This is a genomic window from Devosia sp. LC5 (assembly GCF_000735585.1).
In the GTDB taxonomy this organism is placed as follows: Bacteria; Pseudomonadota; Alphaproteobacteria; order Rhizobiales; family Devosiaceae; genus Devosia.
Genome location: NZ_JNNO01000001.1, coordinates 170181 through 343372 on the forward strand (window position 1 = coordinate 170181; position 173192 = coordinate 343372).

162 protein-coding genes and 2 tRNA genes (1 of these 164 only partly in view) are annotated in these 173192 nt (G+C 61.6%); 53 read left to right on the forward strand and 111 right to left on the reverse strand.

The genetic code is table 11. From position 1 onward, the window contains the following. From lpdA to aspS, 13 genes are all read right to left on the reverse strand, one after another. Positions 1-1074, reverse strand: the 5' portion of a protein-coding gene (gene lpdA, locus FF80_RS00810; protein WP_035096796.1) for a dihydrolipoyl dehydrogenase. It extends 366 nt beyond the left edge of the window; 1074 of the gene's 1440 nt are visible here — the first part of the coding sequence; it begins with the start codon at positions 1072-1074; the stop codon falls past the left edge of the window. 20 nt (positions 1075-1094) lie between these two features. Then, positions 1095-1745 (reverse strand): SGNH/GDSL hydrolase family protein, encoded by a 651-nt coding sequence (locus FF80_RS00815; RefSeq protein ID WP_035096797.1) that lies wholly within the window; start codon positions 1743-1745, stop codon positions 1095-1097. Next, entirely contained in the window at positions 1742-2227 is a 486-nt protein-coding gene (locus FF80_RS21535; protein ID WP_152558215.1) for a hypothetical protein, read from the reverse strand. Before FF80_RS21535 ends, FF80_RS00815 begins: the two co-directional genes overlap by 4 nt. 10 nt (positions 2228-2237) lie before the next feature. After that, positions 2238-3596, reverse strand: coding sequence for a pyruvate dehydrogenase complex dihydrolipoamide acetyltransferase (locus FF80_RS00820; RefSeq protein ID WP_035096798.1), 1359 nt, complete (start codon positions 3594-3596; stop codon positions 2238-2240). An 11-nt stretch (positions 3597-3607) separates the two neighbouring features. After that, entirely contained in the window at positions 3608-4996 is a 1389-nt protein-coding gene (locus tag FF80_RS00825) for a pyruvate dehydrogenase complex E1 component subunit beta (protein ID WP_035096799.1), read from the reverse strand. Continuing rightward, on the reverse strand, positions 4997-5368 hold the full coding sequence (locus FF80_RS00830) for a hypothetical protein (protein ID WP_035096800.1): 372 nt from the start codon (positions 5366-5368) through the stop codon (positions 4997-4999). A 9-nt stretch (positions 5369-5377) separates the two neighbouring features. Next, positions 5378-6397: a pyruvate dehydrogenase (acetyl-transferring) E1 component subunit alpha gene (pdhA, locus tag FF80_RS00835; RefSeq protein WP_035096801.1), complete on the reverse strand. Its 1020-nt coding sequence runs from the start codon at positions 6395-6397 to the stop codon at positions 5378-5380. Positions 6398-6512: 115 nt separating this feature from the next. Further along, a complete protein-coding gene (locus tag FF80_RS00840; RefSeq protein ID WP_152558216.1) occupies positions 6513-6911 on the reverse strand; it encodes a septum formation initiator family protein in 399 nt (132 codons plus the stop codon). Positions 6912-6972: 61 nt separating this feature from the next. Beyond that, positions 6973-7944, reverse strand: coding sequence for a ribose-phosphate pyrophosphokinase (locus tag FF80_RS00845; RefSeq protein WP_035096803.1), 972 nt, complete (start codon positions 7942-7944; stop codon positions 6973-6975). A 272-nt stretch (positions 7945-8216) separates the two neighbouring features. Then, the gene (locus tag FF80_RS00850; protein ID WP_035096804.1) at positions 8217-8507 is read right to left on the reverse strand and encodes a Dabb family protein; all 291 of its coding nucleotides are present in this window, start codon (positions 8505-8507) and stop codon (positions 8217-8219) included. After that, a complete protein-coding gene (locus FF80_RS00855) occupies positions 8504-10789 on the reverse strand; it encodes an NADP-dependent malic enzyme (RefSeq protein ID WP_052153024.1) in 2286 nt (761 codons plus the stop codon). The genes FF80_RS00850 and FF80_RS00855 overlap by 4 nt, the downstream gene beginning before the upstream one ends. 113 nt (positions 10790-10902) lie before the next feature. Beyond that, positions 10903-12501, reverse strand: a complete 1599-nt coding sequence (locus FF80_RS20760) for an EAL domain-containing protein (RefSeq protein WP_152558217.1) — start codon at positions 12499-12501, stop codon at positions 10903-10905. Between the two features lie 142 nt (positions 12502-12643). Next, positions 12644-14437 carry an aspartate--tRNA ligase gene (gene aspS, locus FF80_RS00865; RefSeq protein WP_035096805.1) on the reverse strand — a complete coding sequence of 598 codons (1794 nt, stop codon included), beginning with the start codon at positions 14435-14437 and terminating at the stop codon, positions 12644-12646. A gap of 200 nt (positions 14438-14637) precedes the next feature. On the opposite strand from aspS, the gene rnd reads away from it, so the two are divergent. After that, positions 14638-15807, forward strand: a complete 1170-nt coding sequence (rnd, locus tag FF80_RS00870) for a ribonuclease D (RefSeq protein WP_035096806.1) — start codon at positions 14638-14640, stop codon at positions 15805-15807. A 9-nt stretch (positions 15808-15816) separates the two neighbouring features. Here rnd and FF80_RS00875 read toward each other — a convergent pair whose 3' ends face one another. Genes FF80_RS00875 through FF80_RS00890 form a run of 4 tightly spaced genes read right to left on the reverse strand, consistent with a single transcriptional unit; the run spans position 15817 to position 21343 of the window. Continuing rightward, positions 15817-17358 (reverse strand): Ppx/GppA phosphatase family protein, encoded by a 1542-nt coding sequence (locus FF80_RS00875; RefSeq protein WP_052153026.1) that lies wholly within the window; start codon positions 17356-17358, stop codon positions 15817-15819. After that, positions 17355-19526 (reverse strand): RNA degradosome polyphosphate kinase, encoded by a 2172-nt coding sequence (locus FF80_RS00880; protein ID WP_052153052.1) that lies wholly within the window; start codon positions 19524-19526, stop codon positions 17355-17357. The genes FF80_RS00875 and FF80_RS00880 overlap by 4 nt, the downstream gene beginning before the upstream one ends. Then, a complete protein-coding gene (locus FF80_RS00885) occupies positions 19519-20250 on the reverse strand; it encodes a hypothetical protein (protein ID WP_052153027.1) in 732 nt (243 codons plus the stop codon). Before FF80_RS00885 ends, FF80_RS00880 begins: the two co-directional genes overlap by 8 nt. A 1-nt stretch (position 20251) precedes the next feature. Beyond that, entirely contained in the window at positions 20252-21343 is a 1092-nt protein-coding gene (locus FF80_RS00890) for an AI-2E family transporter (protein WP_052153028.1), read from the reverse strand. Positions 21344-21476: 133 nt separating this feature from the next. On the opposite strand from FF80_RS00890, the gene purM reads away from it, so the two are divergent. Together purM and purN are read left to right on the forward strand one after the other, a co-directional pair. Beyond that, positions 21477-22553, forward strand: a complete 1077-nt coding sequence (gene purM / locus FF80_RS00895; protein ID WP_035096808.1) for a phosphoribosylformylglycinamidine cyclo-ligase — start codon at positions 21477-21479, stop codon at positions 22551-22553. After that, on the forward strand, positions 22550-23137 hold the full coding sequence (gene purN / locus FF80_RS00900; RefSeq protein WP_035097040.1) for a phosphoribosylglycinamide formyltransferase: 588 nt from the start codon (positions 22550-22552) through the stop codon (positions 23135-23137). Before purM ends, purN begins: the two co-directional genes overlap by 4 nt. Here the strand turns inward: purN and FF80_RS00905 are convergent. Beyond that, positions 23134-24045: a 5'-methylthioadenosine/S-adenosylhomocysteine nucleosidase gene (locus tag FF80_RS00905; protein ID WP_035096809.1), complete on the reverse strand. Its 912-nt coding sequence runs from the start codon at positions 24043-24045 to the stop codon at positions 23134-23136. The two genes, purN and FF80_RS00905, sit on opposite strands and share 4 nt — an antisense overlap. Positions 24046-24223: 178 nt before the next feature. Here FF80_RS00905 and FF80_RS00910 point away from each other — a divergent pair, with 178 nt between their 5' ends. Together FF80_RS00910 and FF80_RS00915 are read left to right on the forward strand one after the other, a co-directional pair. Next, on the forward strand, positions 24224-25117 hold the full coding sequence (locus tag FF80_RS00910; protein ID WP_035096810.1) for a DMT family transporter: 894 nt from the start codon (positions 24224-24226) through the stop codon (positions 25115-25117). 63 nt (positions 25118-25180) lie between these two features. Continuing rightward, complete coding sequence (locus tag FF80_RS00915; RefSeq protein WP_035096811.1) at positions 25181-25765, forward strand: alkylhydroperoxidase; 585 nt, start codon at positions 25181-25183, stop codon at positions 25763-25765. An 84-nt stretch (positions 25766-25849) separates the two neighbouring features. Here FF80_RS00915 and gatB read toward each other — a convergent pair whose 3' ends face one another. The 3 genes from gatB to FF80_RS00930 form a co-directional block, all read right to left on the reverse strand. Then, a complete protein-coding gene (gene gatB / locus FF80_RS00920; protein WP_035096812.1) occupies positions 25850-27349 on the reverse strand; it encodes an Asp-tRNA(Asn)/Glu-tRNA(Gln) amidotransferase subunit GatB in 1500 nt (499 codons plus the stop codon). Between the two features lie 199 nt (positions 27350-27548). After that, complete coding sequence (locus FF80_RS00925; RefSeq protein WP_160172773.1) at positions 27549-28061, reverse strand: GNAT family N-acetyltransferase; 513 nt, start codon at positions 28059-28061, stop codon at positions 27549-27551. 11 nt (positions 28062-28072) lie between these two features. Next, positions 28073-28387, reverse strand: coding sequence for a chorismate mutase (locus tag FF80_RS00930; RefSeq protein WP_035096814.1), 315 nt, complete (start codon positions 28385-28387; stop codon positions 28073-28075). A gap of 283 nt (positions 28388-28670) precedes the next feature. On the opposite strand from FF80_RS00930, the gene FF80_RS00935 reads away from it, so the two are divergent. Then, the gene (locus tag FF80_RS00935; RefSeq protein ID WP_035097041.1) at positions 28671-28928 is read left to right on the forward strand and encodes a YjhX family toxin; all 258 of its coding nucleotides are present in this window, start codon (positions 28671-28673) and stop codon (positions 28926-28928) included. 77 nt (positions 28929-29005) lie between these two features. Here FF80_RS00935 and FF80_RS00940 read toward each other — a convergent pair whose 3' ends face one another. The 6 genes from FF80_RS00940 to FF80_RS20765 all read right to left on the reverse strand — a co-directional run bounded on the left by FF80_RS00940 (position 29006) and on the right by FF80_RS20765 (position 32766). Then, on the reverse strand, positions 29006-29323 hold the full coding sequence (locus tag FF80_RS00940) for a hypothetical protein (protein ID WP_035096815.1): 318 nt from the start codon (positions 29321-29323) through the stop codon (positions 29006-29008). Between the two features lie 118 nt (positions 29324-29441). Continuing rightward, entirely contained in the window at positions 29442-30926 is a 1485-nt protein-coding gene (gene gatA, locus FF80_RS00945; RefSeq protein WP_035096816.1) for an Asp-tRNA(Asn)/Glu-tRNA(Gln) amidotransferase subunit GatA, read from the reverse strand. Further along, a complete protein-coding gene (locus FF80_RS00950; RefSeq protein WP_152558218.1) occupies positions 30919-31377 on the reverse strand; it encodes a hypothetical protein in 459 nt (152 codons plus the stop codon). The genes gatA and FF80_RS00950 overlap by 8 nt, the downstream gene beginning before the upstream one ends. After that, positions 31374-31856 (reverse strand): GNAT family N-acetyltransferase, encoded by a 483-nt coding sequence (locus tag FF80_RS00955; RefSeq protein WP_035096819.1) that lies wholly within the window; start codon positions 31854-31856, stop codon positions 31374-31376. The genes FF80_RS00950 and FF80_RS00955 overlap by 4 nt, the downstream gene beginning before the upstream one ends. Next, the gene (gene gatC, locus FF80_RS00960; RefSeq protein WP_035096820.1) at positions 31857-32144 is read right to left on the reverse strand and encodes an Asp-tRNA(Asn)/Glu-tRNA(Gln) amidotransferase subunit GatC; all 288 of its coding nucleotides are present in this window, start codon (positions 32142-32144) and stop codon (positions 31857-31859) included. An 88-nt stretch (positions 32145-32232) separates the two neighbouring features. Beyond that, positions 32233-32766 carry a hypothetical protein gene (locus FF80_RS20765; protein ID WP_052153029.1) on the reverse strand — a complete coding sequence of 178 codons (534 nt, stop codon included), beginning with the start codon at positions 32764-32766 and terminating at the stop codon, positions 32233-32235. A gap of 69 nt (positions 32767-32835) precedes the next feature. Between FF80_RS20765 and ruvX the strand changes: the two genes are divergently transcribed. Then, entirely contained in the window at positions 32836-33300 is a 465-nt protein-coding gene (gene ruvX / locus FF80_RS00970; RefSeq protein WP_035096824.1) for a Holliday junction resolvase RuvX, read from the forward strand. Here the strand turns inward: ruvX and FF80_RS00975 are convergent. Continuing rightward, a complete protein-coding gene (locus FF80_RS00975; RefSeq protein ID WP_035096826.1) occupies positions 33265-34245 on the reverse strand; it encodes an AraC family transcriptional regulator in 981 nt (326 codons plus the stop codon). The genes ruvX and FF80_RS00975 overlap by 36 nt on opposite strands. Before the next feature lie 140 nt (positions 34246-34385). Here FF80_RS00975 and FF80_RS00980 point away from each other — a divergent pair, with 140 nt between their 5' ends. The 6 genes from FF80_RS00980 (at position 34386) to dprA (ending at position 39804) form a co-directional block, all read left to right on the forward strand. Continuing rightward, positions 34386-35210: an NAD(P)H-binding protein gene (locus FF80_RS00980; protein WP_035096828.1), complete on the forward strand. Its 825-nt coding sequence runs from the start codon at positions 34386-34388 to the stop codon at positions 35208-35210. Beyond that, positions 35207-35590: a DUF4345 domain-containing protein gene (locus FF80_RS00985; RefSeq protein WP_035096830.1), complete on the forward strand. Its 384-nt coding sequence runs from the start codon at positions 35207-35209 to the stop codon at positions 35588-35590. The genes FF80_RS00980 and FF80_RS00985 overlap by 4 nt, the downstream gene beginning before the upstream one ends. A 105-nt stretch (positions 35591-35695) precedes the next feature. After that, entirely contained in the window at positions 35696-36694 is a 999-nt protein-coding gene (locus tag FF80_RS00990) for an aspartate carbamoyltransferase catalytic subunit (protein WP_081917132.1), read from the forward strand. Beyond that, positions 36691-37989: a dihydroorotase gene (pyrC, locus tag FF80_RS00995; protein ID WP_035096832.1), complete on the forward strand. Its 1299-nt coding sequence runs from the start codon at positions 36691-36693 to the stop codon at positions 37987-37989. Before FF80_RS00990 ends, pyrC begins: the two co-directional genes overlap by 4 nt. A 54-nt stretch (positions 37990-38043) precedes the next feature. Beyond that, entirely contained in the window at positions 38044-38673 is a 630-nt protein-coding gene (gene plsY / locus FF80_RS01000) for a glycerol-3-phosphate 1-O-acyltransferase PlsY (protein WP_035097045.1), read from the forward strand. 27 nt (positions 38674-38700) lie between these two features. Beyond that, positions 38701-39804, forward strand: coding sequence for a DNA-processing protein DprA (gene dprA / locus FF80_RS01005; RefSeq protein WP_035096833.1), 1104 nt, complete (start codon positions 38701-38703; stop codon positions 39802-39804). A 50-nt stretch (positions 39805-39854) separates the two neighbouring features. Here the strand turns inward: dprA and FF80_RS01010 are convergent, their stop codons facing one another. Then, positions 39855-40886, reverse strand: coding sequence for an aldo/keto reductase (locus FF80_RS01010; protein ID WP_035096834.1), 1032 nt, complete (start codon positions 40884-40886; stop codon positions 39855-39857). 279 nt (positions 40887-41165) lie between these two features. Here FF80_RS01010 and topA point away from each other — a divergent pair, with 279 nt between their 5' ends. Continuing rightward, on the forward strand, positions 41166-43814 hold the full coding sequence (gene topA, locus FF80_RS01015) for a type I DNA topoisomerase (RefSeq protein WP_035096835.1): 2649 nt from the start codon (positions 41166-41168) through the stop codon (positions 43812-43814). 189 nt (positions 43815-44003) lie between these two features. On the opposite strand, the gene FF80_RS01020 is transcribed toward topA, so the two are convergent. Beyond that, on the reverse strand, positions 44004-44294 hold the full coding sequence (locus FF80_RS01020) for a GIY-YIG nuclease family protein (protein WP_035096836.1): 291 nt from the start codon (positions 44292-44294) through the stop codon (positions 44004-44006). 240 nt (positions 44295-44534) lie between these two features. Between FF80_RS01020 and rnr the strand changes: the two genes are divergently transcribed. From rnr to rpmG, 3 genes are all read left to right on the forward strand, one after another. After that, on the forward strand, positions 44535-46817 hold the full coding sequence (rnr, locus tag FF80_RS01025; protein ID WP_035096837.1) for a ribonuclease R: 2283 nt from the start codon (positions 44535-44537) through the stop codon (positions 46815-46817). A gap of 4 nt (positions 46818-46821) precedes the next feature. Further along, the gene (locus FF80_RS01030) at positions 46822-47217 is read left to right on the forward strand and encodes a DUF983 domain-containing protein (protein WP_035096839.1); all 396 of its coding nucleotides are present in this window, start codon (positions 46822-46824) and stop codon (positions 47215-47217) included. A gap of 95 nt (positions 47218-47312) precedes the next feature. After that, positions 47313-47480 carry a 50S ribosomal protein L33 gene (rpmG, locus tag FF80_RS01035; protein ID WP_035096841.1) on the forward strand — a complete coding sequence of 56 codons (168 nt, stop codon included), beginning with the start codon at positions 47313-47315 and terminating at the stop codon, positions 47478-47480. 377 nt (positions 47481-47857) lie between these two features. Here the strand turns inward: rpmG and FF80_RS01040 are convergent, their stop codons facing one another. Further along, positions 47858-49228 carry a PleD family two-component system response regulator gene (locus tag FF80_RS01040; protein WP_035096843.1) on the reverse strand — a complete coding sequence of 457 codons (1371 nt, stop codon included), beginning with the start codon at positions 49226-49228 and terminating at the stop codon, positions 47858-47860. A gap of 83 nt (positions 49229-49311) precedes the next feature. Then, positions 49312-49683 carry a response regulator gene (locus FF80_RS01045; RefSeq protein WP_035096845.1) on the reverse strand — a complete coding sequence of 124 codons (372 nt, stop codon included), beginning with the start codon at positions 49681-49683 and terminating at the stop codon, positions 49312-49314. A 100-nt stretch (positions 49684-49783) separates the two neighbouring features. On the opposite strand from FF80_RS01045, the gene FF80_RS01050 reads away from it, so the two are divergent. The 7 genes from FF80_RS01050 (at position 49784) to FF80_RS01080 (ending at position 55524) form a co-directional block, all read left to right on the forward strand. Then, on the forward strand, positions 49784-50062 hold the full coding sequence (locus FF80_RS01050) for a DUF3572 family protein (RefSeq protein ID WP_035096847.1): 279 nt from the start codon (positions 49784-49786) through the stop codon (positions 50060-50062). Positions 50063-50064: 2 nt separating this feature from the next. Continuing rightward, the gene (locus FF80_RS01055) at positions 50065-51390 is read left to right on the forward strand and encodes a DNA polymerase IV (RefSeq protein WP_035096848.1); all 1326 of its coding nucleotides are present in this window, start codon (positions 50065-50067) and stop codon (positions 51388-51390) included. Next, positions 51387-51845: a RidA family protein gene (locus FF80_RS01060; RefSeq protein ID WP_035096850.1), complete on the forward strand. Its 459-nt coding sequence runs from the start codon at positions 51387-51389 to the stop codon at positions 51843-51845. Before FF80_RS01055 ends, FF80_RS01060 begins: the two co-directional genes overlap by 4 nt. Before the next feature lie 60 nt (positions 51846-51905). Beyond that, the gene (locus tag FF80_RS01065; protein ID WP_035096851.1) at positions 51906-52667 is read left to right on the forward strand and encodes a glycerophosphodiester phosphodiesterase family protein; all 762 of its coding nucleotides are present in this window, start codon (positions 51906-51908) and stop codon (positions 52665-52667) included. 130 nt (positions 52668-52797) lie between these two features. Beyond that, positions 52798-53922, forward strand: coding sequence for a GNAT family N-acetyltransferase (locus FF80_RS01070; protein ID WP_280113885.1), 1125 nt, complete (start codon positions 52798-52800; stop codon positions 53920-53922). Positions 53923-53979: 57 nt separating this feature from the next. Beyond that, complete coding sequence (locus tag FF80_RS01075) at positions 53980-55101, forward strand: hypothetical protein (protein ID WP_035096853.1); 1122 nt, start codon at positions 53980-53982, stop codon at positions 55099-55101. 3 nt (positions 55102-55104) lie between these two features. Continuing rightward, a complete protein-coding gene (locus FF80_RS01080; protein WP_035096854.1) occupies positions 55105-55524 on the forward strand; it encodes an HIT domain-containing protein in 420 nt (139 codons plus the stop codon). Between the two features lie 154 nt (positions 55525-55678). Here the strand turns inward: FF80_RS01080 and FF80_RS01085 are convergent, their stop codons facing one another. Genes FF80_RS01085 through proS form a run of 3 tightly spaced genes read right to left on the reverse strand, consistent with a single transcriptional unit; the run spans position 55679 to position 59077 of the window. Further along, a complete protein-coding gene (locus tag FF80_RS01085; protein WP_035096855.1) occupies positions 55679-56368 on the reverse strand; it encodes an ABC transporter ATP-binding protein in 690 nt (229 codons plus the stop codon). After that, positions 56361-57668, reverse strand: coding sequence for an ABC transporter permease (locus tag FF80_RS01090; protein WP_081917152.1), 1308 nt, complete (start codon positions 57666-57668; stop codon positions 56361-56363). Before FF80_RS01090 ends, FF80_RS01085 begins: the two co-directional genes overlap by 8 nt. Positions 57669-57727: 59 nt before the next feature. Continuing rightward, complete coding sequence (gene proS, locus FF80_RS01095) at positions 57728-59077, reverse strand: proline--tRNA ligase (protein WP_035096857.1); 1350 nt, start codon at positions 59075-59077, stop codon at positions 57728-57730. 301 nt (positions 59078-59378) lie between these two features. Between proS and FF80_RS01100 the strand changes: the two genes are divergently transcribed. Further along, positions 59379-59702 (forward strand): MmcQ/YjbR family DNA-binding protein, encoded by a 324-nt coding sequence (locus FF80_RS01100; protein WP_035096859.1) that lies wholly within the window; start codon positions 59379-59381, stop codon positions 59700-59702. Here the strand turns inward: FF80_RS01100 and FF80_RS01105 are convergent. The 31 genes from FF80_RS01105 to FF80_RS01255 form a co-directional block, all read right to left on the reverse strand. Then, positions 59699-59950 carry a DUF1467 family protein gene (locus FF80_RS01105; protein WP_035096862.1) on the reverse strand — a complete coding sequence of 84 codons (252 nt, stop codon included), beginning with the start codon at positions 59948-59950 and terminating at the stop codon, positions 59699-59701. The genes FF80_RS01100 and FF80_RS01105 overlap by 4 nt on opposite strands. A 120-nt stretch (positions 59951-60070) precedes the next feature. Next, positions 60071-61744: a ribonuclease J gene (locus FF80_RS01110; RefSeq protein ID WP_035096864.1), complete on the reverse strand. Its 1674-nt coding sequence runs from the start codon at positions 61742-61744 to the stop codon at positions 60071-60073. Positions 61745-61816: 72 nt separating this feature from the next. Further along, positions 61817-62599 carry a biotin--[acetyl-CoA-carboxylase] ligase gene (locus FF80_RS01115; protein ID WP_244445671.1) on the reverse strand — a complete coding sequence of 261 codons (783 nt, stop codon included), beginning with the start codon at positions 62597-62599 and terminating at the stop codon, positions 61817-61819. 48 nt (positions 62600-62647) lie between these two features. After that, a complete protein-coding gene (gene nuoN / locus FF80_RS01120) occupies positions 62648-64093 on the reverse strand; it encodes an NADH-quinone oxidoreductase subunit NuoN (protein WP_035096866.1) in 1446 nt (481 codons plus the stop codon). Positions 64094-64102: 9 nt separating this feature from the next. Continuing rightward, the gene (locus FF80_RS01125; RefSeq protein ID WP_035096868.1) at positions 64103-65674 is read right to left on the reverse strand and encodes an NADH-quinone oxidoreductase subunit M; all 1572 of its coding nucleotides are present in this window, start codon (positions 65672-65674) and stop codon (positions 64103-64105) included. After that, positions 65674-67737, reverse strand: coding sequence for an NADH-quinone oxidoreductase subunit L (gene nuoL / locus FF80_RS01130; RefSeq protein WP_035096869.1), 2064 nt, complete (start codon positions 67735-67737; stop codon positions 65674-65676). The genes FF80_RS01125 and nuoL overlap by 1 nt, the downstream gene beginning before the upstream one ends. A gap of 11 nt (positions 67738-67748) precedes the next feature. Next, the gene (gene nuoK, locus FF80_RS01135; protein WP_035097048.1) at positions 67749-68057 is read right to left on the reverse strand and encodes an NADH-quinone oxidoreductase subunit NuoK; all 309 of its coding nucleotides are present in this window, start codon (positions 68055-68057) and stop codon (positions 67749-67751) included. A 15-nt stretch (positions 68058-68072) separates the two neighbouring features. Then, positions 68073-68681, reverse strand: a complete 609-nt coding sequence (locus FF80_RS01140) for an NADH-quinone oxidoreductase subunit J (RefSeq protein ID WP_035096870.1) — start codon at positions 68679-68681, stop codon at positions 68073-68075. 11 nt (positions 68682-68692) lie between these two features. Then, a complete protein-coding gene (nuoI, locus tag FF80_RS01145; protein WP_035096871.1) occupies positions 68693-69181 on the reverse strand; it encodes an NADH-quinone oxidoreductase subunit NuoI in 489 nt (162 codons plus the stop codon). Continuing rightward, the gene (gene nuoH, locus FF80_RS01150) at positions 69181-70278 is read right to left on the reverse strand and encodes an NADH-quinone oxidoreductase subunit NuoH (RefSeq protein ID WP_052153031.1); all 1098 of its coding nucleotides are present in this window, start codon (positions 70276-70278) and stop codon (positions 69181-69183) included. The genes nuoI and nuoH overlap by 1 nt, the downstream gene beginning before the upstream one ends. A 9-nt stretch (positions 70279-70287) precedes the next feature. Beyond that, complete coding sequence (nuoG, locus tag FF80_RS01155; RefSeq protein ID WP_035096873.1) at positions 70288-72354, reverse strand: NADH-quinone oxidoreductase subunit NuoG; 2067 nt, start codon at positions 72352-72354, stop codon at positions 70288-70290. Positions 72355-72359: 5 nt separating this feature from the next. Continuing rightward, entirely contained in the window at positions 72360-73667 is a 1308-nt protein-coding gene (gene nuoF / locus FF80_RS01160; RefSeq protein WP_035096874.1) for an NADH-quinone oxidoreductase subunit NuoF, read from the reverse strand. 2 nt (positions 73668-73669) lie between these two features. Continuing rightward, on the reverse strand, positions 73670-73873 hold the full coding sequence (locus tag FF80_RS01165; RefSeq protein ID WP_035096875.1) for a hypothetical protein: 204 nt from the start codon (positions 73871-73873) through the stop codon (positions 73670-73672). After that, complete coding sequence (gene nuoE, locus FF80_RS01170) at positions 73874-75181, reverse strand: NADH-quinone oxidoreductase subunit NuoE (protein ID WP_035096877.1); 1308 nt, start codon at positions 75179-75181, stop codon at positions 73874-73876. It abuts the gene before it with no gap. Beyond that, positions 75181-76374, reverse strand: coding sequence for an NADH-quinone oxidoreductase subunit D (locus tag FF80_RS01175; RefSeq protein ID WP_035096879.1), 1194 nt, complete (start codon positions 76372-76374; stop codon positions 75181-75183). The genes nuoE and FF80_RS01175 overlap by 1 nt, the downstream gene beginning before the upstream one ends. Next, on the reverse strand, positions 76371-76988 hold the full coding sequence (locus tag FF80_RS01180; protein WP_035096881.1) for an NADH-quinone oxidoreductase subunit C: 618 nt from the start codon (positions 76986-76988) through the stop codon (positions 76371-76373). Before FF80_RS01180 ends, FF80_RS01175 begins: the two co-directional genes overlap by 4 nt. A gap of 11 nt (positions 76989-76999) precedes the next feature. Further along, a complete protein-coding gene (locus FF80_RS01185; RefSeq protein ID WP_035096882.1) occupies positions 77000-77581 on the reverse strand; it encodes an NADH-quinone oxidoreductase subunit B in 582 nt (193 codons plus the stop codon). Beyond that, positions 77572-77937, reverse strand: a complete 366-nt coding sequence (locus tag FF80_RS01190) for an NADH-quinone oxidoreductase subunit A (protein ID WP_035096883.1) — start codon at positions 77935-77937, stop codon at positions 77572-77574. The genes FF80_RS01185 and FF80_RS01190 overlap by 10 nt, the downstream gene beginning before the upstream one ends. 430 nt (positions 77938-78367) lie before the next feature. Next, positions 78368-78916, reverse strand: a complete 549-nt coding sequence (locus FF80_RS01195; RefSeq protein ID WP_035096885.1) for an outer membrane beta-barrel protein — start codon at positions 78914-78916, stop codon at positions 78368-78370. A gap of 293 nt (positions 78917-79209) precedes the next feature. Beyond that, positions 79210-79761: an outer membrane beta-barrel protein gene (locus tag FF80_RS01200; RefSeq protein WP_035096887.1), complete on the reverse strand. Its 552-nt coding sequence runs from the start codon at positions 79759-79761 to the stop codon at positions 79210-79212. Positions 79762-79952: 191 nt separating this feature from the next. Then, positions 79953-80681 carry a peptide-methionine (S)-S-oxide reductase MsrA gene (msrA, locus tag FF80_RS01205; RefSeq protein WP_052153032.1) on the reverse strand — a complete coding sequence of 243 codons (729 nt, stop codon included), beginning with the start codon at positions 80679-80681 and terminating at the stop codon, positions 79953-79955. Positions 80682-80808: 127 nt separating this feature from the next. After that, on the reverse strand, positions 80809-81930 hold the full coding sequence (locus FF80_RS01210; RefSeq protein WP_035096889.1) for an epoxide hydrolase family protein: 1122 nt from the start codon (positions 81928-81930) through the stop codon (positions 80809-80811). Positions 81931-82011: 81 nt separating this feature from the next. Further along, positions 82012-82677, reverse strand: a complete 666-nt coding sequence (locus tag FF80_RS20770; protein ID WP_081917139.1) for a helix-turn-helix domain-containing protein — start codon at positions 82675-82677, stop codon at positions 82012-82014. A 113-nt stretch (positions 82678-82790) separates the two neighbouring features. Then, positions 82791-83723 carry a LysR family transcriptional regulator gene (locus FF80_RS01220; protein WP_035097051.1) on the reverse strand — a complete coding sequence of 311 codons (933 nt, stop codon included), beginning with the start codon at positions 83721-83723 and terminating at the stop codon, positions 82791-82793. A 61-nt stretch (positions 83724-83784) separates the two neighbouring features. Beyond that, positions 83785-84570: an enoyl-CoA hydratase-related protein gene (locus tag FF80_RS01225; RefSeq protein ID WP_035096890.1), complete on the reverse strand. Its 786-nt coding sequence runs from the start codon at positions 84568-84570 to the stop codon at positions 83785-83787. Beyond that, positions 84567-85718 carry a CaiB/BaiF CoA-transferase family protein gene (locus FF80_RS01230; protein WP_035096891.1) on the reverse strand — a complete coding sequence of 384 codons (1152 nt, stop codon included), beginning with the start codon at positions 85716-85718 and terminating at the stop codon, positions 84567-84569. The genes FF80_RS01225 and FF80_RS01230 overlap by 4 nt, the downstream gene beginning before the upstream one ends. Then, the gene (locus FF80_RS01235; RefSeq protein WP_035096893.1) at positions 85715-87079 is read right to left on the reverse strand and encodes an FAD-dependent oxidoreductase; all 1365 of its coding nucleotides are present in this window, start codon (positions 87077-87079) and stop codon (positions 85715-85717) included. Before FF80_RS01235 ends, FF80_RS01230 begins: the two co-directional genes overlap by 4 nt. A gap of 21 nt (positions 87080-87100) precedes the next feature. Then, positions 87101-87934, reverse strand: a complete 834-nt coding sequence (locus FF80_RS01240; RefSeq protein WP_052153034.1) for an ABC transporter permease — start codon at positions 87932-87934, stop codon at positions 87101-87103. Further along, positions 87925-88728, reverse strand: a complete 804-nt coding sequence (locus FF80_RS01245; protein WP_152558219.1) for an ABC transporter ATP-binding protein — start codon at positions 88726-88728, stop codon at positions 87925-87927. The genes FF80_RS01240 and FF80_RS01245 overlap by 10 nt, the downstream gene beginning before the upstream one ends. 2 nt (positions 88729-88730) lie before the next feature. Then, a complete protein-coding gene (locus FF80_RS01250; protein WP_035096898.1) occupies positions 88731-89765 on the reverse strand; it encodes an ABC transporter substrate-binding protein in 1035 nt (344 codons plus the stop codon). Between the two features lie 160 nt (positions 89766-89925). Further along, the gene (locus FF80_RS01255; RefSeq protein WP_035096900.1) at positions 89926-90789 is read right to left on the reverse strand and encodes a LysR family transcriptional regulator; all 864 of its coding nucleotides are present in this window, start codon (positions 90787-90789) and stop codon (positions 89926-89928) included. A gap of 96 nt (positions 90790-90885) precedes the next feature. Between FF80_RS01255 and FF80_RS01260 the strand changes: the two genes are divergently transcribed. After that, positions 90886-91812 carry a dihydrodipicolinate synthase family protein gene (locus tag FF80_RS01260; RefSeq protein ID WP_035096902.1) on the forward strand — a complete coding sequence of 309 codons (927 nt, stop codon included), beginning with the start codon at positions 90886-90888 and terminating at the stop codon, positions 91810-91812. A gap of 27 nt (positions 91813-91839) precedes the next feature. On the opposite strand, the gene fdxA is transcribed toward FF80_RS01260, so the two are convergent. Then, positions 91840-92175 carry a ferredoxin gene (fdxA, locus tag FF80_RS01265; RefSeq protein WP_035096904.1) on the reverse strand — a complete coding sequence of 112 codons (336 nt, stop codon included), beginning with the start codon at positions 92173-92175 and terminating at the stop codon, positions 91840-91842. 157 nt (positions 92176-92332) lie between these two features. Between fdxA and FF80_RS01270 the strand changes: the two genes are divergently transcribed. The 4 genes from FF80_RS01270 (at position 92333) to FF80_RS01285 (ending at position 97858) form a co-directional block, all read left to right on the forward strand. Beyond that, positions 92333-92899, forward strand: a complete 567-nt coding sequence (locus tag FF80_RS01270) for an XRE family transcriptional regulator (protein ID WP_035096907.1) — start codon at positions 92333-92335, stop codon at positions 92897-92899. A 60-nt stretch (positions 92900-92959) separates the two neighbouring features. Next, complete coding sequence (locus FF80_RS01275) at positions 92960-94144, forward strand: glycine C-acetyltransferase (RefSeq protein WP_035096909.1); 1185 nt, start codon at positions 92960-92962, stop codon at positions 94142-94144. Beyond that, on the forward strand, positions 94144-95166 hold the full coding sequence (gene tdh, locus FF80_RS01280) for an L-threonine 3-dehydrogenase (RefSeq protein ID WP_035096911.1): 1023 nt from the start codon (positions 94144-94146) through the stop codon (positions 95164-95166). The genes FF80_RS01275 and tdh overlap by 1 nt, the downstream gene beginning before the upstream one ends. Positions 95167-95434: 268 nt before the next feature. Beyond that, the gene (locus FF80_RS01285) at positions 95435-97858 is read left to right on the forward strand and encodes a glycoside hydrolase family 3 C-terminal domain-containing protein (protein ID WP_035097053.1); all 2424 of its coding nucleotides are present in this window, start codon (positions 95435-95437) and stop codon (positions 97856-97858) included. Positions 97859-97866: 8 nt separating this feature from the next. Here FF80_RS01285 and FF80_RS01290 read toward each other — a convergent pair whose 3' ends face one another. Continuing rightward, positions 97867-98868: an NADP-dependent oxidoreductase gene (locus tag FF80_RS01290; RefSeq protein ID WP_035096912.1), complete on the reverse strand. Its 1002-nt coding sequence runs from the start codon at positions 98866-98868 to the stop codon at positions 97867-97869. A gap of 107 nt (positions 98869-98975) precedes the next feature. Here FF80_RS01290 and FF80_RS01295 point away from each other — a divergent pair, with 107 nt between their 5' ends. Both FF80_RS01295 and FF80_RS01300 read left to right on the forward strand, forming a co-directional pair. Further along, positions 98976-99569, forward strand: coding sequence for a TetR/AcrR family transcriptional regulator (locus FF80_RS01295; protein ID WP_035096913.1), 594 nt, complete (start codon positions 98976-98978; stop codon positions 99567-99569). Then, positions 99566-100426 (forward strand): alpha/beta hydrolase, encoded by an 861-nt coding sequence (locus FF80_RS01300; RefSeq protein ID WP_052153035.1) that lies wholly within the window; start codon positions 99566-99568, stop codon positions 100424-100426. The genes FF80_RS01295 and FF80_RS01300 overlap by 4 nt, the downstream gene beginning before the upstream one ends. 15 nt (positions 100427-100441) lie before the next feature. On the opposite strand, the gene FF80_RS01305 is transcribed toward FF80_RS01300, so the two are convergent. Together FF80_RS01305 and FF80_RS01310 are read right to left on the reverse strand one after the other, a co-directional pair. Next, positions 100442-101374, reverse strand: coding sequence for an MYG1 family protein (locus FF80_RS01305; RefSeq protein ID WP_035096914.1), 933 nt, complete (start codon positions 101372-101374; stop codon positions 100442-100444). 210 nt (positions 101375-101584) lie between these two features. After that, positions 101585-101661 (reverse strand) — tRNA-Asp (locus FF80_RS01310). A 422-nt stretch (positions 101662-102083) separates the two neighbouring features. Between FF80_RS01310 and FF80_RS01315 the strand changes: the two genes are divergently transcribed. Then, positions 102084-104663, forward strand: coding sequence for an autotransporter outer membrane beta-barrel domain-containing protein (locus FF80_RS01315; protein WP_052153036.1), 2580 nt, complete (start codon positions 102084-102086; stop codon positions 104661-104663). Positions 104664-104669: 6 nt separating this feature from the next. Here FF80_RS01315 and FF80_RS01320 read toward each other — a convergent pair. The 4 genes from FF80_RS01320 to FF80_RS01335 form a co-directional block, all read right to left on the reverse strand. Then, positions 104670-104745, reverse strand: a tRNA-Val gene (locus FF80_RS01320). A gap of 132 nt (positions 104746-104877) precedes the next feature. Continuing rightward, on the reverse strand, positions 104878-105150 hold the full coding sequence (locus tag FF80_RS01325) for an HU family DNA-binding protein (RefSeq protein WP_035096919.1): 273 nt from the start codon (positions 105148-105150) through the stop codon (positions 104878-104880). Positions 105151-105353: 203 nt separating this feature from the next. Then, positions 105354-106553, reverse strand: a complete 1200-nt coding sequence (tet, locus tag FF80_RS01330) for a Tet(A)/Tet(B)/Tet(C) family tetracycline efflux MFS transporter (RefSeq protein ID WP_035096920.1) — start codon at positions 106551-106553, stop codon at positions 105354-105356. A 188-nt stretch (positions 106554-106741) separates the two neighbouring features. Then, complete coding sequence (locus tag FF80_RS01335) at positions 106742-107158, reverse strand: helix-turn-helix domain-containing protein (protein WP_035096922.1); 417 nt, start codon at positions 107156-107158, stop codon at positions 106742-106744. A gap of 66 nt (positions 107159-107224) precedes the next feature. On the opposite strand from FF80_RS01335, the gene FF80_RS01340 reads away from it, so the two are divergent. Next, positions 107225-108622, forward strand: a complete 1398-nt coding sequence (locus FF80_RS01340; RefSeq protein WP_052153037.1) for an MFS transporter — start codon at positions 107225-107227, stop codon at positions 108620-108622. A gap of 58 nt (positions 108623-108680) precedes the next feature. Here FF80_RS01340 and lon read toward each other — a convergent pair whose 3' ends face one another. After that, positions 108681-111113: an endopeptidase La gene (lon, locus tag FF80_RS01345; RefSeq protein WP_035096924.1), complete on the reverse strand. Its 2433-nt coding sequence runs from the start codon at positions 111111-111113 to the stop codon at positions 108681-108683. 427 nt (positions 111114-111540) lie between these two features. On the opposite strand from lon, the gene rocF reads away from it, so the two are divergent. Beyond that, positions 111541-112521: an arginase gene (gene rocF / locus FF80_RS01350; protein ID WP_035097058.1), complete on the forward strand. Its 981-nt coding sequence runs from the start codon at positions 111541-111543 to the stop codon at positions 112519-112521. Between the two features lie 170 nt (positions 112522-112691). Here the strand turns inward: rocF and clpX are convergent, their stop codons facing one another. From clpX to FF80_RS01370, 4 genes are all read right to left on the reverse strand, one after another. After that, the gene (clpX, locus tag FF80_RS01355; RefSeq protein ID WP_035096925.1) at positions 112692-113969 is read right to left on the reverse strand and encodes an ATP-dependent Clp protease ATP-binding subunit ClpX; all 1278 of its coding nucleotides are present in this window, start codon (positions 113967-113969) and stop codon (positions 112692-112694) included. A gap of 174 nt (positions 113970-114143) precedes the next feature. After that, positions 114144-114770 carry an ATP-dependent Clp protease proteolytic subunit gene (locus FF80_RS01360; RefSeq protein WP_035096927.1) on the reverse strand — a complete coding sequence of 209 codons (627 nt, stop codon included), beginning with the start codon at positions 114768-114770 and terminating at the stop codon, positions 114144-114146. A gap of 242 nt (positions 114771-115012) precedes the next feature. Further along, positions 115013-115243 carry a hypothetical protein gene (locus tag FF80_RS01365; protein WP_052153055.1) on the reverse strand — a complete coding sequence of 77 codons (231 nt, stop codon included), beginning with the start codon at positions 115241-115243 and terminating at the stop codon, positions 115013-115015. A 124-nt stretch (positions 115244-115367) separates the two neighbouring features. Next, positions 115368-115763 (reverse strand): YciI family protein, encoded by a 396-nt coding sequence (locus FF80_RS01370; RefSeq protein WP_035096928.1) that lies wholly within the window; start codon positions 115761-115763, stop codon positions 115368-115370. Positions 115764-115896: 133 nt separating this feature from the next. Here FF80_RS01370 and FF80_RS01375 point away from each other — a divergent pair, with 133 nt between their 5' ends. Then, positions 115897-117153 carry a cytochrome P450 gene (locus FF80_RS01375; RefSeq protein WP_035096930.1) on the forward strand — a complete coding sequence of 419 codons (1257 nt, stop codon included), beginning with the start codon at positions 115897-115899 and terminating at the stop codon, positions 117151-117153. Between the two features lie 20 nt (positions 117154-117173). Here the strand turns inward: FF80_RS01375 and ampC are convergent, their stop codons facing one another. The 11 genes from ampC to FF80_RS01430 form a co-directional block, all read right to left on the reverse strand. Beyond that, the gene (gene ampC, locus FF80_RS01380; RefSeq protein ID WP_035096932.1) at positions 117174-118340 is read right to left on the reverse strand and encodes a class C beta-lactamase; all 1167 of its coding nucleotides are present in this window, start codon (positions 118338-118340) and stop codon (positions 117174-117176) included. 153 nt (positions 118341-118493) lie between these two features. Continuing rightward, the gene (queA, locus tag FF80_RS01385; RefSeq protein ID WP_035096933.1) at positions 118494-119555 is read right to left on the reverse strand and encodes a tRNA preQ1(34) S-adenosylmethionine ribosyltransferase-isomerase QueA; all 1062 of its coding nucleotides are present in this window, start codon (positions 119553-119555) and stop codon (positions 118494-118496) included. 143 nt (positions 119556-119698) lie between these two features. Beyond that, on the reverse strand, positions 119699-120148 hold the full coding sequence (locus FF80_RS01390) for a DMT family transporter (RefSeq protein WP_035096934.1): 450 nt from the start codon (positions 120146-120148) through the stop codon (positions 119699-119701). 214 nt (positions 120149-120362) lie between these two features. Next, positions 120363-120842, reverse strand: coding sequence for a peptidylprolyl isomerase (locus FF80_RS01395; RefSeq protein ID WP_200877143.1), 480 nt, complete (start codon positions 120840-120842; stop codon positions 120363-120365). Between the two features lie 101 nt (positions 120843-120943). Further along, on the reverse strand, positions 120944-121495 hold the full coding sequence (locus FF80_RS01400) for a peptidylprolyl isomerase (RefSeq protein ID WP_081917144.1): 552 nt from the start codon (positions 121493-121495) through the stop codon (positions 120944-120946). Further along, positions 121492-121986, reverse strand: coding sequence for a pantetheine-phosphate adenylyltransferase (coaD, locus tag FF80_RS01405; RefSeq protein ID WP_035096935.1), 495 nt, complete (start codon positions 121984-121986; stop codon positions 121492-121494). The genes FF80_RS01400 and coaD overlap by 4 nt, the downstream gene beginning before the upstream one ends. A 31-nt stretch (positions 121987-122017) precedes the next feature. Beyond that, positions 122018-122503, reverse strand: coding sequence for a GNAT family N-acetyltransferase (locus tag FF80_RS01410; protein ID WP_052153038.1), 486 nt, complete (start codon positions 122501-122503; stop codon positions 122018-122020). Further along, on the reverse strand, positions 122500-123720 hold the full coding sequence (locus FF80_RS01415) for an MFS transporter (RefSeq protein ID WP_035096936.1): 1221 nt from the start codon (positions 123718-123720) through the stop codon (positions 122500-122502). Before FF80_RS01415 ends, FF80_RS01410 begins: the two co-directional genes overlap by 4 nt. Continuing rightward, positions 123720-124337 carry a LysE family translocator gene (locus FF80_RS01420; protein WP_035096937.1) on the reverse strand — a complete coding sequence of 206 codons (618 nt, stop codon included), beginning with the start codon at positions 124335-124337 and terminating at the stop codon, positions 123720-123722. Before FF80_RS01420 ends, FF80_RS01415 begins: the two co-directional genes overlap by 1 nt. 127 nt (positions 124338-124464) lie before the next feature. Then, positions 124465-125979: an ABC-F family ATP-binding cassette domain-containing protein gene (locus FF80_RS01425; protein WP_035096939.1), complete on the reverse strand. Its 1515-nt coding sequence runs from the start codon at positions 125977-125979 to the stop codon at positions 124465-124467. Between the two features lie 569 nt (positions 125980-126548). Further along, on the reverse strand, positions 126549-126875 hold the full coding sequence (locus FF80_RS01430; RefSeq protein ID WP_035096942.1) for a hypothetical protein: 327 nt from the start codon (positions 126873-126875) through the stop codon (positions 126549-126551). Between the two features lie 210 nt (positions 126876-127085). Here FF80_RS01430 and parE point away from each other — a divergent pair, with 210 nt between their 5' ends. The 3 genes from parE to FF80_RS01445 all read left to right on the forward strand — a co-directional run bounded on the left by parE (position 127086) and on the right by FF80_RS01445 (position 132257). Beyond that, positions 127086-129101 (forward strand): DNA topoisomerase IV subunit B, encoded by a 2016-nt coding sequence (gene parE / locus FF80_RS01435; protein ID WP_035096943.1) that lies wholly within the window; start codon positions 127086-127088, stop codon positions 129099-129101. 393 nt (positions 129102-129494) lie between these two features. After that, a complete protein-coding gene (locus tag FF80_RS01440; RefSeq protein WP_035096945.1) occupies positions 129495-131048 on the forward strand; it encodes a DEAD/DEAH box helicase in 1554 nt (517 codons plus the stop codon). A 144-nt stretch (positions 131049-131192) separates the two neighbouring features. Further along, positions 131193-132257 carry a GGDEF domain-containing protein gene (locus FF80_RS01445; RefSeq protein WP_035096947.1) on the forward strand — a complete coding sequence of 355 codons (1065 nt, stop codon included), beginning with the start codon at positions 131193-131195 and terminating at the stop codon, positions 132255-132257. Here the strand turns inward: FF80_RS01445 and aroA are convergent, their stop codons facing one another. From aroA to FF80_RS01485, 9 genes are all read right to left on the reverse strand, one after another. Beyond that, a complete protein-coding gene (gene aroA / locus FF80_RS01450) occupies positions 132258-133535 on the reverse strand; it encodes a 3-phosphoshikimate 1-carboxyvinyltransferase (RefSeq protein ID WP_035096949.1) in 1278 nt (425 codons plus the stop codon). A 76-nt stretch (positions 133536-133611) separates the two neighbouring features. Then, positions 133612-133992, reverse strand: coding sequence for an iron-sulfur cluster assembly accessory protein (locus tag FF80_RS01455; protein WP_035096951.1), 381 nt, complete (start codon positions 133990-133992; stop codon positions 133612-133614). A 51-nt stretch (positions 133993-134043) separates the two neighbouring features. Next, positions 134044-134439: an SUF system Fe-S cluster assembly protein gene (locus FF80_RS01460; RefSeq protein ID WP_035096953.1), complete on the reverse strand. Its 396-nt coding sequence runs from the start codon at positions 134437-134439 to the stop codon at positions 134044-134046. Between the two features lie 11 nt (positions 134440-134450). Beyond that, positions 134451-135671 carry a cysteine desulfurase gene (locus FF80_RS01465; RefSeq protein WP_035096954.1) on the reverse strand — a complete coding sequence of 407 codons (1221 nt, stop codon included), beginning with the start codon at positions 135669-135671 and terminating at the stop codon, positions 134451-134453. A gap of 146 nt (positions 135672-135817) precedes the next feature. Then, the gene (gene sufD, locus FF80_RS01470; RefSeq protein WP_052153039.1) at positions 135818-137026 is read right to left on the reverse strand and encodes a Fe-S cluster assembly protein SufD; all 1209 of its coding nucleotides are present in this window, start codon (positions 137024-137026) and stop codon (positions 135818-135820) included. A gap of 2 nt (positions 137027-137028) precedes the next feature. Next, positions 137029-137778, reverse strand: a complete 750-nt coding sequence (gene sufC / locus FF80_RS01475) for a Fe-S cluster assembly ATPase SufC (protein ID WP_035097067.1) — start codon at positions 137776-137778, stop codon at positions 137029-137031. A 72-nt stretch (positions 137779-137850) separates the two neighbouring features. After that, complete coding sequence (locus FF80_RS21780; RefSeq protein WP_160172774.1) at positions 137851-138006, reverse strand: hypothetical protein; 156 nt, start codon at positions 138004-138006, stop codon at positions 137851-137853. After that, on the reverse strand, positions 138006-139508 hold the full coding sequence (gene sufB, locus FF80_RS01480; RefSeq protein ID WP_113120291.1) for a Fe-S cluster assembly protein SufB: 1503 nt from the start codon (positions 139506-139508) through the stop codon (positions 138006-138008). The genes FF80_RS21780 and sufB overlap by 1 nt, the downstream gene beginning before the upstream one ends. Before the next feature lie 69 nt (positions 139509-139577). Beyond that, on the reverse strand, positions 139578-140726 hold the full coding sequence (locus FF80_RS01485) for an aminotransferase class V-fold PLP-dependent enzyme (protein ID WP_035096955.1): 1149 nt from the start codon (positions 140724-140726) through the stop codon (positions 139578-139580). A gap of 288 nt (positions 140727-141014) precedes the next feature. Between FF80_RS01485 and FF80_RS01490 the strand changes: the two genes are divergently transcribed. Together FF80_RS01490 and tyrS are read left to right on the forward strand one after the other, a co-directional pair. Further along, complete coding sequence (locus tag FF80_RS01490; protein WP_035096956.1) at positions 141015-141677, forward strand: alpha/beta hydrolase; 663 nt, start codon at positions 141015-141017, stop codon at positions 141675-141677. Positions 141678-141809: 132 nt separating this feature from the next. Then, complete coding sequence (gene tyrS, locus FF80_RS01495; protein ID WP_035096957.1) at positions 141810-143060, forward strand: tyrosine--tRNA ligase; 1251 nt, start codon at positions 141810-141812, stop codon at positions 143058-143060. Between the two features lie 48 nt (positions 143061-143108). Here tyrS and FF80_RS01500 read toward each other — a convergent pair whose 3' ends face one another. Beyond that, positions 143109-146525 (reverse strand): AsmA-like C-terminal domain-containing protein, encoded by a 3417-nt coding sequence (locus FF80_RS01500; RefSeq protein WP_035096958.1) that lies wholly within the window; start codon positions 146523-146525, stop codon positions 143109-143111. A gap of 212 nt (positions 146526-146737) precedes the next feature. Here FF80_RS01500 and FF80_RS01505 point away from each other — a divergent pair, with 212 nt between their 5' ends. After that, positions 146738-147217 carry a peroxiredoxin gene (locus FF80_RS01505; RefSeq protein ID WP_035096959.1) on the forward strand — a complete coding sequence of 160 codons (480 nt, stop codon included), beginning with the start codon at positions 146738-146740 and terminating at the stop codon, positions 147215-147217. 75 nt (positions 147218-147292) lie between these two features. Then, positions 147293-148435, forward strand: coding sequence for a M23 family metallopeptidase (locus FF80_RS20775; RefSeq protein ID WP_052153040.1), 1143 nt, complete (start codon positions 147293-147295; stop codon positions 148433-148435). Between the two features lie 17 nt (positions 148436-148452). Here the strand turns inward: FF80_RS20775 and prfB are convergent. The 4 genes from prfB to FF80_RS01530 form a co-directional block, all read right to left on the reverse strand. Continuing rightward, positions 148453-149578 (reverse strand): peptide chain release factor 2 gene (prfB, locus tag FF80_RS01515; RefSeq protein WP_152558220.1). Its coding sequence is split into 2 segments (ribosomal slippage): positions 148453-149508 and positions 149510-149578, totalling 1125 coding nucleotides; the frame shifts between segments, so codons are not numbered across the junction. Positions 149579-149648: 70 nt separating this feature from the next. Next, positions 149649-150146 (reverse strand): peptide deformylase, encoded by a 498-nt coding sequence (locus FF80_RS01520; RefSeq protein WP_081917150.1) that lies wholly within the window; start codon positions 150144-150146, stop codon positions 149649-149651. Beyond that, positions 150147-152600 (reverse strand): penicillin-binding protein 1A, encoded by a 2454-nt coding sequence (locus FF80_RS01525; RefSeq protein WP_035096961.1) that lies wholly within the window; start codon positions 152598-152600, stop codon positions 150147-150149. Positions 152601-152778: 178 nt separating this feature from the next. After that, positions 152779-154020, reverse strand: a complete 1242-nt coding sequence (locus FF80_RS01530) for an N-acetylmuramoyl-L-alanine amidase (RefSeq protein WP_052153042.1) — start codon at positions 154018-154020, stop codon at positions 152779-152781. Between the two features lie 605 nt (positions 154021-154625). Between FF80_RS01530 and FF80_RS01535 the strand changes: the two genes are divergently transcribed. After that, entirely contained in the window at positions 154626-157301 is a 2676-nt protein-coding gene (locus tag FF80_RS01535; protein WP_035097078.1) for a ribonuclease E/G, read from the forward strand. Between the two features lie 68 nt (positions 157302-157369). Here FF80_RS01535 and FF80_RS01540 read toward each other — a convergent pair whose 3' ends face one another. Continuing rightward, entirely contained in the window at positions 157370-158515 is a 1146-nt protein-coding gene (locus FF80_RS01540; RefSeq protein ID WP_035096962.1) for an aminotransferase class I/II-fold pyridoxal phosphate-dependent enzyme, read from the reverse strand. A 151-nt stretch (positions 158516-158666) separates the two neighbouring features. Here FF80_RS01540 and FF80_RS01545 point away from each other — a divergent pair, with 151 nt between their 5' ends. The 4 genes from FF80_RS01545 to accC all read left to right on the forward strand — a co-directional run bounded on the left by FF80_RS01545 (position 158667) and on the right by accC (position 161936). Beyond that, complete coding sequence (locus tag FF80_RS01545) at positions 158667-159521, forward strand: DsbA family protein (protein WP_052153043.1); 855 nt, start codon at positions 158667-158669, stop codon at positions 159519-159521. Positions 159522-159615: 94 nt separating this feature from the next. Next, positions 159616-160053, forward strand: a complete 438-nt coding sequence (gene aroQ, locus FF80_RS01550) for a type II 3-dehydroquinate dehydratase (protein WP_035096963.1) — start codon at positions 159616-159618, stop codon at positions 160051-160053. 35 nt (positions 160054-160088) lie between these two features. Then, positions 160089-160577, forward strand: a complete 489-nt coding sequence (gene accB, locus FF80_RS01555) for an acetyl-CoA carboxylase biotin carboxyl carrier protein (protein ID WP_035096965.1) — start codon at positions 160089-160091, stop codon at positions 160575-160577. 12 nt (positions 160578-160589) lie between these two features. Beyond that, positions 160590-161936 (forward strand): acetyl-CoA carboxylase biotin carboxylase subunit, encoded by a 1347-nt coding sequence (accC, locus tag FF80_RS01560; RefSeq protein WP_035096966.1) that lies wholly within the window; start codon positions 160590-160592, stop codon positions 161934-161936. Between the two features lie 6 nt (positions 161937-161942). On the opposite strand, the gene FF80_RS01565 is transcribed toward accC, so the two are convergent. Then, the gene (locus FF80_RS01565) at positions 161943-162926 is read right to left on the reverse strand and encodes an alpha/beta hydrolase (protein ID WP_052153044.1); all 984 of its coding nucleotides are present in this window, start codon (positions 162924-162926) and stop codon (positions 161943-161945) included. Positions 162927-162999: 73 nt separating this feature from the next. On the opposite strand from FF80_RS01565, the gene aat reads away from it, so the two are divergent. Together aat and FF80_RS01575 are read left to right on the forward strand one after the other, a co-directional pair. After that, positions 163000-163638 carry a leucyl/phenylalanyl-tRNA--protein transferase gene (aat, locus tag FF80_RS01570; RefSeq protein ID WP_035096967.1) on the forward strand — a complete coding sequence of 213 codons (639 nt, stop codon included), beginning with the start codon at positions 163000-163002 and terminating at the stop codon, positions 163636-163638. After that, positions 163635-164408: an APH(3') family aminoglycoside O-phosphotransferase gene (locus tag FF80_RS01575; RefSeq protein ID WP_244445673.1), complete on the forward strand. Its 774-nt coding sequence runs from the start codon at positions 163635-163637 to the stop codon at positions 164406-164408. The genes aat and FF80_RS01575 overlap by 4 nt, the downstream gene beginning before the upstream one ends. Positions 164409-164431: 23 nt before the next feature. On the opposite strand, the gene FF80_RS01580 is transcribed toward FF80_RS01575, so the two are convergent. The 4 genes from FF80_RS01580 to FF80_RS01595 form a co-directional block, all read right to left on the reverse strand. After that, positions 164432-164929: a GyrI-like domain-containing protein gene (locus FF80_RS01580; protein ID WP_035096969.1), complete on the reverse strand. Its 498-nt coding sequence runs from the start codon at positions 164927-164929 to the stop codon at positions 164432-164434. 27 nt (positions 164930-164956) lie between these two features. Further along, positions 164957-165742, reverse strand: a complete 786-nt coding sequence (locus tag FF80_RS01585) for an SDR family oxidoreductase (protein ID WP_035096971.1) — start codon at positions 165740-165742, stop codon at positions 164957-164959. 97 nt (positions 165743-165839) lie between these two features. Continuing rightward, complete coding sequence (locus FF80_RS01590) at positions 165840-166274, reverse strand: DUF2155 domain-containing protein (protein WP_035096973.1); 435 nt, start codon at positions 166272-166274, stop codon at positions 165840-165842. A 13-nt stretch (positions 166275-166287) separates the two neighbouring features. Then, positions 166288-166671, reverse strand: a complete 384-nt coding sequence (locus FF80_RS01595) for an NADH:ubiquinone oxidoreductase subunit NDUFA12 (protein WP_035096975.1) — start codon at positions 166669-166671, stop codon at positions 166288-166290. Positions 166672-167322: 651 nt separating this feature from the next. Here FF80_RS01595 and FF80_RS01600 point away from each other — a divergent pair. Genes FF80_RS01600 through FF80_RS01610 form a run of 3 tightly spaced genes read left to right on the forward strand, consistent with a single transcriptional unit; the run spans position 167323 to position 172288 of the window. Then, the gene (locus FF80_RS01600; RefSeq protein WP_035096977.1) at positions 167323-171021 is read left to right on the forward strand and encodes a vitamin B12-dependent ribonucleotide reductase; all 3699 of its coding nucleotides are present in this window, start codon (positions 167323-167325) and stop codon (positions 171019-171021) included. 7 nt (positions 171022-171028) lie between these two features. Further along, a complete protein-coding gene (locus FF80_RS01605; RefSeq protein ID WP_052153045.1) occupies positions 171029-171589 on the forward strand; it encodes an ATP-binding protein in 561 nt (186 codons plus the stop codon). Further along, a complete protein-coding gene (locus FF80_RS01610) occupies positions 171590-172288 on the forward strand; it encodes a hypothetical protein (protein WP_035096979.1) in 699 nt (232 codons plus the stop codon). A gap of 180 nt (positions 172289-172468) precedes the next feature. Here the strand turns inward: FF80_RS01610 and FF80_RS01615 are convergent, their stop codons facing one another. Beyond that, a complete protein-coding gene (locus tag FF80_RS01615) occupies positions 172469-172954 on the reverse strand; it encodes a hypothetical protein (RefSeq protein WP_035096981.1) in 486 nt (161 codons plus the stop codon). Between the last annotated feature and the right edge of the window lie 238 nt (positions 172955-173192).

The window sequence follows — 173192 nt, forward strand, 5'->3', positions numbered from 1 at the left end:
GAGCTTGTCGAGGCCATGCACCTTGAGCCCCGCGATTTTCTCGACCGTGATAACAGCCTCGTGCTCGGCCTTATGCGCCAGCATCGGCGGACCGGCGACGTCACCAATGGCCCAGATGCCATCCACATTAGTCTTGCCATAGCCATCGATGACGATGGCGCCGCGCTCGGTCTTGACCCCAACGGTCTCAAGCCCCAGCCCTTCGATATTGCACTGCACGCCAACGGCCGAGATTAGCTTGTCGCCGGCGATCTGCTGCTTTTCGCCGGACTTGAGTTCGACATGGGCGACCACGCCGTCCCTTGTCTTTTCCACCTTGGCGACCTTGGCATCGGTCAGGATCTTGATGCCGCGCTTTTCCAGCCGCTTGCGGGCGAGGCCGGAAATCTCGGCATCTTCCACCGGCATGATCTGCGGCAGCAGCTCGATAATGGTCACTTCCGCGCCCATGGAGCGATAGAAGGAGGCAAATTCCACGCCGATCGCGCCCGACCCCATCACCACCAGCGATTTGGGCATGGCGGCCGGCTTCATTGCCTCGAAATAGGTCCAGATCTTGTCGCCATCGGGCTCAATGCCGGGCAGCACGCGTGGGCGCGCGCCGGTAGCAATGATGATGTTCTTGGCCTTGTAGGTGCCCTCGCCAAGCGCGTTCTTGGGCACGGGACCCTGCGGTTGCACGATAGACTTCTTGGTCGGGGCGACCTTGACTTCACCTGGCTTGGTAATGATGGCTTCGCCCCAGATGATGTCGACCTTGTTCTTCTTCATGAGGAACTGGACGCCATTATTCATCTGCGCGGCGATCGCGCGCGAACGCTTCACCACGCCATCAATGTCGACGCCGAATTTCTCCACCGTCAGGCCGTAGTCCTTGGCGTGGCTCATATGGCCGTAGATTTCGGCAGAGCGCAGCAGCGCCTTGGTGGGGATGCAACCCCAATTCGAGCAGATGCCAGCCATATGCTCGCGCTCGATAATGCCCACCTTCATGCCGAGCTGCGCACCGCGAATGGCGGCAACATAGCCGCCCGGACCGGCGCCGATGACGAGAAGATCGTATTGGTCAGCCATTTTGGCCTCCAGAGTTTGGCCTAGAGGCCGAGCATGGATTTGACGACGGGCACGAGCCCGACGCCGATGGCGCGGGTATTGGCCGCATCGAGATGAACGCCGTCAGCCGGGTCGGCCTTGGCCACCGTGGACGCGTCGAAGAAACCGGTATTCCACTCCTGCGCACGGCGCGCATAGTGCGCGGCAAACTGGCTCGATTGTTCGAGCCCATGTTGCAACCCGCCGAAATGGCCGAGCATGTCGGCATTGTCGCTGTCGCAGATCACCGGCGGCGCAACGAGGATGATCTGCGGCACAGTTTCGCCCTTGCCGGCCGCCTGCCCCCGAATGATCTGCACCAGCCGGCGCAGGCCAAACGAGGCCTCGAGCGCCGAACCGCACACGGCGGGCTTGAGATCATTGGTGCCCAGCATGATGATGACCAGATCGAGCGGCGAATGGCTGTCGAGCAGCGTCGGCAGGATGCGAGCCCCATTGCGATCGGCCGCAGCATACCAATCATCCGATGCCGTAGTACGGCCGCCCAAACCTTCTGCAATGACCCGGGCCTTGCCGCCCAGGCCTTGTTCGAGCACGCTCGGCCAGCGGTCTTCATAGGCGTGGCGAGGGCCGCCAGCCTGGGGATTGGCGCCGTAGGTCAGGCTATCGCCATAGGCGAGGATGGTTTTCATTGTCCAATGGCCGCCTGGATCTTAGCAATACGCTCAGCGAACGGCAGAGGACCTGGAACCACGCCGCCTGCCCGTAAGGAGAAAACATTGCCGCGTGCAGAATCCACGAAGGCACCAATTGCGCCAGGGATTGACATGCAACCGCCTGGGCTACCCTCAAACTGCAAGCAGAGCAAAGAAACACCGTCAACGTACCATCGCCCCGCTAGCACTTCAGCCTCACGTGGCCGCCACGCCAAAACCTGGCCGTTCTCAGAAAAATAGGCAACGAACCAAGTCATCGGTATGACCTTTCTGCCGAAACCGTAGTTGTCAGGCGGGCGTTTCATCACCAGCGTTTGGCCGGCAAAAGCAGCCCTTACTTCCTCGGGAGTTGCCTCCAGTACCGACGTTGGGCGCGCACCAACTATTTCCAAAGCAATTGTTGAAACGGTTGGTAGGCAAAAGCTGAACAAGACAACAGCCAACTTAATCAAACGCATCAATGTCCCCTTAGGCCAGCATCATCACGGGGTTTTCGATCAGGCCCTTGAACACACCCAGCAATTCGGCACCCAAGGCGCCATCGACGGCGCGGTGATCGCAGGAGAGCGTGACGGTCATGAACTGGCCGATCTTGATCTGCCCATTCTCGGGATAGACGCGTTCCTCGCCAACCCCGACCGCCAGGATGGTGCCATGCGGCGGGTTGATGACCGCGGCAAAGTCCTTGATGCCGAACATGCCCAGATTGGATACCGAGGACGAGCCGCCCTGATATTCGTGCGGTGCCAGCTTCTTGTTGCGGGCGCGGGTCGCCAGGTCCTTGACCTCTTCGGAGATTTCCCGAAGCGTCTTGGCATCGCAGGACTTGACCACGGGCGTGAACAGCCCGCCGGGCACCGACACGGCAACCGCCACGTCGCTGCGCTTATGGTAGAGGATCGAGTCCCCAGCCCAGGTGGCATTGGCCGCGGGCACACGCTGCAGGGCAACGGCCCAGGCCTTCATCACGAAGTCATTGACCGAAAGCTTGAAGGCCGGCTTGCCCTCCTTGCTCTTGGGCGCAGTGGCATTGATCTGCTCGCGTGCCGCCAGCAACGCGTCGATCTTGCAATCAAGCGTCAGGTAGAAATGCGGCACCGTCTGCTTGGATTCGGTGAGGCGAGCCGCCACGACCTTGCGCATGCCATCGTTCGGCACCAGCTCGTAGCTGCCTTCCTCGTACAGCGCGATGACCTGGTTCTTGCTCATGCCGGTCGCAGGAGCCGCACCGGCCGATGCCGTCGCTGCAGCAGGCTTGGTTGCGCCCTTGCCCGATTTGGCAGCCTCGACGTCCGACTTGACGACACGCCCCTTTGGGCCGGAGCCTGCAATGGCCGACACATCAATGCCAGCTTCCTTGGCGAGGCGCCGAGCGAGTGGCGAAGCAAACACTTTGCCGCCTTCGGTTTTGGCCGGGGCGCTGGAGCCAGAATTGGCAACCGGCGCCGGATCGGCCTTGGCAGTCGGCGCGGTCTGCGTTGCGGCGTCTGCGCGCATCACCGTGCCGGCGTCGGCTTTCGGAGCATCAGCCTTGGGCGCCTCGGCCGGCTTGCTCGCCCCCGCCCCGATGGCGCTGGCGTCCTCGCCTTCCTGCAACAACACGGCAATGACCGCGTTGACCTTCACGTTATCGGTGCCTTCGGCAACCATGATCTTGCCGATCTTGCCTTCGTCAACGGCCTCGACTTCCATCGTGGCCTTGTCGGTTTCGATTTCGGCGATCACGTCACCGGAGGAGACGCTGTCGCCCTCCTTGACGTGCCATTTGGCAAGTTTGCCCTCTTCCATCGTGGGAGAGAGCGCCGGCATGGTGATTTCAATCGGCATCTCGTCTCTCCTTACGAGCGGTACGTCACGGCGTTGACCGCCGCGATGACTTCATCGACGTTGGGCAGTGCCAGCTTTTCGAGGTTGGCGGCGTAGGGCATTGGAACATCCTTGCCGGTCACGCGCATGACGGGGGCGTCGAGATAATCGAATGCCTGTTCCATGACGCGGGCCGAAATCTCGGCGCCGATGCCGCCCTGCGGCCAGCCCTCCTCCACAGTCACCAGGCGCCCGGTCTTCTTGACCGACTCGATCACTGTGTCGCTATCGAGCGGGCGCAGGGTGCGCAGATCGATCAGTTCGACATCGACGCCCGCGGCAACCAGCTTTTCGGTGGCCTGGGTCGCGTAGCGCATGCCCATCGAGAACGAGACGATGGTGACATCAGCGCCCCTGCGGGCAATACGCGCCTTGCCGATCGGCAGCACGAAATCATCCACCTTGGGCACCAGGCCCGTCGAGCCGTAGAGGATTTCGTTTTCGAGGAAGACCACCGGGTTGGGCGAACGAATGGCGGCCTTGAGCAGGCCCTTGGCGTCGGCGGCGCTATAGGGCGCGATGACGGTGAGGCCGGGAACATGGCTGTACCAGGCCGAATAGTCCTGGCTGTGCTGGGCGCCAACGCGCGAGGCAACACCATTGGGGCCGCGGAACACCATGGGCGCGGTGACCTGGCCGCCCGACATATAAAGCTGCTTGGCGGCCGAGTTGATGATCTGGTCGATTGCCTGCATGGCAAAGTTCCAGGTCATGAATTCCACGATCGGCTTGAGCCCGGCAAAGGCCGCGCCGACGGCGAGCCCGGCAAAGCCATGTTCGGTGATCGGGGTATCGATAATGCGCTCGGGGCCAAATTCCTGTAGCAGGTTCTGCGTGATCTTGTAGGCGCCCTGATATTCGGCGACTTCCTCGCCCATGACAAAGACGTCCTTGTCGCGGCGCAGCTCCTCAGCCATCGCCTCGTTCAGCGCCTGGCGCACGGTCATCTCGACCATCTCGACGCCTTCAGGCAGGTCCGGATCGCTTTGGGCTTCGAACTTTGGTGCAGCCGGCACAGTGGCGGCGGCTGGTGCCGCCTCGGCCGCCTTTTCGGCCGGAACCACGGGAGCCTCAGCCGGCTCAGGCGCGGTCCGGGCGGCAGGAGCAGCCTCGGCGGTCTCGCCCTCGGCCAGGATCAGCGCGATCGGGGTATTGACCTTCACCGCGTCAGTGCCTTCGGCAATCAGCAATTCCTTGACCACGCCTTCATCGACCGACTCGACTTCCATCGTGGCCTTGTCGGTTTCGATCTCGGCCAGCACATCGCCGGACTTGACGCTATCGCCGACCTTGACCAGCCACTTGGACAGTTTGCCCTCTTCCATGGTGGGCGACAGCGCAGGCATCAGAATTTGGGGCATTTAACTCTCCAGCGAGGGGGCGCCGGGCATCGCGGCCACGCGGCGGGCAGGAATTTCAGGACTATTGGATTGAGTAAAGGCGGTGGTGCTCTCGGCCGGTGCCGGGCGATTGGCAGCCCAACCGCTCAGCACCAGACCAAGCACCAGAAAGATCAGGAAGGCGATGACGGCGCGTTTATAGATCGCCAGCGGCACAGCCGCTTGCGGTCCGGCCTTGGCGTCCAGCTTATTGAACTTCCACCAGCCGAGCGGAAAGAACGAGCCGATCTGCTCGCTGGCCGGCGCCAGACGGGTGATCGCGATGGCCTGCCGGACCGCAAGGACCAACGCCAATATTGCGAACAGCACGATCACACCGAGGAGCGCTGACATCTACTGATCTCAGGCTGAGATGGTGATGTCGGTCCATAGCTCGGATGCATCCGGCTCTGGATCGTTGGTGGCAAAATCAGCAGCTTCGGTCACGATCGCGCGGATTTCGCTTTCGGTTGCCTTGAGCGATTCTTCGGTTGCATAGCCCTCGGCCAGCAGCCGCGCCTTGATCTGCTCGATCGGGTCGCGTTCCTGGCGGTACTTGGTCACTTCGTCCTTGGTGCGATATTTCGCCGGGTCGGACATCGAATGGCCGCGATAACGATAGGTCAGCATTTCGAGGATGAACGGGCCCTTGCCGGAGCGGGCATGCTCGATGGCGCGCTTGGCGGCATCATAGACCATGCGCACGTCCATGCCGTCGACCTGCTCGCCCGGAATGTCGAACGAAGCGCCGCGCTTGGAGAAATCGGTGGTTGCCGAGGAGCGCTCGATCGAGGTGCCCATGGCATATTTGTTGTTTTCGATGATGAACACGACCGGCAGGTTCCAGAGCTTTGCCATGTTGAAGCTCTCATAGACCTGGCCCTGATTGGCCGCGCCGTCACCGAAATAGGCGATGGAGACCGAACCGTCGCCCTTGTACTTGGCCGCAAAGCCCAGGCCCGCGCCCAGCGAAGCCTGCGCGCCGACAATGCCGTTGCCACCATAGAAGCGATGCTCGTTGGAGAACATGTGCATCGAGCCGCCCTTGCCTTTCGACAAGCCGCCCTGGCGCCCGGTCAACTCAGCCATGACGCCCTTGGGGTCGAGCCCCATGACCAGCATGTGGCCGTGATCGCGATAGCCGGTGATCTGGGCATCCTTGCCCTTCTCGCTGGCCATGGTGATGCCGGTGACGACGGCTTCCTGGCCGATATAAAGGTGGCAGAAGCCGCCTATCAGGCCCATGCCATACATCTGGCCGGCCTTTTCCTCGAAGCGGCGGATCAGCAGCATCTCGCGATAGGCTTCGAGCTCCTGTTCCTTGGTCAGCTGAGGTATGTTGGATTGCGTCTTGGCCTTGGTGGCCACAGCCTTACGCGCCATAGGGAACGCTCCGCATCGGAATGGAATTGCCGCAAGGCCCGAATTGGCCACACAACTCCATCATAGTGCAAGCGATTGGCGGAAAGCAATGCCTACGCAGCAGATCAGATCAATGCTAGAGGATTGAATCTGCAGAGATAATTGCGTTTAACTGATCTCTGGCTAATTCATTGAATTTACCGGAAAGTGGTTTACCGCTCACCGGATCAACCATGACGATAATATCGTTCGCATTGGCCATGTTCAGAAGTGCCCGCGCGCGCTCGGTGACGATGTCAGGATCAAGCCGCCGGCCGTCCATCAGTGTCGAGCGGTGGCGGAACGCGTCGATTTCGGCCTGCAACGCCGCAGACCGCGCCTTAAGTACATCGATATCAGCCAGAATCTGGCCCCGATTATCAATGCCGAACTGCCCACTGATCGCCGAATAGGCCAAATAGCCCTGAAACCCGAGCAAGGCCACAGTCATTGCCAATGGACGCCAAAAGGCCGGACGCTTGAGACGGGTGGGCATGGTCAAACCGAAATACTGAACCCGGCCAGTATGGCCGAAAATGCCTTAACGCCGGGTTTCGCTATTCCGCTGCCGCCTGCTCGGGGCGCGTAACATCGTGAAAAAGCGCGCTAACCGACTCGCCGCTATTAATGCGCCGCATGGCCTCCGCCAATGCCGGTGCAACCGACAGCACGGTGAGCTTATCGACCATCCGTTCAGGCGCGATGGGGAGTGTATTGGTACAGACGATTTCGGCCAGGCCGGGTTGAGCGGCCAGGCGATGCAAGGCGGAGCCGGCGAAAATGCCATGCGTGCAGGCGATGCGGATCGAGCGAACGCCGCTGGCCCGCAAATGCTCCAGCAGTTCGATCATCGATCCGCCGCTGGCGACCTCGTCATCGAGTACAATGACGTCACGTCCCCGCACTTCGCCGATGATCGCCGAAATACGTACCTCGGTATCGCTGATGCGCTCTTTGGCCCCTGCGGCCACCGATGTTCCCAGCCGCTTGGCAAAAGCCGCAGCGGTCTTGGCATTACCCAGGTCCGGTGAAACCACCACGGTGTTGCTGAGATCATAGCGCTGGAAATGGGCAGCCAATTCGCTCAGGGCGTGCAGATGATCGACCGGGACGCTGAAGAAGCCATGCACCTGTGGGGAATGCAGGGTCATGGTCAGCACGCGGTCGGCGCCTGCTGTAGTCAGCAGATCGGCCACCAAACGGCCGCCGATGGAAATGCGCGGGGCGTCCTTCTTGTCGGAGCGGGCGTAGGAATAATGCGGGATGACCGCCGTAATGCGCGAAGCCGAAGCGCCGCGTGCCGCATCGAGCATCAGCAGCAGCTCCACCAGATGGTCCTGCACCGGGGCGCTCAATGTCTGGATCAGGAACACGTCCTGCTCGCGGCAATTGGCCTGCAACTGCACTTCGAGGCAGTCATTGGAAAAGCGCTTCACGAGAGTGGGGTGAAGCGGGACGCCGAGCTGGGCGCAGATGTCCCTCGCCAACTCTGGATGCGAACTGCCACCGAATACAGCGATCTGATTCATCGGGACATCCTCGGCCTGCTTGAGGGCGGTGACAGCCCTCTACCGCAGCGGTCGCTTGCAGGCAAGCGGGGGTATTAATATTCGCGCTATCCAGGTACTCGATCGTCCCCTCGCCCCTCAGGGGAGAGGGCCAGGGTGAGGGGTGCGTTTCTGGGTACATCGCATTTGTTGTAGCATCGCACCCCTCACCCGGCTCTACGCGCCGACCGCTCCCCTGAGGGGCGAGGTGAGCTGGGGCGGATGCGATAGTTCGGTCGCCACCTAGCGCAGGATCAAAGCGCGGCGTAGTCGATCTCCAGAAACCGGTCGACTTCGAGCGCCCAGCGGTCGCGCACAAAGGCAACATGGTCCGGGTGCTCGTTATAGCCGGCGTAGGCAGCCTGATCGGCGAACTCCATTGAAAAGCCGAAGGCATAATCATTCTTCGAGCTGACCTGCCGCAACTGCTCGAACTTCTCGACGCCCGGAATGCCTGCCAGCACTTTGGCATCGCGGAGGAAGGCACCCTCCTCCACCGATCCAGGCTGATGCTTGAGCGTGAAGACCACGGTATGCCGGATCATGCTTCGGTCCCGATCGCTTCATTGGCCGCGATCGCGGCCATGTTGACGATGCCGCGGCTGGTCGTGGACGGCGCCAGGATATGCGCCGGCGAACGCGGCCCCATCAGGATCGGGCCGACCGAGAGCGCATTGTTCATTTCCTTGAGCAAGGTCATGGACAGGTTTGCCGCATCGAGGTTCGGGAAGATCAGTAGATTGGCTTCGCCGGTCAGGACGGTGTCGGGCACATAGCGCTCGCGCAATTCCTGATTGAGCGCCAGATCGCCCTGCATTTCGCCTTCGACGATCAGGTCGGGGGCGATCGCCTTGAGCTTGTTATAAGCCTCCCGCATCTTGTAGGCGCTGTCGCCGTCACGCGAACCGAAATTCGAATAGCTGAGCAGCGCCGCGCGGGCCTCGATGTTGAAGCGCTTGAGGTGGTCCCGGGCCTGCAGGGTGATGCGCACGATTTCGTCGGCGGTCGGGTCCTGGTGGACATAGGTATCGGCCAGAAAGAAGGCACCGCGCGGCATGATCAGCATGGAGAGCGCCGACACGTCATTAAGCCCGTCCTGCAAGCCAATGACCGAGCGGATATCGCGCACGTGCTTGATAAAGCGCCCCTGCAGGCCACAGATCAGCGCATCGGCCTCGCCGCGTTTGACAGCCAGGGCACCGATTACGGTCGTATTGGTGCGCACCATCTGCCGGGCGGTGTCGGGCGTGACGCCGTCGCGGCCAACAAGCGAGTGGAACAGCGCAACATAATCGCGATAGCGCGGATCGTCCTCGGGATTGATGATCTCGAAATCAGTGCCGGGCTTGAGGTTGAGCCCGAAGCGCTCGATGCGTGCCTCGATCACGGCCGGACGGCCGATCAGGATTGGCCGGGCAATGCGTTCCTCGAGCAGCACCTGGGTAGCGCGCAGTACACGCTCGTCTTCGCCATCGGCAAAGGCGAGGCGCTTGTTCTGCCCCTGGGCCCGATCGATGATCGGCTTCATCACGAGCCCAGAGCGGAACACGAACCGGTTAAGGCTATCGAGATAGGCCTTCCAGTCGGTAATCGGCTTCTTGGCCACGCCCGAATCCATCGCCGCGCGGGCGACGGCCGGCGCGATGCGCAGAATCAGCCGCTGGTCGAACGGGTTGGGGATGATGTGCTCGGAGCCATAGACGGCGGGCGCACCCGAAGGCGAGGATTCCAGCCCGGGCTCGTGGGCCAGCTTGGCGATGGCGCGCACCGCCGCCAGCTTCATTTCCTCATTGATCGTGGTGGCACCAACGTCGAGCGCACCGCGGAAGATGAAGGGGAAGCACAGCACATTGTTGACCTGGTTCGGATAGTCCGAGCGGCCGGTGCAGACCATGGCGTCCGGCCGGGTTTCCTTGGCCAGTTCGGGCATGATTTCCGGGTTCGGATTGGCCAGCGCCAGAATCAGCGGTTTGGGCGCCATCTTGCTCAGCATTTCGGGCTTGAGCGCCCCGGCCGCCGACAGGCCCAGGAATACATCGGCGCCATCGATCACTTCGGCCAGGCTCGTCGCCTCGCTGGTGCGGCGGAATTGGCCGCGCCATTTGTCATTGACGTCGTTGCGCTTATGGGTAACGAGGCCATCCTTGTCCGCGACCCAGATATTTTCGTATTTCGCACCCAGCGCGACCAGCACATTGAGACAGGCAATGGCCGCAGCCCCTGCCCCGGACGTGCAGATTTTAACGTCCTCGATCTTCTTGCCGGCCAGTTCGAGCCCATTCAGCACAGCTGCGCCGACGATGATGGCCGTACCATGCTGATCGTCATGGAACACCGGAATCGGCATGCGCTCGCGCAGCGTTTCCTCGATTTCAAAGCAATCGGGCGCGCGGATATCTTCCAGATTAATGCCGCCAAAGGTCGGCCAGAGCGGCGCCACGGCGTCGATGAATTTCTTGGGCTCGATCTCGTCGATTTCGAGATCGAACACGTCGATGCCGGCGAATTTCTTGAACAGCACCGCCTTGCCTTCCATCACCGGCTTGGATGCCAGCGCGCCGATATTGCCCAGCCCGAGTACGGCCGTGCCGTTGGAAATCACCGCGACCAGGTTTTGCCGCGAAGTATAGCGCGCGACGCTGTCGGGATTCTCCGCGATTTCCTCGCAGGGCGCCGCAACGCCAGGGGAATAGGCAAGCGCAAGATCGCGCTGATTGCCCAGCGGCTTGGTTGGCTGGATTTCCAGCTTGCCCGGCTTGGGGAATTCATGGAAATGCAGGGCCGCTTCGCGAAGGGCTTTCCGCTGCTCGTTGATGTCGGTGGACACGAGGTATTCTCCTGGCGATCCGGCAACGATCAATGCAAATGGATTGCCGGCACGCGTACGTGCCATCAATCCGGCAGGATGAAAAGACCTAATGTCCGAAGGGTACTTGCCTTCTAGGCAGCGCTGGCAACCGCAGCCTCACCGCGACGGCGCGGTGGTTGGGTGGCCTGCAGCGCAACGGCCAGTTCCTTGAACGCCCCGACCTTGAGAGCAGGCGCAAAAATGAAACCCTGGGCATGCAGCACGCCCCGCGCTCGCAGGTAAAGTGCCTGCGCCTCGGTCTCCACGCCCTCAGCCACGATCTCGCAATTGAGATCCTTGGCCATGGCAATCAAGCCGTCCAGCACCGGCACCTGGGTGGTGTCCGGCTTGACCATGTCGACGAATATCCGATCGATCTTGATCACATCGACGCCCAGCGTGGCGAGATAGGCCAGGTTGGAATGTCCCGTGCCCGCATCGTCCATGGCCAGCTTGGCGCCCAGCGCGTGCAGCCCGGCAATCACGCTGATCGCCACGGTCGAATTGGCCAGCGGGCGGCGCTCGGTGATCTCGAACACCAACTGCCGGTAGGCAATGGGCGAGCCGCCGAAAATGGCCTGCACGTCCTCGATAATGCTGCCATCGCGGAAATGGCCCTCGAACAGGTTGATCGATACCTTGAGCTCGGGTATCTGCCGGCACAATTCGCCCAAGTCGAACTTGACCTGCTGCATCAGCGACAACGTCATCGGAATGGCGAGGCCGGTGACTTCGGCATAGTCGATGAACGCCCCGGGCGGCACCACTTCGCCATTGCGCTTTTCCCAGCGGCATAGCACTTCGCAGCCGACCAACTCGCCCGTCCGCAGATTGATCACCGGCTGGTAATAGGGCTTGATCTGGCCACGGGCGATGGCCCGTTCCAGATCGAAGGCGGGCACGCGCGAGCGGCGAACATAGTGCAAGGCCGTCAGCAGGAACACCGCGCTCATCAGGCAGGCCAGGACGGTGAAGCTTATATCGAGATCGGCATAGCCGGCGCGGACCACGGCGAACGGCACGGCCGCTTCGATCTTGAGCGGCAATTCACCGGCAAAACTCTGGGCCGAGATGAATTCAGTGCCGCCCTGCCCGTCAAAGGCGGTCGCATCGCCCAGGGTGAACACCGAGGTGCCATTGGTCAGCACTACGCGCAGCACGCCGGCGGCCGGGATGATGTGTGCCAGGCCCGCCTGGCTCTGGCTGGCCAGCGGCACGAAGGCGGAAACCCGCCGCGTCATGCCGAACACCTGGGTGATCTTGAGCGCGGGCATCGCCATCTGCCCCAGCTTGACCACGGTGATCGTCTCGGTATGTCCCGGGATCGGTAGGCTCTGCGACAGTGGCGAATAGGAAACCGTGCGGCCGAAGGCGTCGCAATATTGGACACCATCGGCATTCTCGACCAGCACCTGCTTCAGATCAAGGCTGGATTCAATCTCGTCCTGTACATTGGCAACAAAAGTCGGCGTGCAAAGCGAGGGGCTAGCCGCCAACACCCGCCGCAGCGAGGCCACCGCATCCATCGCACCGATTTCGATTTGTGAACTAACCACGCTAGCGGATTGTTGAATAACCGCTTTTTCGCGAACCCGCACATAGGCGTCGAGCAGATAATCCACCGCCAGGATGGGCACGAACGCCAGAATGGCGCCCAACAGCATCAGGATGTGGGAATACCGCGACTGCACAAAACGAATCCGGGAAAATAGTTCTTCGCCGCCATAGCGGTAGCAACAGGCATTTAACGCATCATTAACGCTGATTAACCGCCGGAAACGAAAAGGGCGGACACCGTCGGGTGCCCGCCCTCGTTGGCTCTGCCGGCAGGACCTACTTGTCCTGCACGTTCAGCCGGATGCTGAGTTCGCGCAGCTGCTTGGCCGAAGCCGGGCTCGGCGCGTTCATCAGCAAGTCTTCGGCCTGCTGGTTCATCGGGAAGGCCGTAATCTCACGCAGGTTTTGCACGCCACAGATCAGCATGACGATGCGATCAACGCCAAATGCCGCGCCGCCATGTGGCGGGGCGCCATACTGGAACGCACGATAGAGCCCACCGAACTGCTCCTCCACCTCGTCACGGCTCTTGCCGGTCAGCTCGAACGCCTTGACCATGGTCTCGGGCAGCTGGTTACGGATCGAGCCGGAGGCGATTTCGTAGCCGTTGCAGACCGCATCATACTGATAGGCCTTGATGGTCAGCGGGTCCTGGCTGTTGAGCGCCTCGATCCCGCCCTGCGGCATGGAGAAGGGGTTATGAGCGAAATCCACGCGCTTTTCCTCTTCGTCCCATTCGTAGAACGGGAAATCGACGATCCAGCACAGGGCGAACTGCTCGGTGTCGACAACACCAATATCGGTCGCCGCCTTGGTACGGGCCTCGCCCGCAAACTTGTAGAACTTGGCCGGGCGCCCGCAGACGAAGAACACGGCGTCGCCATCGGCAAGGCCGAGCTGAGCCTTGATTGCGGCGGTGCGCTCTTCCCCAATGTTCTTGGCGATGGGGCCTGAGCCCTGCCCGTCCTTGAAGAAAATATAGCCAAGGCCAGGCTGACCCTCGCCCTGCGCCCAGGCATTCATGCGGTCGCAGAATGCGCGGCCGATCGGCTCGGCGCCGGGTTTATTCTTGGCCGGAATGGCCCACACTTCGACCTTGGGATCGGCCTCGATCTGGCCGGCAAACACCTTGAAGCCGGAGCCGGCGAAATGCTCGGTCACCGCCTGCATTTCGATGGGGTTACGCAGATCGGGCTTGTCCGATCCATATTTGCGGATCGCTGTGTCATAGGGAATGCGCGGCCAATCCTTGGTCACGCGCTTGCCATCGGCAAATTCCTCGAAAATGCCGGTAATGACCGGGGTCATCGTATCCCACACGTCTTCCTGCGTCACGAAGCTCATTTCCAGGTCGAGCTGGTAGAATTCGCCCGGCAGGCGATCGGCCCGCGGATCTTCGTCGCGGAAACAGGGCGCGATCTGGAAATAGCGGTCGAAGCCGGCCACCATCAGCAGCTGCTTATACTGCTGCGGCGCCTGGGGCAGTGCGAAGAACTTGCCGGGATGAATACGGCTGGGCACGAGAAAGTCGCGCGCACCTTCGGGTGAAGATGCGGTGAGGATCGGCGTCGAATATTCAGCAAAGCCGGCCGTCGCCATTTCGCGGCGCATCGCAGCGATCACCTTGGTGCGCTTGACGATATTGGCATGCAGCTTCTCGCGGCGCAGATCGACGAAACGATACTTGAGCCGCACATCCTCGGGATATTCCTGATCGCCAAAAACCGGCAGCGGCAGTTCCTTGGCCGCCGAGAGCACTTCGATCTCGCGTACATAGATTTCGACTGCCCCGGTGGGCAGGTTCGGATTCACGGCTGCCGCGTCGCGCAGCTTCACTTCTCCGTCAATGCGCAGCACCCATTCGGCCCGGATTTTCTCGGCAGCGGCGAAGGCCGGAGAATCAGGGTCGATCACAGCCTGGGTCAGGCCATAATGGTCGCGCAGATCGATGAAGAGCAGGCCGCCATGGTCACGGATACGATGCACCCAGCCGCTGAGGCGGACGGTCTGGCCTGCATCCTGGGCGGTCAGGGCCCCGCAGGTGTGCGAGCGGTAGCGATGTGTTGTCATGTCGGAACTCGGTAAAAGGCCGGAATCTTGGGCCGGAAAAGCGCATGGGTCGCCATGCTTGTCAAGTTGAGCCGGTCCGGGTGGTGGGGTTGCATCACCCCGCCGCGCTAACCAATTCCTTATGCTTAAAGATTCACTTCTGGAGTGACGCGGCAGCACCTGCTAGGAACAATCTTGACTATTTTGAGACGGAAACCGGTATGGACGCCATAATTTCCACAGATGCGCTCGCGGCCTTCTGCGACCGCGCCTCTAAGTTCGACTTCGTGACAGTTGATACCGAGTTCTTGCGCGAAACCACTTACTGGCCAAAACTTTGCCTGATCCAGGCCGCGACCGATGATGAAGCCGTGTTGATCGACCCGTTGGCGTCGGGGATCGATCTGACCCCCTTCTTCGCGCTGCTGGCCAATCCAGAGGTCACAAAAGTGTTCCATGCCGCAAGGCAGGACGTAGAAATTTTCGTCAAGTTGAGCGGCAAGGTGCCGGTCAATATTTTCGATACCCAGGTCGCCGCCAGCGTCTGCGGCTTCGGCGATAGCGTCTCCTACGACAATCTGGTGCGCTCCATCACCAACGTCGAACTCGACAAGTCCTCGCGCTTTACCGATTGGTCCGCTCGCCCGCTCTCGGAAAAGCAGTTGACCTATGCGCTGGCCGACGTCACATATCTGCGCGATATCTATCGCGAACTGCGCAAGCAGGTCGATGCCACCAAGCGCTGGGATTGGGTGGAAGACGAGCTGGGCGTGTTGCGCAGCATCGATACCTATGTCGTGCAGCCGGAAAATGCCTGGGAACGGCTGAAGATGAAGATCAACCGCCCGCGCGACCTGGCGGCTCTCAAGGTGCTGGCCGGCTGGCGCGAAAAACGCGCGCAGGACAGCGATCAGCCGCGCAGCCGGATTCTCAAGGATGACGTGCTGTTCGAATTGGCCATGCAGCGCCCGTTGACCCCCGATGCCTTCGACAAACTGCGCGCGGTACCGCGTGGCTTTGGCCGCAGCTCAGCCGCCGCCGAGATCATGGCGCTGCTCAAGGACGTCGAGGCGCTGGGCAAGGCCGAATTGCCGACCATGCCCGAGCGCTATCGCGGCCCCTCGCCCAAGGGCGCGGTGGGCGATCTCATCCGCGTGCTGCTCAAATCAGTGTCCGAGCAACACGGCGTCGCCGCCCGTATCATCGCCACCTCCGACGATATCGATGCCCTGGTGCTCGATGACGAGGCCGATGTCGCCGCCCTAAAGGGCTGGCGCCGCAAGCTGTTCGGCGAAAAGGCTCTGGCGATAAAGCACGGCCGCGTAGGCCTGGTTGCCACCCGCAAGGGGATAGTCGAATTTCCGGTGGCACAAACAGAAGCGGCCGAATAGCCGCTCCGCCTAGCTCGCGATTCGAATGAACGAGGCCTTGTAGCCCGCCAGATTGGCGAACTGGTCTAACCGTCCGCTCAGGTGTTCGCCATTGAGAAACGCGAAGTCCTGCGGCAGCACCAGTGCCAGCACGTTGCCATCTACTTCGAAGCGGATACGCGGCAGTATCCCCGGCATGGCCGCCGTCATCGGATAGGCGACGCGGAACAGCGCCCCGATCAGCTTGGCGCGCTGCGATGCATCCGGCGTGGCGAGGGCCAGCAATGGCTGGTCGATGCCCTTCATCTTGAGCCCGCCATAGCGCACGGCAATGACCTGGCAGAGGAAGGCGCGACCGGGATGATCCACACCGGTTAGGGAGCCATAGGCCACTGCATCTACGCTCTGCACGCCCCGATAGTCGGGGTGGGCGCGCCAGGCAATGTCGGCCAGAAGGCAGGCCACGGTGCGCAGCCGCGTTTCCTCAGCCGTTTCCACAATGCCCGCGGCGGCAAAATATTGCCCGGTAAATTCGATCAGGTCATTGGCATGCGAAGGCGAGCGCGAGCGCAGCACGGAGAGCTCTTCGGCCGCCTGGATCAGCGGATCGATCGCCTGTTCCTTGGGGTCGAGCAAGCCATGCAGATAGCCCTCGCGCACGCCCAGCGCCGAGAACATCACATTGGTAAAGGCGCCGGTCTTTAACACTTCGCCTAGCACAGCGGCACCGAACGGCACCAGATCGCGTCGCGAGGAGCTGACGAATTCAGAACCAGGATAATTCTTGAGCGAGCCAGCCTCGACGATCTCGGTGCAGAGCGCGATCATGTCCTCGGCGGGTACCGTATAATGCTGCACCATCTGCAGCGGGTAGTCGCGCAACACCTGATGCAGCTTGGCCAGCGAACGCCAGGTGCCGCCAATGGCCGCAAAACTATTGCCCGGCGCGACGGTCTTGAGGATGGAGGCTTCCAGCCTCTCCCGCACGATGCTCGCGGCCTTGACCGGACTGCCGTTGCTGTCGTCCTGCAGGCGGATCACGCCGAGTTCGTAGGATTCTCCATTGGTGTCATTGCCGTTCTTGATGGCAGAGAGCTCAAGGCTGCCGCCACCCAGATCACCAACAATGCCATCAAATCCCGGAATGCCGGCCACCACGCCCAGCGCTGCGAAATGGGCCTCCCGCTCGCCGCTCAGCACCTGGACCTTGGTGTCCATGATGGTTTCGACGGCGTTGACGAAGTCTTCGCGATTGGCCGCGTCACGCACCGCGGAGGTCGCCAGCACATAGACTTTGCCCACCCGCATCATCCGCGCCACTAGCGCAAAGCGCTTGATGGCCTCGATCGCCTGGGCGACATTGGCGTCGGCCAGGCGCCCGGTCTGGGCAATGCCGCGCCCCAGGGCGCAGGCGGATTTTTCGTTATAGAGCGGCGTCAGCGAGCGCGCGTGGCGCTCGTAGACGACCAGGCGGACGGAATTGGAGCCGATATCGAGGACGGCCACGGGCTTTGCGCCCTTGATCCGCCCCTGTGCCGTTGGATCGGCATCGACCCCCCAGAATTGTGTCAAACCGTATCCTCGTCGCCCTCACCTATTCCGGCGCTGCCGCGACCCGACAGCGAAGGATTGGTCATGAAATAATCGTGCGCATTAAACGGCTCTTCGCCTTCGGCCATGCGAATGCGGTGCGAGCTGCCGTCGGGCAACACTTCCCAGCTCTGCTGGTTGTCGCGCAGATAGGCAACCAGAATCCGGTCCAGGATCTGCTTATGCACGGTCTTGTTGAGAATAGGCACCATGATTTCCACGCGCCCATCAAGGTTCCGGCCCATGATATCGGCAGACGAAATATAGACCCGCGCATTCGGATTGGGCATAGCCTCGCCATTGCCGAAACAATAGATGCGGCTGTGTTCGAGGAAGCGGCCGACGACCGATTTGACCCTGATATTGTCCGAAAAGCCGGGAATGCCTGGCCGCAGGCAGCAGATGCCGCGCACGATCAGGTCGACCTTCACGCCGGCCTGGCTCGCGTCATAAAGTGCGTCGATCACCTGCGGATCGACCAGCGAATTCATCTTGAGCAGGATGCTGGCCGGCTTGCCCTGGCGGGCATGTTCGATCTCGCGGCCAACATCGTCGATCAGCGTCTGGCGTAGATTGACGGGGGAAACCGCGATGGTCTCAAGCTCGGTCGGGCGCGCATAGCCGGTGATGAAATTGAACACCCGCGCCACGTCCCGCGTGATCGCCGGATCGATGGTGAAATAGCTCAGGTCGGTATAAATCTTGGCAGTTATCGGGTGATAATTGCCCGTGCCGATGTGGCAATAGCTGACCAGCTTGCCCTTTTCGCGGCGGACCACCTGGCTCATCTTGGCGTGGGTCTTGAGCTCGATGAACCCGAATACCACCTGCGCCCCTGCCCGCTCCAGATCGCGCGCCCAGCGGATATTGGCCTCTTCGTCAAAGCGTGCCTTGAGCTCGACCAGGCAGGTCACCGACTTGCCGGCTTCCGCCGCCATCACCAGCGCCTTGATGATCGGGCTATCGGATGAGGTGCGATAGAGCGTCTGTTTGATGGCGACCACATCAGGGTCGCGCGCCGCCTGCATCAGGAACTGCGCCACCACGTCAAAGCTCTCGAATGGGTGATGCACCAGGATGTCCTTGGCGCGAATGGCAGCAAAACTGTCGCCATTATAGTCGCGGATGCGCTCGGGGAACCGCGCCAGATAGGGCGTGAACTTGAGATCAGGCCGCTCGACATCGCAGACCTTGCGCGCATCGGCCAGCCCGAGGAAACCTTGCACCTCGAAGATATCGCCATCCTTGACGCCCAGCTGTTCGCCAATCTGGCGCTTGAGCGCCCGGGGCGTCGAGCTCTCGATTTCGAGCCGGATCACTTGGCCGCGGCGGCGCTGGCGCAAGGCGGATTCGAACTCCACCACCAGATCGGCCGCCTCGTCATCGATTTCGATTTCGCTGTCGCGGATCACCCGGAAGGCACCGGAACCAACCACTTCGTGGCCCGGAAACATCTTGTGAAAGAACAACTTGACCAGGGTGTCTATCGTAACGACTTCAGTCCGGCCCTCCGAGACGAGCCCCGTCGGCAGGTTGATGAAGCGGTCGAGATTGCCTGGAATACGCACCAAAGCGGTCAGCGGCTGGTCGCTATCGGGGCGGCGCAGTTCGAAGGCGAGTGCCAGGCCCAGATTGGGAATGAACGGAAATGGATGCGCCGGATCGACCGCAATCGGCGTCAGCACGGGGAAGATTTCCTCACGGAACAGCTTCTGCAGGTAATTGACCTGGTCGGCGCTGAGGTCATCCTCCTCATGGATCACCACATTCTGCGCGAACAATTCCTCGCGCAGGCTCTGCCAATGATCCTGCTGCTCCAGTTGCAGGTGCTGGGCGAGTGTGGCGATTTCCTCAAGCTGCTCGGCCGGCGTCAAGCCGTCGGCGCTTTGCTTGGACAGCCCTGCCCGCAGTTGGCCTTTGAGGCCGGCCACGCGGACCATGTAGAATTCATCCAGGTTATTGGCCGAGATCGACACGAAACGCAGCCGCTCGAGCAGCGGATGGCTTTCATTGCCGGCCTCTTCGAGCACCCGCATATTGAATTGCAACCAGCTGACTTCGCGGTTGACGAACCGGGCCGGGCTGGCGCGCAGGGCCCCGGCATCGGGCACGCCCGCGTCGGCTTCGGCGAAATCGCTCATTTCATTCATCGTCCGGCCCATCCCAATCCTGTTCGTGCTGCACCGCGCCGCGAGCGACCGCGCGGCGGTCGAGCGCATCGGCGGCGATGCTGCGGGTAATGGCCGTACCCTTTGCCAGGGCCAGCCTATCCATGAGGTCAGCAAGAATCGAGACTTCCTCGGTTGAGCGCTCCATGCGCGCTACGAGATAGCCAATGATTCTGGGATCGACCTTGATCTGCCGATCACCGAACAGTTTCACGAACATCTGTGACAATTGAATGTCGTCCGTCATTTCGAGGCTGAACGCGGTCGCCCGCCGCGCCCGTGAGCGCACATCATCGGTCGCCAGCGGCCATTGCGCAACCTCTTCGCGCGCCGTCAGCAAGATGGCCCGCTGGTCGCGCATCGATTGGTTGAGCAGGTGAAACAATCCCGCCTCGTCATAGCCCAGCCGATCCACGTCCTCCACCACCAGCGGCGTGCGCCCGCCCCGCGTTGCCAGCGCCTCCAGCTCACCGGCACCGGCGAAATGCGCACCGCTGCGATCAGCGAAAATCCGCGCCAGGTGGGATTTGCCCGAGGCCGCCGGCCCGATCAGCAGCGTCAGCGGTTCGGACCAATACGGAAAAGCCAATATCCGCCCGTGCGCCAGGGCGTTGCCCTCGCCGACCAGAAAATCGCCTTCGCCCTGGGCAGGAATATGCGACAGCTCGAAGGCGAGCTGCCCCCTTGTGTCATTTGTCTCGTCCATGTCAGGCCGCGCTGGCATCGCCATCGGCGTCCCCATTGGTGCCCTTGTACAGCGTACTCGCTTTGTATTTTCGCACGCCATAGCGGATCAGCACAGCCACGATCGCCGCCAGCGGCACGGCCAGCAACAGGCCGACAAAGCCGAACAGCGCACCGAACGCCAGCAGCGCAAACATCAGCCAGACCGGATTGATATTAATCGAGGAGCCCACCAGCTTTGGATAAAGAATATTGCCCTCGATGAACTGCCAGACCATGAAAATTGCGCAGACGGCCACGACCATCCACCAATTTGGCCAGAACTGCACGATTGCAATGCCCAGTGACAGTGCAAAGCCCACGGCGAAGCCGGCAAATGGTATGAAGCTCAGCAAGCCGCCGATAATGCCGACCGCCAGGCCGAAATTGAGCCCGATCAGGCTGAGCGCCGTCGCATAATAGGCTGCGTCGATCAGCAACACGCCGCCCTGCCCGCGCAACACCCCCGCCATGGACCGGTCGATATCCTTGAGGATGCCATTGATCTCTTCCTTGTAGTCCTGCGGCAGCAGGCTCTGTAGCCCCCGCACCATGCCCTCCCAGTCGAGCAGCAGATAGAAGGCCACAACCGGGGTCAGGATGGTGATGCCGATAACGCTTGCCCCGGTATAGCCAATATTGACCAACTCGGCCGGCAGCGTCGCGATAAAGCCTAGCGCCTGCCGCGTCAGATCGTTGATCGTGCCCTCGAATTGGGCGGCCCGCTCCGGCCCCAGCCATTCATTGATCTCTGGCGACCAACGGCGGATCAGCGCCTGCAGGTCGGCGACGTAGCCGGGCAAGCGCTGGATAAGGCCCACCACCTGCTGGCCGATCAGCGGCACCAGCATGACGAACAGACTGACAATGATGGCAATCACGCAGAGCAGCACCACTGCGGTCGCCGAGCCGCGGTTAAACTTCCACTGTTGCAGCTGATTGACCAGCGGGTTCAGCAGGTAGGCCAAAGCCGCCCCGACGACGAATGGAAGCAGAATGCCGCGGAACAGCCAGAGAAGTAGAATAAGGACAACAAGGAAGCTGATCCAGATCAGCACTTGATTTCGCAGCGTCATTGCGTTGGCCAACCCTTGCGTCGCGGTGGTGGAGAAGCTATCAGGCCGTCTAGCTTCCGGCGCCGGAGTTGGCAATCGCCTTGGCTTTCCGGTAATGGCTTTGCGCACGCTTTCCCCAAACGGTTCCTGGCCAATGTCCGATCCTCAAAACCTGACATCAAACGGTCTCTCATACAAGCAGGCCGGTGTCGACATCGATGCAGGCAATGCGCTGGTCGAGGCCATCAAGCCCGCAGTGCGCTCCACGAGGCGCCCCGGCGCCGACGGCGAGATCGGCGGCTTTGGCGGCCTGTTCGACCTCAAGGCCGCCGGATTTACCGATCCGGTTCTGGTGGCTGCCAATGATGGGGTGGGCACCAAGCTCAAGATTGCTATCGATACCGGCAATCATTCCACCATCGGCATCGATCTCGTCGCCATGTGCGTCAACGACATCATCGTGCAAGGCGCCGAGCCGCTGTTCTTCCTCGATTATTTGGCCACCGGCAAGCTGGATGTCGAACAGGGCACGGCCATTGTTTCGGGCATTGCCGAGGGTTGCCGCATTGCCGGCTGCGCACTGATTGGCGGGGAAACCGCTGAGATGCCGGGCATGTATCATGGCAATGACTATGATCTGGCCGGCTTTGCCGTGGGCGCCGCCGAACGCGGCTCGCTCCTGCCCCGTCCCGATATCGCTGCTGGCGATACACTGGTGGCCATCGCCTCCTCGGGCGTGCATTCCAACGGCTATTCGCTGGTGCGCAAGATTGTCGATCTGTCGGGCATTGATTGGTATATGGATGCGCCCTTTGCGCCCGGCCAGTCGCTGTCCGAAGCCCTGCTGACGCCCACCCGCATTTATGTGAAGCCGCTGCTGGCCGCCCTCAAGGCAGGCATCGGCATCAAGGCGCTGGCACACATTACCGGTGGCGGATTCATCGACAATATTCCGCGCGTACTGCCCGACCATCTGGCGGCCCATGTCGATCTCAACGCCATCACCGTGCCCAAGGTCTATGGCTGGCTCAGCCATATTGGTGGCATGAATGAGCGCGAAATGCTGCGCACCTTCAATTGCGGCGTCGGCATGCTGGTGGCGGTGGCGCCCGCGGATGCGGAGAAGCTGGTCGAACAGCTCAACGCCGCTGGCGAAACCGCCTCCATCGTCGGCAAGCTGACCGAACGAACCGGCGAGCCGGTAACCTTTGAAGGCAAGCTCTCGCTGTGAGCCGCAAGCGCGTCGCCATCCTGATTTCGGGCCGCGGCTCCAATATGCAGGCGCTGATCGAGGCCGCCAAGGCGCCGGATTTTCCGGCCGAAATCGTCGGCGTCTTCTCCAATAAATCCGACGCGCCGGGCCTCGATTTCGCCCGAGCCAATGGGGTTCCAACCGCCACGCGCTCGCACAAGGATTTCGCGACCCGCGAAGACTTCGATGCCGTGATCGACCAGACGCTGACCGCTTGGCAGGTGGACTATGTGTGTCTCGCCGGCTTCATGCGCATTTTCTCAACCGGCTTCGCCCGCAAATGGACTGGGCGGATGCTCAATATCCATCCTTCGCTGTTGCCCAAATACAAGGGCCTGCACCCTCACCAGCAGGCGCTCGACGATGGCGCGAGCGTGCATGGCTGCACCGTCCATTGGGTCATCCCCGAGTTGGATGACGGTCCGGCGATCCTGCAGGCCCAGGTGCCAATCCTGCCCGGCGACACGGCCGAGACATTGGCGGCCCGTACGCTAGTCGCCGAACACCGCATCTATCCCGAGGCCCTGCGCATGCTGGCCTCGGGCGAGATTGCGCCGCTTTAGTACGGTAGCGCGGCGATAAACGCCGTCACCACTGCCGCCGAATTGGCCGATGCCAGTCCCATGAACGTGCCCATCTCATTCTCCCCTTCCCCGCCGCCGGCTAGGTCAGAGAGCGAGCGGAAAGCGATGAACGGCACCTTGTTGGCATAGGCGACATGCGCGACCGCCGCGCTTTCCATATCCAGCACCTGGGCTTCGAACGTGCCAAAGGCATATTCGCGGAACGCCGCATTGTCGACGAAAGCCGCCCCCGACACGCCATTACCGCCGACATAGATGCCCGGCGCCGTCGTCAGGCATTTATTGGCCTCGACACAATCTTCAAGATTGATGTCGGCCGCCACTTTCTCGGCCACGGCCAGCAGGTCCGGATCGACCGCAAACCAGAATTTCTCTTCCGGTTCAGCGCCTTCCCTGGCGACGCCAACATTCTGCGGGAAGATCATCCCGAAATTGGGAAACGGCGCCTCAAGGAATGGCGGCGGCGCGAATTCACCCTCCGCGGTCTCGCGCGCGAGGATCGCGTCGAGATATTGCCCCCACTGAGCCGGCACGATGACGTCCCCGATATGCCGCTCGGGATTGACGCCGCCGGCAATGCCGGAAAACACGATGCTCTCGAGGTTGAAGAAGTCCATCGCCAGTTGCGAGGTCATCGCCGCGTTGACCATGCTGACCCCGGTCAGGAACAGCACGACTGGCTTGCCCTCGATCAGCCCGGTCGCAAAGGTCGTGCCATTGACCGTATAGTCCTTGCGCTCGCTCAGCGCCTCCTGCAGCACGATCCACTCGGGCGCGAAGGCGGACATCACGGCAATACGGGGCGTCGTGTCCAGTGTTTCCGCGGCCAGTGCCGGGGTGCAGGTCAAGGCGGCAAGCAGAGATGCGGCAATTGTTGTTTTCAGCATGAGTCCCTCATTATTTGCCGGGAAAGACTAGTGAGCCCGATCCAACCAGGCTATCGCCAGTCGCGCATGGCTGCATCTCTCCATCAGCGGCGCTGATAACGGTCATCGTCAAAATCGGTTCGACCTTTGTTCTCGCCGGGCGTAAGTTCCGGTTCTTATCGGGCTGGGGAGGAATCACATGGCCGCGCGTGACTGGGCTTTGCTCATCTTTGTCGGCAGCATCTGGGGCTGCTCGTTCCTGTTCAACGCCGTGTTGATTCGCGAACTGGGGCCGATCTGGGTCGCCGCTGGCCGCGTGAGCATTGCGGCCATTGCCAGCTGGGTTATTTTCTTCGCCATGCGCAAGCCGCTGCCGCGCGATCCCGTGCTTTATCTCAAGCTGGGCCTGCTTGGCGTGTTCAGCTATGCCCTGCCCTTCACGCTATTCCCGCTCGGCCAGGCCCATATTCCCAGCGGGCTAACGGCCATCATCAACGCACTGACCCCGATCCTCACCGTTCTGGTCGCCCACTTCTGGCCTGGCGGCGAAAAGGCAAAATACAACAAGGCGCTCGGCGTCGTTGCCGGCTTCGCCGGTGCAGCCCTGCTGGCGTCTCCGGCCCTCACCGGTGGGCATGCCAGCGATCAGCTGATCGGCATCGGCTTCTGCCTGCTCGCGACAATCCTTTATGCGGTCACGCTCAATGTCGCCCGCAGCTTCCGCATGATCGAACCGACCACGCTGGCCACCATCGCCCTGACCGGGGCGGCAATCGCCTCCGTGCCAGTCGCCTTCGCCGTCGAAGGTGTACCCCATGTCACACGCCTCGAAACCTGGGCCGCCTGGCTGGCCCTCGGCCTGTTCTCGACGGCACTGACCTTCCAGATCATGTACCGCCTGCTGCCCCGCATCGGCGCAACCAACTTCGCCTCCAACACTTTTATTTCCCCGGTCGTCGCCATCATTCTGGGCGTCACGCTGCTGGGGGAAATCATCCTGCCCGTCCATATTGCGGGCATGCTGCTGGTGTTTGTCGGCCTGCTCTGCATCGATGGCCGCATCTTCAAGCTGGGCCGCCGCGCGCCCGCATAAGCCGCCATTGGCCTTTTACCGCGGCGGCGCTACGATCCCGCCGCGGTAACTGGAGATCGACGAGTGTTTCTCAAGACTGTCAGCCCGGAGGAAGCGACCGGCGAGGTCGCCAGGATCTACCAACACGAACAGACCAGCATCGGCTTCGTCATGGAAGCCACCCGCTGCTGGACGGCGCGGCCCGAAGTGCTGCCGCTCTATGAGCAATTTTCCGAAGGTATCAAGGCGAACTTCTCCCTCGGCATGCGCGCCTGGCGCCTCATCACCTTTATCGCCGCCAAGCAGGTGCCTTCGACCTATTGCACCCATGTCTATGCCCGCTCGCTGACCAAGGAGCTTGGCTCAAAGGACATGGTACTCGCCCTGCAGCGCGACTACCGCTCTGCGGGCCTGTCGGAAAAGGAAGTGGCGATGCTGGCCTATGCCGAGCAGGTAGCCCGCGATGCGTCCAAGATCACCAAGGCCGATATCAACGCCCTGCGCGCCGTCGGCTTCACCGATGTGGAAATCTCCGACATCGCCCTCTGCGCCTCGTTCCGCGCCTTTATCAGCCGCTTCTTCGACGCGACGGGCGCGACCCCGGAGCCGGTGTTTTTCGACGCCGACCCCGTATTTCGTGATGCGATGACTGTGGGAAAGCCGATCTAACAACGCATGTTGGAGGGCATGCATTGCACGTTCCCTCCACCGCGATCCCTTCACCCCACGGAGATGAGAGAGTTGGGGAGGCCCCTACCCGATCCCCAGCTTCTTCTTCATCAGATCGTTCAACGCCTGCGGATTGGCCTTGCCGCCCGATGCCTTCATCGCCTGCCCGACAAACCAGCCGATCATGCTCGGCTTGGCCAAGACCTTGGCGACCTGGTCGGGATTGGCGGCGATGATCTCGTCGACGATCTTTTCGATCGCCCCCATATCGGTCACCTGCTTCATGCCGCGGCGCTCGACGATCTCGGCCGGTTCGCCCTCCGGCTCCTCGGCGATCACGATCTGCAACAGGTCCTTGGCACCCTTGGACGAGATGGTGCCGGCGGCGACCAGATCGACGATGCCGGCAATCTGGTTGGGCTTCAGGTGAGTTTCCCACACCGCGAGGCCCTGGCTATTCGCAAAGGCCGCGACGTCAGCATTGAGCAAATTGGCCACGGCCTTGCCGTCCCGCTTGGTGCCGCCAAAACCCACGACAGACTCGAAATAGTCCGCCGTTTCGCGCTCGAGCGTCAGCACCATGGCATCATAGGGCGTCACGCCATAGTCACCGATGAAGCGGGCCTGCTTTTCGTCCGGCAGTTCCGGCAGCTTCTCGGCCAGGGCGGCGATAAAGGCATCGTCGAATTCGAGCGGCAGCAAATCCGGATCGGGGAAGTAGCGATAATCATGCGCTTCTTCCTTGGACCGCATGGAGCGCGTTTCGCCCAGCTTGGGGTCGAACAGGCGGGTTTCCTGGTCGATGCTGCCGCCATCTTCGAGGATATCGATCTGCCGGCGCGCCTCGTATTCGATTGCCTGCCCGGCAAAGCGCACCGAATTGACATTCTTGATCTCGCAGCGCGTACCGAATTCGCCACCGGGGCGCCGCACCGACACATTGACGTCGGCGCGCATCGAGCCCTGCTCCATATTGCCGTCGCAGGTGCCCAGATACCGCAGGATGGTGCGCAGCTTGCTCAGATATGTCTTGGCTTCTTCGGACGAGCGCAGATCGGGCTTGCTGACGATTTCCATCAGCGCCACGCCCGAACGGTTGAGGTCGACAAAGCTCATATTGGGATGCTGGTCATGGATCGACTTGCCCGCATCCTGCTCCAGATGCAGCCGCTCGATGCCGATTTCGATGCTCTCGCCATCCACATCGAGGAACACCTTGCCCTCGCCGACAATGGGGTCCTTGAACTGGCTGATCTGGTAGCCCTGCGGCAGATCGGGATAGAAGTAATTCTTCCGGTCAAACACGCTGCGCTTGTTGATCGCCGCCTTGAGCCCCAGCCCGGTCCGCACGGCCTGGCGCACGCATTCCTCGTTGATCGTGGGCAGCATGCCGGGCATGGCCGCATCCACAAAGCTCACATTGGAATTGGGCGGATTGCCGAACGCGGTCGAGGACCCGGAGAACAGCTTGCTCTCGCTCGTCACCTGCGCATGCACTTCCATGCCGATGATCACCTCCCAATCGCCAGTGGAGCCGGCGATAAGGCGCTTCGGATGCGGGGTGCGGGTATCGATGAGAGTCAATTGAGCAGTCCTAGAGGCGGGACGAAATTATGAGTAACGCATAGTGCGATGATCTGTGGGATGCAATGGCTGCCGCATCACTAGAGACCTCGTGGTGATCCTGTCGAACCGCGAGGTCGGATGAGTGGGAGACCGGGATGCCACGACCTCGCTCTTCGACAAGCTCAGGATGAGGTCTGCTGGTCGGCCGAAGGCACCATCAATCCTCGTCGTCGATTTCGCCCTCGAAGGGATCGAGCCGTTTTTCGAGATGCACGCTCATGAACGGTTCGTGTGCGGCCCGGCCGTCGGGGCGTAGCGCCAGGATGCGGTAGCCCTGCTTTTCGTAAAAGCGTACCGCGCGCACATTGTCGGCCGGCGTTTCCAGATGCACCCGGTCGGCGCCTTCCAGCTCCAGCATGGATTCCATGCGGCGCAGCAGCATGGAGCCGAGCCCATGGCCCTGCAATTCGGGCATGACGAAGAGGAACGGAATGTAGGCCCGCCGCGCCGAGCGCGAACACCAGGCCACAGCAATGCCGTCGACTTCGGCGACGATGATGCGCGCAATGCTCTCCGACACGGCCTGTGCCAGCCGGCGTTGCTCAGCTTCGCGCATGCCGGGCTTTTCGGTCAGCAGCGGCAAAATACCGCTTTCCCAGGCACGATAGGCGATATCGGCCAGCCGATGGGCGTCCTTGGGCTCTGCCTTGCGCATTGTAATACCGGGCATGGGACCTCTCCCTATTCCGCGCCTCGCCGCGCTGCGATGATGCCCTTCTCGTAATTGATGTTCCAGTCGATCAGGGTCCGCCATACAAGTTCGGCCTGATCTTCGTCGAGATCAAGAGCCAAACTGCGATCGCGGACCTTCTCGATGATCGATTCTATCCGCGCACGGTCATGGGCTTCATGTGGGTCGGTCTTGATCTGGGCCATGCGCGTCACATAGCGATGCCGCTCCGCGAAAAGGCCAAGCAGCGCCTGGTCGATCCGGTCGATCTCGACGCGGACATCGTCCTTGGTTTCACATTGGGCAGGCGATTTCAAAGCGGTCACGACAAATTCCAGTCCAGATAAGGCTGTTGCTGGTTTGCACCGGCGGGGCGCGGATTTCAACTGTGCTGCGCGCTCACTCTTGGCGGAACGCGCCGGCGGCGCTAATTTGGAAGCCTAATCAAGGTCACGCCTTATGTCTAATCAGTCTGAGATCGCCTAAGGCCCCGTCCAATCGAGACGGGGCGAGAATGAACCAGTCGACTGCCCTGCGTGATGCGGGCGGCCGATCATGTTTGTTCGCGGGCTGCTTCATGCGCCTGCCGGCACAGGCCTCAGACTATTCATGGATATTTCGAGAAACGAACAGCGGGTGCTGCACGCCCTCGCGCAGGGCGGATGCATTGCACTGCTCCGGGACGACAATGGCAAGGTGACCGGCCTTGAATTCTACAATCGCGACGGCTGGCTGATGACCAATTGTACCTTGGCATTGTTCAAAAAACTCAAGGCCAAAAAGGCGATCAAATCATCCGGCGGCAAACCATACCGGATCACCAAGCGCGGATTGGAACTGGTGCGAAGTGAGGTGAGTAATCGGTAGAGGCACCTCTCCTCCCCAACCGCCGCATCTCCCTCGGGCTCGACCCGAGGGAGATGCGGCGAGTAGAGAAACGCCCCCTAATGCCGCGTCACTTCACTCAGCGCCGCAGCAATATGTTCCCATTCCTGCGACACACTTGCCGTCGCCCGGCGCTTACCCGCGCGGCGATACCAATAGTCCGCGTTGCCCATATCGGCCTCGATCCAGTGCATCAGGGCATGCACCCAATCGAACTGCTGCACGCCTTCCATGGCCTGCACGATGATATGCGCCTGTTCCCACTCGGGGCCCACGCGCAGTCCGCCCTTCTTGAGCCACCACAGCGCCTGCAGCGGTTTGCTCATGTCCTTGGGCGGCTCGGACCAGTCGAGCGAGGTAAAAATGTCAGAGGCCATCGGCGAAGTTCCTGTCGGCCCGGACGCCGCCATGGGCCGCGTCACAACCAGTTTCAATTTGTGCATGGTCGCCAAGTAGTGCGGATTTTAACCGGGATCAAGTCACCCCGGCTTTTGCTCACCACCACGGCTTGGGCGAAAAGTCGGTGTCTGCACTGCGCTCGATCACGCGGGCGGCCGCAAACAGCGTCTCTTCGTCGAACGGCTTGCCGATCAGCTGCAGCCCCAAGGGCAGCCCCTGCCCGTCCTTGCCGGCTGGCACAGCAATGCCCGGCAGTCCGGCCATATTGACCGTCACCGTGAACACGTCGTTGAGATACATAGCGACCGGATCGGCAGCCAGCGCCTCGTCGCCAATGCCAAAAGCAGCCGAAGGGGTAGCCGGGGTCAGGATAGCGTCGACGCCGGCGTGGAAGGCATCTTCAAAGTCCTTCTTGATCAGCGTGCGAACCTTTTGCGCCTTGACGTAATAGGCATCGAAATAACCGGCAGACAGCACGTATGTGCCGATCATGATGCGGCGCTTGACCTCGCGGCCGAACCCGGCGGCGCGCGTCAGCTCGTACATATCGGTAATGTCCTTGCCCGATACGCGCAGCCCGTATTTGACGCCATCATAACGCGCCAGGTTGGACGAAGCCTCGGCCGGCGCCACGATATAATAGGCCGGCAAGGCATATTTGGTGTGCGGCAGCGAGATGTCCTTGACCGTCGCGCCTTCGGCCTTGAGCCATTCCAGGCCCTGGCTCCACAGCTTCTCGATTTCGGCCGGCATGCCGTCCATGCGGTATTCGCGCGGCACGCCAATGGTCAGGCCCTTGACGCCGCGTTCGACCGCAGCGGCAAAGTCCGGTACCGCCAGATCGACGCTGGTCGAATCCTTGGGATCGAACCCGGCCATCGAGGTCATCAGCAGCGCGGTGTCTTCCACCGTGCGGGCAATCGGGCCTGCCTGGTCGAGCGAGGAGGCAAAAGCCACCACGCCCCAGCGCGAGCAGCGGCCATAGGTCGGCTTGATGCCGACGGTGCCGGTAAAGGCCGCCGGCTGGCGGATCGAACCGCCGGTATCGGTGGCGGTCGCGCCGGCACAAAGCCAGGCGGCAACAGCCGCAGCCGAGCCGCCCGAGGAGCCGCCGGGCACCAGATTGGCATTGCCGCCTTCGGCGCGGATCGGGTTGATTACCGGGCCATAATAAGATGTCTCGTTGGACGAGCCCATGGCGAATTCGTCCATGTTGAGCTTGCCCAGCATCACCGCGCCATCGCGCCAGAGATTGCTCGTCACCGTCGATTCATATTCGGGCCTGAAGCCATCCAGGATATGGCTGGCGGCCTGGGTATGCACGCCCTTGGTGCCGAACAGATCCTTGATGCCCAGCGGAATGCCTTCCAGCGCCCCGCCCTGCCCTTGCGCCAGCTTCTCGTCGCTGGCCTTGGCCATGTCGAGCGCCTGCTCCCCCGTCACCGCCACATAGGCGTTGAGCTTGGGATTGGCGGCTTCGATCGCCTTTAGATAGGCGCCGGTCAGTTCGGTGGAGGTGAAGCTCTTGTCCTTGAGCCCCTTGCGGGCCTGGGCAAGGCTCAGTCTGGTCAGGTCAGTCAACGGGGATCTCGCTCAGATTGTCGCAGCGGTAATACAAAGTCGCGCCCGGCGTAACGGTCGCGTCAGAAGCCTCGAAAACACCAGCAGCCTGCATGGCTGCGTCATAGGACGAGACCACCTGGATAGTCTTCTCGTCATAGGGCGTTATGGCAAAGGTGTCGGGATAGACTTCACCCAGCGCATCGCAAATCCCCATGGCGAGGAAGGAGCGATTGGTCGGGTGGCTTTTGACGTCGAAAAAGTCGCAGCTGTATTCCAGCGACTGGATGCCGCCCGAAAAGGTCATCACCGCGATATTGGCGTCGGACATGGCATCGGCCCCGCCCTTCTCCAAAGCCTCACAGGTCTCGGGCGGCGTGACGTAAAGCTTGCTCTGGTCGATGGTGAATTCGGGCTGGGCGAAGGCCGGCGCGGCCAAGAGGCCCAGGCCCAGGGCGAGTATCATTCTCATGCTGTCTGCTCCTGGCGAAGTGGCTTCTCAAAAAACGCCGACCACTGGCTGTCCGGATAATCGAGGAACGGGCCGCGTGCCACAAATCCGCTGCGCGTATAGAGCCGATGTGCCTCGGGCATGTCAGCCGCGGCCCCGGTTTCAAGCATCAGCACATCCAGCCCGCGGTCCTGTGCCAACCTGACAATGGCGTCCAGCAACGCCGAACCCACGCGCTTGCCACGCACTTCGGGGTCCGTGAACATCCGCTTGACCTCGCCCATGCCAGGCGAATGCACTTTGAGGGCCCCGCAGCCAATGGCCCGCCCATCCTCATCCCGTGCAACGAATACAGTGGTATCTGCGCCAGCCATCTGCTCGACGGTCAGCTTGAACTGGAATTCGGGCGGCGACAGCGGCAGCAGATAGGCATTGAGCTTGTCGATCAGGCCGCGCACATCATCCTGCAGCGGCGTTTCGATGGCGATGGAAACCGCCATTTACTCGACCACCTTGGGCACCATGAAGAAATTGTCTTCGCTGAGTGGAGCATTGCTGACGATCTTGTCGGCATAGCCGCCATCGCTGATCACGTCGTCGCGGCGGCGCAGTGTCATCGGCGTCACCGAGGTCATCGGCTCGACGCCCGAAACGTCCACTTCCGCTAATTGTTCGACAAAGCCGAGAATGGCATTGAGCTCGCTCTGGTAGCCGGCGACCTCTTCTTCTTCGATGCGAATGCGGGCCAGGCGCCCAATGCGCTTTACGGTTGCGGCATCGACGGACATGTCAAACTCCAGAAAATTGCGGCACGATTTTCCGCTTCAATAGCAATGCGCGGCTACAAAATACAATGAAATTGGCTTATGCGCCGGATCAGACTTCCAGCGCCATGGAAGGTTCAAGCGCCACCAGCCCCGCACCATCCAGCCGATCGCGCAGCGCTGCCACCGCCATATCGATATCGGCCTCGCCGCCACCCAGCACCAGCAGCTTGGGCGCCGAAGCCTCCAGTAGCGCCCCGCCGAGCCCAGCAAGCGCTGCGCCATCACCCAGCAGCACAACCACGGCTTCACCCGCCCAGCGCCCTAGAACCGGCAATTCATCTGTTACCAATAATACCGGCGGCTCGCCCGCTGCATCCACCAGCGCAGCCCCCCGCCCTACCCGAAAAACCGCAACCGCCTCAGGGTCCGAACCCTCATCAACCAGCCGTGCCGACCGCCTTGGCTTCCACCGCGCCGCATCCACCTCGGGCAAACCATCCCCCCGTGATTCGAACTGCCCATCCGCCCCGGACACCAGTTCCGCCGCGTCGATTCCCGCGGGCGCCGCCCCGGCATCCATCACCAAAATCTGCCCACCAATATGTATCCGCAGGGTCGTGCTGCCAAACCAGGTGAGTTTCATCTGAGCTTTCCTGTCGCCATTTGCGTGGCGAGCCTATAGGACACAAACGATGAAGCAAGCCAGCACAGCATGACCGACGAGCTCTCCGCCAATCCGCTCGAATCGATTCCCCCCTCCGGCCGGATCATGGGTCTCGATCTGGGCACCAAGACCATCGGCGTCGCCGTGTCCGACGGCATGCGCTATTCGGCCACGCCGCTCGAAACCATCAAGCGCACCAAATTCACCCAGGACGCGATCCGGCTCGAAGAGCTGATCGCCCAGAACAATATCGCCGCCATCATCCTGGGCCTGCCGCTCAACATGGATGGGTCCGAAGGCCCGCGCGTGCAATCCACCCGCGCCTTTGCCCGCAGCCTTGCCCAACGCATTTCGCTGCCCATCGCCTTCTGGGACGAGCGCCTCTCCACGTCCGCCGTCACCCGCATGATGATCGACGCCGACCTGCGCCGCGACCGCCGCGCCGAAATCGTCGACAAGCTGGCTGCCAGCTACATTCTACAAGGCGCCCTGGATCGCCTGCGGCACAGCTAGCTTGCGCACGCCGCCCGGCGGAATTCCAAAGAACTGCTTGAAGGCCCGTCCGAACGCCGCTTCGGACTGATAACCCGCCCGGCTGGCCACCACGCCCACCGGTTCGCGCGTTTCCAGCAATTGCGCCCGCGCCAGGTGCAGCCGCCACTGCGCCAGATATTGCATGGCCGGCTGCCCCACCAATTCGGTGAAGCGCGCCGAAAACGCCGATCGCGACATGCCGGCTTCATTGGCCAGGTCCGCGACACTCCAATCGTGGTCTGGCTGGCGGTGCATCAGGGCCAGCGTCCGGCCAATCTGCTTGTCGCGCAACGCCGCCAGCCAGCCCAGATTGGCCTCGGGCGCCCGGTCCAGCCAGGTGCGGATCGCCTGGATCACCAGGATATCGGCGAGCCGCGTCATCATGGTTTCCCCGCCGGGCCGCAATGTGCTTGCCTCCCGGGCAATCAGCGACAGCGTGCTCTGCAGCCAGCTGCCGATCTCATCCTCCCAGGCATCGATGCGCAGCATGTCCGGCAGCAAGGCCACCAGCCGCTTGGCCGCGACGTGATCGAACTGTACGACTCCCGCCGTGGCGCGGGTCATTTCGCCACCTCCGCCGTGCTGCATGATTTCGTAGCGGTCGCTAACCTTGTTGACCGGAACATCGAACAGCGGCGTAGGCACCGCGTCCGGTGCGCTGAGCAGGTCGTACGTATTGCCATGGGGCAGTAGCACCATGGTGCCCTGCTGCAGCGCTACCGGTTCCTCCCCCGGCAGGCGCAGCCAGCAGCGGCCCGACGTGACGATCACGAACATCATGGAATCGATCAGCTGCGGCATGACCAGGCCCCAGGGCGCGGTCATTTCGGCGCGGCAATAGAGCGTGCCGGTCAGGTGCAGCATATGCAGCACTTCACCCAGCGGGTCGGATAATGGCGCGGGCTGGAAATGGGCTTGGGTCATGATCTCCCTCGTACCATCCAATAGGCCCATAGTCCACACGATTGGACGTTCTGCATATTATTGAAGCCTCATCATCATTGATGATCCAACCTACTCGGCGCATCTTCTAGTGCATAGCAACACCGACACGGATCAATGAAATGACCTCACCCATCCTCGTTATCGGCGCTACCGGCAAGGTCGGCAGCCGCATCGTCGCCAAGCTGGAAGCCCAGAGCCGGCCCGTGCGCGGCGCCTCCCGTCGTTCAACGCCTGCCTTCGACTGGGAGGACGACGCCACCTGGAGCCCGGCACTCGCCGGCGCCGAAGCCGTCTTCGTGGCCTTCATGCCGGATCTGGCAGCCAGGGGGGCGCCCGAAGCCATTGCCAAATTCGCCGAAAAGGCCATCGCCGCCGGCGTCAAGCAAGTGGTCCTGCTCTCCGGCCGGGGCGAAGACAATGCCCTGCGCAGCGAAGCCATCATCCAGGCCTCGGGATTGGGCTACACCATCGTCCGCGCCAGTTGGTTCAACCAGAACTTCAGCGATGGGGTTTTCCTGCCCGCGGTTCTCGAAGGCTTCATCTCCCTGCCCGCCGGCAACCGCAAGGAGCCCTTCATCGATGTCGATGATATTGCCGATGTCGCCGTTGCGGCCCTGACCGACCAGCGCCATCTTGGCCAACTCTACGACGTCACCGGCCCGCGCCTGATGACCTTTGCCGAAGCCGCAGCCGAAATCAGCGCCGCTGCCGGCCACCCCGTCACCTATGCCCATATCGCGTTGCCGGATTTCCACGCCGCCCTGGTTCCCGAAGTCGGCGCGCCCACAGCAGATTTTCTGCGCGATCTCTGCGAGGAGGTCTTCGACGGTCGCAACGAATCCCTGAGCAATGGGGTGCAGCGCGCCCTCGGCCGCCAGCCGCGGGACTTTGCCGATTATTGCACCGCAATGGCCGCAACCGGCATCTGGAAACGGGCGGCATGATCCGGGCGGCCTATCTGATGCTCGCCGGTCTCATTGGGGCCGGTCTGGGCACGATGATTCTCTTCGCGCCGGTCCCGTTTTACGCCGGATACGACATTGATCCCGGCGGACAGGTCAACCTGCTCAATGAATTGCGCTCGCATGGCCTCTCGCTGCTCGGCGCCGGCATCTTCATCGCTTCCGGCGCCTTCCTTTCGCGGCTGGCTTCCGCTGCCACCATTGTCGCCACCGGTCTCTACCTGGGTTACGGCGTCTCCCGCCTGGTCGCCATTGCCCTCGACGGCCTGCCGTCCTGGGGCTTGCTTGGGGCCGGGGCGGTCGAGCTTGCCCTGGGCCTCGCCGGTCTCGGCCTGCTGCTGCGCAGCCGCGCGGCAACCTGAGCCGATCAGCGGCCACTCACCCGGCCGTTGATTTCCCCGCCTTTTGGGCTTGCCCCCCATCGCCCCCTCCGCTAGACCGCTGCAAATATCGCAGGATGGGAGCGCATGGCACAAACTCGCGCCAGCAAGACCGCAACGCCCGCCGGTTCGACCGGCGACTTCCCCCCATTTAACCAGCGCCATCTGCTTTCGATAGCCGACCTCAAGCAGCACGAGATCATCGATCTGCTCGATCGCGCCGAACGCATGGTTCCGGTCAGCCGGCAGGAGCGCAAGACGCTCCCCACCCTTTCCGGCAAGACGCAGATTAATCTCTTCTTCGAACCATCGACTCGCACCCAGGGCTCGTTCGAGATCGCTGGCAAGCGGCTGGGCGCCCTGGTCATGAACATGTCGGTCAAGACCAGCTCGGTATCCAAGGGCGAAACCCTGATTGACACCGCCACCACGCTCAACGCCATGCGGCCCGACGTCATCGTGGTGCGCCACTCTGCGGCCGGCGCGGTGGAATTGCTGTCGCAAAAAGTCGGCTGCGCGGTGATCAATGCCGGTGACGGCGCCCATGAGCACCCGACCCAGGCCCTGCTCGATGCCCTGACCATCCGCAACCACAAGGGCCGCATTTCGGGGCTCACCGTCGCTATCTGCGGCGATATCGCCAACTCCCGCGTCGTCCGCTCCAATCTGCTGCTGCTCGGCGCGCTCAATGTGCGCACCCGCGTCATCGCCCCGCGCAATCTGCTGCCCGCCGGCATCGAACACCTCGCCACCGAAGTGTTCACCGATATGCGTGAAGGCCTCAAGGATGTCGACGTGGTCATGATGCTGCGCCTGCAGCATGAGCGCGCCAATGGCCGCATGATCCCCTCGGTCCGTGAATATTACCGCTTCTACGGGCTGGACGCGGAAAAACTCAGTTTTGCCAGGCCCGACTGCATCGTCATGCATCCCGGCCCGATGAACCGGGGCGTCGAGATCGATCCTGCCATTGCCGATGGCCCGGCCTCCGTGGTCACCGAACAGGTTGAAATGGGCGTCGCCGTGCGCATGGCCGTGCTCGATGCCCTGCTGCCGGCCAGAAATATCGCGGGGAACGAAATATGAGCCGTCCCCTCCTCATCGAAAATGCCCGCATCGTAGATCCGCCCTCGGGCACTGACCAGCAAGGCGCGGTCCTCGTCGAAAACGGCCTCATTTCCGATATCGCCTTTGGTGGTCCGGTCGGCGTGCCCGAGGATGCTGAAGTCTTCAACGCCCGTGGCCATGTGCTCTCGCCCGGCCTGATCGATATGCGCGTTTTTACCGGCGAACCCGGCAAGGAATATCGCGAAACCCTTGCCTCGGCGGGCGAAGCCGCTGCCGCTGGCGGCGTCACCAGTTTCGTCATGATGCCCGACACTACTCCCGTAGTGGATGATGGCGCCCTGATCGATTTTCTGATCCGTCGCGCCAAGGCGACCAGCAAGGTCAACGTCCTGCCAGCTGGCGCCATCACCAAGGGGCTGGACGGTCAGGAAATGACCGAATTCGGCTTGCTCAAGGAAGCCGGTGCCGTCTGCATCACCGATGGCCGCCGCTCGATCCAGTCGACTTCGCTGCTGCGCACCGTGATGAGCTACGCCGCCAATTATGGCCTCACGGTCGTCCACCACGTCTCCGACAAGGGGCTGACCGGCGATGGCGTGATGAATGAAGGCCTCTTCGCCACCATTCTGGGCCTCAGGGGCATTCCCCGCGAAGCCGAGACCATCCCCCTCGCCCGCGATTTGCAATTGGCTGCCCTCACCGGCACCAAATATCATGCCGCCCAGATCTCCTGCGCCGGCTCGGTCGACCTCGTCGCCGCCGCCAAGAAACGCAACGCATCGGTTACCGCTGGTATCTCGATCAACAATCTGGCGCTCAACGAAAATGACATCGGCCGCTACCGCACCTTCTTTAAACTTTCGACACCGCTGCGCTCCGAAGATGATCGCCAGGCAGTCATCGAGGGCCTGCGCAATGGCACGATCGACACCATTCACTCCGATCACGATCCCCAGGATTCCGAGGTCAAGCGCCAGCCCTTCGCCGAAGCCTCCGATGGCGCCATCGGCCTCGAGACCCTGCTGGCCGCCGCCTTGCGGCTGGTTCATTCCGGCGATATCGATCTGCTGACGGTGCTGCGCGCCATGACCAGCCGGCCGGCCGATATTCTGGGCCTGCCCAGTGGGCGTATCGCCAAGGGCGCGCCGGCCGATCTGATCGTGTTCGATCTCGACTATCCCTGGCAGGTCACCGAGCGCGAAATCCGTTCACGCTCGCACAATACCGCCTTTGAAGGCGCGCGACTTGCTGGCAAGGTGCTGCGCACAATCGTGGGCGGCCAAACCGTCCATACCCATGTCGAGGAGAGCTGATCCGTGACGGATTCCTATGTGCCGATGTTCGCGAGCTGGCTGTTTGGCGGCGCCATGCTGCCTGGCCTCGTCATCACGCTGCTCATCGCCTACCTGTTCGGCTCCATTCCCTTCGGCCTGTTTCTGACCCGCGCCGCCGGGCTGGGCGACATCCGCCAGATCGGCTCCGGTAACATCGGCGCTACCAATGTGCTGCGCACCGGCAATCGCTGGATCGCGGCGGCCACCCTGTTGCTGGATGCCGCCAAGGCCTCCGTGGCTATCCTCGTGGCCCGCACGCTGCTCAATAATCCCGGCCTGCCCGTGGGCGGCGATCCCGCCCTGCCGCTCTATCTGGCAGCTTTTGGCGCGTTTCTGGGCCATTGCTTCCCCGTCTGGCTCGGCTTCAAGGGCGGCAAGGGCGTCGCCGTGATGATCGGCAGCCTGCTCACCCTGTCCTGGCCGGTCGGGCTGATCTTCTGCGGCGTCTGGCTACTCATCGCTTTCACTCGCAAGCTGTCGTCCCTTGCGGCCCTCACCGGCGCGGCCACCGCGCCGATCTTTGCCTATGTGGTGGTCGATGAATGGCTGGCGGCCACGGCAGCCGTGCTGGCGATCCTGCTCTTCTACCAGCACCGCGAAAATATCATGCGGTTGATGTCTGGCACCGAGCCCAAGATCGGCTCCGAAAAGAAGGGCTCATAGGCCTTGGCGCTGCGCTCGGGTGGAAATATGTTGACCCCGTCGCAGCGCGTCGCCTGGCTTCGCCTGCTGCGCACCGACAATGTGGGCCCCGTCACCTTCCGCCAATTGCTCAACCGGTTCGGCTCCGCCGAGGCGGCGATCGACGCCCTGCCGGGCCTGCTCAAGCGCACCGGCAAGCCGCTGCGCGTCACCACGCCATCGCAGGCCGAAGATGAGATTGCCGGGCTCCAGCGCTATGGCGCGCGCCTCGTCGCCACCGGCGAAGCAGGCTATCCCGATCTGCTCAATCACATTTCGGCGCCGCCGCCGCTTATCACCATGGCCGGTGGCGAAAACCTCGATTGGCAGCGAACGGTCGGCATTGTCGGCGCCCGCAACGCCTCGTCCGCTGGCATCAAGATGACGCGCCTGCTGGCAACCGATCTGGGCGAACGCGGCTATACCGTGGTCTCGGGCCTGGCCCGCGGCATCGATACGGCCGCCCATCAGGCCAGCCTCACCACCGGCACCATCGCCGTTCTCGCCGGCGGCTTCGACAAGATCTATCCGTCCGAGAACATCCCGCTCGCCCATGACATTCTCGACAATGGCGGCGCCCTGCTGACCGAAATGCCGCTAGGCTGGGAACCGCGCGCCCGCGACTTCCCCAGGCGTAACCGGCTGGTTTCGGGTCTGTCCCTCGGCATTGTCGTGGTCGAAGCTGCCAAGCGCTCCGGCTCGCTCATCACCGCGCGCTTGGCGCTCGAACAAAACCGCGACGTCTTCGCCGTGCCTGGCTCGCCGCTCGACCCGCGCGCCGAAGGCGGCAATTCACTGATCCAGCAAGGCGCCAAGCTGATTACCAATGCTGAAGACATCATCGAAACGCTCGGCAGCGCCGACCCCGCCCGCAACGCCCTGTTCGACCCGCCATGGGAGCCGGACCTGGGCATCGAAGCCGCAGAACCGGCCCCCGGCGACGATGAAAAATCCCGGCTTCTCTCGGCTCTCAGCGCCACGCCTGTCGAAATCGACGAACTGATCCGCCAATCCAGCCTCACCGCTGCCGCTATGCAAATGCTGCTGCTCGAACTCGACCTGGCCGGCCAGATCGAGTGGTCGAGCGGGCAATTGGTGGCGTTGAAATACTAGCTATCCACCTCTACCCTCGCCCCTTGAGGGAAAGGGGAGAAGGAAGAAACCTACCGCCCGCCTTCGATGTTGCGGTTCCGCTGGTTGATGCCGCCAGTCCCATAGGGATAGTCGGCCATCACCGGCTTGCTGACATCACCCAAGGTCTGCAGGTCACCTGCACTCAGCTTGAGTGCCGCCGATTTGAGGTTGTCGGCCAATTGCTCCTGCGTCCGGGCCCCCAGGATCACCGAGGCCACCGCCGGTTGCGCTGCGACCCAGGCCAATGCCACCTGCGCCATGCTGACGCCGCGCGCCTTGGCGATATCCTCGACCGCCCCGATCACCGCCCAAGTGCTGTCCTTGGCATTGCGGGCCTCGAAGGCTTCCATGCCGCGCTTGGGATTTTCGCCGAGCCGTGTCGCGCCAGTCGGCATCTGGTCGCGCTTATACTTGCCCGAGAGCCAGCCGCCACCCAAGGGCGACCATGGCAGCAGGCCAATGCCGGCATCCAGCGAGGCCGGCACGATCTCGTGCTCGATGTCGCGCACCAATAGGCTATATTGCGGCTGCAGCGTCACCGGGGGCTGGTAGCCGTTGAGCTTGGCCAGCCACACCGCCTTGGTCAGTTGCCAGCCGGTGAAATTGGAAAAGCCGTAATAGGCAATCTTGCCGTTACGGATCGAGTCATCGAGAAAGCGCAGCGTTTCCTCGAGCGGCGTCAGCACGTCAAAGGCGTGCATCTGATAAAGATCGATCTGCTCCACCCCCAGCCGCTTGAGCGAAGCATCGAGCGCCGCCCCCAGATGCTTGCGCGACAGGCCCAGATCGTTCGGCCCCTGCCCCATGGGAAACCGCCCCTTGGTGGCGATGACCAGGTTTTGCGCCCTGCCCGGCTTGTCCTTGAGCCAGCGCCCGATAATCTCCTCGGAAACACCCGCGCTATAGACGTCGGCCGTGTCGATGAAATTGCCGCCCGCAGCCACATAATCGTCCAGCAACTTGAACGAGGTGGCCTCATCGGCCTCGCTGCCGAAGGTCATCGTGCCCAGGCACAGATGCGAGACGACAGCGCCGCTATTGCCGAGTTTGCGATAGTCCATGTCATATCTCCTGAAACGGCCCTTGGCGACGCTCCGGAGACGATCGCGCGCACAGGCGCAAACCGGTCAATCGGGGAGCAATGCATAGAGGGCGAAGCGCAGAACGCGCGACAAGCATTTGTGCACATCTGGTATGGCAGATGCAAGACAGTCGGCGCCCGCAAATTTTCCTCTCTCTAAGAGAGAGTGCAGCCACTCCCATTTGCCCACATTGACAGCGCCGCTCGCCTTCACCATGTTGCGCCACCTCAAGACAAGCGGTTGCGGAACGGAATATCCATGAAGGTCGTCGTCGTTGAAAGTCCGGCTAAAGCCAAGACAATCAACAAATATCTGGGCTCGGGCTATGAAGTCCTGGCGTCCTTCGGCCATATCCGCGATCTCCCCGCGAAGGACGGATCGGTCCGTCCCGATGAAGATTTCGCCATGTCCTGGGAGGTCGATACGGCCTCCAGGAAACGCGTTGCCGACATTGCCAACGCCCTCAAGGGCGCCGATGGCCTGATCCTCGCCACCGACCCTGACCGCGAAGGTGAGGCGATTTCCTGGCACATCCTGGATGTCCTCCGCGCCAAGAAGGCGATCAAGAAGGACACATCCGTCCAGCGTGTCGTGTTCAACGCCATCACCAAGGATGCCGTGACCGCCGCGATGGCCAGGCCGCGCGATATCGATATGCCGCTGGTGGATGCCTACCTGGCCCGCCGTGCCCTCGATTACCTCGTGGGTTTCACCCTCTCGCCCATCCTCTGGCGCAAGCTGCCCGGCTCCCGTTCGGCCGGCCGCGTGCAGTCGGTGGCGCTGCGCCTGGTCTCCGACCGCGAAGCCGAGATCGAAAAGTTCAAGGCCGACGAATATTGGACGGTCGAAGCCAAGCTGGCCCAATCGGGCAAGAGCTTCCTGGCGCGCCTTTTCTCGGTCGATGGCAAGAAAACCGATAAGCTCGACATCAAGACCGGCGAGAACGCCGCAGAGCTCAAGCAATTGATCGAGGCGGGCCAGTTCAACGTCTCCAACGTCGAAAAGAAGCCGACCAAGCGCAATCCCTACGCGCCCTTCACCACGTCCAGCCTGCAGCAGGATGCGTCGTCCCGGCTGGGCCTCTCGCCCAACCGTACCATGCAGATCGCCCAGCGCCTCTACGAAGACGGCCTGATCACCTATATGCGTACCGACGCCGTGCAGATGGCGCCCGAGGGCATATCCATGGCTCGCTCGGTCATCGGCAAATATTTCGGCGAGGAATACCTGCCGGAAAAGGCCCGCATCTATCAGACCAAGGCCAAGAACGCCCAGGAGGCGCACGAAGCCATCCGCCCCACCGACATGTTCAAGCGGCCGGAAAATCTCAATCTGGATGCCGACCAGTCCAAGCTCTATGGCCTGATCTGGCGCCGTACGCTGGCCAGCCAGATGAAGTCCGCCGAGATCGATCGCACCACTGTCGACATCGCCGTCAATGTGCCCGGCCGCCAGGTCGAACTGCGTGCTGTCGGCTCGGTCGTCACCTTCCCGGGCTTCCTCAAGCTCTATGGCGTCGAGGTCAAATCCGACGAAGATGAGGAAGACGAGGACAGCCGCGAACTGCCCCCGCTCGCCGTGGGCGACAAGCCCGACCTGCAATCGGTCGATATCGAGCAGCATTTCACCCAGCCGCCGAGCCGCTATACCGAAGCCAGCCTCATCAAGAAGATGGAAGAACTCGGCATTGGCCGCCCCTCCACCTATGCGGCGACGCTGACCACCCTCAAGGATCGCGACTATGTCCGCCTTGAGGGCAAGGCCCTGCATCCCGAAGATCGCGGCCGCATCGTCACCGCTTTCCTAGAGAGCTTCTTCACGCGCTATGTCGAATATGGCTTCACCGCGGGCCTGGAAGAACAGCTCGACCAGGTCTCCGCCGGCGACCTTGAATACAAGACCGTGCTGCGCGATTTCTGGAAGGATTTCACGCATGCCACCGACGAGATCAAGGATCTGCGCGTCTCCGAAGTGCTTGACGCGCTGAACGAATTGCTCGCCAGCCGCATCTTCCCGCCCAAGGAAGACGGCTCCGATCCGCGCCGCTGCCCCACCTGCGGCACCGGCCAGCTCTCGCTCAAGCTGGGCAAGTTCGGCGCCTTTATCGGCTGCTCGAACTACCCCGAATGCAAGCACACCATGCAGCTCTCGGACGCGGCCAATGGCCAGTCCAGCGAAGCCGCACAGGGCGATGGCATCCTGGGCACCGATCCGGAATCGGGCGAAGAGGTCCACCTCAAGACCGGCCGTTTCGGCCCCTATGTCCAGCTCGGCGACGGCAAGGAGCCCAAGCGCAGCTCCCTGCCCAAGGGTTGGGAAGCAACCACGCTCAATCTCGAACAGGCGCTCAAGCTGCTGTCGCTTCCCCGCGAGGTGGGCTTGCATCCCGAGACCCAGCTCCCCATATCCGCTGGTATCGGCCGCTACGGCCCCTTCGTCCTGCATGATGGCAAATATGCCAACCTGCCCGATGTCGAAGAGGTTTTCACCGTCGGCATCAACCGCGCCGTCGACCTGATCGCCCAGAAAGCCGCTGGCGGCTTCAAGCGCGGAGGCGGCGCCTCGGTGGCCGCCATCCAGACCTTCGAGCACGATAACGGCCCCATCACCGTCCGCGCCGGCCGCTACGGCCCCTATGTCAACCAGGGCAAGATCAACGCCACCATCCCCAAGGACGTGCAGCCCGAGGCGGTAACGCTCGACCAGGCCGTGCAGTGGATCGCAGCGCGAGCCGAAGCCACGGGGACGAAGGTGAAGAAGGCTCCGGCAAAAAAGGCCGCTGCCAAGAAGCCGGCGGCGAAAAAGGCAACAACTAAAGCTGCAGGTGAAAAGCCTGTGGCCAAGAAAGCGGCGCCGAAGAAGGTGGCGGTGAAAAAGGTCGTGTCGGACGAAGACGTGCCTTTCTAGGCGCTCCCGCCCGATCCACACATTTCACTCCACTCACCTCCCCACCGGATCTCCCTCGGGCTTGACCCGAGGGCCTTTAGGATCGGCACGTTCCTAACGAGTGTGCATTGGGAGAGTGGCCCTCGGGTCAAGCCCGAGGGAGATCCGGGGTTAACTAATAAGTGCGTCGCCACCAAAATGCGACACACCTCACCCGTGCCCTAACCCAAAATACAGATCATCCCATTCGGGGTTATGCTTCTCGATCAGCTCATCCTTCCACGCCCGCACCCAGTGCTTGATATTATGCTCGCGCTGCATGGCCCGGTGCATATTCTGGTGTTCCTCGAAATACACCAGCAGATGGCAGTGATGTTCCTTGGTGAACCCCGGAACCACCGCGTTCTTATGCTCCCACACCCGGCGAACAAGATCGCCGGTCGCACCGACATAGACGGTCCCAAATTTCCGGTTTGCCATGATGTAAACCCAAGCCGCCATCCTCTTCCCCGAGCTTGAACCCAAAACCCAACCACCCACCGGATCTCCCTCGGGTTTGACCCGAGGGCCACCATCCGACGGCACAGTGTTTCAATTTGAGCTCAGTGGTTCACCGGCAGGCCCTCGGGTCAAACCCGAGGGAGATGCGGTGGTTGAACTGCAATCAATCACCCACCACCCAAAATTGGCAATCCCCACGGATTTGCCCTATCTATCACCCAACACACAGAAACATATTGAATGCCCATCCCACCCAAAAAACCAAAAAACACCTCCGGCCCCAGGCGCGCGCGACAACCCGCTGCTGGCGCCTTACCCACCCGCGAACAGCTGCTTGAGGCTCTCGCCCAGCAGTCCGACATCAAGGGCAAGCGCGATCTTGCCAAGGTCTTCGGCATCCGCGGCGACATGCGACGGCCGTTCAAGGCCATGCTGGCCGAGCTTGAGGGCGAGGGGATTATCACCCGCACCCGCAAGGCCCTGCGCCGCACCGCCGCCCTGCCCCATGTGACCGTGCTCGACATCCCCACCGATGCCGACCCGGACAATCTCCATGCCTTCCCCGCGCAGTGGAACGAGGAAGAGGGCGAGCGTCCGCGCGTCGCCGTCATCCAGGGCCGTGATGCTCGCGTTGCGCCTGCTCCGGGCGACCGTATTCTGGCCCGCATCGATGCCGGCGAGGCCGAAGTGCCGGTCTATACCGCCAGGCCGATGAAAATCCTCGACAAGCCCCGCAAGGGCCAAATTGGCATTGTCCGCATGGATGATGATGGCGCCCGCCTGATCCCGGTCGATCGCAAGCAGAAGGAAATGCGCATTCCGCTCGGCGATCTGCTGACCGCCAGCGATGGCGACCTCGTCGAAGTCGAGGTCAAGCTATCTGGCCGCCTGATGATTCCGCGTGCCAAGGTCGTCGCAGTCATTGGCAACCCCATGTCGGAAGGCGCGATCAGCCTGATCGCCATCCATAATCTCGAAATCCCCTACCGCTTCCCTGCCTCCGTCACGCGCGAGGCCGAAGAGGCCAGGGAAGCCACCTTAAAGGGCCGCGAAGACTGGCGCGAATTGCCGCTGGTCACTATCGACCCGCCCGACGCCAAGGACCATGACGACGCCGTCTATGCCGAGCCCGATACGGACGCAGCCAATCCCGGCGGTTTCATCGTCTATGTCGCCATTGCCGACGTCGCCGCCTATGTGCGCCCCGGTACTGCGCTCGATCGCGAAGCCTATCTGCGCGGCAATTCGGTCTATTTCCCTGACCGGGTCGTCTCCATGCTGCCCGAACGCATTTCCAATGAGCTGTGCTCGCTCAAGGAAGGCGAGCCACGCGCTTCGCTCGCCGTACGCATGGTCATGGGCGCAGATGGCCGCAAGCGCAGCCACAGCTTCCACCGGGTGCTGATGCGTTCGGCCGCCAAGCTCAGCTACCAGCAGGCTCAGTCCGCCATCGATGGCAATCCCGATGACAAGACCGGCCCGATCCTCGAACCGATCCTGCGTCCCCTCTGGGCCGCCTACGCCACCATGGCCAAGGCGCGCGACCAGCGTGGTCCGCTTGATCTGGATCTGCCCGAGCGCAAGATCGTGCTCGACGACAAAGGCCTGGTGAAGGATATCCGTATCCCCGACCGGCTCGATGCTCATCGCCTCATCGAGGAAATGATGATCGCGGCCAATGTGGCGGCGGCCGAAACGCTGGAATCCAAACGCTCGCCCCTGCTCTATCGGGTGCATGACGAGCCCAGCAGCGAAAAGCTGCAGGCCTTGCGCGATTTCCTCGGCTCGCTCGACATCGCGGTCAAGAAGTCCGATTCCGTCCGCGCCAGCGATTTCAATGGCGTACTCGCCCAGTCCCGCAAGGCGGGCAATATCGAGCAGGTCAGCGAGATGGTGCTGCGCAGCCAGGCCCAGGCACTCTATGCGCCGGACAATTACGGCCACTTTGGCCTCAACCTAGACCGCTACGCCCACTTCACCTCGCCCATCCGCCGCTATGCCGATCTCATCGTGCACCGCGCGCTCATCAAGTCACTGGATCTGGGCAGCGATGGCCTGTCCGAGCAGGAAGGGCTCAAGCTCACCGGCATCGGCCAGCACATCTCCGCCACCGAGCGCCGCGCCATGCTGGCCGAGCGCGAAACCGCCGACCGCCTGCTGGCCCAGTTCCTCTCCGCCCAGATCGGCGCCCGCTTTGAGGGCCGCATTTCCGGCGTTACCCGTTCGGGCCTGTTCGTGCGCCTGCTCGATACCGGGGCCGATGGTTTTATCCCCGCCTCCACTCTGGGGCAGGATTATTACCGCTATGTCGAAGAGATGCAGTCCATGGTGGGCGAGCGTACCGGCGAAAAGTTCAGCCTGGGCGATCGCGTAACCGTACGGCTGCTCGAAGTTGCCCCGATTGCCGGCGCCATGCGGTTCGAATTGCTGTCCGAAGGGACGCGCGTCAATCCGTCATCTGTCCGCCGCGGGCAGAAGCGCCCATCTGGGAGTTACGGGCCCAAGGGCCGCAAAAAGAGGTGATGAAATGACCGCAGAGGTCACGACGTTGGAAGATCGGCAAACCTGGCAGGCCATCGGGCGCGGCACGATGTGCAAGTGTCCCCATTGCGGCAAGGGCAAGATGTTCAAGTCCTACCTCAAGGTCACCGATTATTGCGCATCCTGCGGCGAGCAGCTCGATCTGCACCGCGCCGACGATTTCCCGCCCTATATCGCCATCATGATTGTCGGCCACCTGCTGGTCGCTGTCATGCTGCACATGGAAATGACCTGGCACGTCAATCCTATGCTCTATATCTACACCATGGTGCCGCTGGCCATCATCCTGCCGCTGGCCATTCTGCCCTCCACCAAGGGGGCAATTGTCGGTTTTCAGTGGGCCAGGCGCATGCATGGCTTCGGTCACCCGGCGCAAGCCTGAACTGCAGCTTGACAATCGGCGCCAAATCCGTAGGTTGCGCCCAAATTCCGGCGCTGCCATCCGCAGCGCCTTTGGTTTTGTGAAGGACCCGAAGAATGGCCAAAGCCGCCTCCGTAAAGATCAAGCTGGTGTCGACGGCCGATACTGGTTTCTACTACGTCACCAAGAAGAACGCCCGCACCCAGACCGAGAAGCTGTCGTACAACAAGTACGATCCGGTCGTGCGCAAGCATGTCGAATTCAAGGAAGCCAAGATCAAGTAATCTGGCGCCTTTTCGACCTGAAATGCAAAAGCCCCGCATCATCGATGCGGGGCTTTTTGCTGTTGTCATTAGCGCGACAAATGCGACGTCGATGCTAGCAATCCGTTAGCACAAAGGCATAAGTGGCTGGTCCGGAGCGGCATGTCGAAGAGGCCACTCTATCCGCGTCCGGACCAGCCGCCCCACGGGGCTCAGGAGTTGCGGCATTCCCGAGACAGGCCGTAGGGAGCTGTGAGCGCGGATGCGTAAGTAGTGCCCCGCAGCTTGATGGGACCCTACTCCGGAGCATCGGAAACTCAAGCAAATCCGGGCGCCTGGCGCCGGTAAGTTCTTGTTAATTATAACAGATAACCCTAACGCGTCCAATTGCAGCTTTCTCAGGCCGCGTCGAACACCACCCTGTTGCGGCCTTCGCGCTTGGCCCGGTACAGCGCCACATCGGCCCGCTTGACCAGCGTCTCCGGCGTATCGCTCAAACTTTCATTGAGCGCAACGCCAACCGACACCGTCACCCCGATCATCCGCCCCGCCCCAGCCTCAAAACTCCGCTCCGCCACCGACTGCCGCACCCGCTCGGCAATCGATTCTGCCTGGCGAACATCGGTATCGGGCATCAGCACAACGAATTCCTCGCCACCAAAGCGGCAGGCCAGGTCCACCCCGCGGATATTGCGTTTCAGCCTTATGGCGAACTCCCTGAGCACCGCATCGCCGATATCGTGGCCATAGGTATCGTTGACCGCCTTGAAGTGATCCACATCAAGGATCATCAGCGCCATATCGCGGCCCTGCGTCTGGGCTTTGTTGAGCATACCCCCCAGATGCCGCTCGAAATAGCGCCGGTTATAAAGCCCGGTCATGTCGTCGGTAACGGCCATGGCCATGGTCTGGTTGACGCTGTGGCGCAACTCGGTGGCATAGCGCTGCCGCCGGATCTGCGTCCGCACCCGAGCCGCCAGTTCATTGCGCTCCACCGGCCGCATGATGAAATCGTTGACGCCCAGATCGAGCGCCCGCACCACCTTGGGCCTGTCGGCATCGTCGGCCACCAGAATGATCGGCAAATTGCGCGTATGCTCCAGCGTGCGGATCTGCGAGCAGACCCGTAGCGGATCAAAATCAGTCAGCGCCATGGCGATCAGCGCCAGCTCATACTGCGCACCAGTGACCTGGAACACCGCGTCCGCCGGTTGGGTCAGCACGTCGACCCGGTGGCCGGGTGCCAGATAATTCTTGATGCGCTCGGCATGGCGCACATCTGTATCGACAATGAGGATCGCGCCATTGTCGACGTTGATCTTGTCCATCGCCCGGAACGAATCCTCGATGGCGATCTGCTGGCCGGTCACGGCGCGGGAGCGCAGCTCATCGGTCAAAGATTTGAGGCGCACCAGGCTTTTGACCCGGGCCATCAGTTGCATGTCATCGACCGGCTTGGTCAGGAAGTCGTCGGCGCCAACGTCGAGCCCCTTGACCCGGTCGGAGGGCTGGTCGAGCGCAGTGATCATCAGTACCGGCACGTGGTGAGTGCGGGTGTTGGCCTTGAGCCGCCGGCAGACCTCGAAGCCGTCCATGACGGGCATCATGACGTCGAGCAGCACCATATCGACATCCGAGCTTTCGCAGATATCGAGGGCTTCCTGACCCGACGATGCGGTTACAACATCAAAATATTCCGCACTCAGCCGCGCCTCCAGCAGACGGACATTGGTGGGGATATCGTCGACGATGAGAATGCGCGCAGTCACTTGGCAGCCTTCAGCTCATTGCCCACCCTGCAGCGTCCACTGCGGATTCGGAGCAAGCCGGATTGGCCTTTAAAGATGACCGTTCAGGCCGGACCAATATAGTGGGCAATAGTTTCCAGAAAATGAGGCACCGAGATGGGTTTACTAATGTATCCCTCGCATCCGCCCTGCAAAATCCGCTCCTCATCGCCCTTCATGGCAAAGGCGGTGACGGCGATAACCGGAATATGGGCCAGGTCTTCGTCGTCCTTGAGCCATTTGGTGACCACCAGGCCCGAAACTTCGGGCAATTGGATATCCATGAGAATCAGGTCGGGATGGTGGGCGCGTGCCAGATCGAGCGCTTCCATCCCATTCCGGGTCTGGATAACGGCATAGCCGCGCGATTCGAGTAGATCGTTGAAGAGCTTCATGTTCAGCTCGTTATCTTCCACGATCATCACAGTCTTGGGCATCGATCCATCCTCGCGCCGCCGGGGCGCTGGCGACACTTCGCTTTGCCGCCCCGTTCAGCTACCATGCTATCTCTTACAAAACACCAAATGAGGCTTGGCGTTGCCCCGTACGCAGACTGCACAACCCGATGTGGCAAGCCTCGCTGATTCCTGCCTGGCCTATCTCGCGGAAAATCCCGACGAATTGCTGGCTTTCATGCAATTTGCCGGTTTTGACCCCGATATGCTGCGCCGCTCCGTCGGCTCATCCGCGCTGCAGCACGGCCTCGTAGACTACTTTGCCTCAAATGAGTCGATTCTGCTCGCCCTCTGCGCAAATACCGGCATCACGCCCGAAGCGTTCATGCGCGTGTGGCAGCGCCTCAACCCATCGGGGTAGATATGGCAGTCGATTGGCTCTGCCGCGATTGCCTGGTGCATGGCTCCGCCACTGCCGCGCCGCAGCGCTGCCCAAGTTGCGGCTCACCGCGCCTGCGGGCGCATGAGGAGCTGTTTGCACTAACAACGGCCCATGTCGATTGCGATGCCTTCTACGCGTCGGTCGAAAAGCGCGACGATCCTTCGCTGCGCGACAAGCCACTGATCATCGGCGGCGGCGTGCGCGGCGTGGTGTCCACCTGCTGCTACATCGCCCGCCAGTCCGGCGTTCGCTCGGCCATGCCGATGTTCAAGGCGCGGCAACTGTGTCCCGATGCCGTCATCATCAAGCCGAACATGGCCAAATATGTTGAGGTCAGCCGCCAAATTCGCCGGCATATGGATGTGCTCACCCCATTGGTCGAGCCCCTTTCTATCGACGAAGCCTTTCTCGATCTCTCCGGCACCCAGGCGCTGCATAAAGCCCCGCCTGCTCTGGTGCTCGCCCGCTTTGCCAGAACTATCGAAACCAAGATCGGCGTCACCATTTCGGTGGGCCTGAGCCACAACAAGTTCCTCGCTAAGGTCGCGTCCGATCTCGACAAGCCCCGCGGCTTTGCGGTGATCGGCGCTGCCGAGACGCTGTCCTTCCTCGCACCGCGGCCGATCAGCCTCATCTATGGTGTCGGCAAAGTGCTGGCCGAGACTTTGCGCAAGGACGGGCTGGTGACCATCGGCCAATTGCAGGATGAGCCGCCGGAAAACTTGATGCGCCGCTATGGCGAAATGGGCGCCCGCCTGGCGCGGTTGGCTCGCGGCGAGGATAGCCGGCGGATTTCGTCAGATAATGAAATGAAAACAGTCTCTTCGGAGACGACATTCAATACCGATATAAGCTCGCTCGAAGCCCTCTCCACCGAGTTGCTGCATGTCACCGAACGGCTCTCCGAGCGGCTCAAGGCTAAGAATATCGTCGGCGATACAGTAACGCTGAAACTGAAATCTGCCGGTTTCCGCTTGCGTACGCGCGCCCGGCACTTGATGATCCCCACACAGCTTGCCAGTGTGATCTATGAAACCGGGCTGTCGCTGCTGGGTCGCGAGCTCGATGGCACAGCATTCCGGCTGATTGGAATCGGTGTTTCGGGTATTGAACCGGCCGATGGAACCGATCCGGCGGATTTGCTGGAGCCAGCAGTGGCCCGCAAGGCTGCCGCTGAACGCGCCATGGATCGGGTTCGCACCCGGTTTGGCCGCGAGGCGGTGGTCCGGGGCAAGCTCTATGGAAAACGGCAGGCGCCGCCGCCGCTCGATATCGATGACGACCAGAACGAAGGTAAGACCAGATGACCAGCCCGATCGAAAAGCTCCGTGAATATGGCTATGAGCTGCCCGCCCCCAAGGCGCCGGTGGCCAGCTATGTTCCGGTCACCCGGACCGGCAATATTCTCTATGTATCGGGGCAGATTTCGAGCAATGAGGGCGGCGTCATCACGGGCCTTCTGGGTGACACGATGAATGTCGTACAAGGTGGCAATGCCGCCGAGCTGGCTGCGCTCAACGTACTCTCGCAGATCGTGCATATGGGTGGCGTGCCGCTGCAGGATATCAAGCGCATCCTCAAGGTGACGGTTCTGGTCGCCTCGACCCCCGACTTCACCGAACAGCATCTGGTGGCTAATGGCTGCTCCAACCTGCTGGTCGGCGTGCTCGGCGACAAGGGCAAGCACGCCCGTGCAGCCTTCGGCGTTGCCTCGCTACCCTTCGGCGCAGCCGTAGAGATCGAAGCCGTCGTCGAGGTCTGAGTGTAACGCCATCGTCACATTGCGGTGCCACTGAGGCCCAAGTCCAAGATGAGGCACACCATGTCCGAACCGCTCTTTCCCCGTCCCGTTGCGCACCGTGGCCTGCATGATCGGGCCGCGGGCATCATCGAGAACAGCGCCAGCGCTTTCGAGGCAGCCATTGCCGGCAATTTCGCCATCGAATGCGATTTGCAGCTCACCAGCGATGGCGTGCCCGTGGTGTTTCATGACGACGACCTGAAGCGCCTGACGGGCAAGGACGGCCCTGTCTCCTCCATCACATCAGCGGAGATGACCACGACGCCGCTGCTCGACAGCGCCAAGGGCGAGTGTCCGCAGCGTTTCGTGGATTTTCTGGCCCAGATCAATAGCCGCGCCTTGCTGCAGGTCGAGCTTAAGCATCAAAACGACACCGGCGGCACACAATTGCTGGCCCGCGCTGCGGCGGAAGCCCTCAAGGCTTATGCCGGGCCAGTGACAGTCGAATCGTTCGATCCCAAGCTCATTACCCTGGTCCGCCATTTCGGCTTTACCGGGCCGCGTGGCATCATCACCTATGACTACGAGCCCAATGAGTGGGACAACCACCTGACCGACGATCAGCGCTATACGCTGCGCCATCTGCTGCATTGGCATGAGACCCAGTTTGATTTCATCTCCTGCGCCGCCGATGCGCTCGAGTTGCCGGCCATCAAGTTCTGGCGGGCCTTGGGCAAGCCCGTCACAGCCTGGACCATTCGTTCGCAGGCTACAGCCGATGCGACCCTGGCGCATGCCGACCAGATCGTCTTTGAAGGGTTCGACCCCGCCAAATCCGCGTGATTGGACGGGGCCGCGGTCTTTTAATACCGGGCAACGCGACCTATATTAGCGAACCTGCTGACCTCCGCCCGGAGTTCCCGCTATCCTCCCTTCTTCGCTGACTGCCACGATCTATCCATCAACCTCGGCCATTCCCGCCCAGACCTGGAATACCTTGGTGCCGTCCACCGGCGGCAAGACCGATAATCCGTTTCTCGACCACGCGTTCTTTCTGGCGTTGGAACAGTCAGGCTGCGCCTCAGCCCGCACCGGCTGGCAGCCCCAGCACATCGTCCTGGCTGACGCTGATCAGCCGGTGGGCATGATGCCGCTATTCCTCAAATCGCATTCCATGGGCGAATATGTGTTCGACCACGGCTGGGCCGATGCCTATGAACGCGCCGGCGGCAATTATTATCCCAAGCTGCAATGCTCGGTACCGTTCACCCCCGCCACCGCCCCCAAACTACTGGTGCCATCAGGTGATCCGGCCGTTCAGGCCGCCCTGCTCTCGACCGCGCAACAATTAGCCAACCAGCGGAACGCCTCGTCGGTTCACGCCACTTTCGTGCCGGAGGCCGAGGCTGACCTGATTGCGGGTGATGGCTGGCTGAAGCGGATGGATACGCAATTCCACTGGTTCAACCAGGGTTTTGCCAGCTTCGAGGATTTTCTTGAAACGCTGTCATCGCGCAAGCGCAAGACCATCCGTCGCGAGCGCCGCGATGCATTGGCTGATGGCTTGACCGTCAAATGGCTAACCGGCAGCGATTTGATGGAGCATCATTGGGATGCCTTCTACGATTTTTATGAGGATACCGGAGCCCGCAAATGGGGCCGGCCCTACCTCAATCGCGAGTTCTTCTCGCTGTTGAACCAGACCATGGCCGACCGGATCGTGCTGGTGCTGGCCTATGACGGGCCGGTGCCGATTGCCGGGGCGATCAATTTCCTTGGTTCGGACCGGATTTTCGGCCGCAATTGGGGCTGCACGCGCGACGTGCCGTTCCTGCATTTCGAGCTCTGCTATTACCAGGCCATCGACTACGCCATTACCCACAAACTGGCAGTGGTCGAGGCCGGCGCCCAGGGCGAACACAAGCTGGCGCGTGGCTACGAGCCGACCCCAACCTATTCGGTGCATTGGATCGCTCACCCCGGGTTGCGTCATGCGGTAGCCGATTTCCTCGAAGATGAGCGGATGTCGGTGACACACGAGCAGTTGCTGCTGGATGCGCACACGCCATTCCGCAAAGGCGAGCGGACGGACCACTAGCCGGCGTGGCACTATCGCCACTTCCACCGATCCGCCCTGCCCGCTATGTAGAATACCATGATCTGGGATATTATCGTCTTCGCCCTACAGACCGCCTTGGTGTTCATCGTCTCGACAGCGCTATTCGACGCGCTGCATTGGACGCTGCACAAATGGGAGGGGTCGCGCTTCAAGCTGCTGCGCACCTTCTCGTCCTGGCACTGGGTGCACCACAAATTCCTTGGCCTCGATATGCAGATCAACCCTGCATATGCGAAACAGAACATCTGGTTCCACATCCTGCCCGAATACCTGACCGGGATGGCTGGAACTTTGATTTTCCTAGTCGTTTTGCCCTGGCCACCTGTGGCCCTGGTCGCGGCCATCCGTACCGTGATGCTGGCGATGACGCTCAAGGAAGAGGGGCTGGACTACAATCACATGTCGATGGACCGCGTCGGCGGGCAGCAGGGGCTGCTCTGGGTGGACAATAACTACCACGCCATGCACCACGTCTATCCACACAACTTTTTCTCGTCCTTCACCAATGTGTTCGACCTGGTTTTTGGCACCGGCTGCCAGATCGAAGGCCGGCACTTCCTGGTCACGGGCGCTTCAGGCGCCTTTGGCTCGGCCATGGCCGCAAAGCTCGAAAAGCTGGGCGGGATGGTTGAGACAGCCAAATCGGGCGTCGATTTCACGGCTGGCAATTATGACGGCATGCGCGACAAGCTGGCGCGGGCCGATGTGCTGATCCTGGCGCATGGGGCCAAGAGCGACGATTGCTGGAATGCCAATTTCGTCACCTTCCGCGGCCTGACCGATCTGTTCACCGAAATGGGCAAGACACGCCTCACGCCGCCCGAGGTTTGGGCGTTGGGGTCAGAGGTCGAATTTCATGGCGATATGGGGCTGGAAGAGCTCAAGGCCTACTCGGCCTCCAAGCGCGCCTTTGCTTCCGTGGCGGGGCGTTATTATCGCTCTGACGCGCTGATCTATCGCCATATTGTCCCCTCCTCCTTCACTTCGGCCATGGGCAAGGGCGCAATGAGTGCGGCGACGGCGGTCAATATCAGCCTGTTCTTCATCCGCCGCAGCTTCAAATATGTGCCGGTGACCTTTACCGGTCTCGCCTTGCTCAATTATTTCCGTTTTCGTTTTCAGAAGGGCCAGCCCGATCAGCTCGAGCCGGCGGAATAGATCATGACCTACGATCCCACCAATATCTTCGGCAAAATCCTGCGCGGCGAACTGCCGGCGCATAAGGTCTATGAGGATGACACCGCCCTGGTCATGATGGACATCTTTCCGCAATCGCGGGGCCATGCCCTGGTTATCCCCAAGGCCGCATCACGCAACCTGCTGGATGCTGACCCAGCGGCGCTAGCTGCAGTGATCCCGCTGGTGCAACGTGTGACCAAGGCGGTCAAGGCGGCGACGGGCGCTGATGGCGTGCGGGTAGCTCAGTTTAACGAGGCGGCGGCCGGGCAGACTGTATTCCACCTGCACTTCCACATCATCCCCGTCTATGAGGGGCTAGTGCTCGGGGCCCATGCTAGCGGCGGTCGAGCCGACGATGGCGAGCTTATTGCCTTGGCCAAGGACATCGCCGCAGCACTCTAGAGGCCAGCGACTTGGCTGAGTGACCCTCGCCGTTATTCGGGGCGGTGCACGACCGTCAGGGTCGCCAAAATTGCGGTGATCGCGATAATCATCAGAATGGCCATGGGCACGTTCCTCCAGAGAGAAGAATGCGCCCAATAGCGATCGGGTTCAATTATCCCAAAGAATGATCGATCACGAGCCCGTTGCGCAGGGTAACGATGCGGTCGGCCTTGCGTGCAAGATCATGGTTATGCGTAGCAATCAGGGCCGCGGCCCCTTCCGTCTTGATCAGGCTGCCCAGAGCCGCGAACACCAGATCACTGGTTTCCGGGTCGAGATTGCCCGTCGGCTCGTCGGCCAGGATCACCTTGGGATGGTTGGCGGCGGCCCGGGCGATGGCAATGCGCTGCTGTTCGCCGCCGGACAGTTCTGCCGGCCGATGCGATGCCCGCTGCCCCACGCCCAGCAGGTCGAGCAGTTCCATTGAGCGCTTGTCCGCCTCAGTCTGGCCCTTGCCAGCAATCAGCTGCGGCATGGTGACATTTTCGAGCGCGGTGAACTCGGGCAGCAGGTGATGGAACTGGTAGACATAGCCCACTGTCGAGCGGCGCAGCTGCGTGCGTCCGCGATCACCCAATTGGCTGGTCTTGACGCCTGTGATCTCGATTTCCCCGCCCTGGGGGCTCTCCAGCAGGCCAGAGAGGTGCAGCAGGGTCGACTTACCGGCGCCAGAGGGCGCGACGAGCGCAACCATCTCGCCGCTCTTGACGGTCAGATTGGCCGCTTCGAGCACGCGAACGATGGTGTCGCCGCTGCCGTAATGGCGGTGGACGTCGGTTAGAACCAGATGTGGCTTACTCATAACGCAGGGCCTCGACCGGATCATATTGAGCGGCGCGCCAGGCCGGGTAAAGCGTAGCAAGGAAGCTGAGGCCAAGCGCCAACCCGACCACCACAGTCACCTCGACCGGATCGGTCTTGGACGGCAGCGAGGACAGGAAGAACACTTCAGGCGGGAAAATAGCCACGCCCAGCGTACTGGAGACAAAGGCCCGGATTGCCTCGGCATTGGACGCCACGAGCAGGCCTAGCAAGAGCCCAGCCAAGGTGCCGACAAAGCCAATGGTCGTGCCGGTGATGGAGAATATCCGCATGATCGAGCCGCGCGAGGCGCCCATGGTGCGCAACACCGCGATGTCGGAGCTTTTGTCCTTCACCAGCATGATGAGGCTGGAAATGATATTGAACGCCGCCACGAGGATGATCATCGACAGGATGGTGAACATCACTACCCGCTCGACCTGCAGCGCCGAAAAGAATGTTTCGTTGCGTTGCTGCCAGTCCGTAAGGATCAGCGGGCGCGTATTGGGATCGGTCTCGATACGTTGGCGCATGACGGTGGTGTTGTCGGGATCGTCGATAAACACCTCGGCGGCCGAGGCTTGCCCCACCCGCTCATAGGCTGCGTCGATCTCGGCGTCCGTCGCCATGGGGTCAAGCGGCCCCTGCCCCGGCTTCAGCACATCCTCGTAGAGCTTGAAATAATCCTGTGCCGGCTCGATCGGCATGTACATGAAGAAACTGTCGAACTCGACCATGCCGAGGTCAAAAATCACGCTCACCGGGTACGAACGGATCTGCGGCGTCGAGCCAAACGGGGTCATGGCCCCATCGGGATTGATGATCTGCACCTGGTCGCCCAGCGACACACCCAGGGTCTGGGCAAGCCGATAGCCGATGGCGACGCCACCCGAAGTGTCCCAGCTGTCCCAGCCGCCCTGGCTGGCGGCGCCATAGAGCAGCTTGAGTTTCTTTATGTTATCTTCGTCCATGCCGCGCACGGTCACACCGGTGGAACTGCCCCGGCCCGACGCCAGCACCTGACCCTCAACGAAGTAGACGGCAAACGAGACGCCGGGAATGTCCTGGAGCGAGGCCACCGTCTCCTTGTAGTCGGTGAATTCCCGCTCGATGGGATAGGCGGTGAAATGTCCGTTGAGCCCCAGAATCTTGGTCAGCAGCTCGCCGCGGAACCCGTTCATCACCGACATGACGACGATTAGCGTCGCGACGCCGATGGCGACACCCACCATGGTAAGGCTGGCGATCACCGAAATGAACGCCTCCTTGCGGCGGGCGCGCAGATAGCGGCCGGCGATCATCCATTCAAAGCGGGAGAAAGGCTTGGTGCCCTTGTTGAGCGCCGGCTGCCCCAGATCGGTCAAATGTCGGTCTTTCTTTGCGGTTCGATCAGGCCCTTGAGGCGCGCGACGGCGTCAGCAATCGCCAGCGTTTCGCGCTCGCCGGTCTTGCGGTGCTTGATTTCGGCTTCGCCGGCCTTGAGCCCGCGCGGCCCAAGGATGATCTGATAGGGGATGCCAATCAGATCGGCAGTGGTGAACTTGGCCCCTGCCCCCTGGTCACGATCGTCATAGAGCATGTCGAGACCTGCAGCATTCAGCTCCGCATAGAGCTTGTCGCAGGCCGCATCGCACTCGGCGTCACCCGCCTTGAGATTGATCAGCACAGCCTCGAACGGCGCCACGCTGACCGGCCAGACAATGCCTGCCTCGTCGTGGAACGCTTCGATGATGGCTGGAACCACACGCGTCGGGCCGACGCCGTAAGAGCCCATATGCACGGTAATTTCCTTGCCGTCAGGACCGGTCACGGTCGCCTTCATGGGCTCGGAATACTTGGTCCCGAAGTAGAAAATATGGCCGACTTCGATGCCGCGTGCAGAAATCCGAAACTCCTCGGGCACGGCAGCCTCATACTCAGCCATGTCAACCATTTCCTCGGTCGCAGCGTAGAGCGAGGTCCAGTCGTTAAAAATCGGCTTGAGGTCACCCCGGAAGTCGACATCGGGACCGGGAATGGACTTGTCGAGCAAGCGCCTGTCGCAGAACACCGCGCTTTCGCCCGTATCGGCCAGCACGATCCACTCATGGCTCAGGTCACCGCCAATGGGACCGGTATCGGCACGCATCGGAATAGCCGTCAGCCCCATGCGCGCATAGGTGCGCAGATAGGCCACGAACATGCGTTCATAGGCTTTGACAGCATCTTCCTTGTTCAGGTCGAAGGAATAGGCATCCTTCATCAGGAATTCGCGGCTGCGCATAGTACCGAAGCGCGGACGGACCTCGTCACGGAATTTCCATTGAACGTGATAAAGGTTGAGCGGCAAGTCCTTGTAGGACTTCACATAGGTCCGGAAGATGTCGGTGACCATCTCCTCATTGGTGGGACCATAGAGGAATTCGCGCTCGTGCCGGTCCTCGATGCGCAGCATCTCCTTGCCATAGGCGTCGTAGCGCCCGCTCTCGCGCCAGAGATCGGCCGACTGGATGGTCGGCATCATCAATTCAATGGCCCCGGAGCGATTCTGCTCCTCCTCAATGATGGCCTTGACCTTCATCAGCACCTTGTAGCCAAGCGGCAGCCAGGAATAGAGGCCAGAGGCCTGCTGCTTGATCATCCCGGCCCGCAACATCAGGCGGTGGGAGGCGATTTCGGCATCCTTGGGAACGTCCCGCAGCACCGGCAAAAAATAACGAGACAGGCGCATTTCGGCTCCGCAACAGGATCGACTCAAGACTTCTCTTGATGCCCACTGAAATCCTACTCGTCCATCCGATGCAAGCATGGATGGCATGCAGAATCTAGGTGACAGCTATGGGACAAGTTGTTAGGGTCCGTCCCAATAAAACAAAGGCGGTTTAAACCGCTGGACGTCGACAACGTCAAGGGAGGAGCGTTGGCTGCCGCTTTCAGAGCGCGCCTAAGACCAGCGTATTGTCGAACAAACTCAATCCAGCGGGGCCTTGTGCCCCGCTTTTTTGTTTCCGTAGCCAGGATTGGACAGAAATATGGCCATAGCAGCGGATTTGAGACGGCTGGCGTTGGGCTTGGAGGGCACGACGGAAGCCCCGCATTTCGAGCGGGCGGCGTTCAAAGTGGACCGCATCTTTGTGACCCTGGCGGGTGACGGATTAACCGCAAATCTTGCGCTGACGCCAGATGAGCAGGAATTCAAATGCCAACTCGCGCCGCAGATTTTTCAACCAGTCAACAATGCCTGGGGCCGCAAGGGCTGGACCACCGTGATACTAGCCAACGCGACCGAAGCAGATCTGGCAGCAGCGCTCTCCATGGCGCATACGCACGCCGTGGGCAGGACCCAGCGTGCTTAGCGGTTCCAGTAGTGGTGCAAGGTTTCGTTGCTCAGACCCCAGAACAGCAGACCAGTAAAAACGACAGCAAGGGCCGTAGCCATCCCCACCTTACGCCATAGGCGCGGGCTTACCGGCGCGCCGGGATCGGTGCCGGCAACGATTTCGGCCCCAGCTTCGGACTGGCTCTGATTGCCGATCGGCAGCACGGCGACAAAAGACAGCCACCAGATGACAAAGAATACGGCGAGCAATGAGCCAATCTGCATTTGAATTTCCTTAGGGGCGCTCTGCCCCGGCAGGCAAAACTACGTGGCGCCGGCAATAGCGCCACGTAGTTTGTTCCGACAGCCCCACCAGCAGTCCGCCGGTGGGACATTCCGTCTCGCCTAGACCCGGTGCACGAACACCGAAACGTTGGGCTTGCGGCCCCAATAGGCATTGACTTCGTTGCGGATGCCCTTGAACAGCGCCGAGTTCAGCACTTCGGTATCGCTACGGCGCTTGGCTGGCACCGATTTGAGCACACCCGCAATGGTGTCTTCCACCAAATCGGTCAGCGATTCATCTTCGGTTTCGGGCAGGCCTTCGATCACCAGATCCGGACCGGAGACGATATGGCCGGAGCCGTTGACGCAAAGGCTGACCACGATATGGCCGCCAAACGACAGCCGGCGGCGGCCCTTTACGCCGCTTTCCTCGGGGGTGCAGAGCACCAGACCATCGAGATAAAGCTCGCCGGTGCGCACTTCGGCCTGGAGCACCATGGGCTCGGGGAACAGGCGGACCAGATCGCCATTTCGCGTTTCGCATACATTGGCAATGCCGGCTTCCCGGCCCAGCTTGGCATGGGCATCCAGATGCATCGCTTCGCCATGCACGGGCACCAGCACGTCTGGCTTGGTCCATTCATAGAGCTTGCGCAGCTCATCGCGGCGGGGGTGGCCGGTGACGTGCACCAGGCCATCCTTTTGCGTGATGATCTCGATGCCCTTGTCGATCAGCAGGTTCTGGATATCGATGACTTCGCGCTCATTGCCCGGAATCGCCCAGGACGAGAAGATCATGCGATCGCCAGCGGTCAGATCGATTACCGGATGGTCGCCACGGGCAATGCGGGCGATGGCGGCGCGCGCCTCGCCCTGGCTGCCGGTGCAGATCAGCACGCATTTGTCGCGCGGCACGCTTTTATAGGCGTCCTGGTCGAGCAGGGGCGGCAGACCTTCGAGCATGCCCAGTTCGCGGGCAATACCAGTGATCCGGTGCAGCGAGCGACCGGACATAACCACCTGCCGGCCAGCCTTTTGGGCGGCACGGACGATGGAAATGACACGACCGACATTCGACGCGAAAGTGGTGACAGCAACGCGATGCGGCGCTTCGGCGATGAGAGCTGCCAGCGTCGCGGCAACGTCCGCTTCGCTCGGACTTTCGCCATCCTTCATGGCATTGGTGGAGTCGCAAATCAGCGCCAGCGGCGTGCTGCGATCCTGGCCAATGGCCTGCAGGCGCGCGACATCGGTCGGCGCATTGCCCACTGGCGTGGGGTCGAGCTTCCAGTCGCCGGTATGCAGGGCACGGCCAACCGGGGTCGAGATCAGCAAGCCATTGGACTCGGGGATCGAGTGGGCAACGTTGATCGCTTCGATGGTGAAGGGACCCACCGTAAACGGCTTGCCCGGACGCATGATGGTGATGTCGACATTTTCGACAATACCGTCCCCTGCCCGCTTCGCCGCCAGCATGGCGGAGGTGAACGGCGTGGCGAAAACCGGCTTTTCAAAGCCCGGCCAAAGGTCGAGCACGGCGCCGTAATGATCTTCGTGGGAGTGGGTGAGGATCAGGGCAAGCACATCATCGGCGCGCTCCTCGAGGAATTCGGGATTGGCCATGATCAGTTCGATCCCCGGCAGGTCCGGCCCGCCGAAGCTGACGCCGCAATCGACGACGATCCATTTGCGGGCATTCTCAGGGCCGAAGCCGTAAGCGCCCATATTCATGCCGATCTCGCCAACGCCGCCAAGCGGCACAAAGACGAGTTCATCCCTTTGGGTTTTAGCCATGGGTCAGTTTAGTCCTTTCGGGCGTGGCGCCGGTCGCAACTTTGGTTGCCGGTCGCCGCGCTATAGTGATGGTCAGCTTCGGGCGCTGGCCGTTGCCCCAAAATGCACGTCGCCCGCCGTGATCGCGATGCGACTATCATCATTGGCGCGGACGATCAGTCGCCCCGCGTCATCGATTGTTTCAAAAATCCCGCGCACGATGGCGCCGTTCTGGTTCACCGCTACGGGTGCACCAATACCTGCGGCGGATTCGCGCCAGCGCTTGAGTACGTCGCCAATGCCGTGGCCATCATCCCACAGACGGAAGATCTCCACCCAGGCATCGCTGAGCGCCTCGAATACATCCTGCGCCGAGCGCGTGACACCGAGTTCGGCCAGGCTGGTCGCCGGATAGGGCAAATCAGTAGGCGCCGCAACAACATTGACGCCGATACCAATGGCAATTGCATGGCGGCCATCATTACGCTTGGTCGCTTCAAGGCCAATACCGACCAGCTTGGCCCCATCGGCCAGAACGTCGTTGGGCCATTTCAGCGCCACGCGGCTCCTGTCGTCGAGCCCATCTGCGCCATCAAGGCCAACCTTGACAGTCCCGCGGGGTAGCACGGCGTCGAGGGCCGCGCCGATGGCGACACCCGCCACAAAGCCCAATGTTGCAGCCAAAGCGGGGTCGGCGTCGGGGACAATCAGCAGCGTTGCGGCCAGATTGCCCGGTGTGTGCACCCAAACCCTGCCCCGCCTGCCGCGGCCAGCCGTTTGCTCGGTAGCCACAAACCAGATGCCACCCGCATCGCCCGCTGCGGCTGCAGCTATGGCCTCTGCTGTGGTGGAGCCGATCGAGTCAAACGCGCGCAACCGGTATCCCGCCGCGCGCGCTTTTGAACCCAGAGAGAAATCCGCCACCTAGAACAGGCTTCCCGCGGCGATATGCGCGGCATTTGCCAGCGGGCTACCGACCGTGAAGTAATAGGTGACGATGAGGAAGCCGCTGACGGCCATGATGATGTTCAGCTCGGCCGGAACCACCGCGAACTTGCGGACCGGTTCGTCGAAATACATCACCTTGACCACCCGCAGGTAGTAGAAGGCACTAACGGCAGAGGCCAGCACACCAATCACTGCCAGCACATAGAGCTGGGCATCGATAGCGGCGAGGAAGGCGTGCCACTTGGCGAAGAACCCGGCCAGCGGCGGCATGCCGATCAGCGAGAACATCAGGATGGCCATGATGGCGGCGACGAAAGGCCGTGTCTGTGCGGCGCCGGCCAGATCGTCGATATTCTCGACATAGCCCTCTTCGCTTCGCAGCGATAGGATGCAGGCAAACAGCCCCACAGTCATGGCGACATAGATCGCCATATAGATCGCGACACCCTCGACGCCCACCTGGGTACCGGACGATAGACCAACCAAGGCAAAACCGACATGACCGATGGAGGAATAGGCGATCAGTCGCTTTATGGATTTCTGGCCAATGGCGGCGAAGGCCGCCAGCACCATGGAAGCAATCGAGAGGAAAATGACGATCTGCTGCCAGTCATGGGAGATGGGCGCGAAGGTATCCATCACCAGGCGAACCATCAGCGTCATCGCCGCCACTTTTGGCGCCGTGGCGAAGAAGGCCGTTACCGGGGTCGGCGCGCCTTCATAGACGTCGGGCGTCCACATATGGAATGGCACGGCCGAAATCTTGAAGGCGATACCAGCCAACAGGAACACCACGCCGAACACCAGGCCGATGGAGCGGCCCTCATTGGCAATAGCGATGACGATTTCCTGCAGATTGGTATGACCGGTGAAGCCATAGAGGAACGAGGCACCATAGAGCAGCATGCCCGAGGACAGCGCGCCGAGCACGAAATACTTCAACCCCGCTTCGGTCGCCTTGCTATCGTCACGCTTGATGGCAGCGAGCACATAGAGCGCCAGCGATTGCAACTCGAGGCCGACGTAAAGGCTCATCAGGTCGTTGGCCGAAACCATCATCATCATGCCGAGCGTCGCCAGCAGGACGAGAATGGCATATTCGAACTTATGCGTTCCGTTCTCCACCGCATTGGGCAGCGAGAGCAGCAGGGCAAAGGCCGAGCCGCCCAGCACCAGCACCTTCATGAAGCGCGCGAAGCTGTCGGCGATGAAGACGCCGTTGAAGATCACCCCGTCAACCGGCTGGAACATGACCAAAAGCGCCACGACGACCAGCAGCACGACCGACAGGTAAGACACCAGCGGCGAGCGTTCCTTGTTGATCACCACGCCAACCAGCAGCAGCACGATCGCGCCGATTGCCAGCAGCATTTCGGGATAGGCAGGAGCCAGGCTCGCGAAATCGATAACGTCAGAATTCACGGGACTCTCCTAGTGGGCAGCAGGCTCGGCGGCCGGCTCTGCAGCGGTCGCCGGGTCGGCATGTTCGAGTGGCGCTTGCGCGTCGGCCAGCGAAACGGCGGGGTCAAGGCCGACCGCCGTGGCGTAATGGGTGACCAGATTGTCGACTGCGGCGGCTGTCGTATCGAGGATCGGCGAAGGATAAAATCCGAAGACCACGGTCAGCACGATAAGCGGATAGAGGATGATCTTTTCGCGCAGATTAAGATCAAGAATGGCCTTGAGGCTGTCCTTGGTCAGTGCGCCGAAAATCACCCGCCGGTAGAGCCACAGAGCGTAGCAGGCCGAGAAGATCACGCCAAAGGCTGCCCCGAAGGCCACCCAGGTATTGACCTGGAACACGCCGATCATGGTCAGGAATTCGCCGACAAAGCCGGACGTGCCGGGCAGACCGACATTGGCCATGGTGAAGACCATGAAGGCGAAGGCATAGCGCGGCATGCGCTCCACGAGGCCCCCATAGGCTTCGATATCGCGGGTATGCATGCGGTCATAGATGACGCCGACGCAGAGAAAGAGCGCCCCGGAGACAATGCCGTGCGAGATCATCTGAAACATCGCACCCTGGATGCCGAGCGCATTACCGGCAAAGATACCCATGGTGACAAAGCCCATATGCGCCACGGACGAATAGGCGATCAGCTTCTTGATATCAGTCTGCACCAGGGCGACCAGCGAGGTCAGAATGATGGCGGCGACCGAAAGGAAGAAGACGATATTGGCGAACTGCGCCGAAGCGTCGGGGAACATGGGCAGGCTGAAGCGCAGGAAGCCGTAGCCGCCCAGCTTGAGCAGGATGGCGGCCAGGATCACCGAGCCGGCGGTTGGCGCCTGCACGTGGGCTTCGGGCAGCCAGCGATGGAACGGCCACATCGGCATTTTCACTGCCAGGGAGGCGAAGAACGCCCACCACAGCCAGGACTGCATGCTCTGCGGGAATTCGTGCGTGAGCAGCTTGGTGATGTCGGTCGTGCCGCCATTCCAATACATGGCCATGATGGCCAGCAGCATCAGCACCGAGCCGGTGAAGGTGTAGAAGAAGAATTTGTAGCTGGCCTGGATGCGCTTGGCGCCGCCCCAGATCCCGATGATCAGGAACATCGGCAGCAGCGTGCCTTCAAAGAACACGTAGAACATGGCCAGATCGAGCGTGGTGAACACGCCGATCATCAGGGTCTCAAGGATCAGGAATACGATCATGTATTCCTTGACGCGGACGTCGATGGATTCCCAACTCGCCAGGATGGCGAAGGGCATCAGCAGCGCGGTCAGCACCACGAACAGCACCGAAATGCCATCGACACCGACGCGATAGCCAATGGTATCGCCGATCCAGGCATAGTTCACGACGAACTGGAAGCCCGGGTCGGAGGGGTCGAAGCTCTGCCACATGGCGAGCGAGAGCAGGAATACGATGACCGTCACACCCAATGCGATCCAGCGGATGGCATCGAGCGAGGTCTTGGGCGTCAGCAGCAGCACTATCGCGCCAACGAGCGGCAGCCAGGTCAGGATCGTCAGAATAGTATTATCGAAGGTCATCAGATCAGTCCCCCGGCCACGATGGCCCAGGTCAACAGCGCCGCAATGCCGATCAGCATGGCGAAGGCATAATGGTAAACATAGCCGGACTGCAGCTTGGTGGCCCAGGAGGTCACATTCTGCACGCGACGGCCAAGGCCTTCAGTCAGCTTCTCATCGATCAGCCAATCGTCGAAGCCCTTCCAGACGGCACGGCCGATCCACAGGGCGGGCTTGACGAAAATCCGATCGTACAGCTCGTCGAAATACCACTTGTTGAGCAGGAACCGGTAAAGCGCCGGGTTCTGCGCAGCGAGGCGCTTGGGTGTCTCGGGCGAACTTATATACATGTACCAGGCGGCGATGAAGCCCAGGATCATCGAGATTGTCGCGCTCCACTTCACCCAGAGCGGGACGTGGTGAGCGGCCTCGATGATCTCGTGATCGACCACGAGTGAGCCGGCGAAGAAGTGTTCGATATGCTCCACATCGTGGAAGAACATGCCGTAAAACACCGCACCCGCAACGACTGCGCCGAAGGCCAGCACATAAAGCGGCACCAGCATGACATTGGGCGCTTCATGGGCATGATCATAGGCCGAACCATGATCGTCATGGCCGTGAGCGGCATGATCTTCATTGGCCGGCTCGTCGTGAGAGTGATCATCATGACCATGGCCAGCCGGGCGCGGCGTGCCGTGGAAGGTCAGATGGATCAGGCGCCAGGAGTAGAAGCTGGTGAACAGAGCCGCGACGACCAGCAGCCAGAAGGCGAACATGCCGGAATTGCCGCCGACCGCATAGGCCGCTTCGATGATCGAGTCCTTGGAGAAGAATCCGGCAAAGCCCAGGAATTCAGTGCCCGGAATACCGACGCCCGCCAGCGCCAGCGTACCGATGATCATCATCGCATAGGTAATCGGGATCTTCTTACGCAGCCCACCCATGTTCCGCATGTCCTGCTCATGGTGCATGGCGTGGATGACCGCGCCGGCGCCCAGGAACAGCAATGCCTTGAAGAAGGCGTGGGTAAAGAGGTGGAAGACACCGGCCGAGTAAGCCCCTGCCCCCAGAGCCACAAACATGTAGCCGAGCTGGCTACAGGTCGAATAAGCGATGACGCGCTTGATGTCGTTCTGCACCAGGCCAACAGTCGCCGCGAAGAAGGCGGTGATGGCGCCGATGACCAGCACGACTGTCGTGGCCGTTGGCGAGGTCTCGAATAGCGGCGAGAAGCGCGCGACCATGAACACGCCGGCCGTCACCATGGTGGCAGCATGGATCAGCGCCGACACGGGGGTCGGGCCTTCCATGGCGTCCGGCAGCCAGGTGTGCAGCAGGAACTGTGCCGACTTGCCCATGGCACCCATGAACAACAGCAGGCAGATCACCGTCATGGCGTGGAGGTCCCACGACAGGAAGCGGATGGTGGCGGTGGCGGCTTCGGGCACGGCATGGAAGGCGCCATCGAAATCGATGTGGCCCAGCACCATGAAGGCGCCGAAAATGCCCAGAGCGAAGCCAAAGTCACCCACGCGGTTGACCACGAATGCCTTCATCGCAGCCGCATTGGCCGAGGGCTTAGTGTACCAGAAGCCGATCAGCAGATAGGACGCCAGGCCCACGCCTTCCCAGCCGAAGAACATCTGCAGGAAGTTGTCAGCCGTCACCAGCATGAGCATGGCAAAGGTGAAGAGCGAGAGATAGGCGAAGAACCGGTTGCGGTGCGGATCGTCGGCCATGTAGCCGATGGAATAGACGTGCACCAGGCTCGACACCGTGTTGACGACGACCAGCATGATGGCGGTGAGCGTATCGACGCGCAGTGTCCAGCGCAGGTCCATGTCGCCGACCTGGATCCAGCGCATGATCTCGACCTTGAGAACGGCCGTGTGGCCGTCGGTCACAGCGCCAGCCAGCCCGCCGCCAAAGGCAACCGGCAGAAAAACCACCCAGGACAGGACGGCGGCAACCAGCAGGAGCCCGGTGGTGATGTACTCACTGGGCCGGTGCCCGATGGTGCGCCCCAGCAGTCCGGCGATCAACGCGCCGATAAGGGGCAGGAAAACAATCGCTTGAATCATAGCGGAGGTTCTTAGCCCTTCATCATGTTGACGTCTTCAACCGCGATGGAGCCGCGGTTGCGATAGAAAATAACCAGGATGGCGAGGCCGATCGCGGCCTCGGCTGCAGCCACGGTGAGGATCAGCAGAGCGAACACCTGCCCCTGCAAGTCATTGAGCTGCGCGCTGAAGGCGACGAAGTTCAGATTGACCGCGAGCAGGATCAATTCCACCGACATCAGAATGACGATGACGTTCTTGCGGTTGAGAAAAATGCCGAACACGCCGAGCGTGAACAGGATTGCTGCTACGGTCAGGTAGTGACCGAGCCCGATACCCAAGCCCATATTTGCCTCCTACAGCCCTTGACCGCTTTTGACTTTGACGACCCTGACGGCCTCCGATGGCTTGCGCCCAACCTGATCGAGCGGGTTCTGCCGCTTGACGTTGGGCTTATGGCGCAGCGTCAGGACGATCGCCCCGATCATGGCCACGAGCAGCACAGCGCCGGCCCCTTGGAACAGGAAGACGTAGCGCGTGTAGAGCACTTGCCCCAGCGCCCTTATATTGTCCATGCCGCCATCGATGGGCAGCGCCGCTGCGCCTGCAATTTCAGGGGAAACCACGAAGCTGCCAGCAACCAGCAGCAGCTCGAGCAGAAGCACGGCACCGACCAGTACGCCGATGGGCGCATATTGCAGGAAGCCCTGCCGCATCTCGGCGAAGTCGACGTCGAGCATCATGACGACGAAGAGGAACAGCACGGCGACCGCGCCGACATAGACCACGATCAGGATCAGCGCCAAAAACTCGGCGCCGGCCAGCATGAACAGGCCTGCGGCATTGAAGAACGTGAGGATCAGGAACAGCACGGCATGCACGGGATTGCGCGCCGAGATGACCATCACCGCCGAGGCAATCGCGATGGCCGAGAATACATAGAAGAAGAACAGTGGAAGGGTCATGCTCTTCTCTCTTATCGGTAGGGCGCGTCGGCAGCGAGGTTAGCAGCTATTTCACGCTCCCAACGATCGCCATTGGCCAGGAGCTTTTCCTTGGAGAAGTAAAGCTCTTCACGGGTCTCGGTCGCAAATTCGAAATTGGGGCCTTCCACGATCGCGTCGACGGGGCAGGCCTCCTGACAGAAACCGCAATAGATGCACTTCACCATATCGATATCGTAGCGCACCGTGCGGCGGGTGCCGTCATTCTGGCGCGGACCGGCCTCAATGGTGATGGCCTGGGCCGGGCAGATGGCTTCGCACAGCTTGCAGGCAATGCAGCGTTCTTCGCCATTGGGATAGCGGCGCAGGGCATGCTCACCGCGGAAGCGTGGACTGAGATGGCCCTTTTCGAAGGGGTAGTTGATGGTCGGCTTGGGCGCAAAGAAGTAGCCCATGCCGAGGAAGAACCCCGACACCAACTCGGTCAGGAGCAGCGTGTTAAAGACTTGGGCGACACGCATCAGGCGACCCCTCCATGCCAGCCCCAGCCGGTCAGCTGGAGCACGAAAGCGACGATGACGACCATGATCAGCGACAGGGGCAGGAAGAGCTTCCAGCCAATGCGCATGAGTTGATCGTAGCGGTAACGCGGCACGATGGACTTGGCCATGGCGAACATGAAGAACACCGCGCTGAGCTTGAGAACGAACCAGATGACACCCGGAATCCAGGTGAAGGGGGGCAGATCGATCGGCGATGTCCAGCCACCCAGGAACATGACCGTGGTGAGCGCACACATCAACAGGATGGAGATGTACTCCCCCAGCATGAACAGCATGTAGGGCGTGGCCGAATATTCGGTCATGAAACCGGCGACCAGCTCGGACTCAGCTTCAGGAAGATCGAATGGCGGGCGGTTCGTTTCGGCCAGGGCCGAAATGTAGAACACGATGAACATCGGAAACAGCGGCAACCAGAACCAGTTGAGGAAGGTCAACTGCGGCAGGCCGATCATATGGGCGAGACCCATTTCGTACTGCGCGCGCACGATATCGCTGAGATTGAGCGAGCCGACGCAGAGCAGCACGGTGATGATCACGAGGCCAATGGAGACTTCATAGCTGACCATCTGCGCGGCGGAGCGGAGCGACCCCAGGAACGGATATTTCGAGTTCGAAGCCCAGCCGCCGATGATGACGCCATAGACGCCCAGCGAGGAAATCGCGAAAATGTAGAGCACGCCAAGATTGATATTGGCGATGGCCAGCCCCTCGCCCACCGGCACCACGGCCCAGGCGGCAAGCGCCAGGGTCGCGGTCAGCAGTGGGGCGAACAGGAACAGGATCTTATCCGCGCCTGCCGGAATGATCGCCTCTTTGAGGGCGAATTTCAGCAGATCGGCAAAGCTCTGCAGCAGACCGAACGGGCCGACAACGTTGGGGCCGCGACGGATTTGGACGGCAGCCCAGATCTTGCGGTCAGCCAGCAGGATGAATGCGGTGAAGACCAAGAGGCAAACCAGCAGCAGCAGCGTCTTGTAAATGAGGCCGACTTGCACGCCCCATCCCAGGATCGGGATGCCCAGCAGGTAGTCGAGAGCGGCGGTAATAAAGTCCATTATGCTCCCCTACTCCGCTGCCTGGCGCAGGCCGGCGGCCAATGCGGCGGATTCGCCCATGACGGCGGATGCGCGGGCAATCGGATTGCTGAGATAGAAATCCGCCACCGGCGATACGAATGCCGCCTTCTTGCCCTTGGGCGAGGTTTTGGCGAGCTTGGCGATATCGGCAGCCTTGCCTTCGGCAATGGCGTCGATACGGGCCAGGTGCGGGAATTCCACATACATGGCAGCCCGCAGCTGCGCCAGCGAATTGAAGGCCAGTGGCTGGCCGACGACGGCCGACAGCGCGCGGATGATGGCCCAATCTTCCTTGGCGTCGCCCGGCGGGAACACGGCGCGGTTAGTCACCTGCACACGGCCCTCGGTGTTGACATAGGTAGCGCTCTTTTCGGTATAGGCGGCACCCGGCAGGATGACGTCGGCACGATGCGCGCCATTGTCGCCATGAGTACCGATATAAACGACGAGCGTGTCGCCGAGCTGGGACATGTCGACTTCGTCGGCGCCAACCAGGAACAGCACATCGACGCCACCGGCCAGCATGGCGGCAGTGTCCGCAGCACCCTTGGCCGGCACGAAGCCGACATCGAGCGCGCCGACGCGGGCGGCGGCATTGTGCAGCACGGCAAAGCCGTTCCAGTCGGCTTCGATTTCGGCATTTGCTGTTGCGAGCTTGGCAGCGGCAGCCAGCACGTCGGCAGTCGCGGCGCCTTCGCCCACGATCACCAGCGGCTTTTTGGCTTTGGCCCAAAGCTCGGCAAAGCTGCCTTGGCTAGCGGCGAGATCAGCCAACGAGTCCGAGCCATTGCCCAGATGCTGCACAGTGTAGGTCAGATCGGCATTCTCGCCGATCAGGCCAATCGGCAGGCCGGTCGCGCGCCAAACCTTGCGAATGCGGGCATTGAGCACAGCAGCCTCGCGGCGCGGATTGGTGCCGATCAGCAGGATGGCGTCAGCCTGTTCGATCCCGGCAATGGTCGGGTTGAAGATGTAGGAGGCGCGGCCATTGGCGGGCGACAGGCCCGAACCGGCGGGACGTGCGTCCACATTGCCCGAGCCAAGCGAAGCGAGCAACGCCTTGAGCGCATAGAGCTCTTCGGCACCGGCCAGATCACCCGCGATAGCGCCGATGCGGGCGCCGGGCTTCTTGAGAGCCTTGGCAACGGTCTGGAATGCATCATCCCAGGTGGTGGCGCCCAGCTTCTTGTTCTTGCGCACATAGGGGCGATCGAGCCGCTGGCTCTTGAGGCCATCCCAGATGAAGCGGGTCTTGTCCGAAATCCACTCTTCGTTGATCGCCTCGTTGATGCGCGGCAATACGCGCATGACTTCGCGGCCACGGCTATCGACACGGATGGCCGAGCCAACCGCATCCATCACGTCGATGGATTCGGTCTTGGTCAGTTCCCACGGACGGGCGTTGAAGGCATAGGGCTTGGAGGTCAGCGCGCCCACCGGGCACAGATCGATCACATTGCCCTGCAATTCGCTCGACAGCGCCTTTTCGAGATAGGTGGTGATCTCGGCATCTTCACCGCGACCCAGCAGCCCCATTTCGGCAATGCCGGCAACCTCAGTGGTGAAGCGCACACAACGCGTGCAGTGAATGCAGCGGTTCATCGAGGTCTTGACCAGCGGGCCAATATACTTGTCCTCGACCGCGCGCTTGTTTTCGGCAAAGCGGTTCTTGTCCACGCCATAGGCCATGGCCTGGTCCTGCAGATCGCATTCGCCGCCCTGATCGCAGATCGGGCAATCGAGCGGATGGTTGATCAGCAGGAATTCCATCACGCCTTCGCGGGCCTTTTTGACCATCGGCGTGTTGGTGAACATTTCAGGCGGCTCGCCATTGGGGCCGGGCCGCAAATCCTTGACCGACATGGCGCAGCTCGCCTGCGGCTTGGGCGGACCGCCCTTCACCTCGACCAGGCACATGCGGCAATTGCCCGCCACCGACAGGCGCTCGTGATAGCAAAAGCGCGGGATTTCCGCGCCTGCGGCCTCAGCCGCCTGCATCAGCGTGTAATAGTCCGGAACTTCGACCAGTTGGCCGTCGACTTTGATATTTGCCATCAGCCTTACTCCGCCGCGATCGATGGCACGGCGCCATCGGAGGTGGACGAATATGTGTACTGGTCGATCCGCGCCTCGATGACGTGGCGGAAATTGCGGATCAGGCCCTGGATCGGCCACGCAGCAGCGTCGCCCAATGCGCAGATAGTGTGGCCTTCGATCTGCTTAGTGACTTCGAACAGCATGTCGATTTCGCGCTTCTGGGCGCGGCCTTCGACCATGCGTTCCATCACGCGCATCATCCAGCCCGTGCCTTCGCGGCAGGGCGTACACTGGCCGCAGCTTTCGTGCTTGTAGAAGGCCGAAAGGCGCCAGATTGCCTTGATGATGTCGGTGGACTTGTCCATCACGATGATGGCCGCAGTGCCCATGGATGAGCCAACTTCGCGCAAGCCATCGAAATCTACGATGGCGTTCTGGATTTTCTCGCCGGTGACGCAGGGCACCGAGGCACCGCCGGGGATCACCGCCAGCAGATTGTCCCAGCCGCCACGCACGCCGCCACAGTGCTTTTCGATGATATCCTTGAAGCTCTCGCCCATGGCTTCTTCGAAGGTCGCCGGCCGGTTCACATGGCCCGAAACGCACATCAGCTTGGTACCGGTATTGTTGGCGCGGCCGATCGAGGCGAACCAGGCGCCCGAACGGCGCAGGATTTCGGGCACAACGGCGATGGACTCGACGTTGTTCACCGTGGTCGGGTTGCCGTAAACGCCCATGCCGGCCGGGAATGGCGGCTTGAGGCGCGGCTGGCCCTTCTTGCCTTCCAGGCTTTCCATCAGTGCGGTTTCTTCGCCGCAGATGTAAGCGCCGGCGCCGTGATGGACGATGATGTCCAGGTCCCAGCCGTGGATATTGTCCTTGCCGATCAGGCGAGCCTCATAGGCCTCCTCGACGGCACGTTCCAGGTGCTGGCGCTCACGGATGAACTCGCCGCGCACATAGATAAAGGCCAGATGCGCGTCCATGGCACGGGCCGCTAACAGGCACCCTTCGACCAGATGGTGCGGATCGTGGCGCAGAATTTCACGGTCCTTGCAGGTACCCGGCTCAGATTCGTCGGCATTGACCAGCAGGTAGTGCGGGCGGCCGTCATTGACCTTAGGCATGAAGGTCCATTTAAGCGCGGTGGGGAACCCTGCCCCGCCACGGCCACGCAGGCCCGATGCCTTGACCTCATTGGTGATCCAGTCGCGCCCGGAGTCGATAAACTCCTTGGTGCCGACCCAGGCGCCGCGAGACCGCGCGCCTTCAAGGCCCCAGTCGCCCTGGCCATAGAGATTGGTAAAAATGCGATCCTTGTCAGCGAGCATGATCAGCCGTTCCGCTTCCGCAAGTATGAAAACCAGGCAGCCACTCCGATGGCCGCGCCAATGGCGCCCAGCAAAGCTGGCGGGGCGCCTGGAATAAGGTAAACAACAAGGCCTTGGGCAATGATCATGGCAATAACCACAAAACCCACGCCCATGGCGTAGTCCTTGGTAGTCATTTTGCCAAACTCGATCTTGCCCTCAGCCATTTAGCGTGGGTCCTTCCCAAATACCTTGCGGTATTCTTCGACCCCGCCGCGCGCTAGCACATCCGCCTGCTGCAGCCAGTTATCGCGCGCAACGCGACCCTTGAAGCTCAGCGAGTCCTCGACCCTGGCAATGTCCTCGGCCGACAGCTTGGCAACCTGGCTCCACTGGGTGATGCCCAAAGCGTTGAGACGGCCCTCGAGCACGGGGCCAACGCCTGAAATCAACTTGAGGTCATCCGGTGCGCCATCGGGGGCCTTGAACAGCGGCGCTGCACCACCCTTTTCTGCCACCGGATTGACTTCGGCAGGATTGGCCTTGGGCGCCTTGATCGCACGGGTCTTTGCGGCGCCGGCCGGCGTAGCACCATGCGCGGACGCGGCATTGGTGGCCTTGCCGGGAGCCCTGCCCCCATCGACCTTCGCCGCATCGGACTCGGCGCCGACAGCGGTTTCCCGCATCGCCTTGTTGGGCTTGCCATTCGCCTTGGCCGCAATATCTGCCGCCTTGCGCTCGCCTTCGGCCTTGGCCTCGGAAACCTTGGCCGATTTGGGCGTCCCCTTGATCGCCGGAGCAGATTCAGCAGTTACGTCCTTGGGCTTGGCCGCGGTGGTCGGCGCGGGGGCGGCTGGTGCCGCCGGGGGAGCCGCAGCTTCTACTGGCGGGGGTGGCGGCACGAACTTCTCGCGCCTGGCGCTCGGCTTCTCCAGCAGCGTGGTGCGGCCACCTTCGGCAGCCGAATTCAGCCGTTCGATCTGCGAGCCCGCCTTGATCGTATCGCCCTTGCCGGCCTGGAAAGCGTCGATGATCTCTTCCAGCCGTTCGGCCGTCAGGTCTTCATAGGTGTCGTGGAAAATCGCCACCATGGGTGCGTTGACGCAAGCGCCGGCGCATTCGACTTCTTCCCAGCTCAGCGTGCCATCTTCGTTGAGATGGTGCGGATCATGGTGGATCTTGCTCTTGCAGACCTCGATTAGCCCCTCGGCGCCGCGCAGCATGCATGGCGTCGTGCCGCAGACCTGGATATGCGCCCTGCTGCCGACCGGCTGCAGCTGGAACTGGGTATAGAAGGTCGCCACTTCAAGCACACGGATATAGGCCATGCCCAGCATGTCGGCGATCGTTTCGATCGTCGCCCGGCTGACCCAGCCATCCTGATCCTGCGCGCGCATAAGCAGCGGAATAACAGCAGATTGCTGACGGCCGGCCGGGTAAAGCCCGATCTTCCATTCCGCCCATTTGGCGTTGTCAGCAGTAAAGGCGAACGCGGCCGGCTGAACCGACTCGTCCGCAAGGCGACGCGCAACCATCAGCGATCAACCTCTCCGAACACGATATCAAGCGAGCCAAGAATGGCCGAGACGTCAGCCAGCATGTGGCCGCGACACAGGAAATCCATGGCCGACAAATGCGCAAAACCCGGCGCGCGGATCTTGCAGCGGTAAGGCTTGTTGGAGCCGTCGCTGACCAGATAAACGCCGAACTCGCCCTTGGGCGCTTCAACAGCGGCGTAAACCTCGCCGGCCGGCACTTTGTAGCCTTCGGTATAGAGCTTGAAGTGATGGATCAGCGCTTCCATCGACTTCTTCATCTCGCCACGGCTGGGTGGCACGACCTTGCCATCGAGCGAGGACACCGGGCCCTTGCCATCGGCTGCATTCAGCTTCGCCACGCACTGCTTCATGATGCTCGTCGACTGGCGCATCTCTTCCATGCGGATGAGATAGCGATCGTAGCAATCGCCATTCTTGCCGACCGGGATGTCGAAATCCATTTCGGCATAGCATTCATAGGGTTGGCTCTTGCGCAGGTCCCAGGCAGCGCCCGAACCGCGCACCATCACGCCGGAAAAGCCCATATTCCACGCATCATCGAGATCGACCACGCCGATATCGACGTTGCGCTGCTTGAAAATGCGGTTATCGGTCAGAAGACTGTCGATATCCGCAAGCGCCTTGGGGAAGGTCTCGCAGAACGTCTCGATATCATCGATCAGCGCCTGCGGCAGGTCCTGATGGACGCCACCAGGGCGGAAATAGGCGGCATGCATGCGGGCGCCCGAAGCGCGCTCATAGAACACCATGAGCTTTTCGCGCTGCTCGAAGCCCCAGAGCGGCGGCGTCAACGCGCCAACGTCCATGGCCTGCGTCGTCACGTTCATCAGGTGCGCCAGGAGGCGCCCGATTTCTGAATAGAGCACGCGGATCAGTTGGCCACGGCGCGGCACTTCAAGGCCCAGCAGCTTTTCGACGGCCAGGGCAAAGGCATGCTCCTGGTTCATCGGCGCCACGTAATCGAGGCGGTCGAAATAGGGCACGGCCTGCAGATAGGTCTTCTGCTCGATCAGCTTTTCGGTGCCGCGATGCAGCAGGCCGATATGGGGATCGACACGCTCTACGATTTCGCCGTCCAGCTCCAAAATCAAGCGCAGAACGCCGTGAGCGGACGGGTGGACTGGTCCAAAGTTGATGGTGAAATTGCGGACTTCGGCTTCAACGGTCATTGCTTGGCCTTCTCGTCACCGGGCAGCACATAGTCTGTACCCTCCCAAGGCGACAGATAGTCAAAGGTGCGGAATTCCTGCATCAGCTTGACCGGCTCATAGACGACCCGTTTGCGCTCTTCGTCATATTTGACCTGAACGAAGCCGGTGACCGGGAAGTCCTTGCGCAGCGGATGACCGTCAAAACCATAATCGGTCAGGATGCGGCGCAGATCAGCGTGACCGGAGAACAATACGCCGTAGAGATCGTAGGTCTCGCGCTCGAACCAGTCAGCACCACGGAACACGCCGGTAATGCTGGGCACCGGCATCGTATCGTCGGTCGTCAGCTTGATGCGGATACGCTGATTCAGATGCGGGCTCATGAAGTGGTAGACCACGTCGAACCGCTCATCGCGCTCCGGGTAGTCGACCGCCGTTACGTCGATGAAGCTGATGAACCGGCATTTGGCATCGTCGCGCAGGAAGGTGGCGACGGCCACAATTGCGTCGCGCCCGATGGTCAGTGTCAGCTCGCCATAGCTGATTTCGCTGGCAAGAATTACGCCGCCCAAAGCGTCGGTAATGTGCTCGCCCAGCGCGGTCAGCGGATCAACCTCGATAACTTCATCCATGAAATCGGGTCCTAACGTTCGATGGTGCCGGTGCGCCGAATCTTCTTTTGCAGCAAGAGGATGCCGTAAAGAAGCGCTTCAGCGGTCGGGGGGCAGCCGGGGACGTAGACGTCCACCGGCAGCACGCGATCGCAGCCACGCACAACCGAATAGGAATAGTGATAATAGCCGCCGCCATTGGCGCAGCTGCCCATGGAGATGACGTAGCGCGGCTCGGGCATCTGGTCATAGACCTTGCGCAAGGCCGGAGCCATCTTGTTGGTCAGCGTACCGGCAACGATCAGCACGTCGGACTGGCGCGGAGAGGCGCGCGGGGCGGTGCCGAAACGCTCGATGTCGTAGCGCGGCATCGACATCTGCATCATCTCGACGGCGCAGCAGGCCAGGCCCGTCTGCATCCACATCAACGAGCCGGTGCGAGCCCAGTTGACCAGTTGCGACACGGTGGAAACCAGGAATCCTTTGTCCGCCAACTCGTCCGTCACATCGGTGAAGAACGGATCGGTGGCACCTGCAGTCTTATTGGTGCGCGGATCGATGAGCCCGGTGGGACGCGGCGCAACCAGCGTAGCGTTCTGTTCGCTCAATCCCATTCGAGAGCCCCTTTCCGCCATTCATAAATGAACCCGACGGTCAAAACGCCGAGAAAAATCATCATCGACCAGAAGCCGAACCAGCCCACATCCCGGAAAGCCACGGCCCAGGGGAAGAGGAAAGCCACTTCGAGGTCGAAGATGATGAAGAGAATCGACACGAGATAAAAACGGACGTCGAACTTCATGCGCGCATCGTCGAAGGCTTCAAAGCCAGCTTCAAACGCGGAGACCTTTTCAGGGTCCGGGCGCTTTACGGCGACGATGAAGGGGGCCACCAGCAGCGACAGTCCGATAAGACCGGCAATGCCGATGAAAATGACAATGGGCAGATAGTCGCTGAGCAAATCAGTCATGCGGCAGCCTAACACTCAAGACCGACAGGAGAAGCCGGGAACGCGAGAGTTCTGCAAGCAATTGGGGCAAGCGAACCAACGCGGAAGTTGATGGCTTGGGATTAGACCTTTGGCTGGCGCGTTTCAAGGGAAAGAAAATATGAGAAGAATAATCATATATCGATAGTGCGAGAGAGCGCCAATTTGCCACGCCGATAGGCATTTCGGCGGCAAACATTTGCGTGAAAACGGGCTGTCACGGCATACGCGCCTGGCGCCCTGGTGCTAACGGACTGTGCACGCCGACACGCCGGATAACCGCTTCGCGTGCACCTTCAGATAACCGAATCATGAACCCAAAAGCAAAACGGCGAACCACACGAAGTGGTTCGCCGAATTGGGCTTACAAGATTCAGTCGACGGGGCGCGAACGCCCCATCTCTTATAAATCTTAGAAGTGGTAGGAAACGCCGATGGTTGCCTTGGCGGCTTCGAAGAAGTCATCGCCATCGTCGAACGTACCGACACCGACGATCTGGCCACGAACGGACACAGCATCGGTAACAGCAAGCTCAACACCACCGCCGAGCTGGTACAGCCCAACGTTGTCCGAACCGTCCTGAGCTGCAACACCGGCACCGGCGAGAGCGTAGACGAGGACCGAGTCGGTCACAACGGCGCCAACGCGACCGTTGATGAAGAACTCGCCGTAACCGTCGGTCTCATCGCCAAACACGTATTCAGCAGTGCCTTCGACGCCGAGCAGGATCGGGTCTGCAACGATGAAGTTCACGCCGACGTGAGCACCGATGACACCATTGGTGAAGCCGTCGAAGAACTCGCCGCCGCCCTGAACACCAGCATACATACCATCCCAGGAGAAACCGGCTGCTTCATAGATCGGAGCAGGCGTGGTCGGGATGATGAGGTCGGCGGCCTGAGCACCACCAACGAGCAGCGCGGCAGCAGCCACACCGAGAGAAAGCGAACGTACAAACATATCTTGCACTCCCATAGAGTTAACCGTAGTCGACCGATAAATGCCCCACGAGGGGGCCGCTGACAAGCCTCCCCAAGGGCAAATTTGGAGGCTCGGATAAGATTCAATGACCATTTGGGGGCTTGTGTTGCATCAATACCGCGCAATTGGTTCAATTTGATACAAATGCGGCTTGATTGGCGCCTGCCCATGGTCACCAGACGGCAGAATCAGGGCACTGCGCTTGCACAAAGCCTTGCCCGAAAACGAAATAGCCCCACCATAGACAGGGCTATTGGACCGCTTGTCAAGAATCAGAAGTGATAGTTCGCGCCAACGGTAAACTGGTTCTTGGCGTTATCACCCGAGAGGGGGAAGCTGCGCAGATATTGCGCTTCGACCGAGACATTGCCGGAGATCGCCATTTCGACCCCCGCGCCGAACAGCATGTCATCTTCCTCAGGCGCACCAAGATCGAGCCCATAGCCGCCCGCGGCATAGACGGCCACATCATCGGTGACGGCCAGGCCCGCGCGGCCCAGAATCTGACCATAGCTGGTCTCCCCGACCCCATCATTGCCCGCCAGGCCCTGTACGGCCACTTCGGCACCCAATAGATAATAGTCAAACTGAGCATTGACGCCCGCCTGGACGCCCAGGCCATATTGCGTGCCGCTGGCCTCGCCATTCTGCGCGACGCCGTAGACGCCCGCATAAAAGCCGGTCCAGTCGAAACCCGCCGGCTCGGCAACGGGCATTTCAACCGGCGTGGACGTGGGAACGGTGATCATGTCGGCCGCACAAGCGGCCCCTGTCGAGAGGGTGGCGGTCATTGCGGCGATAGCGAATGCGTTGAACAGTTTCATCGCTGTTCTCCCTGCTATTGAGACCGTCTGCGACAGGAACCCGCGATTTGTCTGCTTGGTTCCGTAACGGCCCGACCACTTACTCCTACGACTGCTTGCTGGCAGAATGGTGCCCATCGAGGGGCCAAAAAATGGCACTGCCAGTAGTTTGCATATGCGTCACCGCCGATGGCTGCGCCCTGCCCTTCTCTTTATAATGTACCGACAAGCACCGGCTCGTCACGATATTCGTCGGGGAACAGCGCCTTGAGTGCCGCGATCTTGGGCAGGTCATTGGCCACGATATAGGGCCAGGTCGGATTCAGCGTCAGGAAATCCTGGTGGTATTGCTCGGCGGGATAGAATGCCTCGAACGGCTCTATCGTGGTGACGATCGGCCCTTCAAACAAACCGGCCTTGTCGAGCTCGGCAATATAGGCCCGGGCCAGTTCCGCCTGCGCATCGCTGACGGGAAAGATCGTCGAGCGATATTGCGTGCCGTGATCGGGACCCTGGTAATTGAGCTGGGTCGGGTTGTGCGCGACCGAAAAGTAGATCTGCAGCAATTGGCCATAGCTGACCACAGCTGGATCATAGGTCACCTCAACGGTTTCGGCGTGGCCGGTGGTGCCGCTGCCGGTCTGCTCGTAAGTCGCCGTCTCCGCAGCGCCGCCGGAATAACCTGAGACCGCATTGGTGACGCCGACCACATGCTGGAACACGCCTTGCACACCCCAGAAGCAACCGCCGGCAAAGACGGCCGTGGCGGTCGGCCCGGATTCGGTGATATCACTGGAGGGCGCGGGAATGACAACAGGCTTTTCTTCGGCCCTCGCCCCGGCCTGCCAGGCGCCAAGCAACAGGACCGGCACGAAAAACAGCGCGGCCAGGGCGGCACGGGTCGTCGGAGCAGTCAACGGGATGGCGGATGATCTGGCCATAAGACGAACCTTTGCGAGCTGTTATACGCGGCTAGGCTTTATATACGGGCAAAGCCCGCGCCAGAGCAGCAGTATCACGTCGAAATGAAGCGGGAAGCGGCGGCGACGGCCACCACTCCCCTGCGCATTATTTGAGACTGGTGAAGAAGGCCGCGACCTCGGCCGCCCAAACCTGGGGCACTTCCAGCGCGGCGAAATGGCCGCCGCTGTCCAGTTCCGTCCAGCGGGCAATAGTGTTTCCATCCTCACTGAAGCGGCGAATGGCAACTTCGTCGCGGGCGAAAACGGCCACCCCGGTAGGAACGCCCGAATTCGGCTTGGGTGACCACGCCTCTGGATCATGCGCATTCTCGTAGTAGAGGCGGATCGAAGAGGCGGCCGTGCCGGTGAACCAGTAGACCAGAAGATTGGTCAGGAACTTGTCCTTGTCCACGGCATCGGGACTATCGCCGAAGCCGGCGAACATGTCGCCCAGCCAGGCAATAAGGCCCGCGGGCGAGTCGGTGATGCCGTATGCCACTGTCTGGGGCCGGCTGGACTGCAACGCATTGAAGCCAAAGCGCTCGGCCATGAATTGCTGCAGGCGTTGCAGACGGGTCTTTTCGGCATCGCTGAAAGTGGCGATCTCGCTGGGTTCGATCGGGCCCATCGGGATGAAGCCCATGGTGGCGGCGTTGACATGAACGCCAATGACCCGATCGGGCGCAGCGCGGCCGATAGCCGGCGCGATCACCGCCCCGGCGTCGCCGCCCTGCACGCCGAAGCGCTGATAGCCAAGGCGCGACATCAATTCGAGCAGGGCATTGGCGATGCGGCCATCGTTCCAGCCGGCCTCGCGTGTCGGGCCGGAAAAGCCAAAACCGGGCAGCGAGGGAATAACCAGATCGAAGCCGGCGGCGGTCAGCGGCTCGATGGCGCCGAGAAATTCGACGAAGGAGCCCGGCCAGCCATGCAGCAACAGCAACGGAATTGCATTCCCGGTGTCTGCCTTGACGTGCAGGAAATGAATGGTCTGGTCATCGATCTCGGTGGTGAATTGCGAATGCCGGTTGATGGCGGCTTCCTGGGCGCGCCAGTCAAAACCGTTTTGCAGGCGATCGATCATGCCGGCGACAAAACTGGTCGTGGGACCATAGCTCCAACCAGCGCCGGGCACCTCATTGGCCAGGATCGTATTGGCCAGGCGCTGGCGCAGATCGGTCAGTTTGGCTTCGGGAATGGCAATCTTGAACGGGGTGATGTCGGTCATTTGCTGCGTCCTTGCTGGTGTTGAAAGTGCATCCTTTCTAGCCAGCGGGGCGATTGCGGGATTGAAGATTTCCGACAAGTTTCAGTCGCGGGCGAGCCTGCCGGGCGTCACGCCCATAATGGCCTTGACCGAGCGGATCATGTGCGGCTGATCGGCATAGCCCAGGGCAAATGCCACATCGGCGCCGGGCCGGCCCTGTTGCAGCAGCGCCAGCGCCTTTTGGGCGCGTTCGATCTGGGTGAATGTCTTGTAGGTGAGCCCGGTGGTCTTGAGAAAGTGCCGCTGCATGGTGCGCTCGGACATGGCCATGGGGTGGCCCGAGACGACGGAGGCGACGAGGCTATTATCCTCGACATGGCTGTGGCGCACCAGCTTCTGCACGAAACTGTCCACGGTGTCGAAGGTCGGGATTTCGAGCACGTCAGTGCCGAGCCAGAAGCGGTCCCGGCCGATGGTTTCAAGCACGGTGCCTTTGTCGCGCATCTGCTCGCCGGGCATCAGGGACATATAGCTGCTGGCCTTGAAGGCAATGGAGAGGATTTCGTCGCCGGCGGCGTAGTGGTGGGTTACGGCGGTCGTGGTGAGGCCCGTGCGCAGCACGATGGTTTGGTCTGCCGATTTGAGGATGGCAAAGTCCCAGCAACCATCCGGGCGCATCAGCATGCTGCCGGCCTCGGTGAACCTTGTATGGGTCACCGATTCCACTATTGGCGACGACCAGCCCTCCAGCCTCGTGACCCTATCCATGCCACCCGCCCGATTTCACGCTGCCCCAGTCTGCCAGATTTGCGAAGCGCCGGAAATAGCGAGCCCTAATCGGCCGCCGGTCCCGTCAGGGTCTTGCCGGCTCGCCGTTCGGGCTATGTGCCCTCCAGCGGGGCCACGGCGTAGATGCGGTCGGCGAAGCGCTGCAAGTCGAGCGCGAGTTGTTCGGCGACGAGCAGGGTAGCGCCGGTCAATTGCCGGCGGTTGGGGGTGACTACAGCCATTTCCAGCGGACTGAGGCGCAGGCCGGCAATGGGAACAGCCTTGACCAGACCCTCCTCCAGCTCCTTTAGCAGGCCGATGCAGGTGAAAAAGGCTATGCCATCACCGGACAGGATGAGCGGCTTCAGCATCATCTGACTATTGGTCGCCACAAAGGTGCGGCTGACGCGATCGAGCGAACCCAGTTCCCAGGCAATGATCGAGCTCATCACTTCGTGGTCGAGCTGGAGCAGCAGGCGAAATTGCGCGCATTCCTGCAGGGTGACACTGGCTTGCCGGGCGAGCGGGTGGCCGCTGGCCACGATGGCGCGGAGCGGCATGCGTACCCCCGTGACCACGTCGATATCGGGCGGCCGGGCCAGATCGAAGGTGATGCCGATATCGCAATCGCCCTCGGCAAGCAGCTTGAAGATCGTGTTGTAACTCTCTGTACGAATACGGAAATCGATCGCTGGATGTTGCTGATGAAACCGGCGGACGAATTCGGGCAGGAATTGAATGCCCAGGCTATCGAGGCAGGCAATATGCACCCGCCCGGTGCGCTTGCCGCGCATTTCCCCGATTTCCGACCGCATCAAATCGAAATGGCGCAGCGTCTCGGTGGCGTGCCGTAGCACGATTTCCCCGGCATGGGTCAGCCGCAGGCCATCGGAAAACCGCTCGAACAAGGGCGTGCCCAATTCGTCCTCGAGCTTCTTGATCTGCCGGCTGAGCGCGGAGGTTGCGACATGCAATTCCTCGGATGCCTTGCGGATCGAGCCGGAGCGCGCCACCTCGGCAAAGTAACGCAGGATGCTGGCATGCATGGCGGGCCTGTCGTGAAAAATCGCTTTGGTCACCTAGTCCTAGCATGGCGCGGGAAATGCGCTAGCGGCCCTGCCATACCGGAGCGCGCTTTTCCTGGAAGGCTCGCACGCCCTCGCCGGCATCCTCGCTGACCAGGGCGGCGATCAGCGCCGGGGTGCGCAGCGCCTGCGCCTCGGCAGGCGGCAGGTGGGACGTGCGGTTGACCGTCTGCTTGATGGCGCGGAGCGAGAGCGGCGCGCAGGCCACGATGTCATCGACCCAACGCTGCACGGCGACGTCGAGTTCGGCCAGCGGCACCACTTCGTTGATCAAGCCGTAACTCGCGATTTCGGCGGCGGTGAAGCGCTTGCCGGTCAGCATGACGCCCATGGCCAGATTGTGCGGAATCTTGCGCTGCAACTGGATCATGCCGCCCTCGAGTGGCATGCGGCCGACACGGGCCTCCGGCAGGCCGAATTTGGCGGTGTCGGCTGATATGACGATGTCGCAGCCCAGTACTATTTCGAAGCCGCCGCCCAGGGCAAAACCGTTGACCCGGGCGATCAGCGGCACGTCCATGCTTTTGCGATAGGCAATGCCGCCGAAGCCGTGCGGGTGGCTCTGCGACCAATATTGCAGGCCTGACTTTTCGATGCCGTTGTCGCCGCCCTTTAGGTCGGCACCGGCACAGAAGGCCTTTTCGCCGGCGCCGGTCAGCACCACGCAGCTGATGTCGGCGCGGCTCTCGATATCGCGCCATACCATTTCGAGTTCGGCTTCGGTGGCGGGATCGACCGCATTCATCCGCTCGGGACGGTTGAGGGTGACGCGGGCAATGCGATCGGCGACGCTGTACTCGACACTCATTCTGCCGCTTCCTGCTTCAGCTCGGCCAGGATCGCTTCATTGTGCTCGCCCAGAATGGGCGGCTTGAGGCGGATGGAGACTTGCGCACTGGACATGTCGATGGGCGAGCCGATGACACGCACCGGGCCGGCTGGTGTCTCGCCCACATCGAGGATCAGCTTGTTGATCAGCGTCTGCTCGTCGGCCAAAGCCTCGGGGAGCGAGCGCACTTCGGAGCACAAAATGTCCACGTCTTCCAGGCGCTTGAGCCAATGCGCTGTTGTATTGGTTGCGAAATGCTGACGGAACACGGCTTGCAGCGCCGGGCGCGTGGCCATTTGGGCGTCGAAGTCCTTATGTTCGGGCTTTTGCGACAGATCTTCGATGCCCAGAGCGGTGCAAATGTCCTGCAGGGGATTGGTTTTGAACGCCCCGACCATGACGAGCGCACCGTCGGTGGTCTCGAACACGCCGGTCAGCGGGAAGGCGGACCAGTTCAGTTCCTTGCCGCGCATCAGATGCATGGTACCTTCCTGCATCTGCATGGCGATGAGCGAGCTGTAGAGGCTGACGGCAACCTGCTGGCCTTCGCCGGTACGGTCGCGATGCAGCAGCGCCAGCAAGATGCCCTGCACCAGATGCATGCCGGCCGAGTAATCGGCCAGCGTCGTCGAATAGACGGCTGTCGGGTGGCTGTTGTCGGATTTGCGTTCCATCACCCCGGTCAGGGCCTGGGCCAGTGTGTCCTGGCCGCCCTTGTGGCGGTAAGGGCCTTCGAGGCCGAAGCCGGTGCCCACGGCATAGACCAGCCGCTTGTTGATTTTCTTCAGATCGTCATAGCCAAAGCCCATGCGCTCCATGACGCCGGGCCGGAAATTGTTGACGACCACATCGGCGCTGCGCAGCAATTCGAGCACAGCGGCGCGGGCTTCCGGGGTCTTGAGGTCCAGCGCCAGGCTCTTCTTGTTGCGATTGAGCGAGGTGAAGACGGGATTGTTAAGCCCGTCGGGGTCGGATCCCAGCGACCAGCGCGAGAGGTCGCCGATCTTGGCCTTTTCGACCTTGATCACCTCGGCGCCGTAGTCGGCCAGCATCTGCGTGCAGCACGGGCCCAGCATGACCTGGGTGAAATCCACGACGCGGATGCCGTCGAGCGGAAGGGAACTCATTCTGCAGCCTCCAGAAAGAGGGCGTTGGCGGAGGGAATATCGCCGGGATCGGCGCCTTGGGCACGCAGGCGCTGGCGTATTTCGGCTATGTCGGCGTGCCGCGCCGTAACGCCGGCATTGAGCGAAACCACGGCAGCAACACCGGCTGCTTCCCCCATGGCCATGCAGGGCGGGATTTCGCGGCTCGATTTCTGGGCCTGGGGCGTCGCCGAATAGTGGCGGCCGGCGACGATGAGCTGGTCGATCTCCTTGGGCAGCATGGAGCGATAGGGCGTGTAGTAATCGCGGCCCCGGCACACTGTGTCCTCGAAATGCCGGCGATGCATGACATCGTCCTTGCTGACGACATAGGCGCCTTCGAGCAGGCGGGTCTGGCGCACGCCGGTCTGGGGCGCAAAATCCACCACGTAGGATTTTTCAAAGCCCGGCAGGTTCTCGCGGGCGAAATCGAGCAGGCGGCCGATACGGGCCCTGCCCTCGAGTTCAGCGGCCGTGAGGTCTTCTACCTTCATGCCGCTGAGCTTGGGCATGTGCGGGCAATTGAGCCAGACCACGCCCGGCAGCGGCGTCTTGAGCCACCAGAACGACCAGCAGCCGCCGATCAGACGCTTGGCTTCGTGATCGAGCGCCTTGAACTTTTCCGGCTCCTCGCGCTCGAAGCGCTCGGCGGCATCGGTATCCACCCCGCCCCAGCGGGAGACAGTGGTGAGGATGAAGTCCGAACTGGTATGGGCGGCGCCGGCACTGGCGGCGACGTCGAGGTCGCCGGTCGTGTCGATCACCACGCTTCCCATGATGGCTTCAAGGCCAGCCTTGGTCTGGCAGACGACGCCGGTGATCCGGCCGTCTTCGACAATGGCCGAGGAGAACCAGCTATGGAGGCGGATCTTGACCTTGGCGTCGGTCAGCAGGTCGTAGGAGGTCTGCTTGAAAGCATCGGGATCGAACGCTGCGGCGTAGCAGACAGGATGGGGGTTGGGATTGCTCTGGACATGAAAGTCGAACAGACCCCAGCGCGCCCAGCGTTGCCAGGCTTCCGGCGTATCCCGGAATTCGATGGTGCGGTCATTCTCGCTCGGCACTACGGCTAGACCCTTCCGCTCCATGCGCTCGATCATCTCGACGCAGATGCCTTTGACGGTGACCTCAGTGCCGTTGATCATGTCATCGAGCACCAGGACCATGCCACCGGCGGCCAGGCCGCCGACATAGGGATAGCGCTCCAAGAGGGTCACGCTAGCGCCGTTGCGGGCCGCCGAGATGGCCGCCGAAATGCCGGCTGGGCCGCCACCGACGACGACGACATCCGACCGATCCACGACATTGACCTGCCGGGACGGCAAAACGATTGGGGATTGCATGATGTAAATTCCTCCTCGCGCCTATTCGGACGCGGCCGGCTTCCACCGGACGATGCGGCTTTCCGCCAATGAAACGAGTGAGAACAGGAGCACGGCGAGCAATGCCGCGATCACCACGGTGGCGTAGAGCAGCGCCGAGCGGAAATTGAAGGTGGCGTCGATGATCAGCGCCCCCAGCCCGTAGGTAGATCCGATCCACTCGGCGACGATGGCTCCCATGACGCAACTGGTGGCGGCAATGCGCAAGGCTGCGAACAGGAACGGCAGGGATGCCGGGATGCGGACCTTCCACAGGATCTCATTGGGGCTGGCGGAGAGCACCCGCATCAGATCGAGCATGGCGGGACTGGCCGATTTGAGACCCTGAACCATGTTCACCAGCGTGGGAAAAAAGCAGATCAGCGCCGCGATAATGATCTTGGGTGTCAGACCATTGCCGAAGATGAGGACCAGGATCGGCGCCAGCGCGATGATCGGGATGGCCTTGACGAAGACCGCGAGCGGGTAGACCGCCTGCTCGGCCGTGGGGCTGTGCACGAACCAGATCGCCAGCAGGATGGCAAAGAGGTTGCCGAACACAAAGCCCAGCGCGGCTTCGAGCATGGTGGGTTGGACATTACGCCAGAGCGTGCCGGCATTTTCGTAAAGCGCCACCGCGATTGCAGTGGGACTGGGCGCCATGAAGGTGGGCACGTTGAAGACGGTTACCCCCACCTGCCAGACGATGAGCAGGCCACCTGCCGTGAGAATGACGGGCAAGCTGCGCTGCAGACCTTCGCCGAAGCGATGAATGAAGCCTTCGTTCGGCTCAACGTTACTGGTGACGGGGTTGGAGAGCGCGTCAGTCATAGACATTCCTCCAGCATCGTGCGCAGGCGCGCGGTGACCGTGATGAATTCGACGGTGTCGCGAATGGCCAGCGACCGGCCGGAGGGGAAATCCACCTTCATGAAGTCCTTGACCCGCCCCGGATGCGCCTTGAGCATCAGCACGTGCTGGCCCAGGAACGCGGCTTCCGGAATGGAATGGGTCACAAAGACAATGGTCGTCCCCGTCTCCTGCCAGATGCGCAGCAATTCCTCATTGAGCTTGTCGCGGGTAATTTCGTCCAGCGCGCCGAATGGCTCGTCCATCAGCAGGATACGCGGCCGGGTCACCAGTGCCCGGGCAATGGCGACGCGCTGGCGCATGCCGCCGGAAAGCTCATGCGGCAGCGCATCTTCGCGGCCGGCCAGGCCAACCATGGCCAGCAGCTTGTGCGGGTCGTCAAAACTGGCGCCGTTCTTCTTGCCGACCTCGATCGGCAGCCGCACATTGTCGATGACGCTGCGCCAGGGCAGCAAAGTGGCGTCCTGGAAGACGAAGGCGAAATCGCGGCCTTCGCGGGCCTGCCGGGGCGAGCGTCCCAGCACGGAAATATCGCCGCCACTGGTCGGCACCAGATCGGCTATGGCGCGCAACAAGGTGGATTTGCCACAGCCTGAGGGTCCCAGCATGGTGACAAAGCCGCCCTCGGGAATGTCGAGCGAAACGTCGGACAGCGCGGTGACTTCGCCCCTGCCCTCGCCGAAACGCACCGAGACGTTCCTGACCGAAATGGCGGGATGGCTCGCGCTCGTTTCCAGATTCTGTTCCAGAGCTGCCAACATGGTCAGCCCACCGCCCTGCGCGCATCGACAGTGGCATCGAGCACCGAGAAGGTGACGACGTCGTCGAGCGTGGGCACAGTGCCGGAGAACTGCCCCAGATCCGCATAGGTCTTGATCTGCGCTTCCCAGAGCGCCGGGCTCATGGTGCCCCAGCCATCGGCTTTAGTGGTTTCGCCAAAGGAATAGTTGGACACCGCCCCGACCGCCAACAGCTCAGGCGCGCGCTGCATATTGGGATAGGCTTCCACCAGCATATCCACACCTTCTTCCTGATTGTCGCGCACATAGGCCCAGCCTTTGGCGGCGGCCCGGGTGAAGCGGGCGAGCACATCGCCGTGGTTGTCTATCTGGTCGTCGGTGGCGAAATAGACATTGGCGTAGAGCTGCAGTCCGGCATCCCACAGCATCAGTTCGACGGCGTCCGGGCCCAGAATCTGCATGGCCTCGACATTGGTGTTCCAGCCGGTCACCACATCGGCCTGGCCGGTGATGAGCTGGTTCATATCCGCGCCCATATTGACGATGCTGACCTGATCCTCGGCAATACCATTGGCGGCCAGCAGCGCACGCAGCAGGATGACTGCGGAGGGCTGGGTAGCGACGGTCTTGCCGATCATGTCCTGCGGCGTACGGATCGGGTTCTTGCCCAGCGAGAAATAGGAGAAGGGATGTTTCTGGTAGCCGGCGAGGAACGCCTTGATGGGAATGCCGGCCGAGCGCGCCAGCATGATGGCGGGGCTGGATGAGGTCATGCCCAATTGCGACTGGCCAGCCGCGACACCGGCCACGCCATCGATATTGGGACCACCGGGTACGATTTCGAGCTCGACGCCTTCCTCGGCAAAGAAGCCCTTCTTGATGGCAGCGACTTCTCCCAGAATGCCATTGGAGGCGAGCCAGCCAAGCTGCATCCGAACCTTGGCGACATCCTGCGCCAGCCCCGCCTGCACGCCGATCAGGCTATGGGTGGCAGCCATGCCTCCCAGCGCGGCGGTACCAAGAACAAAGCGGCGACGATTCATCGTAAAAATGGACATGAGCTGCGTTCCCTGTTGCAGTGTCCCCGGCTTTCCCTCTCCGGGTTGTCATCGCGACGTCACCGATGATGGCCCAGGATGCCGTTCTCAAGAAGTTCAAAAATTCGCGGTTTTAATTGCCGAAAAGGCAACGCTCGGAATTTCTGCTACTGTCGGAGAATTAGCGCGCTGTGACGGCTTCGAGCAGCGCCTGGACCAGCCGTTGGCGTGGGGTGCCGCGGCGCCAGACCACGCCGACATTGCGCTTGGCGGTGATCTCTTCGAGCGGCAGGGCCACAATATTGGGACAATGCGGCCAGGGCTTTGGCCAATCGGGCACGATGCCGACGCCCAGGCCCTGATCGACCATCACTGCAATAGCTTCGAGCGCGTCAAGCTCCACCAGATCCTGGGGGATTATTCCGGTCCGGCGAAGATAAATATCGACGAGCCGCCCGCCCCAACTGGCGCGATTATAGCGCAGGAAGGGTTGGGCGCTCAGAAGGTCGGCCACGCTGCGCGAGGCCAGCTCGCGATGCGCCAGCAGCACCAGCGGCTCGCGGCGGACGGTTTGCCACTGCATGGATTTGGGCATGACGAAGGGCGGCTGCACGATAATGGCCGCATCGAGTTCGCGGTTGCGCACGCGGTCGAACAAATCCGGGCTCGCGCCGGGCGCCAGGACCAGTTCGAGCCGGGGTGCCGATTGCCGCAGGTCGAGCAGGGTCATGGGCATCAGGCCGGTCAAGGCCGTGCTGATGCAGCCCAGCGTCAGGCGCCCGGCCGGCTGGTCGGGCTGAGCGGCGGTTTGCAGGTTGGCGACTTCCCCCAGAATGCGGCGCGCAGGCTCGACGAGCGCCGCCCCGGCACTGGTGGGACTGACGCGCCGGCCGGCGCGCGCCACGAGCGGTACACCTATTTCTGCCTCCAGAGCCCGCATTCTTTGACCAACCGCGGCGGCGGTGATGCCGAGGCGTCGAGCCGCTTCGGCCATCGAGCCCTGCTCGACGACGCAGACGAAGGTTTCAAGGAATTGCGTGTCCATCAATAAACATTAGCTATCGTCTCAAGATATGGGAAGACAGTTTCACCCGCAGCGATATGTGTGGATACTGCGCCGCACCGATATCCGAGGAATGCCATGCCCCTGTCCCCGCAAACCAATGGCGTCTACGCCATCGCCGCCACGCCGTTCCACCCCGATGGCGCGCTCGACACCAATTCCGTTGACAGGCTGACCGATTTCTATGTGCAGTCCGGCGTCACTGGCCTGACCATTCTGGGCATTATGGGCGAGGCGCCCAAGCTCGAGCCCGAGGAATCGCTGCAGATCACCCGGCAGGTGGTGGACCGGGCCGGGGTGCCCGTCATCGTTGGTGTGTCGGCGCCCGGCTTTGCGGCAATGCGGTCGCTGGCGCGCAACGTGATGGACCTCGGCGCCGCCGGCGTCATGATCGCCCCGCCCCCCGCCCTGCGCACCGACGAACAGATCGTCACCTATTATGCCCAGGCAGTCGAAGCCATTGGCGAGGACATCCCGTTCGTCATCCAGGATTATCCGCTGACCCTGACCGTGGTGATGACGCCCAATGTCATCCGCACCATCGTCAACAATCACGCCTCCTGCGTCATGCTCAAGCATGAGGACTGGCCGGGGCTGGAAAAGATCAGCAAGCTGCGCGGGTTCCAGAAGGCCGGCGAAATGCGGGATATCTCGATCCTGTGCGGCAATGGCGGGCTGTTCCTCGATTTCGAAATGGAGCGCGGCGCCGATGGTGCGATGACTGGCTACGCCTTTCCCGACATGCTGACCGATGTGGTGAGCATGCAGCAGCGGGGCGAGCGCGAGGCGGCACATGACCTGTTCGACGCCCATTTGCCGCTGATGCGCTACGAGCAGCAGCAGGGCGTGGGGCTGGCGGTGCGCAAATATGTGCTGCAAAAGCGCGGCGCCATTGCCAGCGATGCCCAGCGCAAGCCCGGCAGCAGCCTGACCGCTGCCGCTAAGGCCGAAATCGAGTATCTATTGCAGCGTCTGGCGCGCAAAGATCCGCGTGCGGCGCTATAATGGCATATTGATCGAGGCGGTCTGCGGCTACTGTGCCGATTGGGGCCGGTGAGCGGCTACGACAGGGTGATCGAGCGGGGTCGAGCGTGACTTTTCCCAGCCTCCGGGCGACCCCATATTGGTTACCTCCGGGCCAAAAAAGTCTCGGTTTACCGCGATATAGCCCTTCTGCGTTTCGGCGATGTCGCCTTCCCAGGCAACGGCATCGACCGGACAGACTGACAGGCACAGGCCACAATTGATGCATTCGTCAGGGTGGATGTAGAACATCCGCCCGCCCTCATAGATGCTGTCCACCGGACAAACCGAGGCACAGGCGCCGTCCTTGATGTCAATGCAGGTCTCGGTGATCACATAGGTCATGTCTCAGGTCTCCTCGAGCCATAATGGCCACCTCCCCCGTTCGATTAAAGCGCCGAATGTCGTACGACCGATTGCCGAAACGGCAACGCGGGACGCTGCTCCAGGAATGGACACCTCACTGCATCATCCGTTATATCGGAAAGGAGTGAGGAGTGTGATGGTGAGTTCCAGCCCGAAAATCGGCCCGGTTGTCCAGAACGAGCGCAAGGCGCGGCGGTTGACGCTTGAGGCTCTGGCGGGGATGTCTGGGGTTTCCAAATCGATGCTGAGCCAGATCGAGCGGGGCGAGGCCAATCCCACTTTTGCGGTGCTGTGGAGCCTGACCCAGGCGCTGGGGCTGGAATTTTCCGACCTCATCGCGGGCGGCGGCACCGCCAATGAACACGACGTCATTGAAATCACGCCTGCGCCCCATACGCCCGAGATCAAGAGCGGGGATGGACTTTGCCGGCTGAAGATCCTGAGCCCGCCCCGTTTGGCGGGCCACACGGAATGGTACGCGGTCGAGATCGCGGCAGGCGGGCGGCTGGACAGCGAAGCCCATGCCAAGGGCGCGGTGGAACATTTCACGGCCTGGACCGATGGCCTCATCATCAGAAGCGGCCGGGGCGAAGCAGAAGTGAAGCGCGGCGAGACCGCCCGCTACCCTGCCGACGTGCCGCATGCCATTTCGAATGGCGGAACCGAGACCGCCACGGGCCTGCTGGTTCTGCTCTACCGCTAGAATTCCATTGTTGCGGCATCGTTTCCGTTATATTGGAATATCCGTCAGGAGGAGGTTCCATTGGATTCCGGTTTTCTCAAGCATCTGCAAAGCGAGCTCGACGGCATAGCTGATGCAGGCATGCTCAAGCGTGAGCGGCAAATCACCGGACCGCAGGGTGGCCGCATCGCAGTGGGCGACCGTATAATGGTCAATCTGTGCGCCAATAATTATCTGGGCCTCGCTGACCACCCTGAAATCGCCGCTGCCGCGATCGACGCCATCCAACACTATGGTTTCGGCATGGCCTCGGTGCGCTTCATCTGCGGCACGCTGGACCTGCATCGCGAGCTCGAGCAGGCAACGGCCAAATTCCTCGGCAAGGACGATTCCATTCTCTTTGCAGCGTGTTTTGACGCCAATGGCGGGCTGTTTGAAAGCCTGCTTGGCTCGGACGACGCCATTATTTCGGACGCTCTCAACCATGCCTCGATCATCGACGGCGTGCGCCTGTCCAAGGCCAAGCGCTACCGCTATGCCAGCAGCGACATGGACGACCTCGAAGACCAGCTGAAGCTGGCGGTGTTGGAGGGCAGCCGCTTCCGGCTGATCGTCACCGACGGCGTGTTCTCGATGGACGGCCATATCGCCAAGCTGGCCGAAATCCGGGCGCTCGCTGACAAATATGACGCCATTATCGCGGTCGATGATTGCCACGCGACAGGACATCTGGGCCCGAAGGGACGCGGCACCGGTGCGCTGACCGGCGCCGAGGTGGACATCATCACAGGCACATTCGGCAAGACGCTGGGTGGGGCGATGGGCGGGTTCATCGCCGGACCGCAACAGGCCATCGACCTGCTGCGGCAACGCGCGCGGCCCTATCTCTTTTCCAATGCGCTGGCGCCGGCCGTGGCTGCCGGATCGTTGAAAGCACTGGAGCTGGCCGATCAGGCTGACGACCGGCGCGCAACGCTGATGGCGCACACGAGACGCTTCCGGGCCGGGCTTTCAGCCGCTGGCTTCGATCTGCTCGACGGCGAGACACCCATCATCCCGGTAATGCTAGGCGAGGCGACCAAAGCGCAGGAACTGGCGGCGGCGCTCGACAGGCGCGGTGTCTATGTCGCGGGCTTCTTCTTCCCCGTCGTGCCCAAGGGCAAGGCGCGCATCCGCACTCAGATGTCAGCGGCGCTGAGCGAAGCGGACGTGGACTTCGCCATCGGCGCCTTTGCCGAAGCAGGACGGGAATTGGGGATCATCTGATGAAAGCGCTCGTCAAGGCCAGGCCGGAACGCGGCATCTGGATGGAAGACCGGCCAATTCCTGAGATCGGACCCGAAGATGTATTGGTCAAGGTACACAAAACCGGCATCTGCGGCACGGATATCCATATCTACAACTGGGATGAGTGGGCAGCCAAAACCGTGCCGGTGGGGCTGATCACCGGCCACGAATATGCCGGCGAAATTGCCGCTATTGGAGCCGATGTGCGTAACCTGAAGGTCGGGCAGCGCGTGTCCGGCGAGGGCCACGTTGTGGGGATGAAAAGCCGGGCCAGCCGGGCGGGCAAATTCCATCTCGATCCCGAAACCAAGGGCATTGGCGTCAACCTGCCGGGCGCCTTTGCCGAATTCGTCAGGATACCAGCCTTCAACATTATCCCCCTGCCCGACGGCGTCGATGATGAGATGGGCGCAATCCTCGATCCGCTCGGCAATGCCGTCCATACCGCACTGGCATTCGACATTGTGGGCGAAGATGTGCTGGTGACCGGCGCCGGCCCGATCGGCATCATGGGCGCCGCGGTGGCCCGCCATGTGGGCGCGCGGCGCGTGGTAATCACCGACGTCAATCCCGAGCGGCTGAAACTGGCGGCGGAAGTGGCCGATGTCGTTCCGGTCAACATCGCCCATGAAGACCTGCGCGAAGTGATGTCAAAGCTCGGCATGAAGGAAGGCTTCGATGTCGGGCTTGAGATGAGCGGATCGCCCGCGGCACTCGACCAGATGATCGACCACATGGTCATGGGCGGGCGCATCGCGCTGTTGGGCGTGCCGGCCCGACCGTTCAATTTCGATCTGGGCAAGATCGTGTTCCGGATGATTACGTTGCGCGGCATCTATGGGCGGGAAATGTTCGAGACCTGGCACAAGATGCTGGCCATGCTGGAATCGGGGCTCGATGTGCGCAAGGTCATCACGCGCCGGATGAGCGCGGACGATTACGCCAAGGCGTTTGAGCTGGCCGCAGGTGGCGAAAAGGGCAAAATCGTTTTGGAGTGGTAAGCCGCCCTGCCCCACAAGTGCATTTTTTCACGATTCGATCCTCGTCACACAAACGCAGCATGTGTTAGCGATTGGCGTCGCATTTGACGAGTGCGCGCGATGCTGACCGGAACGTTGGGAACTTCGCAAAAGCGTTGCTGGTATCGATCTTCCTGCGGCACCGTTGGCCACGTATAAGGCCATGGTGATCGGTGCAGATGTGGGCACCCAAGGCGTCGGGGAGAATATTTTGAGCAATTCCGAACGGATCGAGCAGCTGCTGGCCGCCATGACGCTGGAGGAGAAGGTTTCCATCCTTTCCGGCGAGGATTTCTGGAGTGTGCCGGCAATCGTGCGCCTGAATATCGGCAAGCTGCGCGTAACGGACGGCCCCAATGGCGCGCGTGGCGGCGGGTCGCTGATCGGCGGGGTGAAATCGGCCAGCTTCCCCGTAGGCATCGCCCTGGGCTCGACATGGAATGTGCCGCTGCTCGAAGAGATCGGCGCGGCGCTGGCCGACGAGGTTAAGTCCAAAGGCGCCCATATACTGCTGGCGCCCACGGTGAATATCCATCGCTCGGTGACCAATGGCCGCAATTTCGAATGCTATTCGGAGGACCCGCTCCTCACCGCCGAGCTGGCAGTAGGCTACATCAAGGGACTGCAGGGCCAAGGGATCGGCGCCACGATCAAGCACTTCGCGGGCAATGAAAGCGAGATCGAGCGCACGACCATTTCGAGCGAAGTGGGCGAGCGGGCGCTCCGCGAAATCTACCTCGTTCCCTTTGAGGCTGCGGTGAAGAAGGCCGGCACCTGGGGCATCATGAGCTCCTACAACCGGCTCAATGGCACCTATACTTCGGAGCATAACTGGCTGCTCGGCACCGTGTTGCGCGATGAATGGGGCTATGACGGCATCGTCATGTCCGACTGGTTCGGCAGCCATTCCACGGTCGAAACCGTGACTGCCGGGCTGGACCTGGAAATGCCCGGCCCCACCCGCGATCGCGGGCAGAAGCTGGTAGATGCGATCAATGCCGGTAGTGTCGATGCAGCGATCGTGGACCAGCGCGTGCGGGCTATGCTGCGGCTGATGGAGCGGGTTGGCTCGCTCGATGATCACCGCCCGCATGCCGAACGCGCCGATGACCGGCCGGAAACCCGTGCGCTCATCCGCCGGGCCGGGGCCGAGGCCGCCGTGCTGCTCAAGAACAACGGCGTTCTGCCGCTGGCCGGCGAAGGCAAGATCGCCGTGATCGGCCCCAATGCCAAGACTGCACAGATCATGGGCGGCGGCAGCGCCCAGCTCAACGCGCATTATCGCATTTCGCCCTGGCAGGGACTGGTTTCAGCCATTGGCGAGGACCGCCTGAGCTATGCGCAGGGCTGCACCAACGAGCGATTCCAGCCGGTGCTGCGCGGCAATTTCACCGTGGAGTATTTCGACAACGAAAAACTGGCGGGCACGCCGGTACATATCGATACTCAGGAAGAGGCGCAGGCCTTCTGGATCGGCAATGTGGGCGGCGGCAAGGTGGACCCGCTGCATTTTTCGGCGCGGATCACGGGCCAGTTCACCCCCGAGGTGAGTGGCGAGCATCGCGTGGGTATCTATTCGGCTGGCTTTGCCAAGGTGTTTGTCGATGGCAAGCTGATTGCCGACGCCTGGACAAACTGGAGCAAGGGCCGCACCTTTTTTGAGGAGGGCTCTGACGAAGTCGCCGGCTCGGTGACCCTGGAGGCCGGCCGCAGCTATGAAGTGGCGATCGAATTTGCCACCAAGGCATTCGCCACGCTGGGCCTTGCAGCCTTCGCCTGCGGCATCGGATATCCCCTGGGCGACGAGGCCATTGCAGAGGCGGTGCTCGCGGCGCGCGATGCCGATGTCGCATTAGTCTTTATCGGCCGCAATGGCGAGTGGGATACCGAAGGCAGCGACCTGCTATCGATAGAGCTGCCGGGGCGGCAGAACGAGCTGGTGGCGGCGGTGGCCCAGGCCAATCCGAACACCATCGTGGTGCTGCAGACCGGTGGCCCAGTGGAAATGCCCTGGGTCGGTTCGGTCGCGGCAGTATTGCAGGCCTGGTATCCCGGACAGGAAGCCGGCAATGCCATCGCCGATGTGCTGACGGGCGCTGCCGAGCCCGGCGGGCGCCTGCCGCAGACCTTTCCAGTTCGTTGGGCCGACAATCCCGCGCATAGCCAGGATCGCGAAGTCTATCCGGGGCTGGAGGGCAAGGTGCGCTACGAGGAAGGCATCTTCGTGGGCTATCGCCACTATGACCGGCTGGGCCTCACGCCGCTTTTCCCCTTTGGCTTCGGGCTGGGCTACACCAGCTTCACGCTGTCCGCCCTCAAGGTGGACGACAGCCGGTTCGAAAGCGATGGCGAGATCAGTGTCGGCCTTGCCGTGACCAATAGCGGATCGCGGACCGGTTCGGCCGTCATCCAGCTTTATGTCAGCGACCAAGACTCGTCGGAGCCCCGCCCGGCAAAGGAACTCAAGGCCTTTCACAAGGTGCAGCTGGCGCCCGGCGAAACCGGCAAGGTGACCCTCAAACTCGATGCCCGCAGCTTCGCCTATTACAACGAGACCGGCCACCACTGGCTGGTGGAAGCCGGCACATTCACGCTGCGGGCGGGCCTATCCTCGGCCGACCTGCCGCTGAGCGCCAGCGTCGAGCGGAAGACACCGATGGTACTGGGGGTTTAGACGGGCGCCTACCTGACCTTGATCACCACCTTGCCCTTGGCACGGCCCTGTTCGATATAGGCCAGCGCTTCGTTGGTCTGTTCGAACGGGAAGACGCGGTCGATCACCGGGCGGATGACGCCCGCCTCGATGAGCGCGGTAATCCTGGCCAATTGTGCGCCATTGCCGGCCATGAACAGGAACGAATATCGAAGACCGGCACGCCTGGCTTGCCGCCTTATGCTGGCGCTGAGCAGACGCAGGACCAGATTCAGCAGCGGGTTCAAGCGCTTCTCCCGGGCAAATTCGGGATCGGGCGGACCCGAGATCGACACCGCGACCCCACCGGGTTTCAGTATCCGCAGGGACTTTTCGAGTGTCTTGCTCTCCTGGCTGTTGAGGACGACGTCATAGCCCGACAGAACCTGCTCAAAGTCGTCCTTGCGGTAATCGACGACGATATCGGCACCGAGGCTTTTGACCAGATCGGCGTTGGCCGCGCTGGTCGTGGTGGCAATTGTTGCGCCCAGATGCTTGGCCAATTGAATGGCGATGGTGCCAACGCCGCCTGAACCAGCCTGAATGAACACCTTCTGGCCTTTGCGAAGGCCCGCCCGTTCAACCAGCGCCTGCCAGGCGGTCAGCCCCACCAGCGGAACGGAGGCGGCCTCTTCCATGCTCAGGTTTTTTGGCTTCAGCGCCACGTCCGCTTCGTCCATGGCGATATATTCGGCGAATGTGCCGATCCGCCCATCGCGCGGCCGGGCATAGACTTCGTCGCCCACATTGAACTGCCTGACTTTCGCGCCGACGCGAATGACCACCCCGGCCACGTCATGGCCGGCGATAAAGGGCGGTGCATAGGGCACGATGAGTTTGAATTCCCCATCCCTGATCTTGGAGTCCAACTGGTTCAAACTGGCGGCGTGGACCTGCACCAACACATCGTTTGGTCCGACCTCCGGCTCTGGAACGTCGCCGAACCGGAGGGGGGTGTCCTTTGCGTAGCGATCAACGATGAAGGCTTTCATTTTCGTGGCTTTCCGGAATGCAACGAGCCCCACCGGGTCGTCTATTGTATTACGTTCATTTAGTGGTATTATGATCATATTGCAATAGCACAGCCAAGGAGACCTCCATGCGTTACGAGAAGGGCCGAAAAGACGCCTCGCGCCAGCGGATCATGGACGTAGCGACCGAGAAGTTCCGCTCGGACGGCATTGCTGCATCGGGTCTGGCTGGGATCATGAGCGCGGCGGGACTGACCAATGGCGCGTTCTACCCGCACTTTGCGTCCAAGGCAGCGCTGGTGCGCGAGACCCTCGCGGCAGCGCTCAAGGATCAGTCGGATCAAACGCGCGAGTTGCTGGAGGCTGGCGGGCTATCATTGGCCATCGACGCCTATTTGTCGGCCGGGCACCGCGACAATCCGGGCACGGGATGCGCTTCAGCCGCGCTCTTACCCGAAGTCGCCCGCGAGCCAGCCCAGACGCGACAAGTCTATACCGAACATGTTCTGAACCTCATCCGTCTCGTCGCAGCAGACCTTCCGGGCGATGTCAGCGAACGCGAAAATGTGGCCTTTGGCATTTTCGCAGCCCTGATCGGTACGCTTGAGCTATCGCGCGCCGTGGATGGGGCCGAACTCTCGGACCGCATTCTCGCCGCTGGCGCCGCGGCGGCAAAGCAATTGCTCGCCCCCCGCCAGCCGGTAGAAGAGAAATTGTCATGAGCCTGCAGCCATCTCCAATTGGCGCAATCAAGCACCAGGACGTGCCGACCAAGACGACAAATGCGGGCGGCACGGCATTCGCCTATCGGGAACTCGGACCCAAGGCAGGCGTACCGGTGATCTTTCTCACCCACCTGACTGCCGTTCTGGACAATTGGGACCCAAGGGTAGTCGATGGCATCGCGGCAAAACGCCATGTCGTCACCTTCGACAATCGCGGGGTCGGCGCATCGCCGGGCAAGGTTCCCGATACGATCGAGGCCATGGCCCGCGACGCGATCGCCTTCATCCGGGCGCTCGGCTTCAACCAGGTCGATCTGCTGGGCCTGTCCCTAGGCGGGTTCATCGCCCAGAAGATTGTCCAGTTGGACCCACAACTCGTCCGCAAGATCATCCTGGCGGGCACCGGACCGGCGGGTGGCAGCGGCATCGACAAGATAACCCAGGTCACCATCTTCGACATGGTCCGCGCCGCATTGACCTTCAAGGATCCCAAGAACTACCTGTTCTTTACTCAGACCCAGAATGGCAAGAAGGCGGCAGGCGCGTTCCTGCAGCGCTTGAAGGAGCGGACCGCCAATCGCGACAAAGCTATCTCGCTTGGTGCCTTCTACCAGCAGCTCAAGGCCGTGCATGCCTTTGGACTGGAGCGGCCTACCGACCTGTCACGCGTGCTGCAACCCGTGCTTGTGGTGAATGGCGACCAGGACCGCATGGTGCCCACCAGCAATTCCATCGACATGGCCCGGCGCTTTCCCAATGCCGAACTGGTTCTCTACGAGGATGGCGGGCACACCGCGATTTTCCAATATCACGAGGCATTCGTAAAAAAGGCGCTGGATTTCCTCGACGCCTAGCGACGCGCCCTCGCCTCAGCTGGCAATGGCTTCCATGGCGACAGCCTCCCGCACCGCAACTTCCGCCATGGCCAGAGCCGCTTCACGGGTCCTGGCGGCGGCGATGAAGCGGCCATTGTGGCAGAAGCTCGCGCCCGCGACACCGCAGGCGGCCTCCAGATCGCCATTGGTCAAACCGGCCCAGGCGGCCGGCAGGTCGGCGCGTACTTCAAAGCCTTCGTCGGCTCGCCGGATCGTGGTCAGGCACCAATCCTTGTCGCGCGGATGCACGACGAACAGCAGGTGATCGGCTCCAGCCTTTACGATCGCGGGGCGGAAAGGCATGCCCATGGGCAGTTCCAATACACGCCCCTGCCCTGCGGTTTCGATGGCCCGCTCGACCAACGCCTCGGCCCGCAACTTTGCGGCACTGCGCGCTATTCTGGCTTCAACGAAACTGCGGGCAATGGCCAGGGCGGCGTGGAAGCTGCGATCCTCGGCGTCGGGGTCAGTCTCGTCAAAAACCGGTTTCAGGGTTTCCAGCAGCGCCGGCAGGGTCAGTCCCGCCAGTGGCCCCGATGGGCTCAGCGCACCATTGTCCACCAGATCGACCGGCAGCACGAAGCTGCCATCAAACGCGGCGTGCACGACTTCGATATGGGCCTCGGGAATGCCCGAAGCGGCAAGATACTGGCGGCCGAAATGCTTCCAGATCAGGCCAAACGAGGAATAAGGCTGGCCATCCTCGCGCAGCGGAGCGCCGCGCTGATGGTGATCGAATATCTGCGCTGCGGCATCATAGGCGCCGCCCACATCATAAATGACGCGATCTGCCCCGGCCGTGATCCATTCGGGCGCCCGGCTGCGCACCAGCCGCGCCTGCGGGAAAAGCCGGGTCAGGATGACGCTGGACAGCAATTCATCGGCATGGAAGCCACCGGAATGGGTGACGAGAAAATCTGGAATCATGCCGGAATGCGCCTTGTGTTCGCGGAGGGACCGCCTGTGTTGCGCACCAGATAGCTTCGCGCGGGCCTGGCCGCAATGTGCATCCGGCACTTTTCTCGCCGGGCCTAAGACCGCTGAAAATGGTGAGATCTGCCGGCAAAAAAGTGGGAACGCCCCCTCAAGGGTTGCAGCCACCATTCCAAATTCTTCAACGAAATGAAGGGGGGAAGGTGGCGCGAGAGACGGGGCTCGAACCCGCGACCTCCGGCGTGACAGGCCGGCGCTCTAACCAACTGAGCTACTCCCGCAGCGGCAAACTCAACTTGTCTGCGCAACGTGGGGTCGATGTACCCAGCCCCCCATGTGAAGTCAAGCGGCGAAAACCCCCTTTCTTGAAGAAGTTTCAGTGGCCTGTGGGAAACTCCCAAAACCGCGCGCGCTGCCGGCAGGCTTGGCTCCACCGGTTCGGCTATCAAGCTGACAGTACTAATTATTAACGCAGCGCAAACTCCGGGTAGTCACTCACGCGGAAGTGAGCCTAAGATAGTTCCTGCGAGACGATTCAAAGTTGACGGCGTTAAAATCGCGGAGGCCAACCTTGACTTTCAAGCCAAATCTTAAGCACCAACTCACTGTAATTTCAGCAATTTCTGGTTCAGTACTGCTAGCCAGTACAGGCAGCACCACCGCAGCTTGCGTATTTGTCGTCACGGCGGGAGACGACACCTATGTGTGCGACTCCGGCACCTCTGCCGGCTTTTTCGATCCGGATGGCAATAATAGCCTGACCCTGCCCTCCGGCAGCACTGGCGTCATTACCAGCACCATTGCCTTCGGTGGAGGGGCCGACTCGGTGATGATCCACTCGGGCACGACGGCGAGCATCGAACAGGGCAGCGGCATCGATCATTTTGAAATGAGCGGCGGCACCGTTGCGGCCCTGCAGCAAGGCGATGGCTACGATACGTTCCTGATGACTGGCGGCACCATCACGGGCGCCTTTGTGGACGGCGACTACGCCGAGCAGAGCGGCGGCACGATCGGCCGTGTCGACATGAAACTCGCCAACAATTTCTACTATCTCAGCGGCGGACAGATTCTGGGCAATCTGGTTACCGGCTTCGGCCTCGACACCATCGTGGTGTCCGGCGGCGCCATTGGCGGCAATATCAGCACCAGCGGCGGCGATGACGTGATCCAGGTGTCCGATGGCTCGGTCCAGGGCGAGATACGTGCCAGCTTCGGTAATGACACCTTCGACTGGACTGGCGGTGCCATTTTCAACCATGTGCTGATGGGCGCCGATTCCGATGTCGCCACGCTTGGCAATCTAAGCGCCGCCACTATTGCCGCGGCAGGCAATATCGATGGTGGCGAAGGCGCCGCAGCCGGTGCACCTGTTGCCAGCGACACTCTCAAATTCGAGAACAGCTCCGCCGTCAACGGCGGCCAGTTCATCAATTGGGAGACTATCCAGCTCAACAATGGCTCGCGCCTCAGCCTGAGCGACAATCTGGTACTCGGCGATGCGACCAGCCTGACCGGCCGGCTCGATATCGATTCGAGCAGCTATCTGATTGCCAGCGGCGCCGCCAGTATCGCCCCTGCCGTGGCCGGTTCTCTGGTTCAGGTCAACAATGCCGGCGTCATCCAGATGACGCAGCTTGGCGCGCCAAGCCCGACCGACACTTTGACAATCCAGGGTAATTATACCGGCATTGGCGGCTCGGTATTGCTTGATACCTATCTGGGTGTGGATGGAGCGCCCTCGGACAAGCTCATCATCTCCGGTGGATTGGCCAATGGCCTTACCGGCATCGGCATCGTCAATGCGGGCGGCCCCGGTGGCGGCACCACGGGCAGCGGCATCATGGTGGTGCAGGCGGCCAATGGTGGTAGCACAGCCCCTGATGCCTTCGTGCTCGATCGGGCCGTTGCTGCGGGCGCCTACGAATATTTCCTGTTCCGCGGCGGCGTTGCGGCAGGCGAAGAGCAGAACTGGTATCTGCGCTCCCAACTGCTGCCGGTCCCGGTGCCCCCGCCTCCGCCGCCTGAGCCCGTAGCGCCCGTAGCGCCGGGCACGATCAACGAGGGGGAAGCCCCGATTGCCCCAGTGCTGCCCCCTGCCCCGGTCGATCCGGCGCCGGATCCGGAAGCCCCTGCCGCAATACCGCCTCCGGCGGCCACCCCCGAGCCCTTGCCGACGCCGCCCGAGGACGGACCGTTGCCCCCGGGCTCACCGCCACCGGCAATCCCGACAATGCCGGTTGTGACGCCAGCGGGATATGCCATCGTTGCGCCGACCAGCCACGCGACCCTACCCGATGCCTCACTATTGCTGGCAGGCGGTGTGGTGCCGCTCTATCGCATCGAGGCCGCCAACTACGCGGCGCTGCAGCCATCGGCCTATCTGCTGGCGATCGAATCGCTGTCGACCTTCCATAACCGGCGCGGCGAGCAGGCCTATTTGCCCAACGCCGGCACCGAAAAGCGCAATGCCTGGTTCCGGGCGCTGGGCAGCTCGCTGACGGCTGGTTGGTCGGGCACCGTGGCGCCCACATTCGACGGCACCATTGGCGGCTTCCAGGCCGGCACCGATCTCTATTCGGTCGTGGGCGAGGACGGCTCGGCCACGCAAGCCGGAATCTTTGCCGGTTATTCGCATATGAGCGGGGATCTGCGCGGCTTTGCGCTGGGCTGGGCCAATTACGATACCGGCACGTTGGGCCTGGGCGCAGCGTCGATCGGCGCCTATGCCACTCGCGTCAATGAAGACGGCTTCTACCTCGATGGCGTGGTGATGGCGTCCTATTACACCGGCGACGTCACCTCGACCCGCGGCGTGGGCATCGATGTCGATGGGTACGGCCTTACCGGATCCATCGAGGCCGGCCACCCCATCGCGCTGGGTGGCGGCTGGGCAATCGAGCCGCAGGCGCAGGCCATCGTGCATTATGCCAATTTCGGCGATGCCAGCGATCCGTTCGCCGCCATCAGCTTTGATAGCAGCACCATGCTGACCGGGCGGCTCGGCGCACGGCTCTATAACCGTATCGAAACCGAGAACGGCTTCATCCAGCCCGAACTGACCGCCAATCTCTGGCAGAACCTGGGTGATTTCACCACGCGGCTAGACAATGACGTGCTGACCACCTCGGGCGATTCGACCGTGCTTGAAATCGGTGCCGGGGTAACCGGGGAGCTCAACGACAAATTCAGCTATTTCGCCAATGCCAGCTATTCGTTCGATGTGGCCGGCGGTGATCGCACAGGCGTTGCCGCGCGGGTCGGGCTGCAGCTGAAATGGTGAGAGGAATGGTGGGCGATGACGGACTCGAACCGCCGACATCCTCGGTGTAAACGAGGCGCTCTACCAACTGAGCTAATCGCCCGCTGGCCCACTGGGCCGGCGTAAGGCGCCCTGATTAGGGCGGGATGTGCCGCCCGTCAACTGGCAGCAGCAAAAGAATTGGCCCCGGCGCAATGCGCACGGGGCCGATCACTAAAGCGAACTTTCGTTCTTATTAGTTGATCGCGTCCTTCAGGCCCTTGCCGGGCTTGAACTTGGCCTGGTTAGAGGCCGGGATGCTGATCTCTGCACCGGTCGCAGGATTGCGGCCCGTGGATGCCTTGCGCTGCGACACGGCAAAGGTGCCGAAGCCGACGAGGCGGACTTCTTCGCCAGCCTTGAGCGAGCCGGTGATTGCCTCGAACACTGCGTCAACCGCTTCGGCGGCCTGTGCCTTGGTGATCGTCGCCTTGTCGGCAACAACGCCAACCAGATCGTTTTTGTTCATAGCGTTTCCTCACAGTGAATGCCCGCCCTCTGTGGCGAACCAATCGCCGCAACCCTTTTGCGATTCTGCATGAAAGGCAAGGAATTCCGGGCGTTTTGACGTGCCAGGCGGTGCAAAACCGTTATTGGACCGGAAAAATCGCCCCGGCAAGTCCGGTTTACCCGGTTTTGCCCCGTTTCCGGGCCTTGCCGGCGGTTTTCGCCCTATTCTGCGCCTACCGGAACCGGCCTGCGCGTCCGCCGGATTCCGAGCATCAATGGCAGCGCCAAAAGATAGATGCCCGCACCGACAATCCAGATGAGGCCTGGCCAACCGCCACGTAACTGGAAATAGACAAAGCTGAAAAACAGCGGGCCAAAGACGGCAGCCAGGCTCACCAGGCTCGCCAATACCCCCTGCAATTGTCCCTGCTTGTCCGGACCGACCTGGGTGGTGGCCAGCGATTGCAGTGCGGGCATGCCGATACCACCCAGGGCAAAGAGCGGCGCGAGCGCGAAGAGGACCCAGCCCTGTGTGGCCATGCCCAGGATGACCAAGGCCGTCAGTTCGCACGCCATGCCGACCACCAGCGCCCAGCGCTCCCCCAGCCGCGCCACGGCTGGCCCGGTGAGGAAGGCTTGTGCCCCTGCATGGAACACGCCGAACGCGCCCAGCGACAGCCCGATCATCATGCCGGTCCACTCGAAGCTGTCCTCCCCGAACAGCGCCCAGATCGTGCCATACATGGTGCCGACGAAATTCATGATGACGAAAATGGCCATCAGCGGAATCAGTGCCTTGAAGGTCAGCGCCCATTTCAGCGGCTTGAATGGATTGAGCGTGTCGAGATCGAACCTGGCGCCGGGTGTGCCATGGCGTGATTCCGGCAGCACAAACAGCGCCAATGCGAAATTCACCCCGTTGAGCAATGCGGCCGCAATGAACGGCGCCCGCACCCAGAAATCTCCGAGAATGCCGCCCAGGACCGGACCGACGATGAAACCGATGCCGAACATGGCGTGGAACAGGCCAAACCGCTTGGCCCGCTCCTCTTCACTGGAAATATCGGTGATATAGGCGGTCGCCACCCCCATATTTGCGCTGGTAATGCCCGAAATCGCCCGCCCCAGCACCAGCATCCACAACTGCGGCGCGAAGGCCATGATCAGGTAATCGATCGCCGCGCCCGCCAGCGAAACCAGCAGGACCGGGCGGCGACCGAAGCGGTCGCTCAATACGCCCAGGACCGGCGAAAACAGGAACTGGCACGCCGCATAGAGCGCCAGCATCAGGCCAAGCAGCGTCGCCACTTCGCTGACATGGCCGACATCGCGCAGCAGCGCCGGCAGAATCGGGAAAATCAGCCCGATGCCGACCGCATCCAACGTGACGGCGGCAAGAATGACCACGAGTGCCTTGTTCAAGGTCTTGGCTCCATGCTTGGCCTGCTGCGCCCGGACCTCACGGTCCGGCCCTCCGAGCGGGCACATTGATGTAACTGCTTCACGAGAACGTTACAAGAGTGCGTACACGATTTGTTCTAGCACCCCGAGTGACTGGCTATTCCTGCGCGTCCGTGCTGACAGAGTTTGGCAGCAGCCAAGGCGGGAGTTCACGAGCGGTGGCGCCCGCCCCTTTTATAGGCCGATGCCAGGCGCAGCAGCTGCTGGAACTTGGGACAGGCCATATGGTTTTCCGCCGGACACTCGGCGACGTGCCGCAGCGCGTCCCGCAGTGTTGTCAGGCCGCGGATCTGCCTGTCGATAGCATCGGCTCGCTGCTGCAACTCCGAGCGCGGCAGCTCCGGCGCGCCGTTTGCGTTGAACATGCCTTTGATCTCATCGAGCGAGAAGCCGGCCGCCTTTCCAAGGGCAATCAATGACAGCTGCGTTACGGTTTCGGGCCCATATTGGCGGCGCAGTCCGCGCCGCAACACGGGCGCGATGAGGCCGACTTCCTCGTAATAGCGGAGCGCCGAGGCCGGCACGCCGGTGCGTTCCGACAAAACGCCAATGTCGAGCAGTTTCACTATTGACCTCAAGTTGGCTTGAAGTGGGATTGTAGCGCCCGCTTCACCCTGCCTCAAGAGGAACCTATGCAATCCGGGCCCCACCGAACCGCTACACCTGCCACGCTGATCACCCTGGCCGGCGCCACATTGCTCGCGTCGCTGGGCATCAGCATCGCCACCATTGCCTTGCCGACACTGGCGTTGAGCTTCCCGTCCACCCTGGCAGAGCTGCAATGGGTGATCCTGGCCTACCTGCTCTCGATGACCGTGACGATCGTGTCCGCCGGCCGTTTTGGCGATCTGCTCGGCCACCGCCATGTGCTGCTGGCCGGGTTGGCGGTGTTCACTCTTGCGTCGGCGCTATGTGCCCTTAGCCCGAACCTCGGGCTGCTGATCGCGGCTCGTGCGCTGCAGGGCCTGGGTGGAGCCATCCTCACGGCCTTGCCGATGTCCATTGCGCGCGACGTGGTGCGCGAAGACCGCATGGGCGCGGCCATGGGCCTGCTGGCCGCTATGTCGGCGGTCGGTACCGCATTGGGCCCCTCTCTGGGCGGCGTGGTAATGGCAAGCCTTGGCTGGCAGGCAGCATTCGGCCTGTTGGCGCTGGGTGGCCTAGCGATCCTGCTCTTGGCGCTACGGGCGCTGCCGGCAACCCTGCCCCGCACACCGAGGCCGCAGATGGACTGGACGGGCGCCATGCTCCTGAGCCTGACGCTGGGGCTTTATGCTCTTGCCGCCACCGGAGCGGGTCTTGCCGCGCCATGGAATGGCGCCGTGCTGCTGGTGCCCGCAGCCGTGGCATTGTTCGCCTTTATCCGCGCACAGCAGCGCTCGCCCCATCCCCTGGTGCCGCTCACGCTTTTAAGTGACCGGGCCATCGGTGTGGGGCTGGGCATGAACGTACTCCTGGGTACTGTCATGATGTCCACGCTGGTGGTTGGCCCGTTCTTCCTGAGCTTCGCGCTGGGACTCGATGGGACACTGACTGGTCTGGTCATGGCAGTGGGCCCGGCGACTGCGGCACTTGCCGGCGCTCCGGCGGGTCGCATCGTTGACCGGCTGGGGACCGGGCGCGGGCTGCTGCTCGGGCTCGCCGAGACGATCATAGGCTTTCTGCTGCTCGCCTTCCTGCCGCGTTGGATGGGCATGGCGGGCTATGTCGGCGCATTAATCGTGCTGACGCCTGGTTTTCAGCTGTTTCTGGCAGCAAACAATGCGGCTGTTATGGTCGCAGCGCCCGCCGCCCAGCGGGGTGTATTATCGGGTCTGCTCGGCCTGTCCCGCAATTTGGGCCTGTTGACCGGCGCGTCGCTGATGGCGACGATATTCACCGCCCTGGTGGGCACCGGCCAGGTTGCGCAGGCTGCTCCCGCCAGCATTGGCATTGCCTTCACCGCGAGCTTTCTGATTTCTGCGGGGCTCGTAGGGCTGGCCATGGGATTAGCGATGCTCGACCGGCGCCGCGTCGCAGCTGCTTCGTAAGCAATAAAAAACGGCGGCCCCTGCGGACCGCCGTTTCATTTCTATGCTCGCGAACCGCTTAGTGCGGCAGGCCTGCCGTAGTGTCTTCCACGGCTTCCACCGTTGTCGAAACGGCAGGAGTGGGCTCGTCGAAGTTCCACTCGATCGGCTCGGGCTGGCGCACCAGGGCACGCTTGATCACCTGGTCCATCTTGGAAACCGGCACGATTTCCATGCCTTCCTTAACGATATCCGGGATCTCGGCGAGATCGCGCACATTTTCCTCGGGGATCAGCACAGTCTTGATGCCGCCACGGAGGGCCGCAAGCAGCTTCTCCTTGAGGCCGCCGATGGGCAGCACCCTGCCCCGCAGCGTGATCTCGCCAGTCATGGCGACATCATTGCGCACCGGAATGCCTGTCATCACCGAGACGATGGCAGTAGCCAGACCGATACCGGCCGACGGGCCATCCTTGGGGGTAGCGCCTTCGGGCAGGTGGACGTGGATGTCACGCGTGTCGAACATCGGCGGCTTGATGCCGAAATCGATCGAGCGGGACCGCACATAGGCAGTGGCCGCAGTCAGCGATTCCTTCATCACTTCCTTGATGTTGCCGGTGACCGTCATGCGGCCCTTGCCCGGCGTCATCACGCCTTCGATGGTCAGCAGCTCGCCACCAACCGAGGTCCAGGCGAGGCCCGTTACCAGACCCACCTGGGATTCGGCCTCGATCTCGCCGTGCTTGTAGATATCGGCGCCGAGATACTTGGTCAGCTTCTCGTCATCGATAGTGATCGACTTGACCTTGGTCTTGACGATCTCCGCCACGGCCTTGCGCATCAGCTTGCTGATTTCGCGCTTGAGGTTACGCACGCCCGCTTCACGGGTGTAGCGCTGGATCAAGGCGGTCAGCATCTCGTCGCTCAGCTCGAACTCGCCATGGGCCAGCCCGTTTTCCTTCAGCGTTTCCGGGATCAGGTGCTGCTTGGCAATCGCATGCTTCTCCTGCTCGGTGTAACCCGACAGGCGAATGATCTCCATGCGGTCCATCAGCGGGCCGGGGATGTTCAGGGTGTTCGAGGTCGTCACGAACATCACGTCGCTCAGGTCATAATCGACCTCGAGATAGTGATCGGCAAAGGTGTGGTTCTGCTCGGGATCGAGCACTTCGAGAAGTGCCGAGCTCGGATCGCCACGGAAGTCCTGACCCATTTTGTCGATTTCATCGAGCAGGAACAGAGGATTGGACTTGCCGACCTTCTTGAGCGACTGGATGACCTTGCCGGGCATGGAGCCGATATAGGTGCGGCGGTGGCCGCGGATTTCGGCCTCGTCCCGAACCCCGCCGAGCGCCATGCGCACGAACTCACGGCCGGTCGCCTTGGCGATCGACTTGCCCAGCGAGGTCTTGCCGACACCCGGAGGGCCGACCAGGCACAGGATCGGGCCCTTGAGCGAGCCGGTACGGCCCTGCACGGCCAGATATTCGAGGATGCGTTCCTTGACCTTCTCGAGGCCATAGTGATCCTCGTCCAGAACCTTTTCGGCCAGGACCAGGTCACGCTTGACCTTGCTCTTCTTGCCCCAGGGCAGGCCGAGCAATGTGTCGAGATAATTGCGCACGACGGTGGCTTCGGCCGACATCGGGCTCATGGTCTTGAGCTTCTTGAGTTCGGCCTCGGCCTTGAGCTTGGCTTCCTTGGACAGCTTGGTCTTGGCGATGCGCTCCTCGATCTCCGCGATCTCGTTGGAGCCCTCTTCGCCGTCGCCCAGTTCCTTCTGGATCGCCTTCATCTGCTCGTTGAGATAGTACTCGCGCTGCGTCTTTTCCATCTGCCGCTTGACGCGGCTACGGATGCGCTTTTCCACCTGCAGGACGCCGATTTCACCTTCCATCAGGCCGAGAATCTTCTGGAAGCGCTCGACAACCGAAACGGTCGAGAGCAGGTCCTCCTTCTCGTTGATCTTGATGACCAGGTGGCTGGCAATGGTGTCAGCGAGCTTGGAATGGTTCTCGATCTGCCCAACGGCGGCCACGACCTCGGCCGAGATCTTCTTGTTGAGCTTCACATAGCTCTCGAACTCGGTCTGGGCCGAACGCGCCATGGCCTCGACCTCTGTCGGGTCTTCGACCGGCTCGGGCAACACGGACGCCTCGGCTTCGAAATAGTCCACGGTTTGCAGGTAGCGATCGATGGTCGCGCGGTTCAGGCCCTCGACCAGCACCTTGACGGTGCCATCAGGGAGCTTGAGCAGCTGCAATACGGTGGCAATGGTGCCGGTTTCAAAAATCTGGTCCGGGCTCGGATCATCGTCCTGCGCATTCTTCTGGGTCACCACCAGAATGTGCTTGTCGTCACGCATGACTTCTTCGAGCGCCTTGACCGACTTTTCGCGGCCGACGAACAGCGGCACGATCATGCCGGGGAAAACGACGATGTCGCGCAGGGGCAGAACTGGGTACACCCGGTCCCGGCTTGCATCGCCAGTGGCGGGATTGACGTCCGTCATCTCGTATCCTTTCCGGGGCGCGCGGGAGGAAGGAGAGGATGCGCGCCCGTTATAGACAGCTCCAACATCGATGCTGGGCTGATTCCCGTTAATAAATAGGTTCGCCTATGGAGCCCGCAAGTCAACCTTTGCAGAAATGTCACGGTTAACTTGTGAACGCACAGGAGATATGCGGCTGGCTGCAGAAACACCGGTGTGCCTTGGCTGCAAGGTGGGTGTGGGAGGAACGGTTTCCTATGCGGTCCCACCCACGGCATCATTCCGGCGTAGGCCGGAATCCATCCCCACGCTGGATGTGCGCGGGACGCTACGGACCTGGATTCCGGCTTGCGCCGGAATGACATCAAGGTTGTTTAAGTTGCGGTGGGAGACCACCTTGTCTCCACCCCATATCGGCATCATGATCCGCGCACACAAGGACCCGCACATGACTACACGCCCGCGCCGCATCGATCTTTTGGGTATTGCCACGGCCGCGGGTGCCTCGGTGCGCGGGGCGGGCATGGGGCCAGAGGCTTTGCGGGTCGCCGGGCTGATCGAGGCCCTTGTCGATCTGGGCCATGATGTGGCCGATTTCGGTGATTTGCGCCGTCCACACACCCTGCCCGGTACCAGCCCCGCAAGTTGGCGCCTGCCCGACGAACGGCGGGCCGATGTACTCGACCTGGCTGCCCGCTCCAGCGACCAGGGACTCGACATTCTCCAGGCCGGTCACTTTCCGGTGTTCCTGGGCGGCGATCACTCGATTGCCATGGGAACCGTCTCTGCCGTAGCCCGTCATTGCGCCGCATCGGGCAAGCCGGTTTTCGTCCTCTGGATCGACGCCCACGCCGATTTCAACACGCCCGTTACCTCCCCCAGCGGCAATCTGCACGGCATGCCACTGGCTCTGCTTTGTGGCGAGGAGGAGTTCGGCGCGGAATATCGCGGCAGCTGGCTCGGCCGCATTGATCCGAAAAACGTTGCCGTGATTGGCGCCCGTTCCATCGATCGCGAGGAACGCCGGCTGCTGGCCGCGCGCGGTGTAGAGACGATCGACATGCGGCGGATCGACGAAATGGGCGTGGTCGCGCTGATGCGCGGGTTCCTCGACAAGGTGACGGCCGCTGGCGGGCATCTGCATGTGAGCCTTGATGTCGATGCCATGGACCCCTCCATCGCCCCGGGTGGTGGTACCCTGGTCCCCGGCGGGCTCAGCTATCGCGAGGCGCACCTGATCATGGAGATGCTGCACGATAGCGGCACTGTGGGTTCGCTGGACGTGGTGGAGCTCAATCCCTTCCTCGACCATGGCGGCAAGAGCGCAACCCTGCTGGTGGACCTGGTAGCGAGCCTGTTCGGCCGGCAGATCATGGGCGAGGAGCCGGGCCCGATGGCGTTTGTCACCGAGAGTGAGATTGAGGGGTAAGCCCCTCCGACAGCGCGCACGACCTCGTGGTTCGACAAGCTCACCATGAGGTCTCTGATGGCGCAGCTTTGTCGATAGACCTCATCCTGAGCCTGTCGAAGGACGAGGTCGTGCCCCAAAACAAAACGCCGGGCTCATCGCCCGGCGTTTTCAATTTAGACAGGAAAAACTCACGCAGTTGCGGGCGCTTCGTCCTTCTTGCGCTCGGAATAGATGTAGAGCGGACGCACGTCCTTGCCCCGCACCACATCCTCGCTGATTACCACTTCTTCCACACCTTCGAGCGAAGGCAGATCGTACATGGTGTCGAGCAGGATAGCTTCCATGATCGAGCGAAGGCCGCGGGCGCCGGTCTTACGCTCGATGGCCTTCTCGGCGATCGCCTTGAGGGCGTCCTCGTGGAAAGTCAGCTCGACCTCTTCCATCTGGAACAGGCGCTGATACTGGCGAACCAGGGCATTCTTGGGCGCGGTCAGGATTTCGATCAGCGCAGCGATATCGAGATCTTCGAGCGTCGCCAGCACCGGCAGGCGGCCGATGAATTCGGGGATCAGCCCGAACCGCACCAGGTCTTCCGGAGCCACATCGGCGAGAACCTGGCCGACGCGACGGTCATTGGGGTCCTTGACGGTGGCCGCAAAGCCGATGCCCGAGCCTTCGCCACGCGCCGAGATGATCTTCTCGAGCCCGGCAAAGGCGCCGCCGCAGATGAACAGGATATTGGTCGTGTCCACCTGCAGGAATTCCTGCTGTGGATGCTTGCGGCCGCCCTGGGGCGGAACCGAAGCCACGGTGCCTTCCATGATCTTGAGCAGTGCCTGCTGCACGCCTTCGCCCGAAACGTCGCGGGTGATCGACGGATTGTCAGACTTGCGGCTGATCTTGTCGACTTCGTCGATATAGACGATGCCGCGCTGCGCCTTTTCGACATTGTAGTCGGCCGACTGCAACAGCTTGAGGATGATATTCTCGACGTCCTCGCCGACATAACCGGCCTCGGTCAACGTGGTCGCGTCGGCCATGGTGAAGGGCACGTCGAGGATGCGCGCCAGCGTCTGGGCCAGCAGGGTCTTGCCCGAGCCGGTCGGCCCGATCAGCAGGATATTCGACTTGGAAAGCTCGATATCCTGGTTCTTGCTGGCATGATGCAGACGCTTGTAGTGGTTGTGGACGGCCACGGAGAGCACGCGCTTGGCGCGGAACTGGCCGATGACGTAGTCGTCGAGCACCTTGCAGATTTCTGCGGGTGTCGGCACGCCATCGGAGGACTTGACCATGGAGGTCTTGTTCTCTTCGCGGATGATGTCCATGCAGAGCTCGACGCATTCATCACAGATGAACACGGTCGGCCCGGCGATCAGCTTGCGAACCTCATGCTGGGATTTCCCGCAGAACGAGCAATAAAGCGTGTTCTTGGAGGATTCGCCGTTCGTTGTCTCTTTGGACATCTAGTTACTCCCGGGGGCGTGAAACCCCCAAAATTCAGCGGTACCGACGACGGTAACGCCCGAGGCCTAAAGAAAGTCTAAGCCGAACCGACCTTAAAGGCCGATCCGGCTTGGTGCAATTGCACTCACGTCACAGTCAACGCTCTGTCACCAAACGCTGTTAACAGCGGGAACTCAGCTGCCTTCCGGAACGGCGCGCTTTTCAAACACGCTGTCGATGAGCCCGAAGGTCTTGGCTTCTTCGGCAGACAGGAAGTTGTCGCGCTCGAGAGCCTTCTCGACTTCTTCGTACGTGCGGCCGGTGTGCTTCTCATAAATCTGATTAAGACGACGCTTCAAGCCCTCGACTTCCTTGGCATGAATCATGATGTCGGTAACCTGACCCTGATAACCGCCGGAAGGCTGGTGGACCATGATGCGCGAATTCGGCAGCGACGTGCGCATGCCTTTCTCACCGGCCGCGAGCAACAGCGACCCCATGGACGCGGCCTGCCCCATCACCATGGTGGCGACAGCGGGACGGATGAATTGCATCGTGTCGTAGATGGAAAGGCCAGCCGTCACCACGCCACCAGGCGAGTTGATATACATGGCGATTTCTTTTTTCGGGTTCTCTGATTCGAGGAACAGAAGCTGGGCCACGATCAGGCTCGCCATGTTGTCCTCGACCACACCGGTCACGAAAATGATGCGCTCGCGCAGGAGGCGCGAATAGATGTCGAAGGCGCGCTCGCCCCGATTGGACTGCTCGACCACCATGGGAACGAGCGTATTCATATAAAGATCGTGCGGATCTCGCATTTGATGCCCCTTTGCTGCGCCGGGTCGCGTGGATACCGGGCTAGCCATCTTCGGTTGGAACATTTCCGCCCGACCAGGACATCCAGGGCCCGGCGGAAATGTCGAAATTTCGAATCAGCGCGACTGGCCGATTGCAGACGATGCCGCCTTAATGTGCGGTAAAGCCAGAGATAGGCGGCAATGGGGCACGCTTCAATAGGGTGTGCCCAGCTTGTGACGGCAAGGTGAATGGCAGACGACCATCAGGCCGAAAAACTCACCGCCACGCCCTTTTTCTTGAAGTAGGACTGCATGATCTTGCGGCCCTGGCGGTTGGACTGCGCCAGCTTGGCCGGCTCGAACACCGCTTCCTTGGCGCCTTCGCGGGCCATGGCCGCCTTGAGCGCCGCGATATGGGCATCCAGTTCGTCATTGTTGTTCTTGATCGAGGTATAGATGTTCTCGATGGCTTGGCTCAGGGTCAGGTCGCTCACGGCAAGGTCCTTGGTCGCTTTGGTTGCTTTCAAGACATGATTAGCGCCCGCTTGCCAAGCCTTTTCGGTGCATTTTGCGGAGTGGGCGAGCCAAATGGCCGCCCACTCGCGCACCTATCCGCCTCTAGGCCGGGTTGAAATCAGGCCGGGCCTGACCTGTTTGACTGTGACGATGAGCATCCATCAGCGGCCGGATGACGATCCGGGAATGGGCTGCGATGGGATCGTCATCGAACAGTGCAACTGCCTCAGCCATATCCTTGGCCTCGATCAGCAGGAAGCCGCCGATGACCTCCTTAGCCTCGGCATAGGGGCCATCCATGACCGACATTTTCATCCGCTGGCGCCGGTCGATGCTGACTTCCCCGGTCTCGGCCAGTGGCGAGGCGATCAGCAAGTGGCCAGCGTTCCGCAGCTTGTGGTCGTGCTCGATAGTGGCGTCGTCAATGCGCCGCATGTCGTCCGGGCCGAGATCGGCAAAGGCATCAGGTCCAAAATAGACAAGGCAGAGAAATTTCATGATCGGTCTCCCGTGGTTGAACATCACCCCGACGAGCGGCAAATCGTCAACTCGACTATTTTTTGCTTGTTACCGCACGATTGTCAGTCCGTTATGTCCGACGTCGATTTCCCCTATCCGGTTACCCGCATTCATGGCCGCCATCGTCCAACTCAAGCCTGTCGAAAATGTCCCTCAGCATCGCCGGCGCAGCGCCGATCCGCGCGATCCCGTGTTTTACCAAAATCCCTATGCCTTCTACGACCGCCTGCATGCGGACGACTCGACTTTCTTCTGGGACGAATATGGCCACTGGTGCTTTGCCGGGTTCAAGCAGGTCAGCGCATTGCTGCGCGACAGGCGCTTCGGTCGCGAAATTCTGCACGTTGCGGGCCACGAAGAGCTCGGGATGCCCGATCCCAAGCCGCATACGGCGGCGTTTGATCTCACCGAGAAATACTCGCTGCTGAACCTGGAGCCCCCCGGCCATACCCGCCTGCGCACGCTGGTCAACCGCGCTTTCGTGTCGCGTCACGTCGAACAGCTGCGGCCACGAATTATCAATCTGGCCAATGAATTGATCGACAGTTTTGAAGGCCAGGATGAAGTTGATCTGATCAAGGCATTTGCCGCGCCCATGCCCGCCATCATCATTGCCGAAATGTTGGGGCTCTCTGCCGAGGCGGCACCGAAACTGCTCAACTGGTCCAATCGCATGGTGGCGATGTACATGTTCGGCGTCAGCCATGACACCGAGCTGGATGCCAATGCTGCGGCGCAGGACTTCATGGATTACCTGCAATTGGCGATTGCCGAGCGCCGCAAGCAGCCGCGCGAAGACCTGCTGACCCATATGCTGACTGCCGAACAGAATGGCGAGCGGCTGAGCGACGAAGAGGTGATGTCGACCGCCATTCTCCTGCTCAATGCCGGACATGAAGCCACCGTCCACACCACGGGAAACGGCGTCAAATCCATCCTCGAAAGCGACATCGATCCGGCCACGTTGTTCACCAGCGACGAGCAATCCGCCGCCACCGCCGAGGAATGCCTGCGCTTCGACGCGCCGCTGCACATGTTCACACGCTATGCGCTGAGCGATCTCGAATATGAAGGCATCCAATTGCGCAAGGGCGACGTGATCGGCCTGCTGCTCGGCGCAGCCAACCGGGACCCCGCCCGCTTCGCCAATGCCAACAGCTTCGATCCATTCCGCAGTGATGGCGCCAATGTCAGCTTCGGAGCTGGCATCCACTTCTGCATCGGCGCACCACTGGCCCGCATCGAGCTGCAAGTCGCGTTTAGCGAATTGTTCCGGCGGCTGCCGAAACTAAGGATCGCGCAGCAGCCGCAATACAACAATGTGTACCACTTCCACGGCCTGGAAAAGCTGATGGTGCGCTGGCGATAAGCCAACGCACCACTTGCACCCTAGTCCGCCGCCTCAGCCAATTGCTCGAGCACGGCATGGGTCGCGGTAATCCGCGCAGGAATGGGGAAGTTCTTGTTGGCAAGCATGACCACACCGATCTTCTTGTCGGGCACGAAGGCCACATAGGCGCCGAAGCCGTTGGTGGAGCCGGTCTTGTTGAACAGCGCCGGCCCCTCGGGAGCGGCCGGCGGAGCAAGCGCCTCGGCCGGGTTAGGCTCCATCGCCATGGTCTGCGAGTTTCCGGCCAACAGGCGCTCGAGCGATACGGGGAATGGATACTGCTCCCAGCCCAGCCCCTGCACCATCTCCCCGACCCGGAAATAGCCGATATGCGTACCTTCGACGGCGCGCTGCACCAACGGCACCAGGCTATCGGGCGCGATATTGGCCTCGACGAAGCGCAGCATATCGGCCGTAGAAGATTTCACCCCATAAGCCTCCGCCGCCAGCCAGCCCGGATTGACGCGCGTCGGCTTGCCGTCCTTGTTATAGCCCCAGGCGTAGCGTGCCATCGCTGCCTCGGGCACCGTGATGTGGCTATCCTCCAGGCCCAGTCGCGGGAACATCTCGGTTTCCATCAGATGGCCAAAGTCGTCGTTCAGCGCCAGCGCGGTGAGATGGCCAAATAGCCCGATACTGGGATTGGAATATCGGCGCTGCTCGCCCGGCGCAGCGTCGGCTCTCCACTGCTGAAAATAGCTTTCCATCCCGCCGGCCCCATTGGGAAACTGCAATGGCAATCCGCCGGCGGTATAGGTTGCCAGGTGCAATAGGCTCGCCTCGTCGACCGCCGCCCCCTCCAGCGCAGGCAGGTATTTGGATGGATGATCGTCAAGCTCCAGCCGGTCAAGAGCCTCGGCATAAGCGCCCAGCGTGGCCGTAAAGGTCTTGCTGACCGAGCCAAGCTCGAACAGCGTGTTCTCCGTCACCAGCGCCCCGGTATCCTTGGCCGCCACGCCGTAATTGAAGAAATATTGCTGGCCATCCATGGTCACGCCAACGGCGATGCCGGGAACGCCATGCTGCTCAAGCAGCGGCCGAAACGCCGCATCCACCGCAGCCGCAATGGCCGCTGGCGGTTCCGCTGCGAACGCGACGATGGACGAGAAGCAGGTTGTGACGGCAGCCAGCGCGAAAGGCGCAGCTATCCTATTGGTAATAAACAATTTACTTTCTCCCGGGAACGCAAAACTGGGTTCCGGGAGCAAGCCCGGCCAATGTGGCGGCAGTGGGACTTAGCGAACTCTGATGAACGCCAATGCCGCCAAATCCTCAGAGCGGCGCCGCCCCTTGCCAGGGAGTATGATGCCCGGACACATTCACTCCGCCCGGATCAGCAGTGACGAATCCCCATACGAATAAAACCGATACCCATCCGCGATGGCATGGTCATAGGCGCGGCGCATGGTGTCCATACCGGCAAAGGCGCTGACCAGCATGAAGAGCGTGGATTTGGGCAGGTGGAAATTGGTCATCAGCACATCCACGGCGGCGAAGCGGAAGCCGGGGGTGATGAAGATGTCGGTGTCACCACTGAAGGGGCGTAGCGTGCCGGTGGCGCGGGCGGCGGTCTCGAGCAGGCGCAGGCTCGTAGTGCCGACGGCGACGACGCGGCCGCCAAGGGCCTTTTTGGCCAGGATGCGCTCCACCGTCGCCTGATCGATCTCGCCCCATTCGGCGTGCATGACATGGTCTTGGGTATCATCAACCTTCATGGGCAGGAAGGTCCCTGCCCCCACATGCAGCGTGACCCGCTCGATGGTGACGCCTTTGTCGGCCAGCTGCTGGAGCAGGCTTTCAGTGAAGTGCAGGCCCGCCGTAGGGGCGGCGACGGCGCCGTCTTCGGCGGCATAGACGGTCTGGTAATCGACCTTGTCGCGTTCTTCGATGCCGCGCTTGGCGCCGATATAGGGCGGCAGCGGCATGGCGCCGTGGGCCTTGATGGCTTCGTCCAGCTGGGCGCCGCCGAGATCGAATTCCAGCGTCACCTCGCCGGTATCGCCCTTGCCGGCAACGCGGGCGGTCAGAGCGTCGGCCTGGCCATTGCCCAATTCGAGCTGGTCGAGTACGGCGAGGCGCTTGGCCGGGCGGGCGAAGGCGCGCCAGGTGTGGGCGTCGACGCGCTTATGCAGGTTGAAGGACACCGAGGCGCGGTTTTCGCCGCGAATGCGGCTGCCGCGCAGCTCGGCGGGCAGCACGCGGGTGTCGTTGACGACCAGCACATCGCCGGGATGCAACAGCGTCAGCAGATCGGGAATATGGCGGTCGCTGAGGCCGTGGACCGGATCGACTACCAGCAGGCGCGCGCTATCGCGCGGCTCGGCGGGGTGCAGGGCAATCAGCTGCTCGGGCAGCTCGAAGTCAAAATCGGAAACACGCATGGCCGCTCCCTAGCATGAGTTTGTGCGTTTGCTGAAGAGACCTCATGGTGAGCTTGCCGAACCACGAGGTCGCGCGGGTGGAGGCATTGTGCCGCGACCTCGTCCTTCGACAGGCTCAGGATGAGGTCTGCTGGGGCGTGGCGTCAGAACGCCCTGATCATCACCGCGCCGGCAACCAGCATCAGCGCCCCAACCACACGGCCCAGCGAAATTTCACGGACGGCCATGCCCAAGAAGCCGACCTTGTCGAGGGCGAGCCCAGCGAGCAGCTGGCCGGTGACAGAGAGGGCCATGACGGCTGCGGCGCCGATCATTGGCGTCAGCATAATATTGGAAAAGACGTAGAAAGCGCCGAGCACGCCGCCGGCAACGAAGGTCCAGGGGGCCGGTGCGCCAAAATTGATGGTGATGCCCTTGGTCTGGGCGAAAATCAGCGCGATGGCCCAGAGGACGATGGCGCCGGCAACGAAGGACACGCCCGCGGCAGCAATCGGCAGGCCAAGATTTTTACCGAGCTGGGCATTGATCGGCGCCTGCGTGGCGATGCAGGCCCCGGCGATGACGCCCATCAGCGCCCAGAGGAGAGTGTCCATTTTCATCTATCGGATCTTGGTTTGTGTGAGCGATGCTCGGTCTGGCGCAGCGCCTATCCTTCTCCCCTTGAGGGAGAAGGTGCCCCCGAAGGGGCGGATGAGGGGCCCTGCGCCGCAGACATTGAAGCACGGGCGAGCGCAGAACCCCGCACCCTGATTTTCTGCTGGACGCGTCCCTCTCCCTCAGAGGGAGCGGGGGAAGCCAGGGGTCTGCTTAAGCGGCGATGTCGGCGGCGACTTTGACGGAGATCATCTTGTCGGGGTTGATCACGGGCTCGCCGCGCTTGATCTGGTCGACGAATTCCATGCCTTCGATGACCTTGCCCCAAACGGTGTACTGCTTGTTCAGGAACGGGGTGTCGCCGAAGCAGATGAAGAACTGCGAATTGGCGCTATCGGGGCTCTGGGCGCGGGCCATCGAGGCAGTGCCGCGCACGTGAGGCTCGGCATTGAATTCCTGCTTGAGATCGGGATACTTCGAACCGCCAGTGCCGCGACCCTGCGGGCAGCCGGTCTGGGCCATGAAGCCATCGATCACGCGGTGGAACACGATGCCATCGTAAAAGCCTTCGCGCGCCAGCTTCTTGATGTGGGCGACGTGATTGGGCGCCAGGTCGGGGCGCATGGCGATGACCACCTTGCCCTTGGTGGTTTCGATGACGAGGGTGTTTTCGGGATCGGTGATCTCGGCCATTTTCTGCAACTTTCGTGTTGGGGGAGGCTTGTCGGAAGCCTTGGCCCCGCATGTAAGGAATGTTGGCGTTTGACGCAACCCGAGCGGGTCGCGGCACTGTCCTACTTATATTCGATCTTGGCGGAGACGATCTTGCCGGGGTTCTGGACCATGCCGGACTGATCGGTACCCTTGGGCAGCGCATCGACATATTCCATGCCCGAAACGACCTTGCCGAAGATGGTATATTGGCCATCCAGGAAGCTGGCATCGGCATAGGTGATGAAGAATTGCGAATTGGCCGAGTTCGGGTCCTGCGCACGGGCCATGCCGAGCACACCGCGCTGGAAGCTCTCCGTGTCGGTGAATTCAGCGGCCAGATCGGGGAGTTCCGACCCGCCCATGCCGGTGCCGGTCGGGTCGCCCGTCTGGGCCATGAAACCATCGATCACGCGATGGAAGACCACGCCATTATAGAAGCCCTCATTGGTGAGGGTCACGATGCGCTCGACATGCTTGGGGGCCAGCGCGGGCAGTAGCTCGATATCGACGTCGCCACCTTCAAGCGTGAGGATCAGATGGGGCGTACCGGTCTGGGCGAAGGCGGGAGCGGCGAAGGTGGCGGCCAGCACGGCGGCGGCTACCAGGGCAAAGCGGCGGGTAAAGGCGATCATTTGGATTTCAGGGCCTTGAGTACGATTTGCGGGACAAAGGCGGAGATGTCGCCGCCCATTTCGGCGATCTGGCGTACCAATGTGGCCGAGATATGCCGCACTGGCGGGCTGGATGGCAGAAACACGGTCTGCAGGTCGGGCGCCATCTGGGCGTTCATGCCCACCATCTGCATTTCATAATTATAGTCTGTGGTGTCGCGCAGGCCCCGAATGATCAGCTTGGCGCCATGTTCGCGCGCCGCATTGACCATCAGGCCAGAGAAATCGACGATTTTGAATTCGGTATCGGTGCGCTTGCCGACCGGGCCGAGCACTTGCTCGAGAATTTCGAGCCGGTCGGAATGGGCAAAGAGCGGCGTCTTCTTGCCCGCATTGATGCCGACGGCCACGACGAGCGTATCGACCAGTTTGCAGGCGCGCTCGATGACATCGAGATGCCCATTGGTCAAAGGATCGAACGAGCCGGGATAAAATCCGACGAGCTTGGTCATTGGGCCCTCCCCCTGTTTGGCGCGGTTTGTGTCATGGGTTGATCACTGAATGCAAGCGCGGAACCGCATAGAGCGTAAAGACATCGAGGGCGTCGGGGCCGACATCCTGCTCGATCAGGCCCCAATTGAGGCGCTGATAGAAGCCGCGCATATGGCGCTTGGCGCAGAGATAGACGGGCGACATGCCTCGCCCGAAGAGCTTGGCTGTGGCGGCATTGACCAGCGCCTCGGCAATCCCCTGCCCGCGCCGATCGGGCTCGACCCAGAGGGCCGCGATCCAGGGCGAGAGCAGCGGGCGGGCGGCGAGGTCGGATTCTATGGCGGTCACGGTGCCGGTGAACTGGTCGCCGTCGGTCGCGACAAGACTGAAGGGAAATGATCCGCCCGCCAGAACCTCGGCCAGGGCCGTTTCGACATCGGTGAGCGCGGCGCCGTACGGGCGCCAAAATGCCTGCCAGATTCGGTCGGCGACGATGGGTTTGAGTTCGGGCGCGTCGTTCAGGTCCAGAATTCTCATCGAATAGCGCCAGCGCGCTGCACGATGAGGGCTGCCAATGCCAGCACCAGCAGCAAGACCCCACCCGCCAGGAAGGCCATGCCGGTGCCGTAGGCGGTAGCAATTATGCTGCCGATGAACGGAGCCGACAGCATAACGGCCATGGTGACGGCTTCGCCAGCAGCGAAGACGCGGGCGATGCGATCAGGCGGGGCCTCGGCCTGCACGATGGTGCGGTAGGGCACCAGCATGAAGGTAGTGGAACCCGCCGCAATGGCCATGGCGATGAAGAACAGCAGGACGGGTGGCTTGAAGCCCAATATGGCGGTGACGGCAATGACGCTGGCGATCGCCCCGGCCACGACCGCCCCCATGATCATGCCACCCACTGGGTTTCTCGCCGTCAGCCGCCCGGCCAGCACGGCCCCCAGCAGACCGCCGGCCCCGGAGGCCGCGATGGAAAAACCGAAGGCAGCAGCGCCATAGCCGAATTCGTCGGCCAGCAGCGCGATCAGCGTGTCGTATAGAAAGAACGCGAAATAGGCGATGGCGGAAAAAACCAGGGCCGCCAGCAGCAGCCGGCTGCGGCGGAATTCGGCGGCACCGGCCAGAAATTCGGTGCGGAAATCGGCAGATGGTCCGGTGGGCGCCCGCGCCGGCAAGCTGACGCTCAGCACAATGGCGGCGGCTAGGAGCGAGAGGACAGCATTGACGCCGAACACGCCCTGGGCTGGCATGAAGGCCAGCAACAACCCGCCCAGCGCCGGCCCGGCAATCTTGGATGTCTGGTTGATGGCCTGATGCAGGCCATTGGCCGCGGCGAGCAGGTCCGGCGGCGTCGTGGCCTGGATAGCGGCCTGGCGGGCCGGGTTGAACGCGGAATCTACGCAGCCGCGCAGGAAAACCACGATCAGCACCATGGCGGTGTTCGGGGCAAACAGCAGAGCGAATGTAGCGAGGCCCCGGCCCAGATTGCTCAGGAAGAGGACGCGACCGAGCGGCGAGCGGTCAACGATCATCGATAGCAGCGGCCCGGCGGTCACATAGGGCAGCGTCAATGCCAGGGCAAACAGAGCCATGACGAAAGGCCCCTCGCCCCAGGCGAAGACCAGCAGCGCCACCACCGCGGCATAATCCAGCCAATCGGCGAAATCGGCTGGCACGCTTGCCAGAGCCAGCCGGCGCGGCGCCGGCAAGGCCAGGAGCGAGCCATAGCCGGCCGGCTTACCATCCGGCATCAGGCGCGTTTTTGCAGGGCGAGCCATACGCCGCCGGCCATCAGGATGGCGCCGGAGACGCGATTGACCAGCCGCACCCGGGCAGCGGTCAGCAGGTGGCGGGCCTGGCCTGCAGCGACGGCATAGATGCAGTCGCTGGCGGTGGCGACGGCCATGACGATCAGGCCCAGGATCATGATCTGGCCGAAAGCGGGGCGGCTCACATCGATGAATTGCGGCAGGAAGGCGCTGAGGAACAGCAGGGTCTTGGGATTGGACCAATTGGTCAGGACGCCCTGCCACATATAGCGGCCGATCGGCAGGCGGGCACCATCGGCGAAACTCAGCTGTCCGGAGGAGCGGAACATTTTCCAGCCGATCCAGATCAGATAGGCGGCACCGACAATCTTGATGATTTCAAAGGCGCCAGAGACGACGCTCATCACGGCTTCGAGGCCAATGGCCACGATAAAGACCATGCTGAACATGCCCAATTCGGTGCCGAGAATAGTGAACAGCCCTGCCCTCGTGCCGCTGGCCAGCGAATTGGCGATAACCACTGACACTGAGGGTCCGGGAATGATGGAGAACAGCAAGCAGGCCAGGACGTAAGGCAGGATGATTGCGGGATCGATCATGATGGCTCCTCAGGGAGCCTGACGAAGACTCCTATCGGAGCCAAGCAAGCCATTGCGCACGGGAAAGTGCAAGAGGGAGGAAAACGAACCGCTATGCGTCTTCGCCTTTCCGCCCCCTGTGCAACGCCTACCCCGCCACCGTTGCCGCGAAAAACCCTTCCGGATCATCCACTTCCTTCAGTCGCTTTCCGTCGATCTGCAAGAACCGGCTCCCCAGCGCCCGCACAAAGCTGCGGTCGTGCGACACCAGGATACAGGTCGCGCCATGGGCCAGGATTTCGCTTTCCAACTGCTCCTGCCCTGCAATGTCGACATGGTTGGTGGGCTCGTCCAGCAGATAGAAATTGGGCTGGCTCAGCCGTAGCGCGAGCAGGCCCAGTCGGGTCCGCTGGCCGAAGGATAGCGTGCTGATAGGCTTGTCCTGCTTTTCCACCGGGAATCCGGCGGCGGCCAGCAGGCTCTTGCTGCGCTGATCACCATTGTCGAACCGGCCGGTGATGAAGGCGAGCGGGGAGAGCCTGTCGGGCAATTGCGACATGGCCTGATCGACATAGCCCACATTGAGCTGCGGACTGACGCGGATGCCGGGCACCTCCTGCCCCGTCATGGCGCGATGCAGATGCCCCATCAATTGCGACTTGCCCGTGCCATTGCGCCCCAGCAACACCACGCGGTCGCCTTGGAAGATATGCAGCTTGTCGATACGGAACAGCTTGCGGCCATCGGGCGTGGTCACGTCGAAATTCTCGACCGCCAGAAGTACGCGTGCCTGCGCGCCGCTATTGCTCAGCTTGATGTCGCCCGAGCGCTCCTTGTGCAGCTCGTTGAGATTGTCCTCTATCTTGCTGGCGCGCTCGCGCAGATATTTGGATTTGACCGTCAAAAGGTCGCTGCCCGAATTGATACCGATATTGGTCAGCTTGGCCGCCTGCCGCCGCAGCCGGTCGACCTCCTTGAGATCGCGCTCGCGCTTGAGTTCGGCCGCCGCGTCCAGCTCATCGAGCGCGATCCGGGCCTTGCCATAGGGCAGTGGGAAATAGGCCGAATTGCCGGGCCGCAGGAATAGCGTGCGGTTGGTGGTGGCATCGAGAAACGCCCGATCGTGGCTGGCAATGATAACCGGGATATTGCGAGCCGCCCGCTCCAGCCAGTTTTCCAGCAGCAGCAACTTGCCCAGATCAAGGTGGTTGGTGGGCTCATCGAGCAGCAGGGCGTCGGGCTCGGCAATCCAGCACCGGGCGATCAGCGCAATGCGCTGCCAGCCCCCGCTCAGCTCCCGCACCGGTTTTTGCCAGAGATCGTCGGGCACTTCGAGATCGACCAGCACCACATCGACCCGCCAGGAATCGCTGGCGCGGTCGGCCTCGGGCAGCACCGCAAGCACGGCGTCGTAGAGAGATACATGCAGCATGTTTTGCGGCACATCCTGTTCGACATAGCCGATGCGCAGGCCGCGCGAGCAGACGATTTCGCCTTCAGTGAGTTCGCCTCTGCCGGCTATGGCGCGCAGCAGCGTGGTCTTGCCCTTGCCATTGCCGGCAACCAGGCCCACGCGGTCGCCTTCGGCGATGACGATATCGAGTTTGCTGAAGAGTGTGTCGGTCGCCGTTAGGCCGGCATTGCGGAGGCTGATCGAGCCCATTTTCGTCTCACTGGTCTGGCGCCGTATTCGCGCGCCTTTGCATTCACTTCGCGGCTGCAATCAATGCGCCGCCAGGAAGGGCAAACCAGAATGGGAGACAGGAAGAAGTGTCGGTACCAGTCGCTGGTCAGCCCTGCAGCTTGTGCCACAGGGCCGGGACGGGGCCGCGCTGACGATGCCCGAACGAAAATCTCATGCAGCCCTCCTCCGCGCTGGTGTTGATCAATGACGCAGCAATAGCCCCGGCCGCCGCGAAAATCAATTCGCGACGGTCAGATGAGGTAGAACAAGGCGGAAACTATGGTCAGCGCCCCAAAACGCGGGACGGACAGCTTGGCCAGCCGGTACGCAATACCTGATCCGGCATGCGGCCAAACGCCGAGAAATGAGCCAAAAGGGTTCGCTTGATACGCAGAACGACGATCCCAACCGGCCCGCATACGGCAACTCCAAACAAAAACCGTATGTCCACTATTTTAGCAGCGGGCGTTTAAGAAAGTGCTTTCAAGAAGCAAACGGAACGTAAATACGACGCCCGATCTTGGGACGGTTTTGTGCCGATATGCTGTTCAACCCGCCGGGCGCAGGCGCATGCGTTCTTTGATATAGGCGCGGCAATAGTTGTAATTGAGCTGATAGACCCAGCCGCCCTGGGTGGCGCGCACCTTGATCAGCCCGTCATTGGGCACGTTGAGCGAGATATCGGTATAGCCGGCGGCGGCGATCGTATTGCGGATCTGCCGGTCGGTCTGGCAGATCACCCGGCCATGGAAGAAGTCTTCCCGCTCATCGCCGAAATGAATGCCGAAGCTGAATGAGGGCTGAGCGGTGGCGGCGCCTGTCAGGCCGCTGGCCATGAATAGGACAGAAAACAGGACTAACCCGATCTTGCGCATGGCCATCTCCCGGCTGCGGTCGCGGCGATTGTGCCAGCGGACCCGCCATAGGCGGGCTGCGCTGAACCGGCACCGAACTCGCCGTTCATAATCCGTTCAGACATGTGGAAATTGCAAGGCACAGGCGCCGATCTGGCGCGAGCGTGCGCCCGGGATCAGATATGTTAAAAGGCGGAATCGCCCGATTCGGGCTTTAATACGGATAATGCATTGTCTCAGGCAGACGACCTTTTCGGCGGCCCCATCGAACCCGAACGCCCACGGGCAAAACCCGAGGCGCCCAAGTCCGCCGCTCCAGCGGTAGCGGGAAGCTATTCGGCCGCAGATATCGAGGTTTTGGAAGGGCTTGAGCCCGTCCGCCGCCGGCCGGGCATGTATATCGGCGGCACCGATATCAATGCGCTGCATCACCTGTTCGCCGAAGTCATCGACAATTCGATGGACGAAGCCATTGCCGGTCATGCCAGCCGCATCGAAGTGCATTTCGGCGAAGACGGCTACATCACCGTTTCGGACAATGGCCGCGGCATCCCGGTCGAAAAACACCCCAAATTTCCCGGCCGCTCCACCTTGGAAATCGTCCACACCGTGCTGCATGCCGGCGGGAAGTTCGATTCCAAGGCCTATGAAACCTCCGGCGGTCTGCATGGCGTGGGCGTTTCGGTGGTCAATGCGCTGTCGGACGACATGGTCGTGGAAGTCGCGCGCGAGCAGCAGCTTTACCGCATGACGTTCTCGCGCGGCATTCCGCAGGGTGACATCGTCGCGCTTGGCCGCGTCAACAATCGCCGCGGGACCACCACCCGCTTCCGCCCCGATCCGCAAATCTTTGGTGACACGGCCAAATTCTCGGCTGCTCGCCTGTTCAAGATGACGCGGGCCAAGGCCTATCTGTTCGGCGGCGTCGAACTGCGCTGGAGCTGCGACGAGAGCCTGGCGACCGAGGAAGCCCCGGCCAAGGCGGTGTTTCACTATCCCGATGGGCTGCGCGACTTCATGACCGCGCGGATCGACGGGGAAACCCGCATTGTAGACGACATTTTCTCGGGCAGCAGCGGCAAGGCCGGCTCGCATGGCGCGGTGGAATGGGCAATCGCCTGGACGCTGGGCGATGGCGGGGTCTCCTCCTATTGCAATACCGTGCCCACCCCCGATGGCGGCACGCATGAAACCGGCCTGCGCACCGCGGTGCTGCGCGGCCTCAAGAACTATGCCGAGCTGACCAAGAACAAGGCTGCCGCCATCCTGACGGCGGAAGATGTGTTCGCCCACTGCAGCGCCATGCTCTCGGTCTTCGTGCGCGAACCCGAATTTGTGGGTCAAACCAAGGACAAGCTGGCTTCGGGCGAAGCGACCCGCATTGTCGATACGGCTTTGCGCGACGCGTTCGACCACTGGCTGGCCGCCTCGCCCAACCAGGCCGGCAAGCTGATGGACTGGGCGGTAGAGCGGGCCGAAGAACGCCTCCGCCGCCGCAAGGAAAAAGAAATCGACCGCGCCAGTGCCACCCGCAAATTGCGGCTGCCGGGCAAGCTGGCCGATTGCACCCAGGGCGCGGCACAGGGCGCGGAACTGTTCATCGTCGAAGGTGACTCGGCCGGTGGCTCGGCCAAGCAGGCGCGCAACCGCGCCAGCCAGGCCGTGCTGCCGCTGCGCGGCAAGATTCTCAACGTGGCGGGAGCCAGCCGTGAAAAGATGGCGGCCAGCCAGCTGATCGCCGACATGATCCAGGCCCTGGGCTGCGGCACGCGCGATCGCTATCGCGAGGATGATCTGCGCTACGACAAGATCATTATCATGACCGATGCCGACGTGGACGGCGCCCATATCGCTTCGCTGCTGATGACCTTCTTCTTCCAGGAAATGCCCAAGCTCATCGATGGCGGGCACCTGTTCCTTGCATTGCCTCCGCTTTACCGCATTTCGCAGGGGCCCAAGACGCTCTATGCCCGCGACGACGCGCATAAGGACGAGCTGATGGCCACCGAGTTCACCGGCAAGGGCAAGGTCGACATCACCCGCTTCAAGGGCCTGGGTGAAATGCCTTATGCGCATCTGCGCGAAACGACCATGTCCCCCAAGTCGCGGACCCTGCTGCAGGTCAAGATTCTGGACGAACTGGATGCCACCAAGATCAGCGTCGATCGCCTGATGGGCAACCGGCCGGAAGCGCGGTTCGACTTCATCCAGGAAAACGCCGCCTTTGTTACGGACCTCGATATCTAGGCGGCTCGAGCCTCACACTGATGTGAATCTCGACTTATCTTGACCATCTGCGCCGCAGTTAATGTTAAATCTTGCAAGGCCGTTGACTTGAAAGGCCTTTGCGCTATGGTCCGCGCCGCTGGAGCATTTCCGGCTTGACGGCTGGTTTTATTGGACACAGTCCGCCTTTGCTGAAGGTGCCCCAGGGCCACTCTGTCGACCAGCACGTGTTGCTCTCGCTTTCGTGGCCACCTCCCGTATGCGGACTGTTTGTGTGATTGCCTTTCCAGTCCGCCGCTGACGCAAACCGCGGCATCATGCCTGCGTCGTTTGCGGCTTTCTTCCCGGTGCGCCGCCTTGAATGTTTCGAGCGGATCCTGCATCGGGCAACAGCTTTGAGTGGAACGACTGAATTTGACCGACGAATTTTCCGGGCTGGGCCTTTCGAGCAAGGTAACCGAGGCAGTGATCGCCGCGGGTTACACGACGCCTACTGAAATCCAGGCGCAGGCCATTCCCCATGTCCTGCAGAAGAAGGACATTATCGGCATCGCCCAGACCGGGACCGGCAAGACTGCGTCCTTCGTGCTGCCGATGCTGACGCTGCTGGAAAGCGGCCGCGCCCGTGCGCGCATGCCTCGCACGCTCATTCTCGAACCGACGCGCGAACTCGCGGCGCAGGTTGCCGAGAACTTCGAGAAATATGGCAAGAACCATAAGCTGAACATGGCGCTGTTGATCGGTGGCGTGTCGTTTGACGACCAGATCAAGAAGCTGGATCGCGGCGTTGACGTGTTGATCGCGACGCCCGGCCGCATGCTCGACCTGTTCGGCCGCGGCCGCATCCTGCTGACCGGCGTCGACATCCTCGTGATCGACGAAGCCGACCGCATGCTGGACATGGGCTTTATCGACGACATCAAGAAGATCTGCAGCCTCTTGCCGGCCCGCCGGCAGACCCTGCTGTTCTCGGCCACCATGCCGCCCGAAGTGCAGAAGCTGGTCAACCAGTTCCTGCGCGATCCGATCAAGCTGGAAGTGGCGCGACAGAATTCGACCGCCGACACGATCGACCAGAAGCTGGTCAAGGTGTCGTCCAAACCCGAAGACAAGCGTGCCGCTCTGCGCGCCCGCATTGACGCGGCCACCGGGCTGACCAACGCCATCATCTTCTGCAATCGCAAGCGCGATGTGGCCACCCTCGCCCGCTCGCTGGAGCGGCACGGTTATAGCGTGGGCGCGTTGCACGGCGACATGGACCAGAAGAGCCGCACCGAAACGCTCGATGCATTCCGCGCCAACCGGCTGACGCTGATGGTCGCCAGTGACGTGGCCGCACGCGGTCTCGATATTCCTGCTGTGAGCCATGTGTTCAATTTCGACGTGCCCGTGCATGCCGAAGATTATGTGCACCGCATCGGCCGCACCGGCCGCGCTGGCCGTTCGGGCGTCGCCTATACGCTGGTGGCCCCCGCCGACGGCAAGCATCTCGATGCCATCATCAAGCTGATCCAGAAGCCCATCGAATATCTGGAAACCACTGGCGCCGCCCCTGCCCCGGCGGAGACGACCGAAGCCGGCGAGGAGAGCAAGCCCAAGCGCCCGGCCCGTTCGCGCCGCGGCGGACCGCGCCCCGTTGCCGAAAAGGCCGCGGCAAGCCCGGAAAAGATGGAAAGCGCCGAGCCAACTCCCGCTCCCGTTCCTGCAGAACCCAAGCCCGCGTCTCGCTCGCGCCGTCGGCCTCCGGCCGAAGCTCAGCCGGAAACCTCCAGCAGCCAGCCTCCAAAGCCGTCGCAAAGCGAGGAAGCCAAGCCTTCGCGCAATGAAGAGGCTCGGCCCCCGCGCGGACGCAATCGCCGTCCGGCGGAACCGAAAATGGACGAATCGGGCATCGATTCAAGCTCGCCCTTCGGCAATGATGGTCCGGTGCCAGCGTTTCTATTGCGGTCGACACGCACCGCGTCCTGATCAGTACGGCGGTTGACTGTATAGGACGCAGTAAAAAGCGATCTTGCACTTGTACTTAGCGCGATGGGACCTGTATCTATCCGTATAGATTCGGTTTCTGGGACGAGAAACGCCGGATGAGTGCAACGGGACGCGAGGGAAGCGGTGTCCGGACAGGAATTCAAACGAGCGCTTGGCTACGCCAATGCCGCTTTCGATCTGCTCAAGCGCAGTGGAATTCCGCCCTATCCGCAGTTCTATGAACTGCTTTACACCTATGCCACGGGCGTCAATCCGTCCCTGAACAGCCGGATCAACGCCATTTTCCGGGAGGGGCATTCCCCCTCCCTGGATCTGGCGGAGGCGCTTTACAACGAATTCCTCAAGTCCGACGTCAACGACCGCATTACCGACGTTTCCGAACGCATGCATGCCCGCATAGAAGCGGTGCATGATGCCATCGACACTGCCATGACGACGGCGAGCGCCTATTCCGGCTCGCTGCAGTCAGCCAGCCGGGATCTCGAACAGGAAATTTCCACCGAGGCCCTGCAATCGCTGGCCAATCGGCTGCTGCTGGAAACTCATGTTATGCAGGATACCAATCGGGCGTTGGAACAGAAGCTCGAGGCATCGCGCGACGATATTGCGGCGCTGCAGCGCGACCTGGACGATGTGCGGCGGGAATCGCGTCTCGATCCGCTGACCAAGATCGCCAATCGCAAGAGCTTCGATGAAGGCCTGGAAACAGCCGTTGCCGAGGCCCTTAGCGGCCGCCAGCCACTCTGTCTGCTGATCGCCGACATCGACCACTTCAAGACCTTCAATGACACCTATGGCCACCAGACCGGCGATCAGGTGCTGCGGCTGGTCGCCATGACCATTAAGTCCAATATCAAGGGCAAGGACCTCGCCGCCCGCTATGGCGGGGAAGAATTCGTCGCCATCCTGCCTTCGACGGACCTCGAAGGCGCGGTTATCGTCGCCGAGAATGTCCGCAGGGCCATTCAGGCCAAGGAATTGCTCAAGCGCTCCACCAATGAGAAGCTGGGCCGCATCACCGCTTCGTTCGGCGTGGCGGCATTCCGCCCATCCGACACGCCCTCTTCACTGCTCGAGCGCGCCGATCGCTGCCTTTATGCCGCCAAGCATGCCGGCCGCAACAAAGTTGTCAGCGAGAACGATCTGGCCGAGCAGCATGGGCCCAAGGACGGCGTTTCGGCCGCCTGATCAGGCGGCCGGTTCCAGCTTGACGCCGAGCCCGGCCAGCATATCCCAGTATTCCGGGTAGGTTTTGCCTGTGCAGGCCGGATCAAGGATGGTGATGCCAGGAATGCGCAGGCCTGCCAGGGCAAAGCTCATGGCAATGCGGTGGTCGTGATACGTCTGGATGCGGGTCAACGCATTCCGCCCCGACAGCCGCGCCGGAAGATCGGGATCGGCGGCCACCACCAGATCATCCCCCTCCTCCGTTCCCAGCCCCGGCAGGATGCGGTTAAGCTCGTTGGCGACGGCGCGGATGCGGTCGGTTTCCTTGACGCGCAGATTGGCAATCCCGACGAAACGTACCGGATAATTGTTGAACGCGGCGAGAACCGCCAGCGTCGGCACCGCATCCTGCATCTGCGATCCATCGATGACAGCAGGCATATTGGGGAATTGCGCGATGATCGCCTGGGCGGCGGCGTCGGGCTGGGTGAAGGCCTCCGCCGCCACACCAAGATCGATCTTGCCGCCAGTGAGCGCCGCCGCCCCCCAAAGGTAGGTGGCGGCCGAGGCATCGGGCTCGATGAGGAAATCGGTGGCCATGTAGCCCGTCGGCTGGACCAGCCAGGAGCCGGCGTCGAGCTGTTCGACATCGGCGCCAAAACTGCGCATGGCGGCCAGCGTCAGGTCGACATAGCCGCGGGCGCCGATATCGCTACCGCTCAACGCCACGGTAATTGGGCCGTCGCCCAACGGCGCGGCCATCAACAGGGCCGACACATATTGGCTGGAGAGACCCGCGTCGATCTCCACGCGCCCCTCCCCGAAGCTACCCTTGCCGCGAACGGTAACCGGCGGACAGCCGGTTGGGCTGACGGTGTCGATACCCAGCGATTGCAATGCGGCCACCAGCGGCCCAATGGGGCGCAGGCGCATCTCGTCGTCGCCGTCGACAACCACCTCGCCATCGACCGTCGCGACCGCAGCCGTCAGAAAACGGGTAGCCGTACCGGCATTACCCAAAAAAAGCGGGCCATCCGGCCGTTGCAACCGGCCGCTGCTGGTCACCACAAAGCTGGTTTCGTCGGGTTCCTCGACCGTCACGCCCATCTGCCGCAAGGCAGCAGCCATCAGCACCGTGTCCTTGCTCTTGAGCGCACCGGAAAGCCGGCTCGTGCCATTGGCCAGGGCGGCCAGCAGCAGAGCGCGATTGGTGATGGATTTGGAGCCCGGAGGCGAAACCCTGCCCACCAGCGGATGATTAGGCGGGACAATGGTGAGAGCCGGGGGCAGGCCGATCATGGGGATATACTCTAGAGGCTGGAGCCAAATTGCTCCCGCCTGTTAGGGCAAATATCGGTCAGGTGCAATCGAACGATCAGGCGGGAACGCGGGCGTCGGCAATGGCCTTGAGATCAGCAGCCTTGAGCGTGACGCTCTCGCCGCAGCCGCAAGCGCCGGTCTGGTTCGGATTGGTGAAGGTAAAGCCCGAGCTCATCTTGGATTGCTCGAAATCCATCACCGTGCCGAGCAGATACATTGTGGCCTTGGGGTCCACATAAACATTGACCCCCTTGTCGGTGACATGGTCATCGCCCTGCACCGGCTCGGTCACGTAATCCATGGTGTAGGCCACCCCGGCGCAACCAGAATTCTTGATGCCGACGCGCAGGCCGATGACCGGCTTGTCCGAATCTTCGATGATTTCCGTGATGCGCTCGGCAGCAGCATCGGTCAGCGACATGATCTTGAAGGCCATGGACGAACTTTCTATCGGCGTTTCACGATATATAAGACAAAACGCGTCAGATTACCACCAGTTCAAAGCGACTTGAGCTTCTTCGCTCATGCGGGAGGCGTCCCATGGCGGATCGAACACCATGTTGACCGTCACGTCCTGGATGCCTTCGACGCCACGAGCGGCGTTCTCGACCCAGCCGGGCATTTCGCCGGCCACGGGGCAACCAGGCGCCGTCAGCGTCATATCGATGACCAGCTTGCGATCGTCATCCAGATCGACCTTGTAGATCAGGCCAAGTTCGTAAATGTCGACCGGGATTTCCGGGTCATAGACCGTCTTGAGCGCGCCGATCAGGTCGGTGGTGATGCGTTCGACCTCTGCCTCCGGCAGTCCGCCGGAAACATTGGGCGTGATGCGGGGCTCGGGAATGGTCGGCGCCGGAGCGATTTCAGGTTCGTCGGTCATAGCGATACCAATCAGGCAAAAAATTTCTGGGCGCGTTCGATGCCGTCCACCAGCGCGTCCACGTCATCCTTGCCGTTATATAGGGCGAAGGAGGCGCGGCAGGTAGAGGTGACACCGAAACGTTTGAGCAATGGCATGGCGCAATGCGTGCCGGCACGCACGGCAATGCCGTAACGGTCCAGAATCGTCGCCATGTCGTGGGCGTGGGCGCCCTTGACCTCGAAAGAGAAAATGCCGCCCTTGCCCGGCGCCGTGCCGATCAGGCGCAGCGAATTGATCCGGCTCAGCCGTTCATGGGCATAGGTGGCCACATCGGCTTCATGCGCGGCAATGGCGTCGCGGCCCAGATCGTCCACATATTTGATCGCCGCACCCAGCCCGATGGCTTGCACGATGGGCGGAGTGCCGGCCTCGAAGCGATGCGGCGGTTCGTTATAGGTTACCGTTTCCATGGTCACCACATCGATCATTTCGCCGCCGCCCTGATAGGGCTGCATCTCGGCGAGCAGGTCGTACTTGCCATAGAGCACGCCGATGCCGGTGGGGCCATAGAGCTTATGGCCGGTCATGACGTAGAAATCGGCATCGAGATCGCGGACATCAACCTTGGTGTGAACCGCGCCCTGGCTGCCATCGACCAGCACGGGAATGCCGCGCGCATGGGCGATGGCGATCACGTCCTTGATCGGCGTAACCGTGCCCAGCACGTTGCTCATATGCGTAACTGTAACGATACGGGTGCGATCGGTCAGCGCGGCCTCGAAGGCATCGATATCAAAGCTGCCATCGTCGCGCACATCGACCCATTTGATCACCGCGCCCTTGCGTTCGCGGTGGAAATGCCAGGGTACGATATTGGAGTGGTGCTCCATGATCGTGGTGACGATTTCATCGCCTTCGCTGATGCGCGGACAGGCAAAGGACGAGGCCACCAGGTTAATCGCCTCGGTGGCCGAGCGGGTGAAGATGATCTCTTCGGGCCGGCCTGCATTGAGGAAATGCTGCACTGCATGGCGGCCACCCTCATAGGCTTCCGTCGCGCGGTTGGCGAGCGTATGCAGGCCCCGGTGGACATTGGCGTATTCGTGCCGGAAGGCATAATCCATCCGGTCCAGCACCTGCACCGGCTTCTGGGCCGATGCGCCGCTATCGAGATAGACCAGCCGATTGCCGTGAATCTGTTCCGACAGAATCGGAAAATCAGCGCGGACTTTTTCGAGATCGAAGGTCATTTGTTCTCTTCCTTACCTCTCCCTCTGGGGGAGAGGTCGACCGTCTTCGGTCGGGTGAGGGGGCCTTCCCCCTGCACCGAGTCTGGCAAGGCCCCCTCACCCGGCGCTACGCGCCGACCTCTCCCCCAAGGGAAAGGTGCAGGGAGTCACTTCCCCAACAGCCAGCCGTCGATGACACTGCGCAGAGCTTCGCCCAGCGCTTCGTCCTCAATCGGGTCAACCAGTTCCTCAAGGAAACCGCGCACCAGCATGGTTTCGGCCTCGGCCTTCGGAATGCCGCGGCTGACCAGATAGAACAGGGAATCCGCATCGAGCTTGCCGCAGGTCGAGCCATGGCCGCAGACGACGTCGTCGGCATAGATTTCGAGCTCGGGCTTGCTGAGGATTTCAGCTTCGTCCGACAGCATCAGGCCCTGATGCATAAACTTGGCATCGGTCTTCTGCGCATCGCGCGCCACGACGAGCCGCCCCTGGACGATTGCCTTGCCGTGGCCGCGCGCAATCGACTTGAACAGCGGCTGCGACGTGGTGTGCGGCACCGCGTGGGTCGCATCCATCGTGATGTCGTTATGCTGCCCATCCGACACCAGGTTGAGCCCGGTAATGTCGCCATGGGCGCCCGCGCCCTCGTAGCGCGGGAAGAGCTGCGTGCGGCTCAGGCCCGAACCGGCATGGATCACGAGCGTCCGCAGCTTGGCGCCGTCGGCCAGGTGATATTCATTGGTCGCGAAATGCGAGCTCGCGCGGCCCGACAGATCGACCGTGATGTGGGTCACCACCGCATCCTTGCCCAGCGCCATATAGGTAGCGTGGTTATTGACGTGGGCGGCGTCCGAACCCGAGAAGGTTTCCAGAATCGTCGCCGAGGCGCCGTCCGCCACGAAAACCTTGACCGAGTCAGCCACATGGGCGGCCTCGCCCTCGCTGCGATGGTCGATCTGGATCACCGGATCGACGCTGTTTTCCAGCGTCAGGGTCAGGCTGTTGCGGACCAAAGCCGTATTGAGATGCACCAGAACGTCGTCGCGGGTGGAGAGGGCCGAGCCCTCAGCCGAGCCCACGATAACGCCGGCCGGAGCCGTGGTGCCGCTCTGCACGACGCCATTGGCGATCATCAGCTGATAGGCACCGGCAACGCGCAGCGCGGGTGCGCTGGCCTCATTGGCGGCCTCGGCCAGAGGCGGGACCGCCTTCAGCAGCATTTTGAGGTCGGTATAGTGATAGCTCTCGACGCGCCGCGTGGGCAGGCCGGCAACGCTGATGCGTTCCGCATCCGCTGCGGCGCCAACGCTCTTGAGCTGCGCGATCAGGGTTTCTTCGGCTGCGTTGAGCCGGACTGGCATGGTTTGACGCATGATCAGGCCGCCGCGCCGTCGAAGTCGGCATAGCCCTTGGCTTCAAGCTGCAAGGCGAGGTCCTTATCGCCGCTTTCCACGATCCGGCCGTCCGAGAACACATGCACCACGTCGGGCACAATGTGGTTCAGCAGGCGCTGATAGTGGGTGATGACCAGCATGGAACGATTGGCAGCGCGCAGCGCGTTGACGCCCTTGGAGACGACCTGCAGCGCATCGATGTCGAGCCCGGAATCGGTCTCGTCGAGGATGCACATCTTGGGGGCCAGCAAAGCCATCTGCAGCACCTCGGCGCGCTTCTTCTCGCCGCCGGAGAAGCCGACATTGAGCGGACGCTTCAGCATATCGGTGTCGATATTCAGATCGGTGCCGGCAGTCTTGACCGCACGCATGAAGTCGGGCGTCGAGAGTTCCCCCTCGCCGCGCGCCTTGCGCTGGGCATTCATCGCAGCCTTGAGGAAGGTCATGGTAGCGACGCCGGGGATTTCGATGGGGTACTGGAAGGCCAGGAACAGGCCGGCAGCAGCGCGTTCGGACGGCTCCATATCCAGCAGGTTCTCGCCATCGAGCAGCACTTCGCCCTCGGTGATCTCGTAGTCTTCCTTGCCGGCGAGCACATAGCTCAGCGTCGACTTGCCCGAACCGTTGCGGCCCATCACGGCATGCACCTGGCCGGGCGGAATGATCAGGTTCACGCCCTTGAGGATTTCACGATCTTCGATGCGCGCGTGCAGGTTACGGATTTCAAGAATTGGGGTGGTCATAGTATATTTCTCCGAAGATCGGTGGCGCCAAGCGCCGAATGAGTAAAAGCGGAGGACTGGCTACTTCTTGCGGTTCTGTCTGATGACTTGAAAGGCCAGAATTGAGAACACGAGAGTGCCGAGCACCAGCTCCAGCAGGTTCGTCGTCGCGAAAGTCATGGCACTCACGCCAATCACCACAATCGCTATAACGGTGAACCAATCGCCGCTGCGCATTATCCCACGCTGCCTTCCAGCGAGATCGAGATCAGCTTCTGCGTTTCGACCATGAATTCCATGGGCAGGTGCTGCAGCACGTCGCGCACGAAGCCGTTGACGATCAGCGCCACAGCTTCTTCCTCGTTGAGGCCGCGCTGCTGGCAATAGAACATCTGGTCATCGGAAATCTTGGACGTGGTCGCCTCGTGCTCGAACACGGCTGTACCGTTGCGGCTCTCGATATAGGGCACCGTATGGGCGCCGCATTTGTCGCCGATCAGCAAGCTGTCGCACTGGGTGAAGTTACGGGCGTTCTTGGCCTTGGCGTGAGCCGAGACCTGGCCGCGATAGGTATTGTCCGAGAAGCCGGCCGCGATACCCTTGGCGATGATGCGGCTGGACGTGTTCTTGCCCAGATGGATCATCTTGGTGCCGCTATCGACCTGCTGGTAGCCGTTCGAAATGGCGATCGAATAGAATTCGCCACGCGAACCATCGCCGCGCAGGATGCAGCTCGGATATTTCCAGGTGATGGCCGAACCGGTTTCCACCTGGGTCCAGGAAATCTTGGAATTGTCGCCGCGGCAATCGCCGCGCTTGGTGACGAAATTGTAGATGCCGCCCTTGCCGTCCTTGTCGCCGGGATACCAGTTCTGGACGGTGGAATACTTGATCTCGGCGTTTTCGAGCGCAACCAGCTCGACCACTGCGGCGTGCAACTGGTTTTCGTCGCGCATCGGGGCCGTGCAGCCTTCGAGGTAGCTCACGTATGAGTCAGCTTCGGCGATGATCAGCGTGCGCTCGAACTGGCCGGTCTTCTTCTCGTTGATGCGGAAATAGGTCGACAACTCCATCGGGCAACGCACGCCCTTGGGGATGTAGACAAAGGACCCATCGGTGAAGACGGCTGAATTCAGCGTCGCATAATAATTGTCCGAAACCGGCACGACCGAGGCCAGGTACTTCTGCACCAGCTCGGAATGCTCGCGGATGGCTTCCGAGATCGAGCAGAAGATGATGCCGACCTTGGCCAATTCCTCGCGGAAGGTGGTGACCACGGACACCGAGTCCATTACCGCATCGACCGCGACCTTGGGGCGTTCGACGCCAGCCAGGATTTCACGCTCCTTGAGCGGCACGCCCAGCTTGTCATACATGGCGATCAGCGCCGGATCGACCTCGTCCAGGCTCTTGGGCGCCGGCGTCGACTTGGGCGCGGCGTAGAAATACATGTCCTGCAGATCGATCTGCGGATAATGCACCTTGGCCCAGGTCGGCTCATTCATGGTCAGCCAACGGCGATAGGCTTCGAGGCGCCAATCGAGCATCCACTGGGGCTCGTTCTTCTTGGCCGAGATGAAGCGGACGGTATCTTCGCTCAGGCCTTTGGGGGCCATGTCGGATTCGATATCGGTCTCGAAACCGTATTTGTACTTGTCGACATCGAGCGAGCGCACCGAGTCCACGGTGGCGCGATCAATGTTTTCCTTGAGCGTCGGGATATCGTCGTAATCCGCCATGATTGGCTTCTCCTATTTGCCCGACAGGCGATTCAAGGTCGCCGCGAGCCGTCAAAAACTGTTGCGGCCTCAGGCCGCTTGCCCCTGCCGGGCGCGATGGCGCGACAGGATGGATTGGTAACCGGCGAGGAACGCATCGATATCCTCTGCCGTCGAGGACCAGCCGAGGCTGACCCGCAGGGCGCATTCTGCCAGCTCGGGCTTAACGCCCATGGCGGCCAGCACATGGCTGGGGCCGACCTTGCCGGACGAACAGGCCGAACCCGAGGAGACGGAAAGCCCCGCCAGGTCCAGGCCCATCATGGCCGTGGTATTCTTGATGCCCGGCACTGCGAAATTGGTGACATTACCAAGCCGCTCGACGCCGAAAATCACCGCATCGTCCGCCATAGCCTTCAAGCCTGCTTCCAGCCGATCAATCAAGCCCGCAACATCCGCGGCACCATAGCGGCTCGCAAAAACCGCCGAAGCCGCGCCGAATGCAGCGATCAGGGCCGCCGGTTCAGTGCCACCGCGCCGCCCCTGCTCCTGCCCGCCACCGGGAATGAGCCGGACAACATCGGCATGCGACTTGACCAGCAGCGCGCCAATACCGGCCGGCGCGCCGATCTTGTGGCCGCTGATAGCCATCATATCGGGTGCCGAGGCGGCAAATTCGAGGGGGAGCTTGCCAAAGGCCTGCACCGCATCGATGAACAGTGTGTGACGCGTCGGGCCGACCAGGGCATTGATCCGCCCGATCGGCTGGACCACGCCGGTTTCATTATTCACCCAATGGAAGGCGACGAGGAAGGTGCGTCCATTGACATCGGCGTCGGCCAGCATGGCGGCCAGTTGATCGAGATCAATGCTGCCATCGGCCAAAAGCCCGATGGTCCGCACCGGCAGGCCAGTCGCGTCGGCCGCCTTGGCGACCGCTGCATGCTCGCCCGCACTAATAATAATAGCGTCGCTGCCGAAAACCTTGGCGCCGCCGACAATAGCCTGGGTGATGGCCTCAGTGGCCGAGCTGGTAAAAACCACCTGCTTGTGTTCGGCGCCGGCCAGAGCCGCCACCTGCGCGCGGGCGGTGTCCAGGATATGGCGCAGTGCGCGGCCGTGACCATGCACGGATGATGGATTGCCAGTAAGATCGAGCGCAGCAAGCAGCGCCGTCCGCGCTTCGGGCAGAAGCGGAGACGAGGCATTGTGATCGAGATAGATCGCCGCTCGCGTCATCGAATTCTCATCGGCGCATGCGCGCCGCTCATGGCTTCCATGCCTAGCCTCGGGGCACCGATATGCCGCCGAATCCAAACACTTCTTGAAATTTGCCGCCCAACTTCATTACAAGGGGCGCTCTCACAGGCCGCTTTGCGGCCAAAAACCAAGTTTCGAATAATTCTAAACTGGATTTTTCGACCCATGTTTTAGGCAGCAAGGCGCGCTTAGTCAAGCCGCAGTGCCGCCGGATCGACGGTTGGAAATACCACGCCAACAGAGCCGAATGGCCGGAAGAACAAGACCATGCCAGAAGTGATTTTCAACGGGCCCGAGGGCCGTCTGGAAGGCCGCTACCAGCCGGGCAAGGAGCCGAACGCTCCCATTGCCATCGTGTTGCACCCCCACCCGCAATTCGGTGGGACGATGAACAACCAGATCGTCTACAATCTCTTCTATATGTTCGCCGAACGCGGCTTTGCCGTGCTGCGCTTCAATTCGCGCGGCGTCGGCCGCAGCCAGGGCATGTTCGACCACGGCATTGGTGAACTCTCCGATGCTGCCGCAGCGCTCGATTGGCTGCAGATCATCAACCGCGAAAGCCGCGGCTGCTGGATCGCCGGTTTTTCCTTCGGCGCCTGGATCGGCATGCAGCTTTTGATGCGCCGGCCGGAAGTCGAAGGCTTCATCTCCGTCGCTCCGCCGGAAAACCTCTATGACTTCTCGTTCCTGGCCCCCTGCCCCTCCTCGGGCCTGATCATCCATGGCGACAAGGACCGCGTGGCTCCGCCCACCTCGGTGCAGAAGCTGGTGGACAAGCTCAAGACCCAGAAGGGCATCACCATCGAACAGCAGATCGTTGAGGGCGCGAACCACTTCTTCGAGGGCAAGATCGATGATCTGACCACCCGTTGCGCCGACTATCTCGACCGTCGCCGGCTGGAGATCGCCGCCGGCGGCGGGCGCTAAATAGCGGCGCGAACACTACGATCCGTTGGAGGGACCTCATCCTGAGCCTGTCGAAGGACGAGGTCCCGTATGCACCGACCTCGTGGTTCGACAAGCTCACCATGAGGTCTCCGTAACCTCAGTGGCTGTCACATGACCAAATTCAAATCCGATTTCCTGCGCGTCCTCGACGAACGCGGCTTCATTCACCAGATTTCCGATCCCGAAGGCCTCGATGCGCTCGCCCTCAAGGGCCCGATCACCGGCTATGTCGGCTATGACGCGACGGCGACCTCGATCCATATCGGCAATCTGATCACCGTCACCATGCTCTACTGGTTGCAGGAAACCGGCCACAAGGCGATCAGCCTGATGGGCGGCGGCACCTCCATGGTGGGCGATCCGTCGTTCCGCGACGATCAACGCAAGCTCCTGACCGTCGAGCAGATCGACACCAATATCGCCAGCATCAAGAAGGTCTACAGCAATATATTGAACTATGAGGGCTCCAATCCGGCCATCATGGTCAACAATGCCGATTGGCTGCTCAAGCTCAACTATGTCGAATTCCTGCGCGATGTGGGCCGCCATTTCTCGGTCAACCGCATGCTCAGCTTTGACTCGGTCAAGCTGCGGCTCGACCGCGAACAGTCGCTGAGCTTCCTCGAATTCAACTACATGATCATGCAGGGTTACGACTTCACCGAGCTGAACCGGCGCTATGGTACTGTGCTGCAGATGGGCGGCTCGGACCAGTGGGGCAACATCATCAATGGTGTCGACCTCAACCACCGCATGGGCGGCGAGCAGCTCTATGCGCTGACCACCCCGCTACTGACCAAGGCCTCGGGCGAGAAGATGGGCAAGTCGGCCTCCGGCGCCGTCTGGCTCAATGGCGACCTCTTTAGTCCCTATGATTTCTGGCAATATTTCCGCAACACGGAAGACGCCGATGTCGGCAAGTTCCTCAAGATCTTCACCCGCCTGCCGCTGAGCGAAATCGCCAAGCTCGAAGCCCTCGGTGGCAACGAGATCAACGAGGCCAAGAAGGTGCTGGCAACCGAAGTCACCGCCATCGTACATGGCCGCAACGCCGCCGAAGAAGCTGCGCATACCGCTCGCGCGACCTTCGAGGCTGGTTCGATCGATCTGTCGCTGCCGACTGCAACGGTGTCGCATGCCGAACTGGCAACCGGACTGGGCATTCTCGCCGCGCTCGTGACTGCCGGTCTGGCCGGATCGAATGGCGAGGCCCGCCGCCACATCCAGTCGGGTGCGGTGCGGGTCAATGACGCGGTGATCGAGGACGACAAGCTCAGCATCGGCGACAATGCGCTGCTGCCCGAAGGCGTCATCAAGCTCTCGGTCGGCAAGAAGCGCCACGCACTGATCAAGCCGGTCTAAATCGACCCAGGTAACGTTTAAAAGGCGCCCCCCTCTCGGGCGCCTTTCTCATTCCACGCGCGGCTGTTCATTGGCGCGGAATTCGAAGAGCTCGCGCAACGCGCCCGGCGCCAGGGCGGATAGTGGATTGATGCGGAACACCGGGCTGGATAGCGCCCCGGTGACCGAGAACGTCACCCCGAGCAGCCCTTCGCCATCGCGGCCGCCCAGCAGCGGGCCGAGCAGCGGGATTTTCTGGAATGCGCTGTTGAGCCCGAACAGGGGCACATAGGTTCCCGTCAGGTCATATTGGCGCTGGTTGGTATAGATGAAGCCGCGCAGCGTGCCGCCGACCGTGCTGCCGGTCAGCACGGCATTGGACACTTCGACACGGTCCGAGCGGCGCACGAAGTCCACCTTGGCACTGTCGAAATCGAGCCGGTTCTGCTTGGCGATGGCAGCGCGGGAATCCGAATGATTTCCCAACACCTGGGCAACATTGGCCTCATCGACAACCGCGAAATGGCGCATCAGCAATTGCCCCACATCCATCTTCTGGGCGCTGAACGTGTTGAGTACCAGGCTGCCTTCCCCACCGGCCAGCTGCGAATAGACCCCCAGCAGGCGCAATATGGTCCCCGCATCGTTGAAGGCCACCGACATGGTGCGGCCATCGGGCGTCGGATTGGTCGTCACCGACACGGCATTACCGTCGCTGAACTGCGCCGTCAGATTGGCCCGTCGCAGATCGGTGCCGCGTAACAGCAGGTCCAGGTTCATGTTGAAGGCGGTGGTGGCGTAATAGCCAAGCGCGCGGTCCAGCCGCACGTCGAGGGCGATGGTCTGGGTAAAGGTGGATTGCACGCCGCCCGTGCCCTCGCCCAGCCCGAAGAATTGCTTGAGCATGGGCTTGAGATCAAGTTGGGCGCCGCGAATCTGCACGGAATACCCACCTTCGCGGGGGGCGAGCGCCAATTGCGCATTGTCGCCCGGGCTCAGTGCGAAGCGGTCAAAATTCGCCGATTCCAGTCCCTCGGTAGCGTGATATCTGATCCCGCCCTGCAAATGCACCGAGCCAAATGCCAGATCGACCCCGCTCAGTTCGGTACGCTCGCCATCCTGCTTCACATTGGCATGCAGTGTGCCGGCCGTGCCCGCCGCTTTGGTGACGCCGATATCCTTGAAAGTCAGCCGCGCATCCTGCAAATCGGCCGCAATCTGGATCGACCCGTCCGCCATGGGCTGACCGACAACGCGCACGCTGCCGCCGAAGAACTGGGAGGCATCAAAACCCATTGCCTTGAGGTCTTCGGCGCTGACAACCGAGGACAACCGGAAGGCCGGCTCGGTCTCAAGCGTGCCCAATATCTCGACACCGGCTTTCATGCCATCGATCTCGGCCGTACCGCCGACCTGATAGCCCGCCTGCGACGCGCTGAAGGCAAGCTGGCCATTACTGATTCTATGGCTCTTGATTGGCTGCGAGCTGGCGAAGTCTGCAACCGTGCCATTCAGCACATAATCCACATTCATCGCCCGCCCGCTTTCCTCATTGGGCAGCTTGACGGTTACGACCAATCCGGCATCGACATTACCTTGCAGGGAATCCAGATCCAGCGGCAGCGGCGTGTTCTGGATGGCCTGCGGCTGCTGCTCGCGGGTCAATGCCAGCAGGGCCGGGATAGAACCCTCCAGATCGCCCGAGACCTCGATAATGCTCTCGCTCGGCACCGAATTGTCCATGACAAGCGCCGGGTTGGTCACCTTGAGGGGCCCCGACGCGGTCTCGATCTGGCCACCGCCGGCCGAAATGGTGACATTGCTGTCGTCGATCTGCAGGCGCGTATTGCCCTGTAGTGTGATCGGCGCCATCTTGGCCGTGGGGGTAACGGTCACCCCCTCGCCAACCATATCGATCTGCATGGCATCCTTGGGGATAGCCTTGTCCTCGCCCTCAAGCGCCAGCGTACCGACCGGAAATCTGAACCGCATCCGGGCGTTCGTGATCGTGCCATCGGTCACATTGGCGACAAACCAGTCACGGCTTTCCGTGCCCATGACATAAGGCCAGAGCCGTTTGGCATCGTCAGCGCTGACGCCCTGCCCGGTGAGCGTCAGGTCAATGCCCAGGCCCTTCTGCAGCATGTCGAACCGGCCCGTGGTCTCCACGCTGGCTTCGCCCTTGCGGGCGATCAGCCGGTCAATACCGAGCGCCCCATAAAGTGGCGCCGACCAGCCGGAAAATTCCATGCTGTCGAATGGCTCCGCCGGCGCGTCCATGTCATCGGGCTGGATACGAACGTCGGTTGCCTTGAGCGCGATACCGGTGGTCGGGCCGAATTTTGGATCGAGTCCAAGGCCGAAAACGCCCGAGACGCGGGCCGAGCTCTTGCCGATCTGCAACGCACTGTCCTGCAGCGTAAACTGCCCTTTTTCCGGCGCCCAGCTGATGTCGAGGATCGAGCTGGCGATCGGGAAATAGGCGTCGGCGATGCGCAGATCGAGCCCCGTCAGATCGATCTTGAACGCGCCGTCGATCAGCTTGCCACCCGCCGGCTGGAACCGCACGTCGATCGACAGTGCACCGGCGCCACGGATGGCGGCAAGGCTGGTGGCATCATCGATGAAAGGCAGAAAGGCCGCGAAGTCGATATTGGTGACATCGGCCTCAAGCCGCGAGCCGCCCTCATCATCAACCGTGCGCGACAGGCTACCCGTCATGGTGCGCCCGCCTAGTGTGGCGGAGAATTTGCCATTGGTATTGCGCCGGTCCGGCGTCGGACCAATTTCAAGATTGATATGCTCGAACTGCCGGAACAGGCCATAGACGGTGTCGCTCATATCCACCGTGCCGTCGCGGATGACGAGCTTGGAGAACCGCCCCTGGGCAGCGTGCTCGACAATATCGGCAATGCCTTGCTCGCTGGTTTCCAGATTGTAGATCAGCCAATCATTGTCCGAGCGCATCTGCTGCGGCTGGGCCGCCCCGCTCAGATCAATGCCGCGCTGGGAAATATCGACCGCAGGAAACGCATCCTCGCCTTCCTTGACCTGCACAGTCGGCGGGCCGCCATTGGGATCATCGAGCAGATCAAAGCTGGTGACGCGCGGCCCGAACAGGTCCTGCACCACCTGCACATGCGGGCGCACCAGCGTTATCGTCGCGCCGGGTTGGCCGAATATCGCACGGGCTGGCGAAAAGCCGATCTCCAGCGCCTCAATCGAGATATTGGCGCCGCTTTTGGTGTCGGTCAGTTGAACGGGCGAGAACTGAATCACCGGCCAGACGCCATTTTCGAGCGCCAGCGCCATCTGCCCAAGCTGCAGATTTGAGGTGGATGGCATGGTCGATTGCGCGAAGGCCCGCACGGCGTCGCCGCCGAATGGCAGGCGGATGGGGGTGATCAGCAGGACGAGATAAAGCAGCAGCGACAGAACGGCGGGAATACCAAGACCCCACACGCAGACTTTGGCTGCATGGCGCACGGGATGCCGTCCGCTTGTCGCAGACGATAAAGTTGGCGTGTCTGCGGGTAAGGTTGACGCGCTCACTTGCTTCCAGATCGAAACTCGGCCGGTATCTGCTGGCACCCCTGAGAATCAACCGCAGAATGCGGTCTAGTGCCAGATGATACCGGCTGTAATATGGCGCCGACACCTCCAATAGCATCCAGCCCGAAAAGCCAGGAACTATCGCGATGACCGAACTGCAAGAGGGCGACCTCGCACCAACTTTCACTTTGCCGCTGGATGATGGCTCGACCTTTGATCTGGCGAGCCATCGCGGCAAGCCTGTTGTGCTCTACTTCTATCCAGAAGACGACTCGGGCGGGTGCGTCAACGAAAACCAGGAGTTTTCGGCGCTCTCCCCCGAATTCGCCAGGCGTGGAGCGGTTTTAGCCGGCATTTCGCCCGATGACTTGGCCAGCCACACCAAGTTCCGCGCCAAGTACGGGCTGGTGGTTCCGCTGGTGGCCGACCCCGAACACAAGGCCATTGAGCCATTTGGCCTGTGGAAGCTCAAAAAGCTCTATGGCCGCGAATTCATGGGCCTGATCCGCACGTCCTTTATTATCGGCGCCGATGGCAAGGTGGCGCGGATTATTCGAGCCACCCGCATTGCCGGCCATGCGCAGAAAATGCTCGACGCGCTGGATGCCCATTTGGCCGCAAAATAGCGTAGCTTTTGCCTTTATTAACCATGCGCAGCCATACTTTACTCACCATGTTGTTGGTGTCGCGAGGTATGTTGCGTGCGTTATTCAGCCAGTTTTGGCGGTCCCGCCACCGCGCCAGCGCCGACGCGCCAGGGTATTCGCCCGGCCCTGTTTTACGGCATGTTCGCCACCCTGCTCTGCGCCAATGCGCTGACCGCCACTGCATTCCTCTTTTCCAACGACATCGCTAAGCTCTGGAACCGCCAGAACGATCAGGTCGTGGCTGCCTATGAGGATCGCATTGCCCAATTGCGCGTCGAGGTGGATCGGCTGCATTCGCGCAGCTATGCCCAGGCGGGCGATATCAATCTGCAATTGCAGGAACTGTCCCAGCAGCAGGAAGTGCTGATCGAGCAGCATCAGCTGGTCAAGGTGCTGGTCGACAAGGCCGGCCAATTGGGCATCGATAGCGCCGCCCTGCCCTCGCCGCCCGGCGCTCCGGCCAGTGCGCCCCTGGCGATGAGCAGCGGCAATGCCGAGATCGACGCGACCGCCAGTGCGATTACCCAGATGATGGGCGAGACCCAGTTTGCCATGACCTCGATTGCCGAAACGGCAACGGAGCGAACCCGCAATATCGTGGCGGAGCTGTCGGGCCTGGGCATTCGCGTTACCCTGCCCGAGGATGATCTGGATGGCGTCGGCGGCCCGTTATTGGCCGCCGTGGATGGCGCCGAAGCCTCGCCCATGATCGACGATGCCAATGCGGTAATGGCCGCGCTGGTGCGCTACAAGGCCGCCCGCGACAGCATCGACACCGCCCCGATCCACCTCCCGATATCAGGCAACTTCCGGCAGAGCTCAGGCTTCGGCAATCGCACCGATCCGTTCACCGGAAGGCGGGCGTTTCATTCCGGCATGGACTTTGCGGCCACAACCGGGACTACGGTACTAAGCGCCGGCGCCGGTGTTGTCAGCTTTGTCGGCGTCAAATCGGGCTATGGCAAAGTGGTGGAAGTCACCCACGCCAATGGCCTGATCAGCCGCTATGGGCATCTTTCGGGTTTTCTGAGTGAAGTCGGGCAGCGGGTGAATACCGGCACCCCGATTGCCAAGGTCGGTTCGACCGGCCGCTCGACCGGCCCGCACCTGCATTTCGAGGTGCGGAAGGACAATGTTGCCATCAATCCCAAGAAATTCCTTGAGGCCGGAAAGCGCCTGGCGGCCCTGTTGGGCTAGGCCGCCAAGCTGTTCGGTTATTCGGCTTCCGCCACGTCCGTTGCGACACCGACGCGCTGCGCCAATGCGGCTTCCATGAACTCGTCCAGGTCACCATCCAGCACGACTGAAGGCTGACCGCTTTCGACGCCGGTCCGCATGTCCTTGACCATCTGGTAGGGCTGCAGCACGTAGGAACGGATCTGGTGGCCCCAGCCGATATCGGTCTTGCTGGCCGCCTGGGCGTTGGCCGCTTCTTCGCGCTTCTGCAATTCGGCCTCATAGAGACGCGATTTCAGCATGGCCATGGCCGTCGCACGGTTCTTGTGCTGGCTACGCTCCTGCTGGCAGGCCACGATGATGCCTGAGGGCACGTGGGTGATGCGGATGGCCGAGTCGGTAGTGTTGACGTGCTGCCCACCGGCGCCGGAAGCGCGATAGGTATCGACCTTGAGATCGGATTCGCGGATTTCGATGTCGATGCTGTCATCGACCACCGGATAGACCCAGCAGCTCGAAAAGCTGGTATGCCGCCGCGCGGCCGAGTCATAGGGGCTGATGCGCACCAGGCGATGCACGCCACTCTCGGTCTTGAGCCAGCCATAGGCATTGTGGCCCTTGACCAGAATAGTCGCGGATTTGATGCCGGCTTCTTCGCCGTCATGCATTTCCATGACCTCGACCTTCATCTTCCGGCGTTCAGCCCAGCGGGTATACATGCGCAGCAGCATGTTGGCCCAATCCTGGCTTTCGGTGCCGCCAGCACCCGAATGGATTTCGACATAGCAGTCATTGGCGTCGACTTCGCCCGATAGCAGCGTCTCGATCTGGCGGCGGCGGGCCGTCTGCTTGAGCTCGATCAGCGCGTCTTCGGCGTCCTTGACGATAGCGGCGTCGCCTTCGGCTTCGCCCATTTCGATCAGCTCGACATTGTCGCGAATACCAGCTTCAAGCTCGCGCACCGCTTTGACGGCCACGTCGAGTTCGTCGCGCTCGCGCATCGCGGCGCGGGCCTTTTCCGGATCATTCCAGAATTCGGGAGATTCGGTTTGCGCGTTCAGCGCGTCGAGACGGACTTCTGCAGTATCCCAGTCAAAGATGCCTCCTCAGCAGGGTCAGAACCTGCTCGATTTCGGCGACGGTCTTTTCGATTTCCGCACGCATGGTCTATTCCTTCAAAACTGGCGCCCCGTGTAGCGGAGTGCGGGTTGAGGATCAACCTTTCGGGCTGCAATTATGCCCGCCGGCTCTTGTCGAACTTGCGCGTAGCCGCAGCGCGCTTCAGCCGCGATACCCGGCTCAGAAAGAACATGCCGTTTGCCTGTTCGATTTCATGCAAGGCAATACGCGCCACGAAACCCTCAAGCCGTTCGACATGCCGGGCGCCACTGGCATCGTCATAAGCAATTTCGGCCCAGACCGGGCGCTGCACGGCCACTTCGATGCCGGGCATGGATACCGACCCCTCCGGCCCGCTTGCCGTTTCCTCGGCGACTGCAACAATTTCCGGATTGAACAACAGCCGATAATCGCGCTGCGCCGGATCGCTCGCCATGGACATCACGACCAGCGGTTCATTCTCGCCAAGATGGGCCGCGGCCAGCCCATAGGCCTGCGCTTCTTGGGCCGCAGCCAACAGCCGCTCGCCTGCTTGCAGCATGGCGCTATCCACGGGGCGCGGAGCAGCGACCCGGTTCAGCGCGGCATGTGGATAGACAACAAAGTCAGGCACCTAGAACAGTCCGCCGCGACCGGCATCGGCACTTGGCTGGGCCATATAGCCATTGCCATATTGCTGCTGCATCTGCTGCTGGCGCTGGATCGCATCGGCAGCATTGACGCCCAACCCGATCACCGAGGTCGCCAGGTTCGGCCCCGTGCCGGGCTTGAAGGATTCTTCAATGCCGCCTTCCCCGTTATAAGCCTGCACACCCGAATTGGGATTGATCCAGGCCGTAGTCATGCCCGAGGGCACGTTGAACGGCGTGGCAGGGGTACCGGCAAGCGCCTTCTGCATAAATTCGGTGAAGATCGGCGTAGCAAAGGTGCCGCCGGTAACCGAAGACCCCATGGAGCGGGGCTGGTCATAGCCTACATAGACGCCCACGGCGAGTTCTGGCGTGAACCCGACAAACCAGGCGTCCTTATAGTCATTGGTGGTGCCGGTCTTGCCCGCCACCGGGCGATTGAGCACCTTGGCGGCGGTGCCAGTGCCGCGCTGCACCACGCCTTCCATCATCGAGGTGATCTGGTAGGCCGTCATCGGGTCCAGCACCTGTTCGCGATTGTCGATGATGCGCGGCTCCCCCTGCCCGTGCCAATCCTCGGCCTGGCAGCCCTCGCAAGTGCGCTGGTCGTGGCGATAGACCGTCACGCCATAGCGATCCTGAATGCGGTCGATCAGCGTCGGCACGATCTTGCGCCCGCCATTGGCGATGGTCGCATAGGCCGCCGTCATCCGCATATCGGTGGTTTCACCCGCGCCAAGCGCCATGGCGAGCACTGGCTGCATGGTGTCGTAGACGCCGAACAGCCGCGCATATTCGGCCACCAGCGGCATGCCGATATCCTTGGCCAGCCGCACCGTCATCACGTTCCGGCTGCGCTCGATGCCGCGCCGCAGGGTCTGCGGACCGTAAAATTGTTGCGCGTAGTTTTCCGGCCGCCAGATCGAGCCGTCCGCATTACGGATTTCCACCGGCGCATCGAGCACAACCGATGCGGGCGTATAGCCATTGTCGAGTGCCGCCGCATAAACGATCGGCTTGAACGACGAGCCGGGCTGGCGCAGCGCCTGGGTGGCACGGTTGAACTCGGATTCGGCAAAGGAGAAGCCGCCAACCATGGCCAGCACGCGTCCGGTGCGCGGATCCATGGCGACCAACGCCCCTTCGATCTCGGGCACCTGCTCCAGCGTATAAATGCCAGCCTTGCCAACTATGGGCGAGACATAGACCACATCCCCTACCTTGAGAATGCTCGATAGCGGCTTGGAAACCCACTTGATTTCGGGGCCAGACAGGATGCCTTCCACCCGATCGTCGGCAATGGCGCCATCGACCGTCGAATCGGGCCGCAAGCCGATGCGCGCTTCGTTGCCATCCATTTCCAATACCACCGCCAGCTGCCATTCCGGCACATCGCTCAGCGGCCTGATCTTGGCGACATCGGCGCCCCAATCCTCGCCGATTTCAATACTGGCGACCGGTTCGCGGAACCCCTGTCCGTGATCATAGGCAATCAGCCCATCCATCAAGGCCCGTCGCGCATAGCCCTGCAGTTTGGGATCGAGCGTCGTGCGCACCGAAAGGCCGCCGCCATAGAGCTGGTCTTCGCCATAAAGTTTGGCCAGCTCGCGCCGCACTTCCTCAGTGAAATACTCGGCCGCGTAGAGCTGGCTGCCGCCGGCGCGTGGCACGACATTGAGCGGCTCTTCCTTGGCGAGCGTGGCCTCCTCAAGCGTCGCAAAGCCATTTTCGACCATGCGATCGATCACCCAATTGCGGCGCTCGATGGCGGCCTGCGGGCGGCGGAAGGGGTGGTAATTGTTCGGCCCCTTGGGGAGCGCCGCGATATAGGCGGCTTCAGCCAGGTCGAGCTGGTACAGCGCTTTGTCGAAATAGTTCAGCGCCGCGGCTGCAACACCATAGGAATTGAGGCCGAGGAAAATCTCGTTGAGATAGAGTTCGAGAATACGATCCTTGGAAAAGGTCGACTCGATGCGAACGGCCAGCAGCGCTTCCTGAATCTTGCGGTCCCAGGTCTGCTCGGTGGTCAGCAGGAAATTCTTGGCCACCTGCTGCGTGATGGACGAACCGCCGCCCTGGATCGACGAATTGCCATCCATTCGCGCCATCAAATTGTCGCGCACGGCGCGGAACACGCCATCCACGGCAATGCCGCCATGCCGGTAAAAGTCCTTGTCTTCCGCCGACAGGAACGCCTGGATCACCAAAGGCGGCACCGTTTCGATCGGCTGGAACAGCCTCCGTTCACGCGCGAACTCGGCCAGCAACGTGCCGTCAGCAGCATGCACCCGCGTTGTCACAGGCGGCTGATAGTCCTTGAGCACCGTATAGTCGGGCAGTTCGGCCGACACGCTGGTCAGGTAAATGGCGCCACCGGCAACGGCGGCCAGCGCCAAGAACATCCCAAAGCCAAAGAGCCAGCCGAGCAAACGCAGCATATATTCAGTCTCTCCAGGGCGTCTGCCCAATCATGGCAGCTTGCCCGCATATCGTCGCAGACGCTGCGCTCCGAGCGCATGTCGTTTCTTCGCGGAATCATAGCAGACTGCATGAAAAATGTAGATCACAAGCCAACGCCCGCCGGCGGCTCACGGCCATCGTGACCGATTTATCACATCACTCTTCGGTCTTGAGGCTGTCGAAGTAAGTCGAAATGCCCCGCGCCAGCGCGTTGGCGGTGCGCTCCTGCCAATCGCTCTGCATCAGATTGGCCATATCGGTGGCATTGGACAAAAAGCCCAGCTCGATCAGCACCGAGGGCACATCGGGCGCCTGCAGCACGAAGAAATTGGCCTGCCGCACCGGAAAGCGGCGCAGTTCCACGCTGGGTTCGAGCTGATGCACGATGGATTGAGCGGCCAGGTAGGATTGCTTGCGCATTTCCCGCCGCATCAGGTCGATCAGGATATCGACCACTTCCGGTGCCATTTGCGGCATGGTGAAGCCGGCGATCACATCGGTCTTGTTCTCATTGTCGGCCAGCACCTTGTCGAGCACATCGGTCGCATTCTCATCGCGTGTATAGACGCTGGCACCACGGATTTCGGGCTGCTGGAAGCTGTCGGCATGAATGGAAATGAAGAGGTCCGCCTTGTTGCTGCGCGCCAGCGCCACACGCTCCTCAAGCCGTAGGAAAGTGTCGTCCTCGCGCGTCAAGGCCACGTCCACGCGCCCCGACTCGACCAGCAATTGCTGCAGCTTGAGCGCGAACGCGAGAACGATATCCTTCTCCTTGATCCCATTGGCAGCCTCGGCGCCGCTATCGATGCCGCCATGGCCAGGATCGATGACCACCAGGGGGCGAGTCGCAATCGGCAATTCAGAGCCACCCGCTGGCGTGGATTGCGCCGGAGCCGCAGCAATATCGGTAGAGGCAGCCCTGTCTCTGGTGACATTGGCGGCAAATTCCTCAGGGGTTGCCGGAATGATATCCACCACCAACCGCGCCGGCTGGTCCTCGAACGCATCAAGCACATAGGCCTGTTGCACCTGTGCAGGCTGGGCCAGCGTCAAAATCGTGCGGACCCGGTCCGGCGCCGCTTGCTCGATCTCGTAGCCCGAAACAATCCCCTCGCCCGCTGGCTGACCGGTCGGTTCGGGCACCGAGAACGTAGCAGCCCGCACATCGATCGCCAACCGGTTCGGCCCGTCGAGCGACACCAGGGCAAATTCAGTCTTGGCGGCCAGGTCGACGATCAGCCGCGCGCGTTCCGGCGTGTCGGACACCCGCACATCCATCACATTGGGCAGCGCCGGCAGCGGCGTCGCCTCTTGGGCCCGGGCCGCGGCTGAAAGCAAAGCGCAAGCCAGCGCCAATGCGGTCACCGGCCATTTGATGGAACGGAGAAATTTGAACAAGACTGGAACTGCCCCTATGTCACAGCCGCCGCAATGCCAGAAACTTCGGGCGATTCTGCGGCGCCAGGGCTCTTATGCGATGATTTGCCCGGAGGGCCAATAAAGCCTGTTTGAAAAGCCGGGCACAGGCGCTTTTTGACTTTCCTGTTGCCAATCTGTTGCAACCCCCCTACACGCTATAGATGAGGCGCATGCTTCCTGCGGCACCAGTTCGCGTTGGCTAGAGGCTGACGACATTGGCACAGGAAGTGGGCTGGCAACGGGCGAAGAGATTTCCCGAAGGCCGGTTCAGAAGCGGCAAATCCTGCGCTTCTCGACAAATTTCGGTCCGTTCGGACCGGACGGCTGCTGGCGTTTTTTAGGCGCAAGCGGCCCAATAGGAAGAGGTCAGATGGCCCGCAGGCGGACAAAACGCGACGCGATCGATGTGAACGATTGCCGTTTTGCTACGCTGCATCTCTCGGCCATGACCATTTATGCCGGCGCACCCAACACCTCCGTTTCGCGCGCCACTACCTTCAAACCATTCGCCTCGCACAGCGCCATGAGAAGGATGCCGGTTTCCCGGCGGCCTCTTGTCGGCGCGCGAGCGCGCGGAGTTTATTATGGCTACCAAGAGAATGCTGGTGGATGCCATCCACCCGGAAGAAACACGGATTGTCGTCACATCGGGTAACAGGCTCGAGGAATTCGACTTTGAATCGGCGACCCGCCGCCAGTTGCGAGGGAATATCTATCTCGCCAAGGTCACGCGCGTTGAGCCTTCGCTGCAGGCCGCGTTCATCGAGTATGGCGGCAATCGCCACGGTTTTCTCGCGTTCAGCGAAATCCACCCCGATTATTACCAGATCCCCGTTGCCGACCGCGAAGCCCTGCTGCGCGAAGAGCACGAGGAAGACGATCACCATGACGACGCGGTAGACGAGAATATCTCGCTGCCCGAAGGCGTGACCGAGCCGGACGCCGAAACCGATACCCAGGACATGGAAGGCGCCAGCCATATCGAGCAGGCGCCGGCCAATACCGAACCGGTCGAATCGATCGGCGGCGCGGATGCGCTTGAGGAAGTTCCCGAGCGCCGCCGCCAGAACCAGAATCGCCGTCACTACAAGATCCAGGAAGTCATCAAGCGCCGCCAGGTGATGCTGGTGCAGGTGGTCAAGGAAGAGCGCGGCAATAAGGGCGCCGCTCTGACGACTTACCTGTCGCTTGCCGGCCGCTATTCGGTGCTGATGCCCAATACCGCCCGTGGCGGCGGCATTTCCCGCAAGATCACTAATGCGGCCGATCGCAAGCGCCTCAAGGAAATCACCTCCGATCTCGAGGTGCCGCAGGGCATGGGCGTCATCCTGCGTACGGCCGGTGCGTCGCGCACCAAGGCCGAGGTCAAGCGCGACTTCGAATATCTGATGCGCCTTTGGGAAAGCGTGCGCGAACTCACCCTCAAGAGCCAGGCCCCCTGCCTGGTCTATGAGGAAGGCTCGCTGATCAAGCGCACTATTCGCGATCTCTACAACAAGGACATCGATGAAGTGTTCGTGGCGGGCGACGACGCCTACCGCGAAGCCAAGGACTTCATGCGGATGATCATGCCGAGCCACGCCAAAAACGTGCAGCTCTACAAGGAAGATCAGCCACTCTTCTCCAAATACGGCATCGAAGCCCAGCTCGATTCCATGTTCTCCCCCACGGTCACCCTACCCTCGGGCGGCTATATCGTGATCAACCCTACCGAGGCGCTGGTCTCGATCGACGTGAACTCGGGCCGCTCCACCAAGGAGCACAATATCGAGGACACTGCGCTCCAGACCAATCTGGAAGCCGCCGACGAAGTCGCGCGCCAGTTGCGGCTGCGCGACCTGGCCGGCCTGATTGTGATCGACTTCATCGACATGATGGAGAACCGCTCCAATAGGGCCGTCGAGCGCAAGCTCAAGGATTGCCTGAAGGACGACCGCGCCCGCATCCAGGTTGGCCGCATCAGCCATTTCGGCTTGATGGAAATGAGCCGTCAGCGCATCCGCTTCGGCGTGGTCGAAAGCTCCACCCATAAGTGCCCGATCTGCGATGGCACGGGTCTGGTGCGCTCCACCGAGTCGCTGGCGCTGATGATCATGCGTCACATCGAAGATCATGTGCTGCGCCGCCAGGGCCAGTCGATCAACGTGCGCGTTCCGATCGAAGTCGCGCTCTATATCCTAAACTTCAAGCGCGACACGCTGACGGCGCTGGAAATCCGCAACGCTCTGTCGATCACCATCACGGCCGACGGCAAGATGACCGGTCACCAGTTCGCCATCGAAAAGGGCGAGGCCCGCGTCTCCGCCTATGCCGATCAGCGCGCCACCGAGCATGTCCGCGTCGATAGCGCCGTCATCGATGACAGCGCCGATGACGATATCATCGAGGACGAAGACGAAGAACAGGCCGAAGAGGCACCAGCCGAAGCCGGCGAACGCCGGTCGTCAGAGAACGGCGAAGGCCGCCGTCGCCGCCGTCGCCGCCGTCGTGGTGGCGAGCGTGGTGATGAAGGCGGTCAGCGCCCGCCGCAGCAGCGTACCGCGCAGCAGTCCGTTGTCGAGGCCGACGCCGAAGATGGCGACGATGAAGGTGAAGAGGGCGAGGAGGCAGTTGCTTCCGCCTCCCCGGATGCCCGCGCCGATGACGAGCCGCGCAAGCGCCGCCGCCGCGGTCGCCGTGGTGGCCGCCGCAACCGTCGTGATGGCGAGGAAGGCAATGAGAGCAGCGAGGGTTCGCCCGCAACTGCCGGTGACTCCGAGCCGATCGAAGCGAGCAGCGAGACTGTGGCTGAGGCCGCACCTGCTCCCGAGCCCGTCGTGGTAGAGGCCGAGCCGGTAGCAGAAGCGCCGGCCGAAAAGCCGAAGCGGACGCGTCGTACGCGCAAGACGGCCGAAGTGCCTGCCGAGATGGCTGTGGCTGAAGTCACTCCTGTTGAAGCAGCACCGGAAGAAACGCCGGTAGCCGACGAGAAGCCCAAGCGGAAACCCCGTGCCCGCAAGCCCAAGGCCGAGGCGGCAGATGCCGCACCAGCCGAAGCTGCGCCGGTCGCGAGCGTGGCCGAAACGGCCCCTGCTGCAGCCGAACCGGTCGCAGCACCGGAGCCAGAGGTCGAAGCGCCCAAGCCGCGCCGTGTCAAAAAGGAATTGCCGGCGGAAGGCATTGTTGTCTCCTCCAGCACCCCTAAGGCCGAGAGCGACACGCAAGAAGAGCCGGAAAAGAAGAAGGTCGGCTGGTGGCAGCGCCGGCTTGGTCTCGGCTAGGCCATTTGATCGACAATCTTGGAAAGGCGGCACCTGTGCCGCCTTTCGTCCTTTGGCCCCTTGTCGAACTAGCGCAAAACCTTCGCCATGCGGTCAAGCGCCAGCTCAATCGCCTCACGCCTGCCCGCATAGGACAGCCGCACGAAATGGGCGCCATCGGTTCGGTCGAAGTCGATACCCGGCGTGATCGCGACTCCAGCCTCTTCCAGCATCGCCTCACAAAACGCCATGGAATCGTTGGAAAACCGGCCAATTCCTGCATAGGCGTAAAAGGCCCCGTCCGACGGGCTGCCAATCTCGAAGCCCAGGCTGTGCAGGCCCTCATCCAGCAGCGCCCGGTTGACGGCATAGCCCGCCTTTTGCTGTTCGGAATATTCCCGCTCGCCTAACGCTGCCGTGGCCGCGATCTGGCTCAGCGTGGGCGCCGAGATAAAGAGGTTCTGCTGCAGGATTTCTGCCCGGCGGATCAACTCATCGGGCAGCACCATCCAGCCGATGCGCCAGCCGGTCATGCAGTAATATTTCGAAAAGCTGTTGATGATGATGGCGTCATCCGTCAACTCGAGCGCACTGATGGAGGGCCCCCGATAGTCCAGCCCGTGGTAGATTTCATCCGAAATCAGCCGCACACCCAGCCGTTTGCAGGTTGCCACGATATCGGCTAGCCCCGCCCGATCAACAGCGGCGCCCGTGGGGTTGGCGGGGCTGGCAAAGAGCAGCCCCTCGAACGGCTCACGCGCATGCGCCGCCGCGATATCTGCGCCGGTCAGGCGCCAGCCATTGCCCGTATGCAGCGGAATTTCCGCAATGCCAAAGCCCAGCCCCAGCAGCGTATTCACATAGGCCGGATAGCCAGGCCGCGTGATGGCGATGCGGGCGCCCGGCCGGAACGCGGTGTGAAACGCCAGGATGAACCCGGCCGACGACCCCATGGTGCAGACAATCGAATCGGGATCGACCGAAACGCCATGCTGCGCCGAATAGTAGGCCGTCAGCCCCTCGCGCAGCTCGCCCAGACCCTTGGCATTGGTATAGCCATGCGCATCTGGCAGCACGCGGCGCACCGCCTCGATCACCTTGGGCGCCGGCGGCGCACCGGGCTCGCCCACTTCGAGGTGGCACACGGTGCGCCCGGACGCCTCGATAGCCTTGGCGCGCTTGAGGATTTCCATGGCGTGGAAAGGCATCAGGCCGTCAGTGGGCGCGTCGGTCATGGAAGGCTCCAGTGTTTCATCCGGCCTAGCCCGAACAGCGTTGCGTCTCAACAACAATTGATGATGAGGCACACCGCCTGTTCATCCCTGGCTGCTATTATGGACAAACCTCTGCTAGAAGGCAGGAAACCAACTAGCCGGAGCCTGCCCTATGTCGCGCGTCACCCTCGCTCTCGTCGCCCTGGCGGGCATTCTGGCTGGGGCGCTCGGCTATTCGGTTTTCAACAAGCCCACCCCGCAGACCACCGACACGGTCGCTGTGCGCGCGATTGTCGATGAGGCCCTGGCAGCGCGCGACGCAGCCGAAAAGCCCCAGACCGTCGCTGCCATTGATCCAGCCCAACTCAATCCGCTCATCGAGCAATATCTGCTGAGCGATCCCAAAATCCTGCAGCGCATGTCGGTCGCCCTCGACAGCACGCTGCAGGCTGAGCAGCGCGAACAATCGACCTCCGCCATCGCCTCCATGCGCGACAAGATCTACAACGATCCCGACCAGGTCGTGCTCGGCAACCCCGAAGGCGACGTCACCCTGGTCGAGTTCTTCGACTATAATTGCGGTTATTGCCGCAGCGCCCTGCCCGATCTGGCGACCCTTTTGGCCGAAGATCCGAACCTGCGCGTCGTGCTCAAGGAATTCCCCATCCTCTCCAACGAATCGATTGATGCTGCCCGCGTGGCCGTGCTGGTCGGCAAGGCCGATGTCGATTACTGGACCTTCCACGAAGCCCTGTTCTCCGCACGTGGCCAGGTGGACAAGGGCGCGGCCCTCACGGCGGCAAGCGAATTGGGCCTCAGCCCGGTCACCCTCGAAATGCAGATGGGCGAGCCCCGCGTTTCCCAGGCGATTCAAACCTCTTACGAGATCGCCAAGGCCCTCAACATCACCGGCACCCCCACCTACATCATCGGCAACGAGATCATTCCGGGCGCCATCGGGCTCGATGAATTGCGCGCGCGGATCGCCAATATGCGCGAATGTGGCGAGGCACAGTGCCAAGGGTGATCACGCTGGATATCGCGCGCCTTTTGCCTTTTCAGTGCATTTCGTGTAACCGGCCTTGCGTCGGCCGGAATGGCCGGTGCACAAGGCAAAAATAATGGCAAAGCGCGTTCTCGTCCTCAACGGCCCGAACCTCAATCTGCTCGGCATGCGCGAGCCCGATATCTATGGGCACACCACGCTCAGCGATATCGATGCTCTTTGCCGGACTGCGGGGAATGAACTGGGCCTGGCGGTCGATTTCCGCCAGTCCAACCACGAGGGTGAACTGGTTACCTGGATCCAGGAAGCCCGCGGCACTGCCGACGCGATCCTGATCAATCCTGCCGCCTATTCGCATACCTCTGTCGCCATTCATGATGCGCTCAAGGCGGTCGGCCTGCCGGTCGCCGAGGTGCATCTGTCAAACATCCATCAGCGTGAGCCGTTCCGGCACCACTCCTATGTCTCGGCCGTCGCCTATGGCGTCATTTGCGGCTTTGGGGCGGCGGGGTATAGACTGGCGCTCCACGCTTTGGCCGAAAAACTCAAATAACGCTTCGACGCGGGAAACGCGGGAGAGATAGAAGAATGACAAAGTCATCGCAGGTAGATCAGGATCTGATCCGGTCTATTGCCGAACTGCTCAATAAAGAAAACCTCGCAGAGATCGAGATCGAGCAGGAGGACTTCCGGGTCCGCGTCACCCGCTCTTACGCCAATGAAGGCGTGACCTATGCGGCTCCGCCGATGCAGTACATGCCCCAGCAGGCCGCCCCGGCATCGATCGCCCCGGCCGGTTCGGTTCCCGCTGCCGTGCCCGCCGTTGAGGACCTGGCGTCCAATCCCGGCACCCTGACCTCGCCCATGGTCGGCACCGCCTATCGCTCGCCCGAGCCCGGCAAGCCGCCCTTTGCCGATGTCGGCACCAAGGTTTCCGAAGGTCAGACCGTTCTCATCATCGAGGCGATGAAGACCATGAACCAGATTCCGGCGCACCGGTCGGGCACCATCACCCGGATGCTGGTCGATGATGCCCAGCCCGTCGAATATGGCGAGCCGCTCGTCGTCATCGAGTAAGGGGGAACTTCCATGTTCCAGAAGGTCCTCATCGCCAATCGCGGCGAGATTGCTCTGCGCATCCTGCGCGCCTGCAAGGAGCTCGGCATCCAGACCGTGGCGGTACACTCCACCGCTGACGCCAATGCCATGCATGTGCGCCTGGCCGACGAAAGCGTCTGTATCGGCCCGCCATCCGCCAAGGATAGCTATCTCAATATCCCGGCCATCATGGCCGCCTGCGAGATCACCGGCGCCGACGCCGTGCATCCCGGCTATGGTTTTCTCTCCGAGAATGCCCGCTTCGCCAAAATCCTGACCGAGCACAACGTCACCTTTATCGGCCCGTCAGCCCATCACATCGAGATCATGGGCGACAAGATCACGGCCAAAAAGACCGCTGTCGAGCTTGGCATCCCCGTCGTTCCTGGCTCTGCCGGTGCGGTGGAGACTGACGAGGAAGCGCTCAAGACCGCCAGGGAAATCGGCTATCCGGTACTGATCAAGGCAACTGCCGGTGGCGGTGGTCGCGGCATGAAGGTCGCCAAGACCGAGAAAGACGTTCTCGAAGCCTGGTCGACCGCACGCACCGAGGCCAAGGCGGCTTTCGGCAACGATTCCGTCTATATGGAAAAATATCTCGGCAAGCCGCGCCATATCGAGGTGCAGGTGCTGGGCGATGGCCAGGGCAATGCCGTGCATCTGGGTGTGCGTGACTGTTCGCTGCAGCGGCGCCACCAGAAGGTCTGGGAAGAAGCCGGTGGTCCGACGATCAAGCCGGAAGAACGCGACAAGATCGGCGAAATCTGCGCCGCCGCGATGCGCAAGCTCTCCTATTCGGGCGCCGGCACCATCGAATTCCTCTACGAGAATGGCGAGTTCTATTTCATCGAAATGAACACCCGCCTGCAGGTGGAGCACCCGGTCACCGAGCGCATTACCGGCATCGACATCGTCTATGAGCAGATCCGTGTCGCCTCGGGCGAAAAGCTCTCGATGACGCAGGACAAGGTGCAATTCTATGGCCACGCCATCGAAGTGCGCATCAATGCGGAAGACCCGCAGACTTTTGCGCCCTCGCCCGGCACGATCACCTTCTACCACCCCGCCGGTGGCGTAGGTGTACGCGTCGATTCGGCTGTCTATCAGGGCTACAAGATCCCGCCCTATTATGATTCGCTGATCGGCAAGCTGATCGTCTATGGCCGCACCCGCGAAGAATGCCTGCAGCGCCTGCGCCGCGCCGTGGACGAATTCGTGGTCGATGGGGTCAAGACCACCCTGCCCCTGTTCCAGCGGCTGATCAAAGAGCCCGATATCGTCGCGGGTAATTACGACATCCACTGGCTTGAAAAATACCTGGCCGAGAACAAGGTCTAAAAACCATCAAAGGGGCGCCGCGGCGCCCCTTTTCTCTGTCCGCTGAAGGGCGTCGAGGAAAGCTCTCAATAGACGATCATAGCGCTCGGGGTCCTCGGCGCGTGACAACAGGTGGTCGGCATGTGTGCGCAGGAACACTGTGTCGCCAAACCGCGTAGCCAGCAGATGTTTGCTGATGCCGATCGGAACGATGCGATCCCCCTCGCCATGCACCAGCATGATTGGTCCGGAAAATGCCGCCACCTCAGGCACGCTCACGGCCTCGGCCAGGTTCAATCCGTGCTGGAGCGAAAACATTCGCTCGGCCGTGCCAGCGAGCACCGACGCCAGCGGCAACCGGAACGACGCGGCGATGGCGCGCGCCACAGCCGGAAAATCGAGGGCTGGCGCATCCATAAGTAATGCTTGCACCCGATTGGTATGTTGCGAATGCTTGAGGAACTGCCCGAGCACGCCACCCCCCATGGAATCGGCCGCGATGATGACCTCAGCGGCGCCGTGTTCCAGTGCATAGGCAACCGCGGCATCCAGATCCGGCCATTCGGTCAACCCGAAGCTGTAAATGCCGTCCGCCGATTTGGGCGCTTCCTTGTCATTGCGATAGGTTATCAGCAGCGTGGTAAAGCCCGCCGCCCGCAGCGCGGGCAGATAGCGATAGCCGCCCTCGCGGGCTCCGGCGATGCCATGTACGAAAATCGCCCATACATCTTGCGGCGGCCCGGGTGGCGGCACGACCCAGGCCGGCGCACCTCCGCCATCGGTTGCAATGGAAACCGACTGAAAATCGAAGCCGAATGCCACTTTGGGGTCGCCGCGATAGGCCAGATCATAGGGCGATGATGCCGGTTGCCCAGCTGCGGCAAGATCGGTGCCGCTGCCGACTACAAGAATGCGGTTGAGCATCTGATTGAAAACGAGGCCACCGATAACGACGTAAATGGCAAGCAGGGCGATCAGCCCCACAATGGCGTATCCCGAAATCTTCCACATGACCGCCCCTGCTGCCGCTGATATTCTGACGCAACGTTAGCCGTTGTGTCCATCATCGACTAGGGCTCCAGTCATGCGTCCCAAAGCCAATCCTTTCGATGTCGAGATCACTCCGGAATTGATCGTGCGCGCCTACCGCGCCGGTATCTTCCCCATGGCCGAGGATGCCGAGGACGAGGACCTGTTCTGGGTTAGCCCGGAACATCGCGGTGTCATTCCGCTTGATGGCTTTCAACTCAGTACCAGCCTGCGCAAGGCGATCCGCAAAAGTTCTTTCGTCATCCGTGTCGATACCGATTTCCCCGCCGTGATCGAAGGCTGCGCCACCGTGGGCAAGGACCGCAATTCCACCTGGATCAATGCGACGATCCGCGGCGTCTATGGCGAGCTGTTCCGCCGCGGCATTGCCCATACGGTGGAAGTCTGGGATGGCCCTAATCTGGTCGGTGGCCTCTATGGACTGGCCATCGGCGGCGCCTTCTTCGGTGAGTCCATGTTCCATCGCGCCACCAATGCCAGCAAGATGGCGATGGCTCATCTGGTGGAGCGCCTGAACGCTGGCGGTTTCGTGCTGCTCGACACCCAATTCGTCACCGACCATCTCGCCTCGCTGGGGGGCGTCGAAATTCCCCGCGCCGAATATGAGGAGCAATTGGCCGGGGCCCTGCAGCTCGAGGGTGACTGGTCCGCATGGGAACACCGCGACCAATGATGCCGCCAGACCTTCCGCCTTCCTGGCGCACCAAATACGCCGACGCAGTTTGGGAACGCCAGACGATCGGTGAATCGAACGCCTCGGTTTATCGCCTGACGCCAGCCCGCGCCGGTCCCTTATTCGTCAAGAGCGAGCAACACGCGCCTTTGGCTGAGCTGCCGGGCGAGATCGCCCGCCTCGACTGGATGGCGCAGCACGGCATTCCCTGCCCCCGTATCATCGACGTTGCCGATCATGCTGACGCCCATTGGTTGTTGATGTCAGCCGTGCCAGGCCATGATCTTGCCTCGGGCAACCTGTCCCCAGACCGCCTCGTCCACCTCTATGTCGAGGCCTTGCAGCCGCTGCACGCCCTCGATATTGCCGATTGCCCGTTCGACCAGCGTATCGAGACCCAATTGTCGCGCGCTGCCATCCGCGTCGCCGCCGGTCTCATCGATGAAGACGACTTCGACGATGATCGTACCGGCTGGACCGCTGCCCAGGTTTTCGGTGCCGCGCGCCAAGCCGCGCCCGACAACGAAGACCTGGTGGTCTGCCACGGCGATGCCTGCCTGCCCAATCTGCTCGCGCGGAATAGCCAATTCACCGGCTTTATCGATTGCGGCCGCCTGGGCATCGCCGACCGTTACCAGGACCTGGCCCACCGCAGCCTGGCCGACAATCTCGATGCCAGCTGGGCCGACGCCTTCCTCACCGCCTATGGCATCGCCAGGCCCGACCGCGAGCGCATGGCCTATTTCCGGATGCTGGACGAGTTGTTCTGATCGGCGGCGTCGGAGTCCCTCTCTTAACCCTTAACCTTAAACGCCAACTGCGTCCGCCACTTCTCCGCATCCGGCTCCTCACTCGGATCGGTTTCATAAATCTCCAGCCGGCAGGCGAAAAAGTCGTCCTGGCCCTTGGTGGTCATGTCCAGTTCGACCTGGGTGAGCCGCACCCAGCCGATCAGCATGGCCGTCGCGCCCATCAGCCCGTCATAATGGCCGACCCAATCGAGCGTCACAAACTTGCCCGCCGGCAAGGTACCCGTCTCGATCTGCCCTTCCCCATCGACCAACTCAGCGATGGGCACACCGGCTTCGACATCAAGCGTCTCGCTCATATTGATCCGGCGATAATTGTAAAATGGCGCGGCAATCGGCTGGATCCCGCGCTGGCCCAGCCAGGCAAAAAGCGCGGAAAATCCTTCGTCGGCCGGCTGTTTCATCTGATCCATCCGTACGGTGAATCGGATGAAGGCATAGGGCTGGGCCGGACGGTCGATGATTTCTGGTAGCGTGAGCATGGATTGGTCCTCCTATTGCGGTAAGAATTAATCGACCTGCGCGCCGCCAGTGGCATTGGCCAGGGTGGCGGTCATTCCAGCGGCCAGATCGCTGGCCAGCAGCACGGCAGCGTCGGCGACCTGCGCCAAAGCCGTTACCTTGCGCAGCGGCGTGTGCTTGCCGAATTCGCGGGCAATCTCTTCGAAGCTGACGCCCTGTTCGTCAGCCCGCAATTGCCAGGCCGCGCGCACGCCCGGCGCGTCCGGTGAGCCCGGCGACCGCACCCAGCAGGCCCGCACCCCATAGGGGCCGTTCTCGACCGCCAATTGCCGCAGGAAATGCTCGACCGCTGCGCAGGCAATACCAAAGCCGCCGACATGGCTATAGGCTTCGCGGGCGGCATTCGCCGTGAACCCGACAATCGCACCCCCGCCATTTTCGGCCATGTGCCGGGCATAGAGCGTCCCGGTGTGGAACCAGGTCGTCAAAGCGGTATCGACCGGCCGCAGCAGCCGCTCGACCCCCATGTCGGTGAGTACCGCGCCCTGGGTATCACCCCAATCTATCGCATTGAACATGACCCGAACCGGCCCCGTGGCCCGCGCAACCTCAGCCAGATGGCTCTGCACAGCGGCCCGATCCGTCGCGTCCACTGACGCCGTCTCAGCGAGCCCGCCCCGAGCCCTTATGTCAGCCGCAACCTCTTCCAGCCGCGAGGCATCCCGCGCCGCCAGAAAAACCCGCGCGCCCTCCCGAGCAAATGCCCTGGCGACTGCGCCACCTACCGCGCCACTCCCGCCATAGATAACCGCCGTTTTTCCCTCAAGCAGCATTGCGCCCTCCTCCCATGCGGACGGCACCGGTGCCGCCCGTCGCTATCGCGACGAGCGAGGCACGCAGTTTTCGACGATGCTTGGTAGAAAATCCGACTCAGCCGCGCGCGTCTGGCGCTGGCACATCCGAGCCGATCTTGCACTCGATCAGCCACACATCATAAACCGCATGGTCCACCGCATTGAGTGCGGGGCTATCGGCGAACATCCATCCTGTGAAGATTCGCTTGGAAGTACCCGTCAGGCTTCGCTGATCGACTTCAAGAAAAGCCGAAGTCCGTTGCGTTTCGGTCGCCGCCCGGTTGTAGCAAGCGCGTGGCGTGATCTCGAGGGCGCCGAACAGCACGGTTTCCCCGATATAGACGTCGAATTGGGTGATGCGGCCGGTAATCTTGTCCAGCCCGGCAAAAGTGGCCACCGGATTGGCAATCGGCTGTGCCGTGGCCGGGCCGGCAAAAGCCAAAAGCGCCAATGCCGCAACGGGCACCAGCGCTTTGACAGATTTCAGCAAAACCAAGGCGGTCAGGCGCAAATCGCCGGCTTTCTCACTCGGGCGACCAAGCGTCGTAGTCGCCGGTTACGCGCGGGCGTTCGCCCTTGTTCAGCATGCTGCCATCGGGCCGATAAGCCGCAGCCGTGCCGGTCAGGTTCGGCTCATGCGGCTTTTCCCACGCACGGGCCACATAATTGGCCTGCGTCGGCACCACATCGGTGCGGAAATGCATCCAGCCATGCCAGCCGGGCGGAATCGAAGAGGCATCGGCCGGACCGGCATAGGTCACGTAACGCCGGTTGGCCTTCTTGTCCTGATAGTACTTGTTGCCGAATTCGTCCGTGCCGACGAGGTCGCCGAAGCGCCAGATCCACAGGCGCGTTCCCCAGGTCTGGCCATGCCACCACCGGAAGATTTCGAGCAGGAAGTCCTTCATGCCGCTAACCAAGTTCATGCCGCGAACGGCGTTGCAATCTGGTGCGGGTGTACCACGCACCTCGAGTTGCGCCTAGCCCTTGCGGCACCATCAACAGCTTGTGCCCATCCACAACGCCGAGACGCCCCCGAATAATGAACTTGACTCAAATTGTGACGTGATTCGTATCATCGCTAGCCATGGTTAATTGCGCTGATTGCGGCGCCATTGCGGCATCTGAAGTGCCAGATTTTACGCTGCTTTAGCGGACTGTTCTGGTCTTTCGCCAGAGGGTTCCCAAGGGGGTAAAAATAGTCACTCCGGCACCCCTCAATGGTCCAAAATGCCTTGCAGATTTTCCCCGCAATCCACATATTACACCCACTAGCGCTAGTTCCCGCCCAGCGCCCCACCACTACAATTAGTTTTTCTGCCGTTGACGCTGGGTTTGAATCGGCAGAGTGTTTTCGACGGGCCGCAGCGTTCAGTTGCGGATAAGTCCCGGAGGCGAGTGGCGGCACCAAGACCGTTCACCAAATCCAGGCACGGGGCAAGTTTCGGCAGTCCGGGCACCGGGCGCCGGGTTGGTAGCGTCAAAACAGATTTGAATGAGAAGCCGGGGTTCGGCTCGCGGGCATCTATGTGCCTGCTACATTGGGGATTACGACGACAATGCGCATTGAACGCCGCTTTACGACAGCTGATCAGGACCGTTACGGGTCGCTCGAATTCCGCTCGGCGACGAGCGAGATTCGCAATCCCGATGGCTCGGTCGTGTTCAAGCTCGAAGACATCGCGATCCCCTCCACCTGGAGCCAGGTCGCGGCCGACATCATCGCCCAGAAATATTTCCGCAAGGCTGGTGTCGCCAAGGTTCTCAAGAAGGTCGAGGAGAATTCCGTTCCCTCCTGGCTGTGGCGCTCCGTCCCCGACGAAGCTGCGCTCGCCAAGCTGCCCGAAGCCGAGCGTTATGGCTCGGAAATGGATTCCCGCCAGGTCTTTGATCGCCTCGCCGGCACCTGGACCTATTGGGGCTGGAAGGGCGGCTATTTCGACTCCGAAGAAGACGCCCGCACGTTCTTCGACGAGCTCTGCTACATGCTGGCCAGCCAGCGCGTTGCGCCCAATTCCCCGCAATGGTTCAATACCGGCCTGCACTGGGCCTATGGTATCGATGGCCCCGGCCAGGGCCACTTCTATGTCGACCCCTTCACCCACAAGCTGGTGCAATCCAAGAGCTCTTACGAGCATCCGCAGCCCCATGCCTGCTTCATCCAGTCGGTCAATGACGACCTGGTCAATGAAAACGGCATCATGGATCTCTGGGTCCGCGAGGCGCGCCTGTTCAAATACGGTTCGGGCACCGGCACCAATTTCTCGGCCCTGCGTGGCTCGGGCGAAAAGCTCTCGGGCGGCGGCAAATCCTCTGGTCTGATGAGCTTCCTCAAGATCGGCGACCGCGCTGCCGGCGCCATCAAGTCGGGCGGCACCACCCGTCGCGCCGCCAAGATGGTCGTGATCGATATCGATCACCCCGATATCGAGGAATATATCAACTGGAAGGTCAAGGAAGAGCAGAAGGTCGCCGCTCTCGTCACCGGCTCCAAGGTCGTCTCCAAGCACCTCAAGGCGATCATGAAGGCCGCCGTCAATTGCGAAGGCGCGGGCGACGATTGCTTTGACGTCGCCAAGAACCCTGCCCTCAAGCGCGAAGTGCGCGCCGCCAAGAAGGCGCTGGTGCCGGAGAACTACATCTACCGCGTCATCCAGTTCGCCAAGCAGGGCTATACCGATCTCGAATTCCCCATCTATGACACCGATTGGGATAGCGAAGCCTATCTGACTGTGTCCGGCCAGAATTCGAACAATTCCGTCCGCGTCACCGACGATTTCCTCAAGGCGGTCGAGAATGACAGCGATTGGAACCTGACTGCCCGCCAGTCCGGCAAGGTGGTCAAGACCCTCAAGGCGCGTGATCTGTGGGAACAGGTTGGCTACGCCGCCTGGGCCTCGGCCGATCCCGGCATTCAGTATCACACCACGATCAACGAGTGGCACACCTCCCCCGCAGCCGGTCCGATCAATGCATCGAACCCCTGCTCGGAATATATGTTCCTCGACGACACGGCCTGTAACCTGGCCTCGGTGAACCTGCTGCCCTATCGCAACCAGGACGGCACCTTCAACACCGCCGCCTATGAGCACACCGTGCGCCTGTGGACCATTGTCCTCGAAGTCTCGGTGATGATGGCCCAGTTCCCGAGCCGCGCCATTGCCGAGCGTTCCTACGAATACCGCACGCTGGGTATCGGCTACGCCAATATCGGTGGTCTGCTGATGACCTCCGGCATTCCCTACGATTCCGAAGAAGGCCGCGCCATTGCCGGTGCCGTCACCGCCATCATGACCGGCGTCAGCTACGCCACCTCGGCCGAAATGGCCAAGGAACTCGGCCCCTTCAAGGATTACAAGCGCAACGCCAAGCATATGCTGCGCGTCATCCGCAACCACCGCAATGCCGCCTATGGCAATGCGAGTGGCTATGAAGAGCTCTCGATCAACCCCGTCCCGCTCGATCACGGTTCGCTGACCGACGCCAACCTCAGCACCCGCGCCAAGATTGCCTGGGACAATGCCCTGGCGCTCGGCGAACAGCACGGCTATCGCAATGCGCAGGTCTCGGTGATCGCCCCGACCGGCACGATTGGCCTGGTCATGGATTGCGACACGACGGGCATTGAACCTGATTTTGCCCTCGTCAAATTCAAAAAACTCGCCGGCGGCGGCTACTTCAAGATCATCAACCGCGCCGTGCCGCCGGCCCTGCGCACCCTCGGCTATTCGGAAGCCCAGATTGCCGAAATGGAGGCCTATGCGGTCGGCCATGGCAATCTGAACCAGGCCCCCGGCGTCAATCCCACGACGCTGCGCGCCAAGGGCTTTACCGACGACAAGATTGCCGCGCTCAACGCTGCAACCGCCTCGGCCTTCGACATCAAGTTCATCTTCAACCAGTGGACCCTGGGTGCCGATTTCCTCAAGTCGCTGGGCGTCACCAATGAGCAGATGAACGATTTCAGCTTCGAGCTGCTGCCGTTCCTGGGCTTCTCGAAAAAGGACATCGAGGCCGCCAATATCCATGTCTGCGGCGCCATGACGCTGGAAGGCGCGCCCTTCCTCAAGGACGAGCACCTGCCGGTATTCGATTGCGCCACCCCCTGCGGCAAGATCGGCAAGCGGTACCTCTCGGTCGATAGCCACATCCTGATGATGGCTGCCGCCCAGCCCTTCATCTCGGGCGCCATCTCCAAGACCATCAACATGCCCAACGACGCCACCGTCGAAGACGCCAAGGAAAGCTACATGCTGTCCTGGCGCCTGGCGCTCAAGGCCAATGCGCTCTATCGCGACGGCTCCAAGCTGAGCCAGCCGCTCAATTCCTCCGTGCTCGCCGCAGCCGATGACGAAGAAGACGACGCCGAAGAACTGGTGTCGATGAATGCGGCCGCACGCGCGCCGGTGGTTGCCGAACGCATCGTCGAGCGCATTATCGAGCAGGTCCGCGACCGCGAGAAAATGCCACACCGCCGCAAGGGCTATACCCAGAAGGCGGTTGTGGGCGGCCACAAGGTCTATGTTCATACTGGCGAATACGAAGATGGGCGCCTGGGCGAAATCTTCATCGACATGCACAAGGAAGGCGCCGCCTTCCGCGCCATGATGAACAATTTCGCCATCTCCATCTCGATTGGCCTGCAATATGGCGTGCCGCTGGACGAATATGTGGAGGCCTTCACCTTCACCCGTTTCGAGCCTGCCGGCATGGTCATGGGCAATGACCGGATCAAGAATGCTACGTCGATCCTCGACTATGTGTTCCGCGAGCTGGCCGTCTCCTATCTCGACCGGAACGACCTCGCCCATGTCAATCCGGATAGCCCGACTTCGCTCAGCAAGGGCGTTGCCGAAGAGCAAGGCGTGCGGCCCCAGGCCGGCGCGTCGGCCCCGGTGCCCGCTGAGCGCTTTGTCTCCCGCGGCATGACCCGCGGCAAGGTGGCCAATAAGAGCCTGATGATCGTTTCTGGCGATCACCAGTTCAATCCGGTCCAGGCCATGCAAACCTCGACCGTGACCGCCCTGCGCTCGGCCACCGCCCTCAAGATCGACCCGACCCCGACGGCCCTCAACGCCGCCGAGATCGCCCCCATCCCCTCCCCGCCGCCCTCAACGGACAAAAACCAGCTCCGCGCCGAAGCCCAGATGAAGGGCTATACGGGCGACCAGTGCAGCAATTGCAATTCCATGCGGATGAAAGTCAGCGGGCATTGCATGGTGTGTGAGGATTGCGGGACAACGACCGGGTGTAGTTGAGGTTTAGATGACCGTTAATGAACTAGAAGCTTTGTTGGAAGGCTCGGCGGAAACGCCGAGCCTTGAGTTCAAGGCAGCTATGAATTGGGACAAAAACGGCCTTACCAAAGACATCTTAGCTATGGCCAACGTTCAGGACGGCGGCACCATTGTAATAGGCGTGGCTGACGGCACTTTTGACCGGCAGGGTCTAACGGCAGACCAAATCGCGACATACAACATCGATACGATGAAAGACCAGGTAGCCCCGTTCGCTGATCCGTTTGTAGACTTCAGAGTATCCTTCCCCCACGATGGCGGGGACCGCATGTATGTAGTGATTGAGATAATGCCGTTTTCCGAAGTGCCAGTGATCTGCGCGCGAGACGGCCAAGACGTTCATCAAGGCATCATCTACTATCGAAGTTCTGACAAGCGTCCGCAAAGTGCGCGGGTGGCAACTTCACATGACATGCGAGACATACTCGAGCGAGCGATAGTTCGAAGACGAGCAAAGCTCGTTCAGATTGGGCTCATCGCTAGCGATGCCATAGCCGACGCCCTCGACGCAGAGTTAGGGGGGCTTTAGATGATGAATGGATTGCACGATAAGATCGTGGCCAACGGCTATTGGCGCATAAACCTCCGACCCCTAGCGATGCCAGCCGAGAAGCTAGCGTTTGTCGAATGTGAAGCTCTTATTGAGAAGAGCAGGGTCGAACTTCGAGGATGGGACTTTCCTCACATCAGCCGTCGCCAGGACGACACACACGGCCATGCCCGTGCAGGTGAATACATCGAGAACTGGATCGATTGGGAGGTACACTCCGAGTTTTGGAGAATGTACCGATCTTCGCAGTTTTTGCACTATCGAGCGCTGTGGGAAGACCTCGACGCGGATAGGTATAATGGACGCCCCCGCCCCGCAGAGCGAGTACTCAGCGTTGGTAGCGCGATCTACACGGTCACTGAGATATTTGAGCTAATGTTTCGGCTCTACCGGAATGGTGCTTATCCATCTGGCGGGATTTTGTCGTTCTCTCTCGAAAACAGCTTCCACCGACACCTTTGGATCAACGATCCAGATCGCATGCCGTTCTCCGAGGAGAAAATATTGGGGGCGGAGAAGATCTCAATCGAACGGACGCTGATGCCCGAAGACTTGGCCAGCGCAGACCACAAAATATCTCTCTCGGCGACGTGTGACTTCTTTGCTCATTTTGGTTGGGACGTTGCGCCAATTACCCTAGCAAATCAGCAAAATAGGTTCCTCAACAGGCAGTTCTAGCGCGAGCGACAACCTGCAAATCGTGGTTCTTCATGTCAATCGGCCGTCAACCCACAATGTCATTCCGGCGACGGCCGGAATTCATCCAGATGGCGACACGCCCACACACGGAATGATCTCAGGATAGACCTCGGCCTTCGCCGGGGTGACATCGGCGTAATGGAGCAATCTCACGACTGCTCAGAAGCAGTTGTTGATCCCGCCATCAACCTTCTTTTGCCAATCCGCCCCCAGTGTTGCACGTGCGTCTATGCCTTGTTCGTAGCCAGCATCACCCGGATTGAGCATTAGGATTTGCATTTCGGCGTCGTTACTTCCGGTGACCACAGTAGATCGCCCCCCAAAGGTTGTGTTTGTATTGCCGTAAACCGTGTTGCCAAACCGATTGAACGTTCCGGTAGTGGTGGCATACGCTGGTCCTGTCGAGACGACCTGTGTATTATTCGCCGTCTCAAATCCGCCGACTACAAATCTCTCATAGCCCGCCTTGATGGTCGCGACTGCCGCCACCTGTTTGGCCACACTGGCAGCGCCAGTAGTCCTGCACAAAGGCGCTGCCGACGTGGAAATGACTGCGGTATTGCGCGACAGCGGCGTAACCGAACTACTCGCACATGCAGATAGCGAGACCGAAAACAAACACGCCAGCAAAACTGAATACTTCATCACTGCGCCCCCCGTGGGCACTATTGCGCAGAGTTTAGAGCACGTAAAGCCTGCTCGGCCAAACGTTGGCCCGCCACAACTAACACCACCCAGCGTGTCATTCCGGAGAAGTACTACACGCGGGCCGAAATCCAGGTCCGTGGCACGCCACGACATCAAGCCGGGCTAACAACTGCATGAATCCGGTCTCATCAGAAGTGACATCAGTGGACGGCGCCATCCGACGAAAATACTTATC

What these genes read in the sequence shown, in the direction of transcription:
- FF80_RS00815 (WP_035096797.1), bottom strand. Translation starts at nt 1,745, where the DNA reads ATGAAAACCATCCTCGCCTATGGCGATAGCCTGACCTACGGCGCCAAT.
- FF80_RS21535 (WP_152558215.1), bottom strand. Translation starts at nt 2,227, where the DNA reads ATGCGTTTGATTAAGTTGGCTGTTGTCTTGTTCAGCTTTTGCCTACCA.
- FF80_RS00820 (WP_035096798.1), bottom strand. Translation starts at nt 3,596, where the DNA reads ATGCCGATTGAAATCACCATGCCGGCGCTCTCTCCCACGATGGAAGAG.
- FF80_RS00825 (WP_035096799.1), bottom strand. Translation starts at nt 4,996, where the DNA reads ATGCCCCAAATTCTGATGCCTGCGCTGTCGCCCACCATGGAAGAGGGC.
- FF80_RS00830 (WP_035096800.1), bottom strand. Translation starts at nt 5,368, where the DNA reads ATGTCAGCGCTCCTCGGTGTGATCGTGCTGTTCGCAATATTGGCGTTG.
- pdhA (WP_035096801.1), bottom strand. Translation starts at nt 6,397, where the DNA reads ATGGCGCGTAAGGCTGTGGCCACCAAGGCCAAGACGCAATCCAACATA.
- FF80_RS00840 (WP_152558216.1), bottom strand. Translation starts at nt 6,911, where the DNA reads ATGCCCACCCGTCTCAAGCGTCCGGCCTTTTGGCGTCCATTGGCAATG.
- FF80_RS00845 (WP_035096803.1), bottom strand. Translation starts at nt 7,944, where the DNA reads ATGAATCAGATCGCTGTATTCGGTGGCAGTTCGCATCCAGAGTTGGCG.
- FF80_RS00850 (WP_035096804.1), bottom strand. Translation starts at nt 8,507, where the DNA reads ATGATCCGGCATACCGTGGTCTTCACGCTCAAGCATCAGCCTGGATCG.
- aspS (WP_035096805.1), bottom strand. Translation starts at nt 14,437, where the DNA reads ATGACAACACATCGCTACCGCTCGCACACCTGCGGGGCCCTGACCGCC.
- rnd (WP_035096806.1), top strand. Translation starts at nt 14,638, where the DNA reads ATGGACGCCATAATTTCCACAGATGCGCTCGCGGCCTTCTGCGACCGC.
- FF80_RS00880 (WP_052153052.1), bottom strand. Translation starts at nt 19,526, where the DNA reads ATGAATGAAATGAGCGATTTCGCCGAAGCCGACGCGGGCGTGCCCGAT.
- FF80_RS00885 (WP_052153027.1), bottom strand. Translation starts at nt 20,250, where the DNA reads ATGGACGAGACAAATGACACAAGGGGGCAGCTCGCCTTCGAGCTGTCG.
- FF80_RS00890 (WP_052153028.1), bottom strand. Translation starts at nt 21,343, where the DNA reads ATGACGCTGCGAAATCAAGTGCTGATCTGGATCAGCTTCCTTGTTGTC.
- purM (WP_035096808.1), top strand. Translation starts at nt 21,477, where the DNA reads ATGTCCGATCCTCAAAACCTGACATCAAACGGTCTCTCATACAAGCAG.
- FF80_RS00905 (WP_035096809.1), bottom strand. Translation starts at nt 24,045, where the DNA reads ATGCTGAAAACAACAATTGCCGCATCTCTGCTTGCCGCCTTGACCTGC.
- FF80_RS00910 (WP_035096810.1), top strand. Translation starts at nt 24,224, where the DNA reads ATGGCCGCGCGTGACTGGGCTTTGCTCATCTTTGTCGGCAGCATCTGG.
- FF80_RS00925 (WP_160172773.1), bottom strand. Translation starts at nt 28,061, where the DNA reads ATGCCCGGTATTACAATGCGCAAGGCAGAGCCCAAGGACGCCCATCGG.
- FF80_RS00935 (WP_035097041.1), top strand. Translation starts at nt 28,671, where the DNA reads ATGGATATTTCGAGAAACGAACAGCGGGTGCTGCACGCCCTCGCGCAG.
- FF80_RS00940 (WP_035096815.1), bottom strand. Translation starts at nt 29,323, where the DNA reads ATGGCCTCTGACATTTTTACCTCGCTCGACTGGTCCGAGCCGCCCAAG.
- FF80_RS00950 (WP_152558218.1), bottom strand. Translation starts at nt 31,377, where the DNA reads ATGAGAATGATACTCGCCCTGGGCCTGGGCCTCTTGGCCGCGCCGGCC.
- FF80_RS00955 (WP_035096819.1), bottom strand. Translation starts at nt 31,856, where the DNA reads ATGGCGGTTTCCATCGCCATCGAAACGCCGCTGCAGGATGATGTGCGC.
- gatC (WP_035096820.1), bottom strand. Translation starts at nt 32,144, where the DNA reads ATGTCCGTCGATGCCGCAACCGTAAAGCGCATTGGGCGCCTGGCCCGC.
- FF80_RS20765 (WP_052153029.1), bottom strand. Translation starts at nt 32,766, where the DNA reads ATGAAACTCACCTGGTTTGGCAGCACGACCCTGCGGATACATATTGGT.
- ruvX (WP_035096824.1), top strand. Translation starts at nt 32,836, where the DNA reads ATGACCGACGAGCTCTCCGCCAATCCGCTCGAATCGATTCCCCCCTCC.
- FF80_RS00975 (WP_035096826.1), bottom strand. Translation starts at nt 34,245, where the DNA reads ATGACCCAAGCCCATTTCCAGCCCGCGCCATTATCCGACCCGCTGGGT.
- FF80_RS00980 (WP_035096828.1), top strand. Translation starts at nt 34,386, where the DNA reads ATGACCTCACCCATCCTCGTTATCGGCGCTACCGGCAAGGTCGGCAGC.
- FF80_RS00985 (WP_035096830.1), top strand. Translation starts at nt 35,207, where the DNA reads ATGATCCGGGCGGCCTATCTGATGCTCGCCGGTCTCATTGGGGCCGGT.
- FF80_RS00990 (WP_081917132.1), top strand. Translation starts at nt 35,696, where the DNA reads ATGGCACAAACTCGCGCCAGCAAGACCGCAACGCCCGCCGGTTCGACC.
- pyrC (WP_035096832.1), top strand. Translation starts at nt 36,691, where the DNA reads ATGAGCCGTCCCCTCCTCATCGAAAATGCCCGCATCGTAGATCCGCCC.
- plsY (WP_035097045.1), top strand. Translation starts at nt 38,044, where the DNA reads ATGCTGCCTGGCCTCGTCATCACGCTGCTCATCGCCTACCTGTTCGGC.
- dprA (WP_035096833.1), top strand. Translation starts at nt 38,701, where the DNA reads ATGTTGACCCCGTCGCAGCGCGTCGCCTGGCTTCGCCTGCTGCGCACC.
- FF80_RS01010 (WP_035096834.1), bottom strand. Translation starts at nt 40,886, where the DNA reads ATGGACTATCGCAAACTCGGCAATAGCGGCGCTGTCGTCTCGCATCTG.
- topA (WP_035096835.1), top strand. Translation starts at nt 41,166, where the DNA reads ATGAAGGTCGTCGTCGTTGAAAGTCCGGCTAAAGCCAAGACAATCAAC.
- FF80_RS01020 (WP_035096836.1), bottom strand. Translation starts at nt 44,294, where the DNA reads ATGGCGGCTTGGGTTTACATCATGGCAAACCGGAAATTTGGGACCGTC.
- rnr (WP_035096837.1), top strand. Translation starts at nt 44,535, where the DNA reads ATGCCCATCCCACCCAAAAAACCAAAAAACACCTCCGGCCCCAGGCGC.
- FF80_RS01030 (WP_035096839.1), top strand. Translation starts at nt 46,822, where the DNA reads ATGACCGCAGAGGTCACGACGTTGGAAGATCGGCAAACCTGGCAGGCC.
- rpmG (WP_035096841.1), top strand. Translation starts at nt 47,313, where the DNA reads ATGGCCAAAGCCGCCTCCGTAAAGATCAAGCTGGTGTCGACGGCCGAT.
- FF80_RS01045 (WP_035096845.1), bottom strand. Translation starts at nt 49,683, where the DNA reads ATGCCCAAGACTGTGATGATCGTGGAAGATAACGAGCTGAACATGAAG.
- FF80_RS01055 (WP_035096848.1), top strand. Translation starts at nt 50,065, where the DNA reads ATGGCAGTCGATTGGCTCTGCCGCGATTGCCTGGTGCATGGCTCCGCC.
- FF80_RS01060 (WP_035096850.1), top strand. Translation starts at nt 51,387, where the DNA reads ATGACCAGCCCGATCGAAAAGCTCCGTGAATATGGCTATGAGCTGCCC.
- FF80_RS01065 (WP_035096851.1), top strand. Translation starts at nt 51,906, where the DNA reads ATGTCCGAACCGCTCTTTCCCCGTCCCGTTGCGCACCGTGGCCTGCAT.
- FF80_RS01075 (WP_035096853.1), top strand. Translation starts at nt 53,980, where the DNA reads ATGATCTGGGATATTATCGTCTTCGCCCTACAGACCGCCTTGGTGTTC.
- FF80_RS01080 (WP_035096854.1), top strand. Translation starts at nt 55,105, where the DNA reads ATGACCTACGATCCCACCAATATCTTCGGCAAAATCCTGCGCGGCGAA.
- FF80_RS01085 (WP_035096855.1), bottom strand. Translation starts at nt 56,368, where the DNA reads ATGAGTAAGCCACATCTGGTTCTAACCGACGTCCACCGCCATTACGGC.
- FF80_RS01090 (WP_081917152.1), bottom strand. Translation starts at nt 57,668, where the DNA reads ATGATCGCCGGCCGCTATCTGCGCGCCCGCCGCAAGGAGGCGTTCATT.
- proS (WP_035096857.1), bottom strand. Translation starts at nt 59,077, where the DNA reads ATGCGCCTGTCTCGTTATTTTTTGCCGGTGCTGCGGGACGTTCCCAAG.
- FF80_RS01100 (WP_035096859.1), top strand. Translation starts at nt 59,379, where the DNA reads ATGGCCATAGCAGCGGATTTGAGACGGCTGGCGTTGGGCTTGGAGGGC.
- FF80_RS01105 (WP_035096862.1), bottom strand. Translation starts at nt 59,950, where the DNA reads ATGCAGATTGGCTCATTGCTCGCCGTATTCTTTGTCATCTGGTGGCTG.
- FF80_RS01110 (WP_035096864.1), bottom strand. Translation starts at nt 61,744, where the DNA reads ATGGCTAAAACCCAAAGGGATGAACTCGTCTTTGTGCCGCTTGGCGGC.
- FF80_RS01125 (WP_035096868.1), bottom strand. Translation starts at nt 65,674, where the DNA reads ATGACCTTCGATAATACTATTCTGACGATCCTGACCTGGCTGCCGCTC.
- nuoL (WP_035096869.1), bottom strand. Translation starts at nt 67,737, where the DNA reads ATGATTCAAGCGATTGTTTTCCTGCCCCTTATCGGCGCGTTGATCGCC.
- FF80_RS01140 (WP_035096870.1), bottom strand. Translation starts at nt 68,681, where the DNA reads ATGACCCTTCCACTGTTCTTCTTCTATGTATTCTCGGCCATCGCGATT.
- nuoI (WP_035096871.1), bottom strand. Translation starts at nt 69,181, where the DNA reads ATGCGTGTCGCCCAAGTCTTTAACACGCTGCTCCTGACCGAGTTGGTG.
- nuoH (WP_052153031.1), bottom strand. Translation starts at nt 70,278, where the DNA reads ATGGACTTTATTACCGCCGCTCTCGACTACCTGCTGGGCATCCCGATC.
- nuoG (WP_035096873.1), bottom strand. Translation starts at nt 72,354, where the DNA reads ATGGCAAATATCAAAGTCGACGGCCAACTGGTCGAAGTTCCGGACTAT.
- nuoF (WP_035096874.1), bottom strand. Translation starts at nt 73,667, where the DNA reads ATGCTCGCTGACAAGGATCGCATTTTTACCAATCTCTATGGCCAGGGC.
- FF80_RS01165 (WP_035096875.1), bottom strand. Translation starts at nt 73,873, where the DNA reads ATGGCTGAGGGCAAGATCGAGTTTGGCAAAATGACTACCAAGGACTAC.
- nuoE (WP_035096877.1), bottom strand. Translation starts at nt 75,181, where the DNA reads ATGGTTGCGCGTCGCCTTGCGGACGAGTCGGTTCAGCCGGCCGCGTTC.
- FF80_RS01175 (WP_035096879.1), bottom strand. Translation starts at nt 76,374, where the DNA reads ATGACCGTTGAAGCCGAAGTCCGCAATTTCACCATCAACTTTGGACCA.
- FF80_RS01180 (WP_035096881.1), bottom strand. Translation starts at nt 76,988, where the DNA reads ATGGATGAAGTTATCGAGGTTGATCCGCTGACCGCGCTGGGCGAGCAC.
- FF80_RS01185 (WP_035096882.1), bottom strand. Translation starts at nt 77,581, where the DNA reads ATGGGATTGAGCGAACAGAACGCTACGCTGGTTGCGCCGCGTCCCACC.
- FF80_RS01190 (WP_035096883.1), bottom strand. Translation starts at nt 77,937, where the DNA reads ATGACTGATTTGCTCAGCGACTATCTGCCCATTGTCATTTTCATCGGC.
- FF80_RS01195 (WP_035096885.1), bottom strand. Translation starts at nt 78,916, where the DNA reads ATGTTTGTACGTTCGCTTTCTCTCGGTGTGGCTGCTGCCGCGCTGCTC.
- FF80_RS01200 (WP_035096887.1), bottom strand. Translation starts at nt 79,761, where the DNA reads ATGAAACTGTTCAACGCATTCGCTATCGCCGCAATGACCGCCACCCTC.
- msrA (WP_052153032.1), bottom strand. Translation starts at nt 80,681, where the DNA reads ATGGCCAGATCATCCGCCATCCCGTTGACTGCTCCGACGACCCGTGCC.
- FF80_RS01210 (WP_035096889.1), bottom strand. Translation starts at nt 81,930, where the DNA reads ATGACCGACATCACCCCGTTCAAGATTGCCATTCCCGAAGCCAAACTG.
- FF80_RS20770 (WP_081917139.1), bottom strand. Translation starts at nt 82,677, where the DNA reads ATGGATAGGGTCACGAGGCTGGAGGGCTGGTCGTCGCCAATAGTGGAA.
- FF80_RS01220 (WP_035097051.1), bottom strand. Translation starts at nt 83,723, where the DNA reads ATGCATGCCAGCATCCTGCGTTACTTTGCCGAGGTGGCGCGCTCCGGC.
- FF80_RS01225 (WP_035096890.1), bottom strand. Translation starts at nt 84,570, where the DNA reads ATGAGTGTCGAGTACAGCGTCGCCGATCGCATTGCCCGCGTCACCCTC.
- FF80_RS01230 (WP_035096891.1), bottom strand. Translation starts at nt 85,718, where the DNA reads ATGAGTTCCCTTCCGCTCGACGGCATCCGCGTCGTGGATTTCACCCAG.
- FF80_RS01235 (WP_035096893.1), bottom strand. Translation starts at nt 87,079, where the DNA reads ATGCAATCCCCAATCGTTTTGCCGTCCCGGCAGGTCAATGTCGTGGAT.
- FF80_RS01240 (WP_052153034.1), bottom strand. Translation starts at nt 87,934, where the DNA reads ATGTCTATGACTGACGCGCTCTCCAACCCCGTCACCAGTAACGTTGAG.
- FF80_RS01245 (WP_152558219.1), bottom strand. Translation starts at nt 88,728, where the DNA reads ATGTTGGCAGCTCTGGAACAGAATCTGGAAACGAGCGCGAGCCATCCC.
- FF80_RS01250 (WP_035096898.1), bottom strand. Translation starts at nt 89,765, where the DNA reads ATGTCCATTTTTACGATGAATCGTCGCCGCTTTGTTCTTGGTACCGCC.
- FF80_RS01255 (WP_035096900.1), bottom strand. Translation starts at nt 90,789, where the DNA reads ATGGACACGCAATTCCTTGAAACCTTCGTCTGCGTCGTCGAGCAGGGC.
- FF80_RS01260 (WP_035096902.1), top strand. Translation starts at nt 90,886, where the DNA reads ATGCCCCTGTCCCCGCAAACCAATGGCGTCTACGCCATCGCCGCCACG.
- fdxA (WP_035096904.1), bottom strand. Translation starts at nt 92,175, where the DNA reads ATGACCTATGTGATCACCGAGACCTGCATTGACATCAAGGACGGCGCC.
- FF80_RS01270 (WP_035096907.1), top strand. Translation starts at nt 92,333, where the DNA reads ATGGTGAGTTCCAGCCCGAAAATCGGCCCGGTTGTCCAGAACGAGCGC.
- tdh (WP_035096911.1), top strand. Translation starts at nt 94,144, where the DNA reads ATGAAAGCGCTCGTCAAGGCCAGGCCGGAACGCGGCATCTGGATGGAA.
- FF80_RS01285 (WP_035097053.1), top strand. Translation starts at nt 95,435, where the DNA reads ATGACGCTGGAGGAGAAGGTTTCCATCCTTTCCGGCGAGGATTTCTGG.
- FF80_RS01290 (WP_035096912.1), bottom strand. Translation starts at nt 98,868, where the DNA reads ATGAAAGCCTTCATCGTTGATCGCTACGCAAAGGACACCCCCCTCCGG.
- FF80_RS01295 (WP_035096913.1), top strand. Translation starts at nt 98,976, where the DNA reads ATGCGTTACGAGAAGGGCCGAAAAGACGCCTCGCGCCAGCGGATCATG.
- FF80_RS01300 (WP_052153035.1), top strand. Translation starts at nt 99,566, where the DNA reads ATGAGCCTGCAGCCATCTCCAATTGGCGCAATCAAGCACCAGGACGTG.
- FF80_RS01305 (WP_035096914.1), bottom strand. Translation starts at nt 101,374, where the DNA reads ATGATTCCAGATTTTCTCGTCACCCATTCCGGTGGCTTCCATGCCGAT.
- FF80_RS01325 (WP_035096919.1), bottom strand. Translation starts at nt 105,150, where the DNA reads ATGAACAAAAACGATCTGGTTGGCGTTGTTGCCGACAAGGCGACGATC.
- FF80_RS01340 (WP_052153037.1), top strand. Translation starts at nt 107,225, where the DNA reads ATGCAATCCGGGCCCCACCGAACCGCTACACCTGCCACGCTGATCACC.
- lon (WP_035096924.1), bottom strand. Translation starts at nt 111,113, where the DNA reads ATGACGGACGTCAATCCCGCCACTGGCGATGCAAGCCGGGACCGGGTG.
- rocF (WP_035097058.1), top strand. Translation starts at nt 111,541, where the DNA reads ATGACTACACGCCCGCGCCGCATCGATCTTTTGGGTATTGCCACGGCC.
- clpX (WP_035096925.1), bottom strand. Translation starts at nt 113,969, where the DNA reads ATGTCCAAAGAGACAACGAACGGCGAATCCTCCAAGAACACGCTTTAT.
- FF80_RS01360 (WP_035096927.1), bottom strand. Translation starts at nt 114,770, where the DNA reads ATGCGAGATCCGCACGATCTTTATATGAATACGCTCGTTCCCATGGTG.
- FF80_RS01370 (WP_035096928.1), bottom strand. Translation starts at nt 115,763, where the DNA reads ATGAAATTTCTCTGCCTTGTCTATTTTGGACCTGATGCCTTTGCCGAT.
- FF80_RS01375 (WP_035096930.1), top strand. Translation starts at nt 115,897, where the DNA reads ATGGCCGCCATCGTCCAACTCAAGCCTGTCGAAAATGTCCCTCAGCAT.
- queA (WP_035096933.1), bottom strand. Translation starts at nt 119,555, where the DNA reads ATGCGTGTTTCCGATTTTGACTTCGAGCTGCCCGAGCAGCTGATTGCC.
- FF80_RS01390 (WP_035096934.1), bottom strand. Translation starts at nt 120,148, where the DNA reads ATGGACACTCTCCTCTGGGCGCTGATGGGCGTCATCGCCGGGGCCTGC.
- FF80_RS01395 (WP_200877143.1), bottom strand. Translation starts at nt 120,842, where the DNA reads ATGGCCGAGATCACCGATCCCGAAAACACCCTCGTCATCGAAACCACC.
- FF80_RS01400 (WP_081917144.1), bottom strand. Translation starts at nt 121,495, where the DNA reads ATGATCGCCTTTACCCGCCGCTTTGCCCTGGTAGCCGCCGCCGTGCTG.
- coaD (WP_035096935.1), bottom strand. Translation starts at nt 121,986, where the DNA reads ATGACCAAGCTCGTCGGATTTTATCCCGGCTCGTTCGATCCTTTGACC.
- FF80_RS01410 (WP_052153038.1), bottom strand. Translation starts at nt 122,503, where the DNA reads ATGAGAATTCTGGACCTGAACGACGCGCCCGAACTCAAACCCATCGTC.
- FF80_RS01415 (WP_035096936.1), bottom strand. Translation starts at nt 123,720, where the DNA reads ATGCCGGATGGTAAGCCGGCCGGCTATGGCTCGCTCCTGGCCTTGCCG.
- FF80_RS01420 (WP_035096937.1), bottom strand. Translation starts at nt 124,337, where the DNA reads ATGATCGATCCCGCAATCATCCTGCCTTACGTCCTGGCCTGCTTGCTG.
- FF80_RS01425 (WP_035096939.1), bottom strand. Translation starts at nt 125,979, where the DNA reads ATGGGCTCGATCAGCCTCCGCAATGCCGGCCTAACGGCGACCGACACA.
- FF80_RS01430 (WP_035096942.1), bottom strand. Translation starts at nt 126,875, where the DNA reads ATGCGCAAGATCGGGTTAGTCCTGTTTTCTGTCCTATTCATGGCCAGC.
- aroA (WP_035096949.1), bottom strand. Translation starts at nt 133,535, where the DNA reads ATGATCGGCCTGCCCCCGGCTCTCACCATTGTCCCGCCTAATCATCCG.
- FF80_RS01455 (WP_035096951.1), bottom strand. Translation starts at nt 133,992, where the DNA reads ATGGCCTTCAAGATCATGTCGCTGACCGATGCTGCTGCCGAGCGCATC.
- FF80_RS01460 (WP_035096953.1), bottom strand. Translation starts at nt 134,439, where the DNA reads ATGACCGACGAACCTGAAATCGCTCCGGCGCCGACCATTCCCGAGCCC.
- FF80_RS01465 (WP_035096954.1), bottom strand. Translation starts at nt 135,671, where the DNA reads ATGACCTTCGATCTCGAAAAAGTCCGCGCTGATTTTCCGATTCTGTCG.
- sufD (WP_052153039.1), bottom strand. Translation starts at nt 137,026, where the DNA reads ATGCGTCAAACCATGCCAGTCCGGCTCAACGCAGCCGAAGAAACCCTG.
- FF80_RS21780 (WP_160172774.1), bottom strand. Translation starts at nt 138,006, where the DNA reads ATGCGCAGCGGCGATTGGTTCACCGTTATAGCGATTGTGGTGATTGGC.
- sufB (WP_113120291.1), bottom strand. Translation starts at nt 139,508, where the DNA reads ATGGCGGATTACGACGATATCCCGACGCTCAAGGAAAACATTGATCGC.
- FF80_RS01485 (WP_035096955.1), bottom strand. Translation starts at nt 140,726, where the DNA reads ATGACGCGAGCGGCGATCTATCTCGATCACAATGCCTCGTCTCCGCTT.
- FF80_RS01490 (WP_035096956.1), top strand. Translation starts at nt 141,015, where the DNA reads ATGCCAGAAGTGATTTTCAACGGGCCCGAGGGCCGTCTGGAAGGCCGC.
- tyrS (WP_035096957.1), top strand. Translation starts at nt 141,810, where the DNA reads ATGACCAAATTCAAATCCGATTTCCTGCGCGTCCTCGACGAACGCGGC.
- FF80_RS01505 (WP_035096959.1), top strand. Translation starts at nt 146,738, where the DNA reads ATGACCGAACTGCAAGAGGGCGACCTCGCACCAACTTTCACTTTGCCG.
- FF80_RS01525 (WP_035096961.1), bottom strand. Translation starts at nt 152,600, where the DNA reads ATGCTGCGTTTGCTCGGCTGGCTCTTTGGCTTTGGGATGTTCTTGGCG.
- FF80_RS01535 (WP_035097078.1), top strand. Translation starts at nt 154,626, where the DNA reads ATGGCTACCAAGAGAATGCTGGTGGATGCCATCCACCCGGAAGAAACA.
- FF80_RS01540 (WP_035096962.1), bottom strand. Translation starts at nt 158,515, where the DNA reads ATGACCGACGCGCCCACTGACGGCCTGATGCCTTTCCACGCCATGGAA.
- FF80_RS01545 (WP_052153043.1), top strand. Translation starts at nt 158,667, where the DNA reads ATGTCGCGCGTCACCCTCGCTCTCGTCGCCCTGGCGGGCATTCTGGCT.
- aroQ (WP_035096963.1), top strand. Translation starts at nt 159,616, where the DNA reads ATGGCAAAGCGCGTTCTCGTCCTCAACGGCCCGAACCTCAATCTGCTC.
- accB (WP_035096965.1), top strand. Translation starts at nt 160,089, where the DNA reads ATGACAAAGTCATCGCAGGTAGATCAGGATCTGATCCGGTCTATTGCC.
- accC (WP_035096966.1), top strand. Translation starts at nt 160,590, where the DNA reads ATGTTCCAGAAGGTCCTCATCGCCAATCGCGGCGAGATTGCTCTGCGC.
- FF80_RS01565 (WP_052153044.1), bottom strand. Translation starts at nt 162,926, where the DNA reads ATGTGGAAGATTTCGGGATACGCCATTGTGGGGCTGATCGCCCTGCTT.
- aat (WP_035096967.1), top strand. Translation starts at nt 163,000, where the DNA reads ATGCGTCCCAAAGCCAATCCTTTCGATGTCGAGATCACTCCGGAATTG.
- FF80_RS01575 (WP_244445673.1), top strand. Translation starts at nt 163,635, where the DNA reads ATGATGCCGCCAGACCTTCCGCCTTCCTGGCGCACCAAATACGCCGAC.
- FF80_RS01580 (WP_035096969.1), bottom strand. Translation starts at nt 164,929, where the DNA reads ATGCTCACGCTACCAGAAATCATCGACCGTCCGGCCCAGCCCTATGCC.
- FF80_RS01585 (WP_035096971.1), bottom strand. Translation starts at nt 165,742, where the DNA reads ATGCTGCTTGAGGGAAAAACGGCGGTTATCTATGGCGGGAGTGGCGCG.
- FF80_RS01595 (WP_035096975.1), bottom strand. Translation starts at nt 166,671, where the DNA reads ATGAAGGACTTCCTGCTCGAAATCTTCCGGTGGTGGCATGGCCAGACC.
- FF80_RS01600 (WP_035096977.1), top strand. Translation starts at nt 167,323, where the DNA reads ATGCGCATTGAACGCCGCTTTACGACAGCTGATCAGGACCGTTACGGG.
- FF80_RS01605 (WP_052153045.1), top strand. Translation starts at nt 171,029, where the DNA reads ATGACCGTTAATGAACTAGAAGCTTTGTTGGAAGGCTCGGCGGAAACG.
- FF80_RS01610 (WP_035096979.1), top strand. Translation starts at nt 171,590, where the DNA reads ATGATGAATGGATTGCACGATAAGATCGTGGCCAACGGCTATTGGCGC.
- FF80_RS01615 (WP_035096981.1), bottom strand. Translation starts at nt 172,954, where the DNA reads ATGAAGTATTCAGTTTTGCTGGCGTGTTTGTTTTCGGTCTCGCTATCT.